Origin of the sequence: Geomicrobium sp. JSM 1781026, from assembly GCF_041949955.1 — a bacterium.
In the GTDB taxonomy this organism is placed as follows: domain Bacteria; phylum Bacillota; class Bacilli; order Bacillales; family Marinococcaceae; genus Geomicrobium_A.
In genome coordinates, this window is the sequence record NZ_JBHFQF010000002.1 from 114,618 (window position 1) to 345,303 (window position 230,686).

The following is a 230,686-nucleotide window of genomic DNA, read 5'->3' on the forward strand; positions in this document are numbered from 1 at the left end:
CATAGGGGTCGAGTACGCTCATATCGTCGCATGCTCCCTTGGTGGAATGATCGGTATCTTTTTTGCTAAACAACATCATTCTTCTGTACGTTCGTTAACCTTTTCAGGTGTTATGCCAAAAGTACCGGACAACTGGGACGAGCTGTCGAAAGCGGAAGCGGCCGAAATTACTGCAGTTATGAATAACCGTGAATCAGCCGCACAACTGGACGAGATTCATGGCCAAGGTTGGCGCGCCCTCGCTCACTTTTTTCTACAACTTAATTCGTACCCGTTTGAAGCGGTCGGCGATTTGAGCAGTATTCAGGCGCCTATGTTGTTTATTGTTGGTGAGTCACAACCCCATGAAACGCTAGGGGTGCAACGCTATCCTACAATGAACGATGGCGTCCGTGTCGCAGTTATTCCTTTTTCCGGACACCACGTCCAAACTGAACAACCGGAGCTTTATGCGAATATATTACGGCTCTTCATAAAGAATATTTCGTGACGGACGAGCAGGAAAACACCCACCCCTGCTCTTTTTTGTGTGTCGTTTCGTTGTAACACAATTCCAACATTATGAGTCTCTAAGCATTTTTGCTCAAAAGTATTATGGTACATTTTTCTTGTTTTCACCTGTATTGGTTGTCGGTCAATGGTGACGTTGCTACGATAAGAGCGTAACTTTTGGAGGAGGCGATTGATATGATTAAAGGGAAAAAGTTCGCAATACTCACACCTGTAATCGCTTTATCGGCTACACTTGTGGCGTGTAACGATGAAGATGTTGAGTCAGAAGTCGATGAACCTACGGATGAGAACGTGGAAGAGGACACAGATTCTGAAGACACAACGACACTATCGATTTTAGGTACGACAGATATTCATGCACATCTTATGCCTTACGACTATATGAATGATGAAGAAGATCAAACGATCGGACTGTCGAAAGTACATACACTCGTAGAAGAAGCGAGAGAAGAATTTGAACATACGATGCTTATTGATAATGGCGATACGATTCAAGGAAGCATACTTGGTGACATGCCAGCACAAATTGAACCGTTAGAAGAAGATGAGACGCATATTATCATGGATGCAATGAATGAAATGAACTACGATGCAGCGGCGTTAGGAAATCATGAATTTAATTTCGGGTTGGATTTCCTCGATGAAACGATTGCTGACGCGGATTTCCCGTGGTTATCTGCAAACGTCGTTGAACCTGGCACCGAAGACCCTGTGTATGAACCGTATACGATTGTCGAAAAAGACATTGACGGTGAGGCCATTTCGGTAGGGTTCATTGGACTCGTGCCTCCGCAAATCATGAACTGGGATGCCGCTCACTTAGAAGGTGAAGTCGAGACACTGGAAATTGCTGATGCCGCACAAACATTCGTGCCAGAAATGAAGGATGAAGGCGCTGACCTAATCATTGCCATCGCCCATTCAGGAATTGATGATAGTGACAATCCGAGTGAGAATGCAGCGATTCCTTTGAGCGAAATTGACGGGATTGACGGCATGTTACTCGGCCATCAACATAACCATTTTCCTAGTGAAGATTATGATGGAGTCGAAGCGGTCGATGTAGATGCTGGAACAATTAATGACGTACCCGCGGTCATGCCAGGATCTTGGGGTAGCCATCTCGGGTTCCTCAACTTTGATCTAACGGTGGAAGATGGTGAGTGGACAATTGTGTCTGCCGAATCAGAAATCCGGAGCACAGAAGACGTCCCATCACATGAAGGCATGGAAGCACTCGTGCAAGATGCACACGAGGCAACGGTTAATTACGTAAACAGTCCAGTTGGTGAAATTACGACCGATATTAATACGTACTTTTCACGAGTGAAGGACAATGAAGTTGTCCAATTAATTAACGATGCGCAGCTGGATTATATGGAGCAGTTGCAAGCGAATGGAGAGTTAGACGACGATCTGCCACTCTTGTCTGCTGCCGCACCATTCCGTGCCGGACGAGGTGGGGATTTCACTCAAGTTGATGCAGGTGAAGTGGCCATTCGCGACATGAATGATGTGTACGTATTTCCGAATACGTTACACGTAGTGGAAGTCGACGGTGACCAATTGAAGAATTGGCTTGAGTACTCCGCTTTGAATTTCAACCAAATTGATCCGGACGAAGACGCTGACCAAGAACTCGTTAACCAAGATTTTTCGAGCTACAACTTTGACGTGATTGAAAATGTCACCTACGAAGTTGATGTAACGAATGATGAAGGTGAACGCGTATTGAACGTAGAATATGATGGTGAGCCAGTTGAGAGCGACGATCGATTTTATGTAGCAACGAACAATTACCGCGCTGGCGGGGAAGATCATCTTGATGCAGATGTCGAAACGGTTCTCGAGACAACGGATGAGAACAGACAGATTATTATTGATTACATCATTGCCCATGATGGGCCGATCGATGTAGAAGCGAGTGAGAACTGGCAGCTCACTCCGATTGAAGCTGCAGGGGACATCATTTTTGATAGTGCTGCAGATGCAAGTGAGTACAGCGATGGGTACGATCGAATTGAGCTATATGAAGAAACCGATGAGGGAACGCGATTTACATTTGAATAGCGAAAAACCGCCAATCATTCCAAATTGAATGATTGGCGGTTTCTTTTTTTAACGATTGGCAATCGCTTCACCAACGACTTTACCAGTAAACAAACACCCGCCGAGAAACGTTCCTTCGAGCGCGCGATACCCGTGCAATCCCCCGCCTCCAAAGCCAGCCGCTTCGCCAGCTGCATACAATCCCGGAACCGGTTCACCGTCTTCGTGCAGCACTTGGCCATTAAGATTCGTTTGCAGCCCACCTAACGTTTTACGGCTGACAATATGAAGTTTAATAGCAATAAGTGGGCCATTGTCACGGTCTAACATCTTATGAGGCTTCGCGACGCGAATAAGACGATCTCCTGTAAATGTGCGCGCGTTGCGAATGGCAGCAATTTGCGCATCTTTAGTAAAAGTATGATCGATCTCCCGGTCTCTTGCCGCCATCTGTTCGTGGATGTGTTCAGCTGACAACACCGGTCCTTCGCCCAACGCATTCATCTTGTCTACGAGTTCCCGGACGGTCGTGGCGACAAGGAAGTCTTCCCCATGGTCGACAAACGCTTGAACCGCCTCAGGTGCACCGGGGAGCGCACGCTTCAGCACTTTCTTTATGCTCTTTCCTGTTAAATCGGGATTCTGTTCAGACCCTGAAAGAGTGAATTCTCGTTCAATTACCTTTTGTGTAAGGATAAACCAAGAATAATCATAGCCGGTGTTCGTAATCGCTTTAAGTGTAGATAACGTATCAAACCCTGGCATGTTCGGAGGATGGAACCGACGACCGGTAGCATCAAACCACATCGAAGACGGGCCAGGTAATATACGAATGCCGTGCTGCTTCCAGATCGGGTACCAATTCCGGATCCCTTCTGTGTAATGCCACATTCGGTCGCGATTGACGACACGTCCACCAGCACGCTCAGCAATGCTAATCATTCGCCCATCCACATGGGCAGGCACGCCAGCAATCATCTTTTTCGGTGCTCTGCCTAGCCACTCAGGCCAGTTTTTCCGAATCAAATCAAAGTTGGCCCCGATCCCTCCGCTCGCGACAACGACTGCCGAGGCTCGATAGTCAAAATCCCCTACTCGTTCCCGGGACGTTTCTCTTCCCCGAGCGACTGATGAAGGAACGAGCTCCGACCCGCGAACGCCAACGACTTGACGATTCTCTACGATAAGCTCGTCCACTTGGTGACGGGGGAAGTACGTTATCTGGTTATTTCGTTCATATTTATGAAGTTTGTCAATAAAAGGTTCGAGAACACCCGGCCCGGTTCCCCACGTAATATGAAAGCGGGGAACGGAGTTGCCGTGCCCGTCGGCGGTGCTGCCACCCCGCTCGGCCCAGCCGACAACTGGGAAGAAACGGATGCCGAGAGAGTGGAGCCACTCTCTTTTTTCGGTTGCCGCCCACTGCACATAGGCTTTCGCCCATTTCGTGCTCCACGCATCTTCATCCTTTCGGTCAAACCCTGCTGTCCCTTGCCAATCTTGCCAAGCGAGTGCGAAAGAGTCTCGTACGCCAAGTCTACGCTGTTCGGGTGTATCGACGAGAAAGAGCCCGCCAAATGACCAGTATGCCTGTCCGCCAAGTGAACTTCTCGGTTCTTGATCGAGTAGCAGGACTCGCTTATTTCTATCCGCCATTTCCGTTGCCGCAACGAGGCCGGCAAGGCCTGCGCCGATGACGATGGCGTCGAAATGATTTGTCATTGAAAAATCACACTCCTTCATACTAGGGAGTACTACACCATTCAATAAATTCCTTCTATATATGAACAAAAAATAAGACTGCCCTCGCAGCCTTACTACTCGATCTCATATTGGCCTTTTAGGCGCTCGATTTTCTCGACGGTTTTCTCGTAAACAACCGGGTCTCTCTTCTTAATGCTCGCCATCGCATAGAGAAAGGCGACTTCTTTTACATCATCGGGAAGTTTTCTGTATTCGGCAATAAATTCAGAAATGGTTTTCATAGGTCACCTCTCAGTTTTATCTCTACTTATTATAACGTGATTGGATGTCGTTTTGTTTCAGTAAAATGGAAATTTGTTAGAAAAAGTTGCAACCGCAAAAGGGAAAAAATACCTATGAAGCGAATAGAATAGCTATGGGAGGTGATCATTTGCGCTTGGGTTACGGTCTGTTTTCTTTGCTCGTTCCTGTGCCGTTTTTGTTTCATTATTTGGAGTATCACCAAATCGCTGGGTTTGCGCCACTTAGCATCGGTGTCGTTATTGCGATCCTCGTCGGTGGTGTGCTCGCCGCCTGGGTTGACGTGAAAGATTTGCTGAAGGTGTTCGTTCTCGTCACCGCTGTTTCCGTCGTGTTAGGGGCGTTTTTCATCCCAAATGACACCGGTTGGTTTAAACCGTTAGAACGAAATACCGTCTTGATTGGCTCTTCACTTCTATATCTGGCTGGTCGGTCAGTTGTCCGATTGCTCGTAAAAAAGTTAATATAGGAAGAATCACCCATCATGCATTGCGTTACATAACTTCATGAAATACTATTACACTAAGGAGACACGTAGAAAAGGGGTGATGTGCATGGTTGCATCGGTAGGGCTCATAATCATAATTGCTTTTGCAGTGGCGGGGTGGTATTACGTAACCTCTCGTCGGCAAGATGCCATTGATGTTCGAAAATATAAAAGTTATGTTCATGGCAATGCCACGCTTACAGGCAAGAATGTTCATTTTTTTGTGCTTGCTGGACATCGGCATCGCCAGTACTGTGAAATAACCGGAGGTCGGCTACTTATTCACGATCCGCACAACAAGATTGAGCTATTCATTAACGAGAAAGAGGTGGCCCGAAGCGGGGTTACTTGTGAGCAACAGTATGTTGGAACGATGATCATTAATGAGCAGCTACAATTCACCTATAAAGTGGGGGCATTCTCGCGCTACAGAAGAGTTGTGCAGCAAGAACTTCCGCGATCAAACGACTTAGTCGATCTCGTATCGTTCGCACTAGAAACGATCATGGCGAACAATACAATGAGAAAAAAGAACATGCTTTTTCGTACGGCAATGCCAACGAGTGAAGCTGAATTTCTTCATGCGGCAACGACGTTTCAACACTACAAAGCTGAAGCAGGGCGGATGCTAACGGAAAAAGTCGGCAACAGATTTGGGCGTCACGTCGATGAATATCTACAAATATTAGAGTTTGAATCAACCGATCAGGTGAGTGCCGACGAGCTAAGAAGACGCTACCGAATCATGGCGAAAAGGTACCACCCCGACTCTCCAACTGGAGATGTACATAAGTTTAAACGGGTGAAGGAAGCGTATGAGCATATTAAAAAGGAACATGTTGCTGTTTGAAGAGAATGACAGGGTATGGAGAAATCCGTGCCCTTTTTGAGTGGAGGTACATTTTATGGCAGAAAAAACGAACAAAGCAGGTCGATTACTCGACATTTTGCGAATTCTTAATGAAGAAGAAAAAGTGACGGCATCCGTTCTCGCTGAGCGCTTTCACGTGTCGGAACGCACGATCTATCGGTATATGCGCGAGCTAGAAGAGATGGGCATCCACTATGTAACGAACCACCACGAAGGTTATCAGCTCGTGAGTACACCGAACTACCCGAACCGACTGTTAACGATGCAAGAGTGGGTCGCACTGACCGTGTTTCCGATCTTTCAGCCTGGCATTGCTGAGGACCATCCGACGTACAACTCGGCTATTCGCAAATTAAAGACATTAACGAACGAAGACCAACAACAGATGACGAACTTCCGCGAAGAACTTGGTGGCAGAATCCGTTTTCACGACCAGCACGGGGACCCCGACCGTAACCACATTATGGCGGCAATGATTGAGGCGATTACCGAAAACCGGGTGCTCGACATTACGTATTACACGATCTCTAGAGATACCCGAACCGAGCGCAAGATTCACCCGTACTACATCATTCCCCGTGGCGGTCATCTATACATCACTGCATACTGTGCAACGCGTGAAGGGTTTCGAATCTTTCGATTGGACCGAATTGAGACGATTGGTGTCACGAAGGAGACGTTCTCGATCTCCCCGGACTTCAACATTGATGAATACTTAGAGAACCGTTGGACGATCTTTGCAGACGACGAGGAGGCGACTACCTTCGTCGTTCGCTTTGCGGCCGACATTGCCCGTTATGTCACTGAAGTCCAATTTTATACAGAAACCGAATTAGAAAAACAACCAGACGGGGCGTTACTCTTAAAGACGACGATTCGCAGCAAGAAGGAATTTCTCCGATGGGTTCGGGGTTTCGGAACGGATGCACAAGTGTTAGCGCCACATGATGTGCGCAAACAACTAGCAGCGGAATTCAAAGAACAAGTAGATCGCTACGAAAGAAAATTGTAATCTTTTTTACAGCACTGACATCACTTGTCAGTGCTCTCTTTATGATGAAGGTAATTCAAACATAAGGAGAGGGTTCGTATGAAGAAATGGTTTTTGGCAATGGGTCTCGGGGCAACAATGGTCGTGATTGCTGCTTGTGATGTGAGTGATGTGGAGCAGGTGGAAACGGAACAAGAGGAAGCAGAGGCTTCGGAAGAATCTGCAGTAGAAGAGGGTGGGGGAGAAGAAGAGGAGGTCGTGGAGGAGTCCATTTCAATTGGGGACACGATGAATTTCGACGGCTTGCAAATTACGTTAAATGATGCGTACACAAGTGCGGGCAGTGATTGGGAGACGCCGGAAAATGATCATTATGTGATTCTTGATTTGACGATTGAGAACACGACGGATGAGGCGGCGAACATTTCAACGATGATGCAGATGAGTCTTCAAGACGGAGAAGGGTATACGCACAACAGTACGATTTATACTGAAACGACAGGTTCGTTGGACGGTGAGATTGGTCCGGGTCGTGATAATCGTGGTGAAGTGCCGTTTGATGTGAACGCTTCTGATGAGTATGAGTTTATCTTTGAAAATCCATTCACGAGCGGGCAAGCAATCTGGACGATTACAGATTTATAATGATGATTCGGCAGGCGAAGGCCTGCCTTTTTTGTTTAAATTTGGGTGAGTTGGGCACCTTAAAGAAAACGATTGTGGAGGAATGTTCGGATGAAGAAGTATAACATGGCTAGCCTGTCGATCCTTATCGCCCTCGGACTCGTTGGGTGTGGCGGTACGGACGACGGAACGGTAGAAAATGAACAACCGCCGATGGAAGAGTCTACACCAACAGAAGATGAGGGTATGGCAGGCGACGAAACAACCGGCGGTTGGCACGAGTCGCTGTCTTTTGAAGAATTTCAATTGGATGTCGAGTACGGAAGTGAAGAGTACGAAGTGGATTACGATTACAACAACGGCAACCCCGAAGCAGAAATTCAAGACACTAGGGGTGGATCAAACATCCAGGTAGCAGGAGATGAAGCCCTTGATCAACTTGCCTCTATTCTGCCGGAACTCGACATTGATGAGCAAACCTCGCCAGATGAGCTGGTTCAAGCCGTCGTGGCAGCGTTCGATTTAGATGAGACCTATGACGAAATTGACGTCGATGTTGAATTCTTCAACAACGAAGAAATTGAAGCCGAAGAAGATCAGAATCAATGAGACAAAGCCCGTGCGGGAATCGCACGGGCTTTGCACATGTAGTGACGGCCGGGTTGGATCGGCCAAAACTGTTCTCGAGTTGAGACAAGCTGTTACCGAGTTGCCCGCTTTATTCCGCAGAGCGGAAACATTTGACTAACTCGGTAACAGAATATGTGAACTAGGGAACAGATGCAGTGCGTCACGCTGAAAAACGAGATCGGCGCGACGGTAGGTGCTCATGTTACATAGGGATGATTGTGTAGTTTTCTCAAACTGTAAGGAAATTTGCCGGTACAGAGCGCCGCTACCGTCCATTTTCCATAAGAAACTCGTAAACAGATCCTGGCAGTGGAATGCCACTTTGCTTTCTTGTTTTGGCCGTTTGTGTCTCGATTTCTCCCGGAACAAAGACTCCTTCGTTGCCTTCAATGGCTGGAATGGACCGAAGTTCACGGATCATTATGTCCATACGTTTCGTGAATGTTTCCAAGTGTGTGAACACACTAAGGTCCAGCGCCAAAACGAAGTGGCCAAGTTCGCGATTTTGTCCATAGTCTCCATACATTTTAGATACGTGTGGGCCAAAGGCGGCTCCTGTGAGTAATGCTGAGAATATTTCTACAACCATCGCAAGACCATAGCCTTTCGGTCCACCAAAGGGTGTGAGGGAGACGACTTGGTGAGGGTCAGTTGTAGAATTTCCGTCTTTGTCGACGCCCCACCCTTCAGGAATGGATTGTCCTTTTTCTTTTGCTTGTAGAATCTTTCCTAGAGCGACGGTACTCGTAGCGAAGTCTAGAATGACGGATTCTTCTTTAGCGGACGGGAAGCCAAAGGCAATTGGGTTCGTACCGAAAAATGGCTCTGTACCACCAAACGGAACGACCACTTTGTCTGTATGGGTCATGGCAAGGCCAATCATGCCAGCGTCTGCAGCTTGCTGTACGAAGTAGGAGAGCGCACCGCAATGACTGCTATTTTTAACCGCGACAGCACCGATGCCTTGTTCTTTTGCAATCTGGATAGATTGATTCATCGCTTCTTTTGCGATGTAATGACCAAAACCGTTGTTGCCATCAAGGATCCCTGTACTTGGGGATGTTTTTGTGAATGTCGGCTCCGCATGGGCATCGAGACCACCTTCAGCTACTCGTCGAAGATAATGTTCGACCCGAAGCACGCCGTGGGAATCAACACCACGTAAGTTTGCGTGCACGAGCACGTCGGTTACATGTTCTGCGATGTGCTTTGGAATACCACCACGTGTAAAAGCCGTTGTCGTTATGTCTGTTAGCTGTTGTTCTGTGAGCGTACCCATTCATTAATCACTCCTTAAGTATGTAAACGCTTTAAAATAATAGTAGCATACTTGTATGGTAGTGTGGTAGCATCATTTTTAGGAGGTGAGAGAAGTTGAATCGGACAAATTTTAAAGGATCAACCCGAGAGTATGTGTACGAGAAGATCCGTGAATCAATATTAAGTCTCGAGCTTACGCCGGGGACGGTCATTTCCGAAAAAGAAATCTCTGATGATTTGGAAGTGAGTCGGACACCGGTCCGTGAAGCTTTTCTTAAATTAACCGAAGATGAGTTGCTGACGGTTTTGCCACAACGAGGCTCATTTGTCACACTTATTGATTTGGACCACGTTGAAGAAGCCCGTTTTCTTAGAGAGCAAGCAGAAGTAGGGATGATGAAGCTCGCATGCCATGCTTTTCCGGAATCGAAACGATTGGATATGTTGGCAAACATTGAAAAGCAAAAGCTTGCCAAGGAGAAAGAAGATGAACAAGCCCTTTTTTTGTTGGATCGCGATTTTCATTTGTTCTTAGCAGAAGGTACAAATAAAAAACGTGTTTGGCAAGTCATACAACGTATGGATGTGCATTCGCAAAGATTGCGTAAATTGAGCATGAACTTGAAATTGAATTGGAACCTCCTCATTGAACAACATGAAGCGATGGTTCAGGCAATTGAGCAAAAAGATGAACGAGCTGGAATGGAAATTATGCACGAGCACTTGACGTTGTTGCAGTATGACCAATCCCCGCTAAAAGCGGAATTTCCGGATTATTTTCAGTAAAAACCTCTAGAAAGCAGGTGTAGGCAATGTGGAAAGGGTTTTTGGCTTGTGTCTCTGGTGCTGTGCTGCTACTCGGCGGATGCGCAGCCGAAACGTCCTCCTCCTCAGAAGAGGATGTTACTCGTTGGAAAATGACACACATTTCTGATTCGAGTCACTTGTGGCACCGAACAGCCGAAGAGTTTGCTGAACTCGTCGAAGAAAAAACAGACGGTGCTGTTGTGGTTGATATTTTTCCGAACAGTCAGTTAGGCAGTGAAGTAGATAACATCAACTCCATTCGCTACGGTGCAACCGACCTCACGATTACTGGAGAGACGTTAGAAGTGTGGACGCCAAACGCGGTCATGCTCGCCGTACCGTACGCATTTGAAGATGAGGACCATATGCGTCGTGTCATTGAAGGCCCATTAGGTGGCATTATTGAAAGCGATATCGAGCGTGATATCGGACTCACACCTCTTTTTTATATGGAACGAGCACCAAGGAACTTAACGTCGAATGTTGAAATTAATACGCCGGAAGATTTGCGCGGGTTTAATATGCGTGTACCAAACGTACCGTTATTTTTAGATGCGTGGTCACAAGCAGGAGCACAACCGCAAGTGCTCAGTTTGAGCGAAGTGTTTACCGGGTTGCAACAAGGGGTGATCGACGGACAAGAAAATCCGAATGACTTAATTGAGAGCAACGGATTTTATGAGGTGCAACAATACTTAAATGAAACCGAGCACGTGCGGTCATGGATATATGTGGTCGTTGGCACCGAGCAATTGGAAGCGTTGCCAGCAGATCAGCAAGCGGCGGTCAAAGAAGCAGCGGCTGAAGCAGAAGCGTATGCTCAAGATTTACATGAAGCAGAAACCGAAGCGGTAAGAGAGCGATTAGATGAGCAAGGCATGACATTTAATGACGACGTGGACCAAGAAGCGTTTCGTGAAGCAATGATGCCAGCACTGGAAGAGTACTTCACAGAAGAACAGAATGAGTTGTACTTAGATATTCTCGCTGAAGGTGAAGGAGGAGAGAGTGAATGAAGCAGATGGAAAAAGTCGATGCGACACTTGGAACAACGACGATCTTATTATTTGCTGGTTTATTGCTCGTCGTCGTCATTCAAATCCTGAGCCGGTATTTTCCGTATGACTTTACGTGGACAGAAGAGCTTTCTCGCTACTTATTTGTTTATTCAATTGTTACGGCAGCTCCTTTGGCTTTACGAAAACAAGAATTTATCCGCATTGACATGTTAATTTTGGCACTTCCAAAATCAATTCAACGAATCTATGAAACCGTCATTAGTGTGCTTATTATTTTATTTTCAGCGGTACTTTTCGTGTTTGGTATACAGTTTACGGGATTAGGGTTAGATTTCTACGCGCCAACACTAGGAATACCTATGGCCTATGCGTATGCGGCTGTACCGATCCTCGGTTTATTGTTAATCGTGTATGGGGTTGTGACCATCATTGAACGCCTGCAAGGTGCCCATGACGAGAAAGGAGAAGAAAGCTAATGGCTATCCTCGTCATCGTATTGTTTTTATTACTCATTGCTCTTGGGATACCGATTGCGTTTAGCTTAGGGATTTCATCACTTATTTACTTACTCGTTGCCGGCGTACCTCTTACAGTCATTCCGCAAACGATGTTTGCCGGAATTGATTCATTTGTCATGCTTGCGATTCCAGCCTTCATCCTTGCAGGAAACTTAATGAATGCTGGCGGGATTACGAATCGAATTATTGACTTTGCTAATGCGGTTGTCGGGCGCATTCGCGGGGGACTTGCGCTGACGAACGTCGCTTCTTCCCTTGGGTTTGCTGGGATTTCAGGTACGGCGTTATCGGACACAGCGAGTATCGGATCAGTCATGATTCCAGCGATGAAAAAACAAGGGTACGGGTCGGGTTTTTCAGCGGCAGTTACCTCAATTTCATCAACAGTTGGACCGATGCTCCCTCCATCGTTGCCGATGATCATTATCGGTACGCTCGCTAGCATTTCCATCGGTGATTTGTTCTTGGCTGGAGCCATCCCAGGCTTGTTGCTTGCGATTGGATTTTTAATCGTCACATACATCATTAGTGTGAAGCGCCAATATCCAAAAGGGGAGAAGCAGTCACTTTCTACAATTGGAAAAACGTTTTTAGGGGCGTTTTGGGCGCTAATTATGGTCGTTATTATTCTTTGGGGGATTCTTGGTGGGTATTTCACACCAACTGAAGCTGCTGTCGTATGTGTGATCTATGCGTTTCTCGTTGGAAAATTTGTTTATCGAGAGTTAAATCTCAAGCTAGTACCGTCCATCATTAAAAACACACTCATCTCAACGGCTTCCATCCTTTTGCTCGTAGGATTTGCGAACACGTTCGGCTGGATTCTAGTCAGTGAAGGTGTGCCGCTTGTCATAGCTGACGGTATTCTCTCGATTACAGAGAACCCGATTTTTGTTATTCTGCTCATTATTCTTTTATTGCTTGTGCTAGGAATGTTTATGGAGACCATCGCGGCACTTGTCATTTTGTTCCCCGTACTACTTCCGGTTGCGACAAGTATTGGTATGGACCCGATTCACTTCGGTGTCGTCATGGTGCTCGCACTCATGATTGGACTTTCTACGCCACCGGTCGGGGTTTGTTTGTTCGTTGCGTCATCATTTGCAAAAGTGCCAATTACAGTAACGGTTAGAGAGTTGCTTCCATTTTTCGCTGTTGCGATTCTCGTTTTACTTATCGTTGCGTACGTACCACAATTATCACTATTTTTACCCGGACTATTTGAGTAAAGGATGATGAAGATGAAAGCCATTCAAGTAAAACAACCTCACCAACTCGACATCGTTGACACGGAACGCCCAAAAGTTCAAACCGAAACTGACGTCATTGTACGTGTAACGACGGTTGGAATTTGTGGTTCGGATATGCACATTTATCACGGAAGCAACCCGTTTACCGTTTACCCTCGAGTCATTGGACATGAGGTGGCAGGACGTGTTGAAGAAACGGGTGCTGCTGTTACAAACGTGAAAAAGGGCGACCTCGTCGCCCTAGAGCCGATTCGCTCGTGTGGCACGTGTTATGCATGTAAGAACGACCGCCCGAACGTATGCACAGACCTCGTCGTGTACGGCGTGCATGCTGACGGTGGCATGAGCGAATGGATGCGAGCCGATGAGAGAAATTGGCACCCGGTCGAAGATCACGTGACTGAAGAAGCTGCGGCACTTATTGAACCGTTGACGATCGGTGCGCAAGCTAGTTTTCGTGGAAACATCCAGTCTGGGGACACTGTACTCATTATGGGGGCGGGCCCGACAGGCATAGCTTGTCTATTGCTCGCAAAAGAGCGAGGGGCGACAGTGTGGATGTCAGATTTCAATACGAATCGTCTTGATTACGCAACGTCTATCGGAGCAGATCGAGTCATTAACCCGGGAACGACAGACGTGGAAGAAGAAGTGACAAGAGCAACGGATGGCGAAATGATGAACGTCGTGATCGATGCGGTCGGCATTACGAGTACGTTTGAGCAAGCGGTTCAACTTGCATCAGTTGCCGGAACGGTCGTGACGTTAGGGTTTAATGAGCAGCCGTCACTCATTCCTTCTTTTCAACTTACGAAGAAAGAATTAAACGTTGTTGGTTCTCGACTACAGACGCATCAATTTCCTACAGTCATTAAAAAAGTGAATGCTGGAGAGCTGAAACCAGAAGCGATCATTTCCCATCGGTTTCATTTTAAAGATGTTAAAGAAGCATTCTCTCTGTTGGAAAATGAACCTGAGAATGTACGAAAAGTCGTTATTGAATTTTAGTGGAAGGAGTTGGGCGCGATGAGAATGACTTTTCGCTGGTACGGAGAAGGCAATGACTCCGTTACAGCCGAGCAAATTAAACAAATTCCTGGCGTAGAAGGGCTTGTGTGGGCTCTTCACGATCAGCCAGCAGGTAACGTGTGGCCACTGGAAGACATCATGCGTGTCAAAAAATACGCCGATACCCACGGCTTTCATCTTCACGTCGTGGAGAGCATTAACGTCCATGAAGACATCAAACTCGGCGCTGACACGCGAGACCGTTACATTGACAACTACAAGCAAACGTTAAAAAACGTTGCTCAGGCAGGCGCGCGCGTCGTCTGCTTCAATTTCATGCCGGTATTTGATTGGACAAGAACCGATCTTTTTAAACAATTAGAAGACGGTTCTACTGCCCTTTTCTATGAAAAAGGGAAAGTTGACCGGATGGATCCGTATGAGTTAATCGAACAAACGACGGACTCTGAATTCACAATGCCTGGGTGGGAGCCGGAACGCTTGAAGACGATCGAACACTCACTTCGAGCATATGAGCAAGTGAGTGAAGAAGATTTATGGGCGAATCTCCACTATTTCTTAGAGCGAGTGTTGCCAGTCGCAGAAGAAGAAAATATTAAACTAGCCATCCATCCAGATGATCCACCGTGGTCTGTGTTTGGATTGCCAAGGATTATCAATAGTGAAGAAGCGATTGAACGGTATTTGGCCATTTCCGACAGTCCGTCTCACTGTCTTACGCTGTGTAGCGGTTCACTCGGGTCAAATCCGGCAAACGATGTCCCTGCGATCATTCGCCGCTTTCATAATCGCATCGCATTTGCTCACATCCGAAATGTTCGTATCTATGAAAATGGGGATTTTATTGAGACGTCCCATCGAACGAAAGACGGGTCCGTTCCAATTGATGACGTCGTCAGAGCGTATCACGAATCAGGTTTTACAGGGTACGTCCGCCCCGACCACGGCCGACATTTATGGAACGAACAATGTCGTCCAGGGTATGGGTTGTACGACCGGGCATTAGGAATCATGCACTTATGGGGTCTTTGGGACGCTTATGAACTTGTTGAAAAAACGAATCAGGAGGCGAAATCACATGCTCCCTAAACATACGAATTTAGAAGGGAAAGTAGCGGTAATTACAGGAGGCAGTGGGGTGCTCTGCCGGACTATGGCAAAAGAGCTCGCGCGCCAAGGCATGAAAGTCGCGATACTAAACCGAAATGTAGCGAACGGTGAAGAAGTCGCCGAACAGATCAACATTGCAGGCGGAGAAGCTGTGGCTGTCCGTTGCGACGTGTTAGACGAAACGAGCATCGCTGCGGCTTACGCGCAAGTAAAGAAAACGTTCGGCGCGTGCGACCTGTTAATTAACGGTGCTGGTGGCAATCACCCCGACGCGATCACCGAAAAAGAAACGTACGAAACTGGCGATCTAGAAAGCAATATTCGATCTTTTTTTGATCTGCAATTAAGCGGATTTGATCACGTGTTCCGTCTAAATCTCGTCGGCACACTCTTGCCTACACAAGTATTTGCCCGAGATATGACATCAAGCGGGGGCACAGTCATTAACATCTCTTCCATGTCGGCCCCGGCTCCGATGACGAAAGTACCGGCCTACAGTGCCGCCAAAGCTGGCATCGACAACTTAACAAAATGGACAGCTGTCCATTTTGCAGAGACGGGAATACGTGTGAACGCAATCGCGCCAGGGTTCTTCCTCACTGAACAAAATCGCGATTTGCTCACCACCCCAGACGGGGGACGTACCGCACGTGCGAACAAAATTATCGATCATACCCCACAGCGAAGATTCGGTGAACCTGAAGACTTACTCGGCACGTTGCTCTGGCTTGCCGATGACGAAACATCGCGCTTTGTCACTGGTATAACAGTCCCGGTTGACGGAGGGTTTATGGCTTATTCCGGCGTGTAAAGAAGTCGCCTCTTGCAACGGTAATAAGTCACCGTCGCAAGAGGCGTTTTTTAATGCCGATATATGTTGTACTTTTCATAAAAAGTAACCCTATTTTACAAAGACTGCCTAGTCATATTCTTTCCAAAACTCGCCTGTATGTTTATTTACATAATAGCGGTTGAGTGTCGCTATGTGGGACGAGTCACCGTTTTCGTCCGAAACGGACTCTGCTACGGTAATGACATATTCATCGTCATCATTAATCCCTTCATTCATCAAGCGATAACTTTCCGCTTCAGTTTGAAAATCATCACTCACAATGCCAATCACTTCTTCTTCATCGAGTATTTGCTCCTCTTCTGCTTCCACCTCAACCATTTCTTGTTCTTCCACAGGCTCACTTGGTTCAGGCACCAATTCTCCTGCCATAGATTGAGACAAAGCGGCGGCGCTCATAATCGTTACAGCTCGCAAAGGATTCAATCCGATCATCTCCTTGCCTACCCTTTCCCTAAAAGAAAAAGAATAAATCCGAAAAAATGGAAATAAATTTTGAATAACAGCTGTAATACGTGTATCAACTTGGAAAAAGAGAAAAAGTAAACAAACATGAAACAAGGCCCCCACTTCAATATAGTGGCGGCCTTGTTTCGTTTTCCTGACGAGCGAGAGCTGTCAGGACTACTAGGGATAAACAACCCCATCCTTCTATATTTTTCAATCCACGCACCCTAGAGAAGCGGTACGAAACCTAGCATAATGCAATCGCATACATAAGTATGATGTGCCTGCTGAGGACGGCGGGAGTTGAACCTGTACAGGGTGTGACGGTAAGCCTATGATTTATACGACAAACCTTATTTCAATCCACGCACCCATACAGGGTGCGACACTTTTTCTCTTTTTAGGTAGTGTTGCTAAAAAAATTTCAATCCACGCACCCATACAGGGTGCGACGATGATGATGGTTTTCCGATCCAACACCCAGGAATTTCAATCCACGCACCCATACAGGGTGCGACTGCGAAATTAAGGGTCTATTGACCAATATCCGTTTATTTTTTCTTCTAACAATTACTTTTTTCGCACATTAATGGGGGTATAAACTAGCAATCATTACATACTTTCACAAAATTGACCCGATTTTTGGTGCGGGTCACCCAGGGTTTTTATGTTCGCTTCGGGTTCGCACCCGGATGTGCATAGCCTATTTGAGGGAGCTTATGTAAGAAGATTCGACATCGTTCATCCGCTTCCTGCAATAAAAATCATGCTTCAATTCCGATCAGAAAAGTTAGTATTTTCTGTTGACATTATCGCTTTAAAGTATTACGATAGCTACTACTAACTTCATATTTTGCTTATCGAGAGTGACCGAGGGAATGGCCCGATGACGTCCGGCAACCTCCATTGAGGAAGGTGCCAAGTCCAGCAGAATGCAACAATTCTGAAAGATAAGTCGTGAAATTGTGCACATTGCCATTCAAGACTTTTTTCAGACGAAAAGGGTCTTTTTTTATTGGGTTGGGGGTCGAGAGATGATTGAAATTAACAATTTGACAAAAGTATATCAGACGAAAAAGAAAACGGTGACCGGTGTTAAGGATGTGACTTTGGCGATTGCACGTGGAGATATCTTTGGCATCATCGGATACTCCGGGGCAGGGAAAAGTTCGCTACTGCGCTGCATAAACGTGCTTGAACGACCGACGAGCGGTTCAGTCAGCGTTGACGGTACGGAGATGACCAAATTGAAGGGGGAAGAGCTCCGTAAGCAGAGACTAAAGATTGGCATGATCTTTCAGCATTTTTACTTAATTAGTCAAAAAACGGTCTATGACAACGTGGCGTTTGCGCTTCGAGCAGCAGGGGAGTCGAAAGAAGCCATCCCCGCACGGGTCGACGAGCTACTCGGATTAGTTGAACTTTCCGATAAGCGTGACGTTTACCCGGCGCAACTGAGCGGTGGTCAGAAACAACGTGTCGGCATAGCGCGTGCTCTTGCAAATAACCCGGCGGTGCTTTTGTGCGACGAGGCTACGTCGGCTCTTGATCCGACGACGACGCAATCCATCTTGCGGTTGTTAAAAAATTTGAATCGAGACTTAGGATTAACGATTGTACTCATTACCCATGAAATGGGTGTGGTGAAAGAGATTTGTAACCGAATGGCGATTATGCAGGACGGGGAAGTCGTTGAGCATGGGCGCGTATATGACCTATTTGCTGATCCGCAAGAGGCGCTCACACAAGAGTTCATCTCCAACGTCGTTTCATTTGAAGTGCCAGAAGAAACGCTTGCTGGTTGCACAGGGACAATTATTAAAGTGACATTTCGTGGCACGGTAGCTGGTGAAGGCATCATCGGGGATATGTTGCAACAAATCGACATAAAAGGAAACTTCTTGCACGGTGCGATTGAATACATCGAAAACCGGCCGCTCGGCATATTCATCATGGAGCTGCGCGGAGAAATCGGTGACGTACAAACGGGTATTAACTACATTCAGCAACGACAAGCAGATGTGGAGGTGTTACGCGATGGACTTTCAACATCTAATTAATTTGTTGCCCGACATGGCAGAAGCATTTGTGGAAACGATGCAGATGATCGGCATATCTACCGTCGTCGCGATCATTATCGGTTTGCCGCTCGGCATCATTTTATTCGTCACCGACCGCGGATTGTTTTGGCAGAACGTCATCTTGCAGCAGACACTTGGCTTTATCGTCAACATCGTCCGCTCGATTCCGTACATCATCTTGCTCGTTTTACTCTTTCCGGTGACCGGGCTGCTCGTTGGTACAACGACTGGACCTGTCGCGGCGAGCGTTTCCTTATCTGTTGCCGCCATCCCATTCTTTGCGCGCATCGTTGAAACTGCGCTTCGGGATATCGACAAAGGCATGATTGAGGCGGCGATTTCAACAGGTGCCACCCCTTGGATGATCATGAAAGACGTCCTCTTCCCAGAAGCCCGCTCATCAATTATTCAAGGGCTTACCCTTACGATTATTAGTCTCATCGCTTATTCGGCGATGGCCGGTGTTGTCGGTGGGGGCGGCATCGGAGATCTTGCCATTCGCTATGGCCATTACCGGTACGACACAACGATCATGATTGCAACCGTTGTGTTGCTCATCGTCCTCGTCCAAGTAATCCAACAAATTGGAGATCTAATCGCTAAGCGTGTGGACAAACGAACATAAAACCGCAAGAGGTGCAAGGGTCAAAACAGGAGCGACGGTCATAGCAAATGCCATTCCTCCTAGGGGCGCTACCCGGAACGCAAGCAACGAGAAGTAAGATCCATGTCCCAGCTAAAGAGAGTATCTAAATAGAGAAGGAGAGAAATCAGTTGAAAAAATCGACCGTATTCTTATTAGGAAGTGTATTGGTATTGTCCGCTTGCGGAGACGAAAGTGAAGGCAGCGAGGAGACGGCTGGCGACATCACATTGGGAGCTACCGCTGGTCCTTATAGCGATATGTTGTCGGAGGCAATCGTGCCCGGCTTGGAAGAAAAGGGGTATTCCGTCGACATTCAAGAATTCTCCGACTATGTGTATCCGAACAATGCGCTAGCAAATGAAGAAATCGACGCCAATTTGTTTCAACACACCGTCTACCTTGAGAACTTCACTGAAGAAAACAACCTCGATCTCGTCGGGCTCATCACCGTTCCGACTGCACCGATGGGGTTGTATTCCGATGAATACAGTGACTTGAGCGACGTTGCTGAAGGCGCGGAAGTTGCGATTCCAAATGATCCGACCAACGCCGCCCGCGCCTTCATCATGCTCGAAGAAGAAGGGCTCATCGAATTTGAAGACGGCATCGACGAGCTCACCGCATCGGCCCGTGACATTACCGGCAACCCCCTCGATTTGCAGTTTGTTGAGCTGGAAGCCGCACAACTGCCGCGCCAAGTCGGTAGCTCAGCGCTTACCGCTGTGCCAGGGAACTTCGCCCTCGGTGCTGAGATGGACCTGTTGGATGCGCTCGCACTCGAAAACATGCCTGATCAGTACCGCAACGTCGTCGCCGTCCGTGCCGAGGACGAAGACGGGCAGCTTGCTCAAGACATCGTAGATGTAATCGAATCCGAACAGTTCGAAGAAATCATTGACGAGCAGTTCGAAGGGTTCGGAAAGCCGGAGTGGATGGAGTAAATCGCCCATCTCACCCGTATTGGCACCATTTTTGCACCCTCCTTCCCAATAGAAGGAGGGTTTTTCATATGCAACCAGACTGGAAACGTGCATGGCAACCGATAGTTGAACGCGTAGGTACCGATTTTTGTCCTGGGGAGCAGCTTTGGGGAGCGGACCCAATTGAGGCATCCGCGGTGCGCCGTTTTGTCGAACCGCTAGAGTTCGACTGCCCGCTACATACCGACCAACACGTAGCAGAGCAGTATGGCTACGGACGCATCATTGCCCCGTATAGCAGCTTGTTCGTTTGGATTACGCAGCCGTATTGGAACAAAGAGATGGGCGCGCAGTTTACGAGCGCCCACCCCGATGCCCAACCAGAGCAGAGCCCGGTTCAAGGCTTCGTGTCTGACCACGAACCCGTCACGACCGGGTACTTTTATACCGACCTCGACATCGAGTACATCCAGCCGTGCTACGTTGGCGACCACTTATACCAAGAAGGCAACCGCCTCACGTCATGCGTACCTAAAGAAACCTCCGTCGGCCGAGGCGCATTTATGCGCTGGGCATCAGTCATCAAGAACCAGTCCGCTGAACGAGTGGCGAACGTGTCGATCGGCACGTACCGGTACAACCCACATTTGAAAGGAGGCAGTGCAAATGAATGAGCGCTATTGGGAGGACGTGCAAATAGGCGAAGCTTTGCGCCCGGAAACGTTTCACCTGTCGGTGTACAGACTTGTGATGGCGGCGGGAGCAACGAGAGACTTTAATTCCATCCATCATAACAGTGAGTATGCTAGGCAATCGGGCGCAGAGGATATGTATGCCAATAATGTCTTCTTGCAAGGCATGTGGGAGAAAACCGTTCGTGCTTATATCGGACCTGCTGGAACGATCCGGCGACTGAAAGGGTTCAAAATGAAGACGTTTAATACAGCTGGAGAGACCGTCACTACCAATGGAACGGTCGCTAATAAGTGGATTGAAGAGGGCACAGCGTTCGTGGAAATCAAGCTTTGGACAGAAAATGCCGACGGCATCACCGTCGGCCCTGGCACGATGATCGTCACCTTGCCACTAAAGAATTGAGCGCACACGCCGTGCGCTCCACAAAACGCACCCGTTTACACGAGACCCATTGACGCCATAGCAATCGCCACTACGGTCGCAACGATTGGAATGAGCACAGCGACGACGAAGATATCTTTATATGACTCTTTATGGGTAAGACCCGTGACGACGAGCAGTGTGATGACGGCGCCGTTGTGAGGGAGGGCGTCGAGCCCGCCGCCGGACAACGTGGCGATCCGGTGCAGCGCTTCTGGGTTCAGACCTGTCTCGAGCGCCAAGTTGTAATACCTCTCACCGAGCGCCTCTAACGAGATCGCAATCCCGCCAGAGCCTGAGCCGGTCGCACCGGCCATCACATTCGTCGCAATTGCGAGCGAGATGAGCGGGTTCCCACCGAGTGAGAGCAAGGAATTGACCAACCGATCAAACGCGGGGACGGCTTGCACGACGGTCCCAAAACCAACAGCGGCACTCGTATTAATAATCGCGAGCACCGACCCGCTCGCCCCGCTGTTCAGAGACGTCACGAACTTGCGCCAGCGGTGGGCGTTAAAGAGCATAATCGCGACAATACCGGTAATAAGCGCGACAATAATGTGCCAACCGAATAGATTCAGCGTTACAAGTACGATCAGAAGCGGAATAATTGAAAGAAAGAAGTTTGGCAGACGATCATCTTCGTGATCAATGATTTGTTTGTCCTTCGGTTCAGTGAAGAATTCTCCTCGGCTCGAGAGTTGATTTTCCCGCCATCGTAAATACGCGTACCCGCCCCCGGCGATGACGATTGCGGCAACACTGCCCATAATTGGACCTGCGGCTGCCGTCGTATTGAAATGCGTCGTCGGGATTAGATTCTGGATTTGTGGGTTGCCAGGAATGGCTGCCATCGTAAATGTAAACGCGCCAAGGGCGATGGTTGGTGGCAAAAGTCGTCTCGTTAAGTTCGCCTCGCGGAACAGTGCCAATGCGAGCGGATAGACGGCAAAGACGACGACGAACAGACTCACACCTCCGTACGTAAGAACTGAGGTGGCGAGCAGCACGCCGAGAATGGCGCGTTTGGAGCCAATCACTTTCGTGAGTGTAACCGCAATCGTGGCTGCCATCCGTGTATCTTCCATTAACTTCCCGAAAATCGCACCGAGCATGAACACTGGAAACCATTGCTTCGCGAAATCGACGAATCCGCTCATGTACGTGCCAGCATAGGCGTCGAGCAAATCCAATCCCCCTGTAAGAGCTACAACGCCAGCAGCAATTGGAGCGACCCAGATGATCGACCATCCTCTGTAAGCGAGAATCATAAGTACCGCAATTCCAATTAAAATCCCAATCATACCGTCACCCTCCTCATCTGTGTACACGAAGAAGATGCAAACATCGTGCCATAAGTAAACGCTTACAAAATTATTGTGAGGAAATATTTAATCGCTTCTTTTTTCGGACGAGTGTTGAGATGTCAATGTCTAACTGCTCGGCTGCTTCCTTTAATGTCCGGGCTTTTGCTAGTGTGTCAGCAATGTACGTTTGTTCAAACTGTGCGATCGCTTGTTTTAACGATGGAGGTTCGTTATTTTCATCAAAAAGCGAGATATCAAGCTTCTCACCCGTCGCTCCAGTCATTCCGTCGGGTAGAAGATCTTTCGTAATCGTCTGCGATTGGCACATATGGTACATGCGCTCGATCATGCTTTTTAACTCTCGTACATTTCCCGGCCAGGCGTAATGGAGCAACGCTTGAATTGTGCTAGAATCCATCCGCTTCACTAGAGAATACCGCTTTTCGAGCTGTTTGAGAAAAAAGAATAAAAGTGTGGATACATCGGCAATTCGCTCCCGTAATGGTGGAATTGTAATCGACAATACATTCAACCGATAAAATAAGTCGCTTCGATATTTCTTTGCGGCGATCAACGTGTCCATGTCGGCGTTCGTGGCCGAGATGACGCGAATGTTTACGGGTGTCGTTTTCGTATGGCCGATGCGCCGGACCGTCTGGTCTTGGAGCACATGCAATAGCTTTACTTGTTGGGGATGGGGCATATCGCCAACTTCATCAAGAAAGAGCGTTCCACCATTCGCCAATTCAACCAACCCAACTTTGTCGCTCGTTGCCCCACTAAACGCCCCTTTCACATAACCAAACAATTCCGATTCCAGCAGATGCTCAGGAATGGCCCCACAATTCACTTTCACAAATTGTCCGGTTCGTTCACTTTTTTCATGGATATATTGTGCGAGTATATCTTTTCCGACACCCGTTTCCCCTAGAATCATAATCGGGGCATCGTTCGGTGCAAAAGCGGAGGCGAGCTCAAGCGTCTCCTCCATTTCTTTGCTCGAATAGATGAGACCACCGCGTTGAAAAAATTGCTGTTCGTTCATTGCAGATTGTTTGTGACTGAGCTCAGACAGTTCTTTTTCCAACTGATTCAGCTTCGTAATGTCGCGAACATTGGAGATGATACAAAGAATCTCTCCGTTCTTGTTATACACCGGTGTGGACGTCAAAATCGCTTTTGATCCTCCGTAATAATCGATCACCGTGCTCTCTTGTCGGCCGGTTTTTAACGTTTTTCCTGCACTTGAAATCGGGATGATATCTTTTTCGACGAGTTCATCCACTGTATAATCGCGCAACGCATCAACAGGAATTTTTGAAATGGTAAGGAGTGACTCGTTAAACAGTAGTGCATGACCAGCGCGATCGCACACGTAAATGCCATCACTGGAAATGCTAATCACACTTGTGAACAGTGACATGATTTCATCATCGTGTTCGTACTGAAAATAGGGCGTTCGATACATGCTCATTCGCTCCTTTGTATGCAAATTTGCGCATTCAATATGCACATCTGCATATGCAAACCAATCAACCGTGGATATGTGCAGTGTATCATATTATCTGATAATTGGAACAAATATTGCACCATTTTCTAACAGTCAAATGAAAAAGGGGCAGATACGATGGATATTAACTATATGATTCGACATGGTCTAAAGCACCCGCAAAAAACGGCCGTCCAAGTTGAAGACGGGGAGCGTTGGACTTACGCACAATTAGATGAGAAAGCAAACCGGTACGGAAACCATTTGCGAAGTCTAGGGGTTAAGCAAGGGGATCGGGTCGGGATGCTTTTGACGAATAGCCTTGAGTATATAGGCCTTTATTTTGCCATTGCCCGTATCGGAGCGATTGCTGTCCGCCTAAACTTTCGACTAACAAGTCAGGAATATGCATATTTGTTCGACGATGCAGGCATGCACGTACTCATATTTAACGATGAGTTCACCTGTGTAGTTCAAGGGGCGGGGGCAAAGCACATCGACCATTACCTCTGCTTGTGCGCAGACGGGGAGCCCGTCCCGAGCTGGAGCCGTTCTTTTTCCGAATTGGAAGAGGGCAGCTGTGCACCTATTTCTACAGCGAGTATTCAGAGCACAGATCCAGTGATGCTCATGTACACATCCGGCACGACTGGTCGACCGAAAGGTGCCGTTTGGAGCCATGACAACACGTTATGGTTTTCAACCATTCAAGCATTGCGTTGGTCGCTCGATGGAACAGAAACAGCCATGACGACGGGACCGCTCTACCACGTCGGGGCAATGGAAGACCTTGCCTTGCCCGTCTTACTCAAAGGTGGGACTGTCTTAATTTCCAAAAGTAAAGGATTTTCCATTGAGCGCGTGATGGACGTAATTGACCGTGAGCAAGTGAGCGACATCTTTTTGTTTCCATTTATGATCTATGATTTGCTCCAACATCCATCGCTACACACGTACGAGCTCTCCTCCCTACGTCGGATCGTCACAGGTGGCGACCCTCTCGTTCCGTGGGCGATTGAGCAGATGGATCGTGTTTTGCCCGGAGCCGGTGTCATTCAAGTGTATGGATTAACTGAAGGTACGCCAATCGCGGTATGTCTCGATGCTAAAGTCGATCGCGACAAAATCCATACCGTCGGTCCTGCCATGCCCCTCGTTGAAATCAAAACCGTCCGTGATGACGGCGAAACGTGCGACATCGGGGAAGTCGGCGAAATCTGGATCAAAAGCCCAGTCGTATCCGCCTCTTATTGGAACAAACCTGAAGCCACCGCCGCCACCTTTGCCGACGGCTGGTGCAAAACCGGCGACCTCGGCATCTTTGATGCAGCCGGATACCTAGAAATTGCCGGCCGTAAAAAAGACATGATTCGAAGCGGTGGTGAGAACATCTATGCGAAAGAGATCGAAGACGTCATCATCCGTCATGAAGGAGTAAAAGACGTCGCCATTATCGGCATCCCCGATAAGAAGTTTATTGAGGCTGTTTGCGCCGTCATCGTTCCTAGCAAAAGCGCCCCATTACAAAAAGAAGACATCCTTGACTTGTGTACCGCCCAGCTTGCCCGTTTCAAAAAACCAAGAGAAATCATCTTCGTCGACGCATTGCCCCGCACCCCATCAGGGAAAGTACAGAAATACGTATTGCGAGACCAATACCGAGAAGGGACAATCGTTGAATAAGAAAACCGACGTGCCAGTGCACGTCGGTTTTCTTATTCCTCAACCCCGGTATACTTTGCGTCGCACCCATACAGGGTGCGACGCAAAGTATTTGATTGATGATCTATTTATACCACATTTCAATCCACGCACCCATACAGGGTGCGACTTGACACCCTACCGATCCTTGCGCTAACGAGCTATGCATTTCAATCCACACACCCATACAGGGTGCGACCAATAAGGGGCTGATCTAATTGGCGAAATATACATCATTTCAATCTACGCACCCATACAGGGTGCGACGCCAGCTCAAACATTCATTCGTACGGATACAGGCAGGATTTCAATCCACGCACCCATACAGGGTGCGACATTTTCAGCAGATCGTTAATGACCTCAAGTCGTATTTCAATCCACGCACCCATACAGGGTGCGACTTGGATTCCTGCTTCATTTTGATAGCAAGTTGTATTTCAATCCACGCACCCATACAGGGTGCGACAACGAAAACTACGAGATAATTGACGCCGAAGTCATTTCAATCCACGCACCCATACAGGGTGCGACTGCGAAATAAATGGTCTTCTGACCTATATTCGCTTATTTCTTCTTCTCATAATTACTCATTAACACTTTAAAGGCAATTTAAACCTAGTGCCATTACATATTTTCACACAATTGACCCGAATTTTGGTGCGGGTCCCCTAGGGATTTTATGTTCGCTTCGGGTTCGCACCTGACTTTTACCACTGATATAACGAAATTTCGACACAGTTCGACGACTTGTATTGAGATGAATCGTTAAGTCAGTATTCAACTATAAAAGCAATCTCAATTTTGCTCCTGGGCAATAGCAGGTGTAAAGAATTTACCCAACAAATAAATGATTGTATAGAATACAGTTGCGAGCACCAGATTATTTAGGATGAAGATCCAAGAATTGTTAATGAGCGCGATAAACGTACTCGTTAAAACACCTAAAACAATGGATAATACGAATAGAATACCGAATACTATTGCAAAGGTTCGGGTCTTAATTAGAAGATAAGTGACAGAATAGATAATTAATACAGGGGCAGAAATCGCAAGGTAAAGGGCAGCGAAACCAGATGACGCTACTTCAAGCATATTGCCTTGCATCGGACCTGTGGAAACGGCAAACAGAAATAAGGATAATACGAGCAATAAAGTAAGGATCGAACTAATCAGCACTCGCCACATGCGAAGCGTCCTCCCGTTATGAAACGCAATGTGGAAATCATTATATCAAATTTTCTGTCTAATAGAAAACCCACATACATGCGTATATGTGGGATTTCTATACGAGAAGTGAGTAAAAAATGAGCCAAATCCCCACATAAAAAGGATAAATTCCATCATAGAAACGTATACGATGGAATTTAGTCCCAGTGAAGAAGGATTTTCATGAAAATCCCCACATAAAAAGTGAAGAACTACTGGCGCCAATCAACGAGAGCTGAATGGGAAAAAACATCTCCATCACTAATGTACTCCCCGTCGTATTTCAAATAGTAGGTAGTGTCACTTGGCTCTTCGGGAAACAATGATGCTGGGTGCCGGTATTCATGAAGCATCGTGCTTGACAGATCAGCTGGATAAATCTTAAATTCACCATTTTCACGGTCGAGCTGGTCGGTACCGTTATACGGGGCATCCATGAGCTCCAGCTTGTCCCAATCCAACGTGCGCTTGGCACTTATGGAAAAGTGATCGCCCTCATCGACAGTCGCCCCCGATGTGGCCATTTCAATTCCGCTTACGGTATAGTTCTCATTAATGATCGCACGGTCAAGAAACATTGAAAGCTGGCTACGTGACAACGATTCTGTCGGACGGAAGTGCTGTCCGGGACCGACACCGAGGAAGCTCACATTCGTATGGAAAATCGCCTCGATGTTCGGCTGATGCACGTCAGACGCCTCGTCAAGATCAGCAAGCGATCCTTCAGTGTTACATCCGTACGCGTAAGTAAGTCCACCATTCACACAGTCACGCAACTCAAACGCCCGGTTCAATACCGACGCCATCTGCTGCCGGGAAATCGGTTCGCCTGCACTAAAGCGCGTGCCACCATCTTGGCCAACAAAAATGCCCGCCTCGTGCAACGCCACAGCCGCTTCATAATACTGACTATCCGCAGACAAATCCACAAATGGATTCTCTTGATGTGAAGCCTCTAGATCAAGGGCCCGGTACAGCATGTTCGCCACCTGCCCGCGGATGATCGTCTCATTCGGGCGGAACGTATTGTCCGAGTAGCCCGTAATAATGTCACGCTCCACATTTCGGTATGTAGAATCCGTATCATAAATCGAATCGTGGTCATCAAAATGAACCACCTCCGCCGACAAAGGCTCCGTCAGAACAAGCCCACCGACCATCAGCATGATTCCAGTCAACAATCGTTTCATCAAAACTCTCCCTTCGAAACTCGGAATCCGTGAAAATTGTAACACGAGGAAAAATATTTGTAATGTTAAGGTGACAGAAATTGTCAGGGTTCGGGGTAGAGTGGAGGGAGTGGTGGAAGTTGGCACTTCACCCTAAATCCTTCCTATATTATAATGAATTTGTACTGATACATAAGAAGGATGTTTTGAAGGTGTTTAGAACGAACAATTATTTTTGTTAAAATGAAGAAGTGTATAATACAACAATTGAAGTGAGGTAACTATGGCCCCTATACATAAGAAACTATTCAGCGCTGCCGATAATCTGCGCAGCAAGATGGATGCATCGGAATACAAAAACTACTTACTTGGATTGATTTTCTACAAATACTTATCAGATCGTCTACTAGAAAAAGTCGTTGAAGTGGCGGATGAAACGATTGAGGAGTACGAAACGCAAGCGAAGCAAGCAGAGTTATATCAATCGTTACTCGATGATGAAGATGTTCGTGAAGATTTAAAAGAAACACTCCACGACACGCTCGGATACGTGATGAAGCCGGAGTATTTGTTTAATGAACTGACGAATCAAGCGAAGCAAAACCTATTCCAACTGCATCATTTGGAAAATGGCTTTAGTGATCTGTCGTCCAACTACGATCAATTTAATGGGTTGTTTGATGACGTCGATTTACGTTCGAAAAAGCTAGGTTCTGACGATCAACAACGCAACATTACGATCACTGAAGTGTTGAAGAAACTGAACGACGTTGATGTGATTGGGCATAGTGGTGACGTGATTGGTGATGCGTATGAATACCTCATCGGTCAGTTTGCATCTGAAGCAGGAAAGAAAGCAGGCGAGTTCTATACGCCCCATGAAGTGTCACTCATGATGGCGCGAATTGCCGCGATTGGACAAGAAGATAAACGCTTATTCAGTGTGTATGACCCGACGATGGGATCAGGCTCGCTCATGTTAAACGTGCGTAACTATATCAACTATCCTGACAACGTGAAATACCACGGACAGGAGATGAACACGACGACGTTTAATTTGGCCAAAATGAACTTGCTCCTTCACGGTGTAAGCAATGAAGATATGAATTTGCGAAACGGCGATACACTAAACAAAGACTGGCCAACAGATGAGCCGTATACGTTCGACTCGGTATTAATGAACCCGCCGTATTCTGCAAAGTGGTCGGCAGCAGACACCTTTTTAGATGACTCCCGGTTTAACCGATTCGGAAAACTCGCACCGAAATCTAAAGCCGATTTCGCCTTTCTCTTACATGGTTTGTATCACTTGAAAAATTCAGGAACGATGGCGATCGTCTTGCCACACGGTGTGCTATTCCGCGGCGCAGCTGAAGGTGTGATTCGTAAGAAACTGCTCGGGGACGGAAGCATTGATGCAGTCATCGGGTTGCCAGCCAACTTATTCTTCGGGACAAGCATCCCTACAACCGTTATTATCTTAAAGAAAGACCGAGACAAGCGCGACGTCTTGTTTATTGATGCGAGTAAGACGTTTATAAAAGGCAAGAATCAAAATCAACTAGCCGAAGAGCATATTGACCAAATCGTTGAAACGTACCGCAAACGGGAAAGTGTAGACAAATATGCGCACCTTGCTACGTATGAAGAAATCGAGAGCAATGACTATAACTTAAACATCCCGCGTTACGTCGACACATTCGAAGAAGAAGACCCGGTGGACATGGCAAGTGTCGGCGTGACAATTAAGGATATCCGTAAAGAAAAAGCAGAACTCGAAAGCAACTTACAAGAAATGATTTCATCCCTACAGTTTGACGAGAAAGACGCAGAGTGGATGAAAGGCGCATTAGAGGTGTTCAATCGTGGAAAATAAGCGCGTGCCAGAAGTGCGGTTTGCGGAGTTTAGTGGGGAATGGGAACTATTAACATTAGGTGATATTGCGAATAAATTTGAATATGGTCTTAATGCAAGTGCTACAAATTATGATGGGAAAAATAGGTATATTAGAATAACGGATATTGATGATCATAGTCGTAATTTAATTAATAGTAATTTAACCTCCCCAAATACAAACCTGTCTGCATCTCAAAATTACTTACTAAACCAAGGTGATATTCTTATTGCAAGAACGGGAGCGAGTGTTGGGAAATCATATATTTATAATTCTAGTGATGGCATTGCTTATTTTGCAGGATTTTTGATTCGAATGAGATTGCTGAATAATTATCATCCATATTTTATTTTTCAGCATACACTTACTGAAAAGTATAGAACATACATTAATATAACTTCACAACGATCTGGTCAGCCAGGAGTTAATGCAAAAGAATATGCTAGCTTTTCATTGAGAGTGCCTATTCTCGATGAACAAATCCAAATCGGCAACTTCTTCAAACAATTAGACGAAACGATCGCTCTCCAACAACAAGAACTCGACACGTTAAAACAAACGAAACAAGGCTTCTTACAAAAGATGTTTCCAAAAGAAGGAGAGGCTGTACCGGAAGTTCGTTTTCCGGGGTTTAGTGGGGAGTGGGAAAGCCGAAACCTTGGTAGCATTGCAGAGTTTATCAATGGTAGGGCCTATAAACAAAAAGAGTTGCTAAGTGATGGGAAATATAAAGTGGTAAGAGTTGGAAATTTCTATACAAATAAATCTTGGTATTACTCAAATCTTGATCTTGATGATAAGTATTATGCTAATAACGGCGATTTATTGTATACATGGTCTGCATCATTTGGTCCCCATATTTGGTCCGGTGATAAAGTTATATATCATTATCATATTTGGAAGATCAATTTATCGAATAGTTTTCTTAAACATTTTGCTCTTCAACTACTAGAATATGATAAACAAAAGTTATTGAGTGATAAGAATGGATCAACAATGGTACATGTTACTAAGAAAGGTATGGAAGATAAGAAGGTTACGATACCAAATATTCAAGAACAAACTCAAATCGGTAACTTCTTCAAACAACTCGACGACACGATCGCTCTCCATGAGAAAGAACTCGAGACACTCAAAGAAACGAAAAAAGCTTTCCTACAAAAAATGTTTGTGTAAGAACGAGAGATAGAGGTGAACGAAGTGGCGCTAAAGGACGAAGCAGAGATAGAAAAACGATTAATTGAAGTGTTAGGCGAAGGGCATAATCAATGGAATTATCGTCCTGATCTGAAGTCTGAGGCTGATTTATGGGCAAATGTCCGAAAAATTATTACACAGAATAACTTATCTGAAATCGGGGAGAACCCGATTACGGATGAAGAGTTTGACCGCATAAAGGCAGATATTTTACTGCATACGCAAACACCGTTCGATGCGGCTCGGTTCCTTCGCGGTGAGAATGGCATTGCACGAGTGACGATTGAGCGGGACGATCGTTCACTCGGCTCTATGTCACTCGTGCTCTACTCGAACCATGACATTGGTGGTGGAATTTCTACGTATGAAGTCGTCCATCAAATTGCAAAACAAAGCGCAACGGTCGAGGGACGTGATCGTCGCTTTGACGTGACATTGCTCATTAACGGTTTGCCCATTGTTCAGATTGAGTTAAAGCAAGCGACAGCGAAGGACGGGATTTTTCAAGCATATAATCAGGTGAAGAAATACGCTGAGGAAGGCGTTTTTCGTCATAACATCTTTTCCACATTACAGTTGTTTGTCGTCTCCAATGAGCAGACGACGCGGTATTTCGCCAATGCGATGCCAAAAGATATGCATGCTAAATTCTTGTTCAGTTGGCGGACGACCGACAATCGAAAAGTGGAAGATCTCTATGAATTTGTGAAACAAGTCTTGAACATTCCGGATGCCCACCGCCTCATTGCCAATTACACGATTGTAAGTGAAGAAATTGATCACCGGGTGTTGATGGTGTTACACCCTTATCAAATTCATGCGATTGAAGCATTATTTACATCAGCAAACAAACATCAATCTGGTTATATTTGGCATGCAACCGGTTCGGGAAAAACGTTAACGAGTTTTGTATCAACGAAACTACTTGCAAGAAAACACGGCGTGGATCGGACGATTATGTTAATTGACCGAAAAGACTTGGACAACCAAACGACAACCGAATTTACGAAATTCGCTTCCGAATACAACACGGGTGACTCTTCTGGGAGTGGCAAAGCAAATAGTTTAATCGTTGGTACGGGCAGTTCCAAAGAACTGAGTCGGACACTACTTGCCGATGCGAACTCTAATACGATCATTATTACGACGCGCCAAAAGTTAGAAAGTGCGTTGAAATATGCAAAAAAGCAAGAAGAAAAAGACGGCAAGCAACGGTTTCAAAAGCTTCTCGGCCAGCATGTTGTGTTTGTCGTTGATGAATGCCATCGTGCGTTAAGTGCAGAGGGCATGGACTCCATCAAATCCTTTTTTCCGAATTCAACGTGGTTCGGATTTACAGGCACACCGATTTTTAATGTAAACAAAAAACAAGCAAAAGGTAGTTTGGCTCGTACAACACCTGACCAGTACGGCGATGTGCTACATACATACACGATAAAAAACGCATTGGATGACGGTGCGGTTTTAGGTTTTCAAGTCGAACATGAAGATACGATCGATAAGAGAACATTAAACGACAGCATATACGAACAACTTCGAAACGACACGAAGCATATGGGCAAGATGAACGAAGAAATTAATGCGCTCATTGATGATATGGATGGCATACAGAAAGAATCATACATTGATCCGCAAATTTATGAGGAAGACGCGCATATTCGTCTCGTGATTGAGAAGATTTTTCGACCAGACAATGCGTACACGAAGTTTGATTTCAAAAACGGTCGCCCCCAAAAGTCAGCAATCTTAACAACAAGTTCAATTGACATGGCGAAGCGCTACTATCATGCAATGAAAGAAATGGCCAAAGACCCGAATTGGATGGACAACGAAAAGCATCCATTGCGAAAAGGGCGAACGATTGATGACCCTGATTTTCCAAGAATCGCAATCACGTATTCCTTACAAGAGAATGAAGAGCACGCGAAAGAACAAGAAGATGAAATGAAAGAAATCATGCAAGAGTACAACGACTATTATGATACCGCCTGGTCGATCCAAGATCTTGACCGTTACAACGGGGACATTAACAATCGACTTGCACGTAAAAAAGCGGAGTTTAAGCAATTTGGAAAGCACCTCGATCTGGTCATCGTCGTCGATCGGTTATTGACTGGTTTTGATGCGCCGACGATCCAAACGTTGTTTGTCGACCGGAATCTAAGCTACGCCAATTTGATTCAAGCGTTTTCCAGAACCAATCGAACGTTCCCTGGGAAAACGAAGGGTTTCATTATGACGTTTCGAAAACCGTACACAATGGAACAAAACGTCGAAAACGCGACGAAACTGTATTCCAATCAACAGGAAGATACCCAGCTTGTGTATCCAACCTACGAGGAATCACTCAAACGATTCAAAAAAGCACACCGTATTCTCACAGACTCAGATTTTAATCTTGAAACGATCGACGAACATGCCCCCGTCGAAGATAAGGTGGAGTTTGTCAAAGCCTTTCAAGAATTAAACAACTCTTATGAGGCGTTAGTCACGTATGACGACTATAATGATGCGATGGAGAAATCAACAGCTCTCCAGGACCAAGTGTCCGTGATTCAAGAGACCGTCGGCGTCTACAACACGGTAAAAGGATCTTTACTCAACGAGAAAAACGAAGACGATGAAGAACAGCCTGACTTCTCATCCATTGAATTTTACGGGGAAAATGCCATCAAAGTATATGACATCGACTCTGCCTTTGTGGATCAACTACTCGGCAACTACTCCGCAAACGACCAAGACATCCGCCAAGAAATTGAAAAAGCATTGCAAAAACTAAACAAAAAAGAAATCGTCAAAGACGTCTACCGTTCCATCCTAAACGCGATGGACAACGAAAAAGTCGAAGCCGATGGCGACATCTTTTCCGTCAAACGCCAATACTTCACCGGAACGAGAGACAACCAAGTACAACAATTTGCCGACAACTGGTTCGTCGACGAGAAAGAACTGCATCTATCCTCCATTCAATACATTGCCGGCTCTGAAAAGATACCGAACATGAAAGGAATACTAGACAGCAAAGATTTTGACCAATACAAACAAGCCAACCCAGACGCAAAGCCATTAAAATACGGCCCAAGCTTAAAAAGAGAATGGGTTAAGCTGCTAGACGAAGTGGTTGTGCCGCTAGGGGATGAGTTGAGGTAGTTTTATTTTTCGATTATAAATTAGAGCTTCTCTCCAAGAATATAATAAAAATTGAGTGGAAATTATTTAATATTTGTCGAGGATATAGGATCTAATAATACCTATACCATAAGTGCGTGCTAACCTGCTAAGTATGATCAACACATATGAAGAATTAGCTCAAAATGCCTGCTTTCGTCTGCAATTTGTTCAAATTAGAAAGTATTTGTCCAAGGTAATCTCAAAACTAAATTGTAAAATTTTTTGCGAGATGCATAAATGTTGTAATCATTATCTTATCCTAAGGTCTTTAATTCTAGATTACAATGCTAGATAGAAGTAGTTTATCAAGATATACTTAAGTTATCAGTGGTTATTAGTGTGAAATAGATACATGTCATCTTAGTAGTTTAAAATATAATAATTTATATAGATTGATATGCTTAATAGAAATCTTTCAGGGGGGGGTATAAAGTATGCTTGATTATATTTACAAAAAGTATAAAATGCGTACATCAATCTGGCGTATCCTCCTGCGCAATATACCTAAGGGAAAATGGCGGAATTTGACCTTTATAGTTTCAGCAATCTTAGGAGCGGCTACAATTGTATTAGTAATTGTAAGTTTAATATACGGGATGCTCTTTATTATGGGCATTTTGATTACCGTGGTTATCTACTTTGCTTATCTTTTATTTGTTAAAAGTAAGATTGTAGGTAATGATATTTTTCGTGTTGAAAAAGAGAATTTCTTTAGTGAAGATCTTAGTAAAATAGGAATTGAAAGTAAAGAGGAGCTTGAGTTTTTGCGAAATTTAATTCATAAAACAGCAAACGATGTAAAACCAATCTCTATTATTAATTGGGGAGTACTTTATGCACTATTGACAGCAATTTTTATAAATTGTTTAACTTTTATTTATAATAACTTTGTTGAGTCTTTTGACGAAGCACTCTTAATTACAATATATTCCACAATAACTATAGTGTGTATTTTTATGTTGTTCCAAATTTACAAGCTTTTTTCTAATGAAATTTTTCTTTCTAGCTATCGTAGATATAAGCAATTAGAACGAGATTTGGAATTGTTTGAATTACAACAAATGATTAAAAATAGAAAAAAAGATAATTGCTTTATTAAAGATGAACTACACCAAAAATAAACAAATATTTACATTTTTTATAATTTTATTGTAAGTTTATGCTGTATGTTATGGCAGCCGTTGAGAGCGCAAGATATCTTGTGTAAATGAATGAAAAGCACGAAAAAAGGAAGCCCTTTTCGAGTAGAATTAAGTCACCACAACCCATTCACAGAAAAGAGGATTCCCTTATGACTGATTTTACTACAGATATTGCACAAGCTCTAGTTCGAAAAGAAGATTTAAACGAAGTGTTTCGTTCTCATTTAGAAAAAGCTGTAAACACCCTTTTAGTCACAGAGCTCACTGCTTTTTTGGACTACGAAAAATACGATCGTGTTGGGTTTGGATCTGGCAACTCGAGAAACGGGACATACACTCGTACGCTTCATACAGAGTTTGGTGACCTTCAAATCATGATTCCGAGAGATTGAAACGGCGACTTTCGCCAACAAACCGTCGCTCCTTACAAGCGATCGAATGAAACCCTTGAGTCGTTCGTCATGCATATGTATCAAAAAGGCGTCACGACCAGTGAAATCGCTGACCTGCTGGAGCGTATGTATGGCCATTATTACACGCCTCAAACCGTCTCAAACATGACCAAAACAAAGGAAACGCAAGTGAACGCATTTAAAGAGCGCCCGCTCTCGAAGAGGTATGTGTGCATCTATTTAGATGCCAGCTTTATTGCGGTTAAACGTGACACCGTTTCAAAAGAAGCGGTATGGTATATTTAATAATTGGCCTTCAAGAAGATGGCTCAAAAGAGGTATTGCCGTATACGATTGCGCCAACAGAATCCGCGTTTATTTGACAAAAAGTCCTTGAAGATCTGCGTGAACGTGGCGTTGAAGACGTTCTATTGTTTATTTCTGATGGGTTAAAAGGCATCAAAGATGCCATCCAACAGATTTATCCATCCGCACGTTATCAAGCGTGCTGCGTCCATCTTTCTCGTAATCTTGCCCATAAAGTAAGAGTCTCTGATCGTGCGGAAGTGTGCGAGGACTTCAAGCAAGTCTATCGTTCTTCGAGTCAGAAAGAAGGCCAAGAAGCCCTTGATACGTTCATAGCAAAATGGAAAAAAGCCTACCCTCGTGCGTTTAATCCACTGAAAAAAGAACGAGAATATTCCGAGATTATATGAATTTAATAAAGCGATTTGCCGAAACATCTACTCAATAAATCTCATTGAATCAATTAAAAGACAGCTAAAGAAGTGCAGTAAACGCAAAGAACAATTCCAAACTAGTCTTCCATTGAACGCTTTCTAGTAAGTCAATTTGAACCATACAAGAAAAATTCTCAACACGGTGCCATCCTGGATTTGATAAAGCCCGAGAAGGGTTATTGTAGATGTTTGACCAGCTAGAAGCTTCATAAGTGACTTACATAAGAAGAATAGGGCTTTCTATTTACACAATCTGCTTGACGCTCCCGACTTATATATATTAACAACTAATATATTTTACTAATTGTAAATATATGTTATAAAATATATAATAAACTAAAGGTTATGTATGATTTTTAAATTCAAATTTCTGATATTGAAATATTTAATCGCGTTCTCGCTATTATGATTAGACAATAATTTACTTATCCCAGTTTTATATGCTATTAGATATGAAGAAATTCACTTAATAAAGGGGCTGGGTATAAATAGCAAAATAAATACTTCTATTATGTAATGATAAACTTATAATAATTTTTAAATTATACATTTATACTTAAATCTGGAAATCGAGGTCAAAATGAAAATAGCAGCTTACATAGAAGAAGCAATCTCTGTAAATCCACTATTAGTAATTGGAAGTGGCTCATCATGCGGTGCTGGATTACCAGGAATGCATCAATTATCTAAGCACCTACAAGAAAATATTGTTGGTCATACTGGGGACGATTTAGCTATATGGAAAGAAATAAGTAGATCCTTGGATAAAGGTTTAGATTTAGAAACAGCATTACAATCAGTATCCGATATTTCTGTATCATTAACATCTTCAATTGTTGAACAAACCTGGGCTTGCATAGCAAAAGATGAAAAGCGTGCAATGATGAAAATTTCTATGGGGGAGGATATTTGTGGATTTGTTAAATACTTTAAAAAGTATTTGCACACTAAAAACAAAGTATTGAATGTCGTGACAACAAATTATGACCAGTTAGTTGAGTTTTCAGCATCAGTAGCTGGCTTACAATATTGGGATGGGTTTAATACAGGTTCGGTAGCTTATCCAAAACAATATAATGACTTTCAAGCTAGAGTAAAAGAAATTAAGAATAAACGAATAGATAAGATCTGCCACGTTAAAGTATACAAGCCCCATGGTTCGTTAAGTTGGTTTAAAACAAATCATGGACAGTTCGTTAATTTGTCAAACATAGGATACTCTGATTTACCTTTACTTCGAGAGAATAATATGAACCCAGCTATAGTAACACCAGGTATAGGAAAATACTTAGAGACCCATCAACAACCGTATAACAATATTATGGCAGAAATGACTAACTCTATCCAAGAAACAAAAAGTGTAATTTTCTATGGTTTCGGGTTTAATGACATCCATATTCAAGGATCATTTACTTCTTTGCTGGCGAATACATCTACTTTAAAAGTGATTTTATCTAAGAGTTTATCTGAATCATTTTTAAATCTAATTGAAGAAGGGGAAATTAGAAATTTTGTAGCAATTGAAGAAGCGAAGAATGGTAGCAGGATTGTAAGTGATGTTGTCGAGGAAAATTTTTTTGAGCGGAATATATGGAGTTTTAAAGAATTACTTAATAATGCATGGGGGGATTATTAATGGAACAGACAGTAGCTAATCTATTTGAGATACCGCATGAAATAAGTGTTGGGCAGGTCGTTAAAGTAGATAGTTATAGTGTTACAGTTAATATACCTGAAGAAGAAAGTTTAAAAGCCTTAAATGTTAATGGTTTTGTCCTCCTTCATACTTCTAATCCAAACGTTCGTTTAATAGGTAGAATTGATAGGGTTATAAGAATTGATGATCCTTTGATGCAGGATACAGATGATGAACTTAACATTAGAGTAAATAACTCAGCGATCATTAATGCTTTAGGTACTTTAGTAGGACCAGGTATGGAGCGACAATCGACACATTTTACAAGGGCTGTAGAAATTCTCCCAGAAATAGGAGCAGACTGCTTTTATCTTTCAGGAGAATATTTGTCTAATTTTACGTCACTTGTTTCCGAAGAAAATACTAAATCGGATAATCCATTAACATTAGGCAGTTATGCTATATCAGGTAATTCAAAAGCTATACTGGATGGTGATGCATTTTTTCAAAGACATGCGATGATTGTTGGTTCAACTGGGTCTGGGAAATCATTTACTGTAGCTAAAATAGTGGAACAAGCGGCTTCATTAAAAAATACAAATATGGTTATTTTTGATTTACACGGAGAGTATGCACCTCTAGCACAACATGACAAAATCAAAAAGTTTAGGGTTGCAGGTCCAGGAGATCTAAATAACCCAGATAGTGATGTTATATTCTTACCTTATTGGTTATTAGGGTATGAAGACATGCTTGCATTGGTTTTGGATAGAACAGACGAAAATGCTCCAAATCAGGCAATGATATTTTCTAGAACTGTGCTTGAAGCTAAGAAAACTTTATTAGAGGAACGTGACTTAATCAAAGAGTTTGATAGCTTCACTATCGACAGCCCCATACCTTATAAGATGAGTTATGTTGTTGATCGAATTGAAGAATTAAACAATGAAAGAGTGCCAGGTTCAAGAGGAACAGTTAATGGACCTTTCAAAGGGAAATTTGACCGATTTCTCCCAAGAATAAGCGCTAAATTGACTGATAAAAGATATGGCTTCTTGTTTAACCTAGATGAGGAAAAGCTGAAGGCTGAGTACCTTTCTGATTTAGTAAAAGAATTGATGAAACCTTCTGCTTCAGATGTGAGCGGCGTGAAAATAATAGATTTTTCAGAAGTACCTTCAGATATTTTGCCAATTGTAATTAGTATAGTCGCAAAAATTGTTTTTCAGGTACAGCAATGGACACCTTCAGAAAAAAGATATCCAATTTCATTATTATGTGATGAGGCTCATTTATATTTGCCAGCAAAACAATTAGCAGATGCTTCGGAGACTAGAGCTTTAACTCACTTTGAAAGAATAGCAAAAGAAGGTCGTAAATACGGTGTTAGTTTAACTATTATTAGCCAACGACCTTCAGAATTAAATACCACCATTATGAGTCAATGCAATAATGTAATTGCTTTAAGACTTTCAAATCAATCAGATAAAAATGCTGTAAGTAATCTATTACCTGAGAATCTAGGAGGTATAAGAGAAGTATTACCAACTTTAGGAGTTGGAGAAGGCATTGTTGTAGGTGATGCATGTTTATTGCCTTTTAGAATTAAAATTGATCAGCCAACACATAAACCGAAATCTAACAGTCTAAATTTCTGGACGACGTGGAAAGATGCTCAAATTGAAACAGATTTACAACAATCTGTTAAAAACCTCCAAAAACAAACGTTAGAGTGATATTATCTTGTATTATATTAAGTATCGCTTTTAATTAATCATCTGAAATTATCATAGATGTATCGTACCTTTAATTTTGAATAAAATTTAAAAACTGATTGCAATTATAATAAAGTAAATGGAAATTCGGTATCAAAATCTTAACACTGTCGCAATCAATGTGCGTCTTTATGATGTTGGTTCATTTGATTATAAGTTATTAAAGGTGTCAACACCAATTGTTAATATAGTTGACATATTGTATTCTTTTATCTGGAACGTTGCTGCGTTGTTTTTTAGTTTTTGTATTAACTAGTCACATACGCACTGTAGATAACTAATTAGTGAAACTATGGTGAGAAGTTAAGTAGAATATATTGCAAAAAAATATATTCTTAGAACATAAAAGAGGTAAAGCTCGAATAAATTATATGTTTAAAAATCTTAATATCCAGAGGTGGTATTTCATGAAGGTTATATCCTTATTTAATCATAAAGGTGGAGTTAGTAAGACTACAACTACTTTCAACTTAGCTTGGAAATTAGCTGAATTAGGTAAAAAGGTGTTAATGGTTGATTCAGACCCCCAATGTAATCTCACAGGGTTATGCCTTAATGTATCGGGTGTAGAAGACCTAAAAGATGTTTATGAAAATAACTTAGTCGATGATATTAAGAAATCATTAGCACCCGTTTTTGATGGTGGAATTAAAGAAATTCAACCAGCAAATTGTTTCCAAATTGAAGGGAGAGCAAATTTATTTTTGTTGCCTGGACATATTGAATTTTCACATTACGACGTTACGTTAAGTATTGCTCAAGAGCTCACTGGAAGCTTAAAGCTTCTAAAGAACATACCAGGTGCGATAAATGAGTTATTAAAAATTACTGGTGAAAAGTATGAATTAGACTACATTATAATTGACATGAGCCCTAGTGTCAGCGCTACAAATGCCAATTTGTTAATGCAGAGTGACTATTTTTTAGTTCCTTGCAGTCCTGATTATTTTTGCAATATGGCAATAAAATCATTAGTAGATATAATACCTAGTTGGTTTGATACATACGAGAACCTTAAAGGTCACCCAATATTTAAATCTGCTGAATATCAAATTTCTCAAAAAAATCCGAAATTTATAGGTACCATTTTTCAAAGGTATCGACCGAGAAAAGGTATGCCAGTAAAGTCCTTTCAGAACTGGATTGATTCAATTATGGTAAATGTTAATGATCAATTAGTTCCAGCTTTACAATCAAAAGCATTGATTGTTGATGAGACTAAGTTTTCATCGGTAGTAAATATAGCGGAACCTTATAATATAAGTAATATTCCAGACTTCAACAGTTTAATTGCTCAATCTCAAAAATATAATGTGCCAATATATGCTTTAAATGAAGATCAGTTACAGCAGCAGGGTAAAGTTAAGAATAATATGATTAAAAACAGAGATGAATTCAATCAAACATTTGAGATGCTTGCAAAAGATGTTATAAAAATTACTAGCTAAGATTTTTATTTATGTCCCTTATGTATAAAGACAATTCTCTCTATATACATGGGCGGTGAATTACTTCATAGAACGCGAAAATACAGTTAAAAGCATTATATATAACTAAGGCGCTGATACTTTGCTAAACCAACTACTAAGCGAATACATAAAACAAATTAGGCACATGGCTCTCTTGAACAGTACCAACACTGCTCTAGTACAAATAGAGAATGAAGTAGTAATGCTGCAATTAAATAGTGGTGTCACTAAGAGCATCCCTTTCGAAACGTTCAACAATGCTTACAATGATCTACTCGGCTCGGGTAACTACGATTTTGATGATCAGGACGAATCGTTATACGTTGCAAGCCTGCTATCGGGCCTTCCGTTTATTGATGTTTCTGATGGGGATCAAAAGCTTGTCCGTAAAACTTTTGATACTGAGGATTTACCAGTAAGTTCTGTAAAGGATGTGCTGGTATTTCTTGATGAACTGGCTGAGGGGACGTACACGCCGGATCGGTTAAGTGAAGAACTGAAGGGTAATCAGAACTTATATAGAAGAAAAACGGGTGCAAGGCAAACGTTAAGGATGCTCGGCATCCTAGACCAGAATCACCAAGGCACTATTAGGTTTGGAAATCAATCTGACCGAAATGAACATATTAAAAAGAATGTATCTATACAGCCGTTTTTTCAATTCGTTATGGCTTTGCTGGAGATGTTGCAGCATGTCGATAAGGATACGGCTAGAGGTTTGTTGCTCCGAGTTGTAGGCAATGTTGTACGGAATTCGCGAGGAGAGAATAGTATTACCGAATCAGTGGCGGAGAAGAGGCTTGCTCATACGCTGGATTGGCTGTATAGCTTCAATTTTATTGATAAGAATAACCGGCCGAAGCAAGGAGACGAGGAGAACATGGATACTAACCTAAGAGAGACGTTTGCGAATATTTTAGCGGATTATACTGAGGCAACGAGTGAGAAGTTCTCAAAAGAGAACCCGGTGTATCAACTCGTCAATCATACAGCTTCTAAGGAGTTAAAGAAGTTGCCGTTTGTTACGGATCAATACATCGTTAAGACGTCTGTCGGTCAAGGGAATTGGACGTTCACGCCGTGGATTGCGTTTCTACATAAAGAGGTTACTCGGTCGACTCAAGATGGTTTCTACATTGTGTATTTGTTCCATGAAGAGATGAGCAAGTTGTATCTAGCCTTTGCACAAGGTGTAACTAATACGGATGCTGAGACTATGAAGAAGGTTAAAGAGGATATACGGACACGTATTGAAATGAACGAAAAAGTAAAAAAAGATGACTCTGTGGATCTCGGGGCAGGGCAGCGGGCTCGAGGGTACGCGGATTCGACAGCTGCGTATATTGAGTACGAAGCTGGGAGTCTTCCTGCTGAAGAAACGTTAGTCGAGGATTTAGAAATGATGATTGGGTACTATGAAGCGTACATTTCTTTTACAAATAAGGAACGAGCATACGAAGATTCTGCCACTGAGATTAAAGAGTCTCCGGCTGAATTTGAGCCAAAGCATGTGGTCGACCACATTCATAACTATATTAGTAGTAAAGGATTTTACTTCGAAAAGGAAGAAGTGACGAATCTGTATTTGTCTCTTAAAACGAAACCGTTTGTTATTCTTTCGGGCATTTCTGGCACGGGGAAGACGATGATCGTTCGTTGGTTTGCTGAGAGTGTTGGGGCAACTGAGAAGAACGGGAGGTTCACCGTTATTCCTGTCCGCCCGGATTGGAGCGATGGAACAGATCTGATTGGCTTTGAAGACTTAAAAGGCGATTTTAATCGTGGTCCAGTGACGAATGTCATACTAAACGCCATTGCAGATCCAGATCGTCCTTATTTTGTGTTGCTCGATGAAATGAATTTGGCGCGTGTTGAATATTACTTTAGTGATTTATTAAGTGTAATGGAAAGTAAAAAGTGGCAAGGCGGAAAGCAAGTAAGCTCGCGTTTGTTACCATTTCAACTTGACGGTATGGACGTTTATTTACCGTCAAACGTGTACCTCATCGGTACGGTGAATATGGATGAAACGACATTTCCGTTTAGCAAGAAAGTGTTAGACCGAGCGAATACGATTGAATTCAATCGTGTTCGTCTAGATCATTTAGATTTCTTAATGGAAGCTAAAGAAAAATCTTCAATCATGCTCCATAATAACCGGTTGGAGGCAGAGTTTTTAACACTGAAAGATGTGTACGCACATACCCCTGAGTTTGTAAAAGAGGTTACGAATGAACTTGTTCGGGTGAACGAAGCGCTTATGGAAAACGGATCTCACGTTGGTTATCGGATTCGAGACGAAATCAGTTTTTATATGGTATACAATGAGCGCGACGGTTTATTAACTCGAGAAGAAGCGTTTGATTTATGTTTACTACAGAAAATATTACCGAGGTTGTCGGGCAGTGATGCGAGAATGAGAGAAGTGCTCGTAAAGCTATTTGAAGTGTTCACCAATCAGCGTATTAACGAATTTGCTGAGATTAGTGAAGAAGACATACAACTTGCAAAATATCCAAAGAGTACAATGAAAGTGGTTGAGATGCTGAGGGGGCTCGAACAAGATGGCTTTACATCCTTCTGGATCACCTCTTGAAGAAATTGAGCTCGTTCAAATTGAAACAGCGGACTTTTCGTTTGTCATTAAGGGTAGGGCTCATCATCCGAGGTATGAGGGGCTAAAAGCCTATCGGAGTATGGATTTCCATGATGAGATGAATTTTTCGTTTATGGGCAAAGATGTTGAATCGGTCAACGTATTCGATGTTGAGCAACAGAAGCTCGTATCCCAAAAGGATCATCAATTGCGTCCGATTTTCTTTGAGCAAACGACCTATCAGTTTTTAATTATTCCTAAAGAAGGCAAAGAGTTGGAATTCTATCATGAACATCATCTTTTTAGACAGGCAGTGAGCGAAATAACGATTGGATCTCAATCGCTATTAATGGGGCAGATTAACTTTGGGAGTGAAATAGGGTTCTCCACTTTTGAAATCCATTCAAATAACGAGCCCCTACTCACGGTAATGATCGAAGTATTTCCGGCAAAGTTGGATTACAAAAACGATTATAAGAAATTACTCGACGAAGTAAATGATGAGATCTACAATTTGGCTTATCATTTTCTACGTAGGACACATTTACATGCAAAAATAAAGTTGGACGGGCAACCAACGCTGGCAGAATTTTATCGGTTGTTCGTTTATCACTTTGAGTCATTTATTAAAACGGTCACGCGTATTGAGCAGCAACCCCATCATAAGCTACAAAAGAAGTATGAATGGGTACGAGCGGACAAAGTGAAGCGGCTTGATTCATATGGTCGAAAACAACTGCGAAAAAGTGCGCGATTATTTGTCGAGCATGAACGAGGCATAGGGGTCGGTGATCAGAAATTATTACCGACGAGAGGATTAAATAACCAGAAACAAGTCGTTTATAATACTGATGAAAATCAATACATAAAATGGCTAATTGAACGGTTAATTGAGAAGCTAGAATCACTCGTAAAGCAATTGGCAGGAAATCGTTCGTCTCAAACGATTGATCCTTATTTAGATGTTCAAGAGAAAGTACAAAGGATGATTCGTGAATTAAAGCAAAAACGAGCATCAACGTTTTGGCAAGAAATTAAAGCAGCTCCGATGGCCCAATTTAGCACCGTTTTGCAAATGGCTGCAGGGTATCGAGATGCTTTACAAATCTATCTCACCGTTTCAAAAGGTTTGTCTCTCTTTGGACACAACTATCAGATGTCGGTTAAAAATGTAGCTGAGCTTTATGAATACTGGACGTTTCTAAAGATCGGCCGGATTTTAAAAAACCGATACACGCAAGTAAGTCAGGACATCGTTTCTGTAAATACGAATGGGTTGCATCTGAATCTAGATGCAAATCGTCGTGCAAAGCGAGTGTTCGAGCACCCAATCACGCATGAGAAGATCTCATTGACGTATCAAAAGCGGGAAACAAACCCAACAACTGTTCAGCTACCAGACGTTGTCCTGAGTATTGACAAAAAAGGGAAAGATGGACCGTTTAACTATGTGTTTGATGCAAAGTATCGCATTGATTTTGCTTTAGATGACACGTATTATGGCCGACGTTATAACAGTCCAGGTCCTTTGGAAGAAGACATTAACACGATGCATCGTTATCGTGATGCGATCGTCCATAAAAAGAACGGCCCTTATGAGAAAACGGCATTTGGCGCCTATGTGTTGTTTCCGTTTGGATTTGAAGAAGGATACCGTAATCACCACTTTTATAAAAGTATTGGTGATGTAAATATTGGCGGGTTGCCTTTCTTGCCTTCTGCTACAAAGTTAGTTGAAGAAGTGATCGATAATTTGATCGAAAAAAGCGATGATGAGCTGCAAGAAGAGGGAATTCTACCTCAAGGCTCGAAGCAGAAGTGGCGGTCTGAATTAGAAGAATATGTGCTTGTATCCAATATCGAAACATATGAGAATTATGCAGAGAGTGTTCGACGTGCACGACTAACAATTCCGCTGCAAAAATTGAATAAACATTGGCGAAAAGCAAAATACATTGCCTTGTATGTGAGTAAACGTGTGAAGGAAACCAATGGTGTTGTTCGTTATGGTGAAATTTGTGATATTTCCATTCAGAATAATTCCGTATCGTTTGACATTGATTCATGGCGTACGATCGATCCGATAAAGCCGGTTCAATACGGGGTTGCACATACAACGATGACGACGTTTTCACAGTTACAAGACGCCAAAGAATTGCCTGAGCTTTTTATGAAAACGGAAGAAGAAACTGTCGTCTGGAAGTTGCTACGAAGAGTATCTGATAGGGTCGGAATCGAACTTCAAGAGAAGAAGCTTGAAGATAACGAGCGAATTGATAAATTTGTTGTTAAAGACATTGAAGTAACGATAGAACAGGATAAGGTTCTGTTTCAGAGAGGCACCACGAGCAAGAGTTTTAATATTGAAGAGTTGGATACATCGTTGTTTAGAGTGTTTCGCGAATTAGTGTTGATGATGGAGGAATGATCCTTATTATGGGCGGTGTCATTTAATAAAGAAGCGAAAACACGGCTTATTACTACAGAGATGGAGTATTTAATACGGAAATGATCTACGATACTGCAGAAGTCTGGGTTTGATTGGTGAAGGTTTTTTCAGTGGCGTGGGGAGTCAATTTGGAGTGAGCAAAACCTTCTGCGTTTTCGAAAGATCTTTGTTGAAAATCCAGATGTGTCTGGTGGCAGTTTTGATGAGAAGTTTGCAGGGCAACTTAAAGGTGAAAATGAAGCAATTTAAAGGTTGGCTATTGAGTTGAATGATTTATACTATTTGTACCCGGCTTTATAAGTTGAACTAAAGAATTTCTTAAAAGAACCAATGGAAGGTTGGTAAAGTGGAAACTGTGCTCGAGTTGTGACCGAACTGTTCTCAAGTTGGGAGAAATCCCAAGAAAAGCGGTATTTTCTCATAAACTAGGGAACAGAATGAGCAAACTCGGTCACAGATTACAAGGTCACGTGTACATCGCCGCCCTGATGTACCCACAAGCTGTCGGCGCGGTTCGTGCCGAACCGAGTCCGATTTGGCTTCGGCCCCGCTGGGGCCGACAGGGTGCCACTTATAGGAATTGAATCTGCGCTCTAGTTGGGACAAACTGCGCATGAGTTTAGCGGAATGAGCGCCAAAATCGTTAAACTAGGCAAACTTGCGCGCAAAATGGTACCCAGCACCGCGCTACACCTCCAACCCAACAGCGCAAATCAGTAAAATCTTACGTTGATTCTATATAGCAGGTCTTTCTCGTTTGAAACGAAGGTTATGACAATTGCAGATTGGGGAAACCTTGATATTACGTATGTTAATCACGATTGGAGCAACAGGGAAGTTCTATACGGTTAGTAAACTTGAAGAGTTGTATTTATCGTGCTCGTTTCCCTTTACAGAACTTGTGCTGAATATCTCGTCGGCACGCCTAGATAATTAAAAAAAGCCCAGCACACCAACGCTACTTTCTAGTATGCTTGGGGAAAGGATGTGATACGGTGATTTTTAAGTTAAAGATTCAGTTAAGCAATCTAAGCCCGGCAATTGAACGAACGATTCTCGTTGATGGTCAAACGACTTTTGGTCAATTGCATGATGTTATTCAGTTTGCATTTGGCTGGGAGAACAGTCATATTCATGATTTTAAAGCGGAAACTGAGGAAGGGGAAAATGTCGTCAATCTTTTTGGTAATAAGATGAAATCCATCATTACGAATCCTGATATGGTTTTTGATGCGCTTACTGAGCCGTACAATGAAGCGGAGGAAATTATCGCTGACTGGTTTAATGGTGAAGGGGATGAAATCGAATACCTTTATGACCCTGGCGACGATTGGTTGCATGCAATTAAACTCATGAAGGTCATGGAAGGACGCAAGGAATGTCCTGAGATTGTTGAGCTCAGTTACTTTGCACCTGAAGAAGATTCCCGGAGCGAATGGCCGGAAGATGAGTGGATGGAGTCTGGTCGTCACGAGGTTCCTGACCAAGAAACAGAAGAGCTGTTGATGAGTGAGAAGAATGGGATGATGTGGTCACAACGCTTTCGTCTCGGGCCAGCAGATCTGTTTATTGACAACATTTGGGACAACCTTCTCACTGAAACAACACGATTCAAAGCGGCAGCGCCGTGGCAGATGTTAAATTCTGATGATATTATCGCCATAAAGCACCCAGAAATGGAAAAAATGCTGTATTGCAGTGTCATGGGCGCTCTCGGAGAGATGTACGGCATGGCCGTCTACCAAGGTGATGAAGGGTTGAAATCGCTACTTGGCGTGCTAGAAGGAACAGAAGACGGACTGAATCAGAAATGTTTGATGCTTTCTTTCGATAATCGTAATGACTTAACGAACCGGGATTACCGGTTGATTAAAGATGCAGGGCACACGTTCCGAGGAAAAAATGCGTGGCCGTTGTTTCGGTCGTTCAGGCCTGGATATCATCCGTGGCATATTGAGCCAGAGGAAGCGGCAGAGTTGAAGTTGGCGATGGAGCAGGTCATTGAAGTTGTGCGCGAGTACGAGGAGCCGCCAGAAGGTAGGGTGTTTGCGCGCATTCCTACTATGACTGAGGAAGGCGCAGAGTGGCAAAGTGAAATGATCGATTTTGAATATAAGGAAGTAGAAAAAGAGGTACAGCCGCTGCCCGTTGAGCAGATTAGGCAAGTACAAGCTGCGGCTAGGCAGATGGATGACGTTCTTGAGATTGATGTGCGGTTATTTCCTGAACCAGTGCAAGATCAAAAAGGCGAACGGCCTCACTTTCCAATTCTGTATGTCGCATTTAGCCAAGGGATGGGTATCATCGCAGATCACAAAATGATACATGTCGAAGAGGAATCGGATCTTCCGCAAATGATCATTGATCATTTCCAAAAGACCGGATATTACCCAAAGCAAATGAACATTCAAAGCGAGCGGGCGTACAACGCTATAGCCGGTATTGCACAGACGATGGGCATCGAAGTGAAAGAAGGACCACTGCAGAATTTGAACGGTGTGTTAAGGGAGATGGGGATGTTGTAGGGAAGTGTGGGTGTGGACTTTGAGTGAATGTGGACTTTGAGTGAATGTATAATCTAGAAAGGATCGCGCTGAGTGTGTGGAGTGAAGTTTGCTCCGCATATTATTTTTGGGGCTTGTTTAATTACCATACAGTGAGTGCTTGGAAGAGGTATGGGAATGGGTGCGATACTGAAATGTGGTAAGTGATCTCTTCTCGTACCCATACGCATGCATTTAACAGATCTCCCCACCCGAACTACTATAATAAAATTACCTAATCTGATCGGAGCACACACATGAACGAAAAATCATTCTACTTATCAAAGAAACGAACGAACTTAATTATTTTTATGTGCGTGTTGGCCGCTCTAGTTTTGTTTGCTTTTGCGTTTCTTGCATGGATGAATCCGGATGGACAGGGCGCCGTGCCACTTATATTGGTTGCGCTTCTTGTGCTTGGCTGTATTCCGATGATTTCTACGGTTACGGAAGATGCAGGGGCGATCATTACGGTTACGGATGAGGGCGTGAGGTTTACCGTCGGTCTCGTTCCTTGGGAAGATTTGTACTCTGTTCACTTGTATCGCAATAACGTCCATACGTACATCGTCTTTATTACACTTGACGATGCAAAATATGAAGAAAACTTTTCTAGTCAGAATGCCAGTTTTGTTTATGACTGGCTAAGGAGTGAGGGGATTCCGGTATTTAGTTTTGACTATCATCATTTGAACAACCGAAAGGAATTACTGCAAACGCTCATGGATTATGGCGTAGCGGTTTACGATGTGAAAGGGCGACCGGTGAAACATGAGCGGGGAGAAGTATCTTAGAAACTCGGCAACACAAAAAGCCGCTATCCCTACAGAGTGGTTTTTTGTTGCCGAATTACCCGTCAACACACCCGTACGATTTAGCCACTCTATACGATTCAACGCAGGTAATCTGAAAATCTTTTGAGCGACTATCTCTGGAAAGAGATCGGGTTTCCCGGAATGCTGAGACGGTTAACGAAGTCTTTAATGTCTGCTACTTCTTTGTTTCGTCGACCACCTCCACGAATATTCCCTAATATATTTCCGAGCAATTACCTTTTCTGGACACATCTCCACAGGATAAGTGCTGTTTCTATCCAACTCTTAAATCTACGCCTTAAAGAGATAACCTTCTGTATTCGGAAACTATGAAATCCTCTGTTATTCGTGAGCATAGCCTCATTGCTTTTCATAATGTACGAGGGTCGTGACATACACGGATCGCTTACTGCACACATTAGTGGCATCAATTAGCCCAAGGCTTTAAGTGAACCTACTAGTGAACGGTACCTATGCGGTGGTCGAAAAAAAGTAACTGCGTCTTACTAACTGAAAAAGTTAATCGGGTCATTGATCGTGCATGAGGAGCTGAATAACCTTCCCCCTAGACAATTCCTCCCGACATCATACATTTTCGGACTATCTCTTCCCCTCCTGACAGGTGATTCGCATCCCGAAGGAAAACTTATTTAAGGACTGCAAATACAAGGAGGGAAATGTGTATGCACTGGAAGAGAGTCGTTCCGATGGCGGCAATGCTTGCTGTACTGCCTGCGAATATGGCAGCGGCGGATTCGCCTGAGGATGCGTTGGAAAAGATGGACCGAATTCTCGAGATTGAGAAAGAGGATACGGGTGATGGGCAAGTGATGATGCGTAGTACGAACTTTGATCCGTCTGAGTGGATTCGGTATGATGATTTGTTGCCGGAGCTGGAGCGGATTGCAGAGCTAAGCGATGGGGAGCTCGACATTGATGTGCTTGGCCAATCCCAGCGTGGGCGGGATATTTATTCTACGCGCATCGGGACGGGCGACGAAGTGATTCTCATTACGAGTGAAATTCACGGCAATGAGAATTTCGGTACGGAATCGTTAGTTTCCCTTCTGGAGACGCTTGCGACGAGTGATGAGGAGGAAGTTCAGTTCATTCTGGATGAGATTACGGTCGTGGCGGTTCCGAAGTTCAACCCGGACGGGGCGGAACTTGTGCAGCGTCAAAATGACATTACGTGGGACGAGGTCGTTGAAAACCATCCGCAATTGGAAGGGGCGGAGCCTGCTTGGAACTATAACGAAAGCAGACAAGGGTTTGATGTGAACCGCGATTTCAATGCGGACTTGGATTATGTACCTGAAGCAGCTGACCTTCCGGGCAATACGGCGAATTTTGGTTTCTTTTTATCGAATGAGTCACAAATTTTAAGAGATTTGTATCAAGAGTTGCAAGCGGAGTTTGGCGGGGTTGAGGCGTACGTGGACCTTCATCAGATGGGCGCGAACAATGTAATTGAAGGGACAGACGAACCGGTAACGATTGCCCTTGACTATCCAGCGCTTGGACCAGATGGAAATCCACGCTATGCAGACGATTATCCAGAGTGGGATCAAGATAAATCGCGCAAATACGCACTTGCGGCAGCCAACGGTGTGAACGAGCGGGCGGACGGTGGTGTCGAGCCTGGGTTGGCGCGGTATGTGCATCATTCTACTCGGGATTTACCTGGACAAGCTCGTCATGCGTTTGCCCTAAATGGCACTGGGACGGTATTGTTTGAAATGCCGGGCCAGCAGCCGAGTGCACCGTATGATCAGAACCTCATCGACATTATGGAAGACGGGCTGTGGGGCATTCTCCATCATATGGCAGACGGCATCGATCAGCTCGATGGCGATGACTTCTATGAGTTGCCGAAGTATTGGCCGGACACACCGCCAGTGTCAGAACCCGCACAATTTGCAACCGACTTTACAGAGAATACAGTTGGCGAGTCACCTTCGGATTGGTCACCGTTCTGGCAAGCACGGGCTGACCAAATTGCCGTACTTGACTTGCCCACACGCCTTCAATTTCTGACTGGGTCAGGGGTCCGTGGTCTCGTATCAGACAGTGTTGGTGAACTGTACGGAGATACAGAAATCTTCGGGCTCGTTCGTGGAAATGATATTCACCGGACGATGTTTGAGCTTGGCTTCCATATGTCTGGGTCTCCGGGAAGTGAGAATGGCATTTACGTAGATGCGCAAATGAATACGAATGAAGTGCGGATTATGCAGCGTAGAGGGGGCAGCACGTCTGCACTTGAAACGGCAGAACTGCCGTTCACGTTAGAAGAAGACGAGTGGTACCGCGTGTTGCTCAAGCGTCAAGCTGAATCGGTGCAAGTGAAAATGTGGCCGGATGGCGCCGAAGAACCAGCCGATTGGCAAGTGGTGACGATTCAGAGCAACATGTTCGGCGGTAAAGCCGGTATTTCCCATTCAACGCCAGGGAATGTGAATGAATACGCCTACGTCGGTGTCGGCATCGGTGGGCTTGAAGCGCCGCAAGCTCCTGATGATCTCGTCAATCCTGTTGACCCTAACCTTACGGCTGAAGACATTCGCGCCCTAGTGTTTGACTTACAAGAGTCAGGAGACATTACCGACGAACGAGTCGTAAGAACGCTAACCCTCCACCTTACCGCAATCGCCAATTACGAGCGACGGGATAATGGAGCAAAAGTGCTCGAGCATATGGCGAGCTTTGAACTGTTGCTCGAACGTTACTCTGACAACGAGATGATTTCCCGGTATGGGAACTACATGCTAACCCTCCACGCTGAAGCGTTGATTGCAAAGTGGACAGATTAAATTATGAATTAAGAAGGGATGCCGAGTCATACGTGGCATCCCTTTTATCAACTGTGTATAAATTTGACGTAGCACTGTTCCGTAAATAAACGACACTCTACTTCCAAAGACTTCCTGTATTCTGTAATAACTCTACGCTTTGAAGCGTTCATTATACCCAACCCGCTACTCCTTCTTAAAAACCTTCCTGATTGTTTTCAGAGTCGAACAAGTTAGAAAAAAATAATGGTTAGAGAGCTCATAATATGTAGTGTCGTTTGAAGTAGCTCCACACGCGTCACCCGTTGAGTTCGTACCAAGTGATGCCGTCGTTTTCAACTGCGCATGTTTGTTATCATTAAAGACAATAACCTCTATGAAAAGGATGACGCTTATGCCTACGTACAACAAACTTGTAAGAGATCGGATACCGGCAATCATTAAGCAACAAGGTAAGCACCCGTCAACGATCGTTTTGGCAGACAAGGAATACGAGCACGAGCTCCGCAACAAGTTAAATGAAGAGGTCGAGGAATATTTGACGGCGTCAACAACGCAAGAAACGCTAGAGGAACTTGCCGACATAGTCGAAGTCGTATATGCTCTAGCGACCGCTCACGGCAGTTCAGCAGAGCAAGTAGAACAGATTCGTGCAAACAAGCTGGCAGAGCGCGGTGGTTTTCACGACAGAGTTTTTCTGGAACGGGTTGATGACGACAACAACGATTAGTCTTGGGCTGATTTGCACAGGTAGTTGTAGTTCGGACTACAAGTGCAACAGCGGTGGTTAAAGACAGCCACCATGTTTTCTATGTACTCCAGAGCACAAGTGCAACAGCGGTGGTCAAAGTACGCCCACCGTGTTTTCTATGCTGTCCAGAGCAAAACGGCGACGCGGTTCACGTTTCTGCCTCCTGGCTAAGGTGTGTGGAAAGAAATCCAAATGCCCCATATATTTATTAATGTGACAATTGGGGAAGAAAAATCATCATTTTAAACGTGGATGCGCACATAAACGGAGTCAACTGTCACAAATGTTGCGATTTGTGACAGTTGCGTGCCCAAAGTGCCCGGTTTGAGAGCTGGATTGTCACATACGTGACAGGTCATCACATGCTTGTGCCAAGTGGTGACCCTTGGTCACGACTTTCCACCCCAAGTTGGGAGCTCAAAGGCCATAGACCAAATGAAGTGCCCGGTGAATCAGCAGGGAGCCCGCGTAACAATGTCGTTCCCTTCAAACCTGGCCCGAAAGTGGGGCGCAACGAACCATGCCCGTGCGGAAGTGGGAAGAAGTATAAAAAGTGTTGTATGGACTAGCCTAGAGTTGTGAAGTGAGCCTTGCTTCACAACTTTTTTATATGCTCCACGAATTTCTGAACGAGGTTCAGATCGGTTGTTTGTTGTTTATAGACAAGTCTCGTCGGCCACATGATGTTCTCCCCGTTTTCAGTTTGAATGGGTTGAATCGTTAAACGGGAGTCTCTTGGGATCATCATTTCAGGGGCGATCATATAGCCTAATCCTTGTTCACAAAATTTCTGAGCTATTTCCATCGTGCTCGTCGTTATACTTACGCTAGGGGGTTGTTTATACTGGTCTCGCCACCAATTATCAATGATTGCCGTCAAGTACGGGTCGGTTTGATAGAGGATCCGTTTATTGTTTGGTAACTGATCGAGAGGGATTTTCTCGGTAGCGAGAATGCATATCCGCTCTTCTGTAAGGGTTAGTTGTGCATCAGTCCAATGGTGGTCCCCTCGAACGATGCCGACGTGCACATCGTCTTTATACACCGACTGGATGATCTCTTTATTAAAGCCGTCGGTAATCGTATAGCTAACATTCGGGTGCTTGTGAGAATAGGCGTGAAGAATTTCAGGGAGAAGGTGGAGAGCGGCAGAACGAGACGCACCGATGCGAAGTGTCCCATGAGGTTCTTCCTCCAAGTTCCATAGATTTTCTTGCAGTGTTCTCATATTTGTTAACAACTTTTCTGAGTGTTTAAGTAGATACAATCCTTGATCAGTAAATTCTACCCCTTTTCGTCCTCGTTTTATAATCGTAATTTCGAGCTGCTTCTCTAGTTGTTTAATCCGGTGCGTAACGGTCGGTTGCGAGATAAATAGTCGATTGCCTACTTTCGTGAGGTTGCCTTCTTCATGAATAGCTTTAAGAATCTCAAAATCTTTAAAATCCATTATTAATCCCTCGTTATTTGTATTTTTAATTACACACAATTAATATAATCTATTTTTTTAATAATTCACTTTAGTATACACTGAATGAAAGTGAAGTCGTAAAGGGGAAATGAACGTGAACAGTTACAAAGTTGCGGTGTTGGCTGGTGATGGCATTGGAAAAGAAATTATCGAGGCAAATCAACAAGTGATCGAAGCTTGTGTCGATGCAACCGTGTTAGACATTGAATGGGTCGCTTTGCCGATGGGGTGGGAGGGCATTCATAAAGAAGGAACGCCCTTATCAGAAAAAACGAAAGAGACGCTTCAAACGTGTGATGCATGGATTTTAGGTCCGCATGACTCTGCGGCTTATCCCCAGCAGTTCAAAGGAGAACGTAACCCGAGTGGCGAGCTGCGTCATCATTTCGATTTGTTTGCGAATGTTCGCCCTGCCAAGTCGATGCAAAAATCAAATGCACGAATCCGTGATATGGACCTCGTTATCTATCGAGAGAATACGGAAGGGTATTATGTGGATCGCAATATGCATACTGGTTTAGGAGAATTTAAAGTGACAGAAGATGTTGTCGTTTCCACCGGGGTGTTCACACGAAAGGCGATTACACGAATTGCTGAAGCCGCTTTTGAAGCAGCGATGGAGCGCAGAAAGAAAGTGACCATCGTCCATAAAGCGAATGTTATTCGCTTAGGTACAGGTTTCTTTTTGGAGATTTGTCGAGAAGTTGCCGATAAGTATCCTGAAGTAGACGTTGAAGATTATCATATTGACGCAATGGCCGCGCACCTCGTTCGAAGAGGTGGGGATTTTGATGTCATCGTTACGGAGAATATGTTTGGGGATATTTTATCGGATCTTACAGGTGAGTTAGCAGGAAGCCTAGGAATCGCACCGTCCATTAATACGAGTAAAACGCAAGCGATGGCACAAGCGGCTCACGGTTCAGCCCCAGACATTGAAGGGAAGAATATCGCCAATCCGATTGGCATGATGCATTCAACGGTGATGCTTTTTGAATGGCTTGCGAAAAAGCACGATGATGAGCGGCTTACTCGCGTTGCGAGGAAAATGGAGGAGAGCATCGCAAGAACGATTCACCGAAACATCGTTACGCCAGATTTGGGGGGAAGCGCTACGACGTCCTCGTTTGCTGAAGCCGTCTGTGCTGAGGTTGCCAATGGCACGGAGGTTTGACGGCATTGTAGATATGCACGTCCACTCAGCGCCTGATGTACGTGCACGTAAGCATGATGACCTTCAGTTGCTCGAAGCTGCACAATTGACTGGGCTTAAAGCGCTCGTCTTGAAATCGCACCATTTTCCGACGAGTGAGCGAGCATCGTTATTAAACCAGCTTTACCCGGAGGTAAGAACAATCGGGAGCATCACATTGAATGAAGCGGTGGGTGGACTGAATCCGAAGGCTGTCGAAGTGACAGCTTCATTAGGAGGCAAAATTGTTTGGTTGCCGACGATTGATGCAGAGAACCATAGAAGAAAAGCCGGTCTAACCGGAGGGGTTCGATTGTTTGAACAGGGGAAGCCTGTTTCAGCGCTTTGCCATATTTTAGAGATCATTGCAGACCGTGACTTGGTTCTTGCGACAGGACATATCTCTAGTGTGGAAATCGAACCTGTCATTCGGGAAGCGTTCAAACGAGGGGTTCAAAAAGTCGTCATTACTCACCCTGAATACCACATTGTGAACGTATCATTGAAGCAGCAACAGAAGTTGGTATCAGAATACCCCGTCTATTTTGAACGAACATTTGCTCAACCGCTAAAAGCCGGTATTTACAAAATGAACATGCAAACAAATATCGAAGCAATTCATCTTGTTGGTTATGAGTCCACGATCATCTCAACGGACAGTGGTCAACTGGAAAACCCGGATTGGGCAGATGCTCTTGAAGACATGCACGCACAGCTGCATAAACATTTCCCTGCCAACAAAGTGGACCAAATAATGAAGGATAACCCGTCCAAACTGCTTGAGATATAACGAATTTACCCACGCCCCCTGCTAGCCATCAGTTTTATTGATGATCAATACAAAATAATCTGATTTCACTTCTGGCTGAATATTTATTACTATTATATTTAATTGCTGTACAGACCTAAAGCATTCAGTTTTGTAAGCGGTTTATTTCAATAGAGAGCATGGGGGGGAGTCTATGACAATTGATCTGAGAAGTGACACTGTGACCCAACCTACCGAGCAGATGAGAGAGGCGATCTTACACGCTGACGTTGGGGATGATGTGTACGGAGAAGACCCAACGATCAATGAGTTGCAGGAGCAGGCAGCCGCGCAGCTTGGAAAAGAAGCAGGGCTGTTTGTGACGAGTGGGACGCAAGGGAACCTCTTAGCGGTATTGAGTCAGACAGAACGAGGGGATGAGGTTATTCTCGGCGAAGATTCTCATCTGTTCTACTCAGAAACCGGTTCGCTTGCTGCCATTGCAGGCGTTCAGACGAGAGCGTTAGAGAGCGTAAACGGACAGATGCCGATCGAGCGGATCGCCAAATCGATTCGTACAGCTACAGACCTTCACCAACCAAAAACCGGACTTGTTTGTTTGGAGAATACACATGCACGATCGGGCGGGTCGATATTGCCTCTTTCGTATATGGAGAAAGTGGCGGACCTGGCGGGCGGTATGAATATCCCTGTTCACTTGGACGGATCGAGATTGTTTAATGCATCGGTTCGTTTAGGCGTCGATGTTCAAGACATCACGCAATATGCCGGTACAGTGCTCATTTGTCTATCGAAAGGATTGTCTGCGCCGATGGGCTCGATACTCGTCGGTGATCAGCCAACCATTGATCGAGCGAGAAGGTGGCGAAAAGCTCTCGGTGGAGGGACGAGACAAGCAGGAATCGTCGGTGCTGCCGGTCAAGTTGCATTGGCATCAATGGTTGAACGATTGGCCATTGATCATACGAACGCCGAAGTTCTTGCCGATGGTTTACATCGTTTGCCCGAGCTACGCATCGTTAATGACGAGGTCCACTCGAATATCGTGATCGTTTCGCTCGAACAGTTGCCAATCGATTCAACTATATTCATCCAAAGGCTAAAAGAGCAAGGAATATTGGTGAGTCGAATGAATGAGCGCCAAGTCCGACTCGTTACCCATCGAGAAATATCAAGAGCAGACGTTGAACGAGTCGTTCAAGTGATTAAAGGAATGGTGCAAGAAGTGTGAATTGTAAAAACATAGATTAATAACGATAGAAGGGGGAGTCCAGCATGTCAGAAGCATACTTAGCATTTTTTGGCTTTTTAATTATTTTTGCTGTAATCGCTTTCTTAATGTGGGGGAAGATTCATCCGATTGTTGCGATGGTGATTATACCTGTCATAGGTGCGCTTATTGCAGGGTTCGGTTTTGATGAACTGAGAGAGTTCTTTAGTGGGGGAACCGATCAAGTTATTAATGTAGCCATTATGTTTATTTTTGCGATTATCTTCTTCGGCATAATGAATGATGTCGGTTTATTTAATCCAATCATCAAAAACTTGATAATCCTTACGAGAGGAAATGTCATCATTGTTTGTATCGTCACAATTATCGTAGGGGCGATTGCCCACCTTGACGGGGCTGGGGCGACCACCTATTTATTAACCATTCCTGCACTCATTGGTTTATACAAACAGTTGAACATGAGCCCGATGTTATTGCTCATGCTCGCCACCTTTAGTCTTGGGTTTATGAATGTCGTTCCATGGGGCGGTCCGGTTGGACGAATTTCCACGGTACTCGGTTATGAGAACCCTGCTGAATTATGGTATCCACTTATTCCGTGGCAGATCGGTGCGTTTTTCCTTGCGATTGGATTTGCGATTGTTCTAGGTATGAGAGAGAAAAAACGTATTAAGAGACGTATAGATAGCGGTGAAATTCAGAACACACAAAATATCGATTCAAGAGAGATTGCTGATGACTTTATTAAGCAACAAAAAGAAAATCAAGAAGCTTCCAATGAGAAAAGGGTGAAGCATCCAGCCATGATCTGGATGAATGCGCTATTGCTCGTCGGCGTATTGTTGTCGATGCTTCTAGACATCTTGCCACCGGCAATGGCCTTTATGATTGGTCTCGCGATCGCGCTACCGTTAAACTATCGTACGGTTGATGATCAAATGGGTCGAATTCGTGCCCATGCACCAGCGGCATTAATGATGGCATCCATTATTCTTGCTGCCGGTCTATTCCTCGGGGTCATTACAGACTCAGGAATGCTCGATGCTCTTGCATTGTCTATCGTTGGGGTCATGCCAGATGCAATTGGTCCGTATCTTCATATAGTTGTCGCGTTTTTCGGAATTCCATTAGACATTATCATGAGTACGGACGCATATTACTACGGCATCTTCCCAGTCGTTGAAAGTGTAGCTTCAAGCTTTGGCGTTCCATCAGAATCAACCGCGTTTATGTTGTTGATTGGAAGTACGTTCTCGCAAGGGTTCTTATCTCCAGCTCTTTGGTTAGGTGTTGGTCTTGCTGGTGTACAGATTGGACGTTTTATGAAGTACGCATTCTTCTGGTTCTGGGGTTTCGCCATTATCGGTTTGATTTTCGGTTTCATTATCGGCGTTTACTAAATCAACCGTGTCTTTATTTATACAATGTAAACCCGTGAACGATCAGACAGTCACTTAGTTAGTGGCTGTTTTTTCTTCCTTATCGGGTTGAAATGGAGTTTTTGTTATGGAAGTAATTCGTCTTGTTTTCTTAGATGTCGTATTGCCGATTTTACTATTGATGACGTTAGGGATGTTCCTACAAAAGAAGTTCGATTTTCATCTGCGTACGATTACTAAATTAATTACGTATTGTTTTATGCCTGCGGCAGTTTTCTTAAACATTTCACAGTCTGCTTTTGACTACCAGTTAATCGGACAATTGTTTTTGTATTTGCTGTTATTCATGTCTAGTCTTATGTTGCTCGGCACTGGCTTGGCGAAACTTTTAAAGCTTGAGACACCGGAGCGGGCCGCATTGAAAAACAGCATTTCACTTATGAATGCAGGGAACTACGGTTTACCGATTAGCCAGCTCATCTTCAGTGCTAACCCTCTAGGTGTCTCGATTCAAATTTTTATTATCGTCATTCAAAATATCCTTACCTATTCGTATGGTTTGTACAACTTAATGTCTGCATCAAAATCGATTTTGAGTATTTTAAAGGCGCTCGTTCGCTTGCCGATCATACATGCCCTTATTTTAGGATTAATCTTTCAAATTTTCGATGTACCTCTTCCTAACTTCGCCCTCATTCCGCTTGAACAGTTGGCCGACGCATTTATGGCATTGGCGCTATTCTTACTCGGTGCGCAACTCGCCAACATCAAATTGAAGACGTTTCATCAAGTAATTGTGTGGAGTTTGCTCGGCCGGTTATTCGTAAGTCCAGCCATCGCTTTAGTTTTCATTTATGTACTCGGCATTGATGGGGTGATGGCGCAATCATTGTTAATTGCGAGTGCGTTGCCGACGTCAAGAAATACAGCAACTCTTGCATTAGAACACCGGGTAGCACCTGAACTACACGCACAAGTCGTGCTCTATTCGACGCTCGTCAGTAGTATAACGGTAACGGTTGTCATCTACGTATCGATGGTTTTATTTTAATGTTGTGCCATTTGAAATATTGATTTCTGATTGCTGTTTTTACTATTTTTACTTATGGCAGAGTGGATGTAATCTAAACATATAACAGTGCATATTAACCAGCTGTACTTGATTGATGTTGGAGGGAAATACAATGAATGAAGAAACGGTCACCTACTACTCTGCCGAACAACTGACAAAGGTGAGTCGGTTATTATTTGAAGCAGAAGGAGTTCCGGAACAAGATGCCGCAACAATTGCTGAAGATCTCGTTGCCGCGAACGTCAGAGGTTTGGATTCACATGGAATTTCGAGGATGCCGATGTATCTCGAAAGAATCCGAAAACAAGTTGTAAATCCAACACCGAACATTCAAGTGGAATCGATTACGTCTGCAGTTTCCAAAGTGGATGCCGATAACGGGATGGGTTTTTTAGCCGGCCATATTGCGATGGCAGAGGCGGTGAAACTTGCAGAAGTTTCAGGTATTGGGTTGGTCGGTGTTCAACGAAGTACACATTACGGAATGGCCGCGATTTACGTGATGGAAGCGATGAAAAAAGGGTACATCTCAATGGCGTATACAAATTCATCCCCAGCTATTCCGCCTTGGGGTGGAAAAACCGCCTATTTAGGGGCAAGTCCATTCGCTGCTGCGGTTCCTGCCGGAAATGAATCACCATACGTTTTAGATATGGCGATGACCGTTATTGCTCGGGGCAAAATTCGGTTAGCGGCGACAAATGGGGAAGCGATACCGGAAGGGCTAGCGCTCGATGACGACGGGGCACCTACGACGGATGCCAAACGAGCATTTGAAGGGGTTTGCTTACCGTTTGGCGGTGCAAAAGGTTCGGCATTTGCGATGTTAATGGAACTATTATCAGGCGTACTCACCGGAGCGAACTACGGCGGGAATGTGAAAAGTTTATATTTCGATCATTCAGAGCCCCAAAATGTCGGACACTTATTTATTGCCATACGCCCGGACTTGTTCGTTTCCGATCAAGAGTTTCATCATAGAATGGATGATTTCGTGCAAAAGACGAAATCGTTGCCAAAGGCGAAAGGGTTTGACGACATCTTAATTCCCGGAGAGCCCGAGGAGAAAACGGCGCAAACTCGTCTGAAAACAGGAATTCCACTTAGTGAAAATGTGCGAGAAGAACTGCAATTAGAATTGGAGCGCTACGCGTTAGATGTGTCACTACTAAGCTAAAAGGGGGAAGCGTTTTGTGAAGGTCGCTTATCCATATCAGACCGAAGAAACAGCACAGCATTTACTCAGTGCGAAAGGAAAATCGAAGCACATCATTCCGACGCTTTCGGCAATCGGTTATGATGGCATTGAACTACTCGTGCGTGAGCCGAACATTGCCGACCTTGATGCAGTGTACAAGGTGATGCAGGGGAACGATTTGCAAGTGGCGGCGCTGAGCACAGGGCCGATGGTTGCGGATGATGAGCTATCATTTACGGCAAGAGATCGCTCGAAACGAGAGGAAGCGATACGTAGAGTGATTGAGTTAATCGTTTGGGCAGAACGATTTGATACGGTCGTGACCATCGGTAAAGTGAGAGGACAGCTCTTGGAAGACGAATCATATTCATGGGAGCTGATGAGAACGGCTTTTGATCAAGTGCTCATAGAAGCAGACAAAAGAAATGTACAGCTGGTGATCGAACCGCAAAATGAAACGCATATGAACAATCTAAATGGTACGTATGAAACGATCGATTACATCCACACATTTGCTCGTTCTTCTCTAGGAGTCATGTTGGATCTTGTACATGTTGAAGCCGAGCAGACGTGTCGAACGGTTACTGAATGTTTCCGATTTGCAAATGAACTCCTTCGGTTTGTTCACCTCTCAGATTCAAACCGGCTCGTTCCAGGCGAGGGTTCTTTTGATGTGCCTTCTGTTTTGAATACGTTGCAACAGATTGACTATTCCGGTTTTATTAGTCTAGAAATCAAGCAACAAGGGGACTCTCTCGACACGGCAAAGCGGGCGATCGAATACTTGCGATCCATTCAATAAATTAATGCATTGAGGTGAGGATCATGCAAAAGTCAGTGCCTTGTTCCGTGTATCGTGGGGGTACAAGCCGCGGGGTGTTTTTTAAGGAAGAAGATTTACCTCGTAATGACGAACAGTGTCAGAATATTTTTTATCAAGCATTGGACACGAAGAACACCAATCAAATTAATGGGCTCGGCAGTGGTACGTCTCACACGAGTAAGGTAATGGTCGTCGGAACGAGCTTACGGGAGAATACACATATTGAATTTACATTTTATCAAATTGGCATCGGTCAATCTGTAGCTGACCCACTAGGCACGTGCGGGAATTTGATGGCAGCTGTCGGAGCATTTGCCGTTAATGAAAACATGTTGGACATCGACGCTGCACAAAATGAAGTGATCGTGCGGGCATACAATACGAACACTGATCGTCACGTACACATCACAGTACCGGTCATTAAAGGGAACGCGCAGGTGAGCGGTTCGTATCACATGCCTGGTGTCGTCGGAAAAGGTGCTGAATATCAAGTCAAGTTGATTCGTCCTGGAGGAGGCAAGCTTGGTCAGACGTTGCCTTTAGGTGGCAAATGCGAAGAGGATCATTACGAAGTGACGCTTTCTGACATTGTAAACCCGTTTGTATTTCTAGATGCTACCGAATTTGGCTTGCGGGGGAATGAGTCTGTCGCTGAATTAGCGAACAACCATCAGCTTCTACGCACAATCGAGGGAATCCGCCAATTATATTCGGTCAGATCAGGCTTAACAAAAACAGTGGAGGAGGCGAAACAGTACCAATCGATTCCGAAGGTTGCACTGCTCGCGCCACCGATGGATTACACAACCAACAACGGAGAGCGAGTAAGTTTGGATCAAGTTGATGTGACAGCTAGGATGGTATCGATGGGAATGGTTCATAAAACATTTGCCGGGAGCGGGTTGTATAATCTAGCAGGCACAGCGTTGCTAGAAGGAACATTGCCAAGTCAAATCATAGGTAGCAAACAAGGAAATAGTTTGCGGATTGGACACCCAGGGGGTGTTATTTCAGTCACTGCCGATACAGACGGAAAAGAGGTAGAAGCTGTGATGATGAGTCGCACTGCAAGACTGATTATGCGCGGAGAACTCTTTTATACGGATCTTTATTAAGAGTATTAATGGTTAAGTATTATCTTTTTCAATTTTATCTATCGTATTGAAAAACGTACAATATGTGTAGGACTTCTTGCAATGTGGAGGAGATAACAGATGAAGAAACTGAGAATTGGTTTAATTCACGCGACGATGAACTCTGTCTCACCCATTCTTGATGCGTTCTCCTCGTATGGAGAAGACGTTGAGCTCGTAAATTTTATGGATGAGGGTTTGATTTATGAACTGAATGAAACGGACGAAGTGACGACTCGGATGATCATGCGCCTGACGGACTTGGCAGGCAAAGCAGCAGAGAGTGATGTGGATGCGATTTTATTTACATGCTCTTCGTTTACACCGCATGTTTCTGACATAGCCGACTTAATGCCGGTTCCGGTACTAAGTTCCGATCAGAGTATGTTGGAGCGGGCGGTATTAGAAAGCGACAACATTTATGTAATTGCAACGATTCGCGCTGCTGGTCCGACGACTGAACGAATTATACAACAGATCGCTAGAGAGCAAGAAAAAGATGTAACGGTTCGGGTTCAAGTCGTGACAGAAGCGTTTGCTGCTTTGCAAGCAGGTGATGTGGATAGGCATGACCAGCACATCCGCGAAACCATTCAATCCGTTAGTGCTAGCAACACGGTCGTGTTGGCTCAATATTCAATGGCGCGCGCTGTGACCAACGAAACAACCCCTTATCCGAATGTGTTGACCGGGCCTAGCGTTAGCGTAGAAGCCATCATTAACCTCGCAAAAAGGGGGAGAAGCAAATGAATGCAAGTGAATTATTTTCGGTAAAAGATTGTGTCATTGTTATAACAGGCGCAAGCCAAGGGATCGGAAAAAGCTTAGCGGAGTTGTATGTTACAAATGGCGCCAAAGTAGCGCTCGTCGCGAGAAACCGATCGGCTTTAGAAGCCGTGAAAGAAGAACTAGGGAACGGTGAAAACGTAGCGATTTTTCCATTTGATGTGACCGAGACAGCTCAATTACCGAAGCTAGCGGAAGACGTGCTCGAGCGGTTTGGCGCCATTGATGTATTAGTGAACAATGCAGGGACGAACATCACCAAACCTGCGATTGAGTTTACAGAAGCTGAATGGGACGCTGTATTGGACCTGAACCTAAAAAGCGCATTTTTCTTTAGCCAAGCCGTTTACCCCTATATGAAAAAACAAGGGGGAGGTAAAATCATTCATATGTCGTCACAAATGGCTGAAGTTGGCTATTATAAACGGTCCGCATACAGTTCGAGCAAAGGTGGAGTGAAGCAATTGACGAAAGCTCTTGCGATCGAATGGGCGGGCGACCACATCTTAGTGAATGCTGTCGGTCCAACCTTTATCGAGACACCGCTCACCGCGTCCATGATGGAGGATGATGCATTCAAAACCGATGTGCTAAGTAGAATTCCATTGGGGCGGCTTGCGAAGACAGAAGATCTATTTGGTGCAATGCTTTACTTAAGTTCTGGAGCTTCGAATATGGTAACCGGACAAACGCTTTACGTCGACGGTGGTTGGACAAGTTGGTAAAAGGGAGAGATAAACATGAATGGATATGCAGATTTTAGGTCGCCAAATCGGGTTCGTTTTGGTGTCGATAGTTTCTTAACGTTATCTGAAGAAGTTCAGTCATTTAATGCCAAACGTGTAGTGATAGTCAGTGACAAAGGGATGGTCGGTACAGGGCTTGTGGACCGGACGAGTCGTTTGCTCGTGGACGAAGGCATTCACGTAGACCGTTTCACCGATATTGAAGGAGAACCTTCATTTCAGCTACTCGAATCGGCAGTGACGGAAGTTGAATCGTATCAACCTGACGTCGTCATTGGTCTCGGCGGGGGAAGCGCGATGGACACCGCAAAGACAATCGCGGCGCTGTTAGGTAAGGAAGAAAGATCCTCATACTTATCCGGTGAAGTGACGATCCCAAGTCGCACGGTGCCGTGTATTCTATTGCCAACTACTGCGGGAACAGGAGCAGAAGTGACGATGAACGCCATTTTTGGTGATACGAAACAAGGGGTCAAGCGGGGGCTCGTAAGCTCGGCGCTTTTACCAGATGTTGCGATCGTTGATCCTGTACTCACACGCTCGTGTCCACCTAGAGTTACCGCGTCTTCTGGGGTAGACGCCTTTACACACGCCATCGAATCGTACGTCGCTGTCAGAGCGACGCCGTTTACAAACATGTACGCAGAAAAAGCAATGGAGCTGTTTCCTCTCCATATTCATCAAGCCGTACACAACGGGTCAAACCTAGAATCTCGAGTAGGGATGAGTATGGTCAGCCACATGGCAGGCATTTCTTTAGCCAATGCCGGTGTCGGTGCCGTTCATGCGCTCGCGTATCCACTCGGTGGAACGTATCATGTTGAACACGGGGTTGCCAATGCCTTGTTGCTCCCGTTCGTTCTGGAGGTGACGGGCAAGACGTGCACACCGCAAATGGTCTCTGTTGCATCAAAGCTGCAATTAGGAGACTATACCGAGACACCCGATCTCGCGTTGGACGCCATCATATATTATCTACTTCAACTGTTAGAAGACTTAGATTTGCCCTCATCCCTACAAGAGTTAGGTGTTGATGAACAATCTTTACCGCAGTTAGCAAAGGAAGCATCAAAAGTGACGAGACTACTATCAAACACCCCGTATACCTTAAATGAAAAGAAAATTCTAGCGATATATGAACGGGCGTATAACGGGAGAGGGTTGCGACGATGAACGAAGGGGAAATGCTCTATATAGACGGGGACTGGGAGGCTGGAGAGCGCTATGAAACGTTATACTCTCCCTACGATCAAGAGGAGCTCGCCCGGATTCCACTCGCCACAAAAGCACAAGTGAAACGGGCCATTGAAAGTGCCCACCATGCGACACGTACGATGAAATCTTTGAGCGCGTTTGAACGTGCTGAACTGTTATCAAACGTAGCAGCAGGGTTCGAAAAATACGATGAACAATGTGCACAAATCTTAGTGAAAGAAAACGCAAAGCCGATCAAAGCGGCCCGTGGAGAAATTAACCGAACGATCGAGACGTATCGCTTTGCTGCAGAAGAGGCAAAGCGGATACATGGAGAAATGGTCCCGCTGGACGCCGCCGAAGGGGGCAAAAGTAGACTCGGATACACAAAGCACGAACCGTTAGGTGTGATTGCCGCTATCACGCCGTTCAATTTTCCTTTTAATCTGACAGCCCACAAATTAGGACCGGCGTTTGCGGCAGGAAATACAGTCGTGTTAAAGCCCGCATCGCAAACCCCTCTTAGTGGTCTAATGACTGCGAGAATCTTTGAGGAAGCTGGGCTACCTAAAGGTGCTTTACAAGTCATCACAGGCAAGGGCAGTGAGTTGGGGGACCTACTCGTTAAGGATGACCGAGTGCGTATGGTTACGTTTACAGGTAGTGTTTCTGTTGGGAAAGCGATTCTAGAAAAAGCCGGTCTTAAAAAAGTAACGTTAGAATTAGGGTCGAACTCGGGAGTCATTGTTGACACAGTTGAAGACCTTGATGCTGTTGTTGAACGTTGTGTTGAAGGAGCATTTACGTATGCAGGACAAGTATGCATATCTGTTCAGCGTATCTTTGTTCAAGATCGTTTGTATCAACCTTTTCTAGAACGTCTTGTGGAGAAAACTGAATCACTCCAAATTGGAGATCCCGCTCACGAAAATACAGACGTATCTGCGCTCATTAGTCCTGGGGAAACCGAACGCTTGCAAGCGTGGGTGAACGAAGCCCATGAACAAGGAGCGACAATTGCATTTGGAGGAAACAAAAGAGGCGCAGTGATCGAGCCGACAATCATTACGAATGCAGACCGTACACTTTCTGTAAATGCAGGTGAAGCATTTGGACCCGTTGTCACCGTGACGCCTTACGAAAACTTTGATCAAGCGATTGCCGGTGTTAACCATTCAGTGTATGGCCTACAAGCCGGGGTGTTCACGACCGAGATCGCAAAAGCGTTCAAGGCCGCCGATGAGCTAGAAGTAGGGGGTGTCATCATCAATGACATCCCAACGTTCCGAGTCGATAACATGCCATATGGAGGAGTTAAAAACAGTGGTACAGGAAAAGAAGGCGTCAAATACTCCACAGAAGAAATGACAGAGATGAAGTTCGTCTCTTTTAAACTTTAGCGATGAAACGTGCCCTTGGTCTTTTTTGAGATCAAGGGCTTTTGTGTATAATAGATCTAGTGAAGCCCTATTGAGGGCTGTGAAGTTCGGAATATATGAGTGCACATAGATGGGAGGGAGGTTCAGTATGAATTTACGAGACTGGGAGATTATTCATGCGTTGTATGAACGAAAGAATATTACAAGAGCGGCAAGAACACTGTTCATCTCTCAACCAGCTCTAACTGCTAGAGTGAAACAAATTGAAGAATACTTCGGGTGCCAAATTATATTAAGAGAACGTAGAGGCATTCAATTCACACCGGAAGGTGAGTATTTGGCTAAGCAGGCGGTTAACGTTCTAAAACAGCAAGAACAAATTCGGTCAGATGTGCTTAGTATGAAGGATAACTTAGGGGGCACACTTAAATTAGGGGCATCCAACTTTTTTTCAAAATACAAGTTGCCGAAGATATTAAGAGATTTCAGAAAAATCTATCCGAATGTTGAATTTCAAGTCTTGTCTGGGTGGAGCGAAGAAATCTATAAAAAGATGACCGATCGAGACGTTCATGTAGGCTTTATTCGGGGAGACTATCCGTGGCGAGGAAGACGTGAAGTGCTTTTCGAGGAAACTTTATGTGTCGCATCAACCCAACCCTTCGCCTGGAATGATTTGCATAAAATGACACAAATCAACTACAAAACCGATCGTAAACTCATCGCACTCGTCGAAGATTGGTGGAATGAGAACTTCGACCATCCACCGAATGTAGGCTTGCGTGTGGACCAAGTCGATACGTGTAAAGAAATGATTATCAACGGATTAGGATACGGCATCGTGCCTAACCTGATCGTAGACGACGATCCAAGCATCTACAAAAAAACATTAAAGAACCCAGATGGCGAGCCCATCATCCGCAAAACATGGATGTATTATGACGAAGATTCCGTATCCGTAAACACGATCGGTGCATTCTTACGTTACATCCACAGCATCGATGTGAAACAATTGTAATCAGACCCATGCCTTGTTCGATAAGGGCATGGGTCTGATAATTCTGGTTTAACGCTTTTGATACGTCACCCAGGCCGGCTCAGAAGAAAACGGATATGCTTCCAACACAGCAGTAAAATCAGGATCTGTCGTATCAACTTCAGCTTCAAGGTAATGAAAGCCATGCTTCTTTGCGTATGCAATTTGCTGTTCGGTGAGTAAGAGAATCGATGGAATATCATCCAACGTTTGACTTCCACGCCATCCGAGTTCAAGCGTCTTGCTTTTTTCTGTTTTGTGGAGCATTGCAAAGGCGAATACATCATCACCTTGTGTTAATATGAAACTTCCTTCTAATAACGTATCTGTATTGAAGACGATGTGATCCCACTTATTTACATCGAACGTTGCTGGAGGATTGGCTTTGTGTGTTTGTTCGTATGTTGACTGAACGAGTTGCACAACGTTTCGCCTTAATAACTGGTCAGTTGAAATTTGTTTGAACGTCATGATCTGATCCGTTTGAGTAACAAAATATTGAAAAGACGGTATCTCAAGCGTAGGTTCGTAAGTTTTACGTATCTCTTTAAACCCTACGCTGCGGTGGAAAGACTTAAGATAATCGTTTGCTTCCCAAAACGACGTCTGCAACGGATGTTCGACGGTTTCATGAGATTCCACTCGTTTTAGAAGTTGACCTTCGACATCACAATGACGATACGCAGGGTCTGTAGCAATCGAAACATAAGTAGTATACGGATGGAGTGGATTCTTCCAAGCAGTTGTTAAACCCATCCGTTTCTCATCATAAGTGGCTTCGAATGCACACAAGCGATGGCGGCTTTCGAAGCCGCGCAAGAAAAATATTTTCGAAGTGGGGTCATCTTTAAAACATAACGACAAAAAATGTGTGAGGTCTTCCGTTTCAATAAAATCGACAGTGTTGATAGTCAACTGTTTCTTCAACAGATCACCCCTTTCTTTTTTCGTTTTGCTTAGATGATTTTGGTATGTAACTTGTCTCCGTGAGAACATTGGACATTCGTGTATGGATTCCAATATATTGATTATAGTGCATAAAAATGATACGCTGTGATTAGAATAAGGAATACCCAGTCAGTGCGGATACACTGAACTGGGCATGTGTAGAACATTTTTTCAAGGATGATGTTCACTCGAAGTGAAGTAACCACCCTCTTGGACTCGGAGTGGTTACTTCTTTTTGTTGTTTGCATTAGCATCTTTTGTTATCAGATACACTAATGTTGCAACACCGAGACAAACCATGATTGCCTCATAAGAAGATAAAATAGTATCACCCCCAACCTGCCAATTGACACGTCATTCGCATGCCACGACTGTTGGTAAGGTGAACACCACCCCTGAGTATTCTGTTCTACTATAGAATAGTATAACATTATTAATCTGTGTTTTTTGGGAAATCTAAATCCTGTTAACATTATGGATTGTAATCGATTTATTATGCTGTGGTCACGATCATTGATAGACTTGTACGCTTACCCATTTTTCCCTTCCTGAATCGCATCCTTTAAGGCATACAAATGATTAGAAATCAAAATCGTACTCGCAACGAGTGCGCACAAGAGAGCGAGCACAAAGTAAGCAATGGTGTGCGTGCCGTTAATGATGTAATTATACGCATCCCCACCGACGTAGGCATTCATAGGAACATCTGATACGTCAGCACTTACATACACGAAACGCTTATAGATCCCGACAAGAATAAACGCCATAGCCGCAAAATAAAAACCCTTTACCTTCCCATCCCATTCAGGATATTTCTTTTCTTCTTGCGACCCTGGCTCCTCTTGTTGTTCAGTATTCACATGTTCTTGCATCCCTGTTTTCTCCTCTTTAGTGAAAATATTTTAAGCATATTATACCATGACTAAAGTTGAGTTTTGTTAGATATTCAGGAAGAAAGCAGTCGAACAAACACACTCAGATGCTAATGTTTTTGGTGGTGACCCTGCAGATCACAAAAATAACGAGCTTTCCGCGTCGAGTGTTTCACCTACATGGTAGCCTCACACCCAGTGCCATGGCTACCGGCCATGCAGCAGGAATTGAGGCATCGGTGGCCCTTGATGAAAATCAATCCCCGAGTGATATAGCAATAGAGGTGCTGCAGGATAAGCTCAGGGAGGGCGGGGCGATTATCAATTAATGAGAAGAAAACGGATTGCTCCATCGATCCGTTTTCTTTTTTTTGTAGTAACGGTTGACCCCTTTAATCGATATAAGTTGAACTTTAGTTTTTCCTGCTTTGCGCTGTTGGGTTGGAGGGGTAGCGTGAGCTGGGTGCCATTTTGCGCCCAAGTTTGCCTATGTTAACGATTTTGGTGCTCATTCCGCTAAACATGCGCGCAGTTTGTTCCAACTGGAGCGCAGATTCAATATTGAGAAGCGAGCAAGCTGTCGGCGGGGGATGTGCACATGAACTTGTAATCTGTTACCGAGTTCGCTCATTCTGTTACCTAGTTCATGTGAATATAATACCGCTTTTCCTGCGATTTTCCCTAACTTGAGCACAGGTTCCACTTTACGAAGCTTGTCACTGGTTCTTGAAGAAGTTCTTTAGTTCAACTTATCTAATTTAAGAATTAGTTAAGAAATTGTTTAGAGAAATGCAATTTTTCATCGCTATCCTTTCATGTAGAGGGGGTACGTCAATGAAGAATCTATTGGAATATGTATCAAACGTTATGATGAAATGGAATTGGGTGATTATAGGTTTCTGGATCGTAACATTAATTTTCGGAATTTTTTATTCAAGTGAATTGCAAGATCGACTTACGGGTGGTGGGTGGTCCGTGCCAGGATCTGATTCAGAAGAAGCCTATCATTACGTGACCGAATCGTTTGAGACGAGAGACGCATCATCGTTAACGATTTCAATTCACCATGACGATTGGGTGGTAGAAGATGATACGTATCGCCAAGTGTTGGAGCAGACGACTACGGCTTTATTAGAGGAACCGATTGTCGAGCAGGTGTATACTTGGAATCACCTTGAAGAAGGCGTTCGGGAGTCGTTTGTTGCGGAGAATGGTCATACAAGTATCGGTATTGTAGAGTTAAATATTGACGAAGGTTTTGCCCAAAAGTACGTGCCACATATTCAAGAACGTCTTACTGCAATCATTGATGAAGAAGGATTTGACGTGGCATTAGTTGGTACTCCAGCATTTTGGGGTGAGATGAACGAACTTAGTCAAGAAGGGTTGGAGAATGCACATTTGTATGCATTACCAATCATCTTGATGATCTTAATTGTGGTGTTCCGGTCTGCCGTTTCAGCCATGATACCATTGTTTTTATCTTCGATCTCAATTGTTGGAACGTTAACAGTGCTTACGTTCATATCGTTGAACATGGAGATGTCTGTTTTTGTTCTTGATGCAGCTCTTATGCTAGGTATTGGGGTAGGAATTGATTTTACACTCATCTTTTTAAAGAGATTTCAAGAAGAGCTTCAAACATCAGGGGAAAACCTCCATGAAGCCATTAATCAAACGATGAGAGATTCGGGAAGCTCAATTGTATATTCAGGATTAACAATCATCGGGACAATGGCGGCTTTATTGTTTGTAGAAATTGCGGCAGTCCGGTCCATTGCCATTGGAATTATTGTTGTTGTTACATTGCTTCTTCTCGTTGGATTAACGTTGTTACCCGCGTTACTGTCGCTGTTAGGTAAAAGGGTATTTGCCTTAGCTATTTTTCCTTCAAAGCGAACGAAGAGAAAATCATTTTCTATCGTAAGACAAGTAATGAAACGCCCAGTTGTTTATCTGATCTCCGCGACGATTGTTTTGCTTGTGCTGTCGATTCCCGCTTTAGACCTTAAAGTGGCGACGCCTGATGCACAGTTACTTCCTGAAAACTCGGATGTTCGAAAAGGGATTGTCAACATAGATCATAGCTTTGGTGAAGGGTACACTTCACCCATTCATGTCGTTATGGAAGTCCCTAAAGAAACGGTGAGAAGCTCAGAAAACCTGGAATATATTAAACAGACAGAACAGTGGCTGTCGAACGTTGAGCATGTGGAAAGTGTTCAATCCATATTTTCGTTGTTTAGCGTGGATGACAATGAAGTGCTCATTCAGACGCTAGAAGAGACATCTGAATTGCTCACATCGGATCAGCAGTTGATGCTGGATCGTTATCTTTCAGTAGATCAAACGGTTGTCGTCTTCGATGTGATATCGAAATATTCAGCTTCTAGTAAAGAAACGAGAGAAATTGTCGATGGTATTCGAGAGGAATTTGTCAGTCAGTCGAGCGAGTGGAATGTATATGTAGGGGGAGAAACGGCAGAGGGCATGGATACTAGTGCATCGCTAAATGATCGTTTAGTTCCAGTTTTGTGCTTAACATTAGCCTTTTTGTTTATTATCCTAACGGTAACATTTCAAAGTCTTGTCATTCCAATCAAGGCCATTGCTATGAATCTGTTATCACTAGGGGCCACCTACGGAATTTTAGTGATGGTTTTTCAATGGGGTTGGGGTTCTAATTTGTTCGGAATTGAAGATTTTAGTTATATTCAAAATTTTGTTCCGATCTTATTGTTAGGTTTATTGTTTAGTCTGAGTACTGATTACGAGGTGTTTTTGTTAAGTCGCGTCCAAGAAGCTTACCACTCAGGAAAGTCAAATCGAGACAGTGTTGAGATAGGCATTATGAAATCGGCGCCAATAATAAGTGGCGCAGCCGTAATCATGATCGCTGTCTTTGGATCTTTTGCTTTTGCCGGGGTACTGCCTATGCAACAGCTCGGGTTAGGGATGGCGGTTGCCATTCTCATTGATGCAACACTCATTCGATTATTAATCGTTCCAGCGACGATGACTTGGCTAGGCAAATGGAATTGGTGGTTCCCTTTTAAACGACGGTGATTATCTCATTGAGAAGAGGAATAAAACAGTGTCAATTCGAATGAAATTAATACTCTCTTATCTAATCATTACCATTCTGCCGATAATGCTTTTTGTAGGCTTCCTGCATTTGGTTTTTCATATTTTCTTTGACCAGCTGGAAGAAGTAAAATCATTCTACAACTTTAATGATAATGAGGCAGTCGAAGAATTCATTTTTCAAGATATTGTCGTTATTGCTGAAGGATTGCAAGTCATGAAGGAGCTTGATGAACAACAAGTACTTCGTTATATGGATCATGCTCAAGAGCGGCTTGCCCAACGTCAAATTGGAATTTTTATTGAGAGTAATGACGGTTTTCATGCCTCTACGATCATGAATCACGATCTTCAAAGTCATTTGTTGCATGAGTCGTTTCAATCAGAGAATCTCTCTAACGGCTACTACGAAGGGGAAGAGCAAGCCTGGATTTTTCTGGCTTCACAGGAAGAGAATCTCTCAATTACGTTAGCACTAAACATCACCCCAGTACAAAACTTATTTAAATCGATTTTGCCGACAATCATTATGGGGAGTATTGGATTGTTTCTTCTAATTAGCATTAGCTTGACAATCTTTATGTCACGACACTTTAGCGTACCTTTAAAAACGCTAGCTCATTCCGCAAAGAACATTGAAAGTGGAAATTATAATCACCCTATAACATTACATCGTCAAGATGAAATTGGTCAGCTCGGTACGTCCTTTGAAAAAATGAGGCATTCTCTAAAACGATCGATGCATGAGCAAATGAAGTATAAACAAAATCGCAAAGAATTATTAAGCAACCTGTCACACGATTTGAAAACGCCTATAACGTCTATAATGGGTCACGCTCAAGGAATGTTAGACGGCGTTATGGTAACAAAAGATCGGCAAGAAGATTATGCGCGAGTAATATATAACAAATCCAAACACCTCAATCACCTTATAGATGAGTTGTCTCTCTATTCCCAGTTAGAGTTAGAACAAATTCCTTTTCAGTTTGAGAAAGTTCATGTGAATGACTACATCCAAGATATTTTTGAAGGCTTTAAGTTGGAGTATGAAGAGATAAAATGGACTTTGTTAAATGAATGCTCGCATGGAAATATTCAGATATGGGCGGATCGAATGCAACTTTTTAGAGTGTTTGAAAACCTCCTGAATAACAGCATAAAATATATGGATAAGGCGGATCAGACAATCCACATTCACGTTAAGAAAATTGAGAATGAGATACAAATCGTCATTGAAGATAATGGACGGGGGATGACAGAGTACGAAGTTACAAAAGCATTTGATCGGTTGTACCGAGCAGACTCTTCGAGAGATCAGCAGACAGGTGGAAGTGGTATTGGTTTAGCGATTGTTCGGCAAATTGTTAATGCACATAATGGTAAGATATCTATTAATAGTAAGAAAGGTGAAGGTACTAGAGTGCAGTTTTGCATTCCACCTGTGAAGTGAGGGGAAGATGTGAAAGAAATACTCGTAATTGAAGATGACAAAAGCATTGCAAGTCTTGAGAGAGACTATTTGGAATTTCATAAATACAAAGTAACGGTGGTACATTCAGGCTCTGAAGGTCTCTCGCTTGCTCTTTCAAGTACATTCAACCTAATTATTCTAGATGTAATGCTACCAGATATGGATGGCTTTACAATCTGTGAACGGATACGAGAAACAAAAGATACACCCATTCTCATGGTGACCGCTAAAAAGGAAGACATCGATGTAATTAAAGGACTTGGGCTAGGTGCAGATGATTATCTTCTGAAACCCTTTAACCCCAATCACCTTATTGCACGTGTGAACGCACATATTAATCGCTATGAACGACTGACAAATCATCAAGCTGTTCCGTCAGAAATTTATCAATTCGGACGTTTAGTCGTTAATTGTCAAGCAAGACGTGTGTATGTAGATGACGTAAGTGTTGAGCTGAGAGCCAAAGAATACGCACTTTTATTACTTTTCGTACATCACCCCGGGCAAGTATTCTCAAAGGATCATTTGTACGAACGCATATGGGGGGCTGAAGCTTTTGGTGACGTTTCAACAGTGACCGTCCACATCAAAAAGTTAAGAGATAAATTAATGGTAAATGATCAACCTTTCACAAAAATTGAAACCATATGGGGGGTTGGGTATCGGTTTAATGATGATAAATAAGGCCATTCTCGTCTTTAATTCGTGGATCTCTGGGAGGAAGTTGCAATTAACTTAACATCTTCCTTTTTTAACACAGCTTTATGTAAGTTCTTGATCAAATAAAAGAGCGTGCACGATTTCGCACGCTCTTTCACTTACAGAGGCAACTCTCGATTTCGGATCGAGACGTCAACCTCGTCATGACAATAATCAATGAACTCCGATACACTTGCAACAAGCCGGTCATGGTAAACCTTGCCGTTTTCTTTCGTAGAAACAGTAGGGTCGCCAACGACACCGACCCCTTTCGCCGTGTCTCGGTACGTATGGATGTCACTTGGCACAAACACTTTATCCGTCTCCACGAATGGGTCGTGATTCAGATAACGGTGAGATTGATGAATGTTTTTTGATGCGGCTTCCGGGTCGCACAGCTCAGGATGTAAATAGTACATGTGCGACGTTTCCATTTCAGCAGCATGCCCGACGCCGCCAGGTTCCGATTGACGGATTTCTACGGCAATTTTTTTCGCAATATAAAATGGATCAATGACTGAAATGTATGCCCCTGTATGATTTCTCACTTTCGTGGCTGCCGTTTTAATCGGTGGTAAATTTGCCTCACGGTGACCGTTAATAATATGGATTCGTTTAAAGCCATGATAGATTAGGCTGTTGGCGATGTCGGTTAACAGCGCAGTCAGTGTTTCCGGGCGCAGTGTAATCGTTCCCGGAAATGCCATATGATGCGGTGCCCATCCTACCCAGACAGGTGGAGCGATGAGCGTGCCTGTTTTTTCAGCGACGCTCTCAGCAACTGCAATTGAAACGTATGAATCAGTGCCCATCGGAAGGTGGTGCGCATGTTGCTCCACACTCCCGACAGGAATGATAATATCTTGACGTTCGATTAAATAGTTCTCAACATCTTTCCATTTTTGATCTTGAAGCCATTTAGACGTGCTCATGTTTTTCTTCCTCCTCTGAATCATGGAATTGCCATCTCTTCTTTGAATACAAGTAGTACCACAATACAATGAGTACAACCCAAGAAATACCGATTAATAGTGGGATGGTGTCAACATAAAACAAAATGCCGATTGCGCCCACCGTAGCGACAATGGCTAGCACGGGTATGTTCTTAATGTTAAGTGGAAAACGGAATTGTCGTTCCAGATGGGGCTGGCGAATTCTGACGACGATGACGAGTACATTGATGAGTGCCATCATGAACCAATTCGCAAATACCGCCGCACCTACGGCGATGCCAATCGCTGCTGAAAAACCGAATACGCTTAATAGTGTCGTGAGTAACGCGAGAATTCCAGTAAACAAAATGGCGTTTGCCGGAAGGTGTGTTTTCTGATTCACGCGCCCAAAAACTTTAGGCACAGCATTCTCTCTCGCAGCAGCGAACAACATCCGTGAAGAGCCAAGAATACAGCCGATCGTCGATGTGCCGGTAGCCGTTAATGCTGCAATTGTAATAAGAATTGTTCCGCCAATCGGTAGAACATTCTCAATGGCAAACGATAGCGGTGCACTAGACGCTGCTAAATCAGCGGGGTCTGCCACTGCCACCGCTCCGTAGCCGGTAATCGTATAAAGAATCACAACAGTGACTAGCGCTGAAATTTGGGCAAGCGGCAAGTTTCTTCGCGGATTTTTGGCTTCTTCCCCAAGCGTTAGCACGGCTTCAACTTGCATCTGTCCAAACGCAATAAGTGCCGCTGCCGCAAAGATGCCTGACCAGCCATTCGGCATGAATTCAGGATACGTGAAAGGTCCGAACGGCATATGTGCAATGGCAATGACGGCAATCGCAAACAAAGCAATCACTTGTACGAGTGAGAAAAACGTATTAATTTTTCCCGCCACTTTCATTCCGATTAGAAGCAAAATCGTAATTAGAATGGAAACAATCGGTGCCACAACGATGGGTGAAATATTAGGGAAGAGATAAGTAAAATACCCAGCAAAACTTAAGTTAACCGCACCAGCAGCGAATGCAAAGGATAAAAAGTATAGTCCGGCGCACATGAGAGCGGTGAGTTGCGACAAATCTTTAGAAATCGGTCGTAGCGCATATTTTGCGTACGCATACGAAGCCCCCTCATACGGCCAAATGGAAGCCAACTCCGCATAGCTCATACTCGAAAGAAGCGCAATTCCACCGGCAACAAGAAACGCGACAAACAGTGCCGGTCCCGCCTCTGCCACTGCCGGACCAATGACTGTGAAGATCCCCCCGCCGATCAGCGCCCCAATTCCGATGCTCCATAAATCCACAAATCCTAAACTACGTGCTAATTTTGGTTGTGACGCACTTGCAGCCAATAACTTCACCCCACTATTTTTGTTTACTAGTATACTGAATTATCAATCAGTAAAGCAATCAAAAATATAGAATTTTCATACTTTATGTAGAGTGAATAGTTAGTTAATTGAGATTATACCGCAACATTTTAGACCGAATTTTTGTTATTTGAAGAAATTGCTATTCAATATATAAAAATAATAAATGCCCAATATCCAGCCTGCAAGCACACTAACAAACCCCCGCCCATACAATAATTGAATAAAATGAATGAGGTGGTAACATGTACAATCAACAACGAATTATATCCATTCCATTTCCGCTCCCGGGACTGCCCGGAGGGGGAGGTCCACCCGGTGGAGGATGGCAACCAGGCCCGCCGCCCGGTGGAGGAGGCCCACCAGGAGGATGGCAACCAGGTCCGCCACCCGGTGGTGGTGGGCAGCCTCCGAGTGGACCACCGCCTTCTTTTGTTCCCACACAAGCACAAGCCACGCCATTTGCGATTGATTCTGGTGCCATCTCGTTTTGCCAGTTACGCTTCACCTATTTATGGCTACGGAATGGTCAAAACTTCTGGTACTATCCGATCTTTATCGGCAGGCGATCGGTTGCAGGGTTCAGATGGACGGGACGTTCGTGGGTGTTCTTCGGCGTAGATACGAATCAAATCACATCGTTCACGTGTCAATAATTAAGGGCTCAAGGTGCAAAAGACCTTGAGCCCATTTTCATAGCTTGGAACAGAACTTTTGCTTCCATAAAAGACGATTAAGTATTATATTATAATCGGTACTGTTCATTGAACAGTACCGATTTGAAATAAACTGAGGGAGTCATTCATGAGATGAAAATACGATATGCATTTTTCGTTATTTTACTTTTCACTTTTATTCAACCTCTAGAGGGCAAGGCATTTAAATTGCAAGATCATCCTGAATTGATGACTCACTATATGGAGAGGTCAATGGAAGAGTACAAAATTCCCGGCGCTTCTTTGGCCATCATTCAAGACGGGGAGTTCGTTTATCATCATCAATATGGGGAAGGTACTAGCGGGGAAGCAATACATGCGGAAACGCCTTTTGTCATCGGTTCACTAAGCAAATCCTTAACTGCATTGGCTGTGATGATGCTAGTGGAAAATGAAGAGATTGATTTGGATGAATCTATTAATACGTACATCCCGACATTTCAGTATGAGACCAAAAGTGGGCAATTAATAAAAGTTAAACATCTTCTGAACCATACCAGTGGTATCTCTTCCTATGATAGTTATACGGTGACCGATCAACAACGGCCTGAAAAAGGAGCAATTCGTGAGGCAGTTGTAGATTTAAGCGGCGTAACATTAGCCCAAAAACCTGGAGAGCACTATGACTATCATTCTGCGAACTATTTGCTCCTTGGTTTCATCATTGAGGAAGTTTCTGGTGAATCATTCTCCGATTTTATGACGCAACATTTATTTCAACCGTTACGGATGGAAAATACTTCAGCTGCTTATGAGTCGGCCGTGGAAGACGGGTACATGCCCGGGTTTCAATCATGGGGAGGTTTCCCCGTAGCAAGCGATGGTTTTTATGATCATGCGGGGGCGCCATATGGATATATCACATCAACTGCAGAAGATTTGGCTTCATTTTTGTACTTTCTTTTAGAAGGCGGCGACCTGCTCACAGATGAAAACCTTCAGTGGATGATAACTCCTCCGGAGGCAGGCAAAACATATCATTTTGGCTGGCACTTCTCTGAACAAGACCAGGTACCATATCATGGCGGTGCTGTGCCGGATTTTAGATCTCAAATGTACTTCGTGCCGGACAAAGGAGATGCAGCTGTGCTTCTTACAAACAAATATCACTCTTTAGAAGACAGTCAAATCACACAGTTCATGGACGAAGTATCGTTAATTATGGAAGGAAACGAGCCGGGAGAAATTGTACCACAAGGCAACCTCCTTTTTTGGAGCATCGTCGGTGGAGTATTGTTATTTGCGGGCATGAGTATCATTCATTTTATTCTAATTAAGAAGAGGTTTGTTGGAAGAAAAACAACGATAATCATTTCTATCATTTGTCTCTTAGTTAGCATAACAAGTATTCCGGTTATCATACAATTCGTCGGTTTGCCATGGAGGACGTTTGCTCTTTTTGCGCCGGATGTAGCTGTGTTTGTCTATGTTCTAATTACGATCTTTGTTCTCCATGCGTTCAAATCGTTGGTGTATTTAAGAAAGCATACCTGTTAGGAAGAGCATTTCGTGGGCATAAAACACATAGAGCTATGGAAAAGCGAAAGTTAGGAAAAATTTATGAAATGAGTGAACTGCATAACTTGAATTGAGTACACCATAAGCGAACATTTAGAACCATTGTGGTTTATTGAGTTACACTACAGTAGGATGTTTGAACTCCAGAGCAAAAGTGCAACATTGGGGGAAAAGTACACCTACCATGTTTTCTTTATACTGCAGTGGATAAGGACGACATCAGTTTTCCCTGCTCGCTCTATCGTTCGAGGCAGTTTATTTAGGCGCCCACCAGATGTCTTTACTCGATCGGGTATTAAGCGGCATCAAATTGAAAGGCTAGTTACCTCTCGGCACCTTCGGGGCCGTTAGGTAACTGAACCGCTTTCGGAATGACTCATGCCGACATGTCGTAGGCCTTGAACTAGGGAAGGGTTAAGAAGAAACGAATGGAACATAGTAAATACAATGTATGTGGACGCGGCATTAACGCTGTGTGATTTGATAGAAGAGTGCGCGTGTTTGAAAGCGAAGTGCACCCATTCGACACGATAGCCCACAAAATCTACACCCACGTGCACATCCTCGACATTCTCACATCAGCTTAGTAAGCGCTCCTATGCTTGAACTGTTCGGTATCCCCCTTCATAAAATGCGAGCGGGTTACCATCTTCGATACGCAGGTTCGTGACGTTCCCAATGAACAGCGTGTGGTCGCCTTCAACATAGGTGTTGTGCACGTTACATACTAAGGAGACGAGGCTTTGTTGGATGACGGGTTCGCCTTCAAAGCGATCAAAGGTGAATGGCTCCTCTGATGGGATCTGCCCGGCAAAGCGCATGCTCATCTGCTTTTGTTCTTGTCGCAACACGTTGACGGTGAACTTCTGTGACGCTTCAATGATTGGTAGCATTCGGGCGCGCTCGTCAACAGAGATTAGAATGAGTTTAGGGTCGAGCGACACACTCATGAAGGCATTGGCGGTCATGCCGTGGGGCTTGCCGTCTTGCTCGGCGACAATGACGGTGACTCCGGTTGCGAATTTGCTCATGGCCGTTCTGAACAGCTGATCATCCACGGCAATCTCCTCCTAAATGATAAAGGTTGGTTTCTTCTTTTCGAGTTTCGGCTCTCGTGTCGGCACAATGGATGTACCATGAACATCTAAAAAAGATGAGGCTTCTTCGAACCAGCTGTCCGGGGCTTCATGGCCCCAAAATGTGGCTCGTTTCGGGTCGTTCAAGTCCCACCGCACTGGCTTAAAGTCTGGGTCACTCGTTAAATAATCGCCGTTATACAGCTCGATACGATGACCGTCCGGGTCACGCAAATAGAGGAAGAAGGCGTTTGATAACCCGTGTCTGCCAGGCCCTCGTTCGATGTTTGGACCGTAATTCATGGCGGCAAGAACGTCACATGCATCGATGAGGCTCATCGGATCTTTGAGCCAAAAACCGACGTGGTGCAGGCGCGGGCCCGCACTGTTCATAAAGGCGACGTCATGCACACTCGGTTTCCGGTGCAACCAACTTGCCCAAATCTTTTCTTCTTCGGTCGCCGTATATTCTGAGCAACGAAACCCGAGCTGCTCGGTGTAAAACTGATGGGCAGCTTCTACGTCGTCGACCATGCAATTAAAGTGATCAATTCGTTGTACTTTTGCCCCGCGATGGAGCTCGAACCGTTGCAACAACCGCTCAGCTTGGGGCATATCCCGGTAAAACTCAACCGTTAACCCACTCGGATCGGATACACGCAGGCAGCGGCCAATGGCATGCTGCTCGCCATCATCCAACCAGCGAACCGGCAAATTCATCTCTTGGAAAAGCGTTGCCAGCCGCTCCAAGTCTTCGTTATGCATCACTTTATAACTGATCGTTTCAACAACCGCTTCAGATGCTTTTTTCAAACAAAGGCTATGGTGATTGTGCTCCTCCAACCCCCGCAAAAACAACTGCTCATCGACGCGTTCTGTGACGACAAATCCCAGTGCTTCATAAAATGCGAGAGATCGATCAAGATCGCTCACTTGAAGAACGGCTCGACCGGCGCGAATAATGTCCATACTAGCCCTCCTCTACGATAAGTTCGGCTTCACAGCTGTCGTCTGTTTCAGAAAATCATTTACATACGCCTTGTACGGCTCTTTATCGAAGGCATCAAAATAGCTCATTCCCATCTTCACAGGGTCCCCAAAGAAGTAGTATTCATAGTGCATTTGCCGACTGCCAAAGGCGCTGAGCGTCATATCCCAAGCTAAACGGAACAGCTGTACCCGCTCGTATCCTTCCAAGTTCTTCGACTGCATCGCCCGGTTCACGATCGGACCGAGGTCACTGTGCTCAAAATCCGCCTCTGTAGGAATGCCCATCAGCCCAGACGCTCCGAGAATCCGCAGAATTTCCACCATGCGCGGGTACACACGAGGGTACCAGTTGCGCGCAGCATTTAACGAATCAAAATCAGGAGTCATCGTTCCCCAGCGATCTTTCTTCGCCCCGTGCTCGGCGCGGTACAAGTGTGACTTCATCGACTCCAACGTCAACATCACCTCTGTTCCCTTGTCCTTCACATGTTGGAAGCCGTCAATTCCGATCGCATCCATAATTTGCAACACCGTTCCGAGTAAGAATTCAGTTTTGATCACGTTTTTAGCGACCACTTGGTGCGACATGTGGACGACCGCATTCGTATCCCGAAACGTTCGATTGCAAATGGAAGAGTTGCCGCACACAAATACGCGCTCCCACGGGATAAAGACGTTGTCAAAGTGAACGATTGCATCTCCTTCTTCATAGCGGCTGCCGAGGGGGTGATCGTACGTCGATTTGCCATAGTCGAACGACTCGCGCATCACAAAGGAAAGTCCCTCCGTGTTGTTCGGGGTCACAAATGCAAGTGAATACGGGTCATCCCGTTCACCGGCAGGTTTGACAGTTGAAGGAAACACGAGAATTTCATCAGTCACACCGCCTTGGGTGGCGAGCAGGCGCACACCGTCAACGATAATGCCATCAGACTTCTTTTCGACGAGGTGTAGCGCCATGTTGGCGTCTTTCTGCTCGTGTTGCGCTTTTGCACGGTTCACTTGAGGGTGGATGAGCGTATGCGTTAAGCTCATGTCACTTTCCCGTGCGTATTCATAGTAGTTGCGGGCGTTTTCCGCATACATCGGATCGTCTTCAGCGAACAAGTCATTGGCAACGCCCATTGCCATCACTTCAGCGTTTAAATAGTCTGGTGAGCGGCCCATCATGCCGCCGGATAACTTTGCCCATTCTTGAATCGCTGTTCTGCGCTTGATGATGTCATCCACAGATTCTGGGCGCAGAAAGCTCATGCCGACAGACTTTCCTGACGTCGGGGACGTGTACAGCATTCGATCTGGCTTTTCGTATTGCAAATCATAAAGTTTCGCCATCGAGTTGACGACGTTTTTCGTCGCGCGGTGGCTCGTCGGATCATCGACGCGTTCACCGTGAATAAATACATTGTTTTTGGCGTTTTTTAACCGTTGTTTATATTGCATCCCTGTTTTTGCGGGCATGTTAGTGCACCTCCCGGTTCGTTTTCCCGAATTGTGGGATTGGATGATCGTTTAATGCGACATGAATGATTTGCACTTCGGTATAAAACTCAAATGCGTAATGCCCACCTTCACGACCGATGCCGCTTTGCTTCGACCCACCAAACGGGGTACGAAGGTCGCGTACATTTTGGGCATTCACCCAAAGCATACCCGCGTTTACGGCGGCTGCGACGCGATGACCCCGTTTCATATCGTTCGTCCACACGTAGCCTGCGAGTCCGTACCGCACGTCATTTGCCCGCTCGATCACATCAGCTTCATCGGTAAACGTCATCACTGTTAGCACCGGTCCAAATATCTCTTCTTGGACGGCTCGCATCGTTTGATCGGTATTCAAAAGCAAGGTAGGGGGGATAAAGCAGCCCAAATCGTATTCAGCAGGTACGTTGCCTTGATACACCGTGGCCCCGTCTTCTTTCGCTTGATGAATATGGCTTTTCACGTGATCGTAATGGTTACGGTGAATGAGTGGGCCGATTTCCGTCGCTTCATCAAGAGGGTCGCCGACACGAATGTTGTCGACCCGCGCTTTTAGACGTTCAATAAATTCAGATGCAATTGACTCATGCACATAAAGGCGCGAGTTTGCCGTACAACGCTCGCCGTTAAACGAGAAGATGCCCCACACGCACGCATCGAGTGCCCGCTCCAAGTCAGCATCATCAAAAATGATGATCGGTGATTTTCCGCCGAGTTCCATGGAAAATTGTTTCATATGTTCGGCGCCATTGCGCTGGATTTCGACACCTGTTTTCGTCTCACCTGTAAAAGAAATGAGCGGTACATCTCGGTGGGCAACGAGTGCGGCACCTGTTATTTCACCGATCCCATGTACAACATTAAAAACACCGTTCGGAAGGCCTGCTTTATGAATGATTTCTGCAAGCCGGTTTGCGGTAAGTGGAGACCATTCGGCCGGCTTTAAGACGACGGTATTCCCGGTGGCAAGTGCCGGTGCAATCTTCCACGTTTCTAACATAAACGGTGCGTTCCACGGTGTAATGAGCCCAGCAACGCCAACCGGCTTGTGGATCGTATAGTTTAAAAATTCATCATCAACATTGTAGACGTCGCCAACGAGCCGTGTTGACACCATTTCTGCATAAAACCGGAAGTTCTGCGCTGCCCGTGCGACCATCTTTTTCGTTTGTTTGAGTGGTAGCCCTGTGTCGAAAGATTCGAGTGGGGCAATCTCATCAATATGTTCATTAATTAAGTCCGCAATGCGGTTCATAAATTGCAGGCGTTTGCTTAGCTTCATTTGCCCCCACTCACCGTGGAAAGCGGTTTGAGCCGCTTTAACAGCGAGGTTTACATCCTGCTCATTCCCTTGAGCCACATCGTTGATCGTTTCATTCGTATAAGGGTTTGTGTTTATAAATGTGTCTTTACTCGTAGAAGGGGTAAAAGCACCGTTAATGTAATGATTAACAGATCCAATATTCTGAATAACGTTTCGGCCAGCTTCGCTCACATGTTCCAAATCAATACGCACGTTCGCCCTCCTCCATAAAATAGCGGTTGTTTTGTAAGCGCTTTCAATATATCATAGACGATAACATACATAAAATATTGATTTCGTAGTCTTTGGATATGAAAAACATATGAAAGGCGTGACCGGGTGGATACGAAGAGGCTTCGGTATTTTAAGACGATTGCTGATGAAGGACAAATTACAAGAGCCGCTAGGAAACTGCAAATGGCTCAACCACCGCTTAGCCAACAGCTGAAATTGCTTGAAGAAGAGTTGAATGTGCAATTGTTCGATCGTGGAAAACGAAGCCTTCAACTGACCGCTGCTGGTGCGGCCCTTTATGAAAAAGCCAAGCTCATTCTCGGCACGATTGAAGATACGGTTCATGAGATTAAAGCGATGGACTCAGGTGAGAAGGGGACGTTATCCATCGGTGTCAACAAATCTTGTTTCTACTATTTGCTCGAACCGATGCGCCACATCCGCGCCACTACGCCAAACGTCAAAATCCAGCTACGTGAAGGGGATACGTATACACTCATGCAAGCCATGGCGGAACGAGACATTGAAGTTGCTTTCGTACGCTTTCCGCTGAATATAGAGGACTTCACCGTACAATACGATGCAATTACTCTGCCAGCAGAGCGTTATGTACTCGCTGTGTCTACAACTCATGCCGCGTCCATAGAAGCGGATGAAGTACAGATGCAGCATCTCGCGGACATGCCTTTATTGTTGCTCCATCGAACGAGCGGGCGGGGTCAATACGAACGGGTCATCGGAGCATTCCACCGCGCTGGCGTTCAACCGAACATCGCTTGTGAATGTCCTGATGCTGCCATGCTCTTATCCCTTGCTTCAGCAGGCATAGGCGCTGCAATTGTACCAGAATCAACGTTACAAGCCTTTCCAACTGAAGGATTACAGGTGTTCCCGATCGCTAATATGAACGTAAAAGCAGAAGCGGCGATCGTTTGGCAACGGGAGCGGTATTTGAGTGGGCCGACACGGCGGATACTTGAGCGGATGAGGGGGATCTATGAGGGGTAGAATGCTATTTTGTTATTCCGATGTGTTCTGTCTTGCGTAACGACTCGAATAGAAACGTAAAGGTGAGCAATGGATCTACCGAGCACGAACAGAAATCTAAACGCCATGTACCGGCGTTTAGATTTTTTTGTGTCGATCATAAACACTAACGCCCCTCGTCACTTCACACACGGTTATACCGCTCATGAATGTTGTTTTTCTTATACGTTCCAGACACTGGGAATTCATACAACTCCAATGACAACGCCAAGTAACGCTCCGAAAAGAGGTCCTTGAAGTAGTCTTCCATCACGTGAAACAGAGCATCACACACGTCTTTCTTCTCTTCCTCAGAGCGGCCGGCACCGATGCGGATTTGTGTGTGAACGAACGCATCGTCAGCGGTGCCATCGGCGACTACATAATCTGTCAGTGCGATTGCGCGGGAACGAATGCCGCCAACAGGAAACGTTTCTGGGCGGGCGATGAATACGCCATTCATCTGAACGAGTAACTCCCGTACATCCGTCTCATCTCGCAAGTTGTCGGTATACTCAACAACAATGTGCGGCATCACGAACCACCTCGAATAAAGTTTCTAAGCCGTCCGACACCTTCTACTTCGGTAACCACCTCGTCGCCACTGTTCACACGTTCGAGCCCTTCTGGTGTACCTGTTAAAATTATATCTTGAGGCTGTAATGTCATGAAGCTACTCAAATATTCTACCAATTCAGGAATGGAGAATACCATATCTCGCGTTGAGCCCGTCTGCGTGACTCGCCCATTGACAGTCGTTTGAAGAGACAGGTTCATCGGGTAATCGATGTGTTCACGATCGACAAGCCACGGTCCGATTGGTGTGCTGTTGTCACGGTTCTTCACACATAAATTGGGGCGGTAATAATTCTCTAAATAGTCGCGAATGGCGTAGTCATTGGCAACCGTATAACCGGCAATATAGTCGTAAGCCTGTTCCCGTTTGACGTTTCGTGCTCGTTTACCAATGACAACCGCGAGCTCGCACTCATAATGCATGTTCGTCACATCATCAGGGCGTACAGTGATCCCGTTATGCCCGACGAGCGTGTTCGGGCCCTTTAGAAATACGAGCGGTTCTTTCGGGGCGTCAAACGCCAATTCTTTTGCATGGTCCGCATAGTTAAGCCCTAAAACGAAGATTGTTCCAGGTATGACAGGCGGTAACCATTGGACCTCATGTTCTTCAACCGTTCGCCCATCACAGAGTTTGATGCTGCCTTCTTTCTCGAAAGCGGGTTGTATTTTTCCTTCGTAAACGATCCGTGCTCGTTTCATCGGTTCACCTCCCGTTCATCTTGTGCGGTGTTCACGAGTGTTCCGATTCCTTCAATTTCAATGGTGACAGTGTCTCCACGCTGAAATGTTGGGCGGTTCGGTGGTGTGCCGACGAGCAGCACGTCTCCAGCAGAAAAGGTCATAAATGCACTCACATCCGCGATGAGCTGGGGGATGTTTCGAACGAGTGAGCTTGTGGAAGCGGTCTGTTTTATCGTTTGATTAATGGATACGCGCACGGTGAGGTCGTCTGGGTTTGGGACGCTTTCTCGGAGAGCAATCCACGGTCCGATGGGACAGAAACCGTCTCTTGATTTTTCCTTGATTGCTGGGCGGTGTAGGCTTTTATGCGGGATGCTTACGTCGTTTGCAATCGTGTATCCAGCTACGTAATCAAGGGCGTTCTCGACGGACACGCGACAGGTTTCGCGGTCAAACACGATGCCAAGTGCTGCGCCAACTTCCAAATATTCAGTTTTATCCGGGACCGGAATGGGCGACTGGTCGGCGACGAGCGTATTTTTAGGTTTGATGTACAGGACGGGTGCTTCGGGTGGGCGGTTGTACGGAGCGTTATGTAAGTCGTCCCCGAATTGGGTGAGCTCCTCTGTGTAGTTTAGCGCAGCCCCGTACACCGTGCCGCCAGTAGGGATGTCGTAGCGCACGGTCGTCTGTTCCTGTGCCGGGTCGATGAGACGTGTCACATGTTGAGATTGTCCTTGAATCTTAGCAGAAATCGAAATCATTCGTGTTCCTCCTTTGATTGAAAGGCGAGCAGTGTATTTTGTTTATGCTGACGACTGAAAGCTTCAATTTCGGCTTTTGGCGCTTCTTCCTGGAACATGTGAAGCAGTTCGCGGTGTTCTTTCAATGAATTGGGGGCCCTCATCGGCAACGTCGTAAAGGCTGACGTGCGAACGGTGTCCAACTTCTCCCACGCACTTGTGATGTGAGCAACGAGCAGCTCGTTAGGGCAATGGTCATAAATCGCAAAATGAAATGATTTGTTTAGCTTGCCAAACGTCGTCAGGTCATAGCACTCCAAGGCGGTTTGCATTTTGTCGTTTAACGTATGTAACGTTCTTAGTTCATTCTCGCCTAAATACGTCGACGCTTCAGCGGTTGCAAAGCCTTCTAAAATGGAGAGAAGCTGAAGGGTTTCCTCGTAAACTTCGGCATCAATTCCTGTAACGACGGCCCCAGCATGGGCACGGTATTCAATGTATTGATCGGCCTCAAGTTTGCGAATGGCTTCTCGAACAGGAATATGACTGGACCCAACCTCTTTTGCAATCTGATCAATGACAATTCGCTGTCCAGGTAAATAAGTTCCGTCGAGAATGCGTTCTTTTACCAACATGTAGGCGTAACCACTTTTCGTACTCGTATCCGTTTTCATAGCTCAAAGTATAGCGGAATTTATTCACAATCACAATAACTTCCCTTGAAATCATATATGATTGGATATATGATATTGAAAACGCTTACGAAAAGGGGAATGATGATGCAACGATACGATGAAATCAAGCAAAGGTTACGAGGATCTATTGCCCCAGTCATTACGCCGTTCAAAGAGAATCATGACATTGATTTTGATAAACAGTCAGAATTAATTGAATTCCAGATCGAGAATGGGTCACACGGCATCTCGGTTACAGGGACATCCGGTGAACCGAGTTCGCTATCGGTAGAAGAGAGAGTGCTCGTCATGGAGCGGGCGATGAAAACGATCGATGGCCGTGTTCCGTTTGCTCCGGGTACAGGGTCAACGAACCATAACGAGACGATGTATCTCACGAAAAAAGCGGAAGAAATGGGTGCTGACGCAGCGATGGTCATTGTACCATACTATAACAAACCGAATCAGCAAGCCTTGTATAAACACTTCAAAACCGTTGCCGATGCGGTGAGCCTTCCGATTATTATTTATAACATTCCAGGCAGGACAGCACAAAACCTTGAAGTGGAAACGATGGCGCAGCTCGTCAAAGACTGCCCGAACATCGTCGGTGCAAAAGAATCGAACAAAGATTTCGAGCACGTAAACCGTGTACTGCTCCATTGTGGTCGAGACTTTCTGTTGTTTTCTGGAATTGAATTGCTCTGTTACCCGATGCTTGCGATCGGTGGCGCAGGCTCAATTAGTGCAACCGCCAATGTAGCCCCTAAAGCTGTTGCCGACTTGCACAATGCGTGGTTTGATGGCGATATTGAAACGGCAAGGCGCCTACACTTTGAACTGATGCCATTGAACGATGTATTGTTCAAAGACACGAACCCAGCCCCGGTAAAAGCAGCACTTGGAATGATGGGCAAGATTCACCCAGCGTTACGCTTGCCGATGGACCTCCCTTCCGAAGTGTTACAAACAGAGATTCGTGAAACATTAGTAGACTATCAGATTGAGGTTGCTAAGCAACTGTCATAGGGTGGAGGTATACAAGTTGAACGAATGAATTTCTTCAGAGAACCAATGGTAAATCGACCGTGTTATCGAAGATCAATGTTCATCGTTCAAGGCAGGTGTAGCAATGAATGGTTTCTTTGAATGTCATTGATATGCAAAGTGCGTAAATACCGTCAATGTCACAAATAAGGACCTTTAGTTTAACAACGCCGCCTATTCAGTATCGTTGATTGGAACGAAAGGCAGTGACGCCTGGGTAAGAAGGGCCGAGACAAGACCCCGCAGGTCGTAATAAGTTCACAGAACAAGGTAATTCGAAAAATGTATACCAGAGTTTCGCTTGCAATAAATAGAAAATCCCACGTAGACCCTGTCTATGATGGGATTTTCTTCAATAAGGAGCAGTTATTAGCAGAAATCCCCACATAGAAAGGCTATATTCTCACATAGACGGTTCTATGATGGGATAATTTACAATCCTAACGCTGCATATAGTTTAAATCCCCACATGGGTCGGACCCGCTAGTTCGCGTGAACGAGTAACTTAGAGAATGAGACGCTATTTTCTCAGTGACTTCGCCGTCAGACTACAGAGGCTCGGCCGATCCTCCGCGGTCAAGTAGACACCTGGGCGTGGCCACCGATGTCGCCCTTATACTTTGGAGTGTCAAGTAGACACGGTGGGTGTACTTTGGCCACCGATGTCGCCCTTATACTTTGGAGTGCAAGCATCCGCCAGCATTGGAAAGCAACAATCAATAGCGCTAATGAGGAAAATGTAAAGTTCAGCTTATTTAGGTAGTATAAATCATCACCTTCCTCCTTTTTTCAACAAAAAGAACAAAGATTACGAGACAAGACTAGAGGTTATTTGTACTAGATTTTGCGGAATACATAGAGTAGGAACTTCATACCTTTAAGAAAGTAGACACTAAAGGAGATTATGAAGGTGGTAGAGATGATGAAAGAATTAAAAACAATTGTAGACCAATACTTTGACATTGAAAGTGACGGTGAGGGTCAGAAGTGGTTTTATGGCGTTGCTGTAACTGCGCTCTTCTTTATCCTCTTTACAACCGCACTTCTCATAGCGTTATAACTGTGGGCGGGTAGGCCGATCTCTAAGTGAGATCGGCCTATTTTACTGAAAATATAGACAAAAACAAGGAATAGAGTATACATATGAAGAAATGAAAGGTGACATATATAATAGGAGGGGAATATGAAACGAATTTCATTAATGAATCAAATCTTCATCGCCTTCGGTTTAGCTGTTTTGTTCGGTGTAATCTTTGGTCCTAGCATGACGATTGTTGAACCGCTAGGTGACTTGTTTTTGCGTCTCATTCAATTTGTTATTGCACCGCTCGTACTTGCTTCATTAATCGTCGGGGTGACGAGCTTAGGTTCTGGAAAACAGATGCTAAGACTTGGAGGGAAGACGGTCGCATTCTTTTTACTTACTTCATTCGTAGCCGTCGGTATTGGATTGTCGATGGGCTACTTGTATCAACCAGGAACAAATGTTGAAATTGCAGAGCCTACAACAGAAGAGGCCGAAGAAGAAGTCGACGAACTTGATGAAAGCATCGTCGATATTCTCATTAACATTGTGCCCGAAAATCCATTTGCCGGTTTGGCACAAACGGAAATGCTGCAGATTATTTTCTTTGCACTTGCACTCGGTGTAGGCATCTTGCTCGTCGGTGAGAAAGCAGAGCCAGTGAAAAAGTTTTTCGATGGGTTGGCTGAAGTGATGTTTAAGGTGACGTCAGGGATTATGATGGTGGCACCACTTGGGGTTTTCGGTATTCTAGCCCCGGTTGTCGGAGAGTATGGCCTTGAAGTTCTCCTTCCGCTCATCATGGTTATTGTTGCAGTTGCTACTGGATGTTTATTGCACATCTTTGCCGTATACGCATCCATTGTAAAATTGCTCGGCAAGATTTCACCAATTAAATTTTTGAAGGGGATGAGTCCTGCATTTCTCTTTGCATTTTCGAGTGCGAGTAGTGCAGCAACACTCCCGTTATCAATGAAAAATGCTCAAGAAAATGTAGGCGTTTCAAAAAGCACCTCCAGTTTCGTATTACCGTTCGGGGCAACGATCAACATGGATGGCACCGCTCTTTACAATGGTGTAGCCGTCGTATTCATCGCCCAATTTTATAGTGAGTCGTTATCAGCTTTGGATATTGTGACCGTAATGCTCGTTGCCACCCTCGCCGCAATAGGTACCGCGGGTGTACCAGGAGCAGGGTTGATTATGCTGACGATCACATTGGCGGCTGTAGGCTTACCACTTGAAGGCATTGCTCTTGTTGCTGCTATTGACCGTATTCTCGACATGATGAGAACAGCGACAAATATTCTTGGAGATAGCGCATGTGCGGTGTACATTGATCGAAGTGAGCATAAAGACAAAGCATTTCAAGATGAAGCAGCTTAATTAGGAATATTCCCCGGGAAATATTTGTCGATTGAAGGGAGAGACAAGGTTTCCAGTTATAAAAAATTGGGAAAACGACAACGAGGAGGCGGTAAGATGAGCATCAATGTTGTCTGGTTTCGAAGAGATCTTCGGTGGACCGATCATACAGCGCTGGCTCGCGTATTAGATGATACGGAGCCAGCGGATTCAATACTCGCACTGTTTATTATAGACCCGAATATGACGAGTAGCTTCTCAACACGTCATGATTATTTTTACGAAACATTGCAATCGTTTGTTGAAGCAGGGGATGAGCTAGGGATCAACGTTCATTTTCTTTACGGATCGGTGGATGAAGTATTTCCTCTGCTTGTTGACGATTTTAACGTGCAAGCGGTGTATTTTAATCGAGACGAAAGCGGAGCCGGTCAGGATCGAGACCGTGAAGCAATAAAAGTATTAGAGTCAAAAGGCGTGGAGGTATATACGTTTATTGATCATCATCTTCACGGGGCGTTGGAAGTAACAAAAAAAGACGGGGAACGCTATCAAGTGTTCACCCCTTATTATAAGGCGTGGAGAAGGCTCACGAAACCAGCCCTAAACACGATTAATGTAGACGAATTAAAGGAGAAGTCTGTTAATTACCGGACATCCTTTGAGCGCGGGCAAGAAGCATACGGAAAACTGATGCAACAAAAGACCGGACGCTTTTCTGATCATGTCGGGGAACAGGCGGCACAAGAACGACTTGTTGCTTTTTTGAATGATGGACTGGTCAGTTATGATGAAGACCGAGATCGACCAGGGATTGATGGAACGAGTCAACTCTCCAAATATTTGCGAACCGGAGTGATATCACCAAGAATGGTATTCGAAGCGGTGCAAACAGCTGCCGAGAAAAAGGGTACGGATCAAGGAGCAGAAACGTTCATTCAAGAACTGGCGTGGCGTGATTTTTATAACATGGTCTCTTATGACCATCCAAATGGGAAAGATGAGGAATGGAAAGAACAATTCCGTGGAATGGAGTGGTCGTATGACGAAGACGAATGGGAGCGATGGAAAGAAGGGAACACTGGTTTTCCGATTGTTGACGCCGCGATGCGGCAATTAAATCAAGAAGGATGGATGCACAATCGTTTACGTATGGTGACAGCATCTTTTCTTACGAAAGACCTTCTCCAAGATTGGCGACAAGGAGAGAGGTATTTTCAAGATCAGCTCATCGATTATGATCCAGCATCAAATATCGGAGGTTGGCAATGGGCAGCCTCAACAGGAACAGATGCTGTCCCTTATTTTCGCGTGTTCAATCCAACACGCCAATCAGAGCGATTTGACCCTGATGGAACCTATATTAAGACGTATGTTCCAGAACTTCAGAATGTGCCGGTTGACTATATTCATGAACCCGGTCGCATGCCAGAACATGTGCAGAAGAAGGCGAAGTGTGTGATTGGCTCTGATTACCCCGAACCGATCATCGACCATAAGGCACGTCGAAAAGCGGCAATTCAAATGTATGAAGAGAAAAAAGACGAATCCCGCTTCAGAAAGTGACAATTTTGTTACAGAACATCAACACTTACACTGGAGCCCTACAGTTTCCCTTTTCTTTTCTTTAAAACTATTGGTTTAACGTGATAAAATAAAATTACAGAAGTGTGCACATACATACCTTGGTGTCGTATGCGCAAATGTAAGGGTAAAGGAGGGTACACCATGAAGAAACTACTTATCACAATGGGCGCACTTGCGTTTATTCTCGGTGGTTGTAACGAGGGTGCGGGTGATGTGCAAGAGCCAGTTGGAGATACGTTTGAAGATAGTGGCGGAAGCAGCGCTAGCGATGATAGCGGAGATTCTGGCGACGGCGAATCTGTTGACCTTGAACAAGGAGCTTCTGTTTATGAAGCGAGCTGCCTAAGCTGTCACGGAGATGACATGCAAGGAATGAACTCAACACCTGGTATCGAGGGTATTGCGGCTGATGATGTCCTAGCAGCAATTGATGAAGGTCCAGGTTCAATGCCTCCAGGCCTTGTATCAGGAGAAGATGCAGAAGCTGTTGCAGCTTATGTTGAAAACGGCGGAGAATAATTTATTCTTTAAAGACTCTGTGCAAACTACTTTGCACAGAGTCTTTTTTTAGATTTCATTAATGTAGAAAAACGAAACGTGATGCACATTAAGAGACGTATCATCATCAAGAGCAATAAATGGGCGATTTTCTGCAACAGCAGCGTTCATCAATTGTTGGTAATGATCTCGAACTTCTTCCTCATCATCAAATCGACTTTCTTCATGCTCAAGCTCTGCTTTATCCAACATCACAAACGTAATTTCAAACATGGCACCCTCCTTATGTGAATGTTTACTCGCTACTTCGCCAGCTCGTCACGTTCTTCCTGCTTGTTGGTAGTTTTTATCTAAGGTGGTAGAGTAAGTTGTAGAAAATTCACATTCAGTGGAGGTTTTATAAAGTTACTCTTATATCTATCACACGATAATGGCGGATTAAGCAAAGATCCCCCAATCGTAACAATTTGGGGGATCAGTCGTATTCTACTCTTGGGTAAATGTCTGTACTTCTACGACGCCGTCTTCACTTAAGACGCCATAGCGTATGGTTGCTCCCGTTGCTTCAACTAGCTCTCCATCTTCATACATCTCGATTTTTGTTATTTCGAAATCTGGATCTTCTGAATAATACGCAGGGTCAGACTTGATTTTCTCATCTACCGCCGTGTCATCGGTTGAGGGGGTGGATGCTCCGGATGTAAATGCTAAAGAGAAGATTAGCCCTGTTGATAGCAATACAGTTCGGATGATGAACACCTCCTATACAATATAGTTAGCCAGAATAAAACCTGACGGGTAACATAATAACATAGAATATTCATTCTTGTTTAAATATTAAATGAAAAATTTGTAAATACATATTATCATTTAGGCGTTCAAGGTTTGTCGTAAACGACTAAGGGGAGGTGGTTAAAAGTAATTTATTTTAAACGAATTTATCAAGAAAAGCGACTGTTGAAGGAGGTCATCATTATCGATAATAAAGAAACGCCAGAACCGTTTTGGCGAAAAGTGATTAGACGTATCCATCTATGCGTATCGATTGTTTTATTCATCCTATATATTGTGCAAATCACACGTGAATTTGGAGAAAGTCATAGTAGTAGTTCATTTTATCCTGCGTTAATTATCGGTAGTCTCTGTACTTTTCTTATCATCATAACGATTGCAGATTATATGACGAAATACGATTGTTCGAAGAGAGAACTATCAATGAGGATATGTGGTGTTGCGGTCATCATTTTGATAGCCGTTAATGTGTTGTGAGCTTGAGTGAGTGATTAAGCTAGCGATATGCTGAAATACGAGAGTCCTAAATATTAAGTTCTCATTTTTAAAAATAGATACATGTACAGTATTTTCCTAAATCCATTTTCTCTACCTATATTGTAACTGCAGTGACTCATATTTGGTTAAAACAATAAAGTTGACAATTCCTATCGAGTTTGTACATAATAAGATCGGTTAAGAGATTCGGGAGGGTGAATGAAAGATGATCAAAAATTGGAAAACATACATGTACTTACCGGTGCTGGCTGTCGTGTTGGTCGGGTGCGCAGGTGATGACTCTGAACAAGAGCAAGACCAAGAGTCTAATCAATCCACAAGCGAAAACGGGGTGGAAGAGGTAGAAGGTGGAGAAGCTGTGATGGCAATCTCCAGCGATCCGGTTGATTTGGATCCACACGGCTCTAATGACGGGCCATCGACCATTGTCCGCAGCAATATTTATGAGAATCTTGTTGAGCAAACGTCTGATCTTGAAATTGAACCTCACCTTGCAGAGAGTTATGAGCAAATTGATGATGTGACGTGGGAATTTATTTTAAGAGAAGATGTTACGTTTCATGATGGTGAATCGTTTAATGCCGAGGCTGTCAAAGCCAACATTGAACGAGCGATCAACCCTGATGTATCCAATCGCCTATTTTTGTTAGATATGATCGATCGAGTTGAAGTGATGGATGAATATACGGTACACATTATTACGGAGTATCCATTTGGGGCGCTTCCTGCAAATCTCGCGCATGATACAGGTGGCATGATTAGCCCAGCCGCGATTGAAGATGAGGAGAATGGTGATACGAATATTGCGACGAACCCTGTTGGGACTGGGGCGTTTACATTTGATAGCTGGGATCAAGGGTATGAAGTCGTTCTAACGAAAAATGAAGATTACTGGGGTGAGGATGCACACCTAGACAGCGTTGCAATCCGAACGGTTCCGGAGCAAGGCACACGTGTCGGAATGCTATCCACCGGTGAAGCTCAAGTATCTCAAAGTTTAGAAGCGGCAAACGCCAATCAAGTGGAAGAGATGGAAGAAGCAGAGCTGGCTGTATATCCGAGTCTAGCGATGGATTATGTAGGTTTCAACACGCAAGTTGAGCCGTTTGACGATGTGCGAGTGCGCCAAGCGATTGCTCTTGCGATTGATCATGAAGCAATTGTAGAAGGATTGTTTGAAGGATATGGTTCAGTAGCAGACAGCCCGATTAATGATATGGTGTTTGGTTATCACGAAGACTTGGACGCTCCAGAATATGACCCTGAACGTGCCGCAGAGTTGTTAGCAGAAGCAGGATACGAAGATGGCTTTGAAACGAGCATTTGGACGAGTGATATCAATTCTAATTATGTGTTTATCGCCGAAATTGTTCAAGATCAGCTCACAGACATTGGGATCGATGCCGATGTACAAATTATGGAGTGGGCAACATTCCTTGAATCGACAGGGAACGGGGATCATGAAATGCAAGTGGCTGGCTGGACGACGGTCACGGCTGATGCAGATTACGGCCTTTATCCACTTTTCCATACTGATTATCAAGGTGCAGAAGGGAACCGTTCATTCTATTCTAATGATGAGTTGGATGCGATGCTAGAATCGGCTCGACAGGAAATTGACGAAGACGAGCGAATTGCACAATACCGTGAGATTCAAGAGTTTCTCCGAGAAGAGTTACCGATGGTAAGCATTGCTTTTCAAGATAACCTTTTCGGTGTTAGCTCCAATTTCGAAGGATATGATCGCCGTTCTAACGGGAAATTCCTTTTTAAAGACGCATACTTTACGGATGAAGAAGCTGGTTATTAACGGTGAGCACCCAATAGTAAACCGACCTCAGATGAGGTCGGTTTTTTCATGGCACAATATTGCCCGCCGCACGATAGCATTGAAACCACTCTGAGCGAGTGAGGTGAATGTTTGTGGCGTTAACCGCTTCTTGAAGGCGGTCGATTTGACGAGTCCCGGTTACGACTTGAATGTTGGCGGGATGGCGAACGATCCAAGCGTACGCAATCGTTGAAGGGGAGGTACTATATTTCTCCGCCAGGCGGTTGAGCACTTTATTAAGTTCTGGGAATCGCTTATCTCCGACAAACACACCATCAAAGAAGCCGGTTTGTAATGGGGACCAAGCTTGCACCGTAATGTCGTGAAGTCGGCAATAATCGAGAATTGAACTGTCGCGGTTAACTGCCTGGTCATTGTGCATATTGAGTGTCATGCCTGAGTCGATCATCGGAGTGTGTGTGATGCTTAATTGCAACTGGTTAATGACAAGTTTTTGTGAAAGATGTTTTTGTAGCAGCTCGATTTGCATAGGATTATGGTTGGATACACCAAAATAGCGCACCTTCCCACTTTGTTCCAGCGCATCAAATGCTGCGCCCACTTGTTCAGGCTCCACGAGGGGGTCAGGGCGGTGTAACAATAAGATATCCAAATAGTCTGTGTTTAACCTTGATAAAATGCCGTCAACCGCGCTTACAATATGTTCTTTAGAGAAATCAAAAAAGCCACCTTTACCTTTGCGGATACCACACTTGCTCTGGAGAATGATTTCGTCGCGTTGCATCGTAGTCGCTTGAGAAAAAAGTCGTTCACATTCCCCATCTCCATAAATATCAGCGTGATCAAAAACGTTAATGCCCATCTCAAAGGCAGTCGAAGTAAGTCTTTCGACTTCAACAGTGGATAACGTATTCATTCTCATGTTGCCCATAATGATGGAAGATGCTCGTAAGTCAGTGCCAGCAAGCTCAAAGTACTTCATCGTTTTACCTCCTCTATGACTTCAGTATGTACGGCTTGTCTAGCTTTGACAAGCTCCCTAATGAAGTCACAACGAAGGAAGCATGAAGGAATGATAGGTGTGTGATACATTCAAGAAAGAGAAATGAACACGGATGATAAGGAGAGATGTTCATGATCCAGCAAAGTGTTGATGGTGTAAGTTTTGCACTGAAAGAAGAACACAATTTTCGATGGTTAAAAAAACATGGCCGTGTGTTTAAAGTATGGGATGAGCAGGATTCTGGGAATCTCTGTTTTGGCGTTGAACGAAACGGAGTGAGGCGATTTATTAAGTATGCAGGGGCAAAGCCTTTGAAATTCAACGGAAAACCTGAAGATGCCGCTGCAAGGTTGGAAAGGGCAAAGCTTCGTTATGAATTTATGAAACATCCGAATCTTGTTCGACTGGTTCATCATGAAAAAGTTGGAGACGGATATATGTTGGAATTTGATTGGATTGAAGGCATTAGCCTACGGAAATATTCTTTCGAAACACTCCCTCTTCATGAACGTTTACACATGCTAACTAACATTTTTACCTTTCATGAACATGTGGAAAAAAAGCAATTTGTCGCTGTTGATTTTTATGATGCGAGCATGATTTATGATGAATCGAGCCAGACACTAAAGGTTTGCGACATTGATTTATATGAAAAAATTCCTTACACGAATGAAATGGATCGGCTGTGGGGTTCGTCGCGATTTATGGCGCCGGAAGAATTCCAAATCGGTGAAGTGCTGGATGCAAGAACGAACGTGTATCGCATGGGAGCGACCGCATTTGTTTTACTCGGAAAAGATCAGAGTTTAGCAGAGAGTCCGATTCATAAAGTTGCCAAAAGAGCGATGAGTAAACAGAAGGAAGATCGTTTTCAATCCGTAAAAGCGTTTCATGATATTTGGAAACAAGCCGTTGACGTAAGTATGGAAGTACGGGGATATTAAAGAGTAAGGACCGCACTTATTTTCATTGTGCGGTCCATTTTGTTACTCAACGTGTCATCCGACCGTTGAGTAAATGCTGCTCTGGCTCACCAGTCGTGGCGTTAAGCGCAAATGTTTTCGTAAGTCCTCGATATTTGACTTCATATTCCCATAGCGGCATATAGCTTAAAAATGAGTCTTCAATTAAATAATCGGGCTTTTTGTTCATATATTTTTTATTCAAATGTGTTTTTATATTCGCAATGTATGGCTCAATTTGTTTCACTGACGATAATTTGGGAGGAATTTTCACACCGATGGCGCCAATATATTCAAATGACGGGGCGTCAGTATGAAGCTGATGATGCCCAGAAATGGCATCAATGAAAGCCGTCATCGCTGTTATTTTTGGTGAAAAAGGCTTTCGTTCAGCGATAACTTGTAATTTCACGACCCATATTGGATAGAACACTTTCTGTTTTCTTTTCATGAATTGTTCCAGTTCATCGGTTGCCATTTTTACTTTAAAAGACTTACGCACTTGTTTACGTAAAGTGTGCAAGCGATCAGGTATTTTTTGTTCCGTCCCATCACCAATGACGAGCAGCTCATAACGAGTGGGGATCATAACGTGTCTCCTTCCTAGTTATGAAAAGCAAACATGGCCTCCTATTGCTCGGCAATGCGTGTGAAGACGAGCTACCATGAAGCATTTCATCTTATGTACTAAATGTATATGTGCAATTGACGTCTTTAGAATTTTTTGAGGAAATGAAGTGTTGAACTATAGGTGATGAGATTGGCATGTTGTTTAAGGGCGTTCAGTTGACGAGACAACTTGAGAAAGTTACGATAATTTCTGTATGAATATTCAGAAACAGAAAAGGTTTTCCCGTTGTTTTTCATAATATATAGCACAATATATTGAAATGAACTAAAGGAGAGATGATGAATGAAGGTTGGTTTGAGTTCTTACAGTGTACTAGAAGCGTTGAATGATGGAAGGTTAACGATTGTAGAAGCCATTTCTTGGGTCAAGGAGAATGGTGGATCGCACTTAGAGCTTGTCCCGTATGGCTATTCGGTTGTGGATAACTATGCACTTGCTGATGAGATTAAAGAGCGGGCAAAAGCCGAGGAGATTGAATTGTCTGGTTATTGTATGCCTGCGAACTTTATCCAGCCGACAAGAGAGGCGTTTGAAGAAGAAGTAGAACGAATTAAAAAGCATGTAGACGTGGCACATCATATGGGCATAACGCTTCTTCGTCATGATGTTACTGCTTTTCGTTTGGAACGAGAACAGATGACCGTTCACTACTTTGATGACCATTTTGATGAGATGGTGGAAGGTTGCCAAGCGATTGCTGATTATGCAAAGGGATTGGGAATGACAACAACCATTGAAAATCATGGGTTTAATGTGCAATCGAGTGACCGTGTTCAACGGATTTTGCGTGCTGTGGACCGTGACAATTTCAAAACGACACTCGATATCGGTAATTTCCTATGCGCAGATGAAGACCCACTCGTCGGTATTCGTAAAAACCTAAATCAAGCAGCAACAGTCCATTTCAAAGATTTCTATGTACGTCCTTACTATGAGAATCCGGGAAGCGGAAAGTGGTTCCGTACGTCCAATGACAATTATTTGCGAGGCGCGATCGTTGGACATGGAGAACTTTCGATTCGCGAGGTGATTCGCCTCTTAAAAGCGCATGGATATGATGGCCATATCGTCGTTGAATTTGAAGGGATGGAAGACTGTCTAATCGGCTCAAAGATCGGAATGGAGAATACGCTTCGCCTATGGGAAGAAGTCAAGGCGGACAGTTGGAAAGTAGGACTCGAAGAGGTGAAAAACTAAGATGTTACATGTTGTTGTGATTGGGCTAGGTACAATTTCGGAGATGCACTTAAGCGCTTATGAGCAAAATCCGAACGTTCAGCTGTACGGTGTGTGTGATGTGAATGAGGAGCGGGCAGAGCGGGTAGCTGAAAAATATTCTGTGAAGAACGTATTCACTGACGCGACCGATGTGTTCAATGATGCAAACGTGCAGGCGGTAAGTATTTGTACGTGGAACAAAACACATGCACAACTTGCAATTCAGGCGTTAGAAGCTGGCGTAAACGTACTCGTTGAAAAACCACTCGCGATGAGCGTGGAGGAGGCCGAGCAAATTCAAGAAGCTGAGCGCACATCAAAAGCGATGCTTCAAGTCGGTTACGTACGGCGCTTCAGCTCCAATGCACAAGTGCTCAAGCAGTTTATAGATCGCGGGGAATTAGGAGAGGTATATTACGCAAAAGCATCGTACATTCGTCGAATTGGAAATCCTGGCGGCTGGTTTGCCGATCGTGAGCTTTCAGGCGGTGGCCCACTCATTGATCTCGGTGTACACCTCATTGACCTTTGTTGGTATATGATGGACCGACCGGCAGTGCAATCAGTCGCGGGACATAGTTATCACCGTTTAGGAAATCGAAGCAACATTAAGAACCTATCTTTCTATAAAGCAGCCGACTACGAAAGTTCAAAAAATAGCGTAGAAGATTTGGCAAATGGCTTGGTCACGTTTGAAAATGGTGCCTCAATGCAGTTCGATGTTTCCTATTCTTTGCATGCAAAAGAAGACGAAGTGCATATAAAGCTGTATGGAACGAAAGGTGGGGCAGAGTTGGAACCTGAACTCATCATTGTGACTGAAAGTGAAAATACGATCTTGAATATCCAGCCACAAATGGACCATCCGAACTTTCATTTCCAAAGCGCATTTCAAAATTAAATTGATGGTTTTGTATCAGCGGTACTCAATGAGGAAGTGTCCCCTGCACCTGTAGAGGATGGTATAGAGTTGCTGAAAATCATCGAAAAAATTTATGAATAAGTTGGCTATAAAAATGAACTTAACATTTTCCTGATTGCGCAGTTAGTTGTTGCTTTCCACTGCAGGCGGATGCTTGTACTCCAGAGCATAAGTGCAACATCGGTGGTCAAAAGACGCCCACCGTGTTTTCTTTACACTCCGGAGTACAAGTGCAACATCGGTGGCGAACTCCTGCCTTCTGGCTAGAGGTCACTGAAAAAGAGAAATTAAAAAAAACATATAAAAGTGTTTCCCTTGATATAAATGGTGAAAATTCCATCCTAGATCAGTCTATGATGGAATTTTCTTCATTTAAGAACAATTTTCGGCAGGAATCCCCACATAGATGCTTCTATGATGGGATTCTTAACGATCGTAACACGATAATTGGTTGATATCCCCACATAGATGTAACCAATACATCGAGTTAACGAGTCACTTATGAAGAGACACGTTAATTTTTCAGCGCCCGCCGCCCGGGCTACGGTGTGTGGAAAGAAGTCCAAATGCCCCATAAATTCTTATTTGTGACACTTGAGCAAGAAAAATCATGATTTTAAACGTGAATGCGCACATAAACGAAGTCAACTGTCACAAATCGTGCGATTTGTGACAGTTGCGTGCCGAAAGTGCCCGGTTTGCGGGCTGGATTGTCACATACGTGACCGGTCCTCACAGGATTGTGCCAGGTGGTGAGCCTCGGTCATGACTTTTTGCCCTTCGGCAAACGTTTTTCGTGTTGCCCGCAACCCTTGTAGTGACGAACAACGAGCGGCAACGAAGTTGTCGAAGTACAACGAGATGAAGTTCAACAGCCAATATGCAAGCACTCACCCGCAAAGACCCATCTTGGTCATCCGATTCAATGAATTTCTTTAGTTCAACTTATATAGGAGAGAAATTTTCTTTCCCTCCAACAACAAGTAGTCCAGCAATAAAAAACCTCTAACTAGGTGATTCATCTCCTAGTTAGAGGTTTTTACGTTCTTTAAGGGTTAATGTTCAGTTTGCCGTCGGCAATTTCACTATGAGTGTTGCCTTCGCTGTCGATTACCGTTACCTCAATTTCAGCTCTACTCGCTTGAAGGTTCGAGGTTGCAGTCCAGTAAGCTGTGTACACGCCCGGTTCAGTTTCAGTAACTGGAAGTTCTGTCGGGGCATTGGGAACGTTTACGAGTGGCGCGCGGATAGAGAACGATGCATCTAATCCTGGCTCGCTTTCAAATTGAATGCGGACGGATTCACCACTTTGTAAGGTAACATCTTCGGTCGGCTCGAGGTTGAGAATCGTGATGTCGTTATCTTCCTCAACTGTGTGAAGGGCATCAATCATCATTTTTGGTATCTCGGTATTGTCTAGTGTTGCACGGTATTGCTCCTCGGTAGGGCCGTACGCATATACAGGAACGTCTACAGCGGTATGACCGGTTGTTGTCCAGCCTACTAATGCACGGTCGCTAATGACACGTGCAATTCCTTCTTCTACAGTTTCAGCGTCTTCGAGGATGCGATCGGCTTCTTCGTCGGTAAGGTCATCGATGCCTGCATATGCTTGAAGCACTTCCTCTAGGTTCTCGTTGTCATCGTCGAGTTGTTCGGCCATGTAATCAATCGAGCGGGTGACGTTCTTAAGCACGTCACGCTCAAAGCCATATTCTCCGTCCAACCCTAAAGACAGGCCTCCTGTGCCGTGATCAGCTGTAATTACAACGAGGGTATTTGGATCGGATTTAGCGTACTCTAAGGCAACTTCAATTGCTTCGTCGAAGGCAATGGTATCGGTCATCATTTCTGCAGGCAAATTATCATGACCCGCATGGTCAATTCTTCCACCTTCAACCATTAAAAAGAAACCGTCATCGTCTTTGCTCAATTGTTCGATGGCTGTATTTGTCATTTCTGCGAGCGAAGGTTGGTTTGTTGTTTCTCGGTCTAGTTCATACGCCATATGAGAGGTGCTGAATAACCCTAATAGCTTGTCACCTTCTGTTTGCAGTAGTTCATCACGATCATAAAGCAGCTCGTATCCTGCACCCTCAGCTTCTTCGATTAAGTCCCGACCATCGTCTCGTTCTTCAGCATCAAAGTGTTCAATTCCGCCACCAAGTAACACGTCAACGTCATAATCTAGCATTTGCGTGGCAATCTCATCTTCCATGCCTCGATCTTCGACGTGAGACGCGAATGACGCAGGCGTTGCATGAGTAATGCGTGTTGTGGATACGAGACCCGTACTCATCCCAAGATCTTGGGCAAAGCTTGTTATTGGTTTGACAGGTTCATAGGCGCCTTCTTCATTTGGTACCATTCCAACCACGTCATTATCGGTTTTATGACCGCTGGAAAGAGCGGTTCCTGCAGCTGCTGAATCAGTGACGATGTTGTCTAATGAATGTGTACGTGCATAACCGATGGAGGAAAACGTATCCATCGTGAGCGTTCCATAGTCATAGCCTTCGCCTAAGAAGTACGCAGCGGAAGACACTTGCTGAGGTCCCATCCCATCACCAATTAAATAGATGATGTTTTCAACATTCGGACCGTTTGCTTCTTCATTCGATGGGTTTACAGACGCAACGGTTGTTCCAATTGCTAGTGGCACGATCGTACCGATACTGATGATGGTTTTTAACGATGATCTCAATGTAAACACCTCTTTTTGTCAGTATGATTCCTAACGTATCATTTAAGAAGTGTTAAATTAACGAAAATTAAGAAAAATAATCCGAAAATCCGCAAAAATAGTCTTAATCCCTACGTTTGAAACGAGATCCAGCATACCCGATGATGAGCAGTAAGATGGACGTCCATGCATAATCGCGGAGAAACTGAGCCCCTGGGAATTCTAAAAATGTTGAAACAAACCGTCCGAAAAGGGCAAGCAGTCCTACTAGTAGCATCACATCAAATAATATTCGGACGGTCTTCATGAAATCTTCTCCCTCAAGTCGTTGATTTAAGTCATTCGTTGGACAAATTCATGCAAGTAATGTAAAGACGTCATGCGTTCGTTGCACTCGACGGTGTCGACGCAAATGTAATTGCCTTTTTTCGTGTACGTATCACGGTTTCCTTGATGGTTTTTTCGCGCTGTGAATAGTCGCTGAGGTCCGTGGTGATTACAAAGGGCGCAAACACCATGGACTGTGCGTGTAGAGAATGTCCCTTCGATACCGATATGTTTATGGTCAGGGTACGCGACAATGTAGCGTTTCTGGGTGCCTGGGTCTTCCCAGCTGAAATGAGAAATACGTGTGAATTCAGTTTGTTGAATTGGGGCGTTCTTCACTTTAGATTTAGGAAATAATGCGGAAAGAATCTGTTCAGTGACGCGCGGAAAAGGAATTACATACTCACGTAAAGATGACAGATAAATGGCTGCAGTTTCTTCATCGACGACATTGTTAATCAAAGACAAATGAGAGATTTGTTCATCACTAAGGTTTTTAAATGTGTCTTGAATCTTATCAATCGTAAGCGATTGGACGGCGAGTTTGACGTCCGTATCCTGAACCGTTTTGTGTGTATGCACAACGGTCCGCGCTTGTTCTCGTATATAGTTATATTGGTCATTGCGAATGAATGGGATCATCGTGTGGCTCCTTCCGAACGAGCAGAAAACTGTACCCTTGAGTATATAGGAAGGAGTATTTCATGTACAAACATATAAATTTTCATATTATTATGTATAATGCAGGGAAGGAGGCGAGCGAATGTCTGAAAAGAGGCAACTGAAAAAAGTATTGAACCGTACGGACGCTCTCGTTCTATCATTAGGAGCCATGATTGGTTGGGGATGGGTCGTTCTTTCTGGAGGTTGGGTGACAGATGCCGGTGTTGTAGGTGCAGGTCTAGCGTTCCTTGTCGGTGGCGCCCTCGTATTAGTTGTTGGTCTGACGTATTCAGAGCTTGCATCAGCGATGCCAAAGGTCGGAGGCGAACATTCATATGCTCTTCGTGGCATCGGACCCCGAGGGTCGTTTATCGCTTCTTGGGCGATAGCGCTTGGGTATGTGAGTGTCGTGGCTTTTGAAGCGGTTGCTCTTCCGAACGTCGTAGAATACATTTTTCCGAATTATAAAGTAGGTTATATGTATACGATCACAGGCTATGATGTGTATGCGACCTGGGTGCTCGTCGGAATTGCCGGGTCTGTATTTATCGCTTGGATTAATTATGTCGGGATCAAATTTGCCTCGTTTGTACAAATGGTTCTGACGTTGATGATTATTCTCGTCGGTTTAATGCTCATTTTTGGCAGTGCGGCCAATGGCAGCATCGCCAATGCCGATCCGCTATGGGTGACAAGCACCGCGGGCCTTCTCACGGTTATGATTGCGACCCCCTTTTTGTTCGTCGGGTTTGATGTCATACCCCAAGCAGCTGAAGAAATGAACATTAAGCCGCGTTCCATCGGTAAGCTTCTTATTATTTCTGTATTTTGTGCGATCCTATTTTACTTAGCAGTAATCTTTGCGGTCGGTTTTGGACTTGGACCTGAAGACCGTGAATTGTCGATACTGCCGACTGCCGATGCAATGGCGAATGTGTTTGGTGCTGACGTGTTCGGTCACATCCTCGTTCTTGGGGGAATTGCCGGAATCTTAACGAGTTGGAATGCGTTTATCATTGGAGGAAGTCGCGTCATTTTTGCGATGGCGGATACGAAGATGCTGCCCGCTTGGTTTGGCAAAGTTCATCCGAAACACGGGACACCTTCCAACGCCATCATTTTTATCGGTGGATTGTCCGTTGTGAGTCCGTTTTTTGGTGATCCGATGCTCGGTTGGCTCGTTGATGCGGGAGGACTAACAATTGTCGTTGCTTACTTAATGGTTGCCGTTTCATTTATTATGCTACGTCGCCGTTTACCAGAAATGGATCGGCCATTTCGGGCAGGAAGAAGCGTGTGGATTGGCTGGCTTGCGCTTTTAATGAGTCTGTTCTTCTTTGTGCAATATATGCCAGGGATGCCTGCTGGGCTCGGAATTCAAGAGTGGATGATCCTCGGCGGTTGGTGGGCCATTGGCGCATACTTTGCCATCACACGATACGAAACGTACAAAACCGTTACGTACGAAAAAGATGTCGATATTGATGAAAAGAGCGCGTAATCTATACGTGTTGAACTTTGCATCTACAAATAATAAAGATTATTCAAACCGTCACTCTCGATGCCAAAAGTATACGAAAAAGTTTGCATTTGTATCTGGGCTTTACCACCATTGAGGTGGTGCTTGCTCGAATAATCGTCTACTTGTATAATATATGGGTATTTCTAGGAGATCGGCGATCTAGACTACGCCCAGACTATCTATAAGTCGTTGGCCTATAAGACGTCGGCGCGAGTCGCGCCGAAGCGAGTGCGGTTTCGTTTCGGCCCCGGCGGGGCCGACGTGTCGTTGGCACTTCAGCCTGGAATCTGCGCGCAAGTTGGAACAAACTGCGCGCAAGTTTGGCGAAGTTGGCGCTAAAATCAGCGAAAAGCGTAAACTTGCGCGCAGATAGGGGAAACTAGAGTGCAGAACGGTCGTTCGTCTTGCCCGCATGTGCCGCCATCCCCTGCGGCAACGGGCTCAGAGAACCATCGCTTGCATTTCCAAGCCAAAAACCTAGCAAGACGTCGGCGCGAGTCGCGCCGAACCGAACCGAATCCGATTTGGCTTCGGCATGACTCATGCCGACAGCTCATTCTTTAACCAACATGGATAGATCACCAAATCGGCGTATCTCCCATGTCTGTGCAGGTGAAAAAACCTTGACGCTTTGCAAGAAAGCGTCAAGGTTTGTGGATAAATGCCCAGCTTTTCTTTCCGGGGAGGAGTCGTTTTGCCCACATATCCACACATAAGTCGGTAAACGGAGCTGAAGGAGTGAGTACATGCAGTGATTAACCCACATAGTTGTGAGTAAACCAATCCAAGTGGCGCGTACCCGCACACAGCACCTGTGCACAACGGCAACCACGACTTGCGCTATCCGCGATTACGACCTATAACTTCTGCCTATTCCAGACTTAACACTTCACCGTCGGTCGTCTCAATAATAAACCCTTTGTCTCGTAGCACCTCTTGGTCAACGCGCAAGAATTGGCGAGGCATATTTAAGTCTGACTCTTCAGCATCTTCATCGGGCTCATCATTGTGCTCGACTTCAATGCGAACGGTGTCTTCATCCTCGATAATAATATGTTGTGCACGGAATGAATGTCCGAGGTATTCCTCATCACCAATCTGATACACGAGCACATCTTCTTCGCCAAAATCGAACGTATTTTCATAATCATCCGGGTAATCTTCTTCAGTGTAAAGCCAGACGCCAGCTTCAGCGTAATAATCTGGAGAGCCGAGTATCCAATTCACATGTTGAAACTCAATCGTATCGTCATGGTCTGTTGGGGAGACGGCAGTAGGCTCCGAAGGGGAATCATCCTCGTCTTCCTCGTCTTCCTCCTCCTCAACAGGCTCTTCCTCGTCGTCTTCTTCGACTTCTTCCACTATTTCTTGTTCCTCTTCTTCGGTCACTTCTTCTGAATTCCCACAAGCTGCAACTGCGACGAAGCAACTAGCGAACCCAATCATGCGAAGCTTCTTCATATCGTGTCCTCCTACAATTGTCATCTTCGTTAAAATGTACCAAAAATAAAAACAAGAAAGTGACATATTACTGAATTTATCAAAAATAAGCAGGATGACATGAGTATATATTCATACAATGGTGAACTTTAAAAAGGTGATAAAGATAAAAACTTGTGTTTGTCATGAATCTATATTCCTACAAATAATTTCGGACAAAATTAGACAACCGTGTGAGCGTATGTTACAATGATTGATATTCAGTCACTTCGAGCGCTGTATCGCTTGGGGTGGCTCTAATTAAAATCATATAATGACTGACAGTCAGTCATAAAAACAAAAGAGGTCGAGAAAAATGGGCAAAACGATTACGTCAAAGTTGTTGTTTTTGTCAGTATTTACCGCATTTATATTTGCAATTGTAGGGATCATTTGGGGACTGTTGAGTTCTTCACAAATGATCTTATTTGATGGCGTGTACTCCGTGATTAGTCTCATCATGTCACTAATCGCCTTGCTTGGGTCCATGTATGTTGATAAAGAAGACAGTGGCCGTTTTCCGTTCGGGAAGGCGACAATTGAACCGGCGATTGTTATTGTTCAAGGTGTTGTTATTAGCATTCTTTGTGTGGCAGCGATCTCCTCGTCGATCACATCCATGATGAGCGGAGGTCGTGAAGTAGCACTCGGTAGTGCATTAGGCTATGGAATCTTTTCTTTAGTCATCTGTTTTGCGATTCAATATGTGATGAAAAAGAATCGTCATCACTCAGAGTTTATTAAAGCTGAAGCTGCGCAATGGCTCATGGATACGTTACTAAGCGTAGCGGTAGTTGTTGGATTCATTGGTGCATTGCTTTTACAAAGCACGTCCGTTGCGTGGATTATTCCTTATATTGATCCGTTCATGGTACTGCTTGCCGGACTGTACTTCCTCTCTGTCCCGATTACGCTCATTAAACGCAACGGCCGAGAACTGTTGCGAATGACGCCTGACAGCGAAACGCAGACAAGGCTAGAGTCACACGTACAGAAACTAAAAAAGAACTATCACATCGAAGGTGCGTCTGTAAGAAGCTCTAAAGTCGGGCGAACGATGTATATTGATATTGACTTCTTATTGGATCGTACGTCAACCGTTCGAACGGTTGAAGATATGGATCAGGTGCGCGAAAAGTTGGACTTGGCGTTCCATGACATGTCGCAAAAGCGATGGGTGAACGTCTCATTTACTAGAAAGAAAAAATGGGCTAGGGAATGTTCATAAATTTGTCGAACGATCCGTCTCACTCATCTTGTACAGTAGAGTGAAGGGGGTAGGTGCTCTTGAAAAATTTTCAACTACGTTGGTTTCGTAGAGTCGGTCTCATTGAAGGCTTGTCTCTCATTACACTATTATTTATTGCAATGCCGCTAAAATATATGGCAGGAATGGATCAAGTCGTTTCTGTTGTTGGCATGGCTCATGGCGTTCTTTATCTGCTGTATATGGCGTTTGTCTTTCTTGTCACACTCACTGTTCGGTGGTCATGGAAGTGGTTTATCGGAGCGAGTGCCGTCGCATTCATCCCATTCGGGAACTTTGTACTTGATGCCCGATTAAAAAAAGCAGACTTTGCACGTGAAGAAGTAGATGTCGCTGCGGTAAAATAAAAAAGGGTACGTATGGGCAGCAAACCCATCCGTACTCTTTTTTTAATTCATCGGAAAAAATCGTTCTATACGTTTTTCAACGTCCTCATCTTCAATGAGCGGTGGAGCGTGGTGTGGTTTCAGCCGTGCATCAATGATCATCGCATCACATCCCCAATGTTTGTGGAGCGTGAAACTGTTCACACCGTGCATATCGTGGGAAGGATTGCTTCGTGTGAAAGTTGTCCACAGAAAGTTGTCCAGTGATCGACTTGCAAATGCACTATCGTCGGTAAGGACGAGCAGCGGGTAATGATTCACATCGTTGTTGGCTGCAATTTTTGCTGAGAGGGCGTCGATTTCCTTCGCTGTCGTGTTTTCATCCACATAATCCCCAATCTCCATGGTGATAACCCCTGGCATGACCAGGTTTGGATTGTGGATATCCTTCGTGTTCTTCAACGTATCCGGCACGTCTGTGCATAACTCCCGCTTTTTATCCCCAATCGCAGCGATGACGACTTTACTTCCACTGTTCAACCCTGTTCCAGAATAGTCGAGTGTATCGATTGTCGTGTTCGTCTGGAAGTGGAGGTCTCGATGCAAGTCAATCCGTTCGAGTACGTATTGTAGAAAAGCGGCTTCATCATGTGTGCTCACATCGTCGTCGTCAGACGTAATGAACAAATATTTGGCAAGACTTAATTGCCCGAAGCCGAGAATCCGGTTCGCGGTCGTCAGCAATTCCATCGGCCGTTTTACATCTTCAAATGGCGTGTACCGCTCACTACCGATCGCAAACAGAAGCGGATGAACACCAGCTGCATCAATGGCGTGCACTTCTTTTACGCCGGGCAACTCTTGTGTGACGGCTTCGCCAGTTAATTCATGAATGACCGCTCCAAATGTCGTATCTTCCTGCGGCGGGCGACCGACGACCGTAAACGGATAAATCGCATCTGGCCGTGCGTACACTTTGTTAACATGCATGACGGGGAACTCATGAGTCAAACTGTAATAACCGAGGTGATCTCCAAACGGGCCTTCAGGTTTCGTGTCATCAGGATAGATGTCACCGGTAATGACAAAATCAGCGTCGTGGCTTATGCAATAGCCATCTTCATAACTATGACGGAATCGTCTTCCAGACAGTAGCCCAGCAAATAGCATTTCACTAAGCCCTTCAGGAAGCGGCATGACCGCACTTAATGTATGAGCTGGGGGACCGCCAATAAAGATGCTTACCTTCAACGGCTCGCCCTTTTTGACAGCCTTCGATTGATGCACACCAATCCCACGGTGAATTTGGTAGTGCAAACCGATTTCTTTTCCTTCTTTATAGTCGTTTCCATCTAGCTGTACACGGTACATCCCAAGATTGGCATTCATAATGCCCGGCTTGTCCGGATCTTCACTGTACACTTGTGGTAACGTAATAAATGCACCACCGTCATCCGGCCAAGACTTGATCATCGGCAAGTCTGTAAGAGGAATCTCTTCCAGTTTAGAATGCTTCACACCTGGCAGCCGCATCGGCAACGCCTTAACTGCTGAGAAGCCAGTCGTTGCATTCTTTAATGGATGTTTTAATGCTTTCATCGGATCATCGCGCATGGAAATCACATCGTTGACCCCGTCCCATGTCTTGCGGAACATGTATTTCGTTCGTTTAGACGTACCATATAGGTTGGCGACGGCTCGATACTTCGACCCTTTTACATTCTCAAAAAGAATCGCAGGTCCTTGCTCCTTATATGCACGGCGTTGAATCGCCGCCATTTCCAAGTTCGGATCAACTTCTTCTTTAATGCGGATGAGTTCGCCTGCTTTTTCCAAATCATTGATGCAATCTTCAAGGGTTTGATACATGCGATTCAGCCTTTCATAACGTGATATGTCTATCATATCACGACAACTGTAGGAACCGTGAAGGGCTTTACATGGATGAAAGAACGTGGTATTATAATATGTCCAGAGGGAAACCTCTGCCTCATACACCATATGGGGACGATACGGATTCGACAGGAATAGGTCGAGCTTAGACTGCGAGTCGAGCTGGGTAGGCTCGTAAAAATGCCCACGCCTATAATTGGCAAAGCTAAAGAAACTTTCACAACACCAGCTCTAGCAGCTGCGTAAATAGTTGTGGATCCTTCCTTTCATCGCCCATGTGGAAGATTTGAAGGGTCTCACTTATTAGTGGGCTACGCTGTCTGACCCCCGTCTGAGGTCAGCAGAAGAGACTAAACAGACTAGCGTTCATCTAAGCCTGTTGCTAGGCCAAAATGATCGCGAAATGATAATATAGCAACTACACTCGTAGACGTTTAAGTGTCGTTATTTCTGGACGCGGGTTCAACTCCCGCCGTCTCCACCATACATAGTGATGGTGGTTTTTTTGTGTTTATAAGTGGAACTATACTATTATATATTTTGGCGAAGCTAACGTTCTATTTATATAAGCAAGTGATTTGGAAATTATGCCATGTTCTACTCAATAATTGATTTGAATTACAAGAAGTGTTTTGCTTCTCTAGTACTACATAAAGCGTCTGTGCGCCTTGGAGGTGGTTTTGCTACAGCGATTGCTGCTTACTTTGCTCAAATACCAGCTACTGTTTCCATAGTTGTTCCAGCAAATGTAGCATTTGGATTAGCAAATTGAAACAACGGTAATGAAGGTAACGGGGGAGATGTTACACGTTTTCGTGCAATGAACATGGATGCGAACTAGCATAATAAAAACGGCACGCACTTGAATAAAGTACGTGCCGTTTATTTACTTCGATTAGCTCTATTGGAGATATAATTTGTAGTAAAGAATAGTAGTAGGCCAATGATTAGAAATAATGTGTGTATGTTTAGCATGGTTTCTTCTAACCATATTCCATACATGGACATAGAAAAGATGAACAATCCCCAGAATACAAAAGTTATAAATGTTGCATTATGTGCACTGTAATTACTAGTATACCTCATTTTTCTAAATAACATATTAACACCTCTATTAAAGTCACTTTAACATACTTCTTAAAGGGGAGTTTCGATAGGATTGTTTCGCAATGAGTTATTCAAAAAATTGGTAATGTCCGATTTCTTCACGAAGGGCAGTAAGGTTTGCAGCCTGTTGAATTATTGAAACGTATAATGGTGACAAGGATGAGCCGTAGGCAAAATGTCAAAAGGCGCTCCATAGATCAAGCGACTGTTTGGGGCGATACTCCTTGTAGTGGCGTGAAAACCTCGGGAAACTATGGCTGGTAGTTATGAAATTCGTTCAGTTATCTTATTTTAACAGAGTATGTGCGGGTATAAATTACAAACATATGGGATTAAAGAGCGGTGCAGCACCGCAAAAGATTTTATTTAATTTATAGTCGCACTCGTTGCATAGAACTTGTCTAAAAACGTAGGTGCAACATTCCCTCTTTACATTCACATCGTGTCATACTTTATATTGTTGGAAAGGAGGGGATTATCATGAAGATCAGCGAACTTTCGAATCGAACAGGTGTTAGTACTCGTTCGATTCGTTATTACGAGAAAAAAAGGTTAATTCAACCTTTTCGTGAAGAAAATGGTTATCGGGTTTATGATGAGCAAGATATTGAACGTGTAAAAGCGATTCAATTATTTCTAGATATCGGGCTGAAAACGGATGAAATACAGCCTGTAATTGCGTGTGGTTCCATTGAACCCACGGACGGTGATTGGAATTGTGCAGATTCAGCGATCACTTTATACGAAGAGAAATTACTAAAAACAAGGCAACAAATTGAGCAATTAGAAAATTCCCAAAAGCATTTAAAAGAGTTAATTGACTTCTGGCATCTCGTTAAACAACGCCAGAGCGGGATTAAGGAACAATGAATTATCGGCTGTTACTATTAGTGTTAGGAACGTTTATTATTGGTACAGATGATTCTGTTATTGCTGGCTTACTACCGAACATTGCGAACGATATGGGAGTCACGATTACAGCGGCAGGACAATTAGTGACAGCCTTTGCCATTACCTATGCAATTGGAGCCCCTGTTTTAGGCACATTAATGTCTAATATGCCTGTTAAGAAGCTTTTAGTAATATCGATGGTTGTGTTCACCATTGCAAATGGGCTTTCTGCAGTTGTCACTTCATTTGAATTACTGTTCGTAACAAGAATAATGGCTGCATTAGCCGCAGCTGTTTTCACTCCCTTGGCTATGGCTGCATCAACAAGCTTGGTTACGGATACAATGCGTGGAAAAGCTTTGTCATTTGTAATCGCTGGTATAACCATTGGGTTAATTTTAGGTGCTCCTATTGGTACATGGATCGGTAATGCCATGACCTGGCGTTACTCTTTCGTTTTTGTAGCAGTGGTATCTTTAATAATTGCAATTGGAGTTTTATTATTCTTACCAAAAATTGAGCGAGAAGTCTCTGTGAGTATTAAAGAGAGACTCAAAAGTTTCAACAAGATTATCGTATTAACATTGAGTGTTAGCATTATCGGCACAACAGGCGGGTTTATGACGTATACGTATATCGCGCCAATGATTACGGCGATTACAACTATCGAGAATATAAGCATTTTCCTGCTAATACTTGGTGTTGGCGCTTTATTAGGCAATCTAGCTGGCGGGTATTTAACAGACCGTATCGGTGCTGCAACAACACTTAAATTATCACTTTTTGGTTTCGCTATTTTATTAGCAGCTTTCTCTTTGCTTACCTTATTAAATCCATCTCCATTGGCCGTTGTTCTAGTAGGTTTGGTTTCCTTATTATGGGGGATCCCTGGTTTTGGGATGAATCCAGCATTAAATGCATACTTGATTTCGTTAAATCCTAAACAGGCATCCATGATCCTATCTTTCAGTGCCTCTTCTTTATATATGGGAATCGGTTTAGGAGCAATTCTAGGAGGTGGAGTCATAAGCTTGAGCTCAATAAACTATGTCGGCATTAGCAGCGGGGTACTTGTATTGGTTGCTTTATTGGTTTTCATCTCAGTGAATAAGACTGCAAAAAATCATTAAAAACAATTACTTTTTAGCCTTTTACATGTAACGGCTTCGATAATGATTGAGCTGGCTAAAATAACAAATAGGTTTTTGGCGAATAGAACGTTCTAGAGGTCTTTCTTTAATAGATGCTAATCTCTTATGGAAGATTTTTATGAAACATATCGGTTAGTCGTGCTTTCCATTCCACTCCATAAGACACTCTTGCTCATTTGTGTTTTCATCTACTAAGGACTCAACTTTTATAAAGCCGTTTCTTTCATAAAAGTTAACAGCTTTTGTATTCTTTTTGTACACCTTTACTTTCATATGCTCTCTTTGTTTTTTTCCACATTCCAATAACTCTTTGCCGATCCCACTATTTTGGTAATGTTGATCAACAAATAGAGCGGCTAAATAATTTTCAACCATGGAAATGAAACCAACAATCTTCATATTCTCAACTTTAACGTATGTAACGGACATTGGAATATACGTTGTTTTCATCTCGTCTATTTGAGAATTCCAATAGTCGGGACGAATAAAACTGTGCGCGAGGATCGAGCCTTCATGCCAAATATTAATGATCGCATCTATGTCTTGAGGACTTGCTTTTCGAATCAATTCAATTCCTCCTTATCTGTTTGAAAGAGTCTCATATGTGCTAATAGTGATAGGGGCGTTTCATGGCAGTTAAGTAGCCATTTTAACACAAAACATGAGAAGTCTTTTCGCATAAGTAGAAAAAAGCATATCCTCCAGTGATCGGGGGAGAGTTACGAACCGCCGGTCGCATAGAGAAGTTGGCCGCTCTATGTACAATTTGAAAATGCAGGTTGTTATGCTTCCAAATGTGACAATCAGCCACTCAAACTGGGTACTTCAGCGCACCAACCGCATCATATATTGATATAAGTGACAGTTCAGGTAGCAATACCGGTGTTTGGGCCCAGTAAATGTCACAAAAAGGTTCCGACTGGTCACAAAAAGTCGGTTCAGTGACAATCGGAGTCGATACGAGCAGGATTTCCAGCACGGGTGGTCACATAAATGAGCTCCTCGCCCTCGACCGCCCCTCCGCCCCATGCAGTCGAGCAGGGTCCGGGACCCAAACTGTCACAAATCCTGATATAAGTGACAGTTCAGGTAGCAAAACCGGTGTTTGGAGCCGGCAAATGTCACAAAAAGGTTCCGACTGGTCACAAAAAGTCGTTTCAGTGACAATCGGAGTCGATAAGAACCCGATTTCCGGCACGGATGGTCACATAAATGAGTTCCCGGCCCTCAGTCGCCCCTCCACCCCATGCAGTCGAGCAGGGCCCGGGACGCAAACTGTCACATATCCTGATATAAGTGACAGTTCAGATAGCAAAACCGGTGTTTGGGGCCAGCAAATGTCACAAAAAGGTTCCGACTGGTCACAAAAAGTCGTTTCAGTGACAATCGGAGCCGATAGGAGCGGGATTTCGGGCACGGATGGTCACATAAATGAGTTCCCGGCCCTCAGCCACCCCTCCGCCCCATACAGTCGAAGAGAAGTGTATATGAGAGTGCTGGGCCCGGGACGCAAACTGTCACAAATCCTGATATAAGTGACAGTTCAGATAGCAAAACCGGTGTTTGGGGCCGTCAAATGTCACAAAAAGGTTCCAACTGGTCACAAAAAGTCGTTTCAGTGACAATCGGAGTCGATAGGAGCGGGATTTCGGGCACGGATGGTCACATAAATGAGTTCCCGGCCCTCAGTCGCCCCTCCGCCCCATGCAGTCGAAGAGAAATGTATATGAGAACGCAGGGCCCGGGACGCAAACTTTCACAAATACGCATATACGAGGTAATTGGAAGTCTTCGCTACGATTAAGTGCCTACTTTTTGGTCTGCTAAAACGTATCAAAAGTGAAAAACGAGTCCCCTACATCATCGGGGAACTCGTTCTTTCCATGGTCATAATCGCTGGGCGTTTAATATTCAGAGGTCGATATCAACTCGAATATCTTCACCGAGGTCATCCCATGATTCGGTATTGTAAGGAGCGGAAAACCGAATTTGTACACTTGTCATTTCTTCTGCCATGGAGTTGTTTAACACAAAGATGGACGTTCCGGATTTCGTCACGTTTCCGAAATAATCGCCGTCGATATGGTCGCTAAGCAACATGTCTGCTTCCGATTGTTCACCTGTATCTGTAATAAGCGTTGCTTGTGACGCATAAAAGGTCACATCATCATCGCTCGTGTTTTCGACAACCATGTCTACTTGAATGTATTCGACATCTGGGTCGTCGACCATGTCAGCAGCCATTCCTTCAAGCATAGCCGAAACACCGTTCACCTTTTCAATTTCCAAAGAAATCGGACTTGATTCCAGTGCTTCGATGTCTTCGTTCAAACTCACGAGCGTATGTTCACCATTCTCATTCGTCACCGTGTCGCCGACTTCAGGAACGCCTTCAGGCTCCGCTGGTTCTTCTGTTTCTTCGTCCTCTTCTTCATTTTCAACATCAACATCGCCAGGCGCTTCTTCCTCTACTTCTTCTTCAGTCACATCCGAATCCAACGATTCCTCACCGATCTCTAGACACCCAGCTAATACGAATACGGATGCTAGACTAATGGACAGAGCAAACTTTTTCATCACTCAACCCCTCACATTTCTTTAATATTTGTATGAATAATTACACAAATACCCAACATTAAAGAAACAACGATCTGTGGTTAAAGAATGAAACGTACGTTATTGAGCTCAGAATGAAGATGGACGATTTGCCTACGGTTCATCATGATAAATGAGTGTTGAGCGCCTCGAGACGTAAACACCAACGGTAGTGGCTGTACAAAATGATGATAAGATTAAAGTACGTAAAAATAATATACCGCACCCGCGTAGATTATTTAACTTTTTTCAGATATGTAAGATAATTAATCCAGGAGTATGTATATAAGGAGATTTAATCCATAATTTGGACGATAAATCTTGTCATCGTTGCTTTTGCATCAGCCTAAAAGGCGTCTAGGGAATGGAGTGTGCGGGATTACGACCTCGCAAATATTCTCACGGTTTTTGTTCTGTGCTATGATATGCACAAGGAGGTGAGAAGATGGACGAGCAAAAAGTCCTTGACGCTCTAATACAATTGAAAACAGACATGGATAAAAGGTTTGATGATATTGATAAAAGGTTCGACATGGTCGATTCGCAATTTGGGGAAGTGTTCACCCGCCTTGATCGTATTGAACAATCTCAACAAGATGAAATTGTAGCTTTGCTAAAAAATGTAAATAAGAAAATCAACAATCAAATTGATTTATACACAGAACTAAAAATTGATACTGAGCTATATTTTAGCAAAGTGAATGATTTTGAGCGCCGCTTACACCGATTGGAAAAGAAAGCGTAAAATACTTGTTTAGGAATTCCCCGCACCTCTTTCGCCACACTCGTTAATTTATCAAATCGATGATTTTTTCTGTGCTCTCTATTGGCAAGATAAAATGTTCGTTTTCATAACCGGCATACATCACATGACTCGTGTCTCCGCGTTCCCCAACGATCAAGTGAAGAATTGTATCTCCCTTTTCGTGATGAAGGATCATATCATATTCAGGTGTTGTTTCTCTTGGATTCACCCTAACCCCGTCGGATGCTTTATCCAATGAGCTTTTTAAAGATTGTAATTCATCATGTTCAGTTAAAATAGCCACTTCAGAATTTGCCCCGCTGCCTCCGTATTTTTCAAAATGATAGAATTCTGCTTTCGATATACCTTCAAATGTATGGAACTCTGTGCCACCCATTCCTAGTAAACTGCATGCTGATAACAACGATAATGGGATGAAAAACAGTATTTTCTTTATCCTATTCATTTGCTTTGTACTCCAATATGTCGGCTGGCTGACAGTCTAGCGCTTTACAAATGGCATCTAACGTCGAGAAGCGGATGGCTTTTGCTTTACCGTTTTTAAGGATTGATAAATTGGCCATCGTAATGCCTACTCGATCGGTTAACTCCGTTACACTCATTTTCCTTTTTGCTAACATCACATCTAGATTTACGATAATGGTCATTGGGCCACCCTCATACAGTCAGTTCGTTTTCTTTTTTTATTGCTACAGCACTGGTTAATAAAGCTTGTAATAGACCGGAAAACACAGAAATCACGAAACATACGAATATAATGGCAGCGCTAATGAGTAGCAAGCTAGGATGAAGGGCATTTTGAGTGAAGAAAAAGATACACCCGACAATATAGAACCCTGCAATCACGAAAGCACAACTTCGAATGGATTTTAACGCTTTCGCCGAGTGTAGACTAAAGACGTTGCGCTGCTCTATATACCTTAAAAGTAAGAACGATTGATAAAGGGCATAACAAAATGGAATCAAAGTTACGTAAATGCCTGTTAAACCGGGTAATTGTAGATATGCATACGAGGGGTCGATTTCAACGAACACGTTCGTTAAGTAGGGCAAATACAAAAAGGCAACCATAAAAACACTTAAGCCGATAAACAAGATGGATATCATTAAGAACCGTGTACTCACCATCCGAATCATTCCTTCACGTTTTAAACGTATCTTACCATATATTTATCGTTTATCAATAAAATTGTGTTAAATTTCAATAAAATAAATCGAGACCGCTCGTTAAAGATTTGACAACATACCTACGGGGGTATATGATGGGGCAGAGGTGAAGCGAGATGGAATATACAGAGCAAATGAAAAACCGCTTAAAACGAATTGAAGGACAAATACGTGGTGTACTCAAGATGATGGAAGAAGGCGAAGATTGTCGTGACGTTGTGTCTCAACTTTCTGCTTCTAGAACAGCAATTGACCGCACAATGGGTGTGATTGTAAGTGAAAACCTCGTTGAGTGTGTTCAAAAAGCAATTGAAGATGGGGAAGACACGAAAGAATACGTGGACCAAGCTGTCAATTTACTCGTGAAAAGCCGCTAAGGTAGACAGGAGTCTGTCTATCTTAGAAAAATTTTTTGCATTTTATTATACCCATAGGGGTACATGTATATAATTGGAGGAGTCAAGATGAGCGAAGAAAAAACAACCAATATTATTTTATTTAGTGGTGATTATGATAAAGCAATGGCGGCGTACATCATTGCGAATGGGGCGGCGGCCTACGACCATAAAGTTACGATTTTCCATACGTTCTGGGGATTGAATGCATTACGAAAAGATGAGCCGCTTAAAGCGAATAAAAGCTTTATGGAAAAAATGTTTGGCAAAATGATGCCTCGTGGACCAGAGAAGATGGGGTTATCAAAGATGCAATTTGCGGGTGTGGGCCCAAAGTTGATCAAAAACGTCATGAAAAAACATAATGCGATGCCTCTAGCTGATTTAATTGATCTAGCAGAAGAGCAAGATATCAACTTAGTTGCGTGTACAATGACTTTGGATTTATTAGGGTTACAAAAAGAAGAACTACGGGAGAGTAGCCAATATGCGGGTGTAGCGGCTTACTTGGCAGACGCTGAAGACGGAAACGTCAATCTATTTATTTAATGTTTGGGAGGGTGAGGCATCGTGACGTATGCGATTATCGTTGTTCTTATTATAGGCTTCGTCTTGATCGCTAGACGATCGCAAAAAGGGATTGAACAAATGACGACAACAGAGTTAAAAGAGCGGTTAAACGAAAGTCATATTCAACTCGTTGATGTTCGAACCGAAGGTGAATTTAAAGGTAGAAAGATAAAAAAAGCCAAAAATATGCCACTTCATGAATTAGGAAAAAATCTCAACTATTTGCGTAAAGACGAACTCGTCATTGTCATCTGTCAAAGTGGGGTGCGGAGCCGAAAAGCTGCAGCTATGTTAAAGAAAGCTGGGTTTAATAACGTTGCCAATGTGAAAGGTGGAATGAATGCTTGGAGCGGTTAAAAGAGGAAAATGTTAGGAAGCGTGTCAGTCCTAAATAATTAGAAAATCAAACGGGTAATTTGAGAAGCAGAAGAAGTAGCGGAAGGAAATATTCCAGGAAGTCTCCAAATTCTCGTTGGACATTTAGAGAAATAGGTGACTGAATGAGCCCGCTCAAAACGCTACGTTATCGTCTGTCGTACTGGCGGGCGCAGTTCAAAGCGGTATGCTCGAACAGACAAATAAGAGAGGGTGTTCCTGTTGGAAGATATGAAACATGATGTACTCGTTGATACAAAAGGGTTGGCTTGTCCAATGCCGATTGTACGGACAAAAAAAGCCATGAAAGACATCGAGCCAGGAAGTGTGGTTCAAATTCAAGCAACTGATAAGAGCTCTACTGCGGATTTGAAAGCATGGGCACAAAAAGCCGGGCATGACTATATCGGTACTGCTGAAGAAGGCGACACCCTTAAGCATTACTTGCGCGCAGCTGGAAGTCGAGTAGAAGAAGCGCCTTCTTTCCCTCATGTTATTGACAATGAAGGTTTGCAAACAGCCATTCAGAATAACGAACCCATGACGATTCTTGATGTCCGTGAAACGAATGAACATGAGGGGGCTCATATTCCAGGGGCTCAATCAATTCCGCTAGGAGAATTAGAAACGAGAATACAAGAAGTCGACAAAGAAAAAACCGTCTATGTCGTTTGTCGTACTGGCAATCGCAGCGACTTAGCGGCACACACATTATCGAAAAATGGCTACACGCAAGTGGTTAATGTGATTCCTGGTATGAGCAAGTGGAAAAATGAAGGAGGAAAGTAAGATGAGTTTAAGAGCGATGTCAGCAAAAGAACTAGCAACGAAAGTGATTCAGCAAGAGCCATTGTTTATTCTAGACGTTCGAAATGAAGATGCGTTCCAGGATTGGAAAGTGGAAGGCGCACAATTTGACTATTTGAACGTTCCATATTTTGACCTATTGGATGGGGTAGAAGAAATCTTACCAAAGCTCCCTTCTCATCAACCGATACTCGTTGTATGTGCGAAAGAGAATTCATCGATTATGGTTGGAGAAATGTTAGTCGAAGAAGGGTTGGCTGTATCTTATCTATCAGGTGGTATGAAGGCTTGGAGTGAACATTTAGAGCCCATAAAAGTAGCAGATTTAACTGACGGAGGCGAGTTATACCAATTTGTACGACTTGGAAAAGGCTGTCTTTCTTATATGGTGATTTCGGGTAGTGAAGCCGTTGTCATTGATTCAGCACGGATGACCGATGCTTATGTAACGCTTGCTAACGAAAAAGAAGTATCCATTGCGCATGTTTTAGACACTCACTTACATGCAGATCATATCTCTGGGGGGCGGACCCTTGCCGAGCAAACGAATGCAAAGTACTGGCTTCCTTCAAAAGATGCAAATGGGGTAACGTTTAGCTATGAATCGATCGAAGACGGCTCTCACATCATTTTAGGGGCTACAACAATTGACATCCAGGCGCTCTATACACCAGGTCACACAATCGGTTCAACGTCCTTCATTATTGACGATGCTTATCTGCTATCAGGGGATATTTTGTTTATTGATTCTATTGGTAGGCCTGATTTGGCAGGAAAAGCAGAAGACTGGGTAACGGATCTAAGAAACTCTCTCTATACCAAGTACAAGGAGTTATCGTCAGAGCTAGTCGTATTACCCGCGCACTATACGATTATTGATGAATTAAATGTAGACGGCAGTGTGGCAGAAAAGTTAGGCGTTTTGTTTGAAAAGAATCATGGCTTAAATGTGGACGATGAAACGACATTTCGCTCCATGGTGACAGATAATCTACCGCCACAACCGAATGCTTTTCAAGAGATTCGCGAAACGAACCTAGGCGTTAAAAAACCAAGTCAAGAAGAACAACGGGAAATGGAAGTCGGACCGAATCGCTGTGCCGTTCGATAAACAAAGAAGGAGACGATAATGATGGAAGTAAACAAAGTATTAGACGCTAAAGGAATGGCATGTCCAATGCCCATTGTAAAAACGAAAAAAGAAATGAAGGAACTAAACGTTGGGGAAGTTTTAGAGGTGCAAGCAACGGATCAAGGGGCATTAAAGGATTTTGAAGCGTGGGCTAATTCTACAGGACATGAATTGTTACAGTCAAAAGAAGAAGGTGGCGTTCTCACTTTTCATATTAAAAAAGGAGAGTAAAACAATAGAGGCATGTCGCCTCTTTTGTTTTATGTATAGCGAGCGGGGGACGGAGGTTTTGTGATCGCGTATTTTTGCCTTTCTTAACGTTTGCCGGTTGATTATGGCTGGAAACAGAAAGGTTGCTATCGAAATCTTAATTTTTAAATTATTTTGTTTCCAACGCGTACATCTTCGGTTATATTAATTATAAATTAATTAGATGTAACGCTAGGATTTGGAATAGAAATTTTCGAAACGTCAGTAGGTGCACAAAGATGAGAATAAAGTTCCTCTATACATTCTACTTAAGACGTTTAATTAAGAGTAAATTATACGTCTTGGCTTATCTTTTTTTGATCATTATGGTTCTTTCTAGAATCTATATAAACGTTATCGTACGCTCAACGGAAGAAAGCTATGGCCACTTACCTAGTGAATTAAATATTCTTGTTCAAGCGACGAGTGTATTGATTCTTCTTTATTTTTACTTACAGTATTCGAATGAAATTAAGTTTGGGGTCCAGTATTCGTTCTCTGATGGCTATCAGATTATGTTACAAAAGGTTTTAGGGTTGCTGCTTGCGCATATCACATATTTATCAGTACTATTATTCCTTGTTTATAGTCTATATGGACTGACTTATTTATATGTAGGCATCCCATTATCAAGTATTTATTGGTCAATGTTCTTGTTTATTACCATGTATCTATTCGTCCCATTCGTCATCTATGCTTTGTTTGGTGTTTTACTCGCAGTTACGTTTGGTCGCAACAGTATTGGTTTAATTGTACTATTGATCGTTTGGGTTGCAGCAGGCACATACAATCGACAGTTCTTTCATGTATGGTTTGGTGGGGCGAATGACCTTTCGAGTTTGTTTAGTATTGGTCCAACGAATGATTTCATGATTTATTTTTCGTATCTAGGGTATGACCTTGGGGTTGATGATGCCTTAAGGGCAGGTGCGTGGGTGGCATTTCTTTGTGCTTTGGTGCTCGTGTTTACGATGAAATGGTTGAACGACCATCGAACAGGGACGATTGTACTCGGTGTGATTGTTGCGAGTGTTCTACTCGCTGTTTTTTCTGCGTTTGGATCCATTCAGCTAAGCTCCAAAGCATTTAACGGCGTCGATGGAGATCGTGAGGTGACGTACTATGAACAGCTCGCTGATTTTTCATCAGATATGAATTATGAAATTGAATCGTATCTATTAACATTAGAAGGAAATCGGGTGATCGCAAATCTAAGACTTAGCGAACTCGCTACTTTGACGCCAACTTTTCAATTGTATCACGGATACCCGATAGACAACATCGAAGGGGGAGATGAGCAAGTACCCTATGAACGACACGGGGACCAAGTGAAAGTATTCCTACCTTCTGAAAATGTGGAGAATATAAAGGTTGTTTATCAACTGGTTGATACTGCAATTATGCCTTACAAGGGCAATCGTTATTCATACCCGGGAAATATGGCGTGGTATCCAAAACGGTTGGATGATCATATGCTTTCTTTTCAAACAGCTGACCTATCCGGAACGAATGACTTTAAACTAACTAAGGATCTAATCGAGGAACCGCTGCTCAATTTTCAGCTGAAGGTCACAGAAGATCTTCTATTTACGAACTTAGAGGCTACAGCTCCAGGGGTATATGAAGGCAGTACAGAAGCGGTCTCGGTCATTCGTGGGGAAGGGGAACAGTATGAATACAATGGCTATACGGTAGTAGCCCCCGCAGATTGGCCGAATATGGATGAACGAATTCCCGTTGTCGTCTCGAGGTGGGAGGAAATCATCCTGCAGTTGAGAGATATTGGCTTCACTGACGTTCAAAATGTACCGAAGCAGCTCATTCTATCGTACCCTCATTTGCATCGGGAAAGCTTTATGACCAGTGATCATATGATGTATATCGCATATGGACTTGAAGGCATTCATGATGATTTAATCTTTAGTAATTTTGAGAGAGATTTTATTCAAATGACCCTTCCCGTAAAAGGCAATGTGGTCGTGTATCGTTCGTGGCTAGAACTGATGAGTCACTATATGTGGGAACAATCGGAAAACATAGAGGGTAGAGAGAGGAACGCTTTTGTAGCTACTCACAACAGTTTCCGGAACCCCGAACAGTACGATGAGATGCTCTATCACTTTGACAACCTTGACGAGGAAAAGAAACCGTCATTTTTGTATGAATGGTATCGACTGTTGGATGACATGACGTCCATTGACGACATAAATACATTAATAGAGGAGTTCAATGAAAGGTGAAAGTATCCATTAATGGCGTAAGCAAAAAATATAAAAAGACCTTTGTATTAAGAAATGTTGATTTGGAGTTTGCGGGCGTATATGGTCTGCTTGGACCAAATGGTGCAGGCAAAACAACGCTAATGAAGATCATTGCCGGAATGGAGCGTCTACATGAAGGCGAAGTTTACGTCGACGATGTCTTAATGAGTAAGCGTTCATACGTAAAGCGGACAGACTTGATCGGGTACCTTCCTCAAGATTTCATGGTGTACCCTGATTTATCCGTTTATGAGGTATTAGAGCATATCGCACATTTACAAGGCATGCATGCCCTTAAAATTCCAGGGGAGATTCGGAGAATTATTGACCTTGTTCATTTAGCAGAACATGTGCAAAAAAAGATGAACAACCTATCCGGAGGAATGAGAAGAAGGGTAGGAATTGCACAATTGCTTCTTCGAAACCCCCAGGTACTTGTGTTTGATGAACCAACCGCAGGATTAGACATTGACGAGCGTATTCGTTTTCGAAACTTGTTGCGACGGTTAGGTGCGACGCACACAGTCATCATTTCTTCTCATCTCGTTGAAGATATAGAATTTCTCTGCAATCGTATCGGTATTATCCGAAAAGGGGTTGTCTTGTTTGAAGGCACCCCAAGTGAGTTGAAAAGCTTTGCGAAAGATGTGGTGTTTGAACATCATGTGAAACATGATCAGTTAGATGGGATCATCGATCATGAGGAAGTCATCCAGCTCGAAGATCACAATGAGTATGTAATCGTGCGGGTGTTAACACAGCATCCGGGAAAAGAAGCCGGGGTGCGTGTCGAACCGCGCCTCATTGACGGGTACCTTTCTCTATTGCGAAGTGATGTGTATGGGTAATGTGTGGCGCGAGTTTTCTTTCGATTATAAAGTCATTGGCATGAGTTATGCCATTCCCTTCGTAAGCTACGTACTTTGTATCATGATTATATTATCCGACTCTAGCTCGAGCGATCCGTACTTTGGCTACGCTTTTTTACAAGGAATGGCGATTCCGTTAGCGGGGGTGCACACCGTGTTTCTGTATAAGTATGTGTTAGAGGACGGTGCTTTTGAAACGCTCGTACCGCTCCATCGTAAGCGGATATACGTTGATGTAATGCGTTACACACTCCTTCACGGAGGCATCGTCTTTGCCCTTCTGATGCTACTGGTGTATGTAAATGGAAGCCAATTTTTCACGATAGAAAAAACCGTACACATAGTAGCTTTGTTTATCTTTTACCAACTCATTGGCCTCGCGCTACTCACATTCATTCGGAATTTTGAAATTTCAGTAGCGGTTGTGGGTATGTATACCTTCATTGAGGTGGTCACACGCGGTGAATTCATGCCATGGCCAAGAATCTTTATCTTTTACGACCCCTTTTTGTATGACATGCAGTGGAAATTTTTCTTTATTGGTTTAGGCATCGTTTTGTCTTTAATTCAAATCATTAGAACTTTTTCTCTGAGGTGAGTCATTTTCTAAGGTATAATTATAGTTTCGTAAGGAGAAGATCTAGGCAGTGAAACTACCTTTAGTAAATGAGGCATACACATGACACAACATCGCTTTACAGCGTACGGATTAAGTGACGAATTGAATCAAGCGTTAGCGAACTTGAACTATGATTCGCCGACCCCGGTACAAAGGCAGGTGATCCCGCTCGTTCTGGAAAAGAAAGACGTGATTGTCTCGTCGCACACGGGAAGTGGGAAAACGGCTGCGTACGGAATTCCAATTTGCGAGCAGGTGGATTGGCAAGAGAATAAGCCGCAAGCGCTCGTGCTTACACCAACACGGGAGTTGGCGTTTCAAGTGAAAGAGGACATCGTCAATTTAGGCCGCTATAAACGAATTAAAGCTTCGGCGGTCGTTGGGAAACAACCGTTTTTTAAACAAAAAGATGAACTAAAGCAAAAAACACATGTCGTCGTTGGCACGCCTGGACGGATGCTCGACCATATTGAAAAAGGCACGCTGCCGCTCGAACATATAAAGTACTTGGTTATCGATGAAGCGGATGAAATGCTAAACATGGGGTTTATTGAGCAAGTTGAGGCGATTATTTCTGAAGTTCCCGAGCAAAGGGTGACGATGTTATTCTCAGCAACCTTACCCGAGCGAGTGAAGGAACTCTCAAGTCAATATATGAACGCGCCGGTTGATGTTGACATTGAAGAAGATGGCACAACAGTGGAACAGATTGACCATACGCTTTATCGTGTAGACGAAGAGAACAAATTCGCATTGTTGGAAGATATTACGGTTGTGGAAAACCCAGATAGTGCCATCGTATTTTGTAGTACGCAAGAACGCGTCGACACCGTTTCTGAGCAACTCGTTGATCGAGGGTATGACTGTGATAAACTGCACGGCGGTATGGAACAGTATGATCGACTTGACGTGATGGAGGAGTTTAGAAGAGGGGAGTTTCGCTATCTCATTGCCACCGACGTCGCTGCGAGAGGTATTGATGTTGAGCGGATCAGCCATGTGATCAACTATGATCTTCCAACGGACAAAGAACGGTACGTCCACCGTACAGGTAGAACCGGTCGTGCTGGGCATATTGGCAAAGCCATTACGTTTGTCACCTCAGCTGAAGACGAGTCGCTCGAAGCAATCGAAAACTATATCGGGTTCCAAATCCCCGAGTCCACATCGCCATCACGAGAACAAGTACGCCGGGCTAAACCTGAATTCCTAAAGAAGGTCAACAGCCAACCAGTCCGAAAAAAAGCCAAAAATGAGCAGCTGAACGAAAACATCATGAAACTATATTTCAATGGGGGAAAGCGAAAGAAATTGCGCGCGGTTGATTTCGTCGGAACGATCGCCAAAATTGATGGAGTGACCGCCGAAGACATTGGGATTATTACGATTGAAGAGACGCAAACGTATGTGGAAATCTTAAACGGCAAAGGGCAAGTGGTGCTTGATACGATGAGACATACGACAGTGAAAGGCAAACAGTTAAAAGTCCATATCGCGAGAAAACGTTAAGTGGAGAGCCTGGTGAGGCTCTTCGCTTTATTTATAAAAGTAACATGAAAGCGACGATCTTCAGCTATAATGGAGGTCAAATGGAGGTGGACAATCGATGCACGATTCCTATCCAGATTTACGGGTTAAGCGAACACGCCGCGCCATTAAACGCGCTTTTACAGAACTGCTTCACGAAATGCCATTAGAGAAAATCACCGTTCATACGTTGGCGAAGCGAGCGGAGATTAACCGGGTCACGTTTTATGATCATTATCACGATATATATAACCTAGCCGATCATTTCATTTCCGATAAACTCTACGACATACGTACAGCTTTAACCCTTGAGAACACGGACATTGACGAAGACCAGCGTGCAGAACAAGCACTCTCTCGTTTGTTAGAACATATTGCTGTTAATGAACAAGTGTACCGAATGCTGCTCGTCGACCAGCAACTGCCTGCCTTTACAAAAAAGCTTACAAACTTGCTTCATTCGCTCATTTTAAAGCCTGATCCAGCAAATGCATTTTACTCGATTCAGACGCCTGAAGAAGTTGCTCGCTGGTATGCTTCCTCGGCCCTTTTAGGAACGATTTCGATGTGGTTGGAACATGGTATGCCATACACACCAAAGGTGCTCGCTGAGCAACTAATCAAATTGAATCCATTCCGCAACGATAATTCATAAGAAACGTTCCTTTACACTTTTTGGACATCTGTCGTTTTTCTTACACACTTGAGGGAATTGTCAATTGTTCCCTGGATGGATTGGAGATAGCATGGAAGGTGAGATGAACAACATTTGAAAAGGATGTGTAACGATGAAACTTGATCAAAAGGTAGCGGTGGTTACTGGAGCCGCCTCTGGTATGGGTGAAGCCATTGCAAAGCTTTACGCGCGAGAAGGCGCGAGTGTTGTTGTTGCAGACTTGAATGAAGAAGGTGCCAATGCTGTTACCGCATCGATTAAAGAGCAAGGTGGACAAGCCGTTGCTGTTAAAGTGAACGTCGCTGAACAAGACGATGTGAATACGATGATCGAAACCGCTGTAGATACATTCGGTTCCATCGATATTCTTGTGAATAATGCTGGGATTATGGACGGATTTGAACCAGCTGGAGAAATTACGGATGAGAAATGGGATTTACTATTTGAGGTGAATACGAAAAGCGTCATGCGCTCAACACGGAAAGCCCTTCCTTACTTCCTTGAAAAAGAAGCAGGGGTGATTGTGAATATCGCTTCTTCAGGAGGCTTAAATGGTGCGCATGCGGGGGTTTCCTATACAGCCTCAAAACATGCAGTGGTTGGCATCACGAAGAATACCGGCTATATGTATGCGGATAAAGGGATTCGCTGTAACGCCATTGCGCCAGGTGGCGTGCAAACGAATATCGCTTCTTCCTTAAACAACGTAAGTGAGTTCGGCAGTGGTCGCTTGCAAGCCGCCCGTTCTGTAATGCCACGCGTCGGACAAGCAGACGAAATTGCAAAAGTAGCTCTGTTCTTAGCTTCCGATGATGCTAGCTTTGTCAACGGTACGGTCGTCACCGCAGACGCTGGCTGGACGTCAGCGTTTTAAAGGTTGTCATTTTCTATCCCACTAAAAAACAGTTCCTAAAGAGGTTTAGGAACTGTTTTTTTCGATTAATGGCTTACTAACGCTGCCTTTATAAGCAAACGTAGAAGTAATAGAATTGACCATAATGACATATCACTATAAACTACAACTATATCATTTTGGAGGTTTTTGTTTGTCAAATTTATGTTTAGAGCTGGTCGTGTAACCACTTTCTTAATGACTACGTTCATATGGAAAGTGCCATTTTTAGCACCACAATAGAAGATATAAAATGAATAGGAGACTATACATGGACATTAAAATTCGACCAGAATTGAATACAGAATATAGAGCAACAGAAGAAACGATTCAAACCGCTTTTTTGCATGAAGAATTTAGCGATAAAAGTGAGCATCTATTAGTGAATAAGATTAGAAAATCAGATGCATTCATACCCGAACTCTCACTAGTCGCGTTGAATCAAAATGAAGATATTATAGGTCATATCCTTCTATCAAAAATCAAAATTGTAGAGGGTGCGAATAAAGTAGATTCTTTAGCACTTGCTCCAGTATCTGTTACTCCTAAACACCAGAAAAACGGGATTGGAAGCCAGTTAATTCGTGCTGCACTAAAGAAAGCAAATGATCTTGGTTATCGCTCTGTCATTGTACTAGGTCATAAAGATTACTATTCGAAGTTTGGCTTTAAACAAGCCCGCTTGTGGAACATAAAAGCTCCATTTGACGTGCCCGACGAACAATTTATGGCTTTAGAGATAACAGATCATGCCCTTGACAATGTTTCGGGTGTTGTTCAGTATTCAGAAGCCTTCTTAGATTAAATGGCTTCATGAAAACAGTAGCCATTCATAAGAGGCAGTCCGGGATGTATGAAACTCTGGACGCCTTTTTTAATTTCTGGCAAAAACTCCTAAGCATGATGACAACTGTTATATTCTTGCAAATAAGGTTTACGCATTGTAAGAACGGACAATTAAATCACATAATGCCATTTATTTGCTCATTTTGTTAAACGTTTGAATCAGGAACTGTTCAGCATCAATGATAACTTGTCCTTCGTTATATGGAAATTGTAATTAACTTTACAGCGACTTCCAAAAAGAAACCACAGGTGCATTGTTCATGAGTCTGATGACAAAATACGTTCCTTGCTAATCCTCAAGTAATCGTTTGTCGACTCGTTTCCCTACGCCTTTATATTTGTTTAGTATAAAAATGTCATTAATACCAAAATCGTTTTCCTTCGTTAAAAAAGGATGTTCAAGTAAAAAGATAAAGCCGATAATATCTCCATCAAATTTTATGAAATAAAGAGGGCATCCCTTTACTGACCAGAACTCATCTAAGCTCTCATATTCAAAAAACTTCTTTTCCAATCGTTATTTTGGAAGTAAATGCCGAAAGATCACGTAAATACAAAGAACAAAGGTTTATCAAAGTAACTTTTTTAGACGTTTGAACTTGTTTTATCGTGACAGACAATTACATTTCTTTTGTCGGAACTAGTTGTTATTTCGTCTTAGCAGGAAAGACCTGAGTAAGACTAGATGGCATAACGAAACATCCATAAACTGTAGGTATTGCACTTTTAGTAGCCCTTAAGGGGTTGTATCATACATGTAACGCTTGTCTATAGCCCTATTTGTTGTAAATCCGTTATCACTTCATTAATAGGTGTATTCATCCCATCATAAAAACGAATAATTTCTTGTTCGTCTGTAATCAAGAAGAAGTTTACCCCATGAATAATATCATTTCCTTCAGGATCGTCACGCAATTCTTGACGAAAACTACCTTCTGAAAGTTCTTGAATTGTTTCATCACTATAGCCCGTTAGAAATGTCCAATTGTCTATATCCACTCCGTAGTTCGTTGCATATTCAGTTAAAACTTCTGGACTGTCGTTGTCTGGATCAACAGTAAATGACACAAACTCCACATCCAATCCTTGTGATTGGACAGCTTCTTGTAAATCAACCATATTTGGCGTCATCGTATTACAAACGGTCGGGCATGATGTGAAGATAAAGTCTGCAATCCAATATTCGTCTTCAAGATCTGATAAACCGAAGTCTTCAGCATTCTGATCAATAAAGTCAAATGATTCAACTTCCCATCCAGCTTCACTAATGTCAGTGATTCCTTGTACATCGTCTATGGTTTGATTCTGACACCCAGCGAACAATAAGCTTGCAGCGATAACTCCTAAAAAGCGTTTCATCATCAAATCTCCTAATCTGTCTTAATTTCAAGTGCCTCACTAGGCTAGACATGCATTCTATACGCAGTTACGTAGGATTGGATTTCGTAAATACCTTCCTCAATAAACGTATGTTCTATAATATAGACACCGTCTTCCGTCGATGTTGCAAGGATTAATACCCAACGCTTTGGCCCTCGACACGGATTTCAACCTTAAATTCATTGGCATCTTCCACAGGTTCGCTATCTTAAAATACGGTAGTGTTAACAACAACCTCTTCACCGATTTCTGCAACATTTGGCACGTCAATTACGATCTCGACAGGTTACATGGATAAAGTTAATGGATTTTCTTCCACGGATGATTGACACCCGACTAAGATGAATAAGAAAGTTACTCCAAAAATAGCTTTTCTCATTTTGTTTCATTTCCCTTCAAGCTCTTGCTTAATGATATTCGCCAACCTTGTTGCATCAAAGCTAACACCTTTTAACAGAGCCGAACCCCTATGTGTTTGCCAACTTAAACCAATAAAATAGATTCCCTTTTCTGGAGTTACCCCTTTTTCATGAATAGCATGGCCTTCTTGATCGAGTACTCCCTCTACGTTTAGCCATGAGTAATCATTTCGATAACCGGTTGCCCATATCACTACGTCCACCTCATCGACTTCACCTGATTGATAATAGGCTTTTCCATTTCTAAATTCGGTTAAGCGACCCTTTATGGTTACTGTCTCTTTTACAGTCTTGTAATCATCACCGATGAGAGGCTCATTTCTCATAAGTAAATTCCCAAGGCTGGATTTTGGAGATACGTTATTAATCTTCAAAACATCCATCCACCAAAACAAACTTTTCCCTGCTATTCTTTGAGGTAGGCGTTTAATTGGTTTGCTGGCAGATAAAATAACTTGATGCGTTTTCGAAAGTTCTGAAGCAATTTGTACACCCGAATTACCTGCCCCCACAATGAGCACTTTATTTCCTTGAATTTGCTTAGGGTTCTTATAAGTTGAGGCATGTAACATCTGTTCTACTGAATGGTCATGGATCTCAGGTGTGAAGGGTCGTTGGAAAGCACCTGTTGCAACAACAAGGTGAGTAGCTTTATACGAACTAGTCAGCGTATGAACACTGTACAAGCCATCTTTTTCTTTATTTACGTGAATCACTTTTTGTTGGAGTAGAACAGGCAATTCGTAATTTCTTTGAAAATCGTTCAAATAGTCCACGATTTCATCTTTCGATGGATAGGCATTCGGATTTCCCTTTAGAGGGAAGTCAAACAACTGACTATACTTTTTAGGAGTAAATAACGTTAAGGATTCGTATCGCATTTTCCAAGCTGCTCCTATGGCATCGTTCTCGTCTATAATTAATATAGATACTCCCTGATCCTTAAGCGCATAACCCATGGCGAGGCCGGCTTGACCGCCTCCAATAATGATTGTCTGGAACGTGTCCATGCGTACTTCTCCTTCTGAAGCGCTCTTAATTACCGCTTTAACGATTTATTTTTTCGTAGTAAACGTAAACTATTAAGGGTGACTAACAGTGTAGCCCCCATATCAGAAAGGATTGCAATCCATAACGTTAGCCAACCTGGAATAACGAGTAAGAGTGCTATGGCTTTTAAACCTAATGATAAAGCAATATTTTGCTTAATAATCGTCAACGCTCGTCGACTTAGTGACACGGTATAAGGTAATTTCTCTAAATCATCACCCATAAGAGCGACATCTGAGGTCTCTAATGCTGTGTCAGTCCCAGCTCCACCCATCGCAATTCCCACACTTGATGCAGCTAAAGCAGGTGCATCATTAATTCCATCTCCAACCATCGCAACATTACCGTGCGTTTCTCGGAGTTCTTTAATCGAAGTGAGTTTGTCATCTGGCATGAGCTCTGCGTGAACATTTGTAACACCGAGCTTCATAGCAATGGCTTGTGCAGTTTTTTTATCATCACCAGTGAGCATTACTGTATGTTTAATGCCTATGGAATGTAATGTATTTATAACCGATTTGCTTTGATCTCTCGCTTCATCTGACACACCGATAACAGCAAGAATCTTGTCGGTGTCACTCATTACCATGACGGTTTTACCGTTTGTTTGTAACTCGTTGACAATTGTATTGACCTCTTCTGATAGATTGATGTTTGCCTGATGATCAAACAATTGCCGGTTCCCGATCCAGATAGAACGACCGTTCACGTTTGCACGAACACCTTTACCCGTAACGGATGAGAAGTTATCGACAATTACGTTGTGGTAATCAATTTGTTCTTGTTGAGCATGTCTAATAATGGCACCAGCTAATGGATGTTGTGAATACGATTCTATAGCCGTTACCCATTGCAAGATTGTGTAATCCATCTCCGTAGATAAATTATAGTAATCTGTTAAACTAGGTTCGCCTTTCGTTAATGTCCCTGTCTTATCAAAGGCAATCGCTTTAATTTGTCCGAGTTCTTCTAAGTACGCTCCGCCTTTAATGAGCACACCTTGTTTCGCTGCATTACCAATTGCAGTCACAATCGCAACTGGCGTTGAAATGACTAAGGCGCATGGACAACCAACAACGAGCACGGCTAAACCTTGATACACCCATGCTTCCCAGCTGCCACCCATAACGAGTGGCGGGAATACTGCTACAAGACCAGCAACGACCATAATTGCAGGTGTATAATATTTGGCAAACCGGTCAATAAACGATTGAGTCTGCGCGCGTTCTGCTTGTGCTTCTTCAACGAGGTGAATAATCTTTGCAAGAGTTGTATCTTTCACGCGTTTGGTTACTTTGACTTCCAGATAGCCTTCTGTATTAAGTGTTCCGGCAAATACCGTGTCTCCTGTGTTTTTCTCTACAGGAATTGACTCTCCTGTAATCGCACTCTGGTTAATAGATGAATGGCCACGTAAAACCTCACCGTCCATCGCAAGCTTTTCTCCCGGTTTTACGACGAGGATATCTCCAACCTCAATATCTTTAACGGACAACATCATTTCTTTCCCTTGACGCAAAATCGTTGCTTGCTTTGGAGCGATTGACATTAGCGAACGAATGCTTTGTCTCGCTTTATCCATAGAGAAGCGTTCTAGTTGCTCACTAATAGCAAAAAGTAGAACGACAATTGCTCCTTCTGTCCACTCTCCAATAATGATTGCTCCGATAACCGCTACAGTCATTAAAGTTTTCATATCAAACTGTAGGCGGGTCAGGTTTTGTAATCCTGTTTTGAACAATGAATATCCACCAACAGCCATCGATAACAGAAAGAATGAATATGATAAAGCATGTTCTTCACCGAAGGAGGTTTGATTAATCAGACCGATAAAAAACAGAACAGAGGCTAGTAGTACATTCCAATATTTCATTACGAATAATTTCTTCGGGCGTTCTACTGTTACTTCGTCATCTTCTGAACGTACGTGTAAATTCTCAAATGCTCCAGCTTTTTCAAGTTGCTCAATAGATGCAGAGCCGTATACTGTTATTTTCGACGCTGCAAAGTTCACTTCAGCATCAGAGACCGTATCAATTCGTTTTACATTTTTTTCAAACGTACCCGCACACCCGGCACAAGAAAACCCATTCACACGGTACACCTGTTTGTTCGTTAAGTTAGCCATCTTACTCCTCCGCATGAGTCATGGCAAGTGTAATTAAAGCCGTCACATGAGGGTCATCAAGAGAATAAAACACAAGTTTTCCTTCTTTACGGCTCTTTGCTAACCTCATATTTCGTAAATGGCGCAAATGATGAGATGCGGTTGCATTCGTTGTTCCAATGATATTTGCTACATCACATACGCATAGCTCATTTTCTTGTGTCAACGTAAAAGCCACTTTTAACCGTGTTTGATCAGCCAAAGCTTTGAATAGATCTGCTGCATTACTAAAGCGATGTTTCCCGACCACTCCTGAGATCCGGGTAACTTTTTCTTCGTCGTAACAAAAAACATCACACGTATCTTTTTTAGTTTCCTCCATCATCTCACCTCGATATTCAAATACTCATTTGATTATTAGTTTATTCATATGTCATACAACTGTCAACAAACACTTATCTAATTACAAAAATTAGATCAACTCGCTATGTATACAATCATGTGAGTATTAGTTTGTTTTAAGGAAGCAATTCATTGCAACGAACGGCATAGGTATGAACAGCGTGATGGTGAGGGACATGGGGATTTAATGAAGAAGTAAAAGGCTCATGTAGTCTTTTATAATAAGCATTTCACATTCTTATAATAGATTTGACCGTATTAGCCCATAGAGCGCTCTAGTTAAGGACAGGGGGTATGTACAAGGTTCAAAATAAGTTAATGAAGGAAAGGTGATTAGGCTGAATATAGGCAGGGGATAAAGTGGAACAGATGTGGAGGAGAAGTTTTACTAAAGACGGATGAAGAAACTGTCATTTGAGGTAAAAATGAGTACACGAAATTTTTGAACACGGAGCTATATCTCATTTAACGTTAACCAAGTTGATGGAGTTTAAGGAAATAGAATTATTAACATCGATATAAAAATAAACGTTAAAAAGAATAAGGGATTATAAATGAATTTGAACGACAAGTACAAAAAAGCCCCCCCCCCCTAAATGAAGGGAAGCTTCCATCGTTAATTTGCGAGCACTAGAAACGAAACAAAAAATAGAGCATAAGAGCCCATAAACGCCATTGAAAGTTTTCCTAACTTAGTATTTAACGACAGACCTTTTGTGATGCCAAGCTTGAAAACATTAACGAGTAATACACAAACCGCCAATAAAAAGGATAACATTGCAATAATTAAAGCAATTTGTTCCAACAGAATAACCTCCCGTAATGATAGTAATTGTAATAGTACGAACACGTTGAACATGCTCATGAGTACGAATAGCCGATCCAGCCGTATGCCACAGATCGTTCTTTCACTTAGTTCTACATGCCAAGCATCAAAAATGCCTAGCAATAAATCAATAATGATCTTGCTGGAGAGTCCCGTGTGCTCTACAACTTGCTCTAACTCCTCACCGTACCTTTTTCTCCACGGTTTAGGATATAGATAAATGAGCCGTTTCATAGTAAGCCTAGCCTTTTCGAACCGAGCATCGTTATTTTTTGGAGTTCCTCAATTTGTTGCGTCAAGTGCTCGCTACCTGCTTTTGTCAATGTGTAAGGCTTTTTACGCTCTTCCGATTCAATTACACGGATATATCCAGCTTTCTCTAAACGAGAAATCGCTCCATATAAAGTTCCTGGGCCTAATTGAATATCATACGTCTGTTGAATGTCTTCCATAATTGCATAACCATGACGGTTTGTTTCTGCAAGGCTAATTAATATTAATAACGACGGTTCTGAGAACTTCCCTTTTTTGACCATCTGTTCACTCCTCACGCTATTACGTTTCGCGATATATCGTGTAACGTAATGATAAACGATGTGAAAACAAAAGTCAAAATGATCTCAAGTTATTTTTTTAAGAGAGGTCAATAATACATCAAAAAAAGTTGATTTATTAATCACTGCCTGTTATTCTTATATTAATCAAAAAATATTGATGAAAAGGTGAAATTCTCAAATGGAGGAAATGTATACAAAGTTAGCCAATGATCAATTGGCCACCTATGAAAAACAGTTTAAAGCATTAGCAGATACTAAAAGACTACAATTATTAAATTTATTAAGTGTACAAGGTGAAATGTGTGTTTGTGATTTACAAGAAGAATTAGAAATGCCACAATCGAAACTTTCCTATCACCTCAAAATTATGACGGATGCGAACTTTCTACATAAAGAAACGAGAGGAACGTGGAGCTATTACCGCATTAATAGCGACCATGTAGATTCGCTTCTTTCCGAACAGTTATGTTGTATTTTAAAGCCGTCTAAATAACGGTTTTAATTTATCTATAATTAATCAAAAAAAATTGATGAAGGAGCATGTGTAATGATGAATGTTCATATCGGTTTGAATGTACAAAACGTAGAGGAAAGTAAGGATTTTTACCAAAAGCTATTTAGTGTTCCTCCAGTAAAAGAAAAAGATGGCTATGTAAAGTTTTTGACGACAGAGCCAAATCTTAACTTAACGCTCACAAAAGCAGAAGAAGTGCAAGGGAATCAAATCAATCATTTGGGGGTTCAAGTGAACGCTAAAGAAGAAGTGTTAAAACATAAAGAACGGCTTGAAAAGGAAGGTTTCTTTGCAAGAGAAGAAATGGATACAACGTGTTGCTATGCTGTCCAAGATAAGTTTTGGGTAACCGACCCAGATGGTAATGAGTGGGAATATTTTTATACGAAGCAAGATGTTGAGGCAAAAGAGGGCTCTTCTTGATGTGCAAGCTGATTTGTCAATCGTTATAATTGTAGGCACAATATAAGTCGATCTTAATATAAAGATTGACTTATATTTATTTTTGTTTATATAATATGTCTCGGAGAGGAGCTTTATAGATGGAAAATGACAAATTAACCATGACTGAACTTACATCATGCTTAAAGGTTATTGGCGATCCGACTCGCTTTTTAATTCTTAAACTGGTTGAAAAGAAAACGTATTGTGTGTGTGAGTTTGTTGAAATGCTCGGGATTAGTCAACCTGCGGTGAGTCAGCATTTACGTAAATTAAAAGATTTAGAGTTAATCACAGAAGAACGCCGAGAGCAGTGGCGGTATTTTTCACTGAATTCAACTTCTCCTTATTTCCCTATGGTTCGCGATCTTCTTCAGTATAGTGACGATCAAGATGAACGCTATCTTCAAGCGATAGAAAGAGAAGGGCTTGCGAGTTGTTAAAGGAGATTAGTGAATGGTAGATGTGATATTGGCTTCATTGATCTTTGTCGTGACGTTAGTGCTTGTCATTTGGCAACCGAAAAACTTAAACATCGGCTGGTCGGCGATTGGCGGAGCGGTGCTTGCCCTTTTGCTCGGTGTTGTTAGCTTTACGGATGTGATTGATGTTACAGGCATTGTGTGGAATGCAACGCTTACGTTTATTGCGGTGATTCTTATCTCACTCATATTAGATGAAATTGGTTTCTTCGAATGGTCGGCGCTACATATGGCGAGAGTCGCCAAAGGAAATGCCGTTCTCATGTTTGTTTATGTCTGCTTACTTGGCTCGATTGTTGCCGCTTTTTTTGCCAACGATGGGGCAGCGTTAATTTTAACACCGATTGTTTTAGCGATGGTCCGCTCATTAAATTTCAATGAAACAATGGTTTTCCCGTTTATTATTGCGAGTGGATTTATTGCGGATACGACGTCGCTTCCACTTGTTGTGAGTAACTTAGTGAATATTGTTTCGGCGGATTTCTTTGGCATAGGTTTTATTGAATATGCGACACGTATGATTGTACCGAATTTCTTTGCTTTAATTGCGAGTATTGTTGTGTTGCTTCTTTACTTTAGAAAGAGCATTCCAAAGCGTTACGACTACTCACAATTAAAAGAACCTGCTTTAGCAATAAAAGACCCGAAGATGTTCAAATTATCTTGGGTTGTGTTAGGGTTACTGCTCGTTGGCTATATCGTCAGTGAGTTTGTTCATATCCCGGTATCGTTCGTTGCTGGAGGGATTGCAATTGTATTCTTGTTCATATCTAGAGCGAGCTCTGTCGTCAATACAACAACGGTTCTTAGAGGAGCCCCGTGGAACATTGTGTTTTTTTCCATTGGGATGTATGTCGTCGTATACGGTCTTCGAAACGTCGGGTTAACAGATGTATTAGCCGATGCGATTTTTATCGTAGCCGACCAAGGTCTGTTTGCTGCCACAATGGGAATGGGCTTTATCGCCGCGATCTTATCGTCAATGATGAATAACATGCCAACTGTTTTAATTAATGCGATTGCGATCGCAGAATCAGGAACGACAGGATTAACGAAAGAAGCATTGATTTATGCCAACGTGATTGGAGCGGACTTAGGTCCGAAAATCACCCCGATTGGGTCATTGGCAACATTGCTATGGTTACATGTGTTAACGAATAAAGGTGTGAAGATCTCTTGGGGTACGTATTTTAAAACTGGAATTGTCATAACCCTTCCAGTTCTAGCGATCACCTTATTTGGATTGTATCTATGGTTATTAATTATCTATTAATGGAGAGATAATATGAAAAAGACAATCTATTTTTTATGTACAGGAAACTCGTGCCGTTCACAAATGGCCGAAGGTTTTGCAAAACGATACTTGCAAGAGGAGTGGAATGTGTGTAGTGCAGGAATTGAAGCACATGGATTGAACCCAAATGCGGTAAAGGTAATGAAGGAAGCGGGCATTGATATTTCCGGTCAAACGTCGGATATCATTAATGTTGAATTACTCAACAATGCTGATTTTGTTGTGACGTTATGTGGAGATGCTACTGATCGGTGTCCTGTAACTCCCTCTCATGTGAAGCGTGAGCATTGGGGATTCGACGACCCTGCCAAAGCAGAAGGTACGAAAGAAGAACAATGGGCAGTTTTTAAGCGCGTTAGAGATGAGATTCGTGGGAGAATAAAGCATTTTTCGGAGACTGGGAAATAAGGAGGAGCACTGAATTAGCAGTATTTTCTCTTGAGTTTAACCGTACGTCAATGTGTGTGTTAACTCTATAAGTTAAACGATAGTTTTTCCTGATTTGCACAGTTCGTGCTTGAACATTATCATCTTTTCAAGACTTGAGAACCGGTGCAAGTGCGTCATAGGCGCTGTAGATAGCTAAAAATGTTTTTATTTCCAAAGACCCTCGATTGGAAACGGAATCACTCAACCGTGCCCGTTGTGACTTCGTTTTGCTTCCAATCGATGAACGTCTCCTTCGCTTTTTCAAGTTTGAGTTACACACCTTGCGGAGGAAAAGTAATAGAGTGAAGAATTGTGAGACAATCCCTTGCCTATTGTCGAGTGGAATTCTTTAATTGAAGCTATGTGGATTCAGCATGTAACCAATATTCTGTAAAATAGTGTGATTAGCAAGAGAGTGGGGGAGGTGTGTAATCTTGCCAAAAGCAAAGCTAAATAACATCGAAATTTATTATGAAGTTAAGGGTCAAGGTGAAGTTATCCTTTTTACACACGGTGCTTCCTGGGATTATAAACAGTGGCAACCACAAATTGAAGCCTTGTCGAAAAGCTTTACAACAATTGTATGGGATGTGCGAGGGCATGGCCGTTCTTCTTTGCCACCTGGAAAAGTGGACTCAGAAGATTTCAGTAAAGACATCGTATGTTTGCTCGATCATTTAGGTGTTGAACAAGCCCACTTGTGTGGATTATCAATGGGCGGTCATATCTCTTTACAGACAGCGGTTAGATACCCAGAAATGGTGAAATCATTAATCCTAATCGGTACGCCGTATACGAATAAGTATAACTGGGTTGAAAGAATTCTCGTACCGATTAATCGGTGGTCGAGCCATACGATACCGATGCGTTTATTGGGAGCCATACAAGCGAAAACGCTGTCTAAATTTAATAAAGACAACGAGCAATATATCAAAGAAACTGTGAAATCAATTCCGTTAAATAAGTGGGTGCGTATATGGAATTCCGTTTCAAGAATGGAAAGTAAAAGGGATCTACATAAAGTGGTTTGTCCAACACTGATCCTTCAAGGTGATCATGACAAGATGACAGAAAGGCAGCAAGAAGAAATGGCAAAAATGATTCCAAACTCCACTTTAATTTACGTGAAGGATGCACACCACGCAACGAATTTGGATAACCCAGAACAAGTAAACGATGAAATATATAAACACATCAAAAAAATGTAATCATCAACTATATGGGATGAACTTTACATTTTCTTAATATGAGCTGTTGATTCCTACTTCCACCATAGGGGGAGCTTTTTCTCCAGTACATTAGGGCAGTGCGGGTTCACTTTTCTGTCTACTGGCTAGGATTTATAGAAAGAAGTTCAAGTGTCACTTATCCCCATTTACGTGGCACTTGGTGAAGAAAACGTCACCATTTTAAAAATGAATACGCACATAAACGGAGTCAACGGTCACAAACCCCGAACTATGTGACCGTTGAGGGACTAAAAATGCCCGGCTTGAGGGCTGGATTATCACATAAAAGAGTGAGAGATCGCAACATTCCTTGCGCCAGGTGATGACCATCGGTCACGTTTTTACCCTTCGGCAAAAGCTTTTCGCTTTACCCGTACCCTTACAGTGACGAACAACGATTGGCAAAGAGCGCTGTCAATCATATCAGTGAAATTCTTTTACAACGACCGATGAACCGACCGTTAAAGTCAACTGGTTAAAGCTAGCTACTCCCGCGTAGCCAGCTTCAGTAATTTGTTTACCATATTCGCGGTTCGAATCGTAACATGTGGATACACTGAGGAGCTTGCAATCTTTGACCAAGCTGTTTTTGAATAAGTAGAAAAGGAGCCTGACCAGAAAATGACGCCATCACGATGTGTAACCTTTTCATATTCAGGTTTTGCTTCACCGACAGCTTGAAATACCTCTTTTACACGAGTCGGAGGAAGTAAAAAAATGGCATGGTGAACCATGCTTTTATCCGTATCTCCCCACCAATCTGGCGCATGCTCCAACGTTTCTATTAACTCTTTTACTGATACAACAGTAACAGGAATTTCTAGTTGAAACCTCTCTGTGATCATTTCTTCACTTCTAGTAATAAGTTGATCTTTGTCTAGACGATCGCTAGAAAAAATGACGTTCCCACTATTCATATAGGTCAACACATCGGTAAACCAATCTCTTCAAAGGCACTTTTAAGAGAAGGCATGTCTATTTTATTTTTCCCACCAACGTTAATCCCACGTAGAAAAGCAATGTACGTTTCCATTCGTTATCCCTCACTTTTGTTTCATTCTACATGATACCTGTTCAGGATAAAAAATCATCGGTCAGTTACTAGAGTTTGTAAACGGGGTCATTTCCGACGTCTCCGATCTAAGAAGACCGGTGTGATATTTAATCCTATGGATACGAGGGTGACCGCCCATAAAACCGGTTCCATGCTAGGTACAACATCTAGTAAAGCCGCCCAGTCTTCTGCGACCACCCACTCGGAAACGAGGCTGTATTCTGCACACAATGTTAAAGCTGTAAATGATAATGCTAGCGCCATTGCCAGTGTGTAGTTCTTACCTGATTTGTACATAAACAGGTTGATTAAGGTTGCGATGATTGCAATGAATCCTAATAGTATCCACATAAGGTTATCTCCGTATTTTTTTCGACATTTGTCGGTTTTAAAAAGACTGATCTACATGCTTTCTCCCCATAATTTTCTTCACCAGAAACTATGCCACGCTTGGCGTCACGTTCACTCTAAGTATTTCCAAAAACTGGATATAGAAAGAAGATCATGAACATGAGCATCACAGCAATCAAAGATAAACAACCAAACCCGTGTATGGTGACGAGCGTATATTTTAAAGGTTGATAACCGTTAATTTGTAAACTGATGATTATGCCAGCACTTATAACTAGAACGGCGAAAAATAATGGAAGAGCGTGAAAGGCCTGGTTGTCCACAAACGTGTAAAAGATATACACCCATAAAGGAATGAGGATGATAGAAAGAAATGTCCACTTGAACATAATTGACCTCCTCACATTATCGCTTTGGCTTTATTCATTCTGCGAACACCGATACTGCCAGCAATAATAAACAGTGTGGACTGAATCATGGCTACACCAAGTGTTAGCACGATCATGGCTGCACCTAAACGAATGAGTAGCATGCCAGCTTTATGTAGATCCCCATCCAACTTTTGAATGAGCGCAAACGCCAACGTCGTGCTCACCACATGTACAAATAGGATCCCCCAGGCAATTGTAGGTGAAACACTTTGCAACACGCCCATTCCATCAAAAAATGTAAGATAGAATGTTGCCATTGTGACGCCGATCATGAGCAGTATGTGAATGCCTAAGCCTAGTATTGCTAATTTCCGTTCAATTTCTTTTTCCTTCATCGCTCCACATCTCCTTTGACTCTCCTTTAAGTGTACAGAATATTCCGGTGCATTCAAGAATAAGGCACACATCCGTATATAGGAAATGTGTGCCGTTCGCATTTATTTATAATTGTTAGTTTTGATAACGAACACTTTGCTCAAGCGGGACGTGATAACTAATGGGCGCAGATCCATCCAGATTTTCACGGTAGAGGTTTACGGCATTGATTTGATTGTTCGTATATGAATAATAATAGTAATTGCCGGTTTGGCTGCACATCGCACTTGTATAGAGGGTGTACGATGGCGCTCCATCTTCTATATCGGCACCTTTTGCAACGGAGCAATAGTCAAGAATACGTATGGCGTTTTTCAACCCATCCATTTCAGTCTCTGCTTCCTCGATATGATTTCTAAGAAATGCGGCTCGGACAAAGCGGGAAGGGGATGTATAGTCACCGGGTATGCCGAAGTTGCCAGCGAGTAATTCGGGTGATTTTACAAGATGATAATCGCCCCAAACGACATCTTCACTAGGCTGGATAGATGAAAGAGACGCATACTGGTTGAGGTTGATGAGATGCCAGCGAGAATCAGGGCTGTTTGCAAATGCACCTACACGGTTGTCATATACTTGCAGCCCATCTCTCGTACTTTCAATGACGATGGTGTTCTGTTTACGATCTGTGAAGATCCAGTGGATCGGAGGAGGGCCGTCTGTCAGTTCGAGATCTCGTGCCATAATGTTAATGTTTCTTAATTCACCGACCAGCTCATCGGTCGTTCGAAATTGCGTAAGAACAAACGTAATAAAGTCGATCGCAGCAATGTTAAGTTTGTCTCGGCGTGGTCGCGTGCTGAATTCAGCGAATCCTTCTAAGTAGTGCACTACGCCCATAAGGCCGTGTTCATTTAATCCATCAAATAACCCAAATTGGTCCTCCGTCTCTAAACCCATTCCTACGACTGCATACCGACTTGTAATCCGGCGATTTTCTAATTTGTTCGTCCACGAATAATTTCTCGGAAGAATGTACACTTCATAGTCAGTCGGAAGGTCATAAAAATCAAAGTTCCGCGCCAAAAAGTGATTCCCATCTTTCGTATTCACCGTCGCTGCTGTACACAAGTTGCACAACTCCTTTGTAAGTGAGGTTAACTCACAAAGTGTATGTTCGAGGTCGTGCTTTTATGATTGAAAAAAACCATAGATTACAAATTTGTTAAGATGGATTAAAGAAGTTTGATGTATCAGTCAAAAGGAAATAAGTAGTACAAAAGGATCGATAGAAAAGTTATATAAGTTGAACGAAAAAAAGATTCAGAATCGATTTTTGCTGGTGAACGGACACCTACATAATGTCTGTTGACGTTCATTTCGTTTCACATCGACAACTCGGTTGTTCGTCACCGCGAGGGTTAAGGCTAACACGGACAGCGATTGTCGAAGGGGAAAAAGACGTGACTGATGGTCACCCCTTGGCGCAAGGAATGTTATGTGCTGTCACTTATGTGACCATTCAGCTTTCAAACTGGGCACTTTCGACCCTCAACGGTCACATATATCGCGATTTGTGACAGTTGCCCCCATTTATGTGCACATTCACGTTTAAAATCATGATTTTTCTTTCTCAAGTGTCACAATAATGAATATATGGGGCATTTGGACTTCTTTCCACACACTAAAGCGGCGAGGTAATGTCGCCCTTCTTTTCTGGAGTGTCAAGAAAACACGGTGGGCGTACTTAGACCACCGATGTTGCACTTGTACTCCGGAGTGCAACCATCCGCATGCAGTGGAAAGCAACAACAGTACAGGTCAAGAAAATGTTACGTTCATTACATATAGATACTTAAGAAACGCATCCTTCGTTTCGGAATATGTGCTGGACTTTTTATGCGTTTTTATCTCGTTATTCTTGAGGTTCTTCGTCTTGCTGCCGGTGCAGTACAAATATTTAACGGTAGTGCTCCTTAGTGAAGGTCATATAGCTTTTGACGTTTTACTTATAGCAGCGATGAGTAACATGACAGAATTTATGAATCAATATGAAAAAAGTACTGCTCAACTCCTGAATGGTTGTTACAGCACTTTACTTATAGAAACTGAGGGATGCATATGTCAGAAAGACACATCACAAGAAGAAGAACGTTAGGGCTTGTTATTGGAATTAATGTCATGTTTCTCGTTGCCTTAATCATCTTCCTACTACCGGATCCGGCTTCATTTTTCTCCTTATTAGGTTTTGGAGAACATGTGCCCGTCTTAGGCTGGGTTTTAGCGTTCGTTGTTACCATCGTTTTTTCATTGTATACGTTATGGGTGCTCCCTGAGGTTCGCTCGTTTGTATTTGAAGTGTCGTGGTTAAAGGCACTTGCTATCCCTTTAGCCATTTTATCTGGGGTAATTGAGGAAGTCTTTTTTCGAAAGATTATGATGGATCTTTTTCAAGACTTAGATTATGGTATCTTTGCACAAATTTTCTTCTCAGCCGTTATTTTTGCGGCAATACATCTGGTGTGGGGGATTTTTGCGAAAGATTGGAGGATGATGCTCCCAGTATTTTTGAGTACATTTGTGCTAGGTATCTTGTTATCTTTCGTTTATATTGCATCTGACCGAGTGATTTATCCAGCGATAGTAGCACATATCGCCATTAACCTCATCATTGAACCAGGCCTTCTCTATACTGCAATTCGGCAATCGACAAGAGAAGATTCAAGTTCATAATCATAGCGTGTGGAGGTGATTCTATTGAAAAAGAAATATGTGATCATGTTTGGTTTAGTTGTCGTCGGGGTGATTATTGGCAGCGCAATTGCACAATGGGTGTTCAGATAATAGTTAAGAAAGTTGCAACATGCTAACCCCTGCGGCAATTAATACAAGTGCGGAAATCTTTTTTAGGTCCCGATTTTCTTTCAGGAAAAGAATGCCGATCACGGCGACAAGAAGGATGACGCTTCCTGCCCATATGGCATACGCTATGCCCACTTCCATATGCTGCACCGCAAGGATTAGTTGTACAGGTACGATCGCATACAAGATGAGTGCAGCGATTGTTGCTGGGGTATTTCTAAAGCCATTCGACAACTTCATGCAGACGTTTCCTGCGACGGATAAAAGGATAGCAAAACTTAAATAAATATAACCGATCATCGGAATACCACCTGTTTTTCTCGACGTAAGTTCAGCATAACAATGCCTACAATTATGAAAATCACACCGACTAGTTTCAACGTGTTTATCGATTCCTCAAAAAATAGAATTCCTGATAAGACGACGAGTGATGTTGATAATCCTGACCAAACAGCATTATAAAATCCGACTTCCATTTCGGTGAGAATCACCATGCTAATGAGCACGGCGAGAACGTAGCAAACCAATACAAGTATGGATGGAAGTATCCGGCTAAAGCCTTCAGACACACCCATAAACAAGGTTCCGATCACTTCAATAACGATGCCAACGAACAACAAAACAATCATTTTTTTCTGCACAGCGCATTCCTACTTTGGGTATAATAGATTTACGTTCAATAGATTCTAGGAGGTTTCTTTTTGAATCTACAAAAATTAGAGTACTTTCGTATGGTTGCCCGGGAAAAGAGTATTACTGGGGCGGCAACTAAGTTGTTTATTTCACAACCAGCGTTGACGAAACAAATAAAAAGTTTAGAAGCTGAATTAGGGTTGCCGCTTCTTAATCGTTTTTCTTACGGAATTGAGCTAACGGAAAAAGGGCAGCAGTTTTTAAAAGACATCGAGCCCGGGCTTAATGAACTGCGCTTTGTGATGAATAAATACCGATCAGACCAGATTATTAATATGGGCAGTGACCCGTTTTTGACGACGTATTATTTCCCTGATTATGTGGACCGATTTGCCCGTCTGCATATTCACATAAAGAACATCGAAGAAGATACGTTAGATTTGTTGCCACTGATTAAGACGGGTGAGATTGATGCAGCGATCGTTCAAGACCACGCCAATGAAGAAGGACTTTCATCGGCATGGTTGTTTGCTGAGGAATTTTATGTTGCATTCCCAACCCAGTACACACCGGTCAAAGACGCGCCCATACACATGAAAGATTGCCTCCCTTACACCCAGCTCTTATCTGCTGAGGTTGGCCCACTGAATAAAAAGATTCGCGAACTGATGAATGTCCACGAACAGTCCCCTGAAATTATTGAAATGCCGTACCACTCCTTGATGGGATTAGTCTCAAAAGGGTATGGTGTCTCGTATTTGCCTGCCATGGTTGTGAACAAAATTGAATACAAAGGCGTCACTTTCTTACCGATCAAAGATACGCCGATACGAAGAGACATGTACCTTTACGCGAACAATGTTGAGACCGTGCAATCTCTTAAAAAACTGTTCGTAGATTAGTTTAGAGCAGATAAACGTCGGTGAGAAATACAAATTTGACAGGGGATCATAACGTAAAGTTATGGGAATGGTATATAATTTTGAAAATTTCATCTTCGGTGATATAATAGGAATAAAGTCTTTTTAGTTAGCGTAGGGAGTGACGACAAATGGACCGAATAAAGCCGATCATTGGATCGCTTTTCTTCAAGATTCCTATCTTGCTCATCACGTTCGTGTTTACCGTGCCCTTGTTTATGTTTGGCAGGGTCAGGCGTCATTGGTGAAGATTACGACAATACGTTTGAATGGCGCGTGCGAGCCGAACTCGTTCCATTTATCGTCATTTGGTTCGTCGGTGCGACGCTCATGCTATTTAGAGACGTGAAAGTGAGCGGAACAGGAACATTGTTTGTGTTATTTACACTTCTTTACAGTGTGTTCACGTTCGGTGGCATGTTGCTTGGATATTCTCAGTAGAAAATGTGGGATTGCTTCGGTTGAGACAAACTTGTGGGGAAGCCTAGAATCTTGTTCCGGTCAGATAATTGAGCGTAACCTCTTTGGTTCGTATTCCGACATGTAGTTGGGTGTTGACCAAAGGGAAGGGACGTATGTTGAAACACTCCCGCATGACGCTGGCAGTATCGAAGAAATCAACACAACCAATAACTGGGGAAATTCACTACATGAGTTGAACGAAAGAAATGCATTGAATCCGATGACCGAGATGAGTCTTTGCGGGCAACACGGAAAACGTTTGCCGAAGGTAAAAAGATGTGATTGCAGGTCATCACCTGGCACCAGCATGTGATGACCTTTTACTTATGTGACAATTCAACCCTTTAACCGGGCACTTTCGGCGCTCAACGGTCACATAGATCGGGGTTTGTGACCGTTGACTCCGTTTATGTGCGCATTCACGTTTAAAATGATGATTTTTCTTTCTCAATTGTCACGTAAATGAATATATGGGGCACTTGGACTTCTTTCCACACACCGAAGCGGCGAGGGAATGTTGCCCTTCTTTTCTGGAGTGTCAAAAAAACACGGTGGGCTGCTATTTGGCCACCGACGGTTGCCCTTGTAATTTGAGTGCAACCATTCGTCAGCAGTGGAAAGCAACAACTAATTGTACTAACCAGGAAAAGGTTGAGTTCATTCCATATACCATGATTAGCCCATGTTTTAAGGTATCCAAGCTTCGTTACGTATGATAGAGTGTATGTTATCACTGAAGTGAGGTGTATGCATGTTACTGGATGTTCAGAACTAATAAAGCGAATTGCATAGGGACAGATCGGAAATTGCTCCAGAAACTTGGAGTTTAGTTTCGTATGCGCATTTTTCTTCCTAACATTTATTAGTAGAGAACATCAGACCACATCGCCTTACTGTTCAAAAAAGAACGTTAAGACCATGCTGAGTTCAGCGTGGTCTTTTTTATGAAATAAGCGAGATGTTGCACGTGTTCTCTAAGTTACGTTCACTTAGAGGAGAATTGAAAATGGAATACACAAACCCTTTATTACGCAACCGAACTTTTGTTTTGTTGTTATTTGCAGGATTTTTGACGATTGCTAGTTATAGCATGTTTATTACGACAACGACGTGGTATGTCGTTACCGACCTTGGAGCTGTCAGTCAGCTTGGGATCATCTTAATTGCGGCAACTGTTCCTCGGTTGATCATGATGGTATTTGGCGGGGTGCTGGCCGATACGTTTAAGAAAACGACAATTATGTTTAGCGCCAACGTAGCCCAAGTGATCATTCTAGCTGTGGTCTCATATGTTGTGGCGCTAGATGATATGACCTTTCTATTATTGCTCGTATTGACGCTATTTTTCGGTACGATTGACGCTTTTTTTGGACCTGTAAAAACGTCAATGATTCCAAAAATCGTGACGAAAGAACAGACGCAACGGGCAAACGCACTATTCCAAGGAACTGACCAAGTCGCTTTTATATTGGGCCCACTACTTGCCGGTGTTTTTATGGAGTTTGGAAATGTATCAACGAGCTACTCGGTCGCAACAGGCTTGGTATTGCTATCAACCGTGCTTGTTTTCCCACCGTTTATTAAAGAAGCTCCTGCGGAAAAGCGAGTACAGCAGACGCCACTTCGTGATTTGAAAGAAGGATTTCACTATGTGGTCCGATTGAACTTTTTAATGGTCGGAATTGGCGTCTTAATTTCGTACAATTTTTTTGTGATGGGTGCAATCATCGTGGCGATGCCTCTTGTCGTTGATCTCTACGGAGGAACGCCGATTAACTTAAGCTATTTAGAAGTTAGTTTAGGCATTGGCATGGTGATCGGTTCAGCCATCGTTGGGTTTGTCAAAATAAAAAACCGTGGAAAACTTTCGATATACGGGTTACTCGGCGCGGCTCTCGTCCTTATCTTTTTCAGTCAATTTACCGACTTATTCTGGTTAACGATGATTGTCTTTTTCATTGGATTAGCGATGCCGATTGTGACCATTCCATTTTTCACGAGTGTCCAAGAATCAACAGACCCAAGGTTAATTGGGCGCGTAATGAGCCTCGTCTATTTAGCGATGAATGGGTTTGATCCGATTGCTTACGGTATCATCCCTTGGCTCATCGAAGGTGGATTATCGATTCAACATGTATTGCTCGTGTTTGCTCTTATTGCCATGCTCATTGGTGTAGTGGTCTTGTTTAAAGGAAAGAGCTATCAGCGTGTATAAAAGCGAAGAGCTTCCCTCATCAGAGGGAAGCTCTTCTTATGGACAAGTGTTTTAATGTAAAGTCATACCCCCATCAACGACCAGCTCTGTTCCTGTGCAGTATGAACTATCATCCGATGCTAAAAAGGCAACGGCTTTAGCAATTTCGGTAGGTGTCCCCATTCTCCCGAGGGGTACGTCTTCGTATGAATCAGATGTGGACGTCGTCACTTTTGCCATATCCGTATCAATCGCTCCAGGGTGAATCATGTTGACGCGTATTCCTAAAGGTCCAAGTTCAGTCGCAGCTGCTTTTGACATCGCAACAACGGCAGCTTTTGTTGAGGCATATGCAGAAGAGTGCGGGATTGGGGCAAAGGAAGAAACGGAAACATTGTTGATAATGGAGCCTTTTTGTTGGTGTTTCATATGTGGAATTACTGCTTGCATCCCATGAAACACACCCATGAAATTTACCTTCATCATTTCATTGACTTGAGAGGTTGTCGTATCCATAAATGTCGCTCTTTTAAGTAAACCTGCGTTGTTGACGAGCGCATCAATTCGTCCGTAAGCGGCGATGACTTTTTCAGTAGCCGCTAACCAACTTTCTTCGCTTGTAACGTCCAACTGTACAGCGAAAGTATTTCTAGTCCCTAATTCACTTGTTACCTTTTCTGCGTCATGTAAATTCCGAGCAGAGACGGCAACGGTTGCCCCATTCTCATAAAGGTATTGTACGATGGCTCGGCCTTGGCCACGGTTCGCGCCAGTAACAAAGATTACGTGATTCGTTAGGTTAGGCATCATCTATTCCTCCGAAGTTCGTGTGTCATTGCTATAATGGTTATAACAATGATCGTTTATACGTTAATCGGTCCGAGTGTATTCATCCAGACCCCGTCATACTGTAGCATGAATGACGGTGAATTTTAAGGAGGATATGGGAATGGTAGAGGGGAACGGAGAAAAACGCATCGATACAGCATCGAAGATCATTATGGCAGATGCAGAAACGATTTATCGAGCATTTTTAGATCCAGCATCGTTCGCTTTATGGCTGCCACCTGAAGGGATGTCTGGTCAGGTCGACACCTTTGACGCTCGAGAAGGCGGGACGTACCGAATGATCCTCACATACGAACAAGCATCGTTTCCTGGGAAGACGTCTGAAAATACAGATGTCTATCAAGGGAAGTTTGTAGAGTTGGTCCCGAACGAGCGTATCGTACAAATCGTTATGTTTGAATCAGATGACCGAGCGTACAGAGGTGCGATGACACAGAAATGGCTCATGCTTTCTCTCACAGAAGGCACAAAGGTCACCATCGTGTGTGAAGATGTTCCAAATGGTATTCGGCAAGAAGATCATCAAGTCGGATTAACCTCAACATTGGAAAATTTAGCGAAGTTTGTTACGTGAATTTCTCGTAGCGAGTCAGAGACAAAAAAAGACGACAGGTCCCGTACACCTGTCGTTTTTTTGCAATTAGTATTCTGACGTGTAATTTCTGAATGTCTTGCCCCGCCAGAAGGTGATGAGGGCAATGAACAAACCAATGAGTGAAAACGTTAAGATGACGAGTTGAATATCAATGCCTCGAGCGACGAGAAGTGTCACGCCGGCATAAGCGAGCGGGTCAAATCCATTCATCGCTAAGAAGACAATGCTCATCACACGTCCCATAATACGAGGGTCGGTATCTTCTTGTGCGGATGTGAAGAACGGAATGGCGACAAACGTCATTGAGAACCCTAACATAAAGGCCAACCCTGTTAAGATGAATAAACTTGGAATCTGACTAAAGGCAAAGGCAACGAGTAACGTTGCAATTAATCCGAGCATCGATGTCAATCCCCGCCTGCGGATCTTCACTGTCCCGATGATGGCGGTACTCACGAGCATACCGATGGCAAGCGCGGATTCGATGTAACTCAAGTTGATTGGAGAGCCGCCGTACGTTTCAACTAAAATAGGAATGGCGATCGAGATTGAACCGAAAGCAAAGAAATTCAGTGTGATCAGAATCAGAATTCCGGTGACGAGAAAACGACTGGCTCGCACGTAGTTGAACCCTTCAATTAAATCTTTGAGTGGGGTTTGTTTTACGGTATTATCGACTGGACCTTCTTTTAAGAACGGTGGGAACATGAAAAAGGCAGAACCTAACACGATGAGTGCTGTGACGAAATACCCTGTCGTAACGCCGCCAAACTCCATGACGCTTCCAGCGATAATCGGACCGATAACAAAGCCGATTTGTCCTAACCCTTGGATGATCGCATTCGCTTGTTTGATCTGACTTTTGTCCACCAATTTAGGGATTAATGACGATCCTGCCGGGCCGGAAAATGCATCTAACGTTCCGAAAATAAACCCTATAATGAGGAGGTACGTGAACGTGAGTTGATCGGCGTTGCTGAGAAGAAAGACGGCAACGATCAGAACGCCTTGAATGGAGCTCGTGCTAAACATAATCGTCGTTTTTTTGAATTTGTCAGCAATCACACCACCAAAAGCCATCATGAGAATGCGGGGGACAGTAATGGCAATTAAGATGATGCCTAATGAGCCTGCCGACCCTAAATCGGATATAACAAACCACGTGGTCGTCATAAAGAACATACTAAAACCAACGATGGCTAAAAGACTAGCGAAGAATAAGAAAACAAATGCGCGATTTTTAAACAAAGTAGGTTTGGATTGATCCATGAGTTTTCTTCCTTTCCTGTGGGAATACATTTATCGTATTCTGTGACGTAACGTCGTACGCAAGCATAAATTTATTTGTTGATTGTGACGTTACGTAACAGGATAGAATAAGAGGAAAGGGGTTGTGCAGATGGAAGTGACGATCGGTCAGTTTGCGAAGTTAATGGATACAACGGTTCGAACGTTGCGTTACTACGATAAAATGGATTTGCTAAGTCCGAAGAAGTTTAATGAATACGGACAGAAAGTATATACACGAGTCGAGTGGGAGCGTTATCAACAAATAACAATCTATAAACACCTCGGATTATCATTGAAAGAAATGAAGGAACAAATGACAAACGGGGATGTCACGAATCGAGAGTTGTTGCTCGTACAAAAAGCGTTTATGGAAAAGAAACAAGAAGAAATTAGCGAAACGCTAGACGTGATTGCTCGTATGGAGAGGCTGTACAAAATTGAAGGACAATCCGAAGAAGTATTGGATGAGTTTGCGTTCATTATGATGGATTTATTTAGACGAGAAAAACGGCAAGTGAAAGTTTTGGAAGAACACTTCCAATCTGGGCAGCTGTTAACCGAACAACTCCGAATTATGAAAGACCCAGAACTGCAAGCCAAGATGGACCGGGAAGTGTGGCGTTTACTACAAGCCATTCGCAAAGCTGTGCGTCATCCAGACGATGTGCACCAAGAGAACGTCCAAGATATTTTAAAAGACATGCACCGCCTGTTTCCAAACAATAAACAGTTTTTTACGATTGTAGAAAACGAAGATTTCCTTGCCAATTATAATCGTGACTTTAATAGTTATTTTCCCGAGGACCTTGCTGATTATATGTATAAAGAAATGAAGGCGTATTATGAGGGCAGTGAATAATTCATGCCCTCATAAACAGATCATTGAGCTCCGAGCCCTCCATCGACGACAAATTCGGAACCTGTGGAATAAGATGAGTCGTCACTTGCTAAGAAAACGACAAGGCCGCTCACTTCTTCTAATTTGCCTGCGCGTTTTAATGGGAAGCTATTTTCCAAATCATCATTAATTAAATGTTCTGTCATGTCGGTGGCGATAAAGCCTGGGTGTACGGAATTTACGCGAATATTAAACGCACCTAGCTCGAGTGCTGCGGCTTTTGTCATTCCTCGACTAGCAAACTTCGATGCAGTGTAGGCGAGTTTTTTGTTGGCACCGATGATTCCCGCGAGAGAAGAGATATTAATAATAGATCCACCAGTCTGTTTCATGCTTTCGGTGACTGCTTGCATACCATAAAACACCGAATGTTGGTTCACGCTAATCACTTTCAAGTATTGCTCTTCAGAAACGTCTAAAAGGTCCTGTTCAGGTACATCAATACCGGCATTGTTCACGAGAATGTCTACGTTTCCGAACGTTTTCACCGTATCTTTCACGACGTTTTGCCAATCACTCGTGCTCGTCACATCATGCTTCATGAAGAGACTCTTTTCGCCTAGTTCTTGTTGTAGCTGTTTCCCCTCATCAACCAAAATATCTGTAAAGACGACCGACGCGCCTTCTTCAATAAAGCGCATCGTGTGAGCTGCACCCATGCCGCGTGCAGCACCTGTGATAATCGCTACTTTACCTTCCAACCTTCCCATTGCAATCTTTCCTCCTTCATTTCTACGATTTTATTTCTTTATATACCATACATTTGAAAATTCTAAACAATAAAAAGTCGAGGGAGAGACAATCACTCCTTCAACGTATAAAACGAGTGAATGGCGACGAGCGATGCAAACGCGAGCAATCGGCGATTGGAGTCTAGCCCTTCGGTAATGTCAATGATGTGTCCCCCGTTCGGGAATAAGGCCAATGATTCTTGGGGTACCCCTCCGACTCTAATTTTCATCCATTCCTCTCCTTCAACGCTCTGCAAACGAATCACATCCCCGTAAAATCCTCCGTTCAACAGCGCAACGTATGTACCGTCTGGACTTTTTAGATGAATCTTCAAAAAGAGAAGTTCGTACCACCGGTATGTAAACTTAGCCAAAACATTTCCCCGGCCATCTTTTAAATAGAAAGGAGCGAGTCCGAACTTCTTCTCAATTGTATACTGTTCGGTTTCAGATAGGTGAAAGGAAAAGGTCATCCGCATCCAAATACGTAAATTGACGATGCGTAATAAAGCAATGAAAATCATATTCTTTGGATTCACTTCTTCGGCATAAGCCATCCGTTTGCCTTTAACGGTAAAGAAATGGATGCCGTATCGCCAATGGGTTTCGCGCATCGCCATCACCCTCGAGCTCTCGAGTAACGGCTTTGACGAACGTTCCAAATCCTCTTCGGAAATGGAAGCCACCCCTTGTTTCGTTAAGTGCTTTAGCCAAAGTGCCCCTGCGTAAGATGCGACCACTCCCGTAATTGCGGAAGTAAATCCAGTCATCATCATGGTTTGAAGAAAGGGTGAGCCAGAAAACAAATAGAGGAGCCACCCAGTCAAAAGGGACAGTACTACCATCACATGACCGATAATCAATGCACGACGAACGCGCCTTTTTTGTAAATCTTCGAAATTCATATCGAGCCTCCTGCAGTCATTCTATATAAGTTGAACGAAAGAAATTCAGTCAATCCGATGACTGAGAACGGTCTTTACGGGCAAACGTCTACCTTTTGTCTGTTGAAGTGCCTCTCACATCGACAATTTCGTTGCCGATCGTTGTTCGTCACTGCAAGAGCTGGGGGTAACACAGAAAACGTTTGCCGAAGGGTACAAAGTCGTGATTGAGTCCCACCACCTGGCACAAGCCTGTGATGGCCGGTCACGTATGTGACCGGCCATCAATCCGGCCACTTTCGATCCTCAACGGTCACATATATCACGATTTGTGACCGTTGACTCCGTTTATGTGCACATCCACGTTAAAAATGATGATTTTTCTTTCCAAAATGTCACAAATATGAACTTATGAGGCATTTGAGCTTCTTTTTCTACACCCTAGCCAATAGGCAGAAAAGTGTACCGCGTCGCCCTTATAGTCTGGACTACATAGTAGACACGGTGGCGGGGTTCGCCACCGATGTCGCCCTTGTGCTCTGGAGTACATAGAAAACACGGTGGGCGTACTTTGACCACCGATGTTGCACTTGTGGTCTGGACTACAACCCTCCCCCAGCAGTGAAAAGCAACAACTAACGGTGCTAATCAGAAAAAGGTTTAATTCATACCGTATAGGAGAAGAATCCTAGATTATTTTAACGCAATTCTGAAGCAATATCGATGAATATTGGTAAAGAATGATTCCTAATCCCTGTCTTTGCAAGATGTTGAAATCATTAGTCAAAACAGTACTCGGTGTAGCAGGTATACATGATAGGATGGAACGTGAATCTATCGCTGAAGGAGAGTCTTATGGACCATATTCAATTTAATCAAGTTGTAAAAAAACGCGGCGATTTTGAACTGAACATTCCGTCTATAACGATCCAGCAAGGGGATATGCTTGGTGTGATTGGGAATAACGGTGCTGGAAAAACGACAATGATGCAGATGGTTTTAGGATTACTAACGCTTGATTCTGGCGAGCTTCGTCGCTTTCATGACGGGGAAGAGTTCCATGATGTTGGGAAGTGGAAGCAAGATGTCGGCTTCGTGTATGACGACTTGCTCATGTATGACGATATGAAGCTCTCAAGACTTGGCAAGTTTCTTTCGGAACAATATCATTCTTGGGATGATGACCACTACCGATCGATGCTCGAGGCGTACAAAGTGGATGAAACCAAGAAGATTAAGAGCCTTTCGCGAGGCATGAAGATGAAAGCTGGTTTTGCCATGGCAATGGCGCACCGCCCCCGGTTGTTAATGTTAGATGAGCCGACGGCTGGATTGGACCAAAAATCAAGAAGGCAAATGCTTCGGTTGTTGAAAGAAGCCAATGAACATGGTGTGACGGTGATTTTTTCTTCTCATATTTTAGGAGATATGGAAGAGTTGGCCGGTTCAGTTTGGTTGATGGACGAAGGAGAAGTGAAGGCGCACGGTGAAGTGGATGACCTGAAAAGCCGCTTAGGAAAAGACGAGGAAGGAAACGTCATCGCTAAAGAAGACGGAAGTGAAGACCTTGTCTCCTTAGAAGATCTTCATGACTTTTATTTAGGTGGTGAAGACGTATGATATCCTTATTCAAACTAGAAATGTGGCTATTCCGATATAGCCTTCCAATACTCGTCATCGGTCCATTTTTGCTCGGATGGTTTTTTCCATCGGACAATGTAGTTAGCCCGTTAATCATCATTCTCGTACTGTCAATGTCACTCGTGCAGTTGGAAGAGAAGAATGGTGTCGCCCGGTTTATGAACTCACTGCCCCTAAAAAGATCAGACATACTACTCGCCCGTATTCTCGTGATTAGTACGTGCGGCTTTATGTGGGTGTTTTTTGAAAGCTTGTCGAGAGTGATGAAAGGTACAGCAATCACACCAGCACTCCTATTTTATATGGTTTCAATGATCGTGATGATCGTTTTACTTGCGACAATTTTGGCTATCACACTTAAACTGATGCGACCGGGAATATTGCGATGGGTGATCGTATTTGTTGTGTACGGTGTTGCAATTATACTGATGACTCTCGCCACGACAATCGGCACACAATGGTTTGCAGAACAAGTATCATCGTGGGTAACCTATAGTGCTACACTCGGAACAGCCGTTATCGGTGCACTATTGTTTTGGCTCATCTTTATAGCCGGAATGGCGATCCACAAAAAGCAAGATGTTGTGTAAGCATATCTATTTGTGTGCCGCTAGTTGCTTTTTCGTTTCTGCTAAAAACGAAGCAACAGAGGGCTTCTCAAAGCGCTTGTGCTTTTTGACTGCCCAAAGAGTTCGATGAATGGTTAGATCAACAATCGGGACGTGAACGAAAGCGCCGTGCCCGATTTCTTGTTCTACGACTAAGCGCGAGACGAACGCATAACCGATGCCTGACAACACGGCACTCTTCACAGCTTGGGTTGTGGATAGCTCGATGTATGGCGAGAGTCGTGTTTTCTTCCGCTCGGACAAATGTTGTTCAACGATTCTTCGTGTGCCAGATGCTTCTTCTCGAGAGATGAGGTGGTGAGGGGATAAGTCATCGATCATGATCGATCTGTGCGTGGCCAACGGGTGAGTTGGTGCGGCAATGACGACAATCTCATCAGTGGCAATCGGTTCTTTCGTAAAATCATCTCCTTCCACTTCACCTTCAACAAATGCGAGGTCTAGTTCATCGGCATGTAAAAGGTCGAGAATGTCCGGGGTGTTAAGAATTTGTAGTTGCAATTCTCCCTGGTATTCTTGTTTGTACGAGCTAATGATCTGAGGGAGCACATATTCTCCTAGCGTGTAGCTGGCGCCGATTCGTAGTTTGGATTGGGTGTGCTGTTGTATAAACAGAACGGCTTCTTTGGAGTTGTAGAACTCAGACACGATGGCGCGTGCATGCGGATAAAGTTGCTTGCCGGCTTCGGTCAAGGTGATTCTTCCTTGTTGTCGGTTAAATAGCAGGCAACCAAACTCCTCTTCCAAGTCGCGGACGCTCTTCGTGACGGACGGTTGGGTAAGGTATGCTTCCCTGGCAGCACTGCTAATGCTGCCCTTTTCGACAATAAGGCAAAATAATTCAAACGTGTGAATTTTCATCGGGTGTCCTCCTGTTCATCTAACCGTCTCATATTACGAGTAGAACCGCAATGACGAACACGAGAACTGCCAATAGTTTCGTGATGGACGAAGCGTTAAATCGTTTGGAGATGCGGGCGCCAACGTATGCGCCGATAACTGCGCCGGTTCCGCACCAGAGAAACAGTTGCCAATCAATCGTACCTGCGCCGACAGCAGAAGCTGCGCCGACAAACGAATAGATGCCAAGTGCTAACACAGAAGTGGCGGTTGCCCGGTAGGCATCAATGCGAAATAGATAAATGAGAATCGGGACGAGTAACCAGCCGCCTCCAATACCAAAAAAGGAAGAGATCGTTCCGATGATCAACCCTATTAAGAGTAACAAAAATATCTGTGGTCGCTCATTGGCAGAGGTGTGGTGAACTTCAGCCACCTCGGGCGGCTTCTTACATGTAATGTAAATGCCTAGGCCTACGAGTAAGACCGCTAACCCATATTGAAACCAGTGCTCAGAAATTTGCTGTACGAAAAAGAGACCGACGAACGTTCCAGGAATGGCGGCGACGCCAAAAAGAACTCCTTGTCGGATTAACACTCTTCCTTGTTTCAAATATACATAGATCCCACTAATACTATTCAGGAAAACGATCGCTAAGCCGGTTCCTGCGGCAATGTGCGACGGTGTATCAAAAAATAAAATGAGGAACGGAACGATAATAAACCCTCCGCCTGCACCAATAATGATGCCGTACACACTTGCGATAAAACCGAGCAGAAACAATAAAATACTCATGAAGTTCATACCTTCTCTCACGTTGTTCCTTCTATCTTTACATAGTTGTTCGTGGATTTGGCTTGGTTTTGTGAAGCGTTATAGCCTATAACAAAATGGCATAGTTGAAAATGTGTCACTGATGCTCACTGAATATCACTGGTGTTCACTGAACGAGCTCATCGCTTTATACGGGTGCTCAGTCGGTTTGTCTGCACGCGTTCCCCTATGATACATTTTTCAAAAAGTTGTAGTGTAAAGGGGATGAGTGAATGAAGTTAATCGATACAGATATACATGAACGGGTAAGTTATGAACAGTTATTGCCGTACCTTGAACAACCGTGGAAACGGTATATTACTGATAGCAATTGGGTTCAGGAGAAACATATGCCGTATACACAGCCGGCGGTTGCGGGTGTGGATCGTGCGGATGCGAGGGTTCCTGATGGGAGACCTGCTGGTTCTGATCTCGGTTTCATGCAAGAGCAATTGCTTGATGCGAATAATCATGAATACGGCATACTTACAGGTGCACTGGATCCATCGCCGTCGTCGATGCACGGGTGGTATGAAATGGCGACAGCGCTGGCGAGTGCATATAACGATTGGCAAATCGAACATTGGCTCGAGCGAGATGAACGGTTGTACGGTTCGGTGCATATCGCCGCACAAGATCCTGCAGGGGCGGTTCGCGAAATTGAGCGTGTAGGAAGCCATCCGAAAATGGTTCAAATCTTGCTTCCGATTGATGATATTTTGTGGGGCGATCCGTATTATCATCCAATCTATGAAGCTGCGCAAAAACATGACTTGATGATTGCGATGCACCATAATGAGCCACCGGTTTATTTTGGAAAATGGCCACGGTATTTTATCGAATGGCACACGTTAATTCCAACATCACATATGAATCAAGTGACGAACATGATCTTCTCAGGCGTGTTTGAGAAGTTTCCGCGCTTAAAACTCATGATGATTGAAGGCGGATTTACGTATGCTCCATTCTTAATGAGAAAAATGGATCAGCAATACAAAGACTTGCGCCATGAAGTACCTTGGGTGAAGCGGATGCCGAGCGACATCGTACGTGAGCATCTGTGCTTTACGACCCAGCCGCTAGAAGAGCTAAAAAAGTGGGAAATGATGCAAATGATTGATCAGATGGGAAGTGATCGCAATATTGCGTTTTCCACAGATTATCCACATTGGGATTATGATTCTCCGGAACGCGCCTTGCCGCCTGGACTGGATGATGAACTAAGACGGAAAATCTTTAGCGAAAATGCAAGAAATTTTTACCCAAAACTTCCATAGGAGATGAAGCACAAATGCAAAAAGTGGTAGGAACGACAGCGGACTTGTCCCCGGGAGAAATGATGGAAGCGGAGTTTAACGGCCGGTCAATTGTCGTTTGCCGAGCTTCTGACGGCGAATTTCATGCGTTCACTAATGTATGTCCTCATCAAGGAGCTCCTTTGAGTAAAGGGAAATTGTGCGGGGCACCCGTTGCAACAGAAGAAATTGGGGAATATGACTTTCAACATGAAGGGGACATTCTTCGTTGCCCTTGGCATGGCCGTGAATTTAATATTAAAAATGAAGGCCGCACACTTGCCGCAGATGGAAAGCAGAAGCTACGTGAATACAAACTTTCTATTGAAGATGAGCAAATCATGATTCATAAATAGGAATGAGAGGGCGACCTGAGAAGGTCGTCCCTTTTGTATAAGTGTGCCAAGGCTGGCGGAGTTAAGGTGATGAGACCGATTGTTTCGGCTTGGATCGGGTCGTTCTTGGTTTCTGAACACGCACATAATTGGGATATACTGGAATTAGGTGATCTAGATCGCACTCAAAACGGTCTAGATCACGTTAAAACGATGGTTTTTACCACATAATCGGTGATCTAGATCATTTTCTTGATGATCTAGACCACTTTTCACTGTTTTTTGGCACTGGCGGGGGCGACGGAGGCTTATTTTTGGGAATTTCTAGGGGATTGGCGATCTAGATCACTTTGGAACACCACGACGATCTACGAACGCTCATTTCAACGCCGAATTTCAATCCTCTTTTCATGTAAACCGCAAGAGCTAGCAACGATCGGCACCGGAGGTGCCGAAGATAAACCGTACGGTCTTCGGAATGTCTTGTTGGTCTTTGCGACCGAACAGAGTGGTGGAATTTCTTACACTGAGGAGGGTTGATGCAGTTACAACCCCAAGAAACAGGCAGTTACTTCTAGATCGCTTTTACAGGAACGCAGATCACCACCGAATAATGTAATGCAAAATTCCTTTTTTTAACTCATTTTGTAGTATACTTGTGTATTGCACTAGAGCGGGAGGGGTATGATGAATAGGATCATGGTGATGGGTGTTTCCCCAGGAGTTGGCAAGTCAACGTTCGCTAGAGAACTTGGCGAAGAGCTGCACATGAATGTGTATCATCTGGATGCTTATTTTTGGAAGCCTGGCTGGGTGATGAAAGCTGTTGATGAATTTGCTGCTGAGCAACAAGAGATTGTAGAACGTGAACAATGGATTATTGAAGGGAATTACAACAATACGTACGAGGTTCGTGTCGCCCGTGCAGACACGATTATTTATTTAGAGCTTCCTCTCTACGTATGTCTTTATCGTGTTTTTAAACGATGGATCAAAAATTTCGGGCGAACTCGTTCTGACATGGGTGAAGGGTGTAAGGAGAAACTAGATGTTGAATTTATTCGTTATATTGTGACAACGTATAACCGACGCAAAAAAACGATGAAGAAACGGTTGCAAGCATTTGAGGAACAGCGCTCTTTAAATCAAGTGATTGTATTAACGAATAAAAAAGCCATCCGCACCTATTTGAATGCGGTAAGCGGATGACGAATGTGTGTCTATTACTTTGCGGCTATAGCGTGACGATGCAACACATAGGTAGCAGCTTGAATATACTCAGCCATCGTACGTTCACTTACTAGTGCATCCGGCGCAATCCCTTCAAAGCCATGAAATGCGCCGGGATATAAGTGGAATTCTACATCAACACCAGCCTGGCACAGTTTTTGTACGTATGTGAGCGTCTCGTCACGAAAAGGATCGAGCTGACCAACGCACGTATACGTATACGGTAGACCGGCTAGATCATTGGCGCGAGCGGGTGCGGCATATGGAGATACGTCATCGGTCCCGTTTTTATTGTTCAAGTACATCGCCCAAGCTTTTTCATTTAAATCGTGATTCCAAATCATATGTCCGGTAATTTCAAGGCTTGACGGAGTATTGTTATAGTCATCAATCATAGGATATAGCGGCATTTGAAAACAAAGCTCAGGCCCTTTTCGATCTCGAGCGAGCAAGGCTAAGGCAGCGGTTAGCCCTCCTCCAGCACTTTGCCCACCTACACCAATGCGTGTTCGGTCAACGCCTAGTTTAGCTGCATGTTTGGAAAACCACTCCAAAGCGGTATAGCAATCCTCCAATCCCGCTGGATACGGATGTTCTGGGGCGAGTCGATAATCGACAGAAACAACGACACACTCTGATTCTGTAACGAATCGCTGGCACAATTGTTCATCTCCTTCAGGAGAACCAAGTACATATCCTCCGCCATGGATCCATAACAAACCAGGTAAAGACCCTGAGCTGTCCTTTGGTTCGTACACACGAACCCGAACAGGTGGATGGTCGGATCTTGCTTCGATGGTGCGGTCGGTAATCATTACAGCTTCATTGATTGGGAGGGGAACCATTTCTGCCGCCATCACCATTTGTTCGCGTGTCGCCGTCACTTCATCTAAATCAATCGCTGGAAACGTGAGCAAAGCCTCTTTTAGTTCAGGGTCAATTCGATTTTCCATGGACAACACCATCCTTTTTTGTAAACGCTTACTTTCAGTATAGCAATACGATAGAGAAACGAAAACATTTACGGTGCACATGCATGAAAATAGTCGGAATAGGGTATTGTCATTAGAAGGTACATATAAGAACGATGTGGAGTGTGAAGAGAATGGATGCGAAAGAAAGTATCAAACGAGAACTAAGCCGACATTATCGAAGAAAAATTGCGCTCACACATGCTGTAGAGATCATTGATCAATATTGCCATGAACTTGAGGAAGAGTTAAGTTATTTCCTTGAATTTGCCGATGACGACCTTTACTTCAACCAAGATAAAGGCATCGGGCATTGGGAAGTTGAACTTCCGTTAAAGCGGGAGATCCGGATTACGTTAAGAATTGACGATGTTGGTGGGCCATTGAACGCAGAGGAAATTGATGTGGTCGTAAACAAAGACGGAAAAGCGATCTTTAAAGACGTACTCATCTACAATCCAGAAATTAATGCCGACGGGTTTATTTCTGAAACGATTAATGAAGAAATTTGTAATGATCTGCTGAATAAATACTTTCGTGTGTTGCAACAAGATGATGCGGCAAAACAGTTCATGCGCCGATACGATGACAAGCGGATGGATGAGAGCTCTTCTTAATGAAGGGTTCTTTTTATGTGATGGGGGTTTGCCTAAAACAAGAGTGTCAATGAAAAATCGCGATAACGTATTGTAGTTGCGGCATTGTACTTCACTTATTTCTACAATTTAGTGGTTCATGCAGATGCCCTTTGATTCCAATCGAAAGTTATTTATAATAGTAGTGAAGGATTGATAGAGAAAGAGGGTATAGGGATGATGGACCGTAATAGTCTATTATATGGACGTTTTTTCGAACAATTGCAATCCGTTGTAGAACGAATTGTTGCGAAGACGGCACAGTCAACGTCAAGTGCACTATCGAAAGATGAGCAAGAATTGCACAGTCACCTTCTGTATCGTTTACTCCAAAAGGTGAAGAAAGAATTGGTCGTGCAAGAATCGACGGAAGATGTAAATTTGGATTACGATCCAACGGACGTTCTCGCTAAGCAAGGTCATGACCTTGAGTATATCGTTGAATTGCTATCCCGCTTTCGCGTTCACGCGCTTGAGGAAATCGAACGAGAGTTGAAGCAGTCGTTTGGAGAGATTGATGACCAAAACCAAACGGAGCACATTTTTCCGTTTATTTTTCGAATGACAGAAATTTTTGACCAAGTGATTGCTAATTCCACTAAATATTATAATAGTCAGCATAAGTTACGCTTATTAAAATTGGAAGAGGAATTGTTAGAGGTATCTGCACCCATCGTACCGGTTCGCGAACACATTTCTGTTCTTCCAGTTATCGGTGTGATGAGTGAGGATCGAGCGACGCACATCCTAAATGAAGTGATCCCGACTGTTGCGAGCAAAGAAGTACAAATTCTCATCGTTGATTTCTCGGGCATTCATATGTTTGATACGTTTGCGGCTTCCCGTTTTTTCACGATTACGCAGACGCTCGCTTTGTTAGGCATTCGTCCGGTCATTACGGGTGTACGTCCTGAGATGGCACAAACGACAATTCAACTCGGTGTGAAGCTTTCGGACTTAGAAGTGTATCGTGATGTGAAGACGGCGTTAGAAGCGTTAAAATAAACCCTCGTTGGTGTGCGCCAACGAGGGTTTGGTTTGCTCTATGATTGCTCTTTTAGTTCCTGTAAACGTTGTTTGGCACCTTCAAGAGATTCGTCGTCGATTGAATCAATCGAAGGTAGGATGTCATCTGCGGATTTTATTGCCTCGTTCGACCGTTCGTGTTGGTCTAATGCCAAGTATACTTCAGCTTGTAACACGTAAGCCCGAAAAAAAACGGGAAATGTGGCATCGTCAACGAATTTAAGAAACGCAACTTCCAACGTATTGCGTGCAGCAAGAGGGTCTTCCTTAGAATTCGCAAAGCGATACGCTTGTGCGAAAGATCTTTCGAATTTCGACTGGAGTGCACGCACTCTTTCATCCTCATTTTTCATTAATTCCTTAGAATCACCAAAGCTTTGAGACAAAATGATCGTATTGTCCGTAGGATCAGTAATGTTCACCCGCCAGTCTTCAGCTGTTTGGTTCATCCTCGAAATGCGCGGCAATCCTTTTACAGGAATTCGGCCATAATAGGCTTTAAGATTAGCGCGAAGCTCATCATAGATCTCTTTTAGGTTCGGGACAATGACCGAGCACCCTCCAACAGTCCCTTCCTCTTCGTGTTTACGGTTGCCAAAGAAACTAAACTCGCCAATTCCTTTTTTAAAAACTTCAGCAAAACGATAAGGAGCCTTCTGATAATACGTAATCTGAAACCCCATCGCTGTATAAAACGCTAAATGATGATCAAATTCATGGTAATCACAATCGAAAATAGGGATCGTCTGGTTGCGATTCAAACCATCGTCGTTTTGTTCACTCATGCTCGTCCACTCCTCTAGTTTTGGTAGGTGGAGAATGATCGTACCAAATACCGCTGAACATTTCCTATTGTTTTTTTTGGATGGGGTTATCGAATATACATAGGGACTAACACTGATACGAAGTTAGGAGGTTTGATCACATAAGTCGTCATCGAAGGTAAACCGAATCATTCTTCAATGAAGCACTACCTTCAGCCAATTCCTTTTAGTATGGTTTGTAAACCGGAGCACATGAAAATGTAGAGCACCGAGATTCAACCGACAAGTGTCAGCTAGCGCTCGGTGCTCTTTTTAATAATCTGTCCACGTATTTAAAGCAAATCATCGGACGATATTTTCGCTATCCTCCTAAACCATCCCACCAATCACTAATCGATTGGAGGATGCGTTGAAAAAAGTTCGGTTCTTCGCTAGGTTCCTCAGTTTCCTCTACATCTAGCTCAGGCGTGTCCATCGGTTCAACGTAAATCATTTCAGATCCGTATTCTTCATACAACGCGTCGCGATTGCTCTCGGTATACGGATCGATTCCGACATCGATCTGGTTTTCGAATATGTTTACACTCGTTCCGACAATCTGAAAGTCAAAACCCGTCTCGTCAGGGGGACCCATGGTAATATTCTCTTGCTTTGTGAGCAACTCCTCTTCGGTAAAGGCGACTTCGCGGAATTTGACTTCGTCTTCTTCACTCGTTAGCGCTTGGATATCTTCTTGTTGTTCGGTAGAAATCATTTCTGTAAAAGAAAGCATAATAGCAGCATCTGCAAATTCGTCTTCTCGATCTAAGTGAAGGCTTGCAAATCGGTCGCTCTCCACATTGTCATGGATGTAACCTTCAATGGCTTCAATAACGTTCGGTTCAGGTTCGTGTCCTAGATCATCAGACGCGTTAGCAACGGATGTACTCATAAAGAGCACAACACCTAGGGTCAGGCTAACGTTTCGAAACATCGATACCTCTCCTTTTTTTAATGAATAATCTGACTTTATGAATCTGACGTTTCATATGGAAAAAGGTTACAGTTAAAAGGATGTGAGCAGTACGTTGTCGAAATAGGTCGTGAGAGGGGGCCTACGTATGAAACACGTATTTTCTAAAGTCGTTGAAACGACGCGTTTTGATTATGCAGGTAGTACGGATAAGCGCGGTTGGGATGATCCAGAGCGATACAGGAAGAAACTCAATGATCAACCATTATCTAGAGAGCAGTTCACGAGTGTTATAAAAGATTATTTACTTGATTTTAAAGATCCACATCTTTTTTTCGTCGATCGCAAACAGAAGGCTGTCGGTCAAAAAAATCGAGGTTTTCAACTTCGGCGATTCAACGATGAGCTATACGTTACGCATGTGGGTCGAGAACAAAGGGTCGTCAAAGGGGATCGGTTCATTCGGTTAGACGATACGCCGATTCACATAGTAAAACAGACGTACAGTCGCCTGCTTCGCAATGAAAAGGCAGAGCGTGAAGACTGGTCAAAAGTGCTCCCGTATGTACAGTCTGGAACATTCATCGATCAACAAGGAGCGGAGCGAACGATTGAATTAACGAATTATCCGTCAGAGCCTCCTGTCGCAGTTCACACTGTCCAGTCACTCGATCAAGACATCGCGTTAATCACTTTAACCGACTTCGCAAACCCTAATGATGTTCATGACTTACTTAAGAGAGAAAGAGAGTCGCTTTCTAAAAAGAAGAAATGGATTTTGATGTACGTGTGAACCACGGGGGATAAGATGTTAGTTTTCATCCATTATTGGATTATGTAATGCCAATTGAAGGCGTTGAGCTGTACGATGAATCGGAGATGAGTGAGTACTTTTGTACAGAGAACAACACCGATCGAATGGTTCATTTTTTACACGAGCAATTGGAATCTGTTAAAGATCCGGGAACGGTCGACATATTGACGTTCGTGATTCGTGAATGGGAGCGTCACCGCGGAGCAGGTTTTGTTAATTTCGATCATCAACAGGTTATTCCAAACACATTTATACGAGGACGTAGCGATGGGCCCGAGTGCATCGTTCTTTTAACAGACATCATGTGTGGGAGTTCTGGCGATTCATTTGTTGAAACGTGCAAAAAGTCTAGCAAAGTGACGGTGATGGGGCGTGCGACGCTCGGGTTAAATGATTACGCAAACATTGTGACCGAAGACGTCGGCGAAGGATTTGAGCTCATGTATGCGACATCGAGGTTGAAGCGGATTGATGAAGGAAAAGGGATGACGGGTGTAGGGATTGTGCCCGATATCCATATCCCTTGGACACCAGACCATATCCATACAGATGTTGATCTACATCGTGCGATTCAGTTTTTGAACCAGTCATTCAGTTAGTTGTTGTTTTCTGGCTTTTTACCAATAGACGTACCGAGAATTCCTATAATTAATAGGATGATGGATGGTACGGATAACGTGTCAAACGAGTGACCACCGGGAATGTCTGGCAAGCTGTCAATTTGTTCTACGAGTCTAAAGCCAGTGAGTATGAGCCCTACTATAAGCATCAGTTGGAATACACGATACATGGAAATCAACCTTTCTTCTGAAAAATATACGTTGCGGAAATGATCGTATCAACGATGAAAAAGATGACCCAAATCATGGCGACGGAGTAGAACGTTTCGTTCGCATAGGGGGTAGGCTCGTAACTTTCGCTACCGAACCAGTCTATGTCCAGCGTGAACAACTCGTTCACCTGAACACCACTCAAAACGAGAAACGACACTTGAGCGACAATGAATACGGCGAGGTGCAGGAGCCAAGTGAATGTGTAATATTTCGCTTGAAAACGAGGGTCCTTATGCTTCTCCATCTCTTCGTAGTCTTTTTTTGTTAGCAAGTTGGCTGCGTCAATTCGCTTTCGCATCCACCGGTCCAGACGCTTGAAATCATGATAACCAAATGTGATGGCGTACAAAACGAATAGCGTCACGATAATTTGAAACGCGGAAATTTCACCTGTTTGGCTGTATACATACCAAGCAAGCCATGCTTCAAGAAATGTCAGCAAGATAAATCCGATAAGAAAGAAGACGCTGAATGAAGGTTTTCTTATGATATAGCGGACAACAGCAAATGCAATCAATGAGAGCAATCCGAATATTTCGATTGCGATGAAGATTACCCATTGAAAAGTAATGAGTAAATCAGAAATGAGGATCACCTCTTTTTATAATTCAATTGAGTTAAAATAAAAATACCATGAAATGAATTAGTGTGCAATGATTTAACTCAACTGAATGAAAATGATATACTTGCTGTATGCCAAAAATAGTTGATCATGACCAAAGAAGAAAACAAATTGCTGAAACGACGTGGGAAGTCATTCGTGAACGTGGGATATCGCAGGCGACGACAAGAAACATCGCATCTCGAGCAGGGTTGTCGCAAGGGGCACTCAGACACTATTTCCCAAAGCATACGGATTTAATGATGTTTGCGATGGACTTAGTTATTGAACGTGTGACCGAGCGGTTACAATCGTTGGATCAAAAAGGATTAGCGCCGCTTGAGAAAGTGGTTGAATATTTGACAGAATTACTCCCGACGAATGATGCCAAGATGTTAGAAATGGAAGTTTGGTTTGCCTTCGTGTCCCATGCTCGCTCAAGTTCAGAGCTGGATGTTCAGTACGGTCATTTGCAAACGGCAGTAAAAGACGTGATTGTATTTCTCGACAACCAAGGAATACTACATCCTGATTTGAACGTTGCATTCGAACAAGAAAAATTGTACGCGTTTATTAACGGGCTAGCTCTTAATTTATATTTGGAGCCGGGAGTAAGAACAGAGAGTCAAATCAAAGAAATGATCGTAGATGACGTAAAAAAACGAATGGTTAACAAGGAGAGAACAGATGACTGATAACAATCAAGAAGAGATGGTGAGCCTGTTAGCTGAACGGTTCGACGCAAACATGCACCGACATGAAGGGATGGAATGGGAAGTGGTTCGAGAAAGAATCACACGTGACCCGAAGCACCTTTTGGCGCTCCGGACCATGGAAGATACAGGAGGTGAGCCTGATGTGATCGGCTACGACGAAACGTCAGACACGTACACGTTCGTCGATTGCTCTAAAGAAAGTCCAAAAGGCAGAAGAAGCGCCTGTTATGACAAACAGGCTCTCGAGTCACGAAAGAAGTTTCCGCCGAAACACAATGCGATCGATGCCGCCGCTGAAATTGGGATTACCATTCTTACTGAGGAAGAATACCGGGCGTTGCAACAAGTTGAAGTGGTGGACACAAAAACATCCAGCTGGATTCATACCCCTGCAGATATTCGAGAACGGGGCGGGGCACTCTTCGCAGATTATCGGTACGGGCATGTGTTTATCTATCATAACGGTGCTGAGTCATACTACGGGGCGCGCGGCTTTCGTGGGAAGCTAAATGTGTAATGAAAAGAGGTCACCTTCGGTTGTAAGGTGGCCTCTTTTCATGTTTCATACTATCGATCCGCTGAGTTTATCGGCGGTGGGCTACCAGAAACTGAGAGTGGAGTACCGAAAATGTGCGTTTATCGGTAGTGGGCTACCAGAAACTGGGTGTGGAGTACCGAAATCATAAGTTCATCGGCAGTTATCTACCACTAACTGGAAATAAAATACCGAAAACGCGCACATATCGGCGTTAGGCTACCAAAAAACGGTAATTAACCACCAATCGGTATAATCCGAGCCGTGCGGCGCTAGAAATCGTATTGATCGTCTTTTTTCTGAAGCATTTCTTGATACGTTTCGGCGAGGAGCATCGTATCTTCGACGAGGTTCTGTAAGCGAAAATGAACATCGTCGTTGACGATTTCTTTTTGATGAAAATCTTTCTCTTCAATGAAAACGAAGTTCTGCGACACATTCGCTTTCATGTACGTTAGAATGGGCCGGAGTTGTTGTTCGGCGATTAGGTAATGCTTTGGGGAACCGGCGGTGACGACGATGCTGACGGTTTTGTTTTCTAATGCCCGTTCGGGTAGAAGGTCAAAGACATTTTTCAATGAACCAGGTATGGATGCTTGAAAGATCGGCGTTCCAATAATCAAGACATCGGCATCCATGATCGCCCGAGTGACGTGCTGTGTATCGCCTTCGTAATCGAGGAAATGACGTCCATCACTCCAGGCGAGATCTACGCTGGCGAGGTCAATTGTTGTCGCCTCTGCATTAGGGTAGCTTTCTTCGAGTACGCGCATCGTCTCCGCCATAGCTGTTCGTGTTTTGGAACCGATTCTTGAGCCAGATATACCTACGACTTTCATGATGTGCCTCCCGGTTGTTGTTTTGTATACTTGCGAATCGCTGGCAAGATCTCAGTGCCGATTAATTCGATATTTTTCTTGAGCTTATCGAGAGGAACACCGCCGAAATCCATCTGTCCAATAAACCGCTGGTTTCCAAACATCTCGTGCTGGTAGAGAATCTTTTCAATCACTTGTTGGGGGCTGCCGACATTGATAACACTTCGAAGGTCGCCACTTTGCGCGAAGGCTTGTTTTGGGAAGCCACGTCCGTTTGTTCTTTTCATCCCTTCATTAATGTGAGGGTAGTATTCTCGCTGGGCTTCACTCGTCGTCTCAGCGGTATAGAAGAAGCCCGCAGTAGACACTGGAAGCGTGCTCGGATCATGGCCATTCTCACTGGCAGCCTCGCGATAAGCATCGATCGTTTGCTTGAATTGGGAAGCGGCACCGCCTAAATGAGCAAGGAAAATTGGCACGCCAGCATAACCGGCTTTAATGGCGCTCGCAGGCGAACCACCTACAGCACGCCAAATCGGCAGCCGGTCCTGGTAGGCGCGAGGAATAACTTGTACGTTTTCCAACGCGGGTCGGAATTTCCCGCTCCAATTCACCGTTTCTTGCTCATTAATTTGGCGAAGTAACGCGAGCTTCTCTTCGTATAACTCTTCATAATCATTCAGGTCATACCCGAGCAATTCGTAGAGCCCGATTCGTGAAGCTCTGCCGGCAATCAGTTCGGTCCTTCCTCCCGAAATCAAATCAATGGTCGCGAAATCTTCATATACACGCACGGGATCGAGCGTACTAATAATCGTTGAACTGCTCGCAATCTTTATTTTTTCCGTCGCCTGTGCGATTGCTGAAAGCACGACGCTATGGGCTTGTGTTGCGAAATATTCTTGGTGACTTTCACCAACAGAAACAAAATCAATGCCCGCCTCTTCAGCGAGCTGAGCGACTTCAATGATTTCTTGAATGCGTTGTTTTGTTGAGATGCGTTCTCCACTTTCGGGATGTGGCAAATGGTCGCCGAGTGTATATAATCCAAATTCCAATCCGTTTGGATTGAGACGATATTCATTCATCATGACGAATCACCTTTCTTCCTGTGCGTTCTAATGTTAGTATGTGTGAAAGAAGCAGCTTTTGGAAGTACGCACTTTAATGTTCTATAGTATCTAAAAAGATACCATTGGAGGACTACGATGAAATTTGAACCCGACTTATGCCGTGTCGAAGACGCGCTTAATATTATTGTAGGCAAATGGAAGCCAATCATTCTTCTTCATCTATTGCAAGCGGGCACGCAGCGTTTTAGTGAGCTAAAAAGCCATATGCCAGGCATTACCCAGAAAATGCTAACGAAGCAACTTCGGGAGCTGGAAGAAGAAGATATTGTCGTGAGGAAAGTGTATGCACAAGTACCGCCGAAAGTGGAATATTCGATCACGGAGTACGGAAGAACGTTGGAACCGATCCTCCATGCGATGCATGAGTGGGGCACGAAACATCAAGAGCATCGTGAACAAAAAGAACGGAGCACGAAAACCATCCTAGAGTAGATCTACTCTAGGATGGTTTTCGTTGGAATTGAGGCCTACGAGGAGATCGCCTTTTTCATGATCAAATCGATTTGTTCTTCGTCACCCATGTAGAACGGGTGCGCTGAGACGTGGGTGAAGCCTTTCTTTTCATAAAACTGAATGGCGTTGTGGTTTTCTTCCCAAACACCGAGCCAGATGAATTGTTTGTCCAAATCTGAAGCACGTTCGATCGCCTTTTTGAACAGTGAGTTGCCTAACCCTTGGTTTTGGAATGCTTGGTGGATATAGATGCGTTCGATTTCTAACGCATCACCGCCCATGTCTTCGGTTTGTGCATCGTTTTGGTTAATTTTCAAATAGCCTGCGCGCTCATCACCGACAAACAAAAAATAAAATTCTGACGCTGGATGATCAAGTTCTGCTTGCAGCTTTTCGAGTTGATACGCAGTTTCAAGATAAGCATGTAAGTTTTCTTCAGAATTTTGCTCAGCAAATGTGTCGGTGAATGTTTCGATGCTCATCGTTTGCAATGGGAGTACTTCTTCTTTTGTAATGCGTGTAATCGTGACGGTCATCTTTCATCCTTTCTGCCGACCGAATCATACCAGGCAGTTTGTGGCCGATTCGCAGGATAGCCATGTTCGGTTCGATACTGTTTTCTTATACTCGTAAAATCGTGCCACTGTTTCTCGCTATTTGAATTGTTGGCGTGATGAACAACACAGCGAATCTGGTCTTCCACACACGGGTCTGTCCATACCCCTAAGCGAAGTTCTAGTTCATTCAGTAAAATTGCGGGGTCAGCGGTTTGCATCTCTTGTAGCGAATAGATGCGTAATTGGTATACGAGTTTTTCTGCGAGCTGATAACCAATGGATGGAATTTGTTGAAATTGCGAGAGCGCTTTTAGCTCTTTCGCCCGTTCTTTGGAAATGTGTAACATGTCTGCAAGTTCGGCTGTTGGGATCGAGCTCACGTCAGCGATGCGTCGTTTCGCTTTTCTAAGCTGGCGTTTTTCTTCTTCAGATAGTGGAAGTTTCACGTGCACCCCTCCAAGTCGTTTATTCTTTCATACTAGCACGAACCGGTTCAGGAATCATGACGACTTCTTGAATGAGGTCAACAGGAGGTTTGGATTCATCGATGCATTCCTCCCAAAACCGAAGGTGAGCATGGTCAACCCAATGGTTGGATTCTTCAACAGCTGTCCCACCTTCCCCTTGCACGGAATACCAATACAAGTATTCCGTTTCCCCGACAGTTTCGCTAAAAATCGTCTCCACATACATCTTTTCACCAACGAGTGTTTCGGTCACAGCTTCCATGTTCTGGTTGAGAAAGTCCATCCATTCTCGAACCGTCTGTGATTTCCCGGGTTTTACCGGGTATCGTGTTAATTCGATTTTCATCATTACCTCCAGTGATTATACCGGCCACATTTCCGGTGGATTCAGTTCATATAGATTGTCTTTACGGTACATAAAGTGTGTCATAATCCATTCTCTTCTGACGGTAGCAAAATCATCGTAAAAGTGCAGGATGTGTTCATTGATGACTTTTTCAGGGTAAACCTTTCCGTGCTCTAATCCACGAAGCATATATTCAAGAACAATTAATTTCTTTTTACGTTGTGCGGGGAAAGATTTAAGTTTCCCTGCTGAATCAAGGAAGTTGTTGAGTACTTGTGTCTTTTCAGCTTCTGTAATATCAAACATTCCGTCTCCTCCAATCTCAGTAATTGCCCGTGCCATTCGGTCTAAATTCTTCTCATTTAACGAGAAATAGATCGTATTTTTATGCCGTTGTTGATGGATGATATCGATTTCTTTCAGCTTTGCCAAGTGATGGGAGATGGTCGGGGGTTTGAGGCCAAGCTTGCCAGCTATTGCCCCGCCGTGTAGCGGCCCGCGTTTCAACAAGCTAATAATTCGTACCCGCGTTTTGTCTCCCATCGTTTTATGAAAATGTACAATTCGATCAAATTGCATACTAACCTCCAATCTAATTCGATTATAATCTAATTAGATATAAATTGAAATAGATAGGCGTAAAAAAGGAATCATGCACACGAACGCACAGAAAGACGGATGGGCAATGGGGTGTTTTGCTAAGCTAGATATTAAGGAGGTGATCGAATGTGGATGTGTTAAACCAATTCAATCGTGCAATTGACTATATTGAAGACAATTTGGACGGTCAAATTAATATTGAAGAAGCGGCAAAGAAAGCGTACAGCTCACCGCATCATTTCAAACGAATGTTCTCGCTCGTGACTGGAGTGACGTTCTCTGAGTATGTGCGCAGAAGACGTTTGACACTCGCAGCATTTGCATTACGAGCGGATGACGTAAAGGTGTTAGATGTAGCGATTAGGTATGGGTACGATTCGCCAGATGCGTTTACAAGAGCTTTTCACGCTATGCATGGCATCACGCCTCGAGAAATGAAAACGACGGAGAAACCGATCAAGGCGTACTCCAAATTAAGTTTCGACATTAAAATAAAGGGAGTGGAAGAAATGAATTACCGATTGGTGGAGAAAGATGCATTTCGTGTTGTCGGAGAGAAAGAAACCGTTGAAATGAAAGATGAAACGTTCGACCCTCAGCTTTGGGGGCGATTAGAAGAAGTGGAAGAGCGTGTCCGCTCGTACGATAATACCCCGTTCGAAGGACCAATTCATCTGTCAGTCACAAAAGAAGATGGGGATGTAGACTATTATATTGGCAGTGCCACCACTCACAAAACACCTGACAACTTAGCAGAAATTCACATTCCTGCAAACACATGGGCGGTGTTTCACGCGGAAGGACCGATGCCCGAATCGCTCTTAGACACGTGGTCTCGAGTGTATACAGACTGGTTTCCGACCTCAACGTTTGAGCTCGCCAAAGCTCCAGAAATGGTACGTAGTACGCAGACGCATACAGAAATTTGGATTCCAGTGAAGCAAGCGTAAGCGAAAAGGCTCGGTTTTCGATGGATAGCAATCTAGATCGTTAAGGGAGCGATCTAGATCGCTGATCTCCTAAGAAATCCCAAAAACCGAGCGAGCATCGCCACCTCCGGTGCCGAAAACAGTGAAAAACGATCTATATAAGTTGAACGAAAGAATTTCTTCAAGAATCAATGGTAAGCTTGGTAAAGTGGAAACTGTGCTCGAGTTGCGACAGAACAGTTCTCAAGTTTGGGGAAATCGCAGAAAAAGCGGTCTAATCTCATAAACTAGGGAACAGATTATCGGATCACCTATGCATCCTCGCCACAGAGTACCCACAAGCTGTCGGCGCGAGCCGCGCCGAACCGAGTTCGGTGTCGTTTCGGCCCCGGCGGGGCCGACGTGTCGTTGGCACTTTAGTCTGGAATCTGCGCGCAAGTTGGAACAAACTGCGCGCAAGTTTAGCGAAATGAGCGCTAAAATCGGTGAAAAGCGCAAACTTGCGCGCAGATGGGGGAAACTTGCACGCAGAACGGCCGTTCGTCGTGCCTGCATGTGCAGCAATGGGATCATTAAGACCGCGATCTAGACCCCCGATCTCCTAGAAACTCCCAAAACCCGAGCGGCCATCACCACCCCTTCCGTTACTGCACTTTATTACGAGATACGCCATTTAACTTGTACGCACTGATCGCCACTTCGGTGGCGAGTCGCAGTAGCGGTGTATCGGTGATTGGCAGACCGAGAAGTTCCTCGATGGAGTGTAACCGGTGGTATAACGTTTGCCGGGCAATATGCAATTTCGTTGCGGTTTGTTGCTTGGAGCAATTTTGCTCTAAGTAGATGTTTAGCGTATGGAGCAGTTCACTATTTTTGTCTTCATCATATTTCAATACTGGGGCCAAATACGTACGCACAAATTTTTCTAACGTATCGTCATCCAATTTAATGAGCAGCTGATAAATGCCGGTATCTTCATAAAAATGAATGGATCTATGCTCGTCTGTCGCGGTGATGTTGACAACGTCATCGGCTTCTTGATAGGCGCATGCCGCGTGTTGAAGTTTCGAATACGTTTGACTGGCAAAGATTCGAATCGGCAGTTGGGATTCGCTCGTATGAATGATTTTTTGAAAGCGGTCTTTTTCCGCGTCGCTGGATTCGAGATTAAAAGCAAGAACAATGTATGAATGGCTGCTGCTCGTCGTAATGACTGATTCAAATCGATGCTTTTGAAACAAGTAACGTAGAGACCGTACGGTCTGAAATTGCTTCGTTTGCCGATTTTCTAGAGACGTATTATCATCGATCATTTTAACGATGCATAACCGGAATTGCAGTTCTTCTTGGTCCCGACACACTTTATGCAAGTTTGTTCTTGCTTCTCGTTCACTCGTGAGCTTTTGGTTAAGCAGTTCATGAACCCAAGATTGTTCATTCAGAAGCCGGTTTTCCTCGGAATGAAAAAAACGGAGCAGATTTTGTGCAAGAACATTGGTTGCCCGTTCAAGTGCGAGCAAGTCAAACGAACGAAGAGGTGTACAATTCTTTATGAGAAGCAGACCCCACGTTTGTTCCATCGTTTCAATCGGCTTAATTAAGTACGATGCGTTCCTTTCTTCGTCGTACCATGTGCCTGGAGCTTCAGGCATCTCTTCGACTGTTTTTTGAATTCGGTTTTGTTCGTCTTTAAGGAGAGAAGGTAAAAAGTAAGCTTGTGTATCTTTTGGCAGGAAAATCAAATCTTTTCCCGTAACCTCTTGAAGTTTTTTTAGAATCTTTACGTTGCCGTGAACGTGTAGCGTAAATTGGTGAAATTCATTAGAAAGCTGGTCCAATTCTGCGAGCTGACGATGCTGTTCATTTAAAATTTCCCCATGCAAATCTTCGGTAATGTCGACAAATCGAACAACTTGTGTAAAAACGATAATCGGAAAGTGGTGGACATTCGCTGCTTCAATAATCTCTTCGGGGACCGAAGGATAGTGGGCACTCAATTCAATACAAAGACAAGCGGCACCGTGTTCGATGAGCTTGTTAACATACTCCAATCCTTGTTTTTTTAAGGCGACAGCCGTACTTAAAATCATTTCATTGCCATGAAGCAATGTGTCGAAATTGAGGATCTCTAGCACATGGACCCAGCGAACCGTTTGCTGGAGGTTGGCGTGTTCATTGACCACTTGAGCATTTTCAAACGTTGGTCGTTGTAAAATTTCTTCAATTGTGAGCATGTGTCATATGCCTCCATGTTCATGATGTCAGTCAAAATCGAGGAAAGATTGGACAGTTTGTCACCTTATATTATGCAGAAAATTTGATATATTGTCTACAATGCATCGGCTGTATACACAATACGTATGGTCGAAGAACATGGAGGGACAATGATGACGACAATGCTAAAAAATTACATCGGTGGACAATGGACAGATTCAAGTCGAGAAGGTGAAGATGTATTCAACCCTTCAGACGGGTCAATCATTGCGCACACTCCGTATTCAACAAAAGAAGACGTAGACAAAGCAGTCCAAGCGGCCAAAAAAGCGTATGAAACTTGGCGAAAAGTACCAGTACCGGTGCGGGCGAGATACATGTATACGTACCATGAGTTACTCGTTGAACACCACGAGGAACTTGCGCGACTCCTCACGAAAGAAAACGGAAAAACATACAAAGACGCCTATGGCGAAGTACAACGAGGGATTGAGAACGTTGAATTTGCCTCAGGTGCTCCCGAACTTATGAAAGGCGAAATCCTTCCCGATATCGCAAATGGCATTGAGTCGGGTATGTATCGTTATCCTGTAGGTGTCATCGGCGGCATTACGCCGTTTAACTTCCCGATGATGGTGCCGTGCTGGATGTTCCCGCTTGCGATTGTTTGTGGAAATACGTTCGTCCTCAAACCTTCAGAGCGGACGCCACTGCTCGCGCAGCGACTCGCTGAACTTCTTTCAGAAGCAGGCGTGCCAGAAGGCGTATTTAACATCGTTCATGGAGCCAAAGACGTGGTAAACGGCTTACTCGAACACAAAGACGTAAAAGCAATTTCCTTCGTCGGGTCCCAGCCCGTTGCGGAGTATGTGTATGAAACTGCCGCGAAAAACGGCAAACGCGTGCAAGCACTCGGTGGCGCCAAAAACCATTCCATCATCTTAAATGATGCCAACTTAGAGAAAACGGTAGAAGGTGTGATGAACGGTGCATTCGGAAGTGCAGGCCAACGTTGTATGGCCACATCTGTCTGTCTCGTACAAGATGGCGTGGCCGATGAGTTTTTAGCTCAATTGAAAGCAGCGGCGGACAAATTAACAATAGGTAACGGGATCGATGATGGGGTTGACTTAGGCCCCGTTATTCGCAAAAGCCAACTTGATAAAGTGCACAACTATATCGAGCTTGGTGAAGAGCAAAATGCGACGCTCGTTCGAGACGGGAGAAAAGATGTTGAAGCTAGCACGAGTGGGTATTATCTTGGGGCGACCATTTTTGACCACGTCACGACAGAGATGACGATTTGGAAAGAAGAAATCTTTGCCCCTGTACTTTGTGTCATTCGCGTGAAAGATTTGACAGAAGCCATTGAACTGACGAATCAATCTGATTTTGGAAACGGTTCGGTACTCTATACGGCGAGCGGCTCAGCGGTCAGACAATACCGCGAAGACATTGAAGTCGGTATGCTCGGCGTTAACGTCAACGTTCCCGCACCGATGGCATTTTTCCCGTTTTCGGGTTGGAAAAATTCATTTTATGGTGATTTGCATGCAAACGGACGAGACGGCGTAGAATTTTTTACACGGAAGAAAATGCTGACGAGTCGCTGGTTCGATTAAACTTTTGAGAGGATGAGCGATATGGCTGACCAAACAAAGCAAAAAGAGTTGTATGAAAAGGACAAAAGGTATGTTTGGCATCATATGAAACCGTACCAAAATGATCAAAACCCGATGGTCATTGAGCGGGCAAAAGGAGCTTGGATTACCGACGTTGAAGGAAATGACTACTTAGACGGTATGTCAGGTCTTTGGTGCGTCAATGCCGGATACGGTCGTGATGAGCTCGTCGACGTTGCCGCCGAGCAACTTCGGCAAATGCCTTTTCACCCGTTGTCCAACAGTCATGTGCCTGCCATCGAACTTGCCGAAAAGCTAAACGAATGGTTAAAAGGCGATTATCGAATGTTCTTCTCCAACAGTGGCTCGGAAGCGAATGAGACAGCTTTCAAAATCGCTAGACAATATCATTATCAAAATGGAGAACCCGGTCGGTACAAGTTCATTTCCCGCTACCGAGCGTATCATGGCAATACCCTCGGCGCGCTCTCTGCGACCGGTCAGGCACAACGGAAGTTTCGCTATGAGCCGCTGCTCCCTGGATTCATTCATGTCCACGCCCCTGATGAATACCGGGCGCCTGATGGACAGTCCTTTGAAGAATGGAGTCTCGCTTGTGCCCGAATGATGGAGGAGACAATTGTGTGGGAGCGCCCCGAAACGGTTGCCGGTGTCATTATGGAGCCAATCATTACAGGCGGTGGCATCTTAATTCCACACCCTGACTATGTAAAAGAAGTGGAGCGAATTTGCAACAAGTATGGCGTTCTCCTTATCAATGATGAAGTGATCTGTGGATTTGGTCGCACAGGTGAGAACTTTGGCTATCAAAATTACGGCATCGAACCTGACATTGTAACGATGGCAAAAGGCATTACGAGCGGGTATTTGCCACTCGCTGCAACAGCGGTGAAACAAAAATATTATGACGTCTTTAAAACCACAGACGAAAGCGATCATTTCCGGCAAGTCAACACGTTTGGCGGCAACCCCGCCGCGTGTAAACTCGCACTGAAAAACTTAGAAATTATGGAAAAAGAAAATCTCGTCGCCCGTGCGAATGAACTCGGCAGCCGGATAAGACAAAGCATCGAGCCACTCACCGCCGAGCCCCACATTGGTCATATCCGCCAGCAAGGACTGCTCATCGGCATCGAGCTCGTCAAAGACAAGCAGGCGAAAACACCTGCAAGTAAAGAAATGGTCGGTGGAATCATTGCGGCTTGCAAAGCGAAAGGACTCATCGTCGGCAAAAATGCCGACACTGTTGCTGACTACAACAATGTCCTCACCCTAGCCCCGCCGCTTAGCATGACCGACGAAGACTGTGATTTGATTATCGAGACATTACAGTCTGTACTCAAAGATACCGCCATCGTTGCCCAATAGAACAAATCCTCGAGAGCGCTCTCGAGGATTTGTTCTTTAAGGAATGAGATGAAGAGGACAATGGAAAACGGATGTAGAAACAAGTAGTAACGAACATTGGCGCTTCCATTCTTCGATTTAATGATGATCGTATGGACACTTTGACTAACAAATGGATTCAAAAATAAACATTTTGTAACATGTACACGCTTTGGGATGCGTGTAGAATTGAAGGTATATTTAAAATTCAATAAATTCTAAACATGTAGTTTTCAAACGTAAGGAGGCGTGTCGCTTGAAGCAACAGAAATTGCTAATCAATGGTGACAGACTAAAACAATCACTAGAAGAATTCGCATCGTTTGGAAAAACGGAGAATAATGGTGTTACACGCTTGGCTTTATCAGAGGAAGACCGACAAGCCCGCAATTATTTTCGGTCGTGTTGTGAAGCGTTAGGGATGACGGTGAATGTTGATGATTTAGGAAACATGTACGCGACACTTGTTGGAACGGACCGTGAAAAGCCACCGGTCGTTATTGGTTCTCACTTAGATTCTGTGAAAAAAGGCGGGCGTTTTGACGGTGTGCTCGGTGTACTCGCAGGGTTAGAAGTCGTTCGAACGATTGTTGAGCACGGTGTTCAGCACGAGTCATCGATCGTCATAGTCAACTTTACGAATGAAGAGGGTGCTAGATTTGAACCGTCCATGATGTGTTCAGGCATTCTTTCTGGAAAGTTTGAGAAAGAAACGATGTTTGCGAAAAAAGATACGGAAGGGATTTCGTTTGCCGATGCGCTAGAAAACGTTGGTTATGCCGGAGAAGTGAGCCACCGTTTGCAACAAGCAAAAGCCTTTCTAGAGTTACACATTGAACAGGGGCCAAGTTTAGAGAGGGAAGAATTAAAAATTGGTGTCGTTGAATGTGTCGTCGGTATGGTCTGCTATGAAGTTGTTGTGAGTGGTGAGTCGAACCACGCCGGGACGACCCCGATGAATATGAGAAGAGATGCGCTGTTTACAGCGACCGATAAAATTGTTGAAGCGAGAGAGCAATTACAGAAGTTGGATGATGATTTAGTGTATACGATGGGGCGCATGAATGTTGTTCCGAATATTCATACAGTAATCCCAAATCGTGTTGTGTTTTCTATAGAAGCCCGCCATCAAGATGAAAAAACGATCGCGAGTGTCGAACAAATCATTGACCGTCTTGCGCAATCAGGAAGTGACGAGGCGTGTGAAGTAAGTGTAACGAAGCTTTGGGGACGAGATACTGTATGGTTCGATTCTGACATTGTTCATACGCTTGAGCAATCGGTCCAGGCGCTTAAATATCCGTATAAAAAGACGGTCAGTGGAGCTGGACATGATGCCCAGTTTATTGCGAGCTACATTCCATCTGCGATGGTGTTCGTGCCGAGCATTGGCGGGAAAAGTCATGATGAGGACGAGGTTACGCCTTGGGAAGACTGTGAGCGCGGAGTGAATGTCATTCTGGACAGTGTGTTGACGATTGCGACAGAGTAAACGTCCACTCAGAAATGTCTAAATATTCAAGTATTTTGTTAGAAAATCGAACACTAGACTTTTATTCTGAAAGAAAAGCAGGTGATCTTTGATGAGTACAGGGAATGAAATGTTGCTGGAGAAATTACAGGCGAATTTTAATGAAGTTGAGCCACCGCTCTCTCACCAAGAAGCGTTTGAAGAAGCCAGTCGTTGTTTGTACTGTTATGACGCACCTTGCATTACAGCTTGTCCGACGGGCATTGAGATTCCGTCATTTATTAAGAAGATCGCAAGTGATAATTTACTCGGTTCAGCAAGAAAAATTATGGAAGCCAATCCGGTTGGCGCGAGTTGTGCTCGTGTTTGTCCAACCGAGGAGCTTTGCGAAGGGGCTTGTGTGTTAAATGATTCCACACAGCCGATTATGATTGGGAAACTGCAACGATATGCCACGGATTGGGCAATTCATAATGAGAAAGTGTTGTTCAAATCTGGAAAACCGAATGGGAAAAGCGTAGGTGTAATCGGGGGAGGACCAGCAGGGTTATCGGCTGCACGGGAACTAGGACTCATGGGGTATGGCGTGACCATATATGAAGCCGAAGAAGAGGCTGGCGGTTTAGACACGTATGGCATTGTGTCATTTCGCCTGCCAAAGCGCGTATCGTTTTGGGAAGTGGATCAAGTGAAACAAGTAGGCGTCGATATTCGCACAAACACCCGCGTCGGTCGTGACGTTAGCTTAGAAGAACTCAAAGAAAATCACGATGCAGTTATCCTCTCCGTCGGCATGTCCGACGTGCCGATGCTTGGGATTGAGGGAGAGGAATTGAACGGTGTTCACGATGCCATTGAGTTTGTGAAACAAACGAAAAGTGGGCAACTGTCACAAGCGTTTGCTGGCAAAAAAGGCGTCGTTATCGGCGCTGGAAATACAGCGATTGATGGGGCAACGTGTGCGGTTCGACTCGGGGCAGAAAATATGAAGATCTTGTATCGTCGTTCCGAGAAGGAAATGACCGCTTATGACTTTGAGTATGAGTTCGCAAAGCAAGATGGGGTCGAGTTCCGGTGGTTAACGGCTCCGAAACGTCTCATCGGTGACGAAGCGGGCAACGTATGCGCCATTGAATGCGAGAAGATGGAGCTAGGTGAAGCCGATGCAGATGGGCGTAGAAGACCAATGCCAATACCGGATTCCACGTTCACACTCGAGGTTGATTTTGTCATTAAAGCGATTGGTCAAACTCGTTATACCGACCTATTAGAGCAATTTAATATCCACCATGATGGTGGGGTCGTGACGTTAAATGACGATCGCTTTGAAACGAGCGTAAACAATGTGTTCTCTTGTGGCGACGTTATTTTCGGTAAAGGTCAAGGTGAAGCGATGGTCGTTACTGCCGCGGAACAAGGCAAGCAAACGGCGTATCAAGTTCACGAGAAACTATCTGGATTACAAGCTGAGTCAACAGCATAGGAGGGGTATTATGGCAGATTTGTATACAAATGTAGCAGGAATCAAATCACCGAATCCTTTTTGGCTAGCAAGTGCACCGCCGACAAACTCAGGGTATCAAGTACAACGAGCGTTTGAAGCAGGATGGGGAGGCGCCGTTTGGAAGACGCTTGGAGAACCGATCATTAATACGTCGTCCCGGTTTGCTGCTGTTTCATTCAACGGACAGCGAGTAGCTGGGTTTAACAACATTGAACTCATTACCGACCGCCCGCTAGAAGTGAATCTACGTGAAATTGAAGAAACGAAGCTCCGCTTCCCGGACCATGCCATTATTGCTTCACTTATGGTCGAGCCCGAACAAGAGAAATGGCATGAAATCGTCAAGCGAGTAGAAGCGGTCGGTGTTGACGGCTTGGAATTAAACTTCGGATGCCCACACGGCATGGCAGAGAGAGGCATGGGGGCGGCCTCTGGTCAAGTACCAGAACTCGTGGAAAAGCAAACGTACTGGGTGAAAGAAGTAGCGCAAACCCCGGTCATCGTCAAGCTGACCCCGAATATTACCGACATTACCGTCACTGCAGAATCGGCTGTCCAAGGCGGAGCAGATGCGGTGAGTATGATTAATACGATCAATAGCCTCGCTGGCGTTGACATTCATACGTGGAATACCGTTCCGAATGTAGACGGAAAAGGCGCTCATGGGGGATATTGTGGACCGGCTGTAAAACCGATCGCCCTTAACATGGTCGCAGAGTGCGCGAGAAACCCGAACATAAACGTACCAATATCAGGCATCGGAGGAATTGGTGATTGGCAGAATACAGTCGAATTTATGCTCATGGGTGCGTCTGGTGTGCAAGTGTGTACGGCTGCCATGCACCATGGTTTTAGTATCGTTGAAGATATGATTGATGGCCTAAGTAACTATCTTGATGAAAAAGGTATCGGGTCGGTTCAAGAGATCATTGGCAAGACTGTACCGAAGTACTCCGATTGGGGAGATATGGACTTAAACTATCAGACAGTCGCTAGAATTAATAACGACGTGTGTATCAATTGCAATAAGTGTCATATCGCGTGTGAAGATACCGCACATCAGTGCATTGACATGTTAAAAGGCGACGACGGTGAACCGATTTTACAAGTTCGTGAAGAAGAATGTGTCGGCTGTAACCTTTGCTCCATCGTTTGCCCAGTCGACGGTGCCATCGACATGATTGAAAAAGACAATAACTTGCCGCCACTCTCATGGAATACACGCCAGAATGCCATTAACGCTAAGAGCTTAGCCAATTCATAGAAAGGAATGGTAGAAATGAAGAAGATTATTCGAAACGGAACGATTGTGACCGCCGCAGAAACGTATGAAGCAGATATCCTTATCGTCGATGAGCAGATTGCTGCAATTGGGAAAGCGTTTAATGAGGATGGAGCAGAAGTAATTGACGCCGCGGGCTGTTACGTATTTCCAGGCGGGGTAGACCCCCATACGCACTTGGATATGCCCTTTGGCGGAACCGTAACACGCGATGATTTTGATACCGGCACTGTTGCCGCCGCGCACGGGGGAACGACGACAATCGTTGATTTTTGTTTAACCGAAAAAGGCAAGCCGCTCTCTGAGGCGATCACGACGTGGCACGAGAAATCAAAAGACAAAGCGGTCATTGATTACAGTTTTCATCTCATGATCGGTGAGATTACCGATGACGTGTTAGAAGAATTGCCGGCAGTCATTGAACAAGAAGGCATCACGTCGTTCAAAGTGTTCATGGCCTACAAAAATGTCTTTCAAGCAGACGATTCCACGCTCTTCCAAACATTGATCAAAGCAAAAGAGCTCGGCGCACTCGTCATGGTTCACGCAGAAAATGGCGATGTGATTGATTATTTGACGAAAGAAGCGCTTGCGAATGGACAAACCGACCCGATCCACCACGCGCTTACACGCCCACCGTCGGTTGAAGGTGAGGCAACGGGTAGAGCTTGTCATCTGACGGCACTTGCCGATTCGCAACTGTATGTCGTCCATGTGACGTGTGAACAAGCAGTGAAACAGATTGAGGAAGCGCGCAAGGCTGGGGCAGATATTTGGGGGGAAACGTGCCCACAATACCTCGTTCTTGACGAAGAAATGATGAAAGGCCCAGATTTCGAAGGCGCAAAATATGTTTGGTCCCCGCCTCTTAGAGAGAAAAAACATCAAGATGTGTTATGGAACGCACTCAAAGTCGGATCACTGCAAACGATCGGTAGTGACCAATGCTCGTTTGATTTCGAAGGACAAAAAGACTTAGGCAAAGGAGACTTCACGAAGATTCCGAACGGTGGACCGATCATCGAAGACCGGATGAGTATTTTGTACTCCGAAGGGGTCGCCAAAGGCAGGCTATCTCTCAACCAGTTTGTTGACGTTACGTCAACGCGAGCGGCGAAGTTGTTCGGCATGCACCCGAAAAAAGGAACGATTTCTGTCGGTGCCGATGCAGACGTCGTCATCTTTGATCCAAGTGTGAAGCGAACACTGTCCGCTAGCACCCATCACTTAGCGGTCGATTACAGCGCCTTTGAAGGAATGGAAGTCGTTGGACAGCCTAAAACCGTGTTGTCACGCGGCAAAACGATCGTCGACAATCAAACGTTCGTCGGCACGAACGGTGCGGGTCAGTTTGTTAAACGCTCGAAATACGGAGAACCGTTGAAACAACAAGCAGCGCTATCAAAATAAAATAGAACGAGAGATTCGGAATATATCAGTAGAAAGGTAGATGGGATGAGTTCTAAAAGCAGCTATTTAAAGTCGCCTGATTTGTTTCCGATCTCTCAATTAAAACGAAAAATGAGCACGGTCGGGTTTGCCATTCTTTGGGTGAGTATGGCCGTCGTTCTCGCTGCATTTGCGATTGGTGGAGACGGCATTCAAACGTTACCCTTACACCTCGTCATTATCGCAACGATTATCGGTTCTTTAGGGATTGGCCTTTGCATGACGCTGACCGGGGACATCGGCATTGAGCATGGGTTGTCATTTCCGGTGTATATGAGAGCTCCTTTTGGCACGATTGGTACGCACATTCCTTCAATTTTTCGCGGGTTCGTCGCCTCATGCTGGTTTGGGATTAACACATTCTTCGGTGCCACCGGAATTAATGCCATTTTGTTCATGCTGTTTGGCATCGATCAATGGTTCATTTGTTTTCTCATATTTGCCGCATTACAGCTTTTTAATACAGCATTTGGGATCAAAGCTGTCGAGCGTTTTGCTAATCTTGCCGCACCCGTAATTGTGATCATTTCTGGCTGGATGTACATCGCGCTTTCATCACAAGCAACCGCCGCCGGGCGTGATGTGTGGGCGTGGGTGGAAGCACCAGCGGTAGGGATTGAAGCGGTGAGTGCCTTCTTTATCGTTGTGATGGCAACGATGGGGTTTTGGGGGACGCTCGCTGCAGATATGCCATCCATATCACGGTTTATAAAAGCGCCGAAGTACGAGCGGAGTTGGTTCAAACGCAATCGTGGTCAGCTGATCGGCAGTCTCGTCGCCATGCCGATCGTTCACACATTCATGGTCATCGTTGGTGCAGTTTCGTACATGGCTGTCTTCAATTCCAATCCTGTAGAAGCATTAATGGAAACGACCACAAACGGAATCTTGCTCGGCGTACTCATGCTCATGATCGCCCTTGCCCAATGGTCAACAAACACATCTTCCAATGTCATTCCCGCTGCCACCATCTTTTCAAACGTTGGCGGACCGAAAGTGCCATTCTGGGTAGGGGTCATGATCGCAGGGGCGATTGGCGTTCTCGTGCAACCGTGGAACTTGTTTGACATCATTGTACCGGCACTTCTTTTCGTAGGTGGCATTTTAGCCGCCATTGTCGGCATCCTCGTCGTCGATTATTACATCATCCGCAAACGCCGCGTGAACGTGACTGATTTATATGAAGAAACCGGACAATATCATTATTGGAAAGGCATCAACGTCGCTGGACTATTGGCGTGGATTGCAGGTGGAGGGGGTTCCCTCCTGTTCCCGTCCTATTCATTTATCATCGGTCTCGTGCTCGGCGGGACGGTGTATTATGTTCTCGCCAAATATTGGTGGTTTAAGCGCTATCCGCAAGCAGAACTGGAAAACCCAGATGATGACACTTATCTCGGCTTAACCGTTGGAAGAGACTGGACCGTGCAAGACGAAGAAGTAGAAACCTTCAAAGAAGCGAGGTGAACCCTTTGAACGAGTACGACGATTATGTAAAAGAAAAACAAGAAATTGATGACTATATTTTAAGAGGGTATCAGATCAATGACGTTCGCGAAGACTTGAGTGGCGCACTACTTACCCTCGTGAACGCCGATGGAGAAAGAGAAACATTGCGAATCGGTAACGCCGACGCCAGAAAATACTTTGCCGTTTTACTGCTAGATAAGTTGAACTAAAGAAATTCACTGAATCGGATGACCGAGAGGGGTCTTTGCGGGTGAGTGCTTGCATATTGCGTGTTGAAATTCATCTCGTTGCCGATTGTTGTTCGTCACTGCAAGGGTTGCGGGCAACAAGAACAACGTTTGCCGAAGGGTAAAAAGTTGTAACCAAGGCGCACTGCCTGGCACAAGCATGTGATGGTCGGTCACGTATGTGACAATCCAGCCCTCAAATCTGGCACTTTCGGCACGCAACTGTCACAAATCGCGATATTTGTGACAGTTGACGACGTTTATGTGCGCATTCACGTTTAAAATCATGATTTTTCTTTCTCAAGTGTCACAAATATGAATATATGGGGCATTTGGACTTCTTTCCACACACCGTAGCCAGGAGGCAGAAACGTGATGTCGCACTTATACTCTGGAGTACAAGCATCTGCCTGAAGTGGAAAGAAACAACAATCTGTGCAATTAAGAAAATGTTACGTTCATCCTATGTTGATAAGTAAGCAAAAAAACGGGTGCCTTAGAGAGGCACTCGCTTTTTAAAGGCTAGCACAAGTCGCTATCGCCGAAAGCGCATGAGTAAGGAGAAAGTGGTCTAGCGTTTGAGCATGCCAAACGGCACTCACCTCTGTGTAAATTTTATTTAGTGGAAATCTTCCCATTGACATATCAATGGGAAGATTTCTGGCTTCTATGGTGTGATTTTCGCTACGTTTGGATCAGACGGTGTTGCAGGAAGCTAGTTGAAGCAGACCGCCTCGTAAATCAATGAGTTAGAACGCATAATACGCCCGGTTCCAAGTGATGGCATACACAATCACTTGAACGAGAGGAATGAGCATGACGACCAACACAGGAAAATAGGGTAGGGTCGTCATCACGAGTGGATATAACGTAATGAGGGCACCAGCGAGCGGGACGGCATAGTACATACTTACGTAAGAAGCTCGGCTCGCTTTTTGTGTAATGGTTTTCTCTCGTTCGTCGGTTTCTTCAATTTCTGCCGGGAGCCATACCGATTTACGGTATGGGATTTTTTTCGCCCTTGCGATGAAAAACTGGACGGCTGCGAAAATGGCAATTAGAACAATAGGCATCAAGTCTAATGAAGCGGAAGCTGCGAGTGATGGTTGTTGAATTGAGCCTACGAATTCGTGGACAAAGTTAAAGATGGCAACTAAACTCCAGCCGAACAAAAATAACGTTACAAATGAACAAATGAGTCCCCAAACAATCTTCATGTCGTTTCCTCCTCTTTTTCCAATGTAAATATTTGTTCAACGGGTAATTCGAACACTTCTGCAATTCGCATCGCCAAGATGAGGGAAGGGGTGTAATTGTCTTTTTCTAAAGCGACGATCGTTTGGCGTGTCACGCCAACGGCCTGTGCTAAATCTCCTTGCGTAAATTGGTCTCTGGCACGGAGATCTTTCACTCGATTTCGAATTTTCATCGTATCACCTAGTTATTAATGTATGGTTAACTTTACTTTTTGTCAAGTTCATTATACATTTATTTTTTAAAATGATATACTAGGAATACGTGAAAGGGTGGGGCCGTTGAATCCGTTATTGCTTGATTTTCCGCAACAATTTGAGACCGACCGGCTGTTGCTTCGTCTACCGCTGCCCGGGGATGGTGAAGCTGTTTACGATGCGATACGTGCTTCAAAATCAGAACTAAAACGTTGGCTACCGTTTGCACAAAAGGAGCGTACGCTGGAGGATGTTGAGCTTGATCTCCGAGAAGCGCACATCAATTTTTTGAAAAGGGAAGACTTGCGATTTCTACTATTTAGAAAAGATACGAGCCGACTTGTAGGTGTATCAGGACTACATCGGATTGATTGGGCTGTCCGGAAGTTTGAAATCGGCTATTGGGTCGATACAAGGCAACGTGGACAAGGGTACATATCAGAGGCCGTTGCTGGGATTACGCAATTTGCGTTCGAGCAACTCCGTGCGAGAAGAGTTGAAATTCGCTGTGACCGAATCAATCAAAGAAGTCGCGCTATTCCGGAGAAGGCAGGGTTTATGCTGGAAGGAATCTTAAGAAATGACGACACTGCCGCCTTTGACCCCCGTGAAATGAGAGATACGTGTGTGTATGCAAAGATTTCGAAAGAGGTGGAAGTTTGAAACCGCAAAAAAGAAACCCTTCCCCGTTACAAGGAAAGACCGTACTCATTACAGGTGTGAGTCGTAGAGCTGGCATTGGTTATGCGATTGCAAAGCAGTGTGCCGCTTACGGAGCATCCATCATAATTCAACATTTTCGCACTCACGATGAAGAGCAAGCGTGGGGTGCAGATCATCTCGAGGCAGTGGTTGCAGGAATTCAACAAGAGATGATCCCTAGTGCGCAGTTCGGCCATTATCATAGCAATTTCCTCCAGGAAGACAGTGCAGAAACGCTCATTAAAACGGTCGTCAAAGAGCATGGTGCTATTGACGCGATCGTTTGTAATCATGCACGGTCAGGTGGAGATGGCCCACTCGGCAACCTGACGGCACAAATGCTAGACAATCACTGGAAAGTGAATACGAGATCATCCGTATTGTTGGCGCAGGCGTTTGCCGATCAATACGATCCGACGCGGGGCCGAGGGAAGATCATTTTCATGACCTCAGGTCAACGACAAGGACCGATGCCCGGTGAAGTTGCCTATGCACTCGCCAAAGGAGCGCTTGCAGACATTACACTCACGCTCGCTGACCAACTCGCCGACCAGAACATTTGTGTGAACACGGTGAACCCAGGACCGGTCGATACCGGCTATCTGAACGATCAGTTGTGGGAGGAAACACGCACGAAGTTCCCATTTGACCGATTCGGTGAACCCGAAGACCCGGCACGGCTTATCTCCTGGCTTCTCACGGAAGAGGCGTCATGGATCACCGGTCAGATTATGAACACCGAAGGCGGATTCGCTCGGTGGCGGTCATGATGGAGGGGGTACGTTGAACTGGCGAAATACAGTAAAAGGCATGATGATGGGCGTCGTCGAAACCGTTCCAGGAGTGAGTAGCAGCACCATTGCTATGCTGTTAGGCATCTATGAAATCGTGATCCACGCCATTCACACCCTCACAACGAACGAATATAAGAAAGCGATTCGCTTTCTTTTGCCAATCGGGGTCGGCATTCTTGTCGGACTTGGTTTAACGATTTCCGTTATTAGCTATCTATTAGAGCATTTTCCGATACCGATCGGTTTTCTATTTATCGGGCTGATCGTTGGAATGTTGCCATTTATTTGGCGGGACGGGCTCGCTTCAGTAAGGCAGCAAGTGTACAGCTTTCCCCAGGTGATGCTCATGATCGGCTGTATCCTTTTTCTCGTTATGTTGAATGGGGTCGTCGGGGCAGACGCACGAGTCATGATGGAACTGACCTTCAGTGATTACGTGTATTTGTTTATTGCCGGTTGGTTTGCGAGTACGGCGCTTGTGTTGCCAGGGATGAGTGGTGCGCTCATTCTTGTCATTTTAGGCGTTTATGAAACGGCACTGTTGGCGCTCACAACGTTTGAGCTACCGGTTGTTATTGCGATCGGTTCGGGGGTCGTCGTTGGCATTCTCATCATGGGCAAAGTGGTCCGATTTATTCTGACTCGGTACCGAAGAACAACCTATGCTGCCATTTTTGGTTTGTTGAGCGGCTCAGTGTTTATCGTTTTTCCGGGACTGCCCGTCACAGCGATGGAGTGGGTCTTGAGTAGCTGTTTATTCGTAGGTGGATTGGTGTTTACATTTCAAGTAAGTTCAAAAAAGGGTTAATTGTATGAATAAAGGGTATGTGAGTAGTACTTCGTGTCAAAGGAGACGATGCCCGATGCGATGGATTGTTCTTCCATTAGTCGCCATGATTCTCATAGGCTGTGCTTCACAGTCTAATGACCCAGTAGCTGAAATTAACGAACAAATTGAAGAAAGCGAATTTAACGCAACCATTGCTGAACATGACCAGTTTGAGATTTTATCTGCGTATATCCAAGGGTCTGAAAGCTTTGATACGCTTTCGATCAACTACGGGGAGCCTGATTCCGATGAGCCTGCACCTGAGTTTCCAGAGACGAATGAATTTGAGAGTTTGTATGAAGGGTTCGTTGGGGAAACCGCAATTCAAGTCCAAATCCAAGAGTTTGAAACAGCGCTAACCGAAAGCGAAGAGATAGAGATTGCCGGCCATTCGGTTTCTGTCGGTGAATTTGGGCCCGACAATTATACGAACCACCTTGTAAACATGAATGATCATGGGTGGATCATCTTCTATTTCGACACAGACATCAGCGATGAAGAGATGCTTGGCTTTACTGAACAATTGATCGAAAGGAACGAGTAAAGCTCGTGGTTACGGTGAGAAAGTTAGACCGTGTTTCTCTCTCTATGCTTTCTCTGTTAGTCGATGAAAGCCAACGAGAGGGGTTTCGGTTCATTAGACGGTTACTGCGTGATTATGAAGAAGGAACAAACCGGTTTGACCAGCTCGGCGAATGTTTAGTCGGGGCTTATGCGAGTGACGGTCAGCTCATCGCCATTGCCGGCCTGAATACCGACCCTTATTGCGACGCAACAAGGGTCGGTCGGTTGCGCCGTTTTTACGTGTCTCGGCCGTATCGGAGGAAAGGCACAGGCACACTGATGCTCGAGTCAATCATTCAGTATGCAAAGCCAAACTATGACGTTCTGACGCTGTATACCGATTCAAAAAAAGCCGACCGGTTTTACACATCGTTTGGGTTTTCTCGTCTTGCACAGCATCGCTCCACGAATACGAGCCATTATCTGTATTTGTGATAGGAACACTTCGACATGCCGTTCCCCGCCTGGGGTGGCTCTGCGAGTGTCGCACCGATAGCATTTTCGCACTTCGAAATCGGGGGCATTGGGCAGGGAGACGTGCCCAGTTCTGCGCGCGAGTTTACCCATTGTGCGAGCAAGTTTGCTCATTTTAGCGATTTTAGTGCTGATTTCGTGAAACTAGAGCGCAGATTTGCTAACGCCTCAACATCCTTTTGTATGCTGTCCCCGCCTGGCCCTGCGCGAGTCGCTTCGCTGTCGGAACTTATCTCCGCGCAATAATAAGGTAAGCAGGGTCTCCACCCATTCTGAAGTCGAGGGGTAGTTGCTCAACGATTTCAAAGCCAGCAGCCATGATGGCAGATGACATTTGCTCGGATGACACACGTGGTCCAGAGGATGAAGAGGTGTGTTCCAGCTCTAAGCAGAGGAACTGTCCGTCATTTTGTAGAACACGGTGAATCTCTTTCAATACGTCGGGCAATTGTTGGGTCTCATGAAGCGAGATGGAAGCGAGCGTTGTATCCACCGTTTCATCTCCAAGAGGGATGGATGTGAAATCGCCCGTTATTGGGGTAATATTATGATGGTTTTGTTCCTTTGCCTTTTGCGAAAGGTAGGCTAGAATATTTTCATCACGGTCAAGGGCATATACCGTACCAGCTGTACGATCCGCAACCGGTAGTGTTAAGTAGCCAGTGCCCGCTCCGAGGTCAAGGATGTTTGCCGCAGGCTTGATGTGCAAACGGTCCAATAACTGGTCGGCAGGCAGCTTTTGTGTTCTGTCTTGATTTTCAAGTGCTTCAATCTTTCTTTGTAAACGTTCATGATGTGAATGCAATTGTCGGTCTCCTTTATTATAGATATATAGAGTCTTTAATATCTTTAATGTAACTGAAGAAAAATAAAGTGTCAAACTACAAATTTGGTATAATGAGTACAATGACGCTATGTTGGAGGTTCATGTATGGAAACAGATGTGGCACTAAAGTTTTATTCTAATCAACATGAGAAAAAATTAAACGAATTTGAACTTCCGTCTGAGCAAGAGAAGTTTACATCTTTACCTTCTGCAATGGGTGAGGTTCAGAAAGGTCAGTATCGTATTGTCATTTTACAAGATAATGAACCTGTCGGTTTCTTCTTATTGCACGCCACAAAGAGAGTGCAAGAATACACCGATAATCCTCATGCGATGTTACTTACAGCTTTGTCCATTGATTACAAACAGCAAGGCAAAGGTATCGCGAAGAAGAGCATGAACCAATTGCCAGCGTTTGTTCGAGAAGAGTTCCCAGGATGTGACCAAGTAGTACTAGCTGTAAATCATCGAAATATTGCAGCACAAATGGTATACAAACGCGTTGGATTTACAGATTCTGAACGTCGGATCGAAGGACCGATCGGAGAACAATATGTGTACGTCAAAAACATATAAACGATTCGGTTTGATTATACTCTGGAGAGTGAAATTATCGAAACGGGGGAATGGATGTGAATCAGTTACAAGGGAGAACAGCGCTAATTACAGGGGCAGCGAATGGCTTAGGTTGGGAGATCGCCAATCGGTTCGCTGATGCGGGTGCGAACGTCGTGTTGACTGACCGCAATGAGTCGTTACTTCATGATCGAGTTAAGCAGTTGCGAGGGAGAGGCAAGGACGTGCTTGCATTAGTATGTGATGTGCAGGATGAATCGAAGATTGAGCAGACGGTTCAGCAAACAGTAGAGCGGTTCGGACGGTTGGATATACTGCTGAATAATGCAGGCATGCAACACGTATCTCCGGTTGAAACGTTTCCAACGAAAACATTTGAAACGATGATTGATGTGATGCTTACGGGTCCGTTTCGATTGACGAAGGCAGTACTGCCAATGATGAAGCAGCAACAGTACGGCCGCATCATTAACATGGCGAGCATTAATGGTCTCATAGGGTATGCGGGCAAATCAGCATACAATAGTGCAAAGCACGGGCTCGTCGGTTTGACGAAAGTGACGGCGCTAGAGTGTGCGGCAGAAGGAATTACCGTGAACGCCCTTTGCCCTGGGTATGTTCGAACCGATCTCGTACAAAAGCAACTCGATGACCTTGCTAGTGAAATGAACGTTTCAGAAGAAGAAGTACTCGAGAAAAAGTTTTACCCGTTAATTCCGCAGCAACGATTACTCCAACCCAAAGAGATCGCCCATTACGCACTGTTCTTAGCGGATGAAGCGTCACAAGGAATTACAGGTCAAACGAATGTGATGGATGGCGGCTACACCGTAAAATGAGAAATTTCTCATTTTACGGTGTTTTTTAGCGCAATTGGGACGGTTCGTGTCTTGTGACGCCTCACGACGAGGAAGCGGGGCACTTTGGAAGGTGTTTACTACCCGTACTTTTTTTGGTGTTCGTGCTTCAACTGCAAATACTCTTCATCTTCCCGCACTGAGACCCATTTTTTCTCAAAAATAGCCGCTGCGGCTGCTTTTTCCTCATCAATTTTTCTCTCGTTCACTTCGCCATTCTTGCTATACTTCTTACCTCCTGGATAATTGGCGTACCGTCGGGCGCGTGTGTAGCCCATTTGTAAAAACTTTCTCGCCATATCCATTCCGACAAAATCGCCTGCTTTTTTGTACTGGGCGTATTGCTCATATATCTTCTCCGACGACTCCTCGGCAATGGACACGCTTTTAAATCGCCAATTTGGCAAGATTTCACTTTTATAAGGCTCGACAAGAAGCACACCTTGCTCGCCCCTGCCGACCCGGTAACGTTCCGGATGTTTACGGAAATCGGTATTGTCGAAATCGATGTCATCATAAAATTTACTCATCCTGCAACCCTCCTATGATTTTACATTACCTCAAGAGGTGCTTGTCCAAACCTACGGTTGCACGCAATCGTAAACGTTTGCGCGCAACAATAAAGTTACCAAGAGGGTTTGCCGGTCATCTTGTCGTAAGGGGGCTGCTTCGGACGTTTCTCGATCACGAGAATGCTGTCGTAATAGCTCATCGACCACGCAGATCTAGAAAAATCAGTCACAGCTAAACGTGAGTCCCTTGAGTACCACGCATGCAATTGATCAATGAACGGCTTTGAATATTCAATGAAATTGTTTGGGTTTTCATATCCTCCGCCGTATTCCTCCATGTAACTTGTGTGCAAGTCTTCGATGAGGAAGACGCCATCCGCAGACAACAATGGATACATTTCTTCAAAGGTGATGATCTGTTGGTGCATGAAGTGCCCGCCGTCATCAATAATGATGTCCATTTCCGGTAAGGTAGGCTTAATGGATTGCCAAAAGGTGCGATTGCCTTGGTCGCCAATAATAATGTTGACTTGCTCTTCTTCAAAGGATTTGCACACGGGGTTAATGTCTAGTCCGTAGATGGTGGCACCTTTTCCGAAGTATTCTTTCCACATTTGAAGCGACCCTCCGTGTGACACACCGACTTCCAAAATGTTAACGTCTGTTCCGACAAAACGATCAAAATGGCGCTCATAAATGTCAAAGTAATGGATCCATTTATGAATTAATCGTCCGTCATTCGATTCAAAGTACTTGTGTAGCTTATTCATTCGAACCTCCTTATGACGAGGATTTCTTTTATTTATACGCTAAGAAAATTGGAAAATGTGTTCGGGGCATGGCCGAATTTATGAACGTAAAAAACCGCCCACGTACGGGCGGCCGGTCATTACGTTTGCAGCGGCTGGAGTTTTGCTTCAATTTCCTTTCGGTTGGGTTCAAGAAAGTCAGGGAGAGAAAGAGATTTTCCTAATTGATCAACGGGTTCGTCGATTGCAAAGCCTGGTCCATCGGTCGCCAGTTCGTACAGAATACCGTTGGGTTCTCTGAAATAGAGAGAACGGAAATAATACCTGTCTACAAAGCCTGACGTTTGAAAGCCTTCCTCTTCAATTCGTTTTACCCACTGCTGGAGTTCTTCTTCGGTTTCTACCCGAAATGCGACGTGGTGCACACTGCCTCTTCCTTCTCTTGCTTTTGGTGAGGTCTTATCTTCTTCGACATGTACTTGTCCTGATAAACCTGCCCGGTCTGCTTCAAATACAAAAACTCGATGCTCACCGTTTTTATATTCGCCTTTTTTCGTGAAGCCGAGCACGTCAGTTAATACGTCGCTCGTTGGCTCTACGTATTGAACTTTCAAACGCACAGGACCTAGACCTAAGATGTTGTAGTCATTCGGGATCTCTTCAGGTGAAGATGGTTCCCGTTTGTCGTCCAAGTCGCTGTCGGCAACGAGGAACATCTTGTGTCCTTCAGGGTCTTGAAAAGGGAGAACAGCGGCGTTGTTCATCGTTTGGACTTCATTGTGCGTCACTTGGTACCTTTCAAAGCGAGTTTTCCAAAATGAAAGCGCAGCGACGGAAGACACGCGTAAAGATATGTCGTTAATGGTGTTTGTGCCGTCATGTTTTTGGGCGAGGTTTGGAATCTCAAAAAATGTAACTTCAGTGCCTGGGGTACCTTGTTCATCAGCATAAAATAAGTGATAAAACGACGTGTTGTCTTGGTTGACGGTTTTCTTTACGAGTTTCATTCCGAGTACATTCCGATAAAAGGCAAGATTCTTTTTCGCATCTTTTGTTAACGATGAAATATGGTGTTGACCGCGTAATTTCATACCCTTCACCTCACAGTTGATTTATTATCAGTTTAAATATAAACTGATAGAAAGTCAAACGGGAAGGAGCGATAACGATGAAGCATTTTTTTCATAAGAGTACGGATCACCCACACACATTTGTGCTACTTCACGGAAGTGGGGGGAGAGAAACCGACTTACTCAGCTTTGTTGGGGAAATTGACGTAAGGCAGTCAGTGTTAGGAATACGCGGGTCAGTGCGTGACCACGGTGGGTTTCGTCATTTTGAGCGGCCGACAGACGGAAAGTTTGATAGAGAAGAAATCAATCAACGTGCCGAAGAGGTGCTACACGTCATTGAAGATTACGTCCAGCATAACCAAGTGAACCGCAAACATATTCATCTGTTAGGCTATTCGAATGGGGCGAACTTGGCCGTAAACATGCTTCTTCAGCAACCCGAGCTCTTTTCAGCGGCTCTCCTTTTTCACCCGAGCCATCTGTACCCTGAAGCCGAGCGAAGTGATCTTAGCGGGATGCCGATTTTCATGACGAGTGGATCTCGAGATGCAATTACCCCGCCAGGAGAGGCATATGCCCTTAGACAGCAATTAGAAACCTTCGGTGCGGATGTAACTGTGGAACTCACCGATCACGGTCATGAGTTAACGAATAAGGAAGTAGATATTGCAGCAAGTTGGTGGAATAAAGGGTTGGCTAGCCGCTAAGAGCAGCGACGTTCCTGTGCAAGGTGCGGAGCGAGAGGGTGCGCGGTGGGAAGCGTGCACTGTGGTGTCGGAAATGTGCACTCTCGTGTCGAAACCGTGCACTGTGGTGTCGATAATGTGCACTCCTTTGTCGAAAGCGAGCACATGCCGTTTGCGCGTCGCCCCACAGCTACGCGTGTCAAATATACAACCAGTATGGATCATCCTCTTAGGTACAATACCAACTCCCGTGTCGAAAGTGAGCACATCGGTGTCGAAAATGTGCACTCCTTTGTCGAAAGCGTGCACATCCATGTCGAAAGCGAGCGCATGCCGTTTGCGCGTCGCCCCACAGCTACGCGTGTCAAATATACAACCAGTATGGGTCTGCCTCTTAGGTACAATACCAACTCCCGTGTCGAAAGTGAGCACATCGGTGTCGGAAAGGTGTACTCTCGTGTCGGAAATGTGCACTTCTTTGTCGAAAACGTGCACATCCATGTAAAAAGCATTCACACCCCAATAAAACCAGCTCGCTCAACATTGCATGAGCTGGTTTTATTCACGTTTCTAAGCGGTAGGAACCGTAAATTCCACCTGGTCACATGCTGCGCTGCCTACACGTTCAAATTTGCAGGTGTACCGTGTAAATAAAAACGGGTATAGCTAGATGATGACGACGAGTGACAAATTTTAAAACTGTGTCTAGACATTCATAAAATAGTCAAACCATACACATGTCATCCTACATATACAGCTGGTATAATAAAACTAAAAGATTGTGAAGTTGTGCACAATCTTTTTCGGGTCGTATGGAAAAGGAGGCAGCAGATGTTTATTGATGATCCGGTTTTGATGAGTCGACTGTTAACGTTATTGACACTATCTTTTCATATATTTTATGCGACTGTGGGTGTCGGGCTGCCACTCATGATTATGCTCTTTCATTGGCTAGGAATCCGTAAAGATGATATTCACTACATCCTTATGGCGAGAAGGCTTGCCAAAGGGTTCGTCGTCACCGTTGCGGTCGGCGTCGTCACGGGTACTGCGATTGGTTTGCAACTCGCGCTTCTATGGCCGAATTTTATGCAGCTTGCTGGACATATTATTGCCCTTCCACTATTTATGGAAGTGTTCGCGTTTTTCTTTGAAGCTATATTTCTAGGAATTTATTTATATACTTGGGACCGCTTTGATGATCAAAGAAAGCATTTGTTGTTACTTGTGCCTGTCGCGATCGGTGGGGCAATGAGTGCGTTCTTTATTACAGTTGTGAACTCGTTTATGAATTCACCTGGAGGTTTTGAACTCGTAAACGGGGAAATGGTTGACATTAATCCGTTGCTGGCGATGTTCACGCTCTCTATGCCAACGAAGGTTACCCACGTTCTTGCAACCGCGTATATGACGGTCGCCTTTATGTTGGCAGCAATTGCGGCGTTTCGCCTGCTGAAGGGAAGCCATACAACGTATTACAAAAAATCATTGAATGTCATGATGAAGGTTGGTTTCGTTTTTGCGATTGCAACCGCACTTATTGGTGACCTATCCGGTAAGTATTTGGCAGAGCACCAACCTGAAAAGCTAGCCGCTGCCGAGTGGCATTTCGAAACAGAAGAAGCGGCGCCGCTCATTTTATGGGGGATCCTTGATGACAACCAAGAAGTTCAGTATGGCATTGAGATTCCCTATGCGCTAAGTATACTTGCGCACAGCAATCCAATGGCGGAAGTGACCGGGCTAGAAGAGTTTCCAGAAGAATTACAGCCGCCACTTATTATCCACTACTTCTTCGATACGATGGTGACGATTGGGATGTTCATGCTTGCGCTATCCTTCGTATATGTGGTCGCAAAGTGGAGAAACTGGCAGTTTGTCGATCGAAAGTGGTATCGCTGGCTCATTGTGCTTGGAGGTCCGCTCTCGTTTTTAGCGATTCAAGCAGGTTGGTGGATGTCTGAAGTCGGTCGTCAGCCGTGGATTTTAAGAGGCATTATGACGGTAGACGAAGCGGCAACGACCGCCAGTTATGTAGACCTTGTGTTCATCGGCTTCGTGTTGCTCTATTTCATCCTCGGTGTGGGTACAATCGTCGTCTTACGCAAAATGTTCCGCGGTAAGCCGGTGGAAAAAGAACTCGAGGAGTTTACAGGAGGGGATGAGCGATGAGTTTAGAAGTTGTAGGGATTTCCGTACTATGGCTCTTCCTTTTCTTTTATATCATTGTCGGCTCGATTGATTATGGAGCCGGAGTGTTTAATACGCACAGTATTATGACAGGCAAACAGCACATTTTAAGCAAAGTCATTCAACGGTACTTGTCGCCGGTGTGGGAAGTCACGAATGTATTTTTCGTGTTCTTCTTTGTCGGCATCATTGGTTTCTTCCCTGACAGTGCGTATTATTTCGGAACGATACTGCTCATTCCAGCGAGTGTTTCAATTATCCTTCTTGCCATCCGCGGCTCGTATTATGCGTTTGAATCATACGGTGCCAAAGGGCATAAAGGGTATGCGTTTATGTATGGGGTGTCCGGGATTCTCATTCCTGCGTCTCTATCGGTCGTGCTCACGATTTCAGAAGGCGGGTTTGTCTATTTCGAAGATGGCAACCCGGTGCTCGATTATACCGGGCTATTTACGAGTCCGCTCACGTGGGCGATCGTCGTGTTGAGTATCGTGGCTGTCTTATATATTTCGTCAGTATTTCTCACGTGGTATGCAAATAAAACCGGCGACGGCAAAGCCACATCACTCATGCGCAAGTACGCGATGATTTGGTCTGTGCCACTCATTGTTGCCGCAAGCGGAATCATTGTGGAGCTTCGAAATCATAACATCCATCACTTCGAAAGCATTCTAAATCTATGGTGGATGTTCGCCATTTCATTCGTATTGTGGGTAGCGACGCTCGTGCTCATCGTGCGAGCGAAGCGGTTTGGTCTCGCGGTCTGGCTCATGATTGGACAATTTGCTTTCGCCTTCTTCGGGTATGGAATCTCCCATTACCCATATATTTTGTATCCGTATTTAACGATTTACGACGGTTTTACAAATGATGCGATGGCCATCTCGCTCATCGTCGTGTTTGGCCTCGGCATGTTGTTGTTATTGCCGTCACTCTACTTGCTTGTACGTCTCTTCTTATTTGATGACAAGTATGTAAAAGGAAAGAGGGGTTGAGCTCATGCTAGATGACTTTCTCATTCTCGTTGCTCCGTTCCTTGTGCTCATCGCAGCGATTGTGATTGCCTTCTTTATAGCCTCAAAAGATAAAACGTGACAGAAAAGAACGCCCCAACCAATGTCGATGGGGCGTTCTTTTTGAGTCGCTTCACGACCGTTCTTGGACTCTTCATAACCGAACGGCTACCTTCGAGTTTTGACCGGGTCTTATTTGTGTATATAGAGGGTGAACAGAAAAACAACGATGGAGGAACGATCATGAAAAAATGGATAGCTGGAATGGGAATGCTCTTACTTTTGACCGCTTGTGCGACGGATGAAGAGGAACAAACCGAAGAAGCAGAAGCAGATGCCCCTGAATCTGAAGAAGAACAGACCGTAGAAGGGGAGGGTGGCGGTTTTCTTTGGAAGATCGAGGAAGGGGATACGACGGTCTACTTGCAAGGCACGATTCATACTGCGTTTGCTGACATGTATCCACTCAACTCAGAACTAGAAGCCGCCTATGAAGAGGCGGATGTACTTCTTCCTGAAATTGACTGGCCCCGCATGGACCCATCAGGGGGCTTAAATGAAGAAGAGATGATGGATTTGATTACCTTTGATGATGACACGTTGCTCGAAGATGTGATTGACGAGGAAATGTATGAAGAGATCGTCACCATCATGGAAGCTCAAGGAATGCCAGAAGAGGTGGTCAACAGCTTGGAACCGTGGTACATTACGAGCGGACTTCAAGAAGAGGAAGAAGGAAATGCGACGTTTGATGCTGGCGTCGATTGGCATTACCTCGAACGTGCCGTTGAAGACGGAAAAGAAATTGAGGAGCTTGAAGGACAAATAATTAGCTTGCTCGCATTGAATGAGCAGTCCCTCGAACTTCAACTTGAACAACTTGAAGATGTGATGAACCCCGAGGACGTCGATATGCCAGATGTAGATGGGGATGACATGGTTGAAATGTGGCTAGAAGGAGAAGAAGAACCGTTAATTGAATATTGGGAAGAAGTGACGTATGGGGAAGAGTATGACCGAGTGTATTTGTGGGATCGAAACGAGCGCAATGCCGATATTATTGATGAAATCTTGCAAGAAGATGACGGTCAAACCTACTTGGCGCTCATCGGCGCATTCCACTTTTTTATCGAGCCAGGCGTTCATGATTTCCTGGAAGAGCGAGGATATACGGTGGAACGAATTAATTAGAACAAAAAAGAAACGTTCATGAATAAATCGTGAACGTTTTTTTTCTATTCGTTTTTACAATCGCACGGATCACAATCAATACGTACTTTATTTTGAATAACTTGGTCACCGATGACAACATCACTCTCACGATATCTTGCGAACAGAACAATGTCACCTGTTGTGCCTTCAGGAATAACCGTCACTTGATTTCCTGCTGCATCGAACCAACCGATAAATTCAAAACCTTCCACTGGTCCTGGATCTTGTAGAATAATCGGCAAGTCTTCTGGTTGATAACTCGTTGGATTCGGATTAACGTCACCTAACACGTTCAGGTACGTAATCGTGTTTTGGCCAGGAGATGGGTTGAATACGAGCACCACCTGGTTGTTGAGGAGCTGGATGTTCCAATCCTCAAATCCAGTTACAGGTTTGAGAAACGCATCAGCGTCAGTTTGCGTTAACACAGGGTAAGTCTCTGTTGGGATGGCAATGACGATAGGGCTTCTTTCTGGATCTGGAAAGACATAGTCGGTAGTGTCTAATTGGAATATCGAACCTGGAAGCAGTGGGTTTATGATGCGCACAACATTGTCTGCAGTCGCAATGAATAGACCGTTACTGTCTAAAATGAGATTTTGAACATTCAATATTCCAGCATTTAATATCCCTGGTGCAATTGGTGCTTCATTAGAACCAACAGAGCCAAAGTTTACTTGGTCACTTAATGTGAGTGTTCCTAAATTGAAAATCGCACCCGCTTGCGTCGCGGCACTGTTATCGAGAATCGTACCATTTTGAATGAGGGCATTACCCCCTGTATTAATCGATATTGCTCCGCCAACGTCACTCGTATTACGGTCTATTTCTGTGTTAATGATTGAAACTACAGCATCAGTATTTATAAATACTCCGCCTGCTTCATTTGCTGCTGAATTTGAATCAAGGAAACTGTTCACGAGTTGAAGCGTAGCGCCAAAGTTCACATAGATGGCTCCAGCGTTCGTTGAAGCGTTGCTAAAAAACGTACAAGCAGAGATGGTTGACTCGGTATTCGTGTTAAGAAAAATTCCGGCCCCGCTGCTCGACACGGCATTACTTGTGAACGTGCTGCCACTTAAATTCATGATCGCTGAATTATTTAAGAATATGCCCCCGCCATTTGCTGCTGTATTGAATACAAAGGAGTTTCCACTAAGAACGGAGTTACTGTTATTGTTTAAATAAACAGCCCCTCCATTCGCGCTTGTTGAGTTGCTATTAAATTCGCTATCGCGCAATTCGAAAATCGTGGTTGGATTAACAAAAATCGCGCCGCCATTATTCGCTTGATTGTTGAAAAAGCGACAGTTCGTCATGATTGTTGAGGTATTTATATTGGCAAACAATGCCCCGCCATTTGTGGATGCGATGTTTTCGCTGAAGGTCACGTTTGTACAACGCAGTGTAGTCGTTTGATTAATATAGATGGCGCCGCCGTTACTACCAGAAAAACTGCCAAGCACAGTTGTGTCATTAATGGTGAGTGCACTGTTACTTCCGCCAACATAAATTGCGCCACCAATCTCCGGAGCTGCACAATTTGAAATAATTGCGTTCGTTAAGGTAGTAGAATTACCTGCTTGAGAGATCGCTCCTCCGCGAAAAGAAGAAAAGGAATTTTCTAATGTCACATCTGTAATGTTTAATTGTCCGGCAGTGTTTATTAATGGTGAGGCGACACTACCACTATTGCTTGCGCCATCTACAATTAAATTTTGCAAGTTTAATTGACCGCTACTTGTTACATTGAATACTACACCTAAAGAAGTTGGAGATCGTTGAATTAGGGTGGTTCGGCTTGCCCCACGTATGAGTACAGGATAATTCACTGTAGCCGTCCCTTCAGCAACAATATCGTTCGTAATAATAATTACAGGCGCATTTGCAGCCAACGCTAATAAAAGCTCTTGAAAGCTTGATACATTCAAGATGTCGATACCTCCTTTTCCCTACTATTTTCTCTTTTTAATAACGTATGGATGAGTCGTGAGAGTTGCTTGTATTGGCGTCTAAAAATGAAAAAATGTGCGATTAAAGAGACGGGGGTAGAGAGCATAAGTGTGGAGGGGACAGAAGTTGCGTTCAGCATAAGGTTAGTGGCAAGTCATTAGAAAAAACACGAGACTTCGCAACGAAGTCTCGTGTTTTATCCGGCAAACAACTCACTTTCAAGGTCTTTCATCTGCTTTAAATAGCCGTTCTGTGCAATGAGTTCGTCATACGGCCCTGCCTCAATGATCTGTCCGTGATCGACGACGATTATTTGGTCCATTTGTTCGAGACCGGTGAGTCGGTGACTAATGAGCACGACGGTGGCGTCTTCAGTACGGCTAAACACTTGGTCGAGCATGCGCTGTTCGGTAAGGGCATCTAATGATGACGTCGGTTCATCGAGCACCCACAGTGACGCGTCCCGCAAGAAGAGGCGAGCGAGTGCGAGCCGTTGTTTTTCTCCACCAGATAGGTTTGCGGCGTTTTCATGCAAGGCGTCGCTCAAGTTCAAATGGTCGAGTTCGACGCTCTTGAGCGCATCGGTCATTTCGGCTTCTGTTGCTTGATCGTTGCCCATTGCCAAGTTCTCGTTTACGCTACCGACAAAGAATTGGTTGGACTGAAGCGACACGTTGCTTGATTGCCATACGTCTTGCTCATCAATATGGTCAAGCTGGGTGTTGTTCAAGTAGATCGGTTGATCGTCAACAGGTTGCAACTTGAGGAGCAACGATGCAATCGTCGATTTTCCTGAGCCGCTTGCTCCGATGATGGCGGTATGGCTCCCAGGGGCGATGGCAAACGAAACGGACTCGAGCACTGGACGTGGGAAATCTGGAAACGAAAAGCTCACCCGATCAAACTGAATACTCGGGGGTGAATCACCGTCATACGGAGTAAATGACGGTTCTGTACGCGCATCCTCATCAATGTCTTCCAGCCGTTTGGCGGCTTGACTGCTCTCCTGCACGTAGTACGGGAAAAGCGCCATCGGTGTGACTTGTTCAAAAACGGTGAGTGAAATCATGAGAAGCATGGCAAGCAATGTGCCGGCGAGATTTCCTTCTGCGACTTGAAACCCAGCGAACGCGAGCACGCCAACAGAGACGATGAGTGAGAGAAATCCAATGGCGAACTCACTCCAAATGTGCATTCGCTCGGACTGCTCTTTCTCCCGTTCATACGCATTAATTTTTTCGTGAACAACATGTTTGTGTTGCTCGGAAGCGCCGTGAATGACGAGTTCTTTGAAGCCAGAAAGAAACTCGGCTGTTTCGGATGAAAGCTCGCCTCTCGTTTGGCGAAGCTTAGAATCGACACGACGGTGACCGATAAAAAATAGTGTTGGAATGACGACGAGCACGAGTACAAAGCCTGCCAAAATAACAACCGCAGAACCGAAAGAAAGCGTGAATGTAAACGTAATCGTTGCGATAAATACAGTAAGCATGACGACGGGTGGATAAATGACGCGCAACAACACGTGTTGTAACGACTCAACGTCCCCAACAATTCGGGACATAAGGTCACCGCTTTGAATTTTTGACAATACGCGAGATGCGACGGGTTCCAACTTTTCGTATACCCTGAGGCGGATGTTACTCAACATTGTGAATGTCGCACGGTGTGAGAAATAGCGTTCACCATAGCGGCTGATGGCGGCGGTCACACCGAGCAGTTTCACGATCGCAACGATCACCATGAGTGTGTAGATCGGGGGCGTGAGTGCGGCTCGAGAGATGAGCAAACCGCTTGCCGAAAAGAGACTTACCGCTGCGATTCCGGCAATAAATCCAGTCAAAATTGATAAGAGCATATCACGCCTTTCGGCAAACGCCATCTTCACATAAGGAATGAGAGCTTTCATGACGATTCTCCTCCTTGTTGTGTCTGGATCATCTGTTGGTAAAGGGGATCGCTCTGCCACAGCTCTTCATGCGTGCCGACGGAACGAACGGTTCCTTCGTCCATGAAAACAATCCGATCTGCTTGTCGAATCGTATAAAGGCGATGAGCGACGACGATCACAGTCGAGTTCTGATTGAGTCGTAACAACGATGATTGGAGCACTTGCTCTGTTTTTAAATCGAGCCCGGTCGTCGGCTCATCAAACAGAACGACCGCGGGTTTCTTATAGAAAGCTCGTGCAATGAACACACGTTGACGTTCACCACCGGATAACCCGCGCCCTCCGTCACCAATTACAGTATCAAACCCGTCTGGAAGCTGTGCGATCCACTCGTACACACCGGCCTCAGTTGCTGCTTCAAACACTGCTTCATGTCGGATCGAATCGTTGTCACCGAGCGCGATGTTCTCCGCAATTGTGCCGGCGAATAAATAGCCATCCTGACTGATGACGCTCAGTTGCTTAAACCAAGACGCAACAGACAGCTGCTCACGGTCGACCCCGTTAATGAGGTAAACGCCGGAGTGAATCGGTAACAAGCCGCCAAGCATATGAAGAAGCGTAGATTTACCTGATCCAGTGGCGCCGATAATCGCAATTCGTTCAAACGGACGAGCATGAAAGTCAACCGCTTCGATTGCGAACCGATCATCGTAGCGAAACGCCGCTTCCTTTAGCGTGAGTGTTGGGGGGTGTTCGTTCGCGACCGGTTGCTCTCCCCAAACGACCGGCTCCCCGCGATCATTGTTCACAAGTTCTTCCACTTTATCGAGTGCACCTGAACTCGTTTTCCCTTGATGAAATGCTGTGCCTAACTCTTTCAGTTTATTGAAAAGCTCGGGCGCGAGAATGAGCATAAGAAAACCTGAAACAAATGAAGTGTCTTGCACGATGATCATGCGAATCGCAACTTCGAGCGCAATAATACCGATGCTTAGCATCGAGATGAACTCTAGCGCCAAAGAGTTGCTAAACGCCACTTTCAGCACGTTCATCGTCGCATCACGAAACGCTAAGCTCTTCTCTTTAATGCGTTGGCGGTGCTTTTCAGATTGCCCGAAAAGCTTGATCGTGTTCAAACCGCGTAACGTGTCGAGGAAAACCCCAGAAAAACTGGCCATCTGATCGAGCTGTTCTTGCGACTTATCGCCAGTTTTCATGCCGATAATGATCATATAAATAAAAATAAACGGAGCCGTAATAAGGATAATCAGTCCGCTCGCCCAATGTTCAAAGAAGATGACGGCAAGAATCATGAGTGGAATTACAAGCGATTGCACCATTTGTGGAATGTACTTACTATAGTAGTTTTGAGTCTCATCAATCGCATCGAGAAAGTAGCTCGTCTTTTGACCGGTATGCGCCTCATCGCTCCCAATAATCACTCCATTCGTATAATGATCGATTAAACGACCTCGAGCTCGAACTTTCGCATCTGAAGCAATTCGGCTCCCCATTCGTTGAATGAGAAAGCGACTAAACGTGCGCAGGAATAACGCAGCAACGAGTAGAACAAGTAGAGGGGCAATCTGTTGAAACGTCGAAGATTGCAGAAATAAGCCATCAATAATAAAAACAATGCTATATGCTTGCGTAATGATTGCTACACCTGTAACAACAGTGATGAGCAACATCATGTACATCTTTCGTCGGTAAGGATTCAGTCGTGCGTTCACAAAAGCCCTCCTTATCGTACCTCTTACATCCTATTTTATAGCTCATCAGTTAGCTTTCATACAATTACGCCTTACAATCACCAATTGTTGCGATTTCTATCACAGAACAGTAACGGATTTGTCATGATTACAGAAAACGGGAGGGGGAAACTCATGAGTATACGTGCGTATGCCCAAATCATCATACAGATCGGGATTCGGGTAAAACCGGGCGAACTGGTGCGCGTCAACTGTCACCCGGAGCACCTAGCGCTCGTGCAAGAAATTGTGAAAGAGGCGTATCGTAGAGGTGCCCAACATGTGGAGCTCGACGTACGCGACCCTAGCATTGAGGATGCGAGAACCGAGCACGTGCACGAAGAATTTCTTCATACATACCCAGAGGTTGCCGTCACGAATGAAAAAAACAATATGCGGGCAGGGTATTCCTCGATTACGATCACGTCACCGACATTTTCACAGTACGCCGATGAGAATTTACAGAAGAGAGCATTGGCCGTCCGTCAGGCGAAAGCACGGGCGATGCGACCGGTGCGGCAATTCGGAATGGAAAATCATAACAAATGGGTCGTCGTTTGTGCGCCAACAACGGAGTGGGCGGTGCAGCTGTTCCCTGATCTAAGCGAAGCGCGGGCAATTGAGCAATTGTGGTCGCTCATCCTAAATGTGTGTGGCGCATATGAAACAGACCCGGTGTTCGCTTGGAAGCGTCGTGATGAAGCGCTTAAACAAAAGGTCGCATTGCTCAATGATGCACGGTTTGACGCGTTGCGATTTGTGAGCCCAGTAACGGATTTGACCGTGACGTTAATTGATGGGCATCGGTGGACCGGCGGGTCTGAACGAACGAAAGACGGGCGCGTGTTTCTTTCTAACATTCCTGTAGAAGAAGTGTGGACGATGCCCGACAAACGAGGAGTAACCGGCTTTTGTACGCTGACGAAACCGGTGCATCTGCTAGGGCAAACGTTTGAGGGTTTGCAGTTGTTCTTTGAAACAGGCCGTCTCGTGCGCATTGAACCTCCGAATGCTCGCTTGTTTGCCTATTTGCAAACCGATGACGGGGCGAGTAGGCTCGGAGAGGTTGCGCTCGTTGCTGCAGATGCAGCCGTCGCAAAAACAGGCGTAACATTTTTGAATGTGTTGCTCGATGAAAATGCGGCTTCACACATCGCTTTTGGAGGAGCGTATGTAGACAACTTATACGACGGTGAGCAGATGAGTGTGGAAGAACGAATGGCAGTAGGGATGAACGAATCAGCCATTCATGAAGACGTCATGATCGGTAGTGAACAGATGAACGTGTACGGGTTGAAAGCAGAACGGACGGTTCTGATCATGGAGCATGGACGGTGGCAAATTTAGTATGCTACGCTACACACATGTGTAAAGAGGAGGTGATCACGATTCCGATTTGTGAAAATTGCCAACAGTTATGGAGCTATCGATGGAGTTTGAAGCAATTTTTTACGCGTATTCATCATATGAATTGTTCTCATTGTCACGTACCTCAATACTTAACGAAGCGCGCAAAGAAGCGAGGTGTGATCACTGCGATATTGCCGCTCATGATCCCAGTACTTAGCTTGTTTACAAGTCTGTCTTTTTTAGGGATTATGAGCGTGTTTATCGTGTTAGCTGTAGCAGTGATTGCGGTCTTTCCACTGCTCATGGAGGTAGGAAATGAAGAATACTTGCCATTCTAATGATGGCCTGGAGGGAGAGAAATTTGGTTACACTCGTTCGCATGAACAGTGAAGATGTAGAGCGTTACGTGGAAACGGCTATTAGAAAGTACGCCCGAGAAAATGTGAAATCCGGAACGTGGAAAGAAGAGGGGGCAGAAGAGCGGGCGCGAGCGACTTACGAGCGGTTGTTGCCACACCTTGATAAAACGACCGGACACTTTCTGTACGACGTGTACGATGAACAAACCCCGCTAGGTCTCGTTTGGTTTGCCAAAGTATCAGACGACGAAGGGTTTATCTACGATATTTCCCTATCCCCTGAACATCAAGGAAAAGGATGGGGGAAACAAACGATGCAAGAAGTCGAGCGGCTGGCAACGAAGATGGGCATTTCTCGGCTCGGGTTGCAAGTGTTTGGCCATAACGATGTTGCAAGGCGTCTTTACGAGAAACTCGACTACGAAGAGACGAATATTATAATGAAAAAAGACATAAGGAGGAGTCGGGCATGATTACAGAGCAAGATATCTACTATCTTGAACGTGCGGTTTCTCTTGCCGAAAAAGGGTTGGCCGAGGGCAATGACCCGTTTGGCTCGGTCCTCGTATCCGCAGACGGTACAATTCTTGCCGAGGATTATAACCGTGTATCCTCAGGGGACGTGACGAAACATCCAGAAATTGAGCTCGTTCGCTTTGCATCTGTTCATCTCAATCAAGAAGAGAGACACCAATCTACCGTGTATACGTCAGGTGAGCATTGTCCGATGTGTGCAACGGCTCATGCGATGGCAGGGATGGGGCGAATTGTGTACGCCACGTCATCAAGCCAATTACGTGAATGGAAGCGAGAATTCGGGAGTACGAGCACAGTCGTCCACCCGTTGCCGATTCATAAAGTGATCGTCGATGCGTGGGTTGATGGCCCAGTGGACACGTTTTTTGATCAAGTAAAAGCGTTACATAATAGAAGACACAAATTAAAGTAAAAGTTCCCTTTGGCAACGGTGAAATTCTTTCAATTTCGTTAACAAGGATTATCGGCGGCGGAAACGGTGTATAGTAGAAAAAGGAACATGTGTAACGTAAGGGAGAAAAACAGCGTTCATTTTTATGAGGCGAGTTTGGTATACAGAAGGAGCGTATCCAATTTGAAAAGATCCCTGTATGTGTTTATGTTTGCGGTTACCTTTTTCTATATAAATCCGGGAGCTGCCGATGCAGCTGAAGAATCAACGCTATGGGATACGATTAATCAGTCAAGGGAAGAGATTGCAGATGATTTTCAACTGAGAGAGCTATTCCAAGATATTAACCGTATGATTCATTCGGTCATCAATGCCATTACAGGCAACTCAGATGAACCACCTGAAGATGTCGAAGATCCAGATTTGCACGAGCCAACGGATCAATTGTTCTCCATTCATAATATTGAAATGGGCGACGATCGGTCGGATGTTGAAGCTGAAGTAGGTTCACCTGAACGGTCTTCACTGAGTGAATACGGCTTGGAATGGGTCACATACCACGATCAATATCGCAACTATGTTCAGGTGATGTATGACGAGGAAGAGCAAGTGCGTGGCTTATATACGAACCAAGACTTAATTTCATCATCGAGCGATCTTTCATTTGGCAGTCTGCAAGAAGATGTGCGAGGGGAACTTGGTGAGCCTGAATCTTACTTAAGAAAAGGGCTCATTCGATATCAGCTCGATGGAGACGGCGAACATGATGTGTTCGCTGAAGAAAATCAATACGTTACCGTCTTTTATGACGTGCATGAGGAAAGTCGGGTAACCGCGCTGCAAATCATTGATGAAGAAATTGAACAAAGTAGAAGTGCGATGTATCGTGCCCAAGACGAGTCATTAAGAGACGGGTTTGAATATCAGCTGTTTGACTTGACGAATGCGGAGCGCGTGAAACGGGGTCTCGCACCGTTAACGTGGGACGAAGCCGTTCGTTCAACAGCGAGAGACCATAGCCAAGATATGGCAGACCAACAGTTCTTCAGCCATACGAATCCAGAAGGTGAATCACCGTTCGATCGCATGGATGACGACGGCATCTCCTACCGAACCGCAGGTGAAAACCTTGCGTACGGACAATGGAGCAGCATCTTTGCCCACGAAGGACTTATGAATTCTGCAGGGCACCGCGAGAACATTTTGCAAGGTCACTTCGACGCCCTCGGAGTCGGTGTCGCATTTAATGAAGATGATCAACCGTATTACACGGAGAAATTCTTTAGTCCTTAACCAATGAAAGATTGTAACGAAAAAACGATGAACACCATGTAAAGATGGTGTTCATCGTTTTTTGTCGATGTCATTAAATGATTGGTGATGTGGCTATTAATTATGGTGAAACCAGATGCCTACTCATGCTGTATCTGCTTCCAAACTGATTTATAAGGAAGCAGATGGACTTCACCGTGATAAGAGGAGGCGGCGCTTTTAGAATTCTTTAGCTGCGTCAAGTTCTCGTTTAAACAGCTGGCGGTAATGCGTGCCGCTATGAACGAGTGTTTCATGGGCGCCATCTTCAACGATCTGTCCGCCTTGCATGACGAGAATGCGATCAGCATTTTGGATGGTGTGCAGACGGTGGGCAATGGTTACGGTCGTTCGGCCTTGTTTTAGTTGTTGAAGTCCTTTTTGAATTTGCAATTCAGTCCGACTGTCCACATTGCTTGTTGCTTCATCTAAGATGAGAATGCGGGGATCACTGAGCATGACACGAGCGATCGAAAGTAGTTGTTTTTCACCTTCAGACAACCCGGAAGCTTGTTCATCAAGGTGTGTATCGTACCCATTTGGAAGCTTGCGGATAAATGCATCCGCTCTAGCCTGGACGGCGGCTGTAATCATGTCTTCTTCAGAAGACAGGGACCGCCCGAACGTAATGTTCTCGCGAATCGTACCGCTAAATAGCCAAGGATCTTGCATGACGATGCTCGTTTGCCTTCGAAGCGCATCTTCTTGAATGGTGCGAATATCTAAACCATCAATAGAAACTAATCCTTCGTTTGCTTCATAGAACCGTAATAGCAAAAGCGCTAGCGTCGTTTTTCCCGCACCGGATGCACCGACAATCGCTACATCCTCACCGGCCTCTAGTTTTACGTTAATGTCTTTTAGAACGGGTTTGTTTGCATCGTACTGAAACGACACATGTTTAAATGAGATTTCCCCATGACCTTCTGGAACGGCTGTACCGTTCGTATGATTAGGCATAGCGAGATCAATAATTTGAAATACCCGCTCGGCAGAAGCAATCGTCGCCTGGATGGTATTCGTAATGTTTGCGACTCGGTTGATCGGTTGGGTAAAGATGCGAATGTACATAATGAGTGCTTGAACATCACCGATGGCAATCGTACGTTGAACGACGAAAATTCCACCTATGATCGCAATAACGACGTAGATGATATTGTTCAAGAGGTTGAGCAAGGGCACGATGAGCCCTGAAAGAAATTGCGATCGCCAATTGGCCTCATATAATGAAGTATTGTGATGTTTGAACTTAGATTTCATCGACTCATCTTGATGATACGCTTGGATGAGTGAATGATTCGTGTAGCTCTCTTCAACGTACCCATTCAGTGTACCTAACGCTTGTTGTTGCTTCCTGAATTGCACTTGGGAGTACCCAATAACTCGCTTTGTAATCAGGATGCTTATCGGCAAGGTTATACATACAATGAGAGTTAGAAGCGGGCTAATGATAAGCATCATGACGACGACGCCGATCATCGTCATTACAGCCGTAATCGTTTGGGTGATCGTCTGTTGCAACGTGCTACTGATCTTATCAAGATCATTCACCCCACGACTCATCAAGTCGCCTGTGCTGACACGATCAAAAAAAGTAATCGGGAGCTTCATGAGCTGATCATGCAGTTCATGACGAAGGGTATAGGTGACGCGCTGTGCAACACCAACCATCAAGTATTCTTGGATATAGGAGAAATACACGCTAAATAAATAGAGTGCAGCTAGCCCTAACAACACTTGACCGACCTGAAAGAAGTCAATGCCTGAACCGTTAACGGTCCCTTCAAACAATGTTGTAATGGCTAGGCCGAGAACAAATGGACCGAGTATGATAAACAACGTGCTTAGCACAGACGTTGCTGCAACAGCCAACAACCGGAAACGATACGGCCTTAGGTAGCCGAGAAGTCGTTTTAATGTACCCCATTGTTTTTTAAAATCTTGATTTTTCATCGGGTACCCTCCTCCGATTGTGTGGCCGCTAGTTCGTGATAGATCGCACTCGATTGCAAAAGTTCGTCATGGGTTCCATCTGCGATGATCTCTCCTTGATCTAAAACGACAATATGATCCGCTCGTTTGGCAATCTCAACGTCTTGTGTTGCGATGATGACAGTATTTGCATCTAACGCTTCGAACAGTTCATCAAATAGTTCACCCTTCGTTCCTGCATCGATGGCAGAGAAGCTTTCGTCAAAGAGATACATGCGTGTGTTGCGAATGAGCGCGCGTGCGATGGCTAAACGTTGACGCTGTCCACCTGACAAATTCTTTCCATTTTGCGTTAACATCGTCTGGAGACCATCAGGAAGTTCACGAACAAAAGATGTGCACTGAGCAATCGTTAGCGCTCGGTCGATCTCATCCTTTGAAACGTCCTTTGAGCCAAAGCGAAGATTCTCTTCAATCGTCCCTGAAAAAAGCTGAGTGTTTTGCGGAGAGAACGTTGTAACCGAACGCAACGCTTCTGGGTCCATATTTCGTAAATCGATGCCACCGAACACAATGTTCCCGGAGCTTACATCGAATAGTCTTGGGATCAATTGCAAAAACGTCGACTTTCCTGCACCCGTTCCTCCAACGATGACGGTACGTTTATGATTAGGAATCGTACAAGTGATGTTTGTGAGCACAGGTTTTTCTGCATTTGGATACTGATAGGAAACGTTAGAAAAGCGTAGGCTGGACGGTTGTTCGGGCGATAACGACTGTGCCGGCTTTTTGATGTTCGACTCCGTATTTAACACTTCTAAAATCCGTTTTGCGGATACCGACGCCCTTGGGAAGCTGACAAATAGAACAGACGTTAGCATGATCGAGAACAGAATGTACATTGCATATTGAATAAAGGCCATAAGGTCCCCGACTTGAAGCTCGCCTGCATTTAGTTGCAGTGAACCGAACCACAAAAGCGCTACAATTGAAAAGTTCAAGATGAACATCATGATCGGTGTGAGATAGATCATGAGCTGGTGAACATGAATTGCGGCATCTCGATAGGAATGATTGGCTTCTGAAAAGCGTTCTCGTTCCCGATCGACTTGGTTAAACGAACGAATGTCACGAATTCCGGTGATGCCTTCGCGCAGTGTCCGGTTTAATTGGTCCACCTTTTTTTGTAAAGCGGTAAACAATACGCCACCTTTTTTTGCAAAGCCAATGACAATAAGAATAATAATGGGAAGCGGCGCGATAAGAATGAATGAGAGCATTACGTTTTTTGTTACTGAAAGAATAAATGCGCCGATGAACATCATTGGAGCGAGCAGCATTGTTTTTAATAGAAGAGATAAGATCGTCTGGACTTGTTGAACATCATTTGTCGTCCGGATGAGCAATGTTGAATGACCGAATTGACGATATTCTTGAAGCGAAAAACCTTGGACGCTGGCGTATAACCTTTCTCTTATTGTAACGGCAACTGAAGATGTTAATTTCGAAGTCTGATAGCCAGACAAAATTGTCACTGCTACGGTTACGAGCGTGATCAATAACATCCACAGACCAATCTGGATAATATAAGACATATCAGCATTGGCAATCCCTACGTCAACTAGCTCAGCGAGAAGTGTAGGTAAGGTTAGCTGCAGGATGGCTTGTAGAAATACTAAAAAAGCAATAAGCAATAATCTAGCTCGATAAGGTTTTAAGTAAATTCTCATTAGCTCCAGCATCGGGTTTCACCACTTCAATCGAATTTAAAAACCTGCCGAGAGAGGACTCCCGACAGGTTGGTTAGATCATTTAAAGGAGATTAAAATCAATATCTGTGTTTAATGAGTCAGTCCCACTGTCATTAAGCACATCGTTAAGAACTTGTGTAAGATCTAACATGTAACACACCTCCGGAGTAGAAGAATTGTTTCCATTCGCAAGATGAACGGGAGTAGACCGGCGTTCACCTTGCTGTTTTTGTTATTCTTATTTTCATAGAGGTTTCAAAGACTTAAAGAATGTTTAAGTCAAGACCGATGTTTCCGGAGTCGTTTCCGCTCCCGTTGAGCACATCGTTTAAGATTTGCGTAATGTCGTTCATGGAAAACACCTCCTTTTTAGGATTATCTAACGTTTAAAGAATGTTCAAGTCGAGACCTGTATTGAGCGAATCGTTTCCGCTATCGTTCAACACGTCATTAAGGATTTGTGTGATATCCAAGAGAAACACCTCCTAAAAGGTTTAAAAAGATTTAAAGAATGTTCAAGTCAAGCCCTGTGTTAAGCGAGTCGTTTCCGCTCCCGTTAAGCACATCGTTTAAGATTTGCGTGATGTCGTTCATGGAAAACACCTCCCTGTCTGTATTCAAATGAATTTATAGGATATTCAAGTCAAGGTCTGAATTAAGCGAGTCATTGCCGCTATCGTTCAACACGCCATTAAGAATTTGTGTAAGATCTAACATGTATACTCACCTCCGAAGTTAAAGGATTGTTTCGGCTCACAAGATGAACAGAAGTAGACCTGCGCTCACCTTGTTGCTGTCGTTGTTAGTGTTATTTTCGTAGAGGTTTCACAGACTTAAAGAATGTTCAAGTCAAGACCTGTGTTAAGCGAGTCGTTTCCGCTCCCGTTAAGCACATCGTTTAAGATTTGCGTGATGTCGTTCATAGAAAACACCTCCCTGTTTGTATTCAATTTAATTTATAGGATGTTTAAGTTAAGGTCTGAATTAAGTGATTCATTGCCGCTATCGTTCAACACGCCATTAAGAATTTGTGTAAGATCTAACATGTATACTCACCTCCGAAGTTAAAGGATTGTTTCGGCTCACAAGATGAACAGAAGTAGACCTGCGCTCACCTTGTTGCTGTCGTTGTTAGTGTTATTTTCGTAGAGGTTTGACAGACTTAAAGAATGTTCAAGTCAAGACCGATGTTCCCGGAGTCGTTTCCGCTCCCGTTGAGTACATCATTAAGAATTTGTGTGATGTCGTTCATGGAAAACACCTCCCTATCTGTATTCGTTTTAATTTATAGGACATTCAAGTCAATGCCCGTATTAAGCGAGTCGTTCCCGCTATCGTTCAACACGTCATTAAGAATTTGTGTAAGATCCAAGTGAAACACCTCCTAAAAGGTTGAAAAGAATTAAAGAATGTTTAAGTCAAGGCCTGTGTTAAGCGAGTCGTTTCCGCTCCCGTTAAGCACATCATTAAGAATTTGCGTAATGTCGTTCATGGAAAACACCTCCTTTATAAGATTAAAAGTTGCTCCAACTAGAATACTTTGAAATCAAGATCGAAAGTTGCTGAGTCGGTGCCACTCTCAGTAAGAACATCGTTCAAGATTTGCGTGATATCGAACATGAGAATCACCTCCTACGAATACTTATCTTTTCTTATAGAACATTTAGTGAAATGGTAATATTTCCTGATTCGTTTCCACTCTCAGTTAGGACATCATTTAGCAGTTGGGTTACATCTAACATGGAAAACACCTCCTCAGTCAGCGTATCGATTTTGACATGTAAGTTGTTCTTGGTGTTCGCTTTTCTGACGATGTCTCAAAGCCTAGTTGCCTAAGCTAACGTAATCGAAAATGATTTGGATCACTTTTTCTTAAATTTTTTTAAAAAAATTATTGAGAGACTTTGTTAGAAGGCTCAGATTCGGTGCCGTCTTCCGCGATCGTCGTCACGTAATAATCCAATTGGTCAATGTCATCATCGGTATACGTTTTTCTTTCACTTTGTGTAACTGTTGCCACAGGTTCAAAGTTAGAGCCACTGCCTTTGTAGATTCGATAACCGCGAATGTCGTCTTCACGAACGGCGTGCCAAGTGAGAAATGTACCCGTAATCTCCACGTTTTCCGGTGCTGGTGGACGGGGTTGGCTCACTTCTTGCTCGATTACAGAGTGTGAGTCGGTCGTTTCATCTTCAACGGATCGTTCAGGAGCGACCGTACGGCTAGTTACGTCCTCATCTTCTGCATCGGGGGCGTTCATCGTGACGAACGTAAACGCTGCAAGAATGACAAGAAAACCAGTGAGCGTAAACAGTGTCATTACTTTCATACATATCGCCTCAATGAATTTGTGAAATAATCTCGTCAGTCATTTGAAAAGTACGTATACAATAGCTAACGATGAAGATACCCATTTGGATCACTTATCGGATCATTTTTTTTTTGAGAAACAAAAAAACCGCCCCAGCAGGGGCGGTGTAGATCGTCTGTTATTCGTCGCTATCTGTGTCTTCTTCGTCCACATCTAGCTCATCATCTTCAATGTCTTCGTCAAACTCAGGCATTTCTTGCTCAATCTCACCCATATCAATGGCGTTATCTAGAGCTTCTTGTGGAATTTCAATGGACTCGACTTCATCGAAGTCATAAAAGGTTGCGTGCGTCTCTTGAACCATCGTCATTGTTTCGCCTTCTTCTTCAATCTCCATTTCAAGATTCATGGTCATTTCTTCTTGATAGTACGTATCTTTATTAATGTAGATCACGTAATCAAACACATTAATGTCCATCTGTTGGAAGATTTGATCCATTTCAGCAGCCATTTGTTGGTCACCTTGTTGCATTTGCGTAAGTTCGCGGGTCAGTTCCATAAGATCGTCACCTGAACCTTCAATCGTAAGGGCGTAGCGATCACCTTCATCTTCTACGGATAATTCATTCGCGTATTCGAGCAACATTTCAAGCTGGTCTTGAGGAGCCATTTGGAAGTCTTCTAAGTTCTCCATACCCATCATTTCACCGCTCATTTTCAACCATTCACCGCTCATTTCATCGTACATATAGAGCGTGCCATCTTCATCCATGTATTGTTCCATTTCCATTTCTTCTTCAGACATAGGGTCTGGCATCGTCATCGTTTGTGAGAACATCATCGGGTCAACGATCACTTCCATGACCGCACTTGAATCCATTATCATGTCTTCACCGTCAAAGCTGATCGTTTGGTCCATATCCATTTCCGAGCGGAAGCTGTTCACTTGCTCCATTGCTTCCATAGACTGCATTAGAATTTCCTCTGCTTCACTGCTGTCTGATGTTTCTGTATCTACTTCTTCGTCTTCGTCTTCGACAGGTTCAACGTCTGTGTCTTCTTCTTGAGCCGCTTCTTCATTTACATCTGCATCCGTTTCTGTGTCTTCATCACCACAAGCTGCTAACACGAGCATTAGCGCAGAAGTTGAAAGTAACATATTCATTTTCTTCATGTCGAGTCCTCCGTATTTGCGACTTGTTTAAGTCATCGCAATAGTAAGTATGCGTTACCTCTATCCCCTTACACGTGCAAAAATAAACGCTTTTTCGATAGATTAGGTGGAAAGTCCTTTCGGGAAAACCGCGAGCACACCTTTGCAGTATATGAGGGAAGAACAAACACATGACTAAAAATATAAAGCAGTTTGCGTAAAGATGAAAGAGATTTAATGAAATTGTAATCCACAGGCTGACTGATTTTCTTCTTAATTATTCGACGGCATTCGTGTTAAAGTTTGCCGAACACTCCCGCATCCGATCACATGTGAACTGTCGTAAGTCACGAATGGATCAAATGACGGGGGATTATGTCAGAAAAAAAGCGTGCGCTAATTTTACAACAGATGTGGCAAGTGCTAACCTTTTACTGATAATTAGTAAGAAAATTAAGAAAAAAGGAGATCTGGTAATGTGGACAAAATTCATCCGATCGTTTCTCATCCTAATGGTCATCGCCTCGGTCGTTATGCCTTCCTCTAAAGTGGTAGGTGCAGAACCAATGGATATTGACGTGACAACCATTGTCAATAACATGACGCTCGAAGAAAAAGTCGGCCAACTATTTATCGTGCACGTGTATGGGCAAACACCGACAGACCCCGCTTATGAACAAATCAACATGAACAATAATCGAGGGGGAAAGAATTTTAAAGAAGTGATCGAAAACTATCACATCGGTGGCATTATCTATTTCAACTGGACAGACAATATCGGCACCCCTCTTGACGGCACGCAAGTGAACGCACTATCCAACGGTATACAAGAAATTTCCGTTGAAAATGGTGGCATTCCGCTTTTCGTCTCGACGGACCAAGAAGGAGGAACAGTTGCTAGAGTGACGCATCCTGCAACGGAACTACCTGGGAATATGGCGGTTGGCGCGACGCGCTCTATTGAGTATGCCCGCCAATCTGCAGAAATCTTAGGAAAAGAATTGCATGCGCTAGGCATCAATATGAATTTCGCCCCGACGTTAGATGTGAACGTGAACCCCGCTAATCCGGTCATTGGCATTCGGTCATTTTCCGAAGATCCAGAGCTAGTGACAGATCTTGGAGTTGCGCAAATTCAAGGATACGAAGATCAACAAGTGATGGCGACGGCAAAGCATTTCCCCGGTCATGGGGACACGGATGTAGATTCGCATTATGGCCTGCCAATTATTGAAAAAGATCTAGAAACTTTATTTGAAGAAGATATCGCCCCTTTTAAAGAAGCGATTTCTGCAGGTGTGGACGCAATTATGCCTGCGCATATTGTCGTGCCCGCCCTCGACGACTCTGGATTGCCAGCAACGTTGTCAAAACCAATTTTGACAGACCTTTTGCGTGATGAACTCGGGTTTACTGGGCTCATCGTGACAGACAGCCTTGGCATGTCAGGGGCGAACGTCGTACCGCCAGAACGAGTGCCTGTGGAAGCAATCAAGGCTGGAGTTGATTTATTGTTAAACCCTCCAAATGTTGAACTCGCATATGAATCTGTGCTGGAAGCGGTGAACTCCGGTGAGATTAGCGAGAGTCGTTTAGATGAATCTGTCAGTCGAATTGTTCAACAAAAACAAGACCAAGGTTTGTTTGACGATCCGTATCAACATCCCGACGGCTTGGATGTGATTGGCAATGACGATCATTTAAGTCAGGCGGCAACCATTGCGGACAAGAGCATTACGCTCGTAAAAAATGACAATGTTCTTCCGTTACAGATGGAAGATGATGTTCTCGTCGTAGGTCCAAACGTTGCTAATGCCAACATGTTAGAAGAACATCTCAATGTGCGTGGATTTAATACGTCCATTGCTCACACAGCAGATGCGCCGACAGAGGAAGACATCAATGCTGCCGCAGATGAAGCTGCCGCTCACGATGTTGTTGTCATTGTTACCCATTCTGCGCATTTAAGTGAGCAGCAACAACAGCTCGTGACCGCTTTACATTCCGTAGGAAAACCTGTCATTGTCACTGCCGCTCGTAATCCTTACGACGTTGCCGAATTCCCTGGCGTGGATGCCTATATAGCCGCTTATGGAAACCGGGCGATTTCGCATGAAGCGGTTGCCAAAATTCTAACTGGAGAAGTGAATCCACAAGGGTTACTTCCGGTGACTATCCCTGATCATTATGAGTTTGGACATGGACTCTCTTATCACATTGACGCAACGTATATGAAAACTTTCGTTTCGCAACTCGAGAAGAGCGGAAGGCTAACGGATCGCACGGTAATTCGGACAATGAACGTTCATTTGTCAGCGGTCGACCACTTTGAACAGCAAGAACGTTCTGATAAGGTCGTTCAACATATGAACAGTTTTCTCCAAATGATTGATATGTTTACACGTTCGGGACAAATCAACGAAGATGTGGCGCAGGTTCTTGAAGCGCACGCGAGTGAAGTGATCGAATCTTGGGAGGAGGGTTGAGTGTGAAAAGCAGTAAACGATGGGTGTTACCGGCTGTGTTCGTCGTTGTATCCACTCTTTATTTCGATGCGCGTGGGGTTTCGGCTGAAAACGATGTGACTGTGGCGACGTACAACATTGCAGCTGGAACTGAAGGACTAGGTCTTGAGGCGATTGCAGAAACCATTGCAGCGTCTGAAGCGGAAGTCGTCGGTTTGCAGGAAGTGGACGTACATTGGGGCAGTCGTAGTGATTTTGAGGATCAGGCGACTCGTCTTGCTGAATTGTTGGATATGGAAGTGTTTTTTGCGCCTATATACACGTATGACGCTGACATCCCTGGTGAACCGGACCGCCAGTTTGGATTAGCCATCTTGAGTGACTATCCATTTCTTCACACATACAACCATTCAATCGCTAGGCTGTCTACCCAAGACGCCAATCCGGAACCTACGCTCACGCCAGGGTTCCCAGAAGCTGGCATTCAAGTCGGGGACGCGAATCTCTGGTTCTATTCAACACACCTTGATTATCGAGGCGATCCGACAGTTCGTGAAATGCAAGTGACCGATATGCAAGACGTTTTGGCTGTCCACCCGAACACGGTGTTGACCGGTGACCTGAATGCAATGCCAGATGCCGCCGAGCTCGCGCCGCTGTTTGAACAATTTGTTGATGTGTGGGACGTGGCAGGGGTTGGGGAAGGGTACACATTTCCTGCTGGGGCGCCAGATCGGAGAATTGATTACGTGCTAACTTCTCCAGGAATGGAGATTTCTGAGGTCGAAACGATCGATTCGCAAGCATCAGATCATCTACTTGTATCTGCTCAGGTTCAACTGAATCCCGCAAGTATTCAAACGATCCAGACGCTCGTAACTGAATACGAAAAGGCAGGAGACATCGATTCGATCGGGACGCATTTGCTACAACTTCACCTAAAAACACTCGATTACTTTGCAGAAAGAGGGGATGAAGATAAGGTTCGTCAACATCTTGGTGGTTTCGAACAGTTGATCGCTCAATTTCATGAGCAAGGTCGACTCACAAACCGTGCGATAGGAACGATTCGACCCGAAGTTGAAACGATCCAACGAACGATGGACTAGACAATTGCACTTCTTGTGTTTCATGATAAAATGAAATCAAAAAGACACAAGAGATGGAGTCTATTACATGATAAAGTCACAAGAATTGCTATCGCCGATTATGGACGAGATTCTTCGTAGAAAGTTCGAGCTCTCCGAGATGCCTGAGCAGCATAGTAGCATTAGCGACTCGACGCAAGAGATGCAACTAACGCCTTGGCGTGTAAAACTCATTGAAGTATATGCCGAATCGATTGTTAGTGAGCCTGAGGAGTCGAAAGAAGCGATTCAATCATGGGGTACACAAGTGGCCAACGTCCTCGTTCAACTACAGTTGCCATTAGATGTGGGCTTACATGAGATTGCGTATTACCGGAACGTCATCAGTGAAATCATTCGCGACGAAGCAAAGAAGCAAGCCATTACACTTGATGACTTTTATGATATCGTCTTTCAATTTAGTCAAGTGATGGATAGTGCGGTGCTCATCGTTAGTCGAGCGTACATGCGAGACTACCATAGGAGCATCGAATCAGCGAAATATGCGATTGATGAGCTTTCCGTCCCAGTCGTGCAATTAACGAAAGACACAGGTGTAATTCCGATCATCGGTGAAATTGACACGAATCGTGCCCAGTATTTAATGACGAATGCACTGGAGAAAGGTTCGGAAATGCAACTGCGCAGAATCATTCTCGACTTATCAGGTGTAAGCATAATCGACACGATGGTTGCAGGTCAAATGTTCAAAGTCATGAACTCCTTGAAACTGATCGGCGTCGAGGCGGTGCTCAGCGGCGTTCGACCAGAAGTTGCCCAAACGATGGTCAACCTCGGCATCACCGTTGAACAAAAAGTATACTCATCATTACGCGCAGTTATTGAAGACAAACAGCTCATGATCTAAACCGTTTCCCGATCTGCCCGGCCCGTTGGCCGTGGCAGATTTTTTTAAGTTTAGCTACCCTCGAAAAGCGGAGTAGACCCGATGTAGCAACGTGTTTAGTAAGTGCTATGAATAAACAGTGTGGCGTTTAGTCTAGAAACGAACGTGTATAGATTCGCTAGTGTCGGGGTGGGGGTTCAGGAGTGCAGGCGTGACCTAGATCACCGACCCCTAAATATTCCCAAAAACAAGCGACCATCGCCACCTATGGTGCCGAAATCAAGAAAAAATGATCTAGATCATCAGTAAAATGGTCTAGATCGCCAAAAATATGAGAGAATCCAGTGTTTTAACGTGATCTAGATCGTTTCGGGTGTGATCTAGATCATCATTCTCCTAGAAATTACTAGGTGATGCGAAGCTAGAGATTTAGCAGCGCCTCGACGCATGAGGTCTGAGCTTTCGCGCCGGACGCGGGACGAACATCCACCCATAGAACGATCTATGGGTGGATGTTGCTTTCTATACGAAGTATCTTGTCGGAAATCTGTCCAAGAAACGCAGAATCGAACCATAGAACCGAACCATAGAACCGCCTATAGTACGATTTACATAAGGTGAACGGAAGAATTTCTTCAAGAACCAGTGAAAAGCTTAATGAAGTCGAAACTGTGCTCAAGTTACGACCAAACTGTTCTCAAGTTGGGGGAAATCGCAGGAAAAGCGATATATTCTTTTAAACTAGGGAACAGAATGAACAAACTCGGTAACAGATTACCGAGTAATGTGTACATCTCCGCCCCGAAGAATCCAAAAGACGTCGGCGCGAGCCGCGCCGAATCGAGTCCGGTTTGGCTTCGGCCCCGATGGGGCCGACGTGTCGTTGGCATTTAGCTAGGATTCTGCGCGCAAGTTGGAACAAACTGCGCGCTAAAATCGTTCAAAAGCGAAAACTCGCGCGCAGAACGTTCGTTCGTCTTGGCTGTATGTGCCCCCAGCCCTGCGGTAAAGAATTCAGAGAACCATCCTTTGTATTTCCTACCCAAAAACCTAGCAAGACGTCGGCGCGAGCCGCGCCGAACCGAATCCGGTTTGGCGTCGGCCCCGATGGGTCCGACGTGTCGTTGGCACTTCATGCTGGAATCTGCGCTCCAGTTGGAACAAACTGCGCGCAAGTTTGGTGAAATCGGCGCTAAAATCGGTCAAAAGCGCAAACTTGCGCACAGAACGTGTAAACTAGCGCGCAAAATGGCACCCCGCTACCCCTCCATCCCCACAGAGCAAATCAGGAAAATCTTACGCTCATTCTATATCATTCACGATCAAATTCGAGAAAATCTGCCCATCGTGGGTAACGACCCATTTGAAATCACTTCATAAATCATGCTCCTCGTTCATGTGAACGAGGAGCTAATTTTCAGTGATCTCGGTCGACAAAAGGATGAGCCGACGTCACCCTTGAATAAAAGCTTCCGCCTGCAGTGAAAATCAAGCTCCTATAGGAATATGAAAAGCTCAGCCTATATTGAACATTCGTCTAGATCATAAGGCTTCAAATGCTTAACAGCTGAGAGGTCCATTAGCCCCCTACAAAACACTATCCATCAAGTGAAATAGCACGATATACAATAAAAACTTGTAAATAAATGTTTACAAATGTCATTATTTAGGTATATATAGTAATTATTAGGGATAAAGACTTAGGAAGAAGGTTGTTTAGTGAAACGTAAAGAAAACACAGTAATGTTGGCTTTTACTGCTTTTGTACTTGGGATTATGGGATTAGTGTCATTTTTGCACGGTTATGTTGGTTGGCTGGATACGTACTTACTCTTAACAGGTAGGGCTGGCACAGGGCAGTACACGGGCATTATCGCTGTACTTTTCTTTTTGCCGATTGTGCTTTTTGTTTTGGCGTTGATTGTGCACCTCAGAAGCCATGCGTATAAGTGGGTCCAATGGCTCGTTATGCTGTCGCTAACGTTTAGTAGCATTTCCATCATTGCCATTGGAGATGGCCTCGTAGAATATCATTTCTCCATCTTTATGGTGTTGGCAGCTCTTGCCTATTATGCACACTTACACCTCATCATTGTAAGCACGATTATTTTTGCCCTCCAGCATTTTGTCGGCTATTTCACATTCCCAGAACTCATTTGCGGTACAGACCAATATCCGTTTTCTTTGCTTATGATCCATGCTGTTTTTCTTTTGGCAACTTCAGGAGCGCTAATGATTCAAATTGTCGTCCGTAATCGTCATGCAAAGGAAGTGAACGAACAGACAATACGTCATCAGTCTGTGATTAAAGCGTTGCTTGGTAACATCGCATCAACGACGGATGCGGTGACATCGAACGTTGCACAGCTTCAACATACATCTGCAGATGCTAAGCTGTCAGCGAATCGCACCGTTGAGACCTTTTCCCATATTGATCTAGGGGCGGTTACTCAAGTGGAGAACGCTTATGCGAGTAAAGGATCTCTCATGAAAGTGGTAGAAGTTGCAGAAGCGATTATTCAAAGAAATAAGGAGACTGAGGAAAGAGCGAGTGTGGCGAGTCACTCGTCGCAAGAAGGTGCTCATGAGATGAATCGCACAATGGAAGGCATTCGAGAGATTGCGACGAGCACAGAGGAAATGACGAACAGCATGACAGAGTTGAACGAAAAGACGAAAGAGATTAATAAAATTTCATCATTCATTACGTCGATTGCGGAGCAAACGAATCTTTTGTCACTAAACGCTGCAATCGAAGCTGCGCGAGCTGGTGAGGCGGGAGCAGGATTTTCAGTTGTTGCAAAAGAAATTCGGACTTTATCGGAGCAATCCGACCAAAATGCAAGATCGATTATTACACTCATTCAACAAATTCAGTCTGAAACGGATGCATTAAGTACACGAATGAGCAAAAATTTAAAAACAACACGCGAAGGTTTTGAACAATCGGAGCGTACACAACAATATTTCGAAGCCATCTCTAAGCAATTAATCGAGCTACATGACGATTTGCGTACATCACTCGCACACACATCAGAAATTAACATCGAAGCAAATTCTGCTTTAGAAAAGGTCAATAATATGACTGATGTGTCTGAACAATACCGTGAAACGGTAAAAGAAAGCAATGAACAAACAGATCGTCAGTTAAGGAATACGCAAGTGATTGAGCGTGCTGTAAATGAATTAAAGCAAGTGCTCCATGAGCTTAATGACAACGTATCTGAGCTCCAGTTAAAAGAAGCCTGAGTCATTAAGACTCAATCGTCACACGGGTACCATTAGGCACAATGCTTGCCAATTCGTTAACGTCGGCATTGTGCATCCGGATGCAACCGTGGGAGACGGAGTGACCAATTGAGGCTGGATCGTTTGTTCCGTGTATGCCGTAGTGAAGCTTAGAAAGCGAGAGCCACATCGTACCGAATGGACCACCAGGGTTTGGTTGGCGATTTACGATTACAAAAGACCCTACCGGAGTCATCGTAACCATGCGACCGACAGCGATCGGATACACACGGATCGATGCGCCGTTTTGAAATAATGTGAGTGTGTGATTCTGTATGGAAACACGAATCGTATACGGAATCGTTCTAGGGTCGGGCAGTCCAGGAATACGTATGGTTTGCCCGGCTTGTAGTTGCGTCGGATTGACCCCAGCATTTTGTTGGAGTAATTGTGTGAGCGACACACGGTAATCAGCAGCAATGGATGAGAGCGTCTCGCCTGCCTGTACAGTATGAAGATACATAAAACCCCTCCTCATCTTCCAACATATGTGTAACAATACTTATTCTAGTACTGTATTTTTGGTCCTTGTAATGAAAATGTCATTTAAAGTTTCATGTGTTTTGCGGTAAAATGCTATGCAGAACATGTCGTTTACAGGGTGGTTATGACTATTAAACGAAGCGTAGCATTACTTAGTGCCTTAGGTTTGTTGTTTTTTCCTGCGATCGGACAAGCAACCGAAATCGAGCCTCCAACGATTACAAGTGAAACCGCCGTCGTCATCGATGCCAAGTCGGGAGACGTAATCTACGATAAACAAGCTGAGCAGCAAATGTTTCCTGCCAGCATAACGAAAATATTAACAGCAATTATTGCGCTTGAATATGGAGAATGGACCGACTCTGTCGAAATTAGTGAAGCAGCCACCGAAGCTGTTGGCACAACGGTATTCCTCATGGAAGGTGAAGTTATTGAGCTCGGTCAGCTCATCAAAGGATTGCTCATTAACTCCGGTAACGATGCGGGTGTCGCGATTGCTGAACACCTCGCCGGTAGCGAAGAAGCGTTTCAGCGTGTCATGAATGAGTATTTAACAGAACGAATTGGTGTGGAGAATACACACTTTACGAATGCCCATGGACTGTTTGATGAGGATCATTATACGACCGCAGAAGATATGGCCATCATTACCCAATATGCGATGAATAACGACGCATTTCGGGAGTTGGCGGCCATTGAAGAATTTGAGTGGGAAAGTGAGAGCTGGGAGACGACGATCTACAATCACCATCAATTAGTCAGAGATCATGACGAGGTGATTGGCGTCAAAAATGGTTTCGTCTCCCAATCAGGATTCACGTTAGCAACAATGGCAGAAATCGAAGATGATGAATACATCGTCGTAACCATGAATGCCTTAACGGCGAACGATTCATACGAAGATACACGGGCGTTACTTCGCTATGCAGGTCATAACTACGAAACGCAAACCCTTGAAGAAGGGGACTTCTTTGAGGGAGACGATGGAAAAGAATACGAAGTCGTTCAAGGAGCGTATTATACAGTAGCGCGTGGTGAAGAGGTATCCCATGAAGTTGATGAAGGTCAGTTAGTCATCCGTGATGCTGAAGATGACGTACTCGTTAGACAGACGCTTAGACCGATGCTCGACTCATTTCAAGTTCAGGCAGCCTCAGAAACGGTTACTGAAGAAGAAGATCAGCAATTTTCATTTGTACAATGGGTACAAGACCTTATTGGAAGATGGTTTTAACGCTTCGTTTTCGTTCGCTTCCATTTGTGAGATTCGAAGTCCCAACCTTCCATAAATGTGCGTGCACTCTCATAACCTGAATTATAGAGAAATTGCATTTCTTCTCGGTTCAATTCAAAGTCGGTAGCGGTAATTTCCCCGGTATCGATTTTGATCGTCCGTTCACTCGTATTCTCATTGAAATGCC

Annotated in this window: 214 protein-coding genes, 1 other RNA gene, 5 pseudogenes, 1 CRISPR repeat array and 1 riboswitch (2 of these 222 only partly in view); of the genes and pseudogenes, 138 read left to right on the forward strand and 82 right to left on the reverse strand. The window is 44.2% G+C overall.

Annotated features, from left to right (window positions below):
* Together ACE1TF_RS03505 and ACE1TF_RS03510 are read left to right on the forward strand one after the other, a co-directional pair.
* Positions 1–490 (forward strand): annotated as a pseudogene (locus ACE1TF_RS03505) (alpha/beta fold hydrolase) (its annotated part extends 131 nt beyond the left edge of the window); the annotation flags it as partial.
* Positions 491–687: 197 nt separating this feature from the next.
* The gene (locus ACE1TF_RS03510; protein WP_375014294.1) at positions 688–2,583 is read left to right on the forward strand and encodes a bifunctional 2',3'-cyclic-nucleotide 2'-phosphodiesterase/3'-nucleotidase; all 1,896 of its coding nucleotides are present in this window, start codon (positions 688–690) and stop codon (positions 2,581–2,583) included.
* Between the two features lie 48 nt (positions 2,584–2,631).
* On the opposite strand, the gene ACE1TF_RS03515 is transcribed toward ACE1TF_RS03510, so the two are convergent.
* A complete protein-coding gene (locus ACE1TF_RS03515) occupies positions 2,632–4,284 on the reverse strand; it encodes an FAD-binding dehydrogenase (RefSeq protein ID WP_375014296.1) in 1,653 nt (550 codons plus the stop codon).
* A gap of 95 nt (positions 4,285–4,379) precedes the next feature.
* On the reverse strand, positions 4,380–4,547 hold the full coding sequence (locus tag ACE1TF_RS03520) for a hypothetical protein (protein ID WP_193744317.1): 168 nt from the start codon (positions 4,545–4,547) through the stop codon (positions 4,380–4,382).
* A gap of 149 nt (positions 4,548–4,696) precedes the next feature.
* On the opposite strand from ACE1TF_RS03520, the gene ACE1TF_RS03525 reads away from it, so the two are divergent.
* The 5 genes from ACE1TF_RS03525 to ACE1TF_RS03545 all read left to right on the forward strand — a co-directional run bounded on the left by ACE1TF_RS03525 (position 4,697) and on the right by ACE1TF_RS03545 (position 8,148).
* Positions 4,697–5,035: a hypothetical protein gene (locus tag ACE1TF_RS03525; RefSeq protein ID WP_375014298.1), complete on the forward strand. Its 339-nt coding sequence runs from the start codon at positions 4,697–4,699 to the stop codon at positions 5,033–5,035.
* An 85-nt stretch (positions 5,036–5,120) separates the two neighbouring features.
* Positions 5,121–5,903: a J domain-containing protein gene (locus ACE1TF_RS03530; RefSeq protein WP_375014300.1), complete on the forward strand. Its 783-nt coding sequence runs from the start codon at positions 5,121–5,123 to the stop codon at positions 5,901–5,903.
* A gap of 55 nt (positions 5,904–5,958) precedes the next feature.
* Positions 5,959–6,936: a helix-turn-helix transcriptional regulator gene (locus tag ACE1TF_RS03535; protein WP_375014302.1), complete on the forward strand. Its 978-nt coding sequence runs from the start codon at positions 5,959–5,961 to the stop codon at positions 6,934–6,936.
* Between the two features lie 78 nt (positions 6,937–7,014).
* A complete protein-coding gene (locus tag ACE1TF_RS03540) occupies positions 7,015–7,560 on the forward strand; it encodes a DUF4352 domain-containing protein (RefSeq protein WP_052363769.1) in 546 nt (181 codons plus the stop codon).
* A 90-nt stretch (positions 7,561–7,650) separates the two neighbouring features.
* Entirely contained in the window at positions 7,651–8,148 is a 498-nt protein-coding gene (locus ACE1TF_RS03545) for a YusW family protein (RefSeq protein ID WP_375014304.1), read from the forward strand.
* A 286-nt stretch (positions 8,149–8,434) separates the two neighbouring features.
* On the opposite strand, the gene allD is transcribed toward ACE1TF_RS03545, so the two are convergent.
* Positions 8,435–9,448 carry an ureidoglycolate dehydrogenase gene (gene allD, locus ACE1TF_RS03550; protein WP_375014307.1) on the reverse strand — a complete coding sequence of 338 codons (1,014 nt, stop codon included), beginning with the start codon at positions 9,446–9,448 and terminating at the stop codon, positions 8,435–8,437.
* Between the two features lie 95 nt (positions 9,449–9,543).
* Between allD and ACE1TF_RS03555 the strand changes: the two genes are divergently transcribed.
* From ACE1TF_RS03555 to ACE1TF_RS03585, 7 genes are read left to right on the forward strand one after another with little or no spacing between them, the layout of a single operon-like run.
* Complete coding sequence (locus ACE1TF_RS03555) at positions 9,544–10,215, forward strand: GntR family transcriptional regulator (protein ID WP_042400536.1); 672 nt, start codon at positions 9,544–9,546, stop codon at positions 10,213–10,215.
* 26 nt (positions 10,216–10,241) lie between these two features.
* Positions 10,242–11,252 carry a TRAP transporter substrate-binding protein gene (locus ACE1TF_RS03560; RefSeq protein WP_375014310.1) on the forward strand — a complete coding sequence of 337 codons (1,011 nt, stop codon included), beginning with the start codon at positions 10,242–10,244 and terminating at the stop codon, positions 11,250–11,252.
* Positions 11,249–11,731, forward strand: a complete 483-nt coding sequence (locus ACE1TF_RS03565) for a TRAP transporter small permease (protein ID WP_375014312.1) — start codon at positions 11,249–11,251, stop codon at positions 11,729–11,731. The genes ACE1TF_RS03560 and ACE1TF_RS03565 overlap by 4 nt, the downstream gene beginning before the upstream one ends.
* On the forward strand, positions 11,731–13,002 hold the full coding sequence (locus tag ACE1TF_RS03570) for a TRAP transporter large permease (RefSeq protein ID WP_375014314.1): 1,272 nt from the start codon (positions 11,731–11,733) through the stop codon (positions 13,000–13,002). The genes ACE1TF_RS03565 and ACE1TF_RS03570 overlap by 1 nt, the downstream gene beginning before the upstream one ends.
* 12 nt (positions 13,003–13,014) lie before the next feature.
* Complete coding sequence (locus tag ACE1TF_RS03575; protein ID WP_375014316.1) at positions 13,015–14,031, forward strand: zinc-binding alcohol dehydrogenase family protein; 1,017 nt, start codon at positions 13,015–13,017, stop codon at positions 14,029–14,031.
* Positions 14,032–14,049: 18 nt separating this feature from the next.
* A complete protein-coding gene (uxuA, locus tag ACE1TF_RS03580; RefSeq protein ID WP_375014318.1) occupies positions 14,050–15,141 on the forward strand; it encodes a mannonate dehydratase in 1,092 nt (363 codons plus the stop codon).
* Positions 15,131–15,973, forward strand: a complete 843-nt coding sequence (locus tag ACE1TF_RS03585) for an SDR family oxidoreductase (RefSeq protein ID WP_375014320.1) — start codon at positions 15,131–15,133, stop codon at positions 15,971–15,973. Before uxuA ends, ACE1TF_RS03585 begins: the two co-directional genes overlap by 11 nt.
* Positions 15,974–16,081: 108 nt before the next feature.
* On the opposite strand, the gene ACE1TF_RS03590 is transcribed toward ACE1TF_RS03585, so the two are convergent.
* Positions 16,082–16,438 (reverse strand): hypothetical protein, encoded by a 357-nt coding sequence (locus ACE1TF_RS03590; protein WP_375014322.1) that lies wholly within the window; start codon positions 16,436–16,438, stop codon positions 16,082–16,084.
* 875 nt (positions 16,439–17,313) lie between these two features.
* Positions 17,314–17,416, forward strand: a riboswitch (SAM riboswitch).
* A 77-nt stretch (positions 17,417–17,493) separates the two neighbouring features.
* Here ACE1TF_RS03590 and ACE1TF_RS03595 point away from each other — a divergent pair.
* The 5 genes from ACE1TF_RS03595 to ACE1TF_RS03615 all read left to right on the forward strand — a co-directional run bounded on the left by ACE1TF_RS03595 (position 17,494) and on the right by ACE1TF_RS03615 (position 21,204).
* Positions 17,494–18,519 (forward strand): methionine ABC transporter ATP-binding protein, encoded by a 1,026-nt coding sequence (locus ACE1TF_RS03595; protein WP_042400519.1) that lies wholly within the window; start codon positions 17,494–17,496, stop codon positions 18,517–18,519.
* The gene (locus ACE1TF_RS03600) at positions 18,497–19,165 is read left to right on the forward strand and encodes a methionine ABC transporter permease (protein WP_375014324.1); all 669 of its coding nucleotides are present in this window, start codon (positions 18,497–18,499) and stop codon (positions 19,163–19,165) included. The genes ACE1TF_RS03595 and ACE1TF_RS03600 overlap by 23 nt, the downstream gene beginning before the upstream one ends.
* Before the next feature lie 149 nt (positions 19,166–19,314).
* A complete protein-coding gene (locus ACE1TF_RS03605; RefSeq protein ID WP_375014326.1) occupies positions 19,315–20,127 on the forward strand; it encodes a MetQ/NlpA family ABC transporter substrate-binding protein in 813 nt (270 codons plus the stop codon).
* 68 nt (positions 20,128–20,195) lie between these two features.
* Positions 20,196–20,780 carry an FAS1-like dehydratase domain-containing protein gene (locus ACE1TF_RS03610; RefSeq protein ID WP_375014328.1) on the forward strand — a complete coding sequence of 195 codons (585 nt, stop codon included), beginning with the start codon at positions 20,196–20,198 and terminating at the stop codon, positions 20,778–20,780.
* Complete coding sequence (locus ACE1TF_RS03615; protein WP_375014330.1) at positions 20,773–21,204, forward strand: hotdog family protein; 432 nt, start codon at positions 20,773–20,775, stop codon at positions 21,202–21,204. Before ACE1TF_RS03610 ends, ACE1TF_RS03615 begins: the two co-directional genes overlap by 8 nt.
* Positions 21,205–21,239: 35 nt before the next feature.
* Here the strand turns inward: ACE1TF_RS03615 and ACE1TF_RS03620 are convergent, their stop codons facing one another.
* Both ACE1TF_RS03620 and ACE1TF_RS03625 read right to left on the reverse strand, forming a co-directional pair.
* Positions 21,240–22,526, reverse strand: coding sequence for a GntP family permease (locus tag ACE1TF_RS03620; RefSeq protein WP_375014332.1), 1,287 nt, complete (start codon positions 22,524–22,526; stop codon positions 21,240–21,242).
* 70 nt (positions 22,527–22,596) lie between these two features.
* Positions 22,597–23,997, reverse strand: coding sequence for a sigma-54 interaction domain-containing protein (locus ACE1TF_RS03625; RefSeq protein WP_375014334.1), 1,401 nt, complete (start codon positions 23,995–23,997; stop codon positions 22,597–22,599).
* Between the two features lie 159 nt (positions 23,998–24,156).
* Here ACE1TF_RS03625 and ACE1TF_RS03630 point away from each other — a divergent pair, with 159 nt between their 5' ends.
* Positions 24,157–25,701: a class I adenylate-forming enzyme family protein gene (locus ACE1TF_RS03630; RefSeq protein WP_375014336.1), complete on the forward strand. Its 1,545-nt coding sequence runs from the start codon at positions 24,157–24,159 to the stop codon at positions 25,699–25,701.
* 116 nt (positions 25,702–25,817) lie between these two features.
* Positions 25,818–26,250: direct repeats of the CRISPR family, unit length 32 nt; unit sequence ATTTCAATCCACGCACCCATACAGGGTGCGAC.
* 264 nt (positions 26,251–26,514) lie between these two features.
* On the opposite strand, the gene ACE1TF_RS03635 is transcribed toward ACE1TF_RS03630, so the two are convergent.
* Positions 26,515–26,904, reverse strand: a complete 390-nt coding sequence (locus tag ACE1TF_RS03635) for a hypothetical protein (protein ID WP_375014338.1) — start codon at positions 26,902–26,904, stop codon at positions 26,515–26,517.
* A 233-nt stretch (positions 26,905–27,137) separates the two neighbouring features.
* Entirely contained in the window at positions 27,138–28,115 is a 978-nt protein-coding gene (locus ACE1TF_RS03640) for an S-layer homology domain-containing protein (protein WP_375014340.1), read from the reverse strand.
* Between the two features lie 262 nt (positions 28,116–28,377).
* Here ACE1TF_RS03640 and ACE1TF_RS03645 point away from each other — a divergent pair, with 262 nt between their 5' ends.
* From ACE1TF_RS03645 to ACE1TF_RS03715, 15 genes and pseudogenes are all read left to right on the forward strand, one after another.
* Positions 28,378–29,970, forward strand: a complete 1,593-nt coding sequence (locus ACE1TF_RS03645; RefSeq protein WP_375014342.1) for a type I restriction-modification system subunit M — start codon at positions 28,378–28,380, stop codon at positions 29,968–29,970.
* Positions 29,960–31,165 carry a restriction endonuclease subunit S gene (locus ACE1TF_RS03650; protein WP_375014344.1) on the forward strand — a complete coding sequence of 402 codons (1,206 nt, stop codon included), beginning with the start codon at positions 29,960–29,962 and terminating at the stop codon, positions 31,163–31,165. Before ACE1TF_RS03645 ends, ACE1TF_RS03650 begins: the two co-directional genes overlap by 11 nt.
* Before the next feature lie 15 nt (positions 31,166–31,180).
* Positions 31,181–34,336 carry a type I restriction endonuclease subunit R gene (locus ACE1TF_RS03655; protein ID WP_375014346.1) on the forward strand — a complete coding sequence of 1,052 codons (3,156 nt, stop codon included), beginning with the start codon at positions 31,181–31,183 and terminating at the stop codon, positions 34,334–34,336.
* 455 nt (positions 34,337–34,791) lie between these two features.
* Positions 34,792–35,478, forward strand: coding sequence for a hypothetical protein (locus ACE1TF_RS03660; RefSeq protein WP_375014348.1), 687 nt, complete (start codon positions 34,792–34,794; stop codon positions 35,476–35,478).
* 170 nt (positions 35,479–35,648) lie between these two features.
* A pseudogene (locus tag ACE1TF_RS03665) lies at positions 35,649–36,816 on the forward strand (IS256 family transposase).
* A gap of 395 nt (positions 36,817–37,211) precedes the next feature.
* Complete coding sequence (locus ACE1TF_RS03670; RefSeq protein WP_375014350.1) at positions 37,212–38,267, forward strand: SIR2 family protein; 1,056 nt, start codon at positions 37,212–37,214, stop codon at positions 38,265–38,267.
* Positions 38,267–40,003 (forward strand): ATP-binding protein, encoded by a 1,737-nt coding sequence (locus ACE1TF_RS03675; RefSeq protein WP_375014352.1) that lies wholly within the window; start codon positions 38,267–38,269, stop codon positions 40,001–40,003. Before ACE1TF_RS03670 ends, ACE1TF_RS03675 begins: the two co-directional genes overlap by 1 nt.
* A 446-nt stretch (positions 40,004–40,449) precedes the next feature.
* On the forward strand, positions 40,450–41,490 hold the full coding sequence (locus tag ACE1TF_RS03680) for a ParA family protein (RefSeq protein ID WP_375014354.1): 1,041 nt from the start codon (positions 40,450–40,452) through the stop codon (positions 41,488–41,490).
* Between the two features lie 223 nt (positions 41,491–41,713).
* Entirely contained in the window at positions 41,714–44,107 is a 2,394-nt protein-coding gene (locus ACE1TF_RS03685) for an McrB family protein (protein WP_375014356.1), read from the forward strand.
* On the forward strand, positions 44,076–46,535 hold the full coding sequence (locus ACE1TF_RS03690) for a DUF2357 domain-containing protein (protein ID WP_375014358.1): 2,460 nt from the start codon (positions 44,076–44,078) through the stop codon (positions 46,533–46,535). The genes ACE1TF_RS03685 and ACE1TF_RS03690 overlap by 32 nt, the downstream gene beginning before the upstream one ends.
* Before the next feature lie 1,016 nt (positions 46,536–47,551).
* Complete coding sequence (locus ACE1TF_RS03695; RefSeq protein ID WP_375014360.1) at positions 47,552–49,081, forward strand: plasmid pRiA4b ORF-3 family protein; 1,530 nt, start codon at positions 47,552–47,554, stop codon at positions 49,079–49,081.
* A 275-nt stretch (positions 49,082–49,356) separates the two neighbouring features.
* A complete protein-coding gene (locus tag ACE1TF_RS03700) occupies positions 49,357–49,893 on the forward strand; it encodes a hypothetical protein (RefSeq protein ID WP_375014362.1) in 537 nt (178 codons plus the stop codon).
* A gap of 704 nt (positions 49,894–50,597) precedes the next feature.
* The gene (locus tag ACE1TF_RS03705; protein WP_375014364.1) at positions 50,598–52,727 is read left to right on the forward strand and encodes a M14 family zinc carboxypeptidase; all 2,130 of its coding nucleotides are present in this window, start codon (positions 50,598–50,600) and stop codon (positions 52,725–52,727) included.
* 373 nt (positions 52,728–53,100) lie between these two features.
* Complete coding sequence (locus ACE1TF_RS03710; RefSeq protein ID WP_375014366.1) at positions 53,101–53,436, forward strand: pyrophosphohydrolase domain-containing protein; 336 nt, start codon at positions 53,101–53,103, stop codon at positions 53,434–53,436.
* 383 nt (positions 53,437–53,819) lie between these two features.
* On the forward strand, positions 53,820–54,026 hold the full coding sequence (locus ACE1TF_RS03715; RefSeq protein ID WP_375014914.1) for an SEC-C metal-binding domain-containing protein: 207 nt from the start codon (positions 53,820–53,822) through the stop codon (positions 54,024–54,026).
* Positions 54,027–54,052: 26 nt separating this feature from the next.
* Here ACE1TF_RS03715 and ACE1TF_RS03720 read toward each other — a convergent pair whose 3' ends face one another.
* The gene (locus ACE1TF_RS03720; protein ID WP_375014368.1) at positions 54,053–54,907 is read right to left on the reverse strand and encodes a LysR family transcriptional regulator; all 855 of its coding nucleotides are present in this window, start codon (positions 54,905–54,907) and stop codon (positions 54,053–54,055) included.
* Between the two features lie 115 nt (positions 54,908–55,022).
* Here ACE1TF_RS03720 and ACE1TF_RS03725 point away from each other — a divergent pair, with 115 nt between their 5' ends.
* The 13 genes from ACE1TF_RS03725 (at position 55,023) to ACE1TF_RS03785 (ending at position 68,848) form a co-directional block, all read left to right on the forward strand.
* Positions 55,023–56,102 carry an isocitrate/isopropylmalate dehydrogenase family protein gene (locus ACE1TF_RS03725; RefSeq protein WP_375014370.1) on the forward strand — a complete coding sequence of 360 codons (1,080 nt, stop codon included), beginning with the start codon at positions 55,023–55,025 and terminating at the stop codon, positions 56,100–56,102.
* Entirely contained in the window at positions 56,086–56,910 is an 825-nt protein-coding gene (locus tag ACE1TF_RS03730; protein WP_375014372.1) for a DUF6282 family protein, read from the forward strand. Before ACE1TF_RS03725 ends, ACE1TF_RS03730 begins: the two co-directional genes overlap by 17 nt.
* A gap of 172 nt (positions 56,911–57,082) precedes the next feature.
* Complete coding sequence (gene ltaE, locus ACE1TF_RS03735) at positions 57,083–58,120, forward strand: low-specificity L-threonine aldolase (protein WP_375014374.1); 1,038 nt, start codon at positions 57,083–57,085, stop codon at positions 58,118–58,120.
* A 44-nt stretch (positions 58,121–58,164) separates the two neighbouring features.
* Entirely contained in the window at positions 58,165–59,520 is a 1,356-nt protein-coding gene (locus ACE1TF_RS03740; RefSeq protein ID WP_375014376.1) for a CitMHS family transporter, read from the forward strand.
* Positions 59,521–59,626: 106 nt separating this feature from the next.
* Positions 59,627–60,550, forward strand: coding sequence for an AEC family transporter (locus ACE1TF_RS03745; RefSeq protein WP_375014378.1), 924 nt, complete (start codon positions 59,627–59,629; stop codon positions 60,548–60,550).
* A gap of 133 nt (positions 60,551–60,683) precedes the next feature.
* Positions 60,684–61,748 carry an Ldh family oxidoreductase gene (locus ACE1TF_RS03750; RefSeq protein ID WP_375014380.1) on the forward strand — a complete coding sequence of 355 codons (1,065 nt, stop codon included), beginning with the start codon at positions 60,684–60,686 and terminating at the stop codon, positions 61,746–61,748.
* Between the two features lie 16 nt (positions 61,749–61,764).
* On the forward strand, positions 61,765–62,571 hold the full coding sequence (locus tag ACE1TF_RS03755; protein WP_375014382.1) for a sugar phosphate isomerase/epimerase family protein: 807 nt from the start codon (positions 61,765–61,767) through the stop codon (positions 62,569–62,571).
* A 23-nt stretch (positions 62,572–62,594) separates the two neighbouring features.
* Positions 62,595–63,707: a PrpF domain-containing protein gene (locus ACE1TF_RS03760; protein ID WP_375014384.1), complete on the forward strand. Its 1,113-nt coding sequence runs from the start codon at positions 62,595–62,597 to the stop codon at positions 63,705–63,707.
* A gap of 99 nt (positions 63,708–63,806) precedes the next feature.
* Positions 63,807–64,475, forward strand: coding sequence for an aspartate/glutamate racemase family protein (locus ACE1TF_RS03765; protein ID WP_375014386.1), 669 nt, complete (start codon positions 63,807–63,809; stop codon positions 64,473–64,475).
* Positions 64,472–65,236, forward strand: coding sequence for an SDR family NAD(P)-dependent oxidoreductase (locus ACE1TF_RS03770; RefSeq protein WP_375014389.1), 765 nt, complete (start codon positions 64,472–64,474; stop codon positions 65,234–65,236). Before ACE1TF_RS03765 ends, ACE1TF_RS03770 begins: the two co-directional genes overlap by 4 nt.
* Before the next feature lie 15 nt (positions 65,237–65,251).
* Complete coding sequence (locus ACE1TF_RS03775; protein WP_375014391.1) at positions 65,252–66,430, forward strand: iron-containing alcohol dehydrogenase; 1,179 nt, start codon at positions 65,252–65,254, stop codon at positions 66,428–66,430.
* Positions 66,427–67,851, forward strand: coding sequence for an aldehyde dehydrogenase family protein (locus ACE1TF_RS03780; RefSeq protein WP_375014393.1), 1,425 nt, complete (start codon positions 66,427–66,429; stop codon positions 67,849–67,851). The genes ACE1TF_RS03775 and ACE1TF_RS03780 overlap by 4 nt, the downstream gene beginning before the upstream one ends.
* Before the next feature lie 127 nt (positions 67,852–67,978).
* On the forward strand, positions 67,979–68,848 hold the full coding sequence (locus tag ACE1TF_RS03785) for a LysR family transcriptional regulator (protein ID WP_375014395.1): 870 nt from the start codon (positions 67,979–67,981) through the stop codon (positions 68,846–68,848).
* A gap of 48 nt (positions 68,849–68,896) precedes the next feature.
* Here the strand turns inward: ACE1TF_RS03785 and ACE1TF_RS03790 are convergent, their stop codons facing one another.
* Together ACE1TF_RS03790 and ACE1TF_RS20460 are read right to left on the reverse strand one after the other, a co-directional pair.
* Positions 68,897–69,622, reverse strand: a complete 726-nt coding sequence (locus ACE1TF_RS03790; RefSeq protein ID WP_375014397.1) for a hypothetical protein — start codon at positions 69,620–69,622, stop codon at positions 68,897–68,899.
* A gap of 722 nt (positions 69,623–70,344) precedes the next feature.
* Positions 70,345–70,686, reverse strand: a complete 342-nt coding sequence (locus tag ACE1TF_RS20460; RefSeq protein ID WP_483867160.1) for a hypothetical protein — start codon at positions 70,684–70,686, stop codon at positions 70,345–70,347.
* Positions 70,687–71,520: 834 nt separating this feature from the next.
* Between ACE1TF_RS20460 and ACE1TF_RS03800 the strand changes: the two genes are divergently transcribed.
* From ACE1TF_RS03800 to ACE1TF_RS03810, 3 genes are read left to right on the forward strand one after another with little or no spacing between them, the layout of a single operon-like run.
* The gene (locus ACE1TF_RS03800) at positions 71,521–73,752 is read left to right on the forward strand and encodes an MMPL family transporter (protein WP_375014399.1); all 2,232 of its coding nucleotides are present in this window, start codon (positions 71,521–71,523) and stop codon (positions 73,750–73,752) included.
* 28 nt (positions 73,753–73,780) lie between these two features.
* Positions 73,781–75,220 carry a sensor histidine kinase gene (locus ACE1TF_RS03805; RefSeq protein ID WP_375014401.1) on the forward strand — a complete coding sequence of 480 codons (1,440 nt, stop codon included), beginning with the start codon at positions 73,781–73,783 and terminating at the stop codon, positions 75,218–75,220.
* 9 nt (positions 75,221–75,229) lie between these two features.
* Positions 75,230–75,925 (forward strand): response regulator transcription factor, encoded by a 696-nt coding sequence (locus ACE1TF_RS03810; RefSeq protein ID WP_375014403.1) that lies wholly within the window; start codon positions 75,230–75,232, stop codon positions 75,923–75,925.
* A 134-nt stretch (positions 75,926–76,059) separates the two neighbouring features.
* Here the strand turns inward: ACE1TF_RS03810 and ACE1TF_RS03815 are convergent, their stop codons facing one another.
* A complete protein-coding gene (locus ACE1TF_RS03815; protein ID WP_375014405.1) occupies positions 76,060–76,872 on the reverse strand; it encodes a creatininase family protein in 813 nt (270 codons plus the stop codon).
* Entirely contained in the window at positions 76,859–78,241 is a 1,383-nt protein-coding gene (locus ACE1TF_RS03820) for an APC family permease (protein ID WP_375014407.1), read from the reverse strand. Before ACE1TF_RS03820 ends, ACE1TF_RS03815 begins: the two co-directional genes overlap by 14 nt.
* A 263-nt stretch (positions 78,242–78,504) precedes the next feature.
* On the opposite strand from ACE1TF_RS03820, the gene ACE1TF_RS03825 reads away from it, so the two are divergent.
* Complete coding sequence (locus tag ACE1TF_RS03825; RefSeq protein ID WP_375014410.1) at positions 78,505–78,915, forward strand: collagen-like protein; 411 nt, start codon at positions 78,505–78,507, stop codon at positions 78,913–78,915.
* Between the two features lie 153 nt (positions 78,916–79,068).
* Positions 79,069–80,472, forward strand: coding sequence for a serine hydrolase domain-containing protein (locus tag ACE1TF_RS03830; protein ID WP_375014412.1), 1,404 nt, complete (start codon positions 79,069–79,071; stop codon positions 80,470–80,472).
* A gap of 617 nt (positions 80,473–81,089) precedes the next feature.
* Here ACE1TF_RS03830 and ACE1TF_RS03835 read toward each other — a convergent pair.
* The 4 genes from ACE1TF_RS03835 to hpaE are packed head-to-tail and all read right to left on the reverse strand — an operon-like array spanning position 81,090 to position 85,557.
* The gene (locus ACE1TF_RS03835) at positions 81,090–81,551 is read right to left on the reverse strand and encodes a flavin reductase family protein (protein WP_375014413.1); all 462 of its coding nucleotides are present in this window, start codon (positions 81,549–81,551) and stop codon (positions 81,090–81,092) included.
* 12 nt (positions 81,552–81,563) lie between these two features.
* Positions 81,564–82,538 (reverse strand): 3,4-dihydroxyphenylacetate 2,3-dioxygenase, encoded by a 975-nt coding sequence (gene hpaD, locus ACE1TF_RS03840; RefSeq protein ID WP_375014414.1) that lies wholly within the window; start codon positions 82,536–82,538, stop codon positions 81,564–81,566.
* Positions 82,539–82,550: 12 nt separating this feature from the next.
* The gene (gene hpaB, locus ACE1TF_RS03845; protein WP_375014416.1) at positions 82,551–84,020 is read right to left on the reverse strand and encodes a 4-hydroxyphenylacetate 3-monooxygenase, oxygenase component; all 1,470 of its coding nucleotides are present in this window, start codon (positions 84,018–84,020) and stop codon (positions 82,551–82,553) included.
* Between the two features lies 1 nt (position 84,021).
* Positions 84,022–85,557 carry a 5-carboxymethyl-2-hydroxymuconate semialdehyde dehydrogenase gene (gene hpaE / locus ACE1TF_RS03850; RefSeq protein ID WP_375014418.1) on the reverse strand — a complete coding sequence of 512 codons (1,536 nt, stop codon included), beginning with the start codon at positions 85,555–85,557 and terminating at the stop codon, positions 84,022–84,024.
* Between the two features lie 126 nt (positions 85,558–85,683).
* On the opposite strand from hpaE, the gene ACE1TF_RS03855 reads away from it, so the two are divergent.
* The gene (locus tag ACE1TF_RS03855; RefSeq protein ID WP_375014420.1) at positions 85,684–86,586 is read left to right on the forward strand and encodes a LysR family transcriptional regulator; all 903 of its coding nucleotides are present in this window, start codon (positions 85,684–85,686) and stop codon (positions 86,584–86,586) included.
* A 163-nt stretch (positions 86,587–86,749) separates the two neighbouring features.
* On the opposite strand, the gene ACE1TF_RS03860 is transcribed toward ACE1TF_RS03855, so the two are convergent.
* Genes ACE1TF_RS03860 through ACE1TF_RS03875 form a run of 4 tightly spaced genes read right to left on the reverse strand, consistent with a single transcriptional unit; the run spans position 86,750 to position 89,242 of the window.
* Entirely contained in the window at positions 86,750–87,139 is a 390-nt protein-coding gene (locus ACE1TF_RS03860) for a 5-carboxymethyl-2-hydroxymuconate Delta-isomerase (RefSeq protein WP_375014422.1), read from the reverse strand.
* Entirely contained in the window at positions 87,139–87,882 is a 744-nt protein-coding gene (locus tag ACE1TF_RS03865; protein ID WP_375014424.1) for a fumarylacetoacetate hydrolase family protein, read from the reverse strand. The genes ACE1TF_RS03860 and ACE1TF_RS03865 overlap by 1 nt, the downstream gene beginning before the upstream one ends.
* The gene (locus tag ACE1TF_RS03870) at positions 87,879–88,628 is read right to left on the reverse strand and encodes a fumarylacetoacetate hydrolase family protein (RefSeq protein WP_375014426.1); all 750 of its coding nucleotides are present in this window, start codon (positions 88,626–88,628) and stop codon (positions 87,879–87,881) included. Before ACE1TF_RS03870 ends, ACE1TF_RS03865 begins: the two co-directional genes overlap by 4 nt.
* Positions 88,625–89,242, reverse strand: a complete 618-nt coding sequence (locus ACE1TF_RS03875; protein WP_375014428.1) for a GntR family transcriptional regulator — start codon at positions 89,240–89,242, stop codon at positions 88,625–88,627. The genes ACE1TF_RS03870 and ACE1TF_RS03875 overlap by 4 nt, the downstream gene beginning before the upstream one ends.
* Positions 89,243–89,383: 141 nt before the next feature.
* On the opposite strand from ACE1TF_RS03875, the gene hpaI reads away from it, so the two are divergent.
* From hpaI to ACE1TF_RS03900, 5 genes are all read left to right on the forward strand, one after another.
* Entirely contained in the window at positions 89,384–90,310 is a 927-nt protein-coding gene (gene hpaI, locus ACE1TF_RS03880) for a 2,4-dihydroxyhept-2-ene-1,7-dioic acid aldolase (RefSeq protein WP_375014916.1), read from the forward strand.
* A 940-nt stretch (positions 90,311–91,250) separates the two neighbouring features.
* Complete coding sequence (locus ACE1TF_RS03885; protein WP_193744200.1) at positions 91,251–91,388, forward strand: hypothetical protein; 138 nt, start codon at positions 91,251–91,253, stop codon at positions 91,386–91,388.
* A 123-nt stretch (positions 91,389–91,511) separates the two neighbouring features.
* The gene (locus ACE1TF_RS03890; RefSeq protein ID WP_375014430.1) at positions 91,512–92,738 is read left to right on the forward strand and encodes a dicarboxylate/amino acid:cation symporter; all 1,227 of its coding nucleotides are present in this window, start codon (positions 91,512–91,514) and stop codon (positions 92,736–92,738) included.
* A 96-nt stretch (positions 92,739–92,834) separates the two neighbouring features.
* Positions 92,835–94,283 carry a cryptochrome/photolyase family protein gene (locus ACE1TF_RS03895; protein ID WP_375014432.1) on the forward strand — a complete coding sequence of 483 codons (1,449 nt, stop codon included), beginning with the start codon at positions 92,835–92,837 and terminating at the stop codon, positions 94,281–94,283.
* 162 nt (positions 94,284–94,445) lie between these two features.
* Positions 94,446–94,823, forward strand: a complete 378-nt coding sequence (locus ACE1TF_RS03900; protein ID WP_052363944.1) for a c-type cytochrome — start codon at positions 94,446–94,448, stop codon at positions 94,821–94,823.
* A 48-nt stretch (positions 94,824–94,871) separates the two neighbouring features.
* On the opposite strand, the gene ACE1TF_RS03905 is transcribed toward ACE1TF_RS03900, so the two are convergent.
* Entirely contained in the window at positions 94,872–95,075 is a 204-nt protein-coding gene (locus ACE1TF_RS03905; protein ID WP_042402671.1) for a hypothetical protein, read from the reverse strand.
* 213 nt (positions 95,076–95,288) lie between these two features.
* The gene (locus ACE1TF_RS03910) at positions 95,289–95,561 is read right to left on the reverse strand and encodes a hypothetical protein (RefSeq protein ID WP_375014435.1); all 273 of its coding nucleotides are present in this window, start codon (positions 95,559–95,561) and stop codon (positions 95,289–95,291) included.
* Between the two features lie 736 nt (positions 95,562–96,297).
* Here ACE1TF_RS03910 and ACE1TF_RS03915 point away from each other — a divergent pair.
* A complete protein-coding gene (locus tag ACE1TF_RS03915; RefSeq protein WP_375014437.1) occupies positions 96,298–97,902 on the forward strand; it encodes a glutathione ABC transporter substrate-binding protein in 1,605 nt (534 codons plus the stop codon).
* 46 nt (positions 97,903–97,948) lie between these two features.
* On the opposite strand, the gene ACE1TF_RS03920 is transcribed toward ACE1TF_RS03915, so the two are convergent.
* Positions 97,949–98,866: an aldo/keto reductase gene (locus ACE1TF_RS03920; protein WP_375014439.1), complete on the reverse strand. Its 918-nt coding sequence runs from the start codon at positions 98,864–98,866 to the stop codon at positions 97,949–97,951.
* A gap of 152 nt (positions 98,867–99,018) precedes the next feature.
* Here ACE1TF_RS03920 and ACE1TF_RS03925 point away from each other — a divergent pair, with 152 nt between their 5' ends.
* A complete protein-coding gene (locus ACE1TF_RS03925; RefSeq protein ID WP_375014441.1) occupies positions 99,019–99,831 on the forward strand; it encodes a protein kinase domain-containing protein in 813 nt (270 codons plus the stop codon).
* Positions 99,832–99,877: 46 nt separating this feature from the next.
* On the opposite strand, the gene ACE1TF_RS03930 is transcribed toward ACE1TF_RS03925, so the two are convergent.
* Positions 99,878–100,438 (reverse strand): hypothetical protein, encoded by a 561-nt coding sequence (locus ACE1TF_RS03930; protein ID WP_375014443.1) that lies wholly within the window; start codon positions 100,436–100,438, stop codon positions 99,878–99,880.
* 324 nt (positions 100,439–100,762) lie between these two features.
* Between ACE1TF_RS03930 and ACE1TF_RS03935 the strand changes: the two genes are divergently transcribed.
* Together ACE1TF_RS03935 and ACE1TF_RS03940 are read left to right on the forward strand one after the other, a co-directional pair.
* Positions 100,763–101,677: a sugar phosphate isomerase/epimerase family protein gene (locus ACE1TF_RS03935; protein ID WP_375014445.1), complete on the forward strand. Its 915-nt coding sequence runs from the start codon at positions 100,763–100,765 to the stop codon at positions 101,675–101,677.
* Between the two features lies 1 nt (position 101,678).
* Positions 101,679–102,701 (forward strand): annotated as a pseudogene (locus tag ACE1TF_RS03940) (Gfo/Idh/MocA family protein).
* A 967-nt stretch (positions 102,702–103,668) separates the two neighbouring features.
* Here ACE1TF_RS03940 and ACE1TF_RS03945 read toward each other — a convergent pair.
* The 3 genes from ACE1TF_RS03945 to ACE1TF_RS03955 all read right to left on the reverse strand — a co-directional run bounded on the left by ACE1TF_RS03945 (position 103,669) and on the right by ACE1TF_RS03955 (position 106,272).
* The gene (locus ACE1TF_RS03945) at positions 103,669–105,324 is read right to left on the reverse strand and encodes an alkaline phosphatase (RefSeq protein ID WP_375014447.1); all 1,656 of its coding nucleotides are present in this window, start codon (positions 105,322–105,324) and stop codon (positions 103,669–103,671) included.
* Between the two features lie 103 nt (positions 105,325–105,427).
* Positions 105,428–105,610 carry a hypothetical protein gene (locus tag ACE1TF_RS03950; protein WP_375014449.1) on the reverse strand — a complete coding sequence of 61 codons (183 nt, stop codon included), beginning with the start codon at positions 105,608–105,610 and terminating at the stop codon, positions 105,428–105,430.
* Positions 105,611–105,636: 26 nt separating this feature from the next.
* Positions 105,637–106,272, reverse strand: coding sequence for a FusB/FusC family EF-G-binding protein (locus ACE1TF_RS03955; RefSeq protein ID WP_375014451.1), 636 nt, complete (start codon positions 106,270–106,272; stop codon positions 105,637–105,639).
* Positions 106,273–106,393: 121 nt separating this feature from the next.
* Between ACE1TF_RS03955 and ACE1TF_RS03960 the strand changes: the two genes are divergently transcribed.
* Positions 106,394–107,794 carry an APC family permease gene (locus ACE1TF_RS03960; RefSeq protein ID WP_042402653.1) on the forward strand — a complete coding sequence of 467 codons (1,401 nt, stop codon included), beginning with the start codon at positions 106,394–106,396 and terminating at the stop codon, positions 107,792–107,794.
* Between the two features lie 891 nt (positions 107,795–108,685).
* On the opposite strand, the gene ACE1TF_RS03965 is transcribed toward ACE1TF_RS03960, so the two are convergent.
* The gene (locus ACE1TF_RS03965) at positions 108,686–109,276 is read right to left on the reverse strand and encodes a hypothetical protein (RefSeq protein ID WP_375014454.1); all 591 of its coding nucleotides are present in this window, start codon (positions 109,274–109,276) and stop codon (positions 108,686–108,688) included.
* Positions 109,277–109,610: 334 nt separating this feature from the next.
* Between ACE1TF_RS03965 and ACE1TF_RS03970 the strand changes: the two genes are divergently transcribed.
* Both ACE1TF_RS03970 and ACE1TF_RS03975 read left to right on the forward strand, forming a co-directional pair.
* Positions 109,611–110,522: a cation diffusion facilitator family transporter gene (locus ACE1TF_RS03970; RefSeq protein WP_375014456.1), complete on the forward strand. Its 912-nt coding sequence runs from the start codon at positions 109,611–109,613 to the stop codon at positions 110,520–110,522.
* A gap of 59 nt (positions 110,523–110,581) precedes the next feature.
* Positions 110,582–110,908, forward strand: a complete 327-nt coding sequence (locus ACE1TF_RS03975; RefSeq protein ID WP_042402645.1) for a DUF3817 domain-containing protein — start codon at positions 110,582–110,584, stop codon at positions 110,906–110,908.
* 42 nt (positions 110,909–110,950) lie between these two features.
* On the opposite strand, the gene ACE1TF_RS03980 is transcribed toward ACE1TF_RS03975, so the two are convergent.
* On the reverse strand, positions 110,951–112,756 hold the full coding sequence (locus tag ACE1TF_RS03980; RefSeq protein ID WP_375014459.1) for a UbiD family decarboxylase: 1,806 nt from the start codon (positions 112,754–112,756) through the stop codon (positions 110,951–110,953).
* 134 nt (positions 112,757–112,890) lie between these two features.
* On the opposite strand from ACE1TF_RS03980, the gene ssrA reads away from it, so the two are divergent.
* From ssrA to ACE1TF_RS03995, 3 genes are all read left to right on the forward strand, one after another.
* Positions 112,891–113,264: a transfer-messenger RNA gene (gene ssrA / locus ACE1TF_RS03985) on the forward strand.
* Positions 113,265–114,367: 1,103 nt separating this feature from the next.
* Positions 114,368–114,757 (forward strand): MerR family transcriptional regulator, encoded by a 390-nt coding sequence (locus ACE1TF_RS03990; RefSeq protein WP_042426661.1) that lies wholly within the window; start codon positions 114,368–114,370, stop codon positions 114,755–114,757.
* A complete protein-coding gene (locus ACE1TF_RS03995; protein WP_375014462.1) occupies positions 114,754–115,908 on the forward strand; it encodes an MFS transporter in 1,155 nt (384 codons plus the stop codon). The genes ACE1TF_RS03990 and ACE1TF_RS03995 overlap by 4 nt, the downstream gene beginning before the upstream one ends.
* A 153-nt stretch (positions 115,909–116,061) precedes the next feature.
* On the opposite strand, the gene ACE1TF_RS04000 is transcribed toward ACE1TF_RS03995, so the two are convergent.
* Positions 116,062–116,496: an N-acetyltransferase gene (locus ACE1TF_RS04000; RefSeq protein ID WP_042402622.1), complete on the reverse strand. Its 435-nt coding sequence runs from the start codon at positions 116,494–116,496 to the stop codon at positions 116,062–116,064.
* A 1,344-nt stretch (positions 116,497–117,840) separates the two neighbouring features.
* Positions 117,841–118,506: a hypothetical protein gene (locus ACE1TF_RS04005; RefSeq protein ID WP_042402618.1), complete on the reverse strand. Its 666-nt coding sequence runs from the start codon at positions 118,504–118,506 to the stop codon at positions 117,841–117,843.
* A gap of 463 nt (positions 118,507–118,969) precedes the next feature.
* On the opposite strand from ACE1TF_RS04005, the gene ACE1TF_RS04010 reads away from it, so the two are divergent.
* Entirely contained in the window at positions 118,970–119,269 is a 300-nt protein-coding gene (locus ACE1TF_RS04010; protein ID WP_042402615.1) for a hypothetical protein, read from the forward strand.
* A 43-nt stretch (positions 119,270–119,312) separates the two neighbouring features.
* Here ACE1TF_RS04010 and ACE1TF_RS04015 read toward each other — a convergent pair whose 3' ends face one another.
* Genes ACE1TF_RS04015 through ACE1TF_RS04025 form a run of 3 tightly spaced genes read right to left on the reverse strand, consistent with a single transcriptional unit; the run spans position 119,313 to position 120,418 of the window.
* Positions 119,313–119,735 (reverse strand): hypothetical protein, encoded by a 423-nt coding sequence (locus ACE1TF_RS04015; RefSeq protein WP_375014465.1) that lies wholly within the window; start codon positions 119,733–119,735, stop codon positions 119,313–119,315.
* Positions 119,728–119,937: a helix-turn-helix domain-containing protein gene (locus ACE1TF_RS04020; RefSeq protein WP_375014466.1), complete on the reverse strand. Its 210-nt coding sequence runs from the start codon at positions 119,935–119,937 to the stop codon at positions 119,728–119,730. Before ACE1TF_RS04020 ends, ACE1TF_RS04015 begins: the two co-directional genes overlap by 8 nt.
* Before the next feature lie 10 nt (positions 119,938–119,947).
* Positions 119,948–120,418: a DUF2975 domain-containing protein gene (locus ACE1TF_RS04025; RefSeq protein ID WP_375014468.1), complete on the reverse strand. Its 471-nt coding sequence runs from the start codon at positions 120,416–120,418 to the stop codon at positions 119,948–119,950.
* Between the two features lie 155 nt (positions 120,419–120,573).
* Here ACE1TF_RS04025 and ACE1TF_RS04030 point away from each other — a divergent pair, with 155 nt between their 5' ends.
* The 13 genes from ACE1TF_RS04030 (at position 120,574) to ACE1TF_RS04090 (ending at position 131,634) form a co-directional block, all read left to right on the forward strand.
* Positions 120,574–120,834, forward strand: coding sequence for a metal-sensitive transcriptional regulator (locus tag ACE1TF_RS04030; RefSeq protein ID WP_042402607.1), 261 nt, complete (start codon positions 120,574–120,576; stop codon positions 120,832–120,834).
* Between the two features lie 87 nt (positions 120,835–120,921).
* Entirely contained in the window at positions 120,922–121,401 is a 480-nt protein-coding gene (locus ACE1TF_RS04035) for a DsrE/DsrF/DrsH-like family protein (protein WP_375014470.1), read from the forward strand.
* Between the two features lie 21 nt (positions 121,402–121,422).
* The gene (locus tag ACE1TF_RS04040) at positions 121,423–121,779 is read left to right on the forward strand and encodes a rhodanese-like domain-containing protein (protein WP_375014472.1); all 357 of its coding nucleotides are present in this window, start codon (positions 121,423–121,425) and stop codon (positions 121,777–121,779) included.
* Positions 121,780–122,028: 249 nt separating this feature from the next.
* Complete coding sequence (locus ACE1TF_RS04045; RefSeq protein ID WP_375014918.1) at positions 122,029–122,586, forward strand: sulfurtransferase TusA family protein; 558 nt, start codon at positions 122,029–122,031, stop codon at positions 122,584–122,586.
* 1 nt (position 122,587) lies between these two features.
* On the forward strand, positions 122,588–123,715 hold the full coding sequence (locus ACE1TF_RS04050) for an MBL fold metallo-hydrolase (protein WP_375014474.1): 1,128 nt from the start codon (positions 122,588–122,590) through the stop codon (positions 123,713–123,715).
* 21 nt (positions 123,716–123,736) lie between these two features.
* Positions 123,737–123,967 (forward strand): sulfurtransferase TusA family protein, encoded by a 231-nt coding sequence (locus tag ACE1TF_RS04055; protein WP_375014476.1) that lies wholly within the window; start codon positions 123,737–123,739, stop codon positions 123,965–123,967.
* Positions 123,968–124,287: 320 nt separating this feature from the next.
* The gene (locus ACE1TF_RS04060) at positions 124,288–126,225 is read left to right on the forward strand and encodes a hypothetical protein (RefSeq protein ID WP_375014478.1); all 1,938 of its coding nucleotides are present in this window, start codon (positions 124,288–124,290) and stop codon (positions 126,223–126,225) included.
* Complete coding sequence (locus ACE1TF_RS04065; RefSeq protein WP_375014480.1) at positions 126,222–127,094, forward strand: ATP-binding cassette domain-containing protein; 873 nt, start codon at positions 126,222–126,224, stop codon at positions 127,092–127,094. The genes ACE1TF_RS04060 and ACE1TF_RS04065 overlap by 4 nt, the downstream gene beginning before the upstream one ends.
* On the forward strand, positions 127,087–127,713 hold the full coding sequence (locus ACE1TF_RS04070) for a hypothetical protein (RefSeq protein ID WP_375014482.1): 627 nt from the start codon (positions 127,087–127,089) through the stop codon (positions 127,711–127,713). Before ACE1TF_RS04065 ends, ACE1TF_RS04070 begins: the two co-directional genes overlap by 8 nt.
* A gap of 81 nt (positions 127,714–127,794) precedes the next feature.
* Complete coding sequence (locus tag ACE1TF_RS04075) at positions 127,795–129,243, forward strand: DEAD/DEAH box helicase (RefSeq protein WP_375014484.1); 1,449 nt, start codon at positions 127,795–127,797, stop codon at positions 129,241–129,243.
* Positions 129,244–129,340: 97 nt separating this feature from the next.
* Complete coding sequence (locus tag ACE1TF_RS04080) at positions 129,341–129,916, forward strand: TetR/AcrR family transcriptional regulator (RefSeq protein WP_375014486.1); 576 nt, start codon at positions 129,341–129,343, stop codon at positions 129,914–129,916.
* A 133-nt stretch (positions 129,917–130,049) separates the two neighbouring features.
* Positions 130,050–130,811, forward strand: coding sequence for an SDR family oxidoreductase (locus ACE1TF_RS04085; RefSeq protein ID WP_042402596.1), 762 nt, complete (start codon positions 130,050–130,052; stop codon positions 130,809–130,811).
* A 289-nt stretch (positions 130,812–131,100) separates the two neighbouring features.
* The gene (locus tag ACE1TF_RS04090) at positions 131,101–131,634 is read left to right on the forward strand and encodes a GNAT family N-acetyltransferase (protein ID WP_375014488.1); all 534 of its coding nucleotides are present in this window, start codon (positions 131,101–131,103) and stop codon (positions 131,632–131,634) included.
* A 171-nt stretch (positions 131,635–131,805) separates the two neighbouring features.
* Here the strand turns inward: ACE1TF_RS04090 and ACE1TF_RS04095 are convergent.
* The 7 genes and pseudogenes from ACE1TF_RS04095 to ACE1TF_RS04125 all read right to left on the reverse strand — a co-directional run bounded on the left by ACE1TF_RS04095 (position 131,806) and on the right by ACE1TF_RS04125 (position 138,395).
* Positions 131,806–132,295: pseudogene (locus ACE1TF_RS04095) on the reverse strand (GNAT family N-acetyltransferase).
* A 148-nt stretch (positions 132,296–132,443) separates the two neighbouring features.
* Entirely contained in the window at positions 132,444–133,034 is a 591-nt protein-coding gene (locus ACE1TF_RS04100) for an SCO family protein (RefSeq protein ID WP_375014490.1), read from the reverse strand.
* Between the two features lie 406 nt (positions 133,035–133,440).
* Positions 133,441–134,484 (reverse strand): flavin-containing monooxygenase, encoded by a 1,044-nt coding sequence (locus ACE1TF_RS04105; RefSeq protein WP_375014491.1) that lies wholly within the window; start codon positions 134,482–134,484, stop codon positions 133,441–133,443.
* A 29-nt stretch (positions 134,485–134,513) separates the two neighbouring features.
* Positions 134,514–136,652 carry a heavy metal translocating P-type ATPase gene (locus ACE1TF_RS04110; RefSeq protein ID WP_375014493.1) on the reverse strand — a complete coding sequence of 713 codons (2,139 nt, stop codon included), beginning with the start codon at positions 136,650–136,652 and terminating at the stop codon, positions 134,514–134,516.
* A gap of 1 nt (position 136,653) precedes the next feature.
* Entirely contained in the window at positions 136,654–137,016 is a 363-nt protein-coding gene (locus ACE1TF_RS04115; RefSeq protein ID WP_375014495.1) for an ArsR/SmtB family transcription factor, read from the reverse strand.
* Positions 137,017–137,649: 633 nt separating this feature from the next.
* Entirely contained in the window at positions 137,650–138,093 is a 444-nt protein-coding gene (locus ACE1TF_RS04120) for a hypothetical protein (RefSeq protein ID WP_375014497.1), read from the reverse strand.
* Entirely contained in the window at positions 138,090–138,395 is a 306-nt protein-coding gene (locus tag ACE1TF_RS04125; protein ID WP_375014499.1) for a PadR family transcriptional regulator, read from the reverse strand. Before ACE1TF_RS04125 ends, ACE1TF_RS04120 begins: the two co-directional genes overlap by 4 nt.
* 199 nt (positions 138,396–138,594) lie before the next feature.
* Between ACE1TF_RS04125 and ACE1TF_RS04130 the strand changes: the two genes are divergently transcribed.
* The 6 genes from ACE1TF_RS04130 to ACE1TF_RS04155 all read left to right on the forward strand — a co-directional run bounded on the left by ACE1TF_RS04130 (position 138,595) and on the right by ACE1TF_RS04155 (position 142,784).
* Entirely contained in the window at positions 138,595–138,909 is a 315-nt protein-coding gene (locus ACE1TF_RS04130; protein WP_042426708.1) for an ArsR/SmtB family transcription factor, read from the forward strand.
* Between the two features lie 54 nt (positions 138,910–138,963).
* Positions 138,964–139,353: an ArsI/CadI family heavy metal resistance metalloenzyme gene (locus ACE1TF_RS04135; RefSeq protein WP_375014501.1), complete on the forward strand. Its 390-nt coding sequence runs from the start codon at positions 138,964–138,966 to the stop codon at positions 139,351–139,353.
* Between the two features lie 119 nt (positions 139,354–139,472).
* Positions 139,473–139,814, forward strand: a complete 342-nt coding sequence (locus ACE1TF_RS04140; RefSeq protein ID WP_375014503.1) for an ArsR/SmtB family transcription factor — start codon at positions 139,473–139,475, stop codon at positions 139,812–139,814.
* A 13-nt stretch (positions 139,815–139,827) separates the two neighbouring features.
* On the forward strand, positions 139,828–141,126 hold the full coding sequence (locus ACE1TF_RS04145; RefSeq protein ID WP_375014505.1) for an arsenic transporter: 1,299 nt from the start codon (positions 139,828–139,830) through the stop codon (positions 141,124–141,126).
* 12 nt (positions 141,127–141,138) lie between these two features.
* Positions 141,139–141,555, forward strand: coding sequence for an arsenate reductase (thioredoxin) (gene arsC, locus ACE1TF_RS04150; protein WP_375014507.1), 417 nt, complete (start codon positions 141,139–141,141; stop codon positions 141,553–141,555).
* A 455-nt stretch (positions 141,556–142,010) separates the two neighbouring features.
* Complete coding sequence (locus tag ACE1TF_RS04155; RefSeq protein WP_375014509.1) at positions 142,011–142,784, forward strand: alpha/beta fold hydrolase; 774 nt, start codon at positions 142,011–142,013, stop codon at positions 142,782–142,784.
* 506 nt (positions 142,785–143,290) lie between these two features.
* Here ACE1TF_RS04155 and ACE1TF_RS04160 read toward each other — a convergent pair.
* The 5 genes and pseudogenes from ACE1TF_RS04160 to ACE1TF_RS04180 form a co-directional block, all read right to left on the reverse strand.
* Positions 143,291–143,838 (reverse strand): annotated as a pseudogene (locus ACE1TF_RS04160) (DUF1697 domain-containing protein).
* An 87-nt stretch (positions 143,839–143,925) separates the two neighbouring features.
* On the reverse strand, positions 143,926–144,210 hold the full coding sequence (locus ACE1TF_RS04165) for a hypothetical protein (protein WP_375014511.1): 285 nt from the start codon (positions 144,208–144,210) through the stop codon (positions 143,926–143,928).
* A gap of 116 nt (positions 144,211–144,326) precedes the next feature.
* Entirely contained in the window at positions 144,327–144,599 is a 273-nt protein-coding gene (locus ACE1TF_RS04170) for a hypothetical protein (RefSeq protein ID WP_375014513.1), read from the reverse strand.
* Between the two features lie 11 nt (positions 144,600–144,610).
* Positions 144,611–144,976: a hypothetical protein gene (locus tag ACE1TF_RS04175; protein ID WP_375014515.1), complete on the reverse strand. Its 366-nt coding sequence runs from the start codon at positions 144,974–144,976 to the stop codon at positions 144,611–144,613.
* Between the two features lie 115 nt (positions 144,977–145,091).
* Positions 145,092–146,087, reverse strand: coding sequence for a choloylglycine hydrolase family protein (locus ACE1TF_RS04180; protein WP_375014517.1), 996 nt, complete (start codon positions 146,085–146,087; stop codon positions 145,092–145,094).
* Positions 146,088–147,077: 990 nt separating this feature from the next.
* Here ACE1TF_RS04180 and ACE1TF_RS04185 point away from each other — a divergent pair.
* Entirely contained in the window at positions 147,078–147,689 is a 612-nt protein-coding gene (locus ACE1TF_RS04185) for a CPBP family intramembrane glutamic endopeptidase (RefSeq protein WP_375014519.1), read from the forward strand.
* Between the two features lie 114 nt (positions 147,690–147,803).
* Here ACE1TF_RS04185 and ACE1TF_RS04190 read toward each other — a convergent pair whose 3' ends face one another.
* Together ACE1TF_RS04190 and ACE1TF_RS04195 are read right to left on the reverse strand one after the other, a co-directional pair.
* Positions 147,804–148,118, reverse strand: coding sequence for a DMT family transporter (locus tag ACE1TF_RS04190; protein ID WP_375014521.1), 315 nt, complete (start codon positions 148,116–148,118; stop codon positions 147,804–147,806).
* Positions 148,115–148,459, reverse strand: coding sequence for a DMT family transporter (locus tag ACE1TF_RS04195; protein ID WP_052363930.1), 345 nt, complete (start codon positions 148,457–148,459; stop codon positions 148,115–148,117). Before ACE1TF_RS04195 ends, ACE1TF_RS04190 begins: the two co-directional genes overlap by 4 nt.
* A 60-nt stretch (positions 148,460–148,519) precedes the next feature.
* Between ACE1TF_RS04195 and ACE1TF_RS04200 the strand changes: the two genes are divergently transcribed.
* From ACE1TF_RS04200 to ACE1TF_RS04210, 3 genes are all read left to right on the forward strand, one after another.
* The gene (locus tag ACE1TF_RS04200) at positions 148,520–149,353 is read left to right on the forward strand and encodes a LysR family transcriptional regulator (protein ID WP_375014523.1); all 834 of its coding nucleotides are present in this window, start codon (positions 148,520–148,522) and stop codon (positions 149,351–149,353) included.
* 240 nt (positions 149,354–149,593) lie between these two features.
* On the forward strand, positions 149,594–149,812 hold the full coding sequence (locus ACE1TF_RS04205; protein ID WP_375014525.1) for a hypothetical protein: 219 nt from the start codon (positions 149,594–149,596) through the stop codon (positions 149,810–149,812).
* Between the two features lie 1,027 nt (positions 149,813–150,839).
* Positions 150,840–152,048 (forward strand): MFS transporter, encoded by a 1,209-nt coding sequence (locus ACE1TF_RS04210; protein ID WP_375014527.1) that lies wholly within the window; start codon positions 150,840–150,842, stop codon positions 152,046–152,048.
* A gap of 51 nt (positions 152,049–152,099) precedes the next feature.
* Here ACE1TF_RS04210 and ACE1TF_RS04215 read toward each other — a convergent pair whose 3' ends face one another.
* Complete coding sequence (locus tag ACE1TF_RS04215; protein ID WP_375014529.1) at positions 152,100–152,834, reverse strand: SDR family NAD(P)-dependent oxidoreductase; 735 nt, start codon at positions 152,832–152,834, stop codon at positions 152,100–152,102.
* Positions 152,835–152,976: 142 nt separating this feature from the next.
* On the opposite strand from ACE1TF_RS04215, the gene ACE1TF_RS04220 reads away from it, so the two are divergent.
* The gene (locus ACE1TF_RS04220; RefSeq protein ID WP_375014531.1) at positions 152,977–153,450 is read left to right on the forward strand and encodes an SRPBCC domain-containing protein; all 474 of its coding nucleotides are present in this window, start codon (positions 152,977–152,979) and stop codon (positions 153,448–153,450) included.
* A 66-nt stretch (positions 153,451–153,516) separates the two neighbouring features.
* Here the strand turns inward: ACE1TF_RS04220 and ACE1TF_RS04225 are convergent, their stop codons facing one another.
* Positions 153,517–154,740: an MFS transporter gene (locus tag ACE1TF_RS04225; protein WP_375014533.1), complete on the reverse strand. Its 1,224-nt coding sequence runs from the start codon at positions 154,738–154,740 to the stop codon at positions 153,517–153,519.
* A gap of 130 nt (positions 154,741–154,870) precedes the next feature.
* Here ACE1TF_RS04225 and ACE1TF_RS04230 point away from each other — a divergent pair, with 130 nt between their 5' ends.
* Entirely contained in the window at positions 154,871–155,620 is a 750-nt protein-coding gene (locus tag ACE1TF_RS04230) for a MerR family transcriptional regulator (RefSeq protein ID WP_375014535.1), read from the forward strand.
* A 20-nt stretch (positions 155,621–155,640) separates the two neighbouring features.
* Here the strand turns inward: ACE1TF_RS04230 and ACE1TF_RS04235 are convergent, their stop codons facing one another.
* Together ACE1TF_RS04235 and ACE1TF_RS04240 are read right to left on the reverse strand one after the other, a co-directional pair.
* On the reverse strand, positions 155,641–156,369 hold the full coding sequence (locus ACE1TF_RS04235; protein WP_375014537.1) for a glucose 1-dehydrogenase: 729 nt from the start codon (positions 156,367–156,369) through the stop codon (positions 155,641–155,643).
* Positions 156,370–156,461: 92 nt separating this feature from the next.
* Positions 156,462–157,295: a hypothetical protein gene (locus tag ACE1TF_RS04240; RefSeq protein WP_375014539.1), complete on the reverse strand. Its 834-nt coding sequence runs from the start codon at positions 157,293–157,295 to the stop codon at positions 156,462–156,464.
* 834 nt (positions 157,296–158,129) lie between these two features.
* Between ACE1TF_RS04240 and ACE1TF_RS04245 the strand changes: the two genes are divergently transcribed.
* Positions 158,130–158,894 carry an ABC transporter ATP-binding protein gene (locus ACE1TF_RS04245; RefSeq protein WP_375014540.1) on the forward strand — a complete coding sequence of 255 codons (765 nt, stop codon included), beginning with the start codon at positions 158,130–158,132 and terminating at the stop codon, positions 158,892–158,894.
* On the forward strand, positions 158,891–159,505 hold the full coding sequence (locus ACE1TF_RS04250) for an ABC-2 transporter permease (RefSeq protein WP_042400784.1): 615 nt from the start codon (positions 158,891–158,893) through the stop codon (positions 159,503–159,505). Before ACE1TF_RS04245 ends, ACE1TF_RS04250 begins: the two co-directional genes overlap by 4 nt.
* A gap of 6 nt (positions 159,506–159,511) precedes the next feature.
* Here ACE1TF_RS04250 and ACE1TF_RS04255 read toward each other — a convergent pair whose 3' ends face one another.
* Positions 159,512–160,405, reverse strand: coding sequence for a LysR family transcriptional regulator (locus ACE1TF_RS04255; protein ID WP_375014546.1), 894 nt, complete (start codon positions 160,403–160,405; stop codon positions 159,512–159,514).
* Between the two features lie 28 nt (positions 160,406–160,433).
* Entirely contained in the window at positions 160,434–161,180 is a 747-nt protein-coding gene (locus ACE1TF_RS04260; protein ID WP_375014548.1) for a sulfite exporter TauE/SafE family protein, read from the reverse strand.
* A 251-nt stretch (positions 161,181–161,431) separates the two neighbouring features.
* On the opposite strand from ACE1TF_RS04260, the gene ACE1TF_RS04265 reads away from it, so the two are divergent.
* From ACE1TF_RS04265 to ACE1TF_RS04275, 3 genes are all read left to right on the forward strand, one after another.
* Positions 161,432–162,475 (forward strand): amidohydrolase family protein, encoded by a 1,044-nt coding sequence (locus ACE1TF_RS04265; protein WP_042400778.1) that lies wholly within the window; start codon positions 161,432–161,434, stop codon positions 162,473–162,475.
* Positions 162,476–162,489: 14 nt separating this feature from the next.
* Entirely contained in the window at positions 162,490–162,849 is a 360-nt protein-coding gene (locus ACE1TF_RS04270; RefSeq protein ID WP_375014550.1) for a Rieske (2Fe-2S) protein, read from the forward strand.
* Positions 162,850–163,515: 666 nt separating this feature from the next.
* Positions 163,516–164,037, forward strand: a complete 522-nt coding sequence (locus ACE1TF_RS04275) for a P-loop NTPase family protein (RefSeq protein WP_375014552.1) — start codon at positions 163,516–163,518, stop codon at positions 164,035–164,037.
* Positions 164,038–164,051: 14 nt separating this feature from the next.
* Here ACE1TF_RS04275 and ACE1TF_RS04280 read toward each other — a convergent pair whose 3' ends face one another.
* Positions 164,052–165,011 (reverse strand): alpha/beta hydrolase, encoded by a 960-nt coding sequence (locus tag ACE1TF_RS04280; protein WP_375014554.1) that lies wholly within the window; start codon positions 165,009–165,011, stop codon positions 164,052–164,054.
* A gap of 152 nt (positions 165,012–165,163) precedes the next feature.
* On the opposite strand from ACE1TF_RS04280, the gene ACE1TF_RS04285 reads away from it, so the two are divergent.
* Both ACE1TF_RS04285 and ACE1TF_RS04290 read left to right on the forward strand, forming a co-directional pair.
* Positions 165,164–165,646, forward strand: a complete 483-nt coding sequence (locus tag ACE1TF_RS04285; protein WP_375014556.1) for a hypothetical protein — start codon at positions 165,164–165,166, stop codon at positions 165,644–165,646.
* A 195-nt stretch (positions 165,647–165,841) separates the two neighbouring features.
* Positions 165,842–166,669: an STAS domain-containing protein gene (locus ACE1TF_RS04290; protein WP_375014558.1), complete on the forward strand. Its 828-nt coding sequence runs from the start codon at positions 165,842–165,844 to the stop codon at positions 166,667–166,669.
* 38 nt (positions 166,670–166,707) lie between these two features.
* Here ACE1TF_RS04290 and ACE1TF_RS04295 read toward each other — a convergent pair whose 3' ends face one another.
* Both ACE1TF_RS04295 and ACE1TF_RS04300 read right to left on the reverse strand, forming a co-directional pair.
* The gene (locus ACE1TF_RS04295) at positions 166,708–167,475 is read right to left on the reverse strand and encodes a hypothetical protein (RefSeq protein WP_042400766.1); all 768 of its coding nucleotides are present in this window, start codon (positions 167,473–167,475) and stop codon (positions 166,708–166,710) included.
* 340 nt (positions 167,476–167,815) lie between these two features.
* Positions 167,816–168,427: a hypothetical protein gene (locus ACE1TF_RS04300; protein ID WP_375014560.1), complete on the reverse strand. Its 612-nt coding sequence runs from the start codon at positions 168,425–168,427 to the stop codon at positions 167,816–167,818.
* A gap of 127 nt (positions 168,428–168,554) precedes the next feature.
* Between ACE1TF_RS04300 and ACE1TF_RS04305 the strand changes: the two genes are divergently transcribed.
* Both ACE1TF_RS04305 and ACE1TF_RS04310 read left to right on the forward strand, forming a co-directional pair.
* Entirely contained in the window at positions 168,555–169,199 is a 645-nt protein-coding gene (locus ACE1TF_RS04305; protein WP_375014562.1) for a hypothetical protein, read from the forward strand.
* Between the two features lie 47 nt (positions 169,200–169,246).
* The gene (locus ACE1TF_RS04310; RefSeq protein WP_375014564.1) at positions 169,247–169,819 is read left to right on the forward strand and encodes a S41 family peptidase; all 573 of its coding nucleotides are present in this window, start codon (positions 169,247–169,249) and stop codon (positions 169,817–169,819) included.
* On the opposite strand, the gene ACE1TF_RS04315 is transcribed toward ACE1TF_RS04310, so the two are convergent.
* Together ACE1TF_RS04315 and ACE1TF_RS04320 are read right to left on the reverse strand one after the other, a co-directional pair.
* The gene (locus tag ACE1TF_RS04315; protein WP_375014566.1) at positions 169,816–170,010 is read right to left on the reverse strand and encodes a hypothetical protein; all 195 of its coding nucleotides are present in this window, start codon (positions 170,008–170,010) and stop codon (positions 169,816–169,818) included. The two genes, ACE1TF_RS04310 and ACE1TF_RS04315, sit on opposite strands and share 4 nt — an antisense overlap.
* Positions 170,011–170,015: 5 nt before the next feature.
* A complete protein-coding gene (locus ACE1TF_RS04320) occupies positions 170,016–170,570 on the reverse strand; it encodes a hypothetical protein (protein ID WP_375014568.1) in 555 nt (184 codons plus the stop codon).
* Between the two features lie 176 nt (positions 170,571–170,746).
* On the opposite strand from ACE1TF_RS04320, the gene ACE1TF_RS04325 reads away from it, so the two are divergent.
* Positions 170,747–171,349, forward strand: a complete 603-nt coding sequence (locus ACE1TF_RS04325; RefSeq protein WP_042400757.1) for a TetR/AcrR family transcriptional regulator — start codon at positions 170,747–170,749, stop codon at positions 171,347–171,349.
* Positions 171,342–171,887, forward strand: a complete 546-nt coding sequence (locus tag ACE1TF_RS04330) for a DUF4256 domain-containing protein (RefSeq protein WP_042400754.1) — start codon at positions 171,342–171,344, stop codon at positions 171,885–171,887. Before ACE1TF_RS04325 ends, ACE1TF_RS04330 begins: the two co-directional genes overlap by 8 nt.
* 290 nt (positions 171,888–172,177) lie before the next feature.
* On the opposite strand, the gene ACE1TF_RS04335 is transcribed toward ACE1TF_RS04330, so the two are convergent.
* Complete coding sequence (locus tag ACE1TF_RS04335) at positions 172,178–172,744, reverse strand: NADPH-dependent FMN reductase (RefSeq protein WP_375014571.1); 567 nt, start codon at positions 172,742–172,744, stop codon at positions 172,178–172,180.
* On the reverse strand, positions 172,741–173,811 hold the full coding sequence (locus ACE1TF_RS04340; RefSeq protein ID WP_375014920.1) for an LLM class flavin-dependent oxidoreductase: 1,071 nt from the start codon (positions 173,809–173,811) through the stop codon (positions 172,741–172,743). The genes ACE1TF_RS04335 and ACE1TF_RS04340 overlap by 4 nt, the downstream gene beginning before the upstream one ends.
* Before the next feature lie 120 nt (positions 173,812–173,931).
* On the opposite strand from ACE1TF_RS04340, the gene ACE1TF_RS04345 reads away from it, so the two are divergent.
* Positions 173,932–174,288: a winged helix-turn-helix transcriptional regulator gene (locus ACE1TF_RS04345; protein ID WP_375014573.1), complete on the forward strand. Its 357-nt coding sequence runs from the start codon at positions 173,932–173,934 to the stop codon at positions 174,286–174,288.
* Positions 174,289–174,323: 35 nt separating this feature from the next.
* Here ACE1TF_RS04345 and ACE1TF_RS04350 read toward each other — a convergent pair whose 3' ends face one another.
* The 4 genes from ACE1TF_RS04350 to ACE1TF_RS04365 are packed head-to-tail and all read right to left on the reverse strand — an operon-like array spanning position 174,324 to position 176,258.
* Positions 174,324–174,845, reverse strand: a complete 522-nt coding sequence (locus ACE1TF_RS04350; protein WP_375014575.1) for a GNAT family N-acetyltransferase — start codon at positions 174,843–174,845, stop codon at positions 174,324–174,326.
* Positions 174,842–175,312, reverse strand: coding sequence for a helix-hairpin-helix domain-containing protein (locus ACE1TF_RS04355; protein WP_375014577.1), 471 nt, complete (start codon positions 175,310–175,312; stop codon positions 174,842–174,844). Before ACE1TF_RS04355 ends, ACE1TF_RS04350 begins: the two co-directional genes overlap by 4 nt.
* A gap of 19 nt (positions 175,313–175,331) precedes the next feature.
* A complete protein-coding gene (locus ACE1TF_RS04360) occupies positions 175,332–175,679 on the reverse strand; it encodes a DUF6176 family protein (protein ID WP_375014579.1) in 348 nt (115 codons plus the stop codon).
* Positions 175,680–175,694: 15 nt separating this feature from the next.
* Positions 175,695–176,258: a DUF2087 domain-containing protein gene (locus tag ACE1TF_RS04365; RefSeq protein WP_042400738.1), complete on the reverse strand. Its 564-nt coding sequence runs from the start codon at positions 176,256–176,258 to the stop codon at positions 175,695–175,697.
* 149 nt (positions 176,259–176,407) lie between these two features.
* Between ACE1TF_RS04365 and ACE1TF_RS04370 the strand changes: the two genes are divergently transcribed.
* Positions 176,408–177,229 carry an AraC family transcriptional regulator gene (locus ACE1TF_RS04370; RefSeq protein ID WP_375014583.1) on the forward strand — a complete coding sequence of 274 codons (822 nt, stop codon included), beginning with the start codon at positions 176,408–176,410 and terminating at the stop codon, positions 177,227–177,229.
* Positions 177,230–177,852: 623 nt separating this feature from the next.
* Here ACE1TF_RS04370 and ACE1TF_RS04375 read toward each other — a convergent pair.
* A complete protein-coding gene (locus ACE1TF_RS04375) occupies positions 177,853–179,442 on the reverse strand; it encodes a PucR family transcriptional regulator (protein WP_375014585.1) in 1,590 nt (529 codons plus the stop codon).
* Between the two features lie 153 nt (positions 179,443–179,595).
* On the opposite strand from ACE1TF_RS04375, the gene ACE1TF_RS04380 reads away from it, so the two are divergent.
* The 8 genes from ACE1TF_RS04380 (at position 179,596) to ACE1TF_RS04415 (ending at position 189,836) form a co-directional block, all read left to right on the forward strand.
* A complete protein-coding gene (locus tag ACE1TF_RS04380; RefSeq protein ID WP_375014587.1) occupies positions 179,596–181,044 on the forward strand; it encodes a CoA-acylating methylmalonate-semialdehyde dehydrogenase in 1,449 nt (482 codons plus the stop codon).
* A 21-nt stretch (positions 181,045–181,065) separates the two neighbouring features.
* Positions 181,066–182,433 carry an aspartate aminotransferase family protein gene (locus ACE1TF_RS04385; RefSeq protein WP_375014589.1) on the forward strand — a complete coding sequence of 456 codons (1,368 nt, stop codon included), beginning with the start codon at positions 181,066–181,068 and terminating at the stop codon, positions 182,431–182,433.
* Positions 182,434–182,707: 274 nt separating this feature from the next.
* Complete coding sequence (locus ACE1TF_RS04390; RefSeq protein WP_375014591.1) at positions 182,708–183,943, forward strand: Zn-dependent hydrolase; 1,236 nt, start codon at positions 182,708–182,710, stop codon at positions 183,941–183,943.
* A 91-nt stretch (positions 183,944–184,034) separates the two neighbouring features.
* Positions 184,035–185,405: an NAD(P)-dependent oxidoreductase gene (locus ACE1TF_RS04395; RefSeq protein WP_375014594.1), complete on the forward strand. Its 1,371-nt coding sequence runs from the start codon at positions 184,035–184,037 to the stop codon at positions 185,403–185,405.
* A gap of 10 nt (positions 185,406–185,415) precedes the next feature.
* Positions 185,416–186,690: an NAD-dependent dihydropyrimidine dehydrogenase subunit PreA gene (gene preA, locus ACE1TF_RS04400; protein WP_375014596.1), complete on the forward strand. Its 1,275-nt coding sequence runs from the start codon at positions 185,416–185,418 to the stop codon at positions 186,688–186,690.
* A 15-nt stretch (positions 186,691–186,705) separates the two neighbouring features.
* Positions 186,706–188,118, forward strand: coding sequence for a dihydropyrimidinase (hydA, locus tag ACE1TF_RS04405; protein ID WP_375014598.1), 1,413 nt, complete (start codon positions 186,706–186,708; stop codon positions 188,116–188,118).
* 45 nt (positions 188,119–188,163) lie between these two features.
* On the forward strand, positions 188,164–189,624 hold the full coding sequence (locus tag ACE1TF_RS04410) for an NCS1 family transporter (protein WP_375014600.1): 1,461 nt from the start codon (positions 188,164–188,166) through the stop codon (positions 189,622–189,624).
* A 5-nt stretch (positions 189,625–189,629) separates the two neighbouring features.
* The gene (locus tag ACE1TF_RS04415; protein ID WP_042400723.1) at positions 189,630–189,836 is read left to right on the forward strand and encodes a hypothetical protein; all 207 of its coding nucleotides are present in this window, start codon (positions 189,630–189,632) and stop codon (positions 189,834–189,836) included.
* 767 nt (positions 189,837–190,603) lie between these two features.
* Here ACE1TF_RS04415 and ACE1TF_RS04420 read toward each other — a convergent pair.
* Together ACE1TF_RS04420 and ACE1TF_RS04425 are read right to left on the reverse strand one after the other, a co-directional pair.
* Entirely contained in the window at positions 190,604–191,071 is a 468-nt protein-coding gene (locus ACE1TF_RS04420; RefSeq protein ID WP_375014602.1) for a hypothetical protein, read from the reverse strand.
* Positions 191,068–191,283 (reverse strand): helix-turn-helix transcriptional regulator, encoded by a 216-nt coding sequence (locus tag ACE1TF_RS04425; RefSeq protein ID WP_375014604.1) that lies wholly within the window; start codon positions 191,281–191,283, stop codon positions 191,068–191,070. The genes ACE1TF_RS04420 and ACE1TF_RS04425 overlap by 4 nt, the downstream gene beginning before the upstream one ends.
* Before the next feature lie 106 nt (positions 191,284–191,389).
* Here ACE1TF_RS04425 and ACE1TF_RS04430 point away from each other — a divergent pair, with 106 nt between their 5' ends.
* Genes ACE1TF_RS04430 through ACE1TF_RS04450 form a run of 5 tightly spaced genes read left to right on the forward strand, consistent with a single transcriptional unit; the run spans position 191,390 to position 194,629 of the window.
* A complete protein-coding gene (locus tag ACE1TF_RS04430; RefSeq protein ID WP_375014606.1) occupies positions 191,390–191,968 on the forward strand; it encodes a GNAT family N-acetyltransferase in 579 nt (192 codons plus the stop codon).
* On the forward strand, positions 191,965–192,777 hold the full coding sequence (locus tag ACE1TF_RS04435; protein ID WP_375014608.1) for an SDR family oxidoreductase: 813 nt from the start codon (positions 191,965–191,967) through the stop codon (positions 192,775–192,777). Before ACE1TF_RS04430 ends, ACE1TF_RS04435 begins: the two co-directional genes overlap by 4 nt.
* Positions 192,778–192,790: 13 nt before the next feature.
* The gene (locus ACE1TF_RS04440) at positions 192,791–193,609 is read left to right on the forward strand and encodes a DUF368 domain-containing protein (protein WP_375014610.1); all 819 of its coding nucleotides are present in this window, start codon (positions 192,791–192,793) and stop codon (positions 193,607–193,609) included.
* 55 nt (positions 193,610–193,664) lie between these two features.
* Entirely contained in the window at positions 193,665–194,174 is a 510-nt protein-coding gene (locus ACE1TF_RS04445) for a hypothetical protein (RefSeq protein WP_375014612.1), read from the forward strand.
* 5 nt (positions 194,175–194,179) lie between these two features.
* Positions 194,180–194,629: a GNAT family N-acetyltransferase gene (locus tag ACE1TF_RS04450; RefSeq protein WP_052363779.1), complete on the forward strand. Its 450-nt coding sequence runs from the start codon at positions 194,180–194,182 to the stop codon at positions 194,627–194,629.
* Positions 194,630–194,897: 268 nt separating this feature from the next.
* Here ACE1TF_RS04450 and ACE1TF_RS04455 read toward each other — a convergent pair whose 3' ends face one another.
* A complete protein-coding gene (locus tag ACE1TF_RS04455; RefSeq protein WP_042400704.1) occupies positions 194,898–195,473 on the reverse strand; it encodes a class I SAM-dependent methyltransferase in 576 nt (191 codons plus the stop codon).
* Positions 195,474–195,599: 126 nt separating this feature from the next.
* Here ACE1TF_RS04455 and ACE1TF_RS04460 point away from each other — a divergent pair, with 126 nt between their 5' ends.
* Both ACE1TF_RS04460 and ACE1TF_RS04465 read left to right on the forward strand, forming a co-directional pair.
* The gene (locus tag ACE1TF_RS04460; protein ID WP_042400701.1) at positions 195,600–196,070 is read left to right on the forward strand and encodes a GNAT family N-acetyltransferase; all 471 of its coding nucleotides are present in this window, start codon (positions 195,600–195,602) and stop codon (positions 196,068–196,070) included.
* A 50-nt stretch (positions 196,071–196,120) separates the two neighbouring features.
* The gene (locus ACE1TF_RS04465) at positions 196,121–196,909 is read left to right on the forward strand and encodes a 3-hydroxybutyrate dehydrogenase (RefSeq protein ID WP_375014615.1); all 789 of its coding nucleotides are present in this window, start codon (positions 196,121–196,123) and stop codon (positions 196,907–196,909) included.
* A gap of 98 nt (positions 196,910–197,007) precedes the next feature.
* Here the strand turns inward: ACE1TF_RS04465 and ACE1TF_RS04470 are convergent, their stop codons facing one another.
* The 3 genes from ACE1TF_RS04470 to ACE1TF_RS04480 all read right to left on the reverse strand — a co-directional run bounded on the left by ACE1TF_RS04470 (position 197,008) and on the right by ACE1TF_RS04480 (position 199,279).
* A complete protein-coding gene (locus tag ACE1TF_RS04470) occupies positions 197,008–197,457 on the reverse strand; it encodes a DUF4385 domain-containing protein (RefSeq protein WP_375014617.1) in 450 nt (149 codons plus the stop codon).
* Positions 197,458–197,552: 95 nt separating this feature from the next.
* A complete protein-coding gene (locus ACE1TF_RS04475) occupies positions 197,553–198,209 on the reverse strand; it encodes a class I SAM-dependent methyltransferase (protein ID WP_375014620.1) in 657 nt (218 codons plus the stop codon).
* Positions 198,210–198,328: 119 nt separating this feature from the next.
* Positions 198,329–199,279 (reverse strand): ring-cleaving dioxygenase, encoded by a 951-nt coding sequence (locus ACE1TF_RS04480; protein WP_375014622.1) that lies wholly within the window; start codon positions 199,277–199,279, stop codon positions 198,329–198,331.
* A gap of 77 nt (positions 199,280–199,356) precedes the next feature.
* Here ACE1TF_RS04480 and ACE1TF_RS04485 point away from each other — a divergent pair, with 77 nt between their 5' ends.
* The 5 genes from ACE1TF_RS04485 (at position 199,357) to ACE1TF_RS04505 (ending at position 204,341) form a co-directional block, all read left to right on the forward strand.
* Positions 199,357–199,968, forward strand: a complete 612-nt coding sequence (locus ACE1TF_RS04485) for an alpha/beta hydrolase (RefSeq protein ID WP_375014624.1) — start codon at positions 199,357–199,359, stop codon at positions 199,966–199,968.
* An 810-nt stretch (positions 199,969–200,778) separates the two neighbouring features.
* The gene (locus ACE1TF_RS04490) at positions 200,779–202,119 is read left to right on the forward strand and encodes a cytochrome ubiquinol oxidase subunit I (RefSeq protein WP_375014626.1); all 1,341 of its coding nucleotides are present in this window, start codon (positions 200,779–200,781) and stop codon (positions 202,117–202,119) included.
* Positions 202,116–203,132, forward strand: a complete 1,017-nt coding sequence (locus ACE1TF_RS04495) for a cytochrome d ubiquinol oxidase subunit II (RefSeq protein ID WP_042428767.1) — start codon at positions 202,116–202,118, stop codon at positions 203,130–203,132. The genes ACE1TF_RS04490 and ACE1TF_RS04495 overlap by 4 nt, the downstream gene beginning before the upstream one ends.
* 4 nt (positions 203,133–203,136) lie before the next feature.
* Entirely contained in the window at positions 203,137–203,232 is a 96-nt protein-coding gene (gene cydS, locus ACE1TF_RS04500; protein ID WP_373975830.1) for a cytochrome bd oxidase small subunit CydS family protein, read from the forward strand.
* 161 nt (positions 203,233–203,393) lie between these two features.
* Positions 203,394–204,341: a TraB/GumN family protein gene (locus tag ACE1TF_RS04505; RefSeq protein ID WP_375014630.1), complete on the forward strand. Its 948-nt coding sequence runs from the start codon at positions 203,394–203,396 to the stop codon at positions 204,339–204,341.
* A gap of 44 nt (positions 204,342–204,385) precedes the next feature.
* Here the strand turns inward: ACE1TF_RS04505 and ACE1TF_RS04510 are convergent, their stop codons facing one another.
* The 3 genes from ACE1TF_RS04510 to cydD all read right to left on the reverse strand — a co-directional run bounded on the left by ACE1TF_RS04510 (position 204,386) and on the right by cydD (position 209,942).
* Positions 204,386–206,293, reverse strand: coding sequence for a hypothetical protein (locus tag ACE1TF_RS04510; RefSeq protein ID WP_375014632.1), 1,908 nt, complete (start codon positions 206,291–206,293; stop codon positions 204,386–204,388).
* 218 nt (positions 206,294–206,511) lie between these two features.
* The gene (cydC, locus tag ACE1TF_RS04515) at positions 206,512–208,224 is read right to left on the reverse strand and encodes a thiol reductant ABC exporter subunit CydC (RefSeq protein ID WP_375014634.1); all 1,713 of its coding nucleotides are present in this window, start codon (positions 208,222–208,224) and stop codon (positions 206,512–206,514) included.
* Positions 208,221–209,942 carry a thiol reductant ABC exporter subunit CydD gene (gene cydD / locus ACE1TF_RS04520; protein ID WP_375014636.1) on the reverse strand — a complete coding sequence of 574 codons (1,722 nt, stop codon included), beginning with the start codon at positions 209,940–209,942 and terminating at the stop codon, positions 208,221–208,223. The genes cydC and cydD overlap by 4 nt, the downstream gene beginning before the upstream one ends.
* Before the next feature lie 153 nt (positions 209,943–210,095).
* On the opposite strand from cydD, the gene ACE1TF_RS04525 reads away from it, so the two are divergent.
* From ACE1TF_RS04525 to ACE1TF_RS04545, 5 genes are all read left to right on the forward strand, one after another.
* Positions 210,096–211,307 (forward strand): aminopeptidase, encoded by a 1,212-nt coding sequence (locus ACE1TF_RS04525; protein WP_375014638.1) that lies wholly within the window; start codon positions 210,096–210,098, stop codon positions 211,305–211,307.
* The gene (locus ACE1TF_RS04530) at positions 211,295–211,648 is read left to right on the forward strand and encodes a TIGR04104 family putative zinc finger protein (RefSeq protein WP_375014640.1); all 354 of its coding nucleotides are present in this window, start codon (positions 211,295–211,297) and stop codon (positions 211,646–211,648) included. Before ACE1TF_RS04525 ends, ACE1TF_RS04530 begins: the two co-directional genes overlap by 13 nt.
* Positions 211,649–211,671: 23 nt before the next feature.
* Positions 211,672–212,142, forward strand: coding sequence for a GNAT family N-acetyltransferase (locus ACE1TF_RS04535; protein WP_375014642.1), 471 nt, complete (start codon positions 211,672–211,674; stop codon positions 212,140–212,142).
* Positions 212,139–212,618, forward strand: coding sequence for a nucleoside deaminase (locus ACE1TF_RS04540; RefSeq protein WP_375014644.1), 480 nt, complete (start codon positions 212,139–212,141; stop codon positions 212,616–212,618). Before ACE1TF_RS04535 ends, ACE1TF_RS04540 begins: the two co-directional genes overlap by 4 nt.
* 162 nt (positions 212,619–212,780) lie before the next feature.
* Positions 212,781–213,890, forward strand: coding sequence for a CAP domain-containing protein (locus tag ACE1TF_RS04545; RefSeq protein WP_375014646.1), 1,110 nt, complete (start codon positions 212,781–212,783; stop codon positions 213,888–213,890).
* Positions 213,891–214,088: 198 nt separating this feature from the next.
* On the opposite strand, the gene ACE1TF_RS04550 is transcribed toward ACE1TF_RS04545, so the two are convergent.
* The 4 genes from ACE1TF_RS04550 to ACE1TF_RS04565 form a co-directional block, all read right to left on the reverse strand.
* Positions 214,089–215,861 (reverse strand): ABC transporter ATP-binding protein, encoded by a 1,773-nt coding sequence (locus ACE1TF_RS04550; protein WP_375014648.1) that lies wholly within the window; start codon positions 215,859–215,861, stop codon positions 214,089–214,091.
* Complete coding sequence (locus ACE1TF_RS04555) at positions 215,858–217,582, reverse strand: ABC transporter ATP-binding protein (protein WP_375014650.1); 1,725 nt, start codon at positions 217,580–217,582, stop codon at positions 215,858–215,860. Before ACE1TF_RS04555 ends, ACE1TF_RS04550 begins: the two co-directional genes overlap by 4 nt.
* A 1,900-nt stretch (positions 217,583–219,482) precedes the next feature.
* Positions 219,483–219,920 carry a hypothetical protein gene (locus ACE1TF_RS04560; protein WP_375014652.1) on the reverse strand — a complete coding sequence of 146 codons (438 nt, stop codon included), beginning with the start codon at positions 219,918–219,920 and terminating at the stop codon, positions 219,483–219,485.
* Between the two features lie 160 nt (positions 219,921–220,080).
* Positions 220,081–221,076 (reverse strand): DUF6612 family protein, encoded by a 996-nt coding sequence (locus tag ACE1TF_RS04565; RefSeq protein ID WP_375014654.1) that lies wholly within the window; start codon positions 221,074–221,076, stop codon positions 220,081–220,083.
* 455 nt (positions 221,077–221,531) lie between these two features.
* Here ACE1TF_RS04565 and ACE1TF_RS04570 point away from each other — a divergent pair, with 455 nt between their 5' ends.
* The 4 genes from ACE1TF_RS04570 to ACE1TF_RS04585 all read left to right on the forward strand — a co-directional run bounded on the left by ACE1TF_RS04570 (position 221,532) and on the right by ACE1TF_RS04585 (position 228,743).
* Positions 221,532–223,541 (forward strand): glycoside hydrolase family 3 protein, encoded by a 2,010-nt coding sequence (locus ACE1TF_RS04570; RefSeq protein WP_375014656.1) that lies wholly within the window; start codon positions 221,532–221,534, stop codon positions 223,539–223,541.
* Between the two features lie 2 nt (positions 223,542–223,543).
* Positions 223,544–224,629 (forward strand): endonuclease/exonuclease/phosphatase family protein, encoded by a 1,086-nt coding sequence (locus ACE1TF_RS04575; protein ID WP_375014658.1) that lies wholly within the window; start codon positions 223,544–223,546, stop codon positions 224,627–224,629.
* A gap of 67 nt (positions 224,630–224,696) precedes the next feature.
* The gene (locus tag ACE1TF_RS04580) at positions 224,697–225,515 is read left to right on the forward strand and encodes an STAS domain-containing protein (protein WP_042400661.1); all 819 of its coding nucleotides are present in this window, start codon (positions 224,697–224,699) and stop codon (positions 225,513–225,515) included.
* A gap of 1,698 nt (positions 225,516–227,213) precedes the next feature.
* Positions 227,214–228,743, forward strand: a complete 1,530-nt coding sequence (locus ACE1TF_RS04585; protein ID WP_375014660.1) for a methyl-accepting chemotaxis protein — start codon at positions 227,214–227,216, stop codon at positions 228,741–228,743.
* Positions 228,744–228,747: 4 nt separating this feature from the next.
* Here ACE1TF_RS04585 and ACE1TF_RS04590 read toward each other — a convergent pair whose 3' ends face one another.
* Positions 228,748–229,245: a L,D-transpeptidase family protein gene (locus tag ACE1TF_RS04590; protein WP_375014662.1), complete on the reverse strand. Its 498-nt coding sequence runs from the start codon at positions 229,243–229,245 to the stop codon at positions 228,748–228,750.
* Positions 229,246–229,389: 144 nt separating this feature from the next.
* Between ACE1TF_RS04590 and ACE1TF_RS04595 the strand changes: the two genes are divergently transcribed.
* The gene (locus ACE1TF_RS04595; RefSeq protein ID WP_375014664.1) at positions 229,390–230,499 is read left to right on the forward strand and encodes a D-alanyl-D-alanine carboxypeptidase family protein; all 1,110 of its coding nucleotides are present in this window, start codon (positions 229,390–229,392) and stop codon (positions 230,497–230,499) included.
* On the opposite strand, the gene ACE1TF_RS04600 is transcribed toward ACE1TF_RS04595, so the two are convergent.
* A protein-coding gene (locus ACE1TF_RS04600; protein ID WP_375014666.1) for a patatin-like phospholipase family protein crosses the window boundary here: on the reverse strand, positions 230,496–230,686 show its end. 724 nt of this gene lie beyond the right edge of the window; the window shows 191 of its 915 coding nt (coding positions 725–915); its start codon lies off the right edge, out of view — the gene reads right to left on this strand; it ends in the stop codon at positions 230,496–230,498. The two genes, ACE1TF_RS04595 and ACE1TF_RS04600, sit on opposite strands and share 4 nt — an antisense overlap.

Coding starts and splice junctions, on each gene's coding strand:
- ACE1TF_RS03510 (WP_375014294.1), top strand. CDS start 688: ATGATTAAAGGGAAAAAGTTCGCAATACTCACACCTGTAATCGCTTTA.
- ACE1TF_RS03515 (WP_375014296.1), bottom strand. CDS start 4,284: ATGACAAATCATTTCGACGCCATCGTCATCGGCGCAGGCCTTGCCGGC.
- ACE1TF_RS03520 (WP_193744317.1), bottom strand. CDS start 4,547: ATGAAAACCATTTCTGAATTTATTGCCGAATACAGAAAACTTCCCGAT.
- ACE1TF_RS03530 (WP_375014300.1), top strand. CDS start 5,121: ATGGTTGCATCGGTAGGGCTCATAATCATAATTGCTTTTGCAGTGGCG.
- ACE1TF_RS03535 (WP_375014302.1), top strand. CDS start 5,959: ATGGCAGAAAAAACGAACAAAGCAGGTCGATTACTCGACATTTTGCGA.
- ACE1TF_RS03540 (WP_052363769.1), top strand. CDS start 7,015: ATGAAGAAATGGTTTTTGGCAATGGGTCTCGGGGCAACAATGGTCGTG.
- ACE1TF_RS03545 (WP_375014304.1), top strand. CDS start 7,651: ATGAAGAAGTATAACATGGCTAGCCTGTCGATCCTTATCGCCCTCGGA.
- allD (WP_375014307.1), bottom strand. CDS start 9,448: ATGGGTACGCTCACAGAACAACAGCTAACAGACATAACGACAACGGCT.
- ACE1TF_RS03560 (WP_375014310.1), top strand. CDS start 10,242: ATGTGGAAAGGGTTTTTGGCTTGTGTCTCTGGTGCTGTGCTGCTACTC.
- ACE1TF_RS03565 (WP_375014312.1), top strand. CDS start 11,249: ATGAAGCAGATGGAAAAAGTCGATGCGACACTTGGAACAACGACGATC.
- ACE1TF_RS03570 (WP_375014314.1), top strand. CDS start 11,731: ATGGCTATCCTCGTCATCGTATTGTTTTTATTACTCATTGCTCTTGGG.
- ACE1TF_RS03575 (WP_375014316.1), top strand. CDS start 13,015: ATGAAAGCCATTCAAGTAAAACAACCTCACCAACTCGACATCGTTGAC.
- uxuA (WP_375014318.1), top strand. CDS start 14,050: ATGAGAATGACTTTTCGCTGGTACGGAGAAGGCAATGACTCCGTTACA.
- ACE1TF_RS03585 (WP_375014320.1), top strand. CDS start 15,131: ATGCTCCCTAAACATACGAATTTAGAAGGGAAAGTAGCGGTAATTACA.
- ACE1TF_RS03595 (WP_042400519.1), top strand. CDS start 17,494: ATGATTGAAATTAACAATTTGACAAAAGTATATCAGACGAAAAAGAAA.
- ACE1TF_RS03600 (WP_375014324.1), top strand. CDS start 18,497: ATGGACTTTCAACATCTAATTAATTTGTTGCCCGACATGGCAGAAGCA.
- ACE1TF_RS03610 (WP_375014328.1), top strand. CDS start 20,196: ATGCAACCAGACTGGAAACGTGCATGGCAACCGATAGTTGAACGCGTA.
- ACE1TF_RS03615 (WP_375014330.1), top strand. CDS start 20,773: ATGAATGAGCGCTATTGGGAGGACGTGCAAATAGGCGAAGCTTTGCGC.
- ACE1TF_RS03620 (WP_375014332.1), bottom strand. CDS start 22,526: ATGATTGGGATTTTAATTGGAATTGCGGTACTTATGATTCTCGCTTAC.
- ACE1TF_RS03625 (WP_375014334.1), bottom strand. CDS start 23,997: ATGTATCGAACGCCCTATTTTCAGTACGAACACGATGATGAAATCATG.
- ACE1TF_RS03630 (WP_375014336.1), top strand. CDS start 24,157: ATGGATATTAACTATATGATTCGACATGGTCTAAAGCACCCGCAAAAA.
- ACE1TF_RS03635 (WP_375014338.1), bottom strand. CDS start 26,904: ATGTGGCGAGTGCTGATTAGTTCGATCCTTACTTTATTGCTCGTATTA.
- ACE1TF_RS03640 (WP_375014340.1), bottom strand. CDS start 28,115: ATGAAACGATTGTTGACTGGAATCATGCTGATGGTCGGTGGGCTTGTT.
- ACE1TF_RS03645 (WP_375014342.1), top strand. CDS start 28,378: ATGGCCCCTATACATAAGAAACTATTCAGCGCTGCCGATAATCTGCGC.
- ACE1TF_RS03660 (WP_375014348.1), top strand. CDS start 34,792: ATGCTTGATTATATTTACAAAAAGTATAAAATGCGTACATCAATCTGG.
- ACE1TF_RS03670 (WP_375014350.1), top strand. CDS start 37,212: ATGAAAATAGCAGCTTACATAGAAGAAGCAATCTCTGTAAATCCACTA.
- ACE1TF_RS03675 (WP_375014352.1), top strand. CDS start 38,267: ATGGAACAGACAGTAGCTAATCTATTTGAGATACCGCATGAAATAAGT.
- ACE1TF_RS03680 (WP_375014354.1), top strand. CDS start 40,450: ATGAAGGTTATATCCTTATTTAATCATAAAGGTGGAGTTAGTAAGACT.
- ACE1TF_RS03685 (WP_375014356.1), top strand. CDS start 41,714: ATGCTGCAATTAAATAGTGGTGTCACTAAGAGCATCCCTTTCGAAACG.
- ACE1TF_RS03690 (WP_375014358.1), top strand. CDS start 44,076: ATGGCTTTACATCCTTCTGGATCACCTCTTGAAGAAATTGAGCTCGTT.
- ACE1TF_RS03700 (WP_375014362.1), top strand. CDS start 49,357: ATGAACGAAAAATCATTCTACTTATCAAAGAAACGAACGAACTTAATT.
- ACE1TF_RS03705 (WP_375014364.1), top strand. CDS start 50,598: ATGCACTGGAAGAGAGTCGTTCCGATGGCGGCAATGCTTGCTGTACTG.
- ACE1TF_RS03710 (WP_375014366.1), top strand. CDS start 53,101: ATGCCTACGTACAACAAACTTGTAAGAGATCGGATACCGGCAATCATT.
- ACE1TF_RS03715 (WP_375014914.1), top strand. CDS start 53,820: ATGCTTGTGCCAAGTGGTGACCCTTGGTCACGACTTTCCACCCCAAGT.
- ACE1TF_RS03720 (WP_375014368.1), bottom strand. CDS start 54,907: ATGGATTTTAAAGATTTTGAGATTCTTAAAGCTATTCATGAAGAAGGC.
- ACE1TF_RS03730 (WP_375014372.1), top strand. CDS start 56,086: ATGGCACGGAGGTTTGACGGCATTGTAGATATGCACGTCCACTCAGCG.
- ltaE (WP_375014374.1), top strand. CDS start 57,083: ATGACAATTGATCTGAGAAGTGACACTGTGACCCAACCTACCGAGCAG.
- ACE1TF_RS03740 (WP_375014376.1), top strand. CDS start 58,165: ATGTCAGAAGCATACTTAGCATTTTTTGGCTTTTTAATTATTTTTGCT.
- ACE1TF_RS03745 (WP_375014378.1), top strand. CDS start 59,627: ATGGAAGTAATTCGTCTTGTTTTCTTAGATGTCGTATTGCCGATTTTA.
- ACE1TF_RS03750 (WP_375014380.1), top strand. CDS start 60,684: ATGAATGAAGAAACGGTCACCTACTACTCTGCCGAACAACTGACAAAG.
- ACE1TF_RS03760 (WP_375014384.1), top strand. CDS start 62,595: ATGCAAAAGTCAGTGCCTTGTTCCGTGTATCGTGGGGGTACAAGCCGC.
- ACE1TF_RS03765 (WP_375014386.1), top strand. CDS start 63,807: ATGAAGAAACTGAGAATTGGTTTAATTCACGCGACGATGAACTCTGTC.
- ACE1TF_RS03770 (WP_375014389.1), top strand. CDS start 64,472: ATGAATGCAAGTGAATTATTTTCGGTAAAAGATTGTGTCATTGTTATA.
- ACE1TF_RS03775 (WP_375014391.1), top strand. CDS start 65,252: ATGAATGGATATGCAGATTTTAGGTCGCCAAATCGGGTTCGTTTTGGT.
- ACE1TF_RS03780 (WP_375014393.1), top strand. CDS start 66,427: ATGAACGAAGGGGAAATGCTCTATATAGACGGGGACTGGGAGGCTGGA.
- ACE1TF_RS03785 (WP_375014395.1), top strand. CDS start 67,979: ATGAATTTACGAGACTGGGAGATTATTCATGCGTTGTATGAACGAAAG.
- ACE1TF_RS03790 (WP_375014397.1), bottom strand. CDS start 69,622: ATGGGTTTAACAACTGCTTGGAAGAATCCACTCCATCCGTATACTACT.
- ACE1TF_RS20460 (WP_483867160.1), bottom strand. CDS start 70,686: ATGCAAGAACATGTGAATACTGAACAACAAGAGGAGCCAGGGTCGCAA.
- ACE1TF_RS03800 (WP_375014399.1), top strand. CDS start 71,521: ATGAAGAATCTATTGGAATATGTATCAAACGTTATGATGAAATGGAAT.
- ACE1TF_RS03815 (WP_375014405.1), bottom strand. CDS start 76,872: ATGAGCACGTCTAAATGGCTTCAAGATCAAAAATGGAAAGATGTTGAG.
- ACE1TF_RS03825 (WP_375014410.1), top strand. CDS start 78,505: ATGTACAATCAACAACGAATTATATCCATTCCATTTCCGCTCCCGGGA.
- ACE1TF_RS03830 (WP_375014412.1), top strand. CDS start 79,069: ATGAAAATACGATATGCATTTTTCGTTATTTTACTTTTCACTTTTATT.
- hpaD (WP_375014414.1), bottom strand. CDS start 82,538: ATGGACATTATTCGCGCCGGTCGAGCCGTTCTTCAAGTGAGCGATCTT.
- hpaB (WP_375014416.1), bottom strand. CDS start 84,020: ATGCCCGCAAAAACAGGGATGCAATATAAACAACGGTTAAAAAACGCC.
- ACE1TF_RS03860 (WP_375014422.1), bottom strand. CDS start 87,139: ATGCCGCACATTGTTGTTGAGTATACCGACAACTTGCGAGATGAGACG.
- ACE1TF_RS03865 (WP_375014424.1), bottom strand. CDS start 87,882: ATGAAACGAGCACGGATCGTTTACGAAGGAAAAATACAACCCGCTTTC.
- ACE1TF_RS03870 (WP_375014426.1), bottom strand. CDS start 88,628: ATGATTTCGATTTCTGCTAAGATTCAAGGACAATCTCAACATGTGACA.
- ACE1TF_RS03875 (WP_375014428.1), bottom strand. CDS start 89,242: ATGTTGGTAAAAGAACGCATTCTCGACGGAACTTATTTACCTGGACAG.
- hpaI (WP_375014916.1), top strand. CDS start 89,384: ATGATGCAACGATACGATGAAATCAAGCAAAGGTTACGAGGATCTATT.
- ACE1TF_RS03885 (WP_193744200.1), top strand. CDS start 91,251: ATGAAAGAATTAAAAACAATTGTAGACCAATACTTTGACATTGAAAGT.
- ACE1TF_RS03890 (WP_375014430.1), top strand. CDS start 91,512: ATGAAACGAATTTCATTAATGAATCAAATCTTCATCGCCTTCGGTTTA.
- ACE1TF_RS03895 (WP_375014432.1), top strand. CDS start 92,835: ATGAGCATCAATGTTGTCTGGTTTCGAAGAGATCTTCGGTGGACCGAT.
- ACE1TF_RS03900 (WP_052363944.1), top strand. CDS start 94,446: ATGAAGAAACTACTTATCACAATGGGCGCACTTGCGTTTATTCTCGGT.
- ACE1TF_RS03905 (WP_042402671.1), bottom strand. CDS start 95,075: ATGTTTGAAATTACGTTTGTGATGTTGGATAAAGCAGAGCTTGAGCAT.
- ACE1TF_RS03915 (WP_375014437.1), top strand. CDS start 96,298: ATGATCAAAAATTGGAAAACATACATGTACTTACCGGTGCTGGCTGTC.
- ACE1TF_RS03920 (WP_375014439.1), bottom strand. CDS start 98,866: ATGAAGTACTTTGAGCTTGCTGGCACTGACTTACGAGCATCTTCCATC.
- ACE1TF_RS03925 (WP_375014441.1), top strand. CDS start 99,019: ATGATCCAGCAAAGTGTTGATGGTGTAAGTTTTGCACTGAAAGAAGAA.
- ACE1TF_RS03930 (WP_375014443.1), bottom strand. CDS start 100,438: ATGATCCCCACTCGTTATGAGCTGCTCGTCATTGGTGATGGGACGGAA.
- ACE1TF_RS03935 (WP_375014445.1), top strand. CDS start 100,763: ATGAAGGTTGGTTTGAGTTCTTACAGTGTACTAGAAGCGTTGAATGAT.
- ACE1TF_RS03950 (WP_375014449.1), bottom strand. CDS start 105,610: ATGAAGACCGTCCGAATATTATTTGATGTGATGCTACTAGTAGGACTG.
- ACE1TF_RS03955 (WP_375014451.1), bottom strand. CDS start 106,272: ATGATCCCATTCATTCGCAATGACCAATATAACTATATACGAGAACAA.
- ACE1TF_RS03960 (WP_042402653.1), top strand. CDS start 106,394: ATGTCTGAAAAGAGGCAACTGAAAAAAGTATTGAACCGTACGGACGCT.
- ACE1TF_RS03965 (WP_375014454.1), bottom strand. CDS start 109,276: ATGAAGAAGCTTCGCATGATTGGGTTCGCTAGTTGCTTCGTCGCAGTT.
- ACE1TF_RS03970 (WP_375014456.1), top strand. CDS start 109,611: ATGGGCAAAACGATTACGTCAAAGTTGTTGTTTTTGTCAGTATTTACC.
- ACE1TF_RS03980 (WP_375014459.1), bottom strand. CDS start 112,756: ATGTATCAAACCCTTGAAGATTGCATCAATGATTTGGAAAAAGCAGGC.
- ACE1TF_RS03990 (WP_042426661.1), top strand. CDS start 114,368: ATGAAGATCAGCGAACTTTCGAATCGAACAGGTGTTAGTACTCGTTCG.
- ACE1TF_RS03995 (WP_375014462.1), top strand. CDS start 114,754: ATGAATTATCGGCTGTTACTATTAGTGTTAGGAACGTTTATTATTGGT.
- ACE1TF_RS04005 (WP_042402618.1), bottom strand. CDS start 118,506: ATGAAAAAGTTTGCTCTGTCCATTAGTCTAGCATCCGTATTCGTATTA.
- ACE1TF_RS04010 (WP_042402615.1), top strand. CDS start 118,970: ATGGACGAGCAAAAAGTCCTTGACGCTCTAATACAATTGAAAACAGAC.
- ACE1TF_RS04015 (WP_375014465.1), bottom strand. CDS start 119,735: ATGAATAGGATAAAGAAAATACTGTTTTTCATCCCATTATCGTTGTTA.
- ACE1TF_RS04020 (WP_375014466.1), bottom strand. CDS start 119,937: ATGACCATTATCGTAAATCTAGATGTGATGTTAGCAAAAAGGAAAATG.
- ACE1TF_RS04025 (WP_375014468.1), bottom strand. CDS start 120,418: ATGGTGAGTACACGGTTCTTAATGATATCCATCTTGTTTATCGGCTTA.
- ACE1TF_RS04030 (WP_042402607.1), top strand. CDS start 120,574: ATGGAATATACAGAGCAAATGAAAAACCGCTTAAAACGAATTGAAGGA.
- ACE1TF_RS04035 (WP_375014470.1), top strand. CDS start 120,922: ATGAGCGAAGAAAAAACAACCAATATTATTTTATTTAGTGGTGATTAT.
- ACE1TF_RS04045 (WP_375014918.1), top strand. CDS start 122,029: ATGAAACATGATGTACTCGTTGATACAAAAGGGTTGGCTTGTCCAATG.
- ACE1TF_RS04050 (WP_375014474.1), top strand. CDS start 122,588: ATGAGTTTAAGAGCGATGTCAGCAAAAGAACTAGCAACGAAAGTGATT.
- ACE1TF_RS04055 (WP_375014476.1), top strand. CDS start 123,737: ATGGAAGTAAACAAAGTATTAGACGCTAAAGGAATGGCATGTCCAATG.
- ACE1TF_RS04070 (WP_375014482.1), top strand. CDS start 127,087: ATGGGTAATGTGTGGCGCGAGTTTTCTTTCGATTATAAAGTCATTGGC.
- ACE1TF_RS04075 (WP_375014484.1), top strand. CDS start 127,795: ATGACACAACATCGCTTTACAGCGTACGGATTAAGTGACGAATTGAAT.
- ACE1TF_RS04080 (WP_375014486.1), top strand. CDS start 129,341: ATGCACGATTCCTATCCAGATTTACGGGTTAAGCGAACACGCCGCGCC.
- ACE1TF_RS04085 (WP_042402596.1), top strand. CDS start 130,050: ATGAAACTTGATCAAAAGGTAGCGGTGGTTACTGGAGCCGCCTCTGGT.
- ACE1TF_RS04090 (WP_375014488.1), top strand. CDS start 131,101: ATGGACATTAAAATTCGACCAGAATTGAATACAGAATATAGAGCAACA.
- ACE1TF_RS04100 (WP_375014490.1), bottom strand. CDS start 133,034: ATGAAACGCTTTTTAGGAGTTATCGCTGCAAGCTTATTGTTCGCTGGG.
- ACE1TF_RS04105 (WP_375014491.1), bottom strand. CDS start 134,484: ATGGACACGTTCCAGACAATCATTATTGGAGGCGGTCAAGCCGGCCTC.
- ACE1TF_RS04110 (WP_375014493.1), bottom strand. CDS start 136,652: ATGGCTAACTTAACGAACAAACAGGTGTACCGTGTGAATGGGTTTTCT.
- ACE1TF_RS04115 (WP_375014495.1), bottom strand. CDS start 137,016: ATGATGGAGGAAACTAAAAAAGATACGTGTGATGTTTTTTGTTACGAC.
- ACE1TF_RS04120 (WP_375014497.1), bottom strand. CDS start 138,093: ATGAAACGGCTCATTTATCTATATCCTAAACCGTGGAGAAAAAGGTAC.
- ACE1TF_RS04125 (WP_375014499.1), bottom strand. CDS start 138,395: ATGGTCAAAAAAGGGAAGTTCTCAGAACCGTCGTTATTAATATTAATT.
- ACE1TF_RS04130 (WP_042426708.1), top strand. CDS start 138,595: ATGGAGGAAATGTATACAAAGTTAGCCAATGATCAATTGGCCACCTAT.
- ACE1TF_RS04135 (WP_375014501.1), top strand. CDS start 138,964: ATGATGAATGTTCATATCGGTTTGAATGTACAAAACGTAGAGGAAAGT.
- ACE1TF_RS04140 (WP_375014503.1), top strand. CDS start 139,473: ATGGAAAATGACAAATTAACCATGACTGAACTTACATCATGCTTAAAG.
- ACE1TF_RS04145 (WP_375014505.1), top strand. CDS start 139,828: ATGGTAGATGTGATATTGGCTTCATTGATCTTTGTCGTGACGTTAGTG.
- arsC (WP_375014507.1), top strand. CDS start 141,139: ATGAAAAAGACAATCTATTTTTTATGTACAGGAAACTCGTGCCGTTCA.
- ACE1TF_RS04165 (WP_375014511.1), bottom strand. CDS start 144,210: ATGTGGATACTATTAGGATTCATTGCAATCATCGCAACCTTAATCAAC.
- ACE1TF_RS04170 (WP_375014513.1), bottom strand. CDS start 144,599: ATGTTCAAGTGGACATTTCTTTCTATCATCCTCATTCCTTTATGGGTG.
- ACE1TF_RS04175 (WP_375014515.1), bottom strand. CDS start 144,976: ATGAAGGAAAAAGAAATTGAACGGAAATTAGCAATACTAGGCTTAGGC.
- ACE1TF_RS04185 (WP_375014519.1), top strand. CDS start 147,078: ATGTCAGAAAGACACATCACAAGAAGAAGAACGTTAGGGCTTGTTATT.
- ACE1TF_RS04190 (WP_375014521.1), bottom strand. CDS start 148,118: ATGATCGGTTATATTTATTTAAGTTTTGCTATCCTTTTATCCGTCGCA.
- ACE1TF_RS04210 (WP_375014527.1), top strand. CDS start 150,840: ATGGAATACACAAACCCTTTATTACGCAACCGAACTTTTGTTTTGTTG.
- ACE1TF_RS04215 (WP_375014529.1), bottom strand. CDS start 152,834: ATGCCTAACCTAACGAATCACGTAATCTTTGTTACTGGCGCGAACCGT.
- ACE1TF_RS04220 (WP_375014531.1), top strand. CDS start 152,977: ATGGTAGAGGGGAACGGAGAAAAACGCATCGATACAGCATCGAAGATC.
- ACE1TF_RS04225 (WP_375014533.1), bottom strand. CDS start 154,740: ATGGATCAATCCAAACCTACTTTGTTTAAAAATCGCGCATTTGTTTTC.
- ACE1TF_RS04230 (WP_375014535.1), top strand. CDS start 154,871: ATGGAAGTGACGATCGGTCAGTTTGCGAAGTTAATGGATACAACGGTT.
- ACE1TF_RS04235 (WP_375014537.1), bottom strand. CDS start 156,369: ATGGGAAGGTTGGAAGGTAAAGTAGCGATTATCACAGGTGCTGCACGC.
- ACE1TF_RS04240 (WP_375014539.1), bottom strand. CDS start 157,295: ATGAATTTCGAAGATTTACAAAAAAGGCGCGTTCGTCGTGCATTGATT.
- ACE1TF_RS04245 (WP_375014540.1), top strand. CDS start 158,130: ATGGACCATATTCAATTTAATCAAGTTGTAAAAAAACGCGGCGATTTT.
- ACE1TF_RS04250 (WP_042400784.1), top strand. CDS start 158,891: ATGATATCCTTATTCAAACTAGAAATGTGGCTATTCCGATATAGCCTT.
- ACE1TF_RS04255 (WP_375014546.1), bottom strand. CDS start 160,405: ATGAAAATTCACACGTTTGAATTATTTTGCCTTATTGTCGAAAAGGGC.
- ACE1TF_RS04260 (WP_375014548.1), bottom strand. CDS start 161,180: ATGAGTATTTTATTGTTTCTGCTCGGTTTTATCGCAAGTGTGTACGGC.
- ACE1TF_RS04265 (WP_042400778.1), top strand. CDS start 161,432: ATGAAGTTAATCGATACAGATATACATGAACGGGTAAGTTATGAACAG.
- ACE1TF_RS04270 (WP_375014550.1), top strand. CDS start 162,490: ATGCAAAAAGTGGTAGGAACGACAGCGGACTTGTCCCCGGGAGAAATG.
- ACE1TF_RS04275 (WP_375014552.1), top strand. CDS start 163,516: ATGAATAGGATCATGGTGATGGGTGTTTCCCCAGGAGTTGGCAAGTCA.
- ACE1TF_RS04280 (WP_375014554.1), bottom strand. CDS start 165,011: ATGGAAAATCGAATTGACCCTGAACTAAAAGAGGCTTTGCTCACGTTT.
- ACE1TF_RS04285 (WP_375014556.1), top strand. CDS start 165,164: ATGGATGCGAAAGAAAGTATCAAACGAGAACTAAGCCGACATTATCGA.
- ACE1TF_RS04290 (WP_375014558.1), top strand. CDS start 165,842: ATGATGGACCGTAATAGTCTATTATATGGACGTTTTTTCGAACAATTG.
- ACE1TF_RS04295 (WP_042400766.1), bottom strand. CDS start 167,475: ATGAGTGAACAAAACGACGATGGTTTGAATCGCAACCAGACGATCCCT.
- ACE1TF_RS04300 (WP_375014560.1), bottom strand. CDS start 168,427: ATGTTTCGAAACGTTAGCCTGACCCTAGGTGTTGTGCTCTTTATGAGT.
- ACE1TF_RS04305 (WP_375014562.1), top strand. CDS start 168,555: ATGAAACACGTATTTTCTAAAGTCGTTGAAACGACGCGTTTTGATTAT.
- ACE1TF_RS04310 (WP_375014564.1), top strand. CDS start 169,247: ATGCCAATTGAAGGCGTTGAGCTGTACGATGAATCGGAGATGAGTGAG.
- ACE1TF_RS04315 (WP_375014566.1), bottom strand. CDS start 170,010: ATGTATCGTGTATTCCAACTGATGCTTATAGTAGGGCTCATACTCACT.
- ACE1TF_RS04325 (WP_042400757.1), top strand. CDS start 170,747: ATGCCAAAAATAGTTGATCATGACCAAAGAAGAAAACAAATTGCTGAA.
- ACE1TF_RS04330 (WP_042400754.1), top strand. CDS start 171,342: ATGACTGATAACAATCAAGAAGAGATGGTGAGCCTGTTAGCTGAACGG.
- ACE1TF_RS04335 (WP_375014571.1), bottom strand. CDS start 172,744: ATGAAAGTCGTAGGTATATCTGGCTCAAGAATCGGTTCCAAAACACGA.
- ACE1TF_RS04340 (WP_375014920.1), bottom strand. CDS start 173,811: ATGAATGAATATCGTCTCAATCCAAACGGATTGGAATTTGGATTATAT.
- ACE1TF_RS04345 (WP_375014573.1), top strand. CDS start 173,932: ATGAAATTTGAACCCGACTTATGCCGTGTCGAAGACGCGCTTAATATT.
- ACE1TF_RS04350 (WP_375014575.1), bottom strand. CDS start 174,845: ATGACCGTCACGATTACACGCATTACAAAAGAAGAAGTACTCCCATTG.
- ACE1TF_RS04360 (WP_375014579.1), bottom strand. CDS start 175,679: ATGAAAATCGAATTAACACGATACCCGGTAAAACCCGGGAAATCACAG.
- ACE1TF_RS04365 (WP_042400738.1), bottom strand. CDS start 176,258: ATGCAATTTGATCGAATTGTACATTTTCATAAAACGATGGGAGACAAA.
- ACE1TF_RS04375 (WP_375014585.1), bottom strand. CDS start 179,442: ATGCTCACAATTGAAGAAATTTTACAACGACCAACGTTTGAAAATGCT.
- ACE1TF_RS04380 (WP_375014587.1), top strand. CDS start 179,596: ATGACGACAATGCTAAAAAATTACATCGGTGGACAATGGACAGATTCA.
- ACE1TF_RS04385 (WP_375014589.1), top strand. CDS start 181,066: ATGGCTGACCAAACAAAGCAAAAAGAGTTGTATGAAAAGGACAAAAGG.
- ACE1TF_RS04395 (WP_375014594.1), top strand. CDS start 184,035: ATGAGTACAGGGAATGAAATGTTGCTGGAGAAATTACAGGCGAATTTT.
- preA (WP_375014596.1), top strand. CDS start 185,416: ATGGCAGATTTGTATACAAATGTAGCAGGAATCAAATCACCGAATCCT.
- hydA (WP_375014598.1), top strand. CDS start 186,706: ATGAAGAAGATTATTCGAAACGGAACGATTGTGACCGCCGCAGAAACG.
- ACE1TF_RS04410 (WP_375014600.1), top strand. CDS start 188,164: ATGAGTTCTAAAAGCAGCTATTTAAAGTCGCCTGATTTGTTTCCGATC.
- ACE1TF_RS04420 (WP_375014602.1), bottom strand. CDS start 191,071: ATGAAGATTGTTTGGGGACTCATTTGTTCATTTGTAACGTTATTTTTG.
- ACE1TF_RS04425 (WP_375014604.1), bottom strand. CDS start 191,283: ATGAAAATTCGAAATCGAGTGAAAGATCTCCGTGCCAGAGACCAATTT.
- ACE1TF_RS04445 (WP_375014612.1), top strand. CDS start 193,665: ATGCGATGGATTGTTCTTCCATTAGTCGCCATGATTCTCATAGGCTGT.
- ACE1TF_RS04460 (WP_042400701.1), top strand. CDS start 195,600: ATGGAAACAGATGTGGCACTAAAGTTTTATTCTAATCAACATGAGAAA.
- ACE1TF_RS04465 (WP_375014615.1), top strand. CDS start 196,121: ATGGATGTGAATCAGTTACAAGGGAGAACAGCGCTAATTACAGGGGCA.
- ACE1TF_RS04470 (WP_375014617.1), bottom strand. CDS start 197,457: ATGAGTAAATTTTATGATGACATCGATTTCGACAATACCGATTTCCGT.
- ACE1TF_RS04475 (WP_375014620.1), bottom strand. CDS start 198,209: ATGAATAAGCTACACAAGTACTTTGAATCGAATGACGGACGATTAATT.
- ACE1TF_RS04480 (WP_375014622.1), bottom strand. CDS start 199,279: ATGAAATTACGCGGTCAACACCATATTTCATCGTTAACAAAAGATGCG.
- ACE1TF_RS04485 (WP_375014624.1), top strand. CDS start 199,357: ATGAAGCATTTTTTTCATAAGAGTACGGATCACCCACACACATTTGTG.
- ACE1TF_RS04490 (WP_375014626.1), top strand. CDS start 200,779: ATGTTTATTGATGATCCGGTTTTGATGAGTCGACTGTTAACGTTATTG.
- ACE1TF_RS04495 (WP_042428767.1), top strand. CDS start 202,116: ATGAGTTTAGAAGTTGTAGGGATTTCCGTACTATGGCTCTTCCTTTTC.
- cydS (WP_373975830.1), top strand. CDS start 203,137: ATGCTAGATGACTTTCTCATTCTCGTTGCTCCGTTCCTTGTGCTCATC.
- ACE1TF_RS04505 (WP_375014630.1), top strand. CDS start 203,394: ATGAAAAAATGGATAGCTGGAATGGGAATGCTCTTACTTTTGACCGCT.
- cydC (WP_375014634.1), bottom strand. CDS start 208,224: ATGAAAGCTCTCATTCCTTATGTGAAGATGGCGTTTGCCGAAAGGCGT.
- ACE1TF_RS04525 (WP_375014638.1), top strand. CDS start 210,096: ATGAGTATACGTGCGTATGCCCAAATCATCATACAGATCGGGATTCGG.
- ACE1TF_RS04540 (WP_375014644.1), top strand. CDS start 212,139: ATGATTACAGAGCAAGATATCTACTATCTTGAACGTGCGGTTTCTCTT.
- ACE1TF_RS04550 (WP_375014648.1), bottom strand. CDS start 215,861: ATGAAAAATCAAGATTTTAAAAAACAATGGGGTACATTAAAACGACTT.
- ACE1TF_RS04555 (WP_375014650.1), bottom strand. CDS start 217,582: ATGCTGGAGCTAATGAGAATTTACTTAAAACCTTATCGAGCTAGATTA.
- ACE1TF_RS04560 (WP_375014652.1), bottom strand. CDS start 219,920: ATGAAAGTAATGACACTGTTTACGCTCACTGGTTTTCTTGTCATTCTT.
- ACE1TF_RS04565 (WP_375014654.1), bottom strand. CDS start 221,076: ATGAAGAAAATGAATATGTTACTTTCAACTTCTGCGCTAATGCTCGTG.
- ACE1TF_RS04570 (WP_375014656.1), top strand. CDS start 221,532: ATGTGGACAAAATTCATCCGATCGTTTCTCATCCTAATGGTCATCGCC.
- ACE1TF_RS04580 (WP_042400661.1), top strand. CDS start 224,697: ATGATAAAGTCACAAGAATTGCTATCGCCGATTATGGACGAGATTCTT.
- ACE1TF_RS04590 (WP_375014662.1), bottom strand. CDS start 229,245: ATGTATCTTCATACTGTACAGGCAGGCGAGACGCTCTCATCCATTGCT.
- ACE1TF_RS04595 (WP_375014664.1), top strand. CDS start 229,390: ATGACTATTAAACGAAGCGTAGCATTACTTAGTGCCTTAGGTTTGTTG.